This is a genomic window from Rheinheimera sediminis (assembly GCF_004005375.1).
Lineage (GTDB): Bacteria > Pseudomonadota > Gammaproteobacteria > Enterobacterales > Alteromonadaceae > Pararheinheimera.
In genome coordinates this window covers 57,672-230,596 of record NZ_RZUF01000003.1, presented here as the reverse complement: position 1 = coordinate 230,596, position 172,925 = coordinate 57,672, and the positions used below count along the sequence as shown (strand labels likewise).

The 172,925-nt window shown below is 46.4% G+C and carries 162 protein-coding genes and 2 riboswitches (1 of these 164 only partly in view); of the genes, 65 read left to right on the top strand and 97 right to left on the bottom strand.

The features are described from left to right. Positions 1–559: 559 nt before the first annotated feature. From EMM73_RS03230 to EMM73_RS03220, 3 genes are all read right to left on the bottom strand, one after another. The gene (locus EMM73_RS03230) at positions 560–3,262 is read right to left on the bottom strand and encodes a TonB-dependent receptor (RefSeq protein WP_127685011.1); all 2,703 of its coding nucleotides are present in this window, start codon (positions 3,260–3,262) and stop codon (positions 560–562) included. A 316-nt stretch (positions 3,263–3,578) separates the two neighbouring features. After that, positions 3,579–4,934, bottom strand: coding sequence for a hypothetical protein (locus EMM73_RS03225; protein ID WP_127685010.1), 1,356 nt, complete (start codon positions 4,932–4,934; stop codon positions 3,579–3,581). Between the two features lie 361 nt (positions 4,935–5,295). Continuing rightward, positions 5,296–5,766 (bottom strand): FKBP-type peptidyl-prolyl cis-trans isomerase, encoded by a 471-nt coding sequence (locus EMM73_RS03220; RefSeq protein WP_127685009.1) that lies wholly within the window; start codon positions 5,764–5,766, stop codon positions 5,296–5,298. A 355-nt stretch (positions 5,767–6,121) separates the two neighbouring features. Here EMM73_RS03220 and EMM73_RS03215 point away from each other — a divergent pair. Together EMM73_RS03215 and EMM73_RS03210 are read left to right on the top strand one after the other, a co-directional pair. Continuing rightward, positions 6,122–7,272 (top strand): IS3 family transposase gene (locus tag EMM73_RS03215; RefSeq protein WP_127685008.1). Its coding sequence is split into 2 segments (ribosomal slippage): positions 6,122–6,377 and positions 6,377–7,272, totalling 1,152 coding nucleotides; the frame shifts between segments, so codons are not numbered across the junction. Between the two features lie 160 nt (positions 7,273–7,432). After that, positions 7,433–7,705, top strand: coding sequence for a DUF3297 family protein (locus EMM73_RS03210; protein WP_008899910.1), 273 nt, complete (start codon positions 7,433–7,435; stop codon positions 7,703–7,705). A gap of 95 nt (positions 7,706–7,800) precedes the next feature. On the opposite strand, the gene EMM73_RS03205 is transcribed toward EMM73_RS03210, so the two are convergent. The 10 genes from EMM73_RS03205 to EMM73_RS03160 form a co-directional block, all read right to left on the bottom strand. Further along, on the bottom strand, positions 7,801–9,090 hold the full coding sequence (locus tag EMM73_RS03205; RefSeq protein ID WP_127685007.1) for a type II toxin-antitoxin system HipA family toxin: 1,290 nt from the start codon (positions 9,088–9,090) through the stop codon (positions 7,801–7,803). Beyond that, positions 9,080–9,370 (bottom strand): helix-turn-helix domain-containing protein, encoded by a 291-nt coding sequence (locus tag EMM73_RS03200; RefSeq protein ID WP_008899912.1) that lies wholly within the window; start codon positions 9,368–9,370, stop codon positions 9,080–9,082. The genes EMM73_RS03205 and EMM73_RS03200 overlap by 11 nt, the downstream gene beginning before the upstream one ends. A 103-nt stretch (positions 9,371–9,473) precedes the next feature. Next, complete coding sequence (locus EMM73_RS03195; protein WP_261373312.1) at positions 9,474–12,485, bottom strand: TonB-dependent receptor; 3,012 nt, start codon at positions 12,483–12,485, stop codon at positions 9,474–9,476. A 14-nt stretch (positions 12,486–12,499) separates the two neighbouring features. Continuing rightward, positions 12,500–13,495 (bottom strand): FecR family protein, encoded by a 996-nt coding sequence (locus EMM73_RS03190; protein ID WP_127685006.1) that lies wholly within the window; start codon positions 13,493–13,495, stop codon positions 12,500–12,502. Between the two features lie 36 nt (positions 13,496–13,531). Beyond that, on the bottom strand, positions 13,532–14,023 hold the full coding sequence (locus tag EMM73_RS03185) for an RNA polymerase sigma factor (protein WP_127685005.1): 492 nt from the start codon (positions 14,021–14,023) through the stop codon (positions 13,532–13,534). A gap of 151 nt (positions 14,024–14,174) precedes the next feature. Then, positions 14,175–14,813: an NAD(P)H-dependent oxidoreductase gene (locus tag EMM73_RS03180; protein WP_127685004.1), complete on the bottom strand. Its 639-nt coding sequence runs from the start codon at positions 14,811–14,813 to the stop codon at positions 14,175–14,177. Between the two features lie 203 nt (positions 14,814–15,016). After that, positions 15,017–16,228 (bottom strand): M56 family metallopeptidase, encoded by a 1,212-nt coding sequence (locus EMM73_RS03175; RefSeq protein WP_127685003.1) that lies wholly within the window; start codon positions 16,226–16,228, stop codon positions 15,017–15,019. After that, positions 16,221–16,601, bottom strand: coding sequence for a BlaI/MecI/CopY family transcriptional regulator (locus tag EMM73_RS03170; RefSeq protein ID WP_008899917.1), 381 nt, complete (start codon positions 16,599–16,601; stop codon positions 16,221–16,223). The genes EMM73_RS03175 and EMM73_RS03170 overlap by 8 nt, the downstream gene beginning before the upstream one ends. A 353-nt stretch (positions 16,602–16,954) precedes the next feature. Next, on the bottom strand, positions 16,955–18,409 hold the full coding sequence (locus EMM73_RS03165) for a tetratricopeptide repeat-containing sulfotransferase family protein (protein ID WP_127685002.1): 1,455 nt from the start codon (positions 18,407–18,409) through the stop codon (positions 16,955–16,957). Positions 18,410–18,488: 79 nt separating this feature from the next. Next, positions 18,489–21,482, bottom strand: coding sequence for a TonB-dependent receptor (locus tag EMM73_RS03160; protein ID WP_127685001.1), 2,994 nt, complete (start codon positions 21,480–21,482; stop codon positions 18,489–18,491). Between the two features lie 221 nt (positions 21,483–21,703). Here EMM73_RS03160 and EMM73_RS03155 point away from each other — a divergent pair, with 221 nt between their 5' ends. Then, a complete protein-coding gene (locus EMM73_RS03155) occupies positions 21,704–23,737 on the top strand; it encodes a S9 family peptidase (RefSeq protein WP_127685000.1) in 2,034 nt (677 codons plus the stop codon). Further along, positions 23,734–24,861: a cell division protein ZapE gene (gene zapE, locus EMM73_RS03150; protein ID WP_127684999.1), complete on the top strand. Its 1,128-nt coding sequence runs from the start codon at positions 23,734–23,736 to the stop codon at positions 24,859–24,861. The genes EMM73_RS03155 and zapE (EMM73_RS03150) overlap by 4 nt, the downstream gene beginning before the upstream one ends. A 16-nt stretch (positions 24,862–24,877) precedes the next feature. Here zapE (EMM73_RS03150) and EMM73_RS03145 read toward each other — a convergent pair whose 3' ends face one another. Together EMM73_RS03145 and EMM73_RS03140 are read right to left on the bottom strand one after the other, a co-directional pair. Further along, positions 24,878–26,014, bottom strand: a complete 1,137-nt coding sequence (locus tag EMM73_RS03145) for a DUF1624 domain-containing protein (RefSeq protein ID WP_127684998.1) — start codon at positions 26,012–26,014, stop codon at positions 24,878–24,880. A 129-nt stretch (positions 26,015–26,143) separates the two neighbouring features. Continuing rightward, positions 26,144–28,210, bottom strand: coding sequence for a TonB-dependent siderophore receptor (locus EMM73_RS03140; protein WP_261373311.1), 2,067 nt, complete (start codon positions 28,208–28,210; stop codon positions 26,144–26,146). Between the two features lie 232 nt (positions 28,211–28,442). On the opposite strand from EMM73_RS03140, the gene EMM73_RS03135 reads away from it, so the two are divergent. Further along, positions 28,443–29,183, top strand: coding sequence for a DedA family protein (locus tag EMM73_RS03135; protein WP_127684996.1), 741 nt, complete (start codon positions 28,443–28,445; stop codon positions 29,181–29,183). Between the two features lie 57 nt (positions 29,184–29,240). On the opposite strand, the gene EMM73_RS03130 is transcribed toward EMM73_RS03135, so the two are convergent. Beyond that, entirely contained in the window at positions 29,241–29,828 is a 588-nt protein-coding gene (locus EMM73_RS03130) for a GNAT family N-acetyltransferase (RefSeq protein ID WP_127684995.1), read from the bottom strand. A 36-nt stretch (positions 29,829–29,864) separates the two neighbouring features. Next, positions 29,865–30,770 (bottom strand): LysR family transcriptional regulator, encoded by a 906-nt coding sequence (locus EMM73_RS03125; protein WP_261373309.1) that lies wholly within the window; start codon positions 30,768–30,770, stop codon positions 29,865–29,867. 96 nt (positions 30,771–30,866) lie between these two features. Here EMM73_RS03125 and EMM73_RS03120 point away from each other — a divergent pair, with 96 nt between their 5' ends. After that, positions 30,867–31,874, top strand: a complete 1,008-nt coding sequence (locus EMM73_RS03120; protein ID WP_127684993.1) for a zinc-binding alcohol dehydrogenase family protein — start codon at positions 30,867–30,869, stop codon at positions 31,872–31,874. A 16-nt stretch (positions 31,875–31,890) separates the two neighbouring features. Here EMM73_RS03120 and EMM73_RS03115 read toward each other — a convergent pair whose 3' ends face one another. Beyond that, positions 31,891–32,316: a methylglyoxal synthase gene (locus tag EMM73_RS03115; protein ID WP_127684992.1), complete on the bottom strand. Its 426-nt coding sequence runs from the start codon at positions 32,314–32,316 to the stop codon at positions 31,891–31,893. Positions 32,317–32,587: 271 nt separating this feature from the next. Further along, a complete protein-coding gene (gene ilvC, locus EMM73_RS03110) occupies positions 32,588–34,063 on the bottom strand; it encodes a ketol-acid reductoisomerase (RefSeq protein ID WP_127684991.1) in 1,476 nt (491 codons plus the stop codon). 170 nt (positions 34,064–34,233) lie between these two features. Here ilvC and ilvY point away from each other — a divergent pair, with 170 nt between their 5' ends. Then, positions 34,234–35,118: an HTH-type transcriptional activator IlvY gene (gene ilvY / locus EMM73_RS03105; RefSeq protein WP_127684990.1), complete on the top strand. Its 885-nt coding sequence runs from the start codon at positions 34,234–34,236 to the stop codon at positions 35,116–35,118. Positions 35,119–35,161: 43 nt separating this feature from the next. Here ilvY and EMM73_RS03100 read toward each other — a convergent pair whose 3' ends face one another. The 8 genes from EMM73_RS03100 to zapE (EMM73_RS03065) form a co-directional block, all read right to left on the bottom strand. After that, positions 35,162–35,617 (bottom strand): ClpXP protease specificity-enhancing factor, encoded by a 456-nt coding sequence (locus EMM73_RS03100; protein WP_222422584.1) that lies wholly within the window; start codon positions 35,615–35,617, stop codon positions 35,162–35,164. Further along, the gene (gene sspA, locus EMM73_RS03095; protein WP_127684988.1) at positions 35,617–36,255 is read right to left on the bottom strand and encodes a stringent starvation protein SspA; all 639 of its coding nucleotides are present in this window, start codon (positions 36,253–36,255) and stop codon (positions 35,617–35,619) included. The genes EMM73_RS03100 and sspA overlap by 1 nt, the downstream gene beginning before the upstream one ends. Before the next feature lie 70 nt (positions 36,256–36,325). Continuing rightward, on the bottom strand, positions 36,326–37,063 hold the full coding sequence (locus EMM73_RS03090; protein ID WP_127684987.1) for a cytochrome c1: 738 nt from the start codon (positions 37,061–37,063) through the stop codon (positions 36,326–36,328). Next, a complete protein-coding gene (locus EMM73_RS03085; RefSeq protein WP_127684986.1) occupies positions 37,063–38,337 on the bottom strand; it encodes a cytochrome b in 1,275 nt (424 codons plus the stop codon). Before EMM73_RS03085 ends, EMM73_RS03090 begins: the two co-directional genes overlap by 1 nt. Continuing rightward, complete coding sequence (gene petA, locus EMM73_RS03080) at positions 38,337–38,927, bottom strand: ubiquinol-cytochrome c reductase iron-sulfur subunit (RefSeq protein WP_127684985.1); 591 nt, start codon at positions 38,925–38,927, stop codon at positions 38,337–38,339. The genes EMM73_RS03085 and petA overlap by 1 nt, the downstream gene beginning before the upstream one ends. A 497-nt stretch (positions 38,928–39,424) precedes the next feature. Further along, a complete protein-coding gene (gene rpsI / locus EMM73_RS03075; RefSeq protein ID WP_008899943.1) occupies positions 39,425–39,817 on the bottom strand; it encodes a 30S ribosomal protein S9 in 393 nt (130 codons plus the stop codon). Positions 39,818–39,829: 12 nt separating this feature from the next. Further along, positions 39,830–40,258 (bottom strand): 50S ribosomal protein L13, encoded by a 429-nt coding sequence (rplM, locus tag EMM73_RS03070; protein ID WP_008899944.1) that lies wholly within the window; start codon positions 40,256–40,258, stop codon positions 39,830–39,832. A gap of 176 nt (positions 40,259–40,434) precedes the next feature. Beyond that, on the bottom strand, positions 40,435–41,529 hold the full coding sequence (gene zapE, locus EMM73_RS03065; RefSeq protein WP_222422583.1) for a cell division protein ZapE: 1,095 nt from the start codon (positions 41,527–41,529) through the stop codon (positions 40,435–40,437). A gap of 124 nt (positions 41,530–41,653) precedes the next feature. On the opposite strand from zapE (EMM73_RS03065), the gene EMM73_RS03060 reads away from it, so the two are divergent. The 3 genes from EMM73_RS03060 to EMM73_RS03050 all read left to right on the top strand — a co-directional run bounded on the left by EMM73_RS03060 (position 41,654) and on the right by EMM73_RS03050 (position 44,715). Next, positions 41,654–42,106, top strand: a complete 453-nt coding sequence (locus EMM73_RS03060) for a Z-ring associated ZapG family protein (RefSeq protein ID WP_127684984.1) — start codon at positions 41,654–41,656, stop codon at positions 42,104–42,106. Between the two features lie 76 nt (positions 42,107–42,182). Then, positions 42,183–43,544, top strand: a complete 1,362-nt coding sequence (locus tag EMM73_RS03055; RefSeq protein WP_127684983.1) for a Do family serine endopeptidase — start codon at positions 42,183–42,185, stop codon at positions 43,542–43,544. 148 nt (positions 43,545–43,692) lie between these two features. After that, a complete protein-coding gene (locus tag EMM73_RS03050) occupies positions 43,693–44,715 on the top strand; it encodes a trypsin-like peptidase domain-containing protein (protein ID WP_222422582.1) in 1,023 nt (340 codons plus the stop codon). Between the two features lie 67 nt (positions 44,716–44,782). On the opposite strand, the gene murA is transcribed toward EMM73_RS03050, so the two are convergent. The 7 genes from murA to EMM73_RS03015 are packed head-to-tail and all read right to left on the bottom strand — an operon-like array spanning position 44,783 to position 49,333. Next, entirely contained in the window at positions 44,783–46,045 is a 1,263-nt protein-coding gene (murA, locus tag EMM73_RS03045) for a UDP-N-acetylglucosamine 1-carboxyvinyltransferase (protein WP_127684981.1), read from the bottom strand. A gap of 9 nt (positions 46,046–46,054) precedes the next feature. Then, on the bottom strand, positions 46,055–46,312 hold the full coding sequence (locus EMM73_RS03040; RefSeq protein WP_127684980.1) for a BolA family protein: 258 nt from the start codon (positions 46,310–46,312) through the stop codon (positions 46,055–46,057). Then, on the bottom strand, positions 46,302–46,613 hold the full coding sequence (locus tag EMM73_RS03035) for an STAS domain-containing protein (protein ID WP_127684979.1): 312 nt from the start codon (positions 46,611–46,613) through the stop codon (positions 46,302–46,304). The genes EMM73_RS03040 and EMM73_RS03035 overlap by 11 nt, the downstream gene beginning before the upstream one ends. Next, complete coding sequence (locus tag EMM73_RS03030) at positions 46,600–47,265, bottom strand: MlaC/ttg2D family ABC transporter substrate-binding protein (protein ID WP_127684978.1); 666 nt, start codon at positions 47,263–47,265, stop codon at positions 46,600–46,602. Before EMM73_RS03030 ends, EMM73_RS03035 begins: the two co-directional genes overlap by 14 nt. Positions 47,266–47,267: 2 nt before the next feature. Then, entirely contained in the window at positions 47,268–47,735 is a 468-nt protein-coding gene (gene mlaD, locus EMM73_RS03025) for an outer membrane lipid asymmetry maintenance protein MlaD (RefSeq protein ID WP_127684977.1), read from the bottom strand. A gap of 3 nt (positions 47,736–47,738) precedes the next feature. Then, positions 47,739–48,521, bottom strand: a complete 783-nt coding sequence (gene mlaE, locus EMM73_RS03020; RefSeq protein ID WP_127684976.1) for a lipid asymmetry maintenance ABC transporter permease subunit MlaE — start codon at positions 48,519–48,521, stop codon at positions 47,739–47,741. Further along, the gene (locus EMM73_RS03015) at positions 48,518–49,333 is read right to left on the bottom strand and encodes an ATP-binding cassette domain-containing protein (protein ID WP_127684975.1); all 816 of its coding nucleotides are present in this window, start codon (positions 49,331–49,333) and stop codon (positions 48,518–48,520) included. The genes mlaE and EMM73_RS03015 overlap by 4 nt, the downstream gene beginning before the upstream one ends. A 332-nt stretch (positions 49,334–49,665) precedes the next feature. Between EMM73_RS03015 and EMM73_RS03010 the strand changes: the two genes are divergently transcribed. From EMM73_RS03010 to EMM73_RS02965, 10 genes are read left to right on the top strand one after another with little or no spacing between them, the layout of a single operon-like run. Further along, positions 49,666–50,634 (top strand): KpsF/GutQ family sugar-phosphate isomerase, encoded by a 969-nt coding sequence (locus EMM73_RS03010; RefSeq protein WP_127684974.1) that lies wholly within the window; start codon positions 49,666–49,668, stop codon positions 50,632–50,634. Further along, positions 50,634–51,191, top strand: coding sequence for a 3-deoxy-manno-octulosonate-8-phosphatase KdsC (gene kdsC, locus EMM73_RS03005; protein WP_127684973.1), 558 nt, complete (start codon positions 50,634–50,636; stop codon positions 51,189–51,191). Before EMM73_RS03010 ends, kdsC begins: the two co-directional genes overlap by 1 nt. Further along, positions 51,188–51,742, top strand: coding sequence for an LPS export ABC transporter periplasmic protein LptC (lptC, locus tag EMM73_RS03000; protein ID WP_127684972.1), 555 nt, complete (start codon positions 51,188–51,190; stop codon positions 51,740–51,742). The genes kdsC and lptC overlap by 4 nt, the downstream gene beginning before the upstream one ends. Further along, entirely contained in the window at positions 51,732–52,226 is a 495-nt protein-coding gene (gene lptA / locus EMM73_RS02995) for a lipopolysaccharide transport periplasmic protein LptA (protein WP_127684971.1), read from the top strand. The genes lptC and lptA overlap by 11 nt, the downstream gene beginning before the upstream one ends. Continuing rightward, positions 52,226–52,948, top strand: a complete 723-nt coding sequence (lptB, locus tag EMM73_RS02990; RefSeq protein WP_127684970.1) for an LPS export ABC transporter ATP-binding protein — start codon at positions 52,226–52,228, stop codon at positions 52,946–52,948. The genes lptA and lptB overlap by 1 nt, the downstream gene beginning before the upstream one ends. A gap of 47 nt (positions 52,949–52,995) precedes the next feature. After that, the gene (locus tag EMM73_RS02985) at positions 52,996–54,489 is read left to right on the top strand and encodes an RNA polymerase factor sigma-54 (protein WP_127684969.1); all 1,494 of its coding nucleotides are present in this window, start codon (positions 52,996–52,998) and stop codon (positions 54,487–54,489) included. Positions 54,490–54,514: 25 nt separating this feature from the next. Beyond that, positions 54,515–54,802, top strand: coding sequence for a ribosome hibernation promoting factor (hpf, locus tag EMM73_RS02980; RefSeq protein WP_127684968.1), 288 nt, complete (start codon positions 54,515–54,517; stop codon positions 54,800–54,802). A 10-nt stretch (positions 54,803–54,812) separates the two neighbouring features. Then, positions 54,813–55,283, top strand: coding sequence for a PTS IIA-like nitrogen regulatory protein PtsN (ptsN, locus tag EMM73_RS02975; RefSeq protein ID WP_127684967.1), 471 nt, complete (start codon positions 54,813–54,815; stop codon positions 55,281–55,283). Further along, positions 55,280–56,137, top strand: a complete 858-nt coding sequence (gene rapZ / locus EMM73_RS02970; protein WP_127684966.1) for an RNase adapter RapZ — start codon at positions 55,280–55,282, stop codon at positions 56,135–56,137. Before ptsN ends, rapZ begins: the two co-directional genes overlap by 4 nt. A 41-nt stretch (positions 56,138–56,178) precedes the next feature. After that, positions 56,179–56,457: an HPr family phosphocarrier protein gene (locus tag EMM73_RS02965; protein ID WP_127684965.1), complete on the top strand. Its 279-nt coding sequence runs from the start codon at positions 56,179–56,181 to the stop codon at positions 56,455–56,457. A 19-nt stretch (positions 56,458–56,476) separates the two neighbouring features. On the opposite strand, the gene EMM73_RS02960 is transcribed toward EMM73_RS02965, so the two are convergent. The 7 genes from EMM73_RS02960 to nhaB all read right to left on the bottom strand — a co-directional run bounded on the left by EMM73_RS02960 (position 56,477) and on the right by nhaB (position 64,088). Continuing rightward, positions 56,477–56,809 carry a Na+/H+ antiporter subunit G gene (locus EMM73_RS02960; RefSeq protein WP_127684964.1) on the bottom strand — a complete coding sequence of 111 codons (333 nt, stop codon included), beginning with the start codon at positions 56,807–56,809 and terminating at the stop codon, positions 56,477–56,479. Between the two features lie 24 nt (positions 56,810–56,833). After that, positions 56,834–57,103, bottom strand: coding sequence for a K+/H+ antiporter subunit F (locus tag EMM73_RS02955; RefSeq protein WP_127684963.1), 270 nt, complete (start codon positions 57,101–57,103; stop codon positions 56,834–56,836). Next, a complete protein-coding gene (locus EMM73_RS02950; protein ID WP_127684962.1) occupies positions 57,103–57,612 on the bottom strand; it encodes a Na+/H+ antiporter subunit E in 510 nt (169 codons plus the stop codon). Before EMM73_RS02950 ends, EMM73_RS02955 begins: the two co-directional genes overlap by 1 nt. Continuing rightward, the gene (locus tag EMM73_RS02945) at positions 57,612–59,102 is read right to left on the bottom strand and encodes a monovalent cation/H+ antiporter subunit D (protein WP_127684961.1); all 1,491 of its coding nucleotides are present in this window, start codon (positions 59,100–59,102) and stop codon (positions 57,612–57,614) included. The genes EMM73_RS02950 and EMM73_RS02945 overlap by 1 nt, the downstream gene beginning before the upstream one ends. Further along, the gene (locus tag EMM73_RS02940) at positions 59,099–59,455 is read right to left on the bottom strand and encodes a Na+/H+ antiporter subunit C (protein ID WP_127684960.1); all 357 of its coding nucleotides are present in this window, start codon (positions 59,453–59,455) and stop codon (positions 59,099–59,101) included. The genes EMM73_RS02945 and EMM73_RS02940 overlap by 4 nt, the downstream gene beginning before the upstream one ends. Beyond that, positions 59,455–62,253, bottom strand: coding sequence for a monovalent cation/H+ antiporter subunit A (locus tag EMM73_RS02935; protein WP_222422581.1), 2,799 nt, complete (start codon positions 62,251–62,253; stop codon positions 59,455–59,457). Before EMM73_RS02935 ends, EMM73_RS02940 begins: the two co-directional genes overlap by 1 nt. Positions 62,254–62,504: 251 nt before the next feature. Beyond that, complete coding sequence (nhaB, locus tag EMM73_RS02930; RefSeq protein ID WP_222422580.1) at positions 62,505–64,088, bottom strand: sodium/proton antiporter NhaB; 1,584 nt, start codon at positions 64,086–64,088, stop codon at positions 62,505–62,507. Between the two features lie 409 nt (positions 64,089–64,497). On the opposite strand from nhaB, the gene EMM73_RS02925 reads away from it, so the two are divergent. After that, a complete protein-coding gene (locus EMM73_RS02925; protein ID WP_127684959.1) occupies positions 64,498–64,680 on the top strand; it encodes a helix-turn-helix domain-containing protein in 183 nt (60 codons plus the stop codon). Here the strand turns inward: EMM73_RS02925 and EMM73_RS02920 are convergent. The 5 genes from EMM73_RS02920 to mgtE all read right to left on the bottom strand — a co-directional run bounded on the left by EMM73_RS02920 (position 64,666) and on the right by mgtE (position 70,077). After that, a complete protein-coding gene (locus EMM73_RS02920) occupies positions 64,666–65,577 on the bottom strand; it encodes a phosphotransferase (RefSeq protein ID WP_127684958.1) in 912 nt (303 codons plus the stop codon). The genes EMM73_RS02925 and EMM73_RS02920 overlap by 15 nt on opposite strands. Continuing rightward, entirely contained in the window at positions 65,532–66,158 is a 627-nt protein-coding gene (pnuC, locus tag EMM73_RS02915) for a nicotinamide riboside transporter PnuC (RefSeq protein WP_127684957.1), read from the bottom strand. Before pnuC ends, EMM73_RS02920 begins: the two co-directional genes overlap by 46 nt. Next, positions 66,152–66,403 (bottom strand): YkoF family thiamine/hydroxymethylpyrimidine-binding protein, encoded by a 252-nt coding sequence (locus EMM73_RS02910; RefSeq protein ID WP_127684956.1) that lies wholly within the window; start codon positions 66,401–66,403, stop codon positions 66,152–66,154. Before EMM73_RS02910 ends, pnuC begins: the two co-directional genes overlap by 7 nt. A gap of 10 nt (positions 66,404–66,413) precedes the next feature. Continuing rightward, on the bottom strand, positions 66,414–68,513 hold the full coding sequence (locus EMM73_RS02905) for a TonB-dependent receptor (protein WP_127684955.1): 2,100 nt from the start codon (positions 68,511–68,513) through the stop codon (positions 66,414–66,416). Between the two features lie 43 nt (positions 68,514–68,556). Then, positions 68,557–68,656, bottom strand: a riboswitch (TPP riboswitch). Positions 68,657–68,727: 71 nt separating this feature from the next. Beyond that, entirely contained in the window at positions 68,728–70,077 is a 1,350-nt protein-coding gene (gene mgtE / locus EMM73_RS02900) for a magnesium transporter (protein ID WP_127684954.1), read from the bottom strand. A gap of 283 nt (positions 70,078–70,360) precedes the next feature. Here mgtE and EMM73_RS02895 point away from each other — a divergent pair, with 283 nt between their 5' ends. The 4 genes from EMM73_RS02895 (at position 70,361) to EMM73_RS02880 (ending at position 74,186) form a co-directional block, all read left to right on the top strand. Continuing rightward, complete coding sequence (locus tag EMM73_RS02895; protein ID WP_127684953.1) at positions 70,361–71,176, top strand: DUF432 domain-containing protein; 816 nt, start codon at positions 70,361–70,363, stop codon at positions 71,174–71,176. Continuing rightward, the gene (locus tag EMM73_RS02890) at positions 71,173–72,009 is read left to right on the top strand and encodes a mechanosensitive ion channel family protein (protein ID WP_127684952.1); all 837 of its coding nucleotides are present in this window, start codon (positions 71,173–71,175) and stop codon (positions 72,007–72,009) included. The genes EMM73_RS02895 and EMM73_RS02890 overlap by 4 nt, the downstream gene beginning before the upstream one ends. Before the next feature lie 86 nt (positions 72,010–72,095). Then, complete coding sequence (locus tag EMM73_RS02885; RefSeq protein ID WP_127684951.1) at positions 72,096–72,413, top strand: hypothetical protein; 318 nt, start codon at positions 72,096–72,098, stop codon at positions 72,411–72,413. 213 nt (positions 72,414–72,626) lie between these two features. Then, complete coding sequence (locus EMM73_RS02880) at positions 72,627–74,186, top strand: BamA/TamA family outer membrane protein (RefSeq protein WP_186435103.1); 1,560 nt, start codon at positions 72,627–72,629, stop codon at positions 74,184–74,186. A 41-nt stretch (positions 74,187–74,227) separates the two neighbouring features. Here the strand turns inward: EMM73_RS02880 and mutM are convergent, their stop codons facing one another. From mutM to radC, 5 genes are all read right to left on the bottom strand, one after another. Then, positions 74,228–75,043 (bottom strand): bifunctional DNA-formamidopyrimidine glycosylase/DNA-(apurinic or apyrimidinic site) lyase, encoded by an 816-nt coding sequence (gene mutM / locus EMM73_RS02875; protein WP_127684949.1) that lies wholly within the window; start codon positions 75,041–75,043, stop codon positions 74,228–74,230. 7 nt (positions 75,044–75,050) lie between these two features. Further along, a complete protein-coding gene (locus EMM73_RS02870) occupies positions 75,051–75,521 on the bottom strand; it encodes a hypothetical protein (RefSeq protein WP_127684948.1) in 471 nt (156 codons plus the stop codon). Positions 75,522–75,685: 164 nt separating this feature from the next. Further along, the gene (gene rpmG / locus EMM73_RS02865; RefSeq protein WP_008219722.1) at positions 75,686–75,841 is read right to left on the bottom strand and encodes a 50S ribosomal protein L33; all 156 of its coding nucleotides are present in this window, start codon (positions 75,839–75,841) and stop codon (positions 75,686–75,688) included. A gap of 11 nt (positions 75,842–75,852) precedes the next feature. Next, positions 75,853–76,089 (bottom strand): 50S ribosomal protein L28, encoded by a 237-nt coding sequence (rpmB, locus tag EMM73_RS02860; RefSeq protein WP_008899984.1) that lies wholly within the window; start codon positions 76,087–76,089, stop codon positions 75,853–75,855. Positions 76,090–76,255: 166 nt separating this feature from the next. Continuing rightward, positions 76,256–76,930, bottom strand: coding sequence for a RadC family protein (gene radC, locus EMM73_RS02855; RefSeq protein WP_127684947.1), 675 nt, complete (start codon positions 76,928–76,930; stop codon positions 76,256–76,258). An 83-nt stretch (positions 76,931–77,013) separates the two neighbouring features. On the opposite strand from radC, the gene coaBC reads away from it, so the two are divergent. The 3 genes from coaBC to slmA are packed head-to-tail and all read left to right on the top strand — an operon-like array spanning position 77,014 to position 79,284. After that, positions 77,014–78,237, top strand: coding sequence for a bifunctional phosphopantothenoylcysteine decarboxylase/phosphopantothenate--cysteine ligase CoaBC (gene coaBC, locus EMM73_RS02850; RefSeq protein WP_127684946.1), 1,224 nt, complete (start codon positions 77,014–77,016; stop codon positions 78,235–78,237). Further along, positions 78,221–78,679, top strand: coding sequence for a dUTP diphosphatase (gene dut, locus EMM73_RS02845; RefSeq protein ID WP_127684945.1), 459 nt, complete (start codon positions 78,221–78,223; stop codon positions 78,677–78,679). Before coaBC ends, dut begins: the two co-directional genes overlap by 17 nt. Before the next feature lie 11 nt (positions 78,680–78,690). Continuing rightward, on the top strand, positions 78,691–79,284 hold the full coding sequence (gene slmA, locus EMM73_RS02840; RefSeq protein ID WP_127684944.1) for a nucleoid occlusion factor SlmA: 594 nt from the start codon (positions 78,691–78,693) through the stop codon (positions 79,282–79,284). A gap of 72 nt (positions 79,285–79,356) precedes the next feature. On the opposite strand, the gene EMM73_RS02835 is transcribed toward slmA, so the two are convergent. From EMM73_RS02835 to rph, 3 genes are all read right to left on the bottom strand, one after another. Continuing rightward, positions 79,357–79,728 (bottom strand): diacylglycerol kinase, encoded by a 372-nt coding sequence (locus tag EMM73_RS02835; protein WP_127684943.1) that lies wholly within the window; start codon positions 79,726–79,728, stop codon positions 79,357–79,359. A gap of 156 nt (positions 79,729–79,884) precedes the next feature. Continuing rightward, positions 79,885–80,529: an orotate phosphoribosyltransferase gene (gene pyrE / locus EMM73_RS02830; protein WP_127684942.1), complete on the bottom strand. Its 645-nt coding sequence runs from the start codon at positions 80,527–80,529 to the stop codon at positions 79,885–79,887. Positions 80,530–80,562: 33 nt separating this feature from the next. Next, positions 80,563–81,276 (bottom strand): ribonuclease PH, encoded by a 714-nt coding sequence (gene rph, locus EMM73_RS02825; protein WP_127019779.1) that lies wholly within the window; start codon positions 81,274–81,276, stop codon positions 80,563–80,565. 197 nt (positions 81,277–81,473) lie between these two features. On the opposite strand from rph, the gene EMM73_RS02820 reads away from it, so the two are divergent. After that, positions 81,474–82,334 carry a YicC/YloC family endoribonuclease gene (locus tag EMM73_RS02820; RefSeq protein WP_127684941.1) on the top strand — a complete coding sequence of 287 codons (861 nt, stop codon included), beginning with the start codon at positions 81,474–81,476 and terminating at the stop codon, positions 82,332–82,334. A gap of 330 nt (positions 82,335–82,664) precedes the next feature. Here the strand turns inward: EMM73_RS02820 and EMM73_RS19970 are convergent, their stop codons facing one another. From EMM73_RS19970 to EMM73_RS02765, 11 genes are all read right to left on the bottom strand, one after another. Beyond that, positions 82,665–82,826: a hypothetical protein gene (locus tag EMM73_RS19970; RefSeq protein ID WP_186435102.1), complete on the bottom strand. Its 162-nt coding sequence runs from the start codon at positions 82,824–82,826 to the stop codon at positions 82,665–82,667. Positions 82,827–82,874: 48 nt separating this feature from the next. Further along, positions 82,875–83,540: a nucleotidyl transferase AbiEii/AbiGii toxin family protein gene (locus tag EMM73_RS02815; protein ID WP_127684940.1), complete on the bottom strand. Its 666-nt coding sequence runs from the start codon at positions 83,538–83,540 to the stop codon at positions 82,875–82,877. Beyond that, positions 83,537–83,953 (bottom strand): conjugal transfer protein, encoded by a 417-nt coding sequence (locus tag EMM73_RS02810; protein ID WP_127684939.1) that lies wholly within the window; start codon positions 83,951–83,953, stop codon positions 83,537–83,539. Before EMM73_RS02810 ends, EMM73_RS02815 begins: the two co-directional genes overlap by 4 nt. A 711-nt stretch (positions 83,954–84,664) precedes the next feature. After that, positions 84,665–85,621, bottom strand: a complete 957-nt coding sequence (locus EMM73_RS02800; protein WP_127684938.1) for a tetratricopeptide repeat protein — start codon at positions 85,619–85,621, stop codon at positions 84,665–84,667. Positions 85,622–85,949: 328 nt separating this feature from the next. Next, positions 85,950–86,948 (bottom strand): YecA family protein, encoded by a 999-nt coding sequence (locus tag EMM73_RS02795; RefSeq protein ID WP_127684937.1) that lies wholly within the window; start codon positions 86,946–86,948, stop codon positions 85,950–85,952. A 70-nt stretch (positions 86,949–87,018) separates the two neighbouring features. Then, positions 87,019–88,269, bottom strand: a complete 1,251-nt coding sequence (locus tag EMM73_RS02790; RefSeq protein ID WP_127684936.1) for a type II toxin-antitoxin system HipA family toxin — start codon at positions 88,267–88,269, stop codon at positions 87,019–87,021. Further along, on the bottom strand, positions 88,266–88,571 hold the full coding sequence (locus EMM73_RS02785; protein WP_186435101.1) for a transcriptional regulator: 306 nt from the start codon (positions 88,569–88,571) through the stop codon (positions 88,266–88,268). Before EMM73_RS02785 ends, EMM73_RS02790 begins: the two co-directional genes overlap by 4 nt. A 230-nt stretch (positions 88,572–88,801) precedes the next feature. Next, the gene (locus EMM73_RS02780; protein ID WP_127684934.1) at positions 88,802–89,794 is read right to left on the bottom strand and encodes a Gfo/Idh/MocA family protein; all 993 of its coding nucleotides are present in this window, start codon (positions 89,792–89,794) and stop codon (positions 88,802–88,804) included. Beyond that, entirely contained in the window at positions 89,791–92,187 is a 2,397-nt protein-coding gene (locus EMM73_RS02775) for a GH36-type glycosyl hydrolase domain-containing protein (protein WP_127684933.1), read from the bottom strand. The genes EMM73_RS02780 and EMM73_RS02775 overlap by 4 nt, the downstream gene beginning before the upstream one ends. Before the next feature lie 2 nt (positions 92,188–92,189). Next, positions 92,190–93,587: an MFS transporter gene (locus tag EMM73_RS02770; RefSeq protein WP_127684932.1), complete on the bottom strand. Its 1,398-nt coding sequence runs from the start codon at positions 93,585–93,587 to the stop codon at positions 92,190–92,192. Positions 93,588–93,673: 86 nt separating this feature from the next. Next, complete coding sequence (locus tag EMM73_RS02765) at positions 93,674–94,258, bottom strand: gluconokinase (RefSeq protein WP_127684931.1); 585 nt, start codon at positions 94,256–94,258, stop codon at positions 93,674–93,676. 124 nt (positions 94,259–94,382) lie between these two features. Between EMM73_RS02765 and gntR the strand changes: the two genes are divergently transcribed. Beyond that, positions 94,383–95,384: an HTH-type transcriptional regulator GntR gene (gene gntR, locus EMM73_RS02760; protein WP_127684930.1), complete on the top strand. Its 1,002-nt coding sequence runs from the start codon at positions 94,383–94,385 to the stop codon at positions 95,382–95,384. A 119-nt stretch (positions 95,385–95,503) separates the two neighbouring features. Here the strand turns inward: gntR and EMM73_RS02755 are convergent, their stop codons facing one another. Beyond that, entirely contained in the window at positions 95,504–98,557 is a 3,054-nt protein-coding gene (locus EMM73_RS02755; protein WP_127684929.1) for a multidrug efflux RND transporter permease subunit, read from the bottom strand. Between the two features lie 2 nt (positions 98,558–98,559). Then, positions 98,560–99,669, bottom strand: coding sequence for an efflux RND transporter periplasmic adaptor subunit (locus EMM73_RS02750; protein ID WP_222422579.1), 1,110 nt, complete (start codon positions 99,667–99,669; stop codon positions 98,560–98,562). Between the two features lie 281 nt (positions 99,670–99,950). Between EMM73_RS02750 and EMM73_RS02745 the strand changes: the two genes are divergently transcribed. Both EMM73_RS02745 and EMM73_RS02740 read left to right on the top strand, forming a co-directional pair. Beyond that, on the top strand, positions 99,951–100,448 hold the full coding sequence (locus EMM73_RS02745) for a hypothetical protein (protein ID WP_127684928.1): 498 nt from the start codon (positions 99,951–99,953) through the stop codon (positions 100,446–100,448). Between the two features lie 36 nt (positions 100,449–100,484). After that, positions 100,485–100,964, top strand: coding sequence for a PaaI family thioesterase (locus EMM73_RS02740; RefSeq protein WP_127684927.1), 480 nt, complete (start codon positions 100,485–100,487; stop codon positions 100,962–100,964). 84 nt (positions 100,965–101,048) lie between these two features. On the opposite strand, the gene EMM73_RS02735 is transcribed toward EMM73_RS02740, so the two are convergent. Next, positions 101,049–102,062, bottom strand: coding sequence for an aldo/keto reductase (locus EMM73_RS02735; RefSeq protein ID WP_127684926.1), 1,014 nt, complete (start codon positions 102,060–102,062; stop codon positions 101,049–101,051). Between the two features lie 193 nt (positions 102,063–102,255). Here EMM73_RS02735 and gmk point away from each other — a divergent pair, with 193 nt between their 5' ends. From gmk to EMM73_RS02700, 7 genes are all read left to right on the top strand, one after another. Beyond that, on the top strand, positions 102,256–102,888 hold the full coding sequence (gmk, locus tag EMM73_RS02730) for a guanylate kinase (protein WP_127684925.1): 633 nt from the start codon (positions 102,256–102,258) through the stop codon (positions 102,886–102,888). A gap of 48 nt (positions 102,889–102,936) precedes the next feature. Beyond that, positions 102,937–103,212: a DNA-directed RNA polymerase subunit omega gene (rpoZ, locus tag EMM73_RS02725; RefSeq protein WP_127684924.1), complete on the top strand. Its 276-nt coding sequence runs from the start codon at positions 102,937–102,939 to the stop codon at positions 103,210–103,212. Between the two features lie 108 nt (positions 103,213–103,320). Continuing rightward, a complete protein-coding gene (spoT, locus tag EMM73_RS02720; protein WP_127684923.1) occupies positions 103,321–105,444 on the top strand; it encodes a bifunctional GTP diphosphokinase/guanosine-3',5'-bis pyrophosphate 3'-pyrophosphohydrolase in 2,124 nt (707 codons plus the stop codon). 5 nt (positions 105,445–105,449) lie between these two features. After that, entirely contained in the window at positions 105,450–105,842 is a 393-nt protein-coding gene (locus EMM73_RS02715) for a RidA family protein (RefSeq protein ID WP_127684922.1), read from the top strand. A gap of 39 nt (positions 105,843–105,881) precedes the next feature. Then, on the top strand, positions 105,882–106,679 hold the full coding sequence (locus EMM73_RS02710; protein WP_127684921.1) for a substrate-binding periplasmic protein: 798 nt from the start codon (positions 105,882–105,884) through the stop codon (positions 106,677–106,679). Between the two features lie 111 nt (positions 106,680–106,790). Continuing rightward, entirely contained in the window at positions 106,791–108,965 is a 2,175-nt protein-coding gene (gene recG / locus EMM73_RS02705; protein ID WP_409994297.1) for an ATP-dependent DNA helicase RecG, read from the top strand. 40 nt (positions 108,966–109,005) lie between these two features. Continuing rightward, entirely contained in the window at positions 109,006–109,419 is a 414-nt protein-coding gene (locus EMM73_RS02700) for a VOC family protein (protein ID WP_127684919.1), read from the top strand. Here EMM73_RS02700 and rarD read toward each other — a convergent pair. The 3 genes from rarD to EMM73_RS02685 all read right to left on the bottom strand — a co-directional run bounded on the left by rarD (position 109,404) and on the right by EMM73_RS02685 (position 113,389). After that, positions 109,404–110,312: an EamA family transporter RarD gene (gene rarD / locus EMM73_RS02695; RefSeq protein WP_127684918.1), complete on the bottom strand. Its 909-nt coding sequence runs from the start codon at positions 110,310–110,312 to the stop codon at positions 109,404–109,406. The two genes, EMM73_RS02700 and rarD, sit on opposite strands and share 16 nt — an antisense overlap. Positions 110,313–110,600: 288 nt before the next feature. Further along, the gene (locus EMM73_RS02690) at positions 110,601–112,274 is read right to left on the bottom strand and encodes a methyl-accepting chemotaxis protein (protein WP_127684917.1); all 1,674 of its coding nucleotides are present in this window, start codon (positions 112,272–112,274) and stop codon (positions 110,601–110,603) included. Between the two features lie 626 nt (positions 112,275–112,900). Next, the gene (locus EMM73_RS02685) at positions 112,901–113,389 is read right to left on the bottom strand and encodes a thioesterase family protein (protein ID WP_315851033.1); all 489 of its coding nucleotides are present in this window, start codon (positions 113,387–113,389) and stop codon (positions 112,901–112,903) included. A 93-nt stretch (positions 113,390–113,482) separates the two neighbouring features. Between EMM73_RS02685 and recQ the strand changes: the two genes are divergently transcribed. Both recQ and EMM73_RS02675 read left to right on the top strand, forming a co-directional pair. Continuing rightward, the gene (gene recQ, locus EMM73_RS02680; RefSeq protein ID WP_127684916.1) at positions 113,483–115,282 is read left to right on the top strand and encodes a DNA helicase RecQ; all 1,800 of its coding nucleotides are present in this window, start codon (positions 113,483–113,485) and stop codon (positions 115,280–115,282) included. Between the two features lie 88 nt (positions 115,283–115,370). Beyond that, positions 115,371–115,628 carry a hypothetical protein gene (locus tag EMM73_RS02675; protein ID WP_127684915.1) on the top strand — a complete coding sequence of 86 codons (258 nt, stop codon included), beginning with the start codon at positions 115,371–115,373 and terminating at the stop codon, positions 115,626–115,628. Positions 115,629–115,679: 51 nt separating this feature from the next. Here the strand turns inward: EMM73_RS02675 and EMM73_RS02670 are convergent, their stop codons facing one another. Continuing rightward, positions 115,680–115,934, bottom strand: a complete 255-nt coding sequence (locus EMM73_RS02670; protein ID WP_261373308.1) for a c-type cytochrome — start codon at positions 115,932–115,934, stop codon at positions 115,680–115,682. Positions 115,935–116,176: 242 nt separating this feature from the next. On the opposite strand from EMM73_RS02670, the gene EMM73_RS02665 reads away from it, so the two are divergent. From EMM73_RS02665 to EMM73_RS02650, 4 genes are all read left to right on the top strand, one after another. Next, positions 116,177–117,625: a protein adenylyltransferase SelO gene (locus EMM73_RS02665; protein WP_127684913.1), complete on the top strand. Its 1,449-nt coding sequence runs from the start codon at positions 116,177–116,179 to the stop codon at positions 117,623–117,625. A gap of 10 nt (positions 117,626–117,635) precedes the next feature. Then, entirely contained in the window at positions 117,636–117,947 is a 312-nt protein-coding gene (locus tag EMM73_RS02660; RefSeq protein WP_127684912.1) for a hypothetical protein, read from the top strand. Continuing rightward, positions 117,944–120,826, top strand: coding sequence for an EAL domain-containing protein (locus EMM73_RS02655; protein ID WP_127684911.1), 2,883 nt, complete (start codon positions 117,944–117,946; stop codon positions 120,824–120,826). Before EMM73_RS02660 ends, EMM73_RS02655 begins: the two co-directional genes overlap by 4 nt. A gap of 127 nt (positions 120,827–120,953) precedes the next feature. Next, positions 120,954–121,541 carry a YkgJ family cysteine cluster protein gene (locus EMM73_RS02650; RefSeq protein WP_127684910.1) on the top strand — a complete coding sequence of 196 codons (588 nt, stop codon included), beginning with the start codon at positions 120,954–120,956 and terminating at the stop codon, positions 121,539–121,541. Here the strand turns inward: EMM73_RS02650 and EMM73_RS02645 are convergent, their stop codons facing one another. Genes EMM73_RS02645 through EMM73_RS02635 form a run of 3 tightly spaced genes read right to left on the bottom strand, consistent with a single transcriptional unit; the run spans position 121,542 to position 125,256 of the window. Next, a complete protein-coding gene (locus tag EMM73_RS02645; RefSeq protein ID WP_127684909.1) occupies positions 121,542–121,931 on the bottom strand; it encodes a hypothetical protein in 390 nt (129 codons plus the stop codon). A gap of 45 nt (positions 121,932–121,976) precedes the next feature. Beyond that, positions 121,977–123,380, bottom strand: a complete 1,404-nt coding sequence (locus EMM73_RS02640) for a sigma-54-dependent transcriptional regulator (RefSeq protein ID WP_127684908.1) — start codon at positions 123,378–123,380, stop codon at positions 121,977–121,979. Next, on the bottom strand, positions 123,373–125,256 hold the full coding sequence (locus tag EMM73_RS02635; RefSeq protein ID WP_261373307.1) for a sensor histidine kinase: 1,884 nt from the start codon (positions 125,254–125,256) through the stop codon (positions 123,373–123,375). The genes EMM73_RS02640 and EMM73_RS02635 overlap by 8 nt, the downstream gene beginning before the upstream one ends. A 303-nt stretch (positions 125,257–125,559) precedes the next feature. Between EMM73_RS02635 and EMM73_RS02630 the strand changes: the two genes are divergently transcribed. From EMM73_RS02630 to EMM73_RS02610, 5 genes are all read left to right on the top strand, one after another. Further along, entirely contained in the window at positions 125,560–126,999 is a 1,440-nt protein-coding gene (locus EMM73_RS02630) for a cytochrome ubiquinol oxidase subunit I (RefSeq protein ID WP_127684907.1), read from the top strand. Further along, positions 126,999–128,042 (top strand): cytochrome d ubiquinol oxidase subunit II, encoded by a 1,044-nt coding sequence (cydB, locus tag EMM73_RS02625; RefSeq protein WP_186435100.1) that lies wholly within the window; start codon positions 126,999–127,001, stop codon positions 128,040–128,042. Before EMM73_RS02630 ends, cydB begins: the two co-directional genes overlap by 1 nt. Before the next feature lie 303 nt (positions 128,043–128,345). Continuing rightward, positions 128,346–128,663 carry a hypothetical protein gene (locus EMM73_RS02620; RefSeq protein ID WP_127684906.1) on the top strand — a complete coding sequence of 106 codons (318 nt, stop codon included), beginning with the start codon at positions 128,346–128,348 and terminating at the stop codon, positions 128,661–128,663. Positions 128,664–128,773: 110 nt separating this feature from the next. Continuing rightward, a complete protein-coding gene (locus EMM73_RS02615; RefSeq protein WP_127684905.1) occupies positions 128,774–129,334 on the top strand; it encodes a CBS domain-containing protein in 561 nt (186 codons plus the stop codon). A 349-nt stretch (positions 129,335–129,683) separates the two neighbouring features. Then, positions 129,684–129,956 (top strand): hypothetical protein, encoded by a 273-nt coding sequence (locus tag EMM73_RS02610; RefSeq protein ID WP_127684904.1) that lies wholly within the window; start codon positions 129,684–129,686, stop codon positions 129,954–129,956. Positions 129,957–130,004: 48 nt separating this feature from the next. Here EMM73_RS02610 and EMM73_RS02605 read toward each other — a convergent pair whose 3' ends face one another. The 3 genes from EMM73_RS02605 to EMM73_RS02595 form a co-directional block, all read right to left on the bottom strand. Next, entirely contained in the window at positions 130,005–130,862 is an 858-nt protein-coding gene (locus EMM73_RS02605; protein WP_127684903.1) for an SMP-30/gluconolactonase/LRE family protein, read from the bottom strand. Positions 130,863–130,882: 20 nt separating this feature from the next. Then, positions 130,883–132,394, bottom strand: coding sequence for an FAD-binding oxidoreductase (locus EMM73_RS02600; RefSeq protein WP_186435099.1), 1,512 nt, complete (start codon positions 132,392–132,394; stop codon positions 130,883–130,885). A 127-nt stretch (positions 132,395–132,521) separates the two neighbouring features. Next, on the bottom strand, positions 132,522–134,570 hold the full coding sequence (locus EMM73_RS02595; RefSeq protein ID WP_127684901.1) for a TonB-dependent copper receptor: 2,049 nt from the start codon (positions 134,568–134,570) through the stop codon (positions 132,522–132,524). Positions 134,571–134,800: 230 nt separating this feature from the next. Between EMM73_RS02595 and EMM73_RS02590 the strand changes: the two genes are divergently transcribed. The 8 genes from EMM73_RS02590 to EMM73_RS02555 all read left to right on the top strand — a co-directional run bounded on the left by EMM73_RS02590 (position 134,801) and on the right by EMM73_RS02555 (position 142,558). Further along, a complete protein-coding gene (locus tag EMM73_RS02590; RefSeq protein ID WP_127684900.1) occupies positions 134,801–135,076 on the top strand; it encodes a helix-turn-helix domain-containing protein in 276 nt (91 codons plus the stop codon). Between the two features lie 316 nt (positions 135,077–135,392). Beyond that, a riboswitch (TPP riboswitch) is annotated at positions 135,393–135,508 on the top strand. A gap of 115 nt (positions 135,509–135,623) precedes the next feature. Continuing rightward, positions 135,624–137,582, top strand: a complete 1,959-nt coding sequence (gene thiC / locus EMM73_RS02585; RefSeq protein ID WP_127684899.1) for a phosphomethylpyrimidine synthase ThiC — start codon at positions 135,624–135,626, stop codon at positions 137,580–137,582. Next, a complete protein-coding gene (locus tag EMM73_RS02580) occupies positions 137,579–138,661 on the top strand; it encodes an FAD-dependent oxidoreductase (protein WP_127684898.1) in 1,083 nt (360 codons plus the stop codon). Before thiC ends, EMM73_RS02580 begins: the two co-directional genes overlap by 4 nt. Beyond that, positions 138,654–138,866 carry a sulfur carrier protein ThiS gene (gene thiS / locus EMM73_RS02575; RefSeq protein ID WP_127684897.1) on the top strand — a complete coding sequence of 71 codons (213 nt, stop codon included), beginning with the start codon at positions 138,654–138,656 and terminating at the stop codon, positions 138,864–138,866. Before EMM73_RS02580 ends, thiS begins: the two co-directional genes overlap by 8 nt. A gap of 2 nt (positions 138,867–138,868) precedes the next feature. Continuing rightward, entirely contained in the window at positions 138,869–139,663 is a 795-nt protein-coding gene (locus EMM73_RS02570; RefSeq protein WP_127684896.1) for a thiazole synthase, read from the top strand. Next, on the top strand, positions 139,660–141,219 hold the full coding sequence (gene thiE, locus EMM73_RS02565; protein ID WP_127684895.1) for a thiamine phosphate synthase: 1,560 nt from the start codon (positions 139,660–139,662) through the stop codon (positions 141,217–141,219). Before EMM73_RS02570 ends, thiE begins: the two co-directional genes overlap by 4 nt. Continuing rightward, positions 141,204–141,986, top strand: a complete 783-nt coding sequence (locus EMM73_RS02560) for a HesA/MoeB/ThiF family protein (RefSeq protein WP_127684894.1) — start codon at positions 141,204–141,206, stop codon at positions 141,984–141,986. The genes thiE and EMM73_RS02560 overlap by 16 nt, the downstream gene beginning before the upstream one ends. A gap of 26 nt (positions 141,987–142,012) precedes the next feature. Further along, a complete protein-coding gene (locus EMM73_RS02555; protein ID WP_127684893.1) occupies positions 142,013–142,558 on the top strand; it encodes a hypothetical protein in 546 nt (181 codons plus the stop codon). Between the two features lie 19 nt (positions 142,559–142,577). On the opposite strand, the gene EMM73_RS02550 is transcribed toward EMM73_RS02555, so the two are convergent. From EMM73_RS02550 to EMM73_RS02535, 4 genes are all read right to left on the bottom strand, one after another. Further along, positions 142,578–143,324 carry an SDR family oxidoreductase gene (locus tag EMM73_RS02550; protein WP_127684892.1) on the bottom strand — a complete coding sequence of 249 codons (747 nt, stop codon included), beginning with the start codon at positions 143,322–143,324 and terminating at the stop codon, positions 142,578–142,580. After that, a complete protein-coding gene (locus EMM73_RS02545) occupies positions 143,321–144,865 on the bottom strand; it encodes a methyl-accepting chemotaxis protein (protein ID WP_127684891.1) in 1,545 nt (514 codons plus the stop codon). The genes EMM73_RS02550 and EMM73_RS02545 overlap by 4 nt, the downstream gene beginning before the upstream one ends. Positions 144,866–145,417: 552 nt before the next feature. Then, a complete protein-coding gene (locus tag EMM73_RS02540; protein ID WP_127684890.1) occupies positions 145,418–146,467 on the bottom strand; it encodes a hypothetical protein in 1,050 nt (349 codons plus the stop codon). After that, on the bottom strand, positions 146,467–147,522 hold the full coding sequence (locus tag EMM73_RS02535; RefSeq protein WP_127684889.1) for a hypothetical protein: 1,056 nt from the start codon (positions 147,520–147,522) through the stop codon (positions 146,467–146,469). The genes EMM73_RS02540 and EMM73_RS02535 overlap by 1 nt, the downstream gene beginning before the upstream one ends. Before the next feature lie 467 nt (positions 147,523–147,989). Between EMM73_RS02535 and EMM73_RS02530 the strand changes: the two genes are divergently transcribed. After that, positions 147,990–149,933, top strand: a complete 1,944-nt coding sequence (locus EMM73_RS02530; protein ID WP_222422578.1) for a putative bifunctional diguanylate cyclase/phosphodiesterase — start codon at positions 147,990–147,992, stop codon at positions 149,931–149,933. Here the strand turns inward: EMM73_RS02530 and EMM73_RS02525 are convergent. The 3 genes from EMM73_RS02525 to EMM73_RS02515 form a co-directional block, all read right to left on the bottom strand. Continuing rightward, positions 149,899–151,092: a serine hydrolase domain-containing protein gene (locus tag EMM73_RS02525; protein ID WP_127684888.1), complete on the bottom strand. Its 1,194-nt coding sequence runs from the start codon at positions 151,090–151,092 to the stop codon at positions 149,899–149,901. The two genes, EMM73_RS02530 and EMM73_RS02525, sit on opposite strands and share 35 nt — an antisense overlap. A 101-nt stretch (positions 151,093–151,193) precedes the next feature. Next, positions 151,194–154,400 (bottom strand): DEAD/DEAH box helicase, encoded by a 3,207-nt coding sequence (locus EMM73_RS02520; protein WP_127684887.1) that lies wholly within the window; start codon positions 154,398–154,400, stop codon positions 151,194–151,196. Positions 154,401–154,481: 81 nt separating this feature from the next. Further along, entirely contained in the window at positions 154,482–154,799 is a 318-nt protein-coding gene (locus tag EMM73_RS02515) for a hypothetical protein (protein ID WP_127684886.1), read from the bottom strand. Positions 154,800–155,074: 275 nt separating this feature from the next. On the opposite strand from EMM73_RS02515, the gene EMM73_RS02510 reads away from it, so the two are divergent. The 3 genes from EMM73_RS02510 to EMM73_RS02500 all read left to right on the top strand — a co-directional run bounded on the left by EMM73_RS02510 (position 155,075) and on the right by EMM73_RS02500 (position 158,649). Continuing rightward, positions 155,075–155,422 carry a hypothetical protein gene (locus EMM73_RS02510; protein WP_127684885.1) on the top strand — a complete coding sequence of 116 codons (348 nt, stop codon included), beginning with the start codon at positions 155,075–155,077 and terminating at the stop codon, positions 155,420–155,422. A gap of 173 nt (positions 155,423–155,595) precedes the next feature. Continuing rightward, positions 155,596–157,329 (top strand): GGDEF domain-containing protein, encoded by a 1,734-nt coding sequence (locus tag EMM73_RS02505; RefSeq protein ID WP_127684884.1) that lies wholly within the window; start codon positions 155,596–155,598, stop codon positions 157,327–157,329. Positions 157,330–157,629: 300 nt separating this feature from the next. Then, positions 157,630–158,649 (top strand): Fic family protein, encoded by a 1,020-nt coding sequence (locus tag EMM73_RS02500; RefSeq protein WP_127684883.1) that lies wholly within the window; start codon positions 157,630–157,632, stop codon positions 158,647–158,649. 18 nt (positions 158,650–158,667) lie between these two features. Here the strand turns inward: EMM73_RS02500 and EMM73_RS02495 are convergent, their stop codons facing one another. After that, the gene (locus EMM73_RS02495) at positions 158,668–159,123 is read right to left on the bottom strand and encodes a cupin domain-containing protein (RefSeq protein ID WP_127684882.1); all 456 of its coding nucleotides are present in this window, start codon (positions 159,121–159,123) and stop codon (positions 158,668–158,670) included. 293 nt (positions 159,124–159,416) lie between these two features. On the opposite strand from EMM73_RS02495, the gene EMM73_RS02490 reads away from it, so the two are divergent. From EMM73_RS02490 to EMM73_RS02480, 3 genes are all read left to right on the top strand, one after another. Further along, on the top strand, positions 159,417–161,039 hold the full coding sequence (locus EMM73_RS02490; protein ID WP_127684881.1) for a carboxylesterase/lipase family protein: 1,623 nt from the start codon (positions 159,417–159,419) through the stop codon (positions 161,037–161,039). A 450-nt stretch (positions 161,040–161,489) separates the two neighbouring features. Then, positions 161,490–163,013, top strand: a complete 1,524-nt coding sequence (locus EMM73_RS02485) for a tyrosinase family protein (RefSeq protein ID WP_127684880.1) — start codon at positions 161,490–161,492, stop codon at positions 163,011–163,013. Positions 163,014–163,527: 514 nt separating this feature from the next. Then, positions 163,528–164,310, top strand: a complete 783-nt coding sequence (locus EMM73_RS02480) for a copper chaperone (RefSeq protein ID WP_186435098.1) — start codon at positions 163,528–163,530, stop codon at positions 164,308–164,310. Positions 164,311–164,561: 251 nt separating this feature from the next. Here the strand turns inward: EMM73_RS02480 and EMM73_RS02475 are convergent, their stop codons facing one another. From EMM73_RS02475 to waaA, 11 genes are all read right to left on the bottom strand, one after another. After that, entirely contained in the window at positions 164,562–165,038 is a 477-nt protein-coding gene (locus EMM73_RS02475; RefSeq protein WP_127684878.1) for an ASCH domain-containing protein, read from the bottom strand. A 154-nt stretch (positions 165,039–165,192) separates the two neighbouring features. Next, positions 165,193–165,612 (bottom strand): hypothetical protein, encoded by a 420-nt coding sequence (locus EMM73_RS02470; protein WP_127684877.1) that lies wholly within the window; start codon positions 165,610–165,612, stop codon positions 165,193–165,195. A 96-nt stretch (positions 165,613–165,708) separates the two neighbouring features. Further along, positions 165,709–166,074 (bottom strand): hypothetical protein, encoded by a 366-nt coding sequence (locus EMM73_RS02465; protein ID WP_127684876.1) that lies wholly within the window; start codon positions 166,072–166,074, stop codon positions 165,709–165,711. A 265-nt stretch (positions 166,075–166,339) separates the two neighbouring features. Continuing rightward, positions 166,340–168,079: a gamma-glutamyltransferase gene (gene ggt, locus EMM73_RS02460; protein ID WP_127684875.1), complete on the bottom strand. Its 1,740-nt coding sequence runs from the start codon at positions 168,077–168,079 to the stop codon at positions 166,340–166,342. 161 nt (positions 168,080–168,240) lie between these two features. Beyond that, positions 168,241–168,486 (bottom strand): hypothetical protein, encoded by a 246-nt coding sequence (locus tag EMM73_RS02455; RefSeq protein ID WP_127684874.1) that lies wholly within the window; start codon positions 168,484–168,486, stop codon positions 168,241–168,243. Between the two features lie 104 nt (positions 168,487–168,590). Continuing rightward, a complete protein-coding gene (locus EMM73_RS02450; protein WP_127684873.1) occupies positions 168,591–169,070 on the bottom strand; it encodes a DUF4304 domain-containing protein in 480 nt (159 codons plus the stop codon). Positions 169,071–169,235: 165 nt separating this feature from the next. Next, positions 169,236–169,991, bottom strand: coding sequence for a hypothetical protein (locus EMM73_RS02445; protein ID WP_127684872.1), 756 nt, complete (start codon positions 169,989–169,991; stop codon positions 169,236–169,238). Positions 169,992–170,573: 582 nt separating this feature from the next. Next, positions 170,574–170,675, bottom strand: coding sequence for a nucleotidyltransferase domain-containing protein (locus tag EMM73_RS20280; protein ID WP_409994296.1), 102 nt, complete (start codon positions 170,673–170,675; stop codon positions 170,574–170,576). Between the two features lie 103 nt (positions 170,676–170,778). Beyond that, positions 170,779–171,111, bottom strand: coding sequence for an HI0074 family nucleotidyltransferase substrate-binding subunit (locus EMM73_RS02440; RefSeq protein WP_127684871.1), 333 nt, complete (start codon positions 171,109–171,111; stop codon positions 170,779–170,781). A 57-nt stretch (positions 171,112–171,168) separates the two neighbouring features. Next, a complete protein-coding gene (locus EMM73_RS02435; protein WP_127684870.1) occupies positions 171,169–172,350 on the bottom strand; it encodes a BaiN/RdsA family NAD(P)/FAD-dependent oxidoreductase in 1,182 nt (393 codons plus the stop codon). Further along, positions 172,350–172,925, bottom strand: partial view of a lipid IV(A) 3-deoxy-D-manno-octulosonic acid transferase gene (gene waaA, locus EMM73_RS02430; protein ID WP_409994295.1) — the final stretch only. It continues 1,482 nt past the right edge of the window; 576 of the gene's 2,058 nt are visible here — the last part of the coding sequence; the start codon falls outside the window, past its right edge; it ends in the stop codon at positions 172,350–172,352. The genes EMM73_RS02435 and waaA overlap by 1 nt, the downstream gene beginning before the upstream one ends.

The following is a 172,925-nucleotide window of genomic DNA, read 5'->3' as shown; positions in this document are numbered from 1 at the left end:
GTACATGGTGATCGCCGGCCAGCCAGCTTTTACTTTGTTCTGGCTGTTGTACTGTTTGCACTTGCTGGCAGGATGCGACCAGCACAATCGCAATACCAGCTAAGCCCAACTGCTTTTTATTCTTTACCAAAGTTTTCACTCACTACACCTTACCGCTGAGAAATCAGATTAAAGCAAAACCCTGACTCAACAAAGTCAGGGCTTTTTTCGTTCTACACACCTGAAACTATCAGGAGAAACGTAGGGGCAGGGCGTGCCCTGCCCGTGTCGAATTCGCACTGAAGCTGCCGTCAACAAAGCTGCAGCTTCAAGTACGAGGCGTCAGCCAAAGTAATTGATGTTGCAGCGAGAGCGCGCGGTCAACAAAGCTGCAGCTTCAAGTACGAGGTGTCAGCCAAAGTAATTGATGTTGCAGCGAGGCGACAAGTGCTNTCAGCCAAAGTAATTGATGTTGCAGCGAGGCGACAAGTGCTTGAGACCCCAGGAGCATAGTTCACCTATGTGACTGGGGCGAGAGCGCGCGGTCAACAAAGCTGCAGCTTCAAGTACGAGGCGTCAGTTAGAACTGTACTGTCACCCCTGCCATATAAGTACGACCACTGAAGGTGGTGTTATAAGCTCTGTCACTGGAATCACTATACAACTCATCACGCACATTGGTCAGGTTAATGGCTTCCAGGTTCAGTTTTACGCTGTCACTCAAGCGGTAAAATGCAGAGAAATCGACGTTGGTGGTGGCATGGTAACCACGTTCGTCATCGTCAATAGAACCACTTTCCACACCTGTGATGTAATCGCTGCGATAGGCAGCAGCCACACGGGCTCCCCACTGCTCAGCTTCGTAATAGAGCGTGAAGTTATAGCTCTGTTTGGATAAACCAGGAAAGGCTTTGATTTGGTCTTCACCTGAGTTTTGAACGTTACGATACAAGGTATTACCATCTGCCCAAGTGTAGTTGGCAATCACACCTAAGTTATTAAAAGGCGCGGGCAGGAAATCCAAGTCCCGTTGCATCGCAAGTTCAAAACCTTTGATGGTGGACGAATCTGAGTTTTGTGGTGACGACACAATAAAAATGTCATCCACTGTTTTACCTACAGGTAACAACTGTGCCGGTAGCCCAAGCTCGCTGTATACGATTTGCTGAGTTTCAGTGACGATAAAGTTGTCGATATCTTTATAAAATAATGCAGCTGACAGCAAACCTACATCTTCAAAATACCATTCCAGCGCCGTATCCAGGTTGTCTGATTCAAAAGGTTGCAAATGAGGGTTACCCACAGAAATCCGGCCTATATCATTTGCGCCCAAAGAGGTTTGGCTAACATTAGCCGAAAACGCCATAGCGCCTAAGGAAGGACGAGTCATGTTTTTGCTGTAACCAGAACGCCAAATCACATCTTCGACAAACTCATAAGCAATATTCAGGCTTGGCAAATAATCGGAATAATCACGTACCATTTCTGTTGGAATACCTTTCGACAAACCTTTTGAGCTCAGCTCTGTGGTGAAGTAACGCACACCTATATTGGCTCGCAGCGGCATACCTGCCACATCATATTCGGTATCGTATAACAGATAAGCGGCCTGAGTTTCTTCAGCTAAATCGTAAGCCGAGCTCTCTACTGTGTAGGCGTCAGTTAAGGTAAAATCGCTCAGACCATAAAACGCTTGCAAGGTCGCCATATTGCCTTCCAGCCAAGGTTTGTCAGGGTGACCATTAAACAGTTGCACCTGCTCTGCGGTCAGCGTGTTTACGCCCTGATTTTGTGGTGTAGCTTTATTGGTTGGGAAATCCTTTGCGACTCGCTCAAAACCAGAGTTCGTGAATTTTTTATAGTTGATACCAAATTTCAGGCTGGAGCTGTCGGTTAAACCATAGTCAAAATCCAGTTTGGCATTATCAAAATCTGAATAGATAAAGTTCGACTGGAAGTACAAATCTTTGACTGTGTAGCCACTGAGGCCAGCCACATCAAAACTGGGTGAATAGCTATGACCGTAGAAGGGATCCTGAGTGAAGTCAGTAATAATATTTACTTTTTTCTTGGCTTCAATATTCAGTTTATTGACACGAGGCTGCTCGTAATCAGAAGAACTGTGCCCCAGCATAAAGCTCATTGATAAGTCGTCGGTCAAAGTCCAGTCTGCGGTCAAGCTCGCTTGATTTAATACAGACTCGTTGCGATCCTGACGGTTTTCATTGCGCCAGGTTGCATTTTTATAATCGGCATACATCACTTCTTTGTCGCCGTTGTTGTCACGCCAAACCAGGCTATTGACCGTTGAGTTATCTTTCACCGCCATATGATGCTCAGACAACTGGTTCTCCAGTTTACCGTGCATTAAATCCAGCACCAGACTGAACTCCTGACTAGGTTTGTACTGCAAAGCTGCAGTGATACCTAAACGGTTTTGATCATTTTCCCAAACCGAATAACGATGGCCACGAGGAAACCATAATTCCCCAGAATCCAGTTCAGCTTGTAAGGCGGTGTTTGTTGCATCCGCTGCTTTTTTGCCACCTTCACGGCGCCAGCGTGTGGTATTAGTGCCGTATTCGTTAGTGGCTCTGTCGCTATACGCCACAGACACCAGGGCACCAAAATTCGACCAGGTATTAGACAATAAAGCGGCGATACGAGGGTCTGTGCTATCGGTATTGCTGTTGGTACCAAGCTGAGCAGAAACAGCTGCCTGAGCGCCGTCATAATCAAAAGGTTTGGCGGTACGTAAATTGACAGTGCCTGCTATGCCACCTTCTTCCTGATCAGCAGAAAAAGATTTTTTTACATCAATCTGGTTAAACAGCTCAGAGGCAAAAATATTAAAGTCAAAAGCCCGGGTACGGGAGACTGCGCCACGCGCATCCATGGGCGAAGACGAAGTACCTAAAGCTTCCATGCCGTTTACCTGAACACGGGTAAAATCAGGGCCTAAACCACGTAAAGAAATCTGCCTGCCTTCTCCACCTTCACGGGTAATAGTGACACCAGGCACACGCTGTAATGAATCGGCCAGGTTCAGATCAGGGAAGTCCGCAATATCTTCAGCCACAATCGAATCCTGAGCGATCATAGCTTCACGCTTCAGATCTTTAGCTTTGATAATAGAGCTGCGAAAACCTTTGACTTCAATTACTTCTGTTTCTGATGTTTTAGCTTCTGTAGCAGATTGAGCCAAGACCACAGAGCTGTAAAAAGCCGGAAGTGCAGCCAGCACGGCCAAAGCCAGATGACTCTTGCGAAGATTCGTCTTCATAATTAATCCATTTTTCCTGGTTAGTTAAGCTGATTAAGTAAATCTGCCAGGCGCAAATGCGCAGCAGTCCCCCTAAAGAGCAACGACCAGTGATTTATGGACAAAGAATTTTATGAAGGTTTTTTTACAGTGGGTGGGGATAACCTCACCGGCGTTATGGCTTATCTATTAAACGCCTTCGGTCAACATCAATCTTAAATACGGAATATAACCTTTAGAGCACTTCCAAGACTCACTGTATCTCCCTGTTTAGTTTAAAACCAAGCCTTACGGCAACATGTGATTTCTAAAACCATAATTAGTGTGAATAGCTTTATCAAAATGGAAATGGGTCTTCGTCTTCTTCTGGATCGTCAAATGCAATATATTTATCCTCAATTAATTTATCTTTAAGTGAGTTATACGAAAATCCCTTAGATGTCATTTTATTCCAAAAATCAATCCAAAGTTTTTTATGATTAAGGGGTGCTGATTTTGTCTCTGTATAAATATCAGAAAAAATCACACCGATACCACCAGCATTTAGAATTTGATTTATACCGTATGAGCCTGTGTTTTCTAAAGCACCGGAAAATACACGTAGCAGATCATTGTCATTAAATTGGCTGCAAATTGGCAGTAACAATTTGTTGGCCCTAAATTCAGCTGAATCAAAGCTTAAAGCCTCTGAGAAAATATCTATCGATTTATCCTTTAAGAAACTACAAGGGTATGCTGCGATAATTTTAGCTTGTTCAACGTTATCTAAAAGATCCATCTTATCTAACACATAAGCTCTAATTCCCACATTAACTTCAGCGAGCCTAGTGACTTGAAATTTAGACATTTCATCTAGATCCATTGACTTAATTAGTCCCTCAATTCGAACTCTCTCTGCGTGCTCAACTTTAGACCAAAGCTCTTTCCGTAGTCGAAGAAAAGGGAAAACTCTCTTCAATCTATGGTCTGTCGCCTCAGCCAGCATTCCACTTAACTTCGTAGAGACAACATCCTCATATACCTGTGGATACAGCCTATAAATTGCATTTAAAGATGCGGATAGTCGATTCAATAAGCTAGCTTGCAACCCTGTCTCGTCACGGAATACTCTTTTAAGAATAATAATAGCTAAATTACTTACTCCACTACCTTTCACTCTGCCTAAATTATTCTCCGAGGATAGGAGTGTAAAAGCTTTCTCTTCATCTTCTGGAAAGGATGGCTCATTTATTAATTCATACAGCCTTTGAACAATAACCTTACCTTTGACTGGAGGATGAATTAACAAGTAATTTCCAGCTTGAACAATATAAGCAAGTGCTAGTTCTGCAAGGGGCGTAAACTGACTTCCATCATCCGAGAATGTTGGATGAGCGCATATATTTCGATCGTCCTTCAATCTATCTAAATGTAATTTTTCTATAGTTGAAATAAGTTGAAGCTGATCGCAAGCGATGTTTAATATATCTCTCTCAAAAGCCAACATAGCCTTCGGATCATCAGGTTTAATACTATCAAGCTGCTTTTCAAGCTGTTTTGCTGCGGGATCGTCACTTAAACTGAGTTCTTTTATTTTTTCAATTATATCAACGCACACTGCAATCCAAGTAGTGATCAGTGATGCCCTGTATGCACCAGTTCGATAAGCAGCAATGGATTCATTTATATAGTTTTTTGCATGAATATTACGCACCTTTTGGAGCAACTCATCTAGATTAGTTAGATGTAATTTCAGAAATTTTCTCCTTATAAACAATTAAGGCTTAAATACTTCACGTCATTTCAATATACAACAGGAGACTTCGTATCTCCTCGCTCGTTTCATTTTATGAAGCTACCTATTTACGTTTCTAAAATCAATGCAACACTGACAATAAATCTGCAGTTAGAAACTGCAGCAGATTGAGAGTAAACCTTACTTTTACCACAGACCTGGTGATTTAATTCCAGCGAAATTCAAGATAGAACAACGCAAAAAAGAAAATTTCTCACAGTTATTCCACAATCAATAAAACTCAAATATCAGGACAATTCGAAAATTCTGTCCCACATTTTTACTGGATCTCAAACAATTCCACATCAAAAATCAGTACAGAACCTGGAGGAATTTTGCCAGCGCTGCGGTTGCCGTAACCCAAGCCTGATGGGATAAAAAAGCGGAATTTATCGCCCACTTTCATCAGTTGCAAACCTTCGGTCCAGCCTGGAATAACGCGGTTGAGTGGGAAAGAGATGGTTTCGTCACGCTCAACTGAAGAATCGAACACTGTGCCATCGGTGAGTGTGCCATGGTAATGCACCCGCACTGTGCTGCTGGCGGTTGGGTGGGTTTCGCCATTGCCACCTTGTAAAACCTCATATTGCAAGCCTGAAGCTGTGGTTTTTACGCCCTCTTTTTTTGAGTTTTCAGCTAAAAATGCACTGCCTTTTTCATGGTTCAGCAGAGCGGCTTTTTTAGAACTGGCGCTGTTGTAGAAGTAATAAGCGACACAAGCGAGAACTAAAACAATTAAAGCAATTTTCATGGTGAGTCCGGTTAATTAAGCTAGGTAACAGCCATCTTATTGTTAATGTTGGTTTTGGTCAAAGATGAGGTGAAGTTTGGTTGTTGATTGTTGATTGCGGGTTGAGGGTTGCGGGTTGCGGGTTGAGGGTTGTTGCACTGCCGCTTCGCGTCGAGTGCAACCTACTGCGCGTCGAGTGCAATCTACACCGCGTCGAGTGCAATCTACACCGCGTCGAGTGCAACCTACAGCCCGGCAAGAGCAATCTACACCGCGTCGAGTGCGACCTACAGTGCGGCGAGTGCAATCTGTAGTGGTCTAATAAAACCGGACACCAAGTTAGGTGGTAAAATCAAACCATCGAACGAGGTGAATAATGACAACAGATCGTCGGAGTTTTACTCCAGAATTTAAACGTGATGCAGCCAAACTGGTTGTTGAGCAAGGATACACCATTGGCGAGGCTTGCAAAGCCATGGGTGTTGGCGAAACGGCCATGCGTCGTTGGGTTGAGCAGCTAAAGTCTGAACATCAGGGAATCACTCCCAGCTCCAAAGCGTTAACGGCAGAGCAACAGCGAATTCAAGAGCTGGAAAAACGCATCAAACGCCTTGAATTAGAGAAAGAAATTCTAAAAAAGGCTACAGCTCTCTTGATGTCGGACGAATTCAAAAACATGCGCTGACAGGCCAATTAAGTGAGCAGTACCCAACCGAACTGGTCTGTGCGTTATTTGATGTTCCAAGGTCGACTTTTTACGACCGGCGTTCAAAGCCTGTCGATGAAGAACAGCAGGCACTAAGCCAGCGTATTGTGAGTATCTTTAAAGAAAGCCGTGGCTCCGCAGGAAGCCGGACTATTGTGAGTATTCTGCATGCTGAGGATACAACAGTAAGCCGGTTTAAAGTGATGCGGTTAATGGAAGACGCGGGCCTGCAAAGTAAGCAGCCTGGCTCGCATTCTTACAAAGTGGCGACGGTTGAACGGGTTGATATTCCAAATACTCTGGCGCGTAATTTTAAACCTGAACGGCCTAATCAGGTGTGGACCGGTGATATCACGTATATCTGGGCTGGCCGCTGGGTTTATCTGGCGGTTGTCCTCGATTTGTATAAACGACGAGTCGTGGGTTATGCCATGTCAGACAAAGCTGATGCGGCATTGACAATTGCGGCACTGTCCATGGCTTGGCAACAGCGTGGGAAGCCAAAAGACCTGATGTTCCATTCTGACCAGGGCTGCCAATATACAGCGCTCTCGTTCAGACAAACACTGTGGCGCTATCAGATACAGCAAAGTATGAGTCGTCGCGGTAACTGCTGGGACAATGCACCCACTGAACGTTTGTTCCGTAGTTTAAAAACGGAATGGGTACCAAAAACTGGATATGAAAATCTGGCAGAGGCTAAATCGGATATTAGCCGTTACTTACTCGGGTATTACAATCACAGGCGGCCACACAGCTTTAATGCTGGATTACCGCCAGTGATAGCAGAACAACCTAAGTTAGTGTCCGGAAATACTTGACCACTACAATCTACAATATCTCGATAGAAACCGATCTTGCGGCAAAAGTCTTATTTTTCCTTGTTTCTTTTTGTTTTTCTTTGTTTCTGGCCGCCGCTCTTGAGCCCACTGCTGGCTTTGCCTACAATGGCGCACGTTTTATTTACCATAGGCCAGAGCCATGACAGACACGACCACTCAAGATACAGCAGCACGCCCGGATTTACCGGATCGCCTTTGCACCAACCCGCGCAGCCCACATTATGTAGCGGCAATTTTTGAACACGACGTGGGTATTCGTTTGAACGGCAAACAGCGTTTTGATGTGGAAGAATATTGCATCAGCGAAGGTTGGGTGAAAGTGGCAGCAGCCAAAGCACTGGACCGTCGTGGCCAGCCGTTACTGATGACTTTAAAAGGTAAAGTAGAAGCTTTTTATACCGAGCCTGCTTAAAACCGCAGTTTTGTTGACTTTATAGCTCGCTCAGACTTTCGTCTGGACGCGAGACGGGCAGGGGCAAGCCCTGCCCCTACAAGCCCTGCAGTGATTTAACCAAGAATACCAGCCAGATGCTGGCGCGAACTGTTTATCTGTGTTGCTATTAAAGCAGTGGTCTGAGGTTTAATCGCTAATTCATTGGCCACCTGATTAAAACCTGAGACCAGATCCATCAGTTCCCTGATTAGTTGTTCTGCAACTGACCAACGCGCGAAGCCTGCTGCTTCAGCCAGTTTTTGCAGGGCTTTGAGGGGTGGTTGCTTGCCGAAACCACAAAAAGAAGTGGCATGCTCACCAAAAGGATTTGGACTAAAAGTGACATCATAAAAGGGTGCTGGTTGCCATTCCCCGCTGTCTTTTTGCATAAAGGCCCAGTTTTTACTGTGATCATCCTGATTGCAGAGCAGTAAGTTAAACATAGCTCTTTTAAATTGCAGTTGGCCTGCGGCAGGCGATTTACATAAAATACGGCTCGCTTTAATCAGGTCTTCGTAATCTAAACTTGGTACCCGAAAATCAGCATCCAGCAGACCACAGGCACTATGCAGATGACGCCTCCCGCTGCTTCCATCCGGGTTATTGATGTAATCAAAACGCTTCAATGCAAGCCATTTAGTCGCACCCGACCCTTTAGGCGCATTTAATAACTTCCACTCTGGGGGCATTAACCCTGCCCGCTCTGCCAGGGTTAAATAAGCGGCTTCGCATAAGCCCTCTTCATGGCCCAAGGCTAAATTGGCAGAGGTAAATTTGACTAACCATGCATCATCATTGGCTATAGGTATGGTCCGGCATACTCTGTAGTTGTCGCCCTGGAAATAAAGTTGTGCTTTGGGTCTTGCACCACCGGCACTGCCTGCAGCAATTAACGCGCTTAATACGTCTTCGGTTTGCCCATCAAAAATCGCCTGAGCATTCAGCCCCAAGCTGTCGAGACTAATGTCTGCCGCTGATTCTTCCATATACTCAGAACTAGGGCTGAAGGATAAAGCGCCAAGAGCGGAATCACCGACAAAGGCCAACCTGTCCATGGCAGTGATAGTTGCCGGTAAGATGCCGTGACGACGAAAAACACGATCCTGCAGTAACAATCCCCAGCCATCAGGCAAGGCATCGGCAAATACTCCATGTAAGCCGCCATGTGGCGTTTTTGGCGCTTGTTGCACTGCAGAATTAAAGTGGATGACAAAAGGCGACAAGTTTTCAAACTGGCTCAGATAATCCTGATCATACTGAAAAAACACGCCGTGGCGGTTTTGAGCAAGCACACCAACCGACACTTTTTGGCCTGACTCCAGCGTACGGGATACATTCAGTTTTTGCACGGGTTTAACGGCCATCTCGCAATACCTCCTCAATAGATAACGGAGCTGTAAGGCTTTGGGCTTGTTGTTGGGTTAGTCCATAAAGGCGCTTTAAGTCATCCAGTGTTTGCCAGAGCAGAAGCAACTGGCGAAATGAAATTTGCCCTGTCAGCTCAAATTTTTTGATGGTGGCAGCAGGCACAGTACTGCGCTCTGCCAAATCCAGCCGGGAGAGTTTGGCTTGTTGCCTTAGTTTGCGCAAATGTTCAGAAAAAGCCTTTTGCACATCATTTTCAGCAAGCAACAGATACTTCATGGCAACCTCGCAATGGACACTATAATATCCATTGTAGTTCAATTAGTAACTTTATGGACATAATAATATCCATTGAATAGGAAACAGCAGGCCCCACTGGAGCTCAAAACTCAGCCGTAACTCCAAGCATATAGGTGCGGCCGCTGTAGGTGCTGTTGTAGGCTCTGTTGCTGGAGTCGCTGTATAACTCGTCACGAACATTGGTCAGGTTGATGGCTTCGAGGTTCAGTTTGATATGGTGGTTTAGCCGGTAATAGGCTGAAAAATCGAGGTGGGTGGTGGCGTGATAACCACGTTCGTCATCGTCAATCGAGCCACTTTCCACTCCTGTGATGTACTTGTCCCTGTAGGCTGTCGCTATACGGGCTCCCCATCCTTGGGTTTCGTAATACAACGTCAGGTTATAGCTTTGTTTCGACAGGCCGGGAAAAGCTTTGCGCTGATCCTCACCTGAGTTCTCTACGTTTGGATATAAAGTTGTGCCATCAGCCCAGGTGTAGTTGGCTATCACACCCAAATGATCAAAAGGTGCCGGCAGAAAATCCAGATCACGTTGCAGCGCCAGCTCAAAACCCCGGATACTGGACGAGTCGGAGTTTTGCGGCGAGGATACATTAAAGATATCGTTGACCGTTTTTCCTGCAGGTAGTAAAGAGGCTGGTAGCCCAAGTTCGCTATATAACCTTTGTCGGGTTTTAGTCACAATAAAGTGATCAATGTTTTTGTAAAATACCGCTACAGATGCCAAACCAGCTTGTTCAAAATACCACTCCAGCGCCATATCGAAGTTGTCGGATCCATAGGGTTGCAGCTCTGGGTTGCCTGTTGAAATTTGACCTATATCCTTTTCGCCGAGCGAGGTTTGGCTGACATTGACTGAAAACGCCATAGCGCTTAGCGCCGGGCGAGTCATATTTTTACTCAGTCCTGTGCGCCAAATCAGATCCTCAGCGAACTCATAGGTTATATCCAGGCTGGGTAAATAACCTGAATACCGCCGCTTAATGCCAGTGGGCTGCATTTCAGCGGCCCCCTGTGAGCTCATTTGAGTATCAAAAAAACGCAAGCCAAGGCTGGAGCGTAAAGGCAAACCTGCCAGTTGAGAGTCGCTGTGGTACAGCAGGTAAACTGCGTTGGTTTGTTCTTTTAAATCATACACTGAGCTGTTGATGGTATCAGTCTCTGTTAACGCAAAATCGTGCAGGCCATAAAAGCTCTGCACTGCTGTTACATCACCTTGTAGCCAGCTTTGCTCCGGATGACCACTATAAAGCTGCACCTGCTCCGGAAGAAGACTGAGTATGCCCTGATTCGCTGGTGTACTGCTGTTCAACGGAAAGCCTGTGGCTCTTTGTTCAAAACCTGAGTTACCGAACTGTTTATGATGCAGGCCAAATTGCAGTATTTTGTTGTTACTTAAGTGGTAATTAAAATTCAGCTTGGCATTGTCGAAACTGGAATAGATAAAGTTCGACTGATAAAACAGATCCCTCACTTTGTAGCCTTCAATCGCCGTTACGTCAAAATCCGGCGAATAACTACGGCCATAAAAAGCGTCCTGGGTGAAGTCGGTGATGATGTTTGCTTTATGTTTTGCTTCTATATTAAGCTTCAAAAGGCGGGGTTGACGGTAGTCGGACGAACTATGCCCCAACATAGCTTTGATGCTCAGATCGGCAGTTGCAGCCCAGTCTGCGGCTACACTGATTTGGTCAAACACCGATTCGTTATAATCCTCACGGTTTTCATTTCGCCAACTGGCATTTTGGTAACTGGCATAAACAACCTCTTTGTCTCCTGTCGCACTTTCACGCCAGATCAGAGAGTTCACCAGGTTATTATCTTTCACCGCCATATGATGTTCGGACAACTGGTTTTTCAGAGTGCCGTGCATCCAATCCAGCACCAGACTGAACTCCTGATTGGGTTTGTATTGCAAAGCGCCTGTGATCCCTAAGCGGTTTTGCTCATTTTCCCAGACCGAAAAACGCTGGCCACGTGGAAACCACAACTCGCCTGAATCCAGTAAGTTTTGTAGCTCAGCAGCGCTGCTGTCTGTCGCTTGTTTACCACTTTCGCGCCGCCAACGCGTGGTGTTACTGCCATATTCATTGGTGGATCGAATGCTGTGCGTGACAGAAACCAAAGCGCCAATATCGGACCAGAGATGCGAGAACAAAGCAGAAAAACGAGGATCTGTACTTCGAGTGTTGCTATTGCTGCCCAACTGAGCGGAAATGCTGGTTTTTGCGCCGTCATAATCAAAAGGCTTAGCGGTACGCAAATCAACAGTACCCGCTATCCCCCCCTCTTCCTGATCGGCAGCAAAGGATTTTTTTACATCAATTTGGTTAAACAGCTCAGAGGCAAAAATATTAAAGTCAAAAGCCCGGGTTCTGGACACTGCTCCACGCGCATCCATAGGTGAAGAGGACGTGCCTAAAGCTTCCATACCATTCACTTGTACCAGGGTGAAATCAGCACCCAACCCCCGCAAGGAAATTTGCCGGCCTTCGCCCCACTCTCTGTTGATGGTAATACCTGGGATCCGCAGTAATGAATTAGCTAAGTTCAGGGCGGGAAAGTGGGTAATATCTTCAGCCACCAGAGAATCCTGCCGAACCATGGCTTGGCGCTTTAAAGTGTTAGCCGAGGGTAACAGCGTTGTAGCAAGCTCCTGTTGTTGCCTTATTGAGCTGGAGCGCACCGCTATCACTTCTAAAGGTGTTGCAGGGGCCTGGGTTGTAGTGACAGTAATTGGCGCTATTGCTTCGGGCTTCACTGCCACAGCTTTGGTTTTAATCAGCCAGCCTTTAGCGCGGGGCATGGCTTCTAAAGGGTGCTGCGCTAACAGCTGATTTAATAGCTCTGTGGCTGAAAACTCACCCACCACAGCAGGAGCGACCAGCCCTTCAAGCAAAGCCGGGTCGTACAATAACGGCTGATTCACAGTGCGGGCAAATTGCAGCAAAGCAGTGGATAAAGGTTGGGCAGGCAGATTGTAGAACTGTTGCGGCTCAGGCTTCTGCTGTGTTGCAGCAGCCCATGCCATAGGACTTTGGCAACAGCACAACAGCAAGAAAAACATCAGACAGAGTTCAGGTCGGAACCACACAACCCGCCCCATTCTTACTGAAGTAGAGAGGGCGTTCGGCTGAGCCGGATGCCACTGCTGTTTTGTTCTAGCTTTAAACCATAAGCTTCGCTCAATGCCTGCAGAGTTTGTTGGGTATTGGCCAGTTCAAAACGGCCTGCTACCCGTAAATCTGCGACCTCAGCACTGGCGCTGACAGGCACCAAAGCGGAACGATTTAGCCGGTGCAGCAAATAGGCCAAGGTTTCGTTTTCAATTTCAATCCAGCCAGAACGCCAGTCGACTAACTGCTGCAAATCCACTTTTTGCACCGCTGATAATTGATGCTGCTGAATACGAATTCGCTCGCCACTTTTTAGCAGCACACTTGGACCTGCCGCAGTAGCTTGCACCTGCACAGCACCTTCGTACACTGTGATATCAATCAGATCCGGGTCTCGGTCAATATTAAATTCGGTGCCTACAGCCACCACGCTGGCTTGATCCAGCCGTACTTCAAAAGGCCGTTGTTTATCTTTGGCCACAGCAAAATAAGCTGCGCCCTGGCCTTGCAGCACCTGGCGTTTATCTGGGGTAAAAAATACCGTCAGCTGACTATCTGGCGCTACATCCACCACTGAACCATCATCCAGAGCTTGTTGCATGCTATCGGCCTGAGCTGTTTTTAACTCGTAAGGGGCGGCGGGTGCAAAGAAGTGGCTATTGCCAAAGTAGAACAGCATCAGCAGCACTGAACTGAACGCCATAGCAACAGCTGTCATCCGTAATTTTGGCCATTGAGGCAAAACGCGTTTTAATGGCGAAGGCTGATAGGCCGCCAGAGCTTTGGTTAAAGCCGGGTCCTGCCAGGTTTGAACCATAGACTGCAGCAGCACAGGATGTCTGGCATCTGCCTCCAGCCAATTACTGAACCGCCTTTTGCTCAGGCTGTCCAGCTCACCACTGGCGAGTTTTTCCACCCAACTGGCGGCTTGCAGATACAAGTCCTGCTCTGCCTGTTCTTTTGCATTCAACTTTTCTTGTTCACTCAAAATAGGACTCACAAAACCTGGTTTATAAAGCAGTATTTATAAAAGATTGCGCTGATCGATCAGACGCTGAATATCTGCCAGCGCCCTGCTGACATGCTTAGATACTGCATCCTCACTGATCTGTAGTAAAGCGGCAATATTGCTGCGGCTTTTACCTTCCATCCGGTACAGCACAAAGACTTGCCGCCTTAAGGAGGGCATAGCGGCCAAAGCCTGACTAAATAGATCCACAGTTTGCTGCATGCTGGCCAGTTCTTCCGGATTGGCACTTTGGCATACCACTTCATCTGGCTCTTCTGCTGCAGCTGGTTTTAATCGCATCAGCATATGACGGGCTACAGTAAAAGCATAAGCCAGAGGATTCAGTATAGGCCGTTGTTTTGCCTGCTCCAGCACACGGGCAATAGACTCCTGAAAAATATCGGCGGCGTCTGCACTACTGGCATTACGCTCCAGATAACGTGCCAGAGGCGCAGCATTTTTCAGCGCCTGATGCACATCCTGCTCCGGCTTTTCAACTATAGACATAAAGCCCCCACCTTTTCACTAAGCGGCAAACCATAACTGATGGATATGACAGAACGTTGACATGAAGGTCAGAGAGGCAAAACAAACAACAGGATTTCAGGAGTAAAAACAGAGAAGGCCACCCAAGGCCTTCTCTAACTTTTCCAAAGCATTAATTAATTTCAGTGACAAACTGCTCGCGGCTACGACGGACTTTTTTCAAATCCACCAGCCAGTCGCCTTCATCGGCGCGGTAGCCTAAAGGCAATAACAACACAGAACGTAAGCCTTTTTCTTTTAAGCCAAGGATTTCATCCACTTTCACCGGGTCAAAACCTTCCATAGGCGTGCTGTCTACTTTCAGTTCGGCAGCAGCAATTAAAGCTGAACCTAAACCAATGTACGCCTGACGGGCCGCATGCTGATAGTTGGTTTCAGCGTCACGCTGCGGGTAAGTACTGAGCAGCATAGCGCGGTAATTTTCCCAGCCTTCGTTTTTAAAACCACGAATTTCGTTGGTTAAATCAAACATCTGATTAATGCGCTCAGCTGTGTAATTGTCCCATGCCGCAAACACCAGTAAATGTGAGCTGTCGGTGATTTGGCCCTGATTCCAGGCATGAGGCCTAATTTGTTCACGCACCGCTTTATTGGTGATCACCAGTACTTCATAAGGCTGTAAACCACTGGAGGTAGCGCTTAAGCGGATAGCTTCCAGAATAAAGTCGATTTTATCCTGTGAAACAACCTGGCTGGGATCGAATTTTTTAGTGGCATAACGCCACTCTAGTTTGCTAATTAAATCAGACATCTGGTAATTCCTTAGTAACGAAGAGGAAACTAATCGGAACGCAATTATACGCTTGTATTTTTGTTTTGTTAGTTGATATAGATCTGACTTATCGCATTTTAGATGGATCAGCTTGTGCTTATTCAAGTCACTCTTCGGCTCTCAATCCAAATGGCAAAAGAGCCAGTGGCCCCTTTGCGATTTAGACTAAAACTGCAGCTTCATTAGTGTTTTGCTGTAGGTATCACGCCCACTCTTTCCACGTTGGCATCGAGTAAGTCCATAGCAAACTCCAGCCTCACCAACATATCTTTATGCTCCTGGCCTGTGGCTGCATACTGCCATTGTTCCAAAGCTGTGATACTGACTTTGTCAAAGGTCGCTTCAGGTACTGAACTTACAATACGCACGTTGCTGACTTTACCTTCTGCTGACACATCAAACTTAGCATCCACATAACCTTCAATTTTTTGTTCGGCGGCCTGAATTGGATACTTAGGCTCAACCCGCATGACAGGAGCTGGTTCGCCCTTAGCATTTGTAACACCAGCTGCCTGCGCAGGTTGTTGCAACCAAAGGCCCGCCACTAAAACGGCTGCTACCGCTGCTATCAGCGTATTTTTGCTAAAACCCTGCTGACTTTGTAATTGCTGTAAACGTTGTTTCATCTGTTTCATATCTCCGTAGTGAGTAATAAGCCCTTGCCAGCTGACTGGCGTTGGCTCTGAGTTGCTTAGTAAAGCTTTACCATAAGCAATTTTGTCGGCTTTGGATGCATTAGCTAACACCAGCGCATCACAAGCTAATTCCTGATCCTGACGGTAGGCGCGGTAGGCCAACCAGCACAAAGGGTTAAACCAGAACAACATCAACAAAGTCAGTGCCAGCAGATTGCAAAACAAATCACCACGACGCCAGTGTGTGAGTTCATGCTGAATAATCAGTTGCTGTTGAGTGGGCGAAAAACGCTGGAAAAAGTCGGTTGGTAACAGAATTTCGGCTTTAAACAGCCCGCTGATGTAAGGTCCCTGCGCTTTGTGACTTAACAAACACGGCAAATCGGACACCAGCGCTGCCGAATCGAGATCAACAGATTTGGCGGCGGCTTTTTCTTTATGAAGCTGCAATTGGCTACGCAGCATTAGTGCGGCAAACAGCAAAACACCAGAGAGCCACAACCACAGCAATAAAAAACTGCGACTGAACTGCTGTTCTGCCTGCTGTAAACCCACCTGATACACCTGCATAACTGTCGAAGTGGAGTTACTGCTTAACTGCAACGGCAGCACAAAACACAGCAGCAATAAAGGCACCAGACTCCACAAGGCGTATGAGGTGAGCGCACCAAGCCGCGTTAATAAATAAGGTCGAAGCACCAGCAATGTCAGTAGCATCAACGCAAGCGGTAACAGTAATTCCAGCAGCAGACTAATCATTTTTATTCTCCTGCTCCCAGCGGGCAATCAACTGTTTCAGCTCAGCTATATCTTGCTCTGCCAGTTTGTCATGTTGCGCAAAACCTGCGACCAAAGGCGCAATACGGCCTGAAAAAACCCGCTGAATAAAGCTCTGGCTTTCTTTTAACTGATAATCGCTTTGTTGCAATACAGGGCTGTATAAATAGGCCCTGCCGTCTTTTTCAAAAGACACAGCTCCTTTAGTCACCAAACGGTTCAGTAGTGTTTTAACGGTTTTTTCATGCCACTGACTGGCGTCAGCCAAAGCTTCCACCACCTGATTGGCTGTCGCAGGCGATTGCTGCCACAACACTTTGAGCACTTCAAGCTCAGCCTGACTGATATCTTTCATTGCAGATTGCCCATCGATTACAAACGTAATACATAAACTATTACACCTGTAATAGTTTATGGCAAGTACTAAATTAAAATAATCTGTGGCAAGTTAAAAAGTGTCAGGCTTAGCTGTAACTTGAGCAGTGAAAACAAAGAAGCCGCAGCCTGACTTTTTACCAGAAGTTAAAAACCTGATGTCAGCTGCAAGCTGACATAGCGCCACGAAAACGGAGCTACTGCAAAGGGTTTTACAGCAACATCAGGCTTGATAAATGCAGGTTCACAGCCTTGCTATGGTACTTATGGGCGCTCAGGCCCAAGCATTCCAAGGCTAATCAACCTGAGAGCTTACGGCAGCAACGCAAAAAATTAGTCTTCGAATCTAGCCTTCCAACTTTGGATAAACTCAGGATAGCGTTCAGCAACATCAAAGTTTCGCTGAAATAAAGGCTGGTGCACTTGCCCTAAACTCGAGGTAAGAACAGGCGCTTTACTCTGGTAAAACTGCAACATCGCGGGCTCGTATTGCAAGTTGAGATGCTGACAAATCAGTTGCAACTGTGGTTCGGGATTGCGGACTAATTCTGCGTATTCCACTTGTAAAATTTTCTCTGGATGCAACCTCTTCCAGTGAGCTATTAAGGCCCGTTCATTCAACATGTAGTCGGCTATGCTTTCGGGCGACCAACTCCAGTCAGCCTGATTACGAAAATTAGTTTTAAAACAAGACCAGGCTATGTCTTCATCATTTCTATGGACAAACACAGCTTTGGCTGCAGGAAAAATCTGTGCCCAGATACCAAAATATTGCGTCAGGTTGAGGGCCTTATCGACGATACGGTTTCGCCCCGGGATGCGCTGACGCGAAACCCGCTGATAAACAGCAGCGATGTGCTCTGTGCCTGCCTGAGGGTCCCCATGCTGACGAATAAAGTCTGGGAACTTACTCAGTTGCTCGCGCTTTAAATGCATACAGGCGATAGCCATGGCGTTCAACTCAGCTACGCCATCAACCTGACTGTTGCAACTCAGCATCTGCCCCAATAATGTGGTGCCGCTTCGTGGCAGGCCCAAAATTGCAATAGGTGAAAAACCCGCTGCATTATTTTTCGGTAATTTGTTTTGTACTTCCGCAGAATATTGCTGGATCAGATTCTGCGTAAATGCCTTATGTTCAGCTGGATTGTAGCGACTTAAAGGGGCAATCTGTTCAGCGCCTTTTTGATAACTTTGCCATGCAAGCTCCCATTGCCCACAGTCGTCATAAGCTTTCGCCATAGTGAAATGCAAGTGTCGACTATCCTCCCCCTTTGCAATCGCATGCTGCTGATACAGGTGCCGTAGTTGCTCAAACAAAGTAGGATTTTTCGAAAAATCAACCAGACTGGCTAAGGTGAACCAGGTAATACCTAAATGTGGGCTGAGACTTAATGCTTTTCCTAAATCCTGTTTTGCTTCAAGCAACAACCCCAATTGAGCTTTGACAGTGCCAAGCAAATGATAAATGGCAGGGTAAGGTAGCTTTTTGTCGGCCTGAGGTTGAACTAATGCAAGCGCTTTTTCAAATTGTCCTGCTTCAGCATATAAACCAGCACATTGGATCAGCTGATTTAAGTCCATCTCTTTACGTTTTCTGAACAACTTCAAGGCCTCTAAAGATGCCTGGATTTCACCAATACTCAGAGCTGTTGCGGCGACCAGTAACCAGTCTTGCTCTTTGGTTGCACCTGATTCAATCAAATGAGCTAGCACAGCTTCCGCTTCAGTGCGGTGTCCGGCTTTGATAGCGTTCATCACATCTTGTAGCTGGTAATCTTTAGTCAAGGGTTTTACTTCCAAAAAAAAAGCCGGAGCGGGTTGGCTCCGGCTTACATCTTTACCACAAGTTCATCAGCTTCGCTGATTAGAACTTAATTTCTGCACTCAAACGAACATAACGAGGCGTTTGGAACGAGGTTGGTAAGCCATATAATGCGCTTGCCGTACCTAAATAGCCGCCATAAGTTGGGCTATCTTCATCCAAATCGTCTTCTAAGTAAATTTCGTTAATTTCATTCACCTGAGTTGCTTTCAGGTTATTAAACAGGTTGAACACGTCAGCACGGAAAATAACGTCAGTACCGTTAAAGTCCATAGCGTAAGTTGCTGTCAGATCCAAATTCCAGGTGCTTGGCGTGCGGCCTTCTGAACCACGTGATACTAACTGGCCATCTTTAACAAAAGACTCTGCTTCGTATAAAGTGGCGAAAGCATCAGTAGGGTGGAAACCAAATGAGTTACGCGGACGACCTGACTCCCAACGGAAGTTTGCACCTATGTTGAAATCTTCAGTCAGCGCATAAGAGGCCTGTACTTTCACCATATGACGACGATCGTTTGGCAGATTACCGCTGGCACCATCAACCAGACCTGGTTGGTCGAAGTTGGTGGTTAAACCCGCGTCATCCTGGTCGTTATCAGAGCGGACGAAACCTTCACTGTTACCCCAGCTATGAGCCCAGGTATAAGTTGCGTCTAACATCCAGACTTGGTCAAAAGCCCGGCTGATGTTGAAGTCTATTGCGGCAGTTTTACGTGTAGCCTCTGGATAACCCAGTAAATTACCTGGGATAGTGTATTGCTGAAACGGTAAATCACCGTCATCACCATCCGGATCTGTGGTGATGGTTACATCTTGACCTGGATTGGTCAATACGTAGTAATGGAAACCAGAACACAGAGTACAGCTTGAACCAAATTCCTGTTCTACATACTTATTAAAGCCATAATCTATAGCAACGTCTTCCAGCGAACTTTTCAGATCGCGGTAACTACCTTTCACGCCAAAAGACCAGCTGTCATCCAACATAGTTTCAAAGCCCAGGATAAACTCATCCTGATACATTGGATCTATATCAGCGTTGACCGTCTCGCCAGTGCCTTTTAATTGACCGTTTGAATAAGTGGTTCTGCTAATAGGGTTTGCTAAATCAACAACAGGCGAGAAATCATCATTCACACCTAACAGGTTATAGGTTGTTAAAGTGTATAACTCATCACCAGCTAAACGGATATTGGTATTAGTAGCTACGGGCAGGAAATAACGACCATAGTTAGCAAATACTTTCGATTCGCCATCACCTTTCAGGTCATAAGCTAAACCTAGGCGAGGTGCCCATTGGTCCTGAATATCAACAAATTTTTCACCAGCTTTGTTGTAGTTTTCAAAACCTTCGTTCCGTAAGCCGATACGAGCAGTCAGTTGGTCTGTAACACTCCAGGTATCCTGAATATAATAAGCATTGGATTTGGTTTCGAATGAACCTGCATTGCGATAAGTATTAAAACGCACTCGGGCACACTGTGCATTTTTCAGATCACGTTGAGCAATAGCTTCACGGTTTGCACAAGCTATATATTGGTAAAGTGAACCACTACCTACACGGTACGTGTCTTCTTCAGCTGTCAGATTTTCGTAGTCAATACCAAAACGTAAAGTATGATCTTCATGCACAAACCAGTCTACGTCAAAACGATAAGCTTTACGCTCGTCGTTCATTTCGGAGTCTGTGGCTAAACCATATTGAGTTAACTGAATACCTGACGTTAAGTCAGTTGCACCCACTACAGAATCACCAGCGTTGACGTCACTGTATGTGGCCTTGTTCACACCGTATAAAGCACTAATGGTTAATTCGTCTGATAGAATACCAGTGTACTGGGCGGCGTAAGATCTGCCACCTTCCTTCTGAATGTAGTCACCAAACAAATCACCACGTTGGTCAGTACCAAAGTTATAAGCATACTTGCTAACATTCAGGTCGTTGGAGTTGTCCCAGCCTGTAAATTCCAGAATATGGTTCTGAGTAATATACCAGTCAATTTTACCGGCATACAAAGTATCACCAACGTCGCGGTCATAGGTCAGAGTGGCTGTAGAGAGGTCGCTTACACGATCTTTATAGTTCACTAAACCAAAAAAGAACAACTTATCTTCGATCAGAGCGCCACTTGCCCATAAGTTGTAGTTGTTTTCACCCACTTTGTTTCTGCTATTAGTTTCATAAAATGGTGTACCATTCTCAGCAATAGCTGCAGCATCGGTCAAAATAACATCAGGGCTACTTGCGCGCAGCGAGGAAGGTTCGAAATAAGCGCTGGCGCCACCTTTGAATTCATTGGAACCTGACTTAGTACGAGCATTGATCACACCACCGGTGGAGCGGCCGAATTCTGCTGAATAACCACCAGTTTTGACTTCAAAACTTTCGTACATCTCAAATGGCAATTCAGAACCACCCAGACCATTACGGAAGTTAGTCACGTTTAAACCGTTTACGTAGTAAGCATTTTCACCGACAGATGCGCCACCAAAAGAAGCATGGTTACCAAAGTCAGAATCACCTTTAGTAGTGCCAGGAGCTAATAATGCAACAGAAGCAAGGTCACGAGGCACAGGAATACGGCTTAAAAACTCGGTGTTCACTACAATTTCAGCTTCTGAGGATAAAGTATCAATAGTAGCAATGCTCGAACCACGTACTTGGATCGATTCGATATTACCTTCAGGTGGCATCACCAGATTCATGTTGGTATTACCACCAACACGCACATTGACTTTTTCTTCCGCTAATACACCAAAACCATTTTTTGTCGCTTTGAGTGAATAGGCGCCTGGTGGTAACAGCGGGAAACGGTAGCTACCGTTGCCGCTTGAGGACACTGTACGTGTTAAACCTGTTTCTAAGTTTACTATGGTAATTTCAACATCGCTGACGACCTGACCATTTTGATCTTGAGCCTGACCGACCAGAGTTCCGCGAGAAGCATCCTGCGCCATGGCAGGAGTGATAGAACCTAAAGAAGCAGCTACAGCCAAAGCTGTAATAGTTCTGCTAAAAACATTGTTATTTTTCATTTATGTTCACCTGGATTAATTATTATCATGTGTGAAGTCTTTTTCACACTAAAGTTGTTTTAACATCAGAAACATCCTGTTACAAGGCTATTTTTTCTTATGGGATACAAATTTTGAACCTTTTTAAAAAGTTGAAAATGAGAGATAAGCCCAAAACTCAGACTTTATAAGCCCTGGCTTTAACGTTATGCTGTTTACCCCAACCGAAAAGCTTATTAAAGATGAAAAAAATTCCACTGTTATTCACCGCATTTTTTCTTCTGCCCTTTCAAACCTTGTCGTTGGAACCTCTGACAGCCAAGCATTTATGGCAAGTTGAAAGGCCAGGAGCTTTAACTTTATCCCCCAATGGTCAGCAACTGGCACTGACTGTCACCCGTTATGACTTAACGACAGATAAAGGCGATGCCGATACTCATATTCTGGATCTTCGTACCCAGCAACTGACCGCCTTAACCCAACATCCGGATTCGGACAGTGCGCCAGCCTGGAGCCCGGACGGTCGTCAACTGGTGTTTTTATCCAAACGCGGCAATGAACATAATCAGCTGTTTTTATTGCCTTTAACTGGCGGGGAAGCCAAAGCCTTAACTAAATTACCTGTCGCAGTTCAGCAGCCACAATGGTTTCCTGATGGCCAGCGTATTTTGTTTCTGGCCAGTGTGCCTAAAGGCTTTAATGGCGATTTTGTTGCTTTAGCCGAACAACTGAAACAACGAAAAGACAATAAAGTGACAGCAAAAGTGACGGAAAACAGAGTCTACCGGCACTGGGATCGCTGGTTAACCGACGACAGTTATCCGCATTTATTTAGTATCAATATTCACACAGGTGAAATTGCCGATTTAACCCCAGGCTGGGATCGCTGGTTTAGCTTAAATGGCGACGCAGAGTTTGATATTTCGATGGATGGTCGTCAGATTGCCGTCAGCGCTGTTACCAGTGCGCCGCCTTTTGATCAGATTAATCACGATATTTTAATTGTGAAAACCGACGGCTCAGGTGAGTTTGTTAATATCACAGCAGATAACCCTGCCAGTGATAACAACCCTAAATTCAGCCCGGACGGTAAAAGTCTGGTGTATGGCGCCCAGCGCAGTACCTTTTTTACCGCAGATAATAACCAGCTGATCCGTTTTGATTTTAAACCGGGGCAAAAAACCAATTTAACCAAAGACTGGGATATTTCAGCGGATGATTGGGAATTTGGTCCAAACGGCACTTTGTATTTCCGCGCTGCGGACAAAGCAAAGTCTGCACTGTACAGCATGCCGCTGGCTGGTGGTCAGGTGCAACAACTGTTGCGTCAGGCCGATATCAGCCAGCTGCAAGTGGGTCAACAGCAGCAACTGTACATGGTGCAACACAGCATGAACCAGATGCCGGAAGTCTATAGTCTGGACAATAAAGGCCGCACTTTAAAACAGCTCAGCCGGTTAAATCAGGAACTGCAGCAAAGCATCCATTGGGGTAAAACCGAAGATATCAGTTTTGCCGGAGCCGATGGCAAAATGGTGCAGGCCTACATTACTTATCCGCCTAACTTTGATGCCAGTAAAAAATGGCCTTTGCTGAATGTATTACATGGTGGCCCACACAGTTACTCAGGAGACAGCTTCAGTTACCGCTGGAACTCTCAGGTATTTGCTGCCGCTGGCTATGTGGTGATCCAACCGAACTTCCACGGTTCTACCAGCTTTGGTCAGGCTTTTGCGGAGTCTATTCATGGCGAACACCCGCTTAAACCTTTTATGGACAGTGAAGCCGCTGTGGATTATATGCTTTCGCGTGGTTTTATCGACGCGACTCGTTTAGCTGCAGCAGGCGGCAGCTATGGTGGTTATCTGGTGAGCTGGATTGCAGGTCATACCGACAGGTACAAAGCGCTGATTAACCATGCCGGTGTGTATAACTTGATGGGCCAGTTTGCTTCAGATGGTACCTCACACCGGGTGCATGCTTATGGCGGCGCGCCCTGGAGTGGACTGGACACTATGCTGCAGTGGAGCCCGGCCATGTTTGCCGATAAGTTTGTCACCCCTATGCTTATTATGCATGGTGAGCAGGATTATCGAGTGCCAGTGACTCAGGGGCTGGAGATTTATGGCGTCTATAAAGGCAAAGGTTTAGATGCGCGTTTGGTGTATTTCCCCAATGAAAACCACTGGATTTTAAAACCCAATAACTCCATTTTCTGGTTTAACGAATTCACCAGTTGGTTAAAACGTTATGTACCGGCTGGACCTACAGATTGAGTTCTGACTCTTTAACCTCGCTTTATCAGCAAAAGGTCCAGCAGGGCCTGTTGTTATATGACGAGCCTCAATATCAGGCGATAGTGGCGTTGCAGCAAATTGCAGATCAATTGGTTTGTGGCATGCCAACTTTGGGCTTGTATCTGTATGGCCCCGTAGGTCGTGGCAAAACTATGCTGATGGATTTGTTTTACCAGCAGTTGGCTGTGGATGGCAAAATCAGACTGCATTTTCATCATTTTATGGCGCGGGTGCACCAGGAACTCAAGCTGCATCAGGGCGAAGCCGATCCTTTATTGCAAATCGCCAGAGACTGGGCGCAACAATACAAAGTGCTGTGTTTTGACGAGTTCTTTGTCAACGACATAGGCGACGCTATGTTACTGGGCACCTTATGGCGTTACTTGTTTCAAAGCGGAGTAGTGCTGGTCACCACCTCCAATGCAGCACCGGAAGAGCTGTATAAAAACGGCCTGCAACGTCAGCGTTTTTTGCCCACTATTGATTTACTGCGCCAGCATTGCAAGGTTGTAACGCTGGATAACGGCATAGATTACCGCCGCTTAAAGCAAAGCCCGATGCGGTATTACCAGCAAGCTGGTACTGCAGCAGAGCTAAAACAGCAGGCGCAGCAACTCTTTGGTGAAGTGCAGCCTCTGCCCCACTTTGAACTCTTAGGGCGAAGTTTTCCGGCCTTATGGAGTAACGAACAGATCATCGGCTTTGATTTTATGGCGCTCTGCTCCGGACCACGCAGTCAGCTGGATTATATGCAGCTGGCAAGCCGTTACCAAGCCATAGCAGTGTTTGATGTACCGCAATTCAGCGCTGTGTCGGACACTGCTAATTTGCATGGTGTGGAAGACAGCTATCAGCGTGAGCATCAGGATATTTATATTAGTAAGCTAGACAACGAAGCCCGGCGTTTTATTGCCTTGGTGGATGAATGTTATGACAGAGGCTGCTTGTTACTGCTGACCTCAGCTGTGGCTATTTCAGACTTGTATCAGGCGAAACAGCTGGAGTTTGCTTTTGCCCGTTGTGAGTCACGTTTATATGAAATGCAACAGTGGCAAGCTGCTGCGGCTGGCCAAGGCCAAACCACAGCAGCTGCTTTATCCTGAGTTACAACTAACTTCTCTATAAATAACGAATCCAGGCCTGTTGGCTGCGTTTTTTATACAAAGAGAACTGCTTAGTTGGGTAATACAAAGCTGCAGCTAACAGCACAGTGGTCAGCCAGATCCAGCCCATATGCTCCATGCCAAACCTGTCTCCCTGATTCGCGCCAAACAGCGTTAATAAACCCCAGTGCAGCGCCAGCAATACATACAAATGCAGTATGTAGAAAAACATAGGAGCAGAACCAAAGTTCACCAGTACTTGGCTCCACTTACCTTGTTGTTTTTCCAGAGCAAAGAGCAATAAAAACATCAGCCCTAAAGTCACCAGCAAAAAATTTAACGAAGGTGGATACTTGGTCAGATTTAATAGTGACATCAGGCTGGTGATAAAGTCTGGATACAACTGCCAATCCAGGGGTTCACCATAGATGTTAAAACCGCGCAGCAGCACGAACAGCACTAAACAGCTGGCTCCTATCTGCAACAATAAAGTGCCGCGACGTTCTGCAGACAGAGTTTTACTGTATAAAGGCCCCGTCAGATACCCCAGAACAATCACGCCTATCCAGGGTAATACCGGATAACTGGCCCTAATTTTAATAGCGCCTTCGCTCACCAGATAATTGCGGTCGTGCAAAATGGTCCAGAGTGTATAACCCCATTCATCCGGCTGGAAATTGATAGGCGTCAGCAGGTTGTGCCCAAAGACTATGGCAAAACCCAGCACAGCCAACACAGCTTTTGGCCACTGATTCACCAGCGCCAGCACCACCATACTCACGCCAATGGCCCAAATCACCTGCAACCAAATGGTGTCATAGTTTCCCATCCAGGCAAGGGGCAACACTATCCATTCCAATGCTATCAGGAACAGCCCCCTTTTTAGCAAAAAGCTACGCGGGGAACGCGCTGGGCCATTAGCCGGATTGGCATACAACCAAGCCGATAAACCAGTTAAAAACACAAATACCGGCGCACATAAATGCGCAGCAAAACGGCTGAAAAACAGGCCTACAGACGTAATATCAAGATCCATAGGATCCGACACCTGCAGGTGATAAAAAAACCGCTCCCGCACATGGTCCAGCAACATAATCAACATCACCAGACCACGCATCATATCGATGCTGTCGATGCGACTGCGGATAATCATTTCCCAACCCCTAAGTAATTGACGTTGTGGCGAGGCGACAAGAGTGTGAGCCCCCAGGAGCATAGAAGTCCTATGTGACTGGGGCGAGAGCTCGCGGTCAACGAAGCTACGGCCTCAAGTACGACGGGGTTAGAATGCATAGGTCAGACTCACTTTGTACGAACGAGGCTCGCCTGGCACAGTCCACAGCGCCGAATAGGAGTTATGGATGTAGAATTTATCAAACAGGTTATCGACATTCAGCTGGGCTTTCCAGTTCTGATCCAGATCAGCAGCCCATGACAGGCCAAATAGAGTATGAGACGGCAGCATGTAACTACTGTCGACTGAATCACCTAATCGTTTCGCCACATGATTGACCCGCAAGCCCAAGCGGCTTTCAATAGACCCCAAAGCCAGAACCTGAGTCAGCATCAGGCTGGCATTGTGTTTAGGAATATTCACCAAACGGCTGCCAGCTGGCACATTGACCGCCCAGTCGATGTTAATCATATCGGTCGCAGTTTGGGTATCCAAAAAGGCATAAGACAATTGAGCCGAAAGTTGTTCTGTCAACTGACCTTGTAAGTCCAGTTCAATACCACGACTGGTCGCTTCACCTAAGGTGGCAGCAAAACCTACATTGACTGGATCTGACGTCAGAATATTAGATTTTTTCGCATCAAAGAAAGCGAGCGTGCCTGTGATACCGGCTGCGACAAATTTGCTACCAATTTCATAGGAATCACTTAACTCTGGCTCAAAAGGGTTACCTGCGTAATCAGTACCGCTTAATGGCAGGAAGCCTTCAGAGTAGCTACTGTAAAAACTCAACTGCGGGTTTACTTCATAGACCAAACCAATGCGGGGGCTTAGCTGTGTGCCTTTTTTATCAGACCGGGTGGCTTTTAGCAGCTCCTGAATATCTTGCTGATAGCTATCAAAACGCAATCCCACTAAGACCTTCCAGTTTTGCGTCAGATCCATTTGATCCTGCAGATAGATACCCCAGGCTTGTTGCGACTCCTGATTCTCATACAAAGGCGCCGGAGCAGTCGCAGTGCCACCGTAAACAGGGTTAAAGATATCTAAAGAGTAGGTGCCTTTTGGACCACGAAAACGTGACAATAAGGTATATAAATCATAGTCGTAGCCGTCTGCGCCCATCAGCAGGTGATGCACAATACCAGCAGTATTCAGATGGCCACTCAGCTCAAACCGTACTGATGTATCTTCAGACTGATAATCACGGTAACGGCGCTGCCGGGTTAGGGTTTTACCATCATCAAACAAGGACTGACGAGCTGCAGCTAACTCAGCATCCGAAGAAAAACCGTTCAGTGACGAGTCGCGATAGCCTAAACCTGCTAAAAATGACCAGTCGTCGCTCAGGCTGGTTTCATAAGATAACTGATGACCAACGGCCTCAATTTCAGTAGGGCCATCGCCTGGCTCACCTAAATAACGTGAACGTGGCACTGTATGAAAATCGCCGTTTAATACCACTATACCGCGGTCAAATAACTGCTCTTGCTTCTGGTATTCAAACTCGTACAACAAGGCAGATTTATCATCCAGATCAATACGTACAGAAGGCGTAAATACCTGCTTTTCGCTGCTGACATGATCACGGAAACTACCGTAGTCCTGCACTGCGCCATTGATGCGGACAGCCACATTGTCACTAACGCCATTAGTGTAATCAGCTTCTACTCTATGCTGATCAAAACGCCCTGTAGAGAGTTGCAGATAGCCTTCTTGCTCTTTCTGTGGTTTACGGGTCACCACATTGATAGTACCACCGGGTTCTGAGCGACCATAAAGCGCTGAACCTGGCCCTTTTAAAATTTCCACATATTCCACATTGGATAAGTCGCGATGACCACTAAAACCGCGACCGCCGTTAAAACCATTAATTAAATAACCAGAGGGCATATTTTCATTGCCAGGAAAACCACGCAGCGAAAAACTATCCCACAAGCCACCGCCGTTATTCTGCCGGGAAATGCTGGCTGAAAAATCCAAAGCATCCTGAAAACGAGTTAATGCATTACCTTGAAACAGGCTCTTGTCGATCACTGTAATGGACTGAGGTAAAGACTGAGCCGGAATATCACCACGATAGGCCTGCCGATACAGCACTTCGATACGTTCGATATCTTCCGCCTTTTCTGCCATAGCAACAGGGGCCCAGGCAATAAACCCAAGGGATAACATAAGAAAACAAGGTTTGAAATTTGGCGTTGGCATGATGTTTTGGGTCCAGTAACAACAAAGATGTGGGCTGAATCGATAAAGAAAACGCTGAAATGATACAATATAACATCTCTATTCACCAACATATTTATCTGATCTCTTTGTGGTTCTGGCGGCAAAGTTGCTTGAATATGACCACCTCAGCCCTGATACTAATTGAACAAAGGCTTTTCTCAATCCATGTGAGTAACAGATGGAACAATGGTTACAGCAGCTGCTGACTGACTATCAGGCTTATGCCCTGCTGATTTTATTTTTGCTGACTTTTGCCGAATCTGTGGCGGTATTAGGTTTGCTGGTACCAGGTACAGCCTTGATGTTTAGCTTTGGTGTATTGATTGGTGCTGAACAAATGGATTTTTGGACTGCCTGCCTGACTGCAACAGTGGCGGGGTTAGTTGGGGATTCATTGTCTTATCTGGCTGGACGTAAGTTCAGACCTCAATTAGAAAGCTGGAACTGGTTATCCCGTCAGCAAAAAGAGCTGAATAAAATCAGCGGCGCTTTAGAAAATAATGTCTGGCTGGCAATAGTGGCAGGGCGTTTTATTGGTCCGAGCCGGCCTTTATTACCTTTGTTAGCCGGTATGTTGCAGTTACCGCCATCACGTTACTTTCCGGCAGCAACCCTGGCTTGTTTGTTGTGGCCTGTGGCTTATTTCCTGCCAGGTATTCTGGCTGGTGTCGCCTGGCAACTCAAAGGCACCAACCTGACTTTGTTTTACACTTTGCTGGCAGGCTCAGTACTATTGGCCGTATTAAGCAGCTACTTGCTGAAAAAATACTTGCAGCACAAAGTGCAAGACAAACCTAAACACCACTGGTTTTGGGGTTCTTTAGTTAGTATCTTCCTGACGGCATTTTTGTGTTTTGAATTAAGCCAGCACCCGGCTACGCCTTTGTATTTAAAAGAGTTATCTGGATTGATGTTCTAATTCTATGTTGCATGATGCAATGCCACTTCGTGGCGATTGCATCCTACATTTGACGCCTTAGTCACGGCCTAATTTGGCCAATAAATGCAGTCTGACCGTCGGCCATTCTGCCGCTATGATGGAATAGACCACAGTGTCACGTACTGAGCCATCTTTTAAAATCATATGCTGGCGCAAGATACCGTCCATTTTGGCACCTAAACGCTCTATGGCTTTGCGTGAGGTGTGATTAAAAAAGTGGGTGCGAAACTCTGCGGCTATAGCCTGATGCTTTTCAAATAAATTACTTAATAACAAAAACTTGGCTTCAGTATTTATGGCTGTGCGTCTGACAGATTCTGCATACCAGGTGTAACCAATTAAAGCCCTTCTGCTCTTTGCATCTACCATATAATAACGACTGGTACCAACTATCTGGCCTGTGGCTTTGCAACGCACTACATAAGGTGAATCCCCTATCACTTTGCTGTCTAAAGCCTCTTGCACATAAGCTGGCATCTCTTCCACTGTCGGCACCATGGCATACCAGAGCTTCCAGCTTTCACCATCAGCAACAGCTTGCTGCAAATCTGCTATATGCGCCAGCGCCATAGGTTCCAACCGGACAAATTCGCCTTCTAAAACCTCATTGTTTAACCACGTCATCTGTGCTCATCCTTTATTGTTGAAGCTTGCCACTCTCTACTCATGCCAATGCTGCCGCAGCTTTTGCAGCAAAAACTCTGATAAAGCTTTTAGCACAGGAGAGGAAGACAGACGCTGCACAGCCAGCAAGTACAAAGGCGCTTGTTCAGTTTGATAGTCAGGTAACAACTTCACCAAAGCACCAGAGCGTAAGTCGGATAGAATATCTAAACGGGACTTATAGGCAATACCTAAACCAGCCACAGCCCAACGCCGCACCACGTCACCGTCGTCTGCCACTAAAGCACCACGCACCTGAACCTGCTGCAATTGCCCGTCAAGCCAGAACTGCCATTTGCTATGCACTGCCTCACCCAATACCAGCTGTAACACCTGATACGAGCTAATGTCTTGTGGTCGCTCTGGAGCGCCACAACGGCGGATATAATCAGGGGAAGCGCAAAGCACCCTATGATTATCCGGCACTAAAGGCATAGCTATCAGCTGCGAGTCTTTAGGCTCACCATAACGTAGAGCCAAATCCACAGGCTGACGACCTAAATCAGCCAGCCTGTCACTGACACGGATTTTCAGCTGCAGTTTAGCATGTTGTTGCTGAAATTCCGCCAGCCACAGCACCAGGTTGTTACGACCAAAATCCGAGGGTACAGACAATGTCAGCTCACCGGATAACTGTTCTTTACCTAGTTGCAATAACTGCTGACCTTGCCCCAATAGCTGGATCGCCTGACGCGCATAATCCAGGTAGGCCATACCTGCTGTGGTTAATCTCAAACTGCGGGTAGAACGCAAAAGCAGTTGAGTATTCAACTGCTGCTCCAACCGTTTTAACGCCACACTGGCTAGCGCAGGCGAAAGGTCCAGCTCACGTGCAGCTGCGGAAATAGAGCCTAAATCAGCTGTTAATACAAAAAGCTGTAAATCATCGGTTCTAAGCATCATTATCAAGTTATTTTTGAAACTGAATCCAAATCTAGCATATTTTTCTAAATAGTCAGCGCCTTTACACTAGCTCTATTAATCCAATGGAGTATCCAGATGAAAGCCATAGTGTATAGCCAGAATTTACCAGCTACAGATCCGCAATCTTTGTACGACGCAGAGTTACCTACCCCAACACCAGGCGAACATGATCTGCTGGTTGCGGTAAAAGCAGTTTCTGTGAATCCGGTCGATACCAAAATCCGCCGTAACGCCGACACCCAAGGCCAGCAAAGAGTGTTAGGCTGGGACGCTGCCGGTGTCGTGGTAGCAGTGGGCAGTGCAGTGACTAACTTTAAAGCAGGTGATGAAGTTTGGTACGCAGGTGCTATTGATAAACCTGGTTCAAACAGCGAGTTTCAGTTGGTGGACCAGCGTATTGTCAGCTTTAAGCCAAAAAGCTTAAGTTTTACCGAAGCCGCAGCTCTGCCGTTAACAGCTATCACAGCATGGGAGCTGTTATTTGACCGGTTTGAACTGAATGAACATAACACTAAAGGCAAATCTCTGCTAGTGATTGGCGCTGCCGGCGGCGTAGGCTCAGTGCTGTTGCAACTGGCACGGCAAAAAACTCAGTTAAAGGTGATTGGTACGGCATCACGATCAGAGACTAGTGAATGGGTAAAGACCTTAGGTGCAGATTTAGTATTGGATCATAAAAAACCTATGGCAGCACAATTGAATGCACTTGGTCAGCCGGAAGTCGATTATGTGATCAGCCTTACCCACACTGCACAGCACTTTAATGACATACTAGAACTGATCAAACCTCAGGGCAAACTGGCACTGATTGATGATCCAGAGCCAATTGATGTAAGACCAATGAAACGCAAAAGTTTGTCGCTGCACTGGGAGCTAATGTTTACCCGATCTTTGTATCAAACCGAAGATATGATTGCTCAGCAGCAGCTATTACAACAGGTTGCGGATATGGTCGATGCTGGCTTGTTAAAAACCACCCTGAACTCAGACTTTGGCAAAATTAACGCTGAAAATCTGCGTAAGGCCCATCAGATGCTGGAAAGCCAACAAACTATTGGCAAACTGGTACTGACAGGCTTTTAACTTAACGGTGAAAGACTCAGCGCAATCTGTTGTTGTGGGCGGAAAAGTCCGGCACAGTGCGCTGATAGTCTTGCCCTACTAATTTTGATGTAACAATGAAATCCGCTGTGGCTTTATTACAGGCCACAGGGATATTCCAGACCACAGCTAAACGGATCAGCGCCTTTACATCAGGATCATGAGGCTGAGACGACAGCGGATCCCAAAAAAACACCAGCCAGTCAATTTTCTGTTCGGCAATTAAAGCACCAATTTGCTGGTCGCCACCCAAAGGACCGCTGGCCAGACATAAAACCTCTTTGTTTAATGCCTCATTCAGTAAACGGCCCGTAGTACCTGTCGCTATCAGTTCTTTATCCTGGAAAAATTCTGAGTGTTCTTTAACCCAGGCCAGTAATTCAGCCTTTTTCCCATCATGTGCTACTAAAGCTATAGATTTCATTGTTGTCCCCCTTAAGATTGCTGCCAGCATACACCGGGTTTTGCATAGCGTTCAGCACACTTTACCAAAGTAATTACTGTTGCAGTCAACAACGCTGCGGCTGCAAGTACGAAGGTCAAAAAATTGCAGGAGCAATTTTTAACATCGGAGCAAAGCGACGATGGCCCGACAGGGTGAGCGCCATGGATGGCTGCGAATAAAAAAAAGCCCGGCAAAAAGCCGGGCAAACAACCAAGGTCCACGTAAAAACTCGGTACTTGGGATTAATCTATCAACCGACGATTTTTTTCATCGCGGTCATATAGCCCCTTAACTTTTTGCCAACCAGCTCTACAGGGTGCTGGCGTATTGCTTCGTTCACAGCAATCAGGCGAATGTTGTCGACACCATTGGCAGCAGAGCTTAAGCCCTTACCCACATACTCGGTGCTCAGCGTGTTGACGAAATCACGTAACAGCGGCACTGCAGCGTTACTGAACAGATAGTTACCATATTCAGCGGTGTCAGAAATCACCACGTTCATTTCATACAAACGTTTACGCGCTATGGTATTGGCGATCAAAGGCGTTTCATGCAGTGACTCGTAGTACGCTGATTCTTCAACAATACCTGCAGCAACCATGGTTTCAAATGCCAGCTCAACTCCAGCTTTCACCATAGCGACAAACAAAATGCCGCGGTCGAAGTAATCCTGTTCTGGAATTTGCTCGCTGGAAACAGGTGCGTTTTCAAAACCAGATTGACGAGTCTCTTCGCGCCAACCGAACAGCTGCTTATCATCATTGGCCCAGTCGGCCATCATAGTGCGGGAGAATTCACCGCTGATGATATCGTCCATATGTTTTTCAAACAGCGGACGTAAAGTTACTTTTAATTCTTCAGCTAAATCATAAGCTTTGATTTTCGCCGGGTTCGACAAACGGTCCATCATATGAGTGATGCCACCGTGCTTTAAAGCTTCAGTCACAGTTTCCCAGCCAAACTGGATTAACTTAGCGGCGTAACCAGGTTCGACACCTTCAGCCACTAACTTGTCATACGCCAGAATAGAGCCGGTTTGTAACATGCCACATAAAATGGTCTGTTCACCCATTAAATCGGACTTCACTTCAGCGACGAAAGACGACTCTAAGACACCGGCACGATCACCACCAGTTGCAGAAGCATAAGCCTTGGCAATTTCTAAACCCAAACCTTTAGGGTCGTTTTCAGGATGCACTGCAATCAGCGTTGGTACACCAAAGCCACGTTTGTATTCTTCACGTACTTCAGTACCTGGGCATTTAGGCGCCACCATCACTACAGTGATGTCTTTACGAATTTGTGTACCTTCTTCAACAATGTTGAAACCGTGCGAATAAGCTAAAGTTGCACCTTGTTTCATCAATGGCATCACAGCTTTTACAACAGAGGTATGCTGTTTATCCGGCGTCAGGTTTAATACTAAATCTGCGGTTGGGATTAACTCTTCGTAAGTACCCACTTTAAAACCATTGTCAGAAGCGTTTTGGAACGACTTACGTTTGGCGGCAATAGCTTCAGCACGCAAGGCATAAGAAATATCGATGCCTGAGTCGCGCATATTCAGGCCTTGGTTTAAGCCCTGAGCACCGCAACCTACAATCACCACTTTCCAGCCTTTTAATAAATCAGAGCCTTTAGCAAACTCTTCTTTGGCCATAAAACGGCATTTACCTAACTGTTTTAACTGCTGACGCAAATTTAATGTATTGAAGTAGTTACTCATAACAAATCCCAACGAATTCTTTAGCTGGCTAACTATGGGCTCAGCGTAACAGGGCAGAGAAGTCATGCACTGTTTTGATGCCTTTGAGAATAAAACAGTGCAATGATTGCGTGAAGTGATATATTCACAATATAGTATTTCACTTTATGCAACACAGGATTTATACCTAAGTGGATATTCGCAACGCTCAGCTTTTCTTGCATCTGGCCAGCAGCCTGAACTTCGCCCGTACCAGCGAACAAATGTATGTCAGCCCCTCTACCCTAAGCCGTGTGATCCAACGTATGGAAGAAGAGTTAAACGTCGAGTTGTTTCAGCGGGATAATAGGTCAGTGCGGCTAACCTTAGCGGGCCAGAAAGTACAGGCTTTTGTGAAGAGTTATTTAGAACAATGGCATCAACTACAAATTGATCTGAGCGAGACCAGTGCGTCATTAAGTGGTGAAATCCGGCTGTTTTGCACTGTCACAGCAAGCTTTAGTCACCTTCCGGCTATATTGGATAAATTCCGCTTGGTGTGCCCTTTGGCTGAAATAAAGCTGATTACCGGAGACGCGTCAGCTGCATTGGAGAAAGTAAAACAAGATGAAGCCGACATAGCGCTCGCTGTGTATCCAGAGCATTTCCCGCTGAACATGGCGTTTCGCAGCATAGCCAAGGTACCGCTGCAGCTGATAGCACCAGTGATCCCCTGTAAAACCAACGATCTACTCAATCAAAGCCCTATTCCTTGGGACTCAGTACCTTTTATTTTGCCTGAGCATGGTCCGGTCAGAAGTCGTTTTGAGCTATGGCGCAAAGCCCGTATTGCGGAGCCCAAGGTCGTAGCTAAAGTAGAGGGTCATGAAGCTATGGTCAGTATGGTGGCTTTAGGCACGGGAGTGGCGTTGGTGCCTGCTATAGTAGCCCAGCAAAGCCCTGCCAGAGACAGAGTCAGATATTTAACTCAAGGCGATGAATTTGCGCCTTTTGATTTAGGTTTGTGTACTTTGTCAAAGCGACTGCATGAGCCGTTATTAAGAGCATTCTGGCAGGTTGCATCCGAGCTGATCTAGCTCAGATGCTATGAAGATTTAATGAAATGAGCACACTGTCAGCTTATTTCACGATACGCAGATGAGAGACTTTTTTGCCTTGGTTGGGATCAGTAGGCTCATCATCAGGCGGCGTTTGAGCGTCGCTTTCCATCTCTTCGCTACCTGAGATAGCGTCCAAATGATGAAAATCATCATCGCCATCTTCTTCTGCGTCAAACATAGTGCCTGCACCATTTTCGCGGGCATAAATAGCCAGCACAGCTTTGATAGGCACAGTCAGCGCAAAAGGTTTACCACCAAAACGGGCGTTAAAGGTAATCACATCATTACCCATTAACATATTGCCTACTGCTGACGGCAGAATATTCAGCACAATCTGGCCGTTCTGAATATGTTGAGTTGGTACTTTACAGCCTTGAATAGCAGCATTTACCACCAGATAAGGGGTCAAATTGTTATCCACTATCCATTCGTAAAAAGCCCGGATTAAATAAGGCTTATTCGGGGTCATCTCCATCAGTAACCGTGCCCCCGACGAATTTCACGTTCGGCTTCAGTTAACGATTGCTGAAAGCCATCGCGTTCAAAAATACGGGTCATATAAGTTTGTAATAACTTGCTGCCGGCTCCAGTCAGTTCAATATCGAGCATTGGCAAACGCCAGAGTAAAGCCGCCAGATAACAATCAATCAGGCTATATTCTTCACTCATAAAATAAGGATGCTCTTGGAATAAAGGCGCCATGGCCAGCAAACCTTCGCGTAAATCACGACGTGCAATAGCTGCATCTGGGGCATTTTTCAGAATTTTGTCTGCTAAGCCATACCAGTCTTTTTCAATGCGATGCATCATTAAACGTGCATTAGCACGTGCTACAGGATAAACAGGCATCAATGGTGGGTGCGGGAAACGCTCGTCCAGGTATTCGTTAATAATATCGGCTTTAAATAAAGCTAAATCTCTGTCCATCAAAGTAGGCAAAGAACCATAAGGATTAACCTCGTAGACATCTTCAGGCAGACTATCTGTACTCACCTGCATAATATCGACTGTGACGCCTTTCTCCGCCAGTACCATTCTGACCTGATGACAGTACATGTCATTGGCTGTTGAAAACAAGGTCATCACAGCACGTCTGTTGGCAGAAATCGCCATAGGATCCTCCGGTTATAAGCAAAAATACAAAGGGGCCTCTCGGCCCCTTAAAAGGCTAACATCTGTGTCCTTAGTGGACATCTCTCCAGTACTCTTTCTTCAGCAGGAAAGCGAAGATAAAGAAGATACCTAAGAAAATCAGAACTTTAACACCTAAGCTACGAGATTCCAGTTTGGAAGGCTCACCGACGTATTCCAGATAGTTCACCAAATCAGCCACTGTACTGTCGTATTCTTCAGTGCTTAACTCACCTGAACCATCAGTTTTAATACCTACATTCACTTCTGTTGGCACACCATCGACCAGACGTGTTTCAGTAGCTTTGTAAGGAATGCCCTGTAGCTCCTGTAACACATGTGGCATACCTACCATTGGGAACACTTCGTTGTTCACGCCAAATGGACGGCTTGGATCCACGTAGAATGAACGCATATAAGTGTACAACCAGTCTGGCCCACGAACTCGAGCCACGTTGCTTAAATCTGGTGGGGCAGCACCAAACCAGTTTGCCAGATCCGCTTTAGGAGCGGCGTTTTTAATATGGTCACCCACTTTATTGGCCGTGAAACCTAAGGTCTCCATACCAATATCGTCAGGAATACCTAAATCACGGAAGGTACGTGAATAACGCTGGTATTCCATCTGGTGACAGCCCAGACAATAGTTCTGGAATATACGGGCACCACGTTGCAGCGATTCCTTGTCCGTGAGATCAATAGGTGCTTTGTCCAGAGGTACTGTTGAACCTGCGGCTATAGCAGCGCTGGATACTACCAGCGCCAATACAGTAAATAACGTTTTAATCATTAGGATAACCTCACTGGCAACGGCTTGGTTTTCTCATTTTTGCTGTAAAACCATAACAGGCCAAAGTAAGCAAAATAAGTGAAAGAGAAAATCTGCGCTAACAAGGTATAAAACGGCGTCGCTGGTAATACACCTAGCACACCTAAGGCGACAAAGCTGATGCAGAAATTAACCAGGTTCGCTTTGTGCAAAGTGCTGCGGTAACGGACAGAGCGCACAGGGCAACGATCCAACCAAGGCAACAAGGCCAGGAACAGAATAGCCAGGAACATAAAGATCGCACCAAACAGCTGATCAGGCACAGCACGTAAAATGGCGTAGAAAGGAGTGAAATACCAAACTGGCGCTATATGGTCAGGCGTTTTCATTGGGTTTGCAGGTTCAAAGTTTGGCGGCTCTAAGAAGTAACCACCACCTTCAGGTGCAAAGAAAATTACAAAACAGAAAATAAACAAGAAACCCACAACACCCACAATGTCTTTCACTGTGTAGTAAGGGTGGAAGGGAATAGCATCAACGATAATCTTCTTACCACCTTTGGTGAAATACTGATGGAAAGTAAACTTGTCAGAGACGTTGTTTTCAATTTTTTCGCCGTTGTTTTCACGTTTTACATCAATACCGTCCGGGTTATTTGACCCCACTTCATGTAAAGCAATGATGTGCAGGAATACCAGAACCACTAATACCAGTGGTAAAGCAATAACGTGTAAAGCAAAGAAACGGTTTAAGGTTGCGCCAGAAATGACGTAGTCACCACGGATCCACAGCGTTAAATCATCACCAATCACCGGAATAACACCGAAGATAGAGATAATAACCTGAGCACCCCAGAACGACATCTGACCCCATGGTAATAAGTAACCCATGAAAGCTTCAGCCATTAAGACTAAGAAAATCAGCATACCGAAGATCCACAGCAATTCCCGTGGTTTCTGGTAAGAGCCATACATCATGCCACGAAGCATGTGCAGGTAAACCACAACAAAAAAAGCAGATGCCCCGGTAGAGTGCATATAACGCAATAACCAGCCGTACTCAACATCACGCATGATGTATTCAACAGAAGCGAATGCACCTTCAGCACTTGGCACGAAGTTCATCGTTAACCAGATACCGGTGAGGATTTGGTTCACCAGTACTAACATGGCTAAAGAGCCAAAAAAGTACCAGAAGTTAAAGTTTTTCGGTGCCGGGTACTGCATCACGTGGAGATTCATTTTCTCCATAAATGGCATGCGGTACTCAATCCAGCTCATAAAGTTTTTAAACATTAAGCTGTCCCCTCATCTTCACCTATTAAAATGGTGGTGTCATCGACAAACATATAAGGCGGAATCATCAAGTTCTTAGGTGCCGGGACGCCAGAGAATACCCGTCCTGCCATATCATAAGTTGAACCGTGACATGGGCAGAAGAAACCAGAAGGCATGCCTTCAACCTGAGCTTCAAAATCTTTCATAATATAGGTTGGAGAACAACCAAGGTGCGTACAGATCCCCACAGCTACAAAAATTTCTGGCTTTTTTGAACGGTGAGTATTTTTTGCGTAATCAGGCTGTTGCGGGTCTTCAGACGCTGGATCACGAAGTTTATCATCGAAATTAGTTAAGGTTTCCAACATAGCTGGAGTCCGTTTAACGATCCATACTGGCTTGCCACGCCACTCAACCCGAATTAACTGCCCGTCTTCGAGTTTGCTAATGTCGGCGGTGACTGCAGCACCAGCTTGTTTAGCTTTTTCACTCGGATTCCAGGAAGCAATAAAGGGAACAGCAGCTCCAATCGCACCAACCCCACCAACTACAGAAGTTGCTATGGTCAGAAAGCGACGGCGACCATGATCTACAGGCGCATTGCTCATCCACTCATCTCCACGTTAAACGCTTAAATACTGATATTTTAAGCGGCTGAATTACAGCGATTATTATAAGTTGAAAAATACGGCGGATCATAATGAAAAGCCCTGCTTTACACAAGGATTTAGCCGAATTCTCTTTGTGATGACACTAGTTTTTCGACGAAGTACCGAACCAGAATAGTCAGTAAAACTTTGCATCACCATGTTTTAACCCGAAAAAGGCATTTCTGATATGAGCTAGCGCAAGTGTCATGACATAACATTAAAAGAAATGTTGCCTGAAGAAGGCCTGCTCGCTCAAGCTCACCGCTCGTTATGGTGAGTGTATACGTTACAAGTAACAAAAGTGGCGACTAATAAAGACATTTAAATAGTAAAACATAAAAAGAGAACGGCAACAGAGCTGAACAAGACTGCAACCTTCTTTAGAGATAAAATTCTACTGAATTATTAAATAAAAAACCCGGTACAAGACCGGGTTTTTTGCAACAAAAAACGAATTAACGTTTTGAGTACTGTGGACGCTTACGAGCTTTATGCAGACCCACTTTCTTACGTTCAACTTTACGGGCGTCACGAGTGACGAAACCAGCTTTACGTAATGCAGGGCGCAGAGACTCGTCGAACTCCATCAGAGCGCGGGTGATACCGTGGCGGATTGCGCCAGCCTGACCAGAAATACCGCCACCTTTAACAGTGACGTATAAGTCAAACTTGCCTACCATTTCCACTAACTCTAATGGTTGCATAACAACCATACGAGCAGTTTCACGACCGAAGTATTCAGTGATAGAGCGTTGGTTGATAACGATGTTACCTGAACCTGCTTTGATGAATACACGAGCTGTAGAGGTCTTACGACGACCAGTACCGTAATATTGATTAGTTGCCATGTTCTGCTCCGATTAGATATCTAAAACTTGCGGTTGCTGAGCAGCATGTTGATGCTCGGCGCCTGCATATACTTTTAACTTACGGAACATAGCGCGGCCCAGAGGACCTTTAGGCAACATACCTTTCACGGCTGCTTCCAATACCATCTCCGGCTTCTTCACAAGCAGTTTTTCAAAGTTAATTTCTTTGATACCACCTGGAAAACCACTGTGAGAGTAGTACATTTTGTTTTTTGCTTTGTTACCAGTGACAGTCACTTTATCAGCATTTACAACGATGATGTAATCACCGGTATCAACGTGTGGAGTGAACTCTGGTTTGTGCTTTCCGCGTAAACGAAGAGCGATCTCAGTTGCGATACGACCAAGTGTCTTACCTGTTGCATCAACAACGAACCAGTCACGTTGAACGCTTTCTGGCTTAGCAGTAAAAGTTTTCATCTAAAAACTACCCAAAAAAAATAACACTGTTACACCTAACACAATCTTCATTGTGTCGCTTATCGCACCCCTTCGAGTACATAAACTGCCAGGCTACGGCAGTTTCAGGCTGTAACGTGGGCCGGGCGCGGATTATATAGTAACCAATGATAAAAAACAGCCATTTACAGAAAAAATTACGGTAAATGTTGTCTCGCCAGATAATCCTCTGACTGCATTTCCTGCAAACGACTTAAACAGCGCTTAAATTCAAAGGATAAAATGCCCTCTGTATAGAGCTGTTCCATCGGCACTGCAGCAGAAATAATCAGTTTGACGTGGCGTTCATAGAACTCATCGACCAGCGCAATAAAACGTCTGGCGACATCGTCACGGGTTTGCCCCATCTGGGTCACATTGGACAGTAAGACTGTGTGATAACACTTACTCAGTTCCATATAGTCATATTGACTGCGGGCTGTCTCGCACAGCTCCGGAAAATCAAACCAGATAATACCGTCGGCTTCTTTGCGGCTGGTTAAAGTACGGCCTGCGATTTCAATTTTGGCGTCGCTCTGTCGAGGTTCAACCGACAAAGCTAGAAAATACTCTGCCAAATTACTGTCAGCTTTGGTATCAAGCGGCGAATGATAGATTTCAGCCTGAGTTAAAGTGCGCAGCCGGTAGTCAATACCACTATCGACGTTGACAGTTTCAGTATGTTGTTTAATCAGCGCTATCGCAGGTAAAAATCGAGCTCTTTGCAGACCGTTTTTGTACAGACCATCTGGCTCTATATTGGACGTGGCAACCAGCGTGATACCGCGGGCAAACAGCTCCTGCATCAGGGTGCCTAAAATCATCGCGTCCGTAATATCTGAGACAAAAAATTCATCAAAACACAAAATATCAGTTTCAGCTTTAAAACGATCGGCCACTATTTTCAATGGATCAGACACACCAGGCAGAGATTTTAACTCCTGATGTACTTTGTGCATAAAGCGGTGAAAGTGAATCCGAAGTTTACGGTTAGTCGGCAGGCATTCGTAAAAGGTATCGACCAGATAAGTTTTACCCCGGCCTACGCCGCCCCAGAAATAGAGACCTTTCAGTGGCTTTATTTCTGCTTTTTTGCCTAACAATTTATCGAGAAAACCTTGTTTTACCGGTTCGTCCTGCACAAATTGCTGATACAGACGTTCCAGATGCTGCACTGCATTTTGCTGGGCCGCATCAAACAGAAAATCTTCGCGCTGGAGGTCTTGTTGATATTTTTGCAGTGGTGTAATCATGCCAGATATTGAAAAATAACCCAGTGAACCCTAAATAATGGTCGTAATAGTAACATGCCTTACCACTCTGGATAAGAAGATAGGTTAAACTATTGTTGAACTAACTAATTTTTCAGGAGTTGTTATGACTGTTACTTTTGCCTTGGCCTGGTTAGTAGCTGGCTTAGTGGTTGGCATAGTGGCAACCCGCTTGTACTGTTTGCGTCAATTTAATCAAAGCAAACTTCAGGTGGAGCTAAACGAAACCAAACAACAGCTGCAGCAATATCGTAGCGATGTTACAGAGCACGTAGAGACCACTCATCAACTGATGAGTCAGCTTCACGAGAACTACGAAAAAATTGCCCGCCATATGGCTCAGACCAAGATGCAGTTGATCGAAAGACCAACTTTTGACAACCGTAGCGAACTGAATTATTTCTCAGCGGATACTACGGCACAAATACGCCAGTCGATCCATAAACTGGATGAGCGTCGTAAAGTGAAGGATGAACCATCCTATCAGCCATTGGATTATTCCAATACCGCCAGTGGCTTAATGAAAAATAAAACTGAACGAAACTCATCAGACAACTGAACTTTTCGACTGGTAAAGCATTCTTAGTGGCGTCATCTGTACAGTGGCGTTGTACGTATAAAGGAGCATTACCTATATGAAGTCGCAGTTATCTTTAGTTACTGTCAGTATTTTAGCCGCTTTTCTGCTGGCGCAACCCGTGCCAGCTCATGCCAAGCTGCCGTTTTTTGGTGCTGGCGATCAGGAAATGCCAAGCCTGGCTCCCATGTTGGAGAATGTCACTCCAGCTGTAGTGAATATCTCTGTTGCCGGCAGCCGAGAAGTTCGTCAACGTTTACCTGGTGGACTGGAACAATTTTTGGGCCGCCGGGGCGAGTTACGTCAAGAACAACCCTTCCGAGGTTTAGGCTCAGGTGTCATCATTGACGCGAAAAAAGGCTATGTGGTAACCAACCATCACGTGATCAATGAAGCCTCCGATATTCAAGTGACCTTAAAAGATGGTCGTAGCTATAAAGCGAAAAAAATTGGCGAAGATCCAGAAAGCGACATAGCGTTGCTACAAATTGAAGCTGAAGATCTAACCCAGGTTGAACTGGCAGATTCAGATATTTTAAGAGTAGGTGATTTTACTGTAGCCATAGGCAACCCCTTTGGCTTAGGTCAAACCGTCACTTCAGGTATTGTCAGTGCTTTAGGCCGCGGTGGTTTAGGTATTGAGGGTTATGAAGATTTTATTCAAACCGATGCAGCCATCAATAGCGGCAACTCAGGCGGCGCTTTAGTCAACCTTAAAGGCCAGTTGATAGGGATCAATACAGCGATCATTGGGCCTAATGGCGGCAATATAGGTATAGGCTTTGCTATTCCTGCCAATATGATGAAAAACCTGGTAGCGCAGTTTATTGAATATGGCGAAGTGCGTCGTGGGGCCTTAGGTGTACGTGGCGGTGATTTAAACGCTGAAATAGCTAAAGCCATGAACACTAAAACCAGCAAAGGTGGTTGGGTACAAGAAGTGATTCCAGGCTCAGCAGCCGATAAAGCTGGCCTGAAAAGCGGTGATATTATTACCCATCTGAATGGTAAAAAGATCGAGTCTTTCACTGAAGTTCGCGCCAAAATTGCAACTCTGGGTGTAGGCAAAGAAATAGCTTTAGGTATTTTGCGGGATGATAAAGCGCTTACAGTGAAAGTGACGCTGGAAGCCGCAGAAGCAGCCACAGCTGAAGCGAAAGTGCTACATCCGATGCTTGAAGGTGCCAGTTTAACTGATGGTAAAACACCGGACGGTGAAAATGGCATAGTCGTGGATGAAGTGACCGCCCGTTCTCCGGCAGCTGCTTTAGGCCTGGAAAAAGGTGATGTCATTATTGGTGTCAGCCGCAGCAGAGTAAATAACACCAGAGAACTACGTGAACAGTTAGGTAAAAGTACCGGCATTATTGCACTGCAAGTACAACGTGGTAATCGTATTCTTTATGTATTAATACGTTAAATTTTTGCAGTAGCAAGCCTTCGGCTTGCTACTGCATCTTCGGATTTAGTGTTATGCTTGCAAAATCTTTTTTGTTTCGTAACGTCACCCTGTGCCCAAACTTCTGATTAGTCTCTTAAAAAGCATTGCTTACGGCCTTGCACTCGCTATGCTGTGGTTGGTTTTTTTCGATCAGAACCAAGGATTAAACCTTAATTTCTGGCAGAAAAAAGAAGCTCTGCCTGCACCCGTGTCTTATTCCAGAGCTGTGCGAGCCGCAGCCCCAGCTGTTGTAAATGTTTATACAAAAAGTACAACTCAGGACCCTCGCTCTTACCAAAGCAGAACTATAGAACGCCAGGAATTAGGTTCTGGTGTCATTATGAATGCTCAGGGTTATGTGCTGACCAATTACCATGTGGTCTACGGAGCGGACCAGATTTCGGTAGCTTTGCAAGATGGTCGGGTTTTTGATGCCATTTTAATTGGCCAGGATCAATTAACTGACTTAGCTGTATTATATGTTGAAGCCGACAATCTTCCTGTAATCCCGCAAGATGATAACTTAGAGCCTCAGGTTGGCGATGTGGTGTTGGCTATAGGTAACCCATTTAACCTGGGGCAAGCTATTACTCAGGGTGTGATCAGCGCAACAGGGCGTGGTGGTTTGAGTCCAGCAAACGGCTATGCCGACTTTATGCAAATGGACGCAGCTATTAATGCAGGCAATTCAGGCGGGGCTTTAATTAACAGTAACGGCGTATTAGTGGGTATCAATACAGCCGCCTTTCAGCGCCAACGGAATCAGGACATCCAGGGGATATTTTTTGCGGTACCCTATCACTTAGCCAGTAATGTATTGCAGAAACTAATCCAACACGGTCGTGTGATTAGAGGATATCTAGGCGTTAGTGGCGATCCTGTAGTCAATCCTTCCGGAGATCCGATGATCTCCACTGCTCAAACTTTATTTGGTGTCAAAATCAGCGCCATAGAACCCTTAAGCCCTGCCGCTATAGCTGGTTTAGAAATTGGCGATATATTACAGAAAATTAATGGTGTTACCTTAACCAGCGTGCATCATGCGCTGGATTTGATTGCGGAAACACAACCAGATACCACCCTAATTGTGTCGATTGAACGGAATGGCAAGGCGTTGACTGTGCCGGTGGTAATCAGGGAACTAAACTAAGGCAGTTCCAGCAAACTGAAATAAAAAGCCAGTGACTAAGCACTGGCTTTTTATTTAAAGCGACCGATCAGGCAGGAGCATTGATCCTCTGGATATTGGCACCTAAACCTTTTAGCTTATGCTCTATTTGTTCGTAACCCCGGTCTATATGGTAGATACGATCGACCACTGTCTCCCCTTCAGCCACTAAGCCTGCAATGACTAAACTGGCAGAAGCTCTCAGGTCAGTTGCCATCACTTGAGCACCTGTCAGCTTGTCGCTGTGCTTAATCAGTGCTGTGTTGCCTTCCAGCTGGATATCAGCTCCCATGCGTTGCAACTCTGGTATATGCATAAAGCGATTTTCAAAAATCGTTTCTGTCACCATACCCACGCCCTCTGCAACCACATTCAACACAGTAAACTGCGCTTGCATATCAGTAGGAAAACCAGGGTGAGGCACAGTTTTAACGTTAACAGATTTTAGTGCCCGCCCAGTCATATTCAGACGGATCCAATCTGATCCCGTTGTTACTTCAGCCCCAGCTTCACGCAATTTCTCAAGCACCACTTCCAGCTCAGCAGGAGAAGCTTTTAAACAGGTCACGTCCCCACCTGTAACAGCAGCAGCCACTAAAAAAGTACCGGTTTCAATGCGATCTGGTAACACTGTATGGCAAGCGCCATGCAGCGTCTCTTTACCCGTAATGCGAATAGTATCAGTACCTGCGCCTTGAATATCAGCCCCCATAGCAATAAGGTAACGGGCTAAATCCACCACTTCAGGCTCACGAGCAGCATTTTCAATAATGGTTAAACCATCAGCAAGCACAGCAGCCATCATCAGATTCTCAGTGCCAGTGACACTGACCATATCCATAAAAATATGTGCACCGTGCAAGCGGCTTGCTTTGGCTTTAATATAACCCGCCTCTACAGTGATTTCAGCGCCCATTTTGCGTAAACCGTCGATGTGCAAATTCACTGGACGAGCACCTATAGCGCAGCCGCCTGGTAACGATACTTCAGCATGGCCAAAACGGGCTAACAAAGGCCCTAAAGCTAAAATAGAAGCACGCATGGTTTTCACCAGCTCGTACGGCGCCATCTGACTGTGGATAGCTGTAGCATCCACTGTCACCTGATGGCCATCACGGCTGACTTCAGCACCAAAAATACGCAACAATTTAAAGGTGGTATCAATGTCTTTTAAAACCGGAACATTGCTCAGCACCGAGGGCTGTTCAGCCAGAATAGTGGCGAATAAAATAGGGAGTGCGGCGTTTTTAGCGCCGGAAATAACAACGTCACCTTTTAAGGTGGCGCCGCCTGAAACCAGAAATTGTTGCATCTTTAACTACTATACAGGTGGGTTAAGTAATTTTTCACGACGCCATTGAGTCGGCGTGAAGGTTTTTATCGAAACGGCGTGAATACTACCATCAGCAATAGCTGCCATCAAAGGGGCATAGATCATTTGTTGCTGTTTCACCCGGCTAATGCCCTCGAAGCAGTCTCCAACGGCAGTCACCGCATAATGACTGCCTTCAGCTTTTACATAAACTTCAGCGAGTTTCAATTCTTCAGTTAACAGCTGTTCAATTTCATTACACTGCATCGCCTTTATCCTCTTCTACCAGTGGCAACAAAGCCAAAACATCAGACAACCTGGCCAGAGAAATTAATTGCTCTGGTACATGATACATTTGGATAGCTAAACCAAGCTTTTTAGCCTGTGCGATCTGATGGAGTAACCATGCAAGACCTGCAGTATCCACCAGAGCCAACTGGCTGAAATCAAAGACCACAGTGCCTTTTAAGTTTTTTAATAACTTAAAGGGCCACTGTGTAGGCACAGTATCCCGGTCTAACGCGCCGGAAAATAACAGTGTCTGTTGTTGTTGACTAATTTTTAGCATTATTACCCTGCATAGGCGCTGTAATAGGAGCCTTTGACTTCTCCACTAACAATGAGGTGACACTGGCTAATCCTTGTTGGCGGATCAGATTGCCAAGCTCTGCTCTTTTACTGTCTAACAAAGAGATACCTTCAGCCACCATATCAAAGACCTGCCAGTTTTCAGAGTCTTTAGCACGGCGTAGTTTGAACTCGATATTGATATCTGGTTTACCAGGGTCAATCACCCGAGTTTTAATAGTAATAATGTTTTGGCTACCCACAGCACGGGCAGGTTCAAAAATCACTTTCTGATTTTTATACTGAGTTAATGCCCCAGCATAGGTTGCTACCATATAATCTTTAAAAGCCACTACAAAAGCGTCACGATCTTCTTCTTTTGTTTGTTTAATGTAGTTACCAATCACTCGGAAAGCGGCATAACGACTGTCAATATAAGGGACCAATTCCTCGTTCACTATAACCCGCAAATGCTCGAGATTCTTTTCGATCACAGGTTGATCATTGGCAATACGACGAAACGTCTGATCGGCCACAGCTTCAATCATTTTGTAAGGATCGTTGTAAGTTTTAACTTCAGCAGCGCACACCTGAGCAGCGAATCCAAAAGAGAGCAGAGTTATAGCTGCAATTTTTAAAAACAAATTTTTCATGCTTAGTTACTTCCTCTGTTAAACAAGAACTGGCCTATTAACTCTTCCAGCACAATAGCCGACTTAGTGTCTTCTACATAATCACCACTTTTCAAAATAGAGACAGTTTCATCAACAAAACCAGGCTGTAATCCGAGATACTGCTCCCCCAACAAACCTGAGGTCAAAATAGCCACAGAACTGGTTTCTGGAAAATTGTTGTATTGACTATCAATTTCCATCGCCACTACAGGAGAATACTCTTCAGTGTCCAGATTAATGGAGCGTACACGGCCAACTACAACCCCACCCACTTTAATAGGCGAACGCACTTTTAAGCCGCCAATGTTTTCAAACTTGGCATACAACATATAAGTTTCGCCAGATCCCGCCATACCGCTGTTCGCCACTTTCAGGGATAACAACATAAAAGCTGCTATAGCCAGCGCAACAAATAGACCTACCAACACTTCGATTTTGCGAGATGTCATTTTTTATCCACCAAACATTACTGCTGTTAATATAAAGTCAAAACCTAAGACCGCCAGAGAAGATGTCACCACAGTTTGTGTGGTGGCCTGGCTAATGCCTTCAGAGGTCGGCACCGCATCAAAGCCTTTATGTAAGGCTATCCAGGTCACAATCAAAGCAAACACAGCACTTTTAATCACGCCGTTCATAATATCCTGCTGGAAATCAACGTTGGCTTGCATGGCAGACCAATAACCGCCGCCATCTACCCCTAACCAGTCCACACCCACCAGATGACCACCTAAAATGCCTACGGCAGTAAATATCATCGCAAGCAGTGGCATGCTAATCACGCCAGCCCAAAAACGCGGCGCGATAATACGGCGCAGCGGATCCACAGCCATCATTTCCATACCTGACAACTGCTCAGTCGCTTTCATCAAACCAATTTCAGCTGTTAAAGCGCTACCAGCCCGGCCGGCAAATAACAAAGCTGTCACTACAGGACCCAATTCTCGCAACAGACTTAAAGCTACTAGCGGGCCTAACATTTGTTCAGCGCCAAATTTCGATAGCACTGTGTAACCCTGCAATGCCAGCACCATGCCGATAAACAAACCTGACACCAGAATGATCAACAAAGACAACACACCAACCACATACAACTGCTTCAACAATAAAGGGAAGCTTTTACGTGGTGTTGGCCAGGCGACTAAAGCACCAAACAACATAATAGTTGCCCGGCCCATGCCTTGAATTTTAGCAATACTCTTTTGTCCGAGTTGCTGTAACTTATCCACTATCACTTGGCTAACTCCATTAATTCAGCACTATAACTGGCTGCTTTAAAGTGGAAAGGCACAGGGCCATCAGACTCTCCCTGTAAAAACTGCTGTACCAGAGCGGAAGGATGAGCTCTCAGCTCTTCCGGCGTGCCATGCCCTATGACTTTTTGTTCAGCGACCACATAGACATAATCAGCAATACTCATGACTTCATTCACGTCATGCGATACAACTACAGAAGTGAGACCCAGCGCATTGTTCAAAGAACGGATCAGACGTACTATCACCCCCATAGAAATAGGATCCTGCCCCGCAAAAGGCTCATCGTACATAATAAGCTGAGGGTCCAGCGCTATAGCACGAGCTAATGCAGCACGACGAGCCATACCGCCAGAGAGTTCGGCTGGCATTAAATCACGGGCACCACGCAAGCCTACAGCCTCTAATTTCATCAGTACCATCAGGCGAATTATTTCTTCAGGCAAGCGTGTGTGCTCACGAATTGGGAAGGCGACATTGTCGTAAACCGACATATCGCTGAACATGGCGCCGCTTTGAAACAGCATGCTCATTTTTTGCCTGGCTTTATACAAATCTTTGCGGTTCAACTGAGGTATATCCTGGCCGTTGATCAGAATTTTTCCTTGCTCTGGCTTTAACTGACCACCAATCAAACGTAAAAGTGTAGTTTTACCAATACCGCTCGGGCCCATAATGGCCGTCACTTTTCCACGCTGAAACTGCATGCTCATGTCATCATAGATCACACGGTCACCACGTTTAAACGTCAGGTGCTGAATGTCTACCAGAATATCTGACACGTTGATCCTCATTTAAAAACAATAACGCTTATCGCTCAGATGAAAGGCGCGCAATATACCTAGGCACAGTAGCGACTTCAAGCCAAACGGAATAGTAAAAGCCGCCCATTGTATAGGTTTTTCACAACGACAACCTTATAAAAAATAGTAACAACTGATTGCAAAAACAGAATAATTACTTTGTTTTACTTATTCTTTTGCATTTAATCCTAATAAACACGAAAATATCCGTTTCTATATGGCCGCAAAGTGTGCCGCGCTGAAAATGAATCGCAGCTTAATGCTTGAGCTATCTCTATGATCATTCGAAAAAACAAGCAACGACTAATTGATGGGGATTTTGCATGACTCTGGACTTTCGCCCTCAGGCCCTGCAGGTATTAAAGATTGAAGCAGCGGCTGTTACCCAACTCGCTCTTTACATAGACGAAAGTTTTAATATGGCTTGCCAAATGATGTACGACTGCAAAGGGCGGGTGATAGTAGTTGGTATGGGCAAATCAGGCCATATCGCCAATAAAATTGCGGCTACCCTGGCTTCAACAGGCACCCCTGCTTTTTTCGTTCATCCGGCTGAAGCCAGTCACGGCGATCTGGGCATGATTACGACTGACGATGTAGTGCTCACGATTTCTAACTCGGGTGAAACTGCTGAAGTACTGACTATAGTGCCAGTACTGAAACGTCGCGGTATTAGAATGGTCGCAATGACAGGTAGACCAGACTCTACTTTAGCAACCTTATCTGATGTTCACCTCTGTGTCCGGGTTGAACAGGAGGCTTGTCCCTTAGGCCTGGCACCAACAGCCAGTACCACTGCGACCTTGGCGATGGGTGATGCAATAGCCGTGGCGCTTTTAGATGTGCGTGGATTTTCTGCGGATGATTTTGCGTTGTCCCATCCGGGTGGCAGTCTGGGTCGGCGTTTGTTACTGCGTTTAGAAGATGTAATGCATTTTGGTGATGCCTTGCCTGTTGTGCATCAGCAAGTCAGTCTGAAAGAAGCTTTATTGGAAATATCCCGCAAAGGTTTAGGCATGACTTCTGTGGTGGATGATTCAGGCAAACTCGTAGGATTATTTACCGATGGCGATTTACGTCGGGTCCTTGATCAGCAGGTCGACTTACACACAGCCAGTATAGCCACTCTGATGACCAAAAACTGTGTTACAGCCAAACCTGCTATGCTGGCAGCAGAAGCTCTTCAAATTATGGAGCAACGCAAAATTAATGGTCTTATTGTGGTAAACGAGCAAAAAGAACCTGTAGGTGCATTGAATATGCATGACTTGTTAAAAGCAGGAGTGATCTGATGTCCAGTTTATTTACCCAGATGTATCAGGTGGTAAGCCCAGAGATAGAACACAAAGCCAGACAGATCAAATTAGTGATTTGTGATGTAGATGGTGTCTTTTCTGATGGCCGAATTTATATGGGTAATCAGGGCGAGGAGTTAAAAGCCTTTCACACCCGTGATGGTTACGGCATTAAAGCCTTACGTCATGCAGGTATAGAAGTTGCGGTCATTACCGGCCGCGATTCTGTGATAGTACAACAGCGTATGACCTCACTCACGGTGCAATATATTTACCAGGGTCAGGAAAATAAACTGGCGGCTTTCGCTGAACTCCAACAAAATCTCAAACTCGAAGCCTCAGAAATTGCCTTCATTGGCGATGATTTGGCAGACTGGGCTGTGATGCAATATTGTGGTTTAAGTGTTACGGTGCAGGACGCTCATCCTTATCTGTGTTTGCATGCTGATTACCGTTGTACTTTACCTGGTGGCTTTGGAGCAGTGCGTGAACTTTGTGATTTGCTACTGATCAGTCAGGGCAAATTTGCTGAATTCTCAGGAAGTAGTACATGATCCGTCAGTTTTTTTGGTTAATTCTTGTTGTGGCCGCTGCAGCTGGTTTTTACAGCTGGCAATTACTTGAGCAAGACAACAAGACTGCACCAGAGACTCAGGATAATCAGCCTGACTATGTGGCTGTGAACCTGACCCGCATGATTTACGATGAACAAGGCCATCTATCGGATCTGATCCGTGCGCAACGTATGGAACACTTCGAACGTTTTGGCTTTTTACAATTTGATTTCCCTATCTACACCATTTATCAGCAGAAAGTGCCATTATGGCAAGTGACAAGCGAACAGGCTGTGCTTTATCCTGATGATAAACTCATTCTTGAACACAGAGTGGAGTTGCGTAACATGTCGCCAGATCCACTGTTCACACGAATAGAAACTAACGCGGTTGAGCTTGTGTTCAACACAAATACCCTGCAGTCAAATGAGCAGGTACGGATTTTCGGGCTGGGTTTTCAAATCACAGGTAAAGGCATGCTGGCCGATTTGGACGAACAGAATATTGAGTTGAAACAGCATACAAAAACGGTTTATTACAATGAAAAGTAACATTATTTTACTCAGCCTTTGTCTCGCATTCAGTGGCTTTTGCTTGGCGGGCCCTGACGATTTTAAAAAAGAAATTCAGGTAGGCTCAGATCGCCAGTTTGGTTCTATTAAAGACAAAGTCATGACCTTTGTTGACAACGTCAAGGTACAACAGGGTAGCCTGCTGATTGAAGCGGATAAACTTGAAGTGCTAGCTACTGCGGGTAAAGGCAAGGAAGTATTTATTGCCTCGGGTAAACCTGCTAGTTATTCCCAAATGCTGGATGGCGAAAAACCTATAAAAGCCAAAGCCAATGAAATTCGTTATGACGTCGCCGAAGGTACGCTGGTGCTGACAGGCAATGCGGAACTAAGCCAGAATGGTAGTATGGTGCAAGGCGCTATCATTAAATACAATTTGGAAAAACAGGAACTGGAAGCTGAATCTGACGGTAAAAAGACCGAAAGAGTTACCACAGTGTTCAGCCCTGAGGGAAAAGAATAATGAAGTTAATCGCGTCCCATCTGGCTAAAAGTTACAAAGGCCGTCAGGTGGTCAAAGACGTCAGTCTGGAAGTAAATGCGGGACAAATTGTTGGATTGCTTGGCCCAAATGGGGCTGGAAAAACTACCACCTTTTATATGATCGTTGGTTTGGTTCCCTCAGACAAAGGCCGAATTACACTGGACGATAACGAGATCACTTTTGATCCTATCCATGCCCGGGCACGAGCTGGTATTGGTTATTTGCCACAGGAAAGCTCAATTTTTAGAAAATTGACCGTCTACGATAACCTGCTGGCGATTCTGCAACACAGAAAAGATTTAACCGAAGATCAGCGCGAAGAAAAAGCCGATGCCTTACTGGACGAATTTCACATAGGCCATATCCGTAACAGCCTTGGTATGAGTTTATCCGGTGGTGAACGCCGCAGGGTGGAAATAGCGCGGGCACTGGCTGCCGATCCGGCATTTATCCTGTTGGATGAACCTTTTGCTGGTGTTGATCCTATTTCAGTGTTAGATATTAAAAAAATTATTCAGCATCTGTGCCAACGAGGCATAGGCGTGCTTATCACCGACCACAATGTGCGCGAAACGCTTGATGTCTGTGAAATTGCCTATATTGTAAGTCATGGAGAACTGATTGCTGCAGGTACACCGGCTGAGGTTTTAGCAAACCAGCAAGTTCGGGATGTCTATCTGGGCGAGCAATTCAGGTTATAGTTTAAAACAAGATCCGAATAGGGTTGTTTGGAGAAAATAAGAAGTACATGAAACCGTCTCTGCAACTTCGTCTTGGTCAGCAGCTCACAATGACTCCTCAATTGCAGCAAGCGATTAAATTGCTGCAATTGTCTACTATTGAACTGCAACAGGAAATTCAGGAAGCTCTGGATGCTAATCCATTGCTGGAAGCTGAAGATGACTATGCAGCTTTTCAGGAACCCTCTTCTAAAGATCTAAATCATGGTGCTGAATTTGACTCAGCCGACTACGACAGCACTCATGATGAGCACTACGAGCCCGAAGTAAAGGACAGCAGCGAAGCGATGTCCGAACAAAATATCAAAGAAGATTTACCGCTGGACAGCCACTGGGATGATCTAGTCAGTGCAGCCCCTGTCTCAGGAGCTAATAACTACAACGGTGATGAAGATACGGTATTTCAGGGTGAAACCAGCGAAACACTGCAGGACTACTTACGCTGGCAAATGCAGCTCACTCCTTTTTCTGATACAGACCGCACTATTGCTGAAATAATTATTGAAGCCATAGACGAAAACGGTTTACTTACCATAGACACAGAAGAAATTCTCGAATCATTGGGCCTGCCTGATGTGGAAGCCGACGAAGTTGAAGCTGTGATCAAACGTATCCAGCTATTCGACCCTGTTGGTGTTGGAGCCCGTACCATTCAGGAATGTTTATTGGTACAACTTCGCCAATTTGATCCTCAAACACCTTATCTTTCAGAAACACGTCACATTATCAAAGAATATACTGATTTTTTAGCGAATAGAGATTTCCGTTCTTTGATGCGTGTGACTAAACTCAAAGAAGACGATTTAAAAGAAGTGATGCGTCTGATCCATAGTTTGAACCCAAGACCTGGCGCAGATGTGATTCGACAAGAACAGTCGTATGTGATCCCTGATGTATCGGTAGCGAAAATTAAAGGACGCTGGATGGTCGAGTTAAATCCTGATGCAATGCCAAAGATCAGAATTAACGAGCAATATGCCGCCATGTCGCGCAGTGCACGTAACGCTTCAGACGGTCAGTTTATCCGCTCCCACTTACAGGAAGCCAAGTGGTTTTTGAAAAGTCTGGAGAGCCGTAACGAAACTTTACTCAAGGTCGCCAACTGCATAGTGCAGCAACAACAAGCATTCTTTGAGCACGGCGAAGAAGCCATGAAACCCATGGTATTAAACGATGTTGCTGAAATGGTGGGAATGCATGAGTCCACCATTTCACGAGTGACTACACAAAAATATATGCACACTCCCAGAGGAATATTTGAACTTAAGTTCTTTTTCTCCAGTCATGTAAGTACTGAGAGCGGTGGTGAATGTTCATCCACCGCTATCCGCGCCTTTATTAAAAAATTGGTGGCGGCGGAAAGTCCTGCTAAACCTTTGAGTGATAGCAGGATGGCAGAAATACTGTCAGAACAAGGGATCAATGTCGCACGGCGAACTATTGCCAAGTATCGTGAAGCCTTGTTTATTCCGCCGTCTAATCAGCGCAAGAGCTTGCTTTAACAGCTCTATAAAGAAGGAAGAGTCTATGCAAATCAACTTAACTGGTCGTCATGTAGAAATCACTGAAGCACTGAGAGCGTACGTCGATAGCAAATTTTCCAAACTTGAACGCCATTTTGATCATATTAATAATGTACATGTAGTGCTGAACGTGGAAAAATTAAAACAGATTGCAGAGGCTAAGATACACCTCAGTGGAGGTGAAGTATTTGCTGTATCGGAAGACGAAAATATGTATGCTGCGATAGACCAGCTGATTGATAAACTGGATCGCCAAGTTATTAAACATAAAGAGAAGATTTCTCGCCATTGATTCTGAAACTATGAACCTGAGCTCAATGTTATCGGAGGACTGCACCAAGAGTGCGGTCCTTTTTAATAGTAAAAAACGCATACTCGAATACATTGCTGAACTAGCACATCAGCGTTTACCGGACATTGCTGAGTACAGCATACTCGAAGCTCTGATGAGCCGTGAAAAGCTTGGTTCAACAGGTATTGGCGGTGGTATTGCTATTCCACATGGCAAATTAAAAAATGTCACAGCACCTATGCTGGTGTTTGTTGTCAGCAAAGATCCAATACAGTTTGATGCCATTGATAATCAGGCTGTGGACATTTTTTGCGCCATCCTGATCCCAGAAAATCAATGTCAGACCCACTTGTCTACCTTGTCAGGTATAGCCAGGATGCTAAGCCAGAAAGACTTCACCAAAAAAATCCGTCACAGTGCAAATAGCCATGATTTGTATCAGTTATTGATGAAAGGATCTGAACAGGTGATCACAAAATGAAGTTATTGGTCGTTAGCGGTCGATCGGGGTCGGGCAAATCAGTTGCCCTACGAGTGATGGAAGACCTTGGTTATTATTGTGTTGATAATATACCCGTTAATTTGTTGCCTACTTTAGCGAACGCTGTCATGGAGCAGTATGAAAGAGTGGCAGTCAGTATAGATGTTCGCAACCTCCCCCAAGACCCTGAAGAACTGACTGACATATTGTCTTACCTGCCACACAAAGTTGACCTGACCATTCTTTACCTTGACGCCGACCATACCAGCTTGATTAAACGCTTCAGTGAAACACGACGCTTACATCCGCTGTCGCACCAGGCTATGTCATTGGATGAAGCCATACAACGCGAACAGCAGCTGCTGGACCCAATCTCCAGTCGTGCAGATTTATACCTGGATACCACAGAGCTCAATGTACATCAGCTGGCAGAACAGCTTAGAGAACGAATCCTCGGGCAAAAAACCGGACGACTGGTGATTCTTTTTGAATCTTTTGGTTTTAAATATGGTATTCCCAAAGACGCAGACTACGTATTTGACGCCCGCTTTTTGCCCAACCCACATTGGGAGCCGGAACTAAAAATACTTACAGGGCTGGATAAGCCAGTACAAAACTACCTGTCATCTCAAGCTGTTGTCGCTCAGTATATCTGGCAGATAAATCAGTTTATCGGTACATGGTTACCGCATTTAGAACGCAATAACCGTAGTTATCTCACTATAGCTATAGGCTGTACAGGCGGTCAGCACCGTTCCGTATATATCGCTGAATCTTTAGCACAAAGCTACCGTTTACAGCGAGAGGATGTGCAAATTCGTCACCGTGAATTAGTGAGGCATCATGGTAGATAAAAATACAAATCTATCGCGACAAACTGCTGAGGTGTATAGCTATGACAGATAAACTCCGGCAAACAGTCACCATAGTAAATCAACTTGGCTTACACGCCAGAGCTGCTACTAAGCTGGTGCAATTGTGTCGTCAGTTTGATGCCAAAATAGAGCTGCATCAGGAAGGACAAATTGCAGATGCCAGCAGCGTGCTTGCTCTGCTGATGTTGGCGAGTAGCAAAGGGAAAACTCTGGAAGTCTGTACTGGGGGTCCAGAGGCTCAGGCTGCATTAGCAGCTGTAGTGGGATTAATCGAAAACGGCTTCGACGAAGAACACTAACAGCAGATCAAAACTCAGTCTACAGATCTGCGTTTTGTTTTCCTGAAGTGTGCTCAGCAGTTTTCAGCTTTAAATGCAACGCCGCTTTGACCAGCATATGAGCGGTAATAGGTGCAGTGATAAAAAGAAAGAGCGCAATAAGCAGTTGCTGTAAGCTCAGCTCCTCTTTGATAAAATTAAAATAAACCATTGAGGCAATCACAATAGCACCTAAGCCCAATGTTGTAGCTTTGGTTGGGCCATGCAGACGAGTATAAAAATCAGGCAGTTTCACCAAGGCTACTGAGCCCAATAAGACAAATAACGACCCTGCCACCACTAATACAGCAACCAGCCATTCAAGCCAACTCATATCGAACTCCTTAGTATCTGCGCTTTACTCAATAATATCGCCACGCAGTAAAAACTTACACACAGCGACTGTACTGACAAAACCCAACATTGCTATCAGCAAAGCCACTTCAAAATTCAGGCTGATCCCCAGATAAATACCATAAAGCAACAATAAAGCTATGCTATTTATGTACATAGTATCCAGTGCCAATAAACGGTCAATTACGGAAGGGCCTCGAATTGCCGCGTAAAAATTTAATAACAAAGCCAGCCCAACTACACAAAAACAGCCTTGCAGTATCAGTTCAAGCATCAAAATATCTCCTTGAGTGGAGCTTCATAGCGCTGTTTCACCTGCCGGATTAACTCAGCTTCGTCGGCTAAGTCCAACACATGCACAAGTAAAAAGCGTTGCTCATCCTTACTCGCATTCAAAGGTAACACCTCGGCGCTCACAGTACCCGGCGTTAGTGACACAGTACTGGCCAAAATAGTAATGGATAAATTATCAGTTAAATCTAAAGGAACTTTGATAAAAGCAGGACGCAGCCTTTTATTTGGTCCTAACACCAGCTTCACCACCTGCAAATTCGCGACAACAATATCCCACAGGACCATTAAGCCATAACGTATTGCTGCCGTTGGGTTTTTCATACCAGGCTGGACCAAACGGAACTTGTAAATAAGCTGAGGAATTAACCATGCCAACACCAAACCAAAAAACAAATGGAAAAACTCAACGCTATTGTTCAGTAAGATCCAAACCAGAAATAAAAACAAGCTGCGGACAGGAGTTGGCCACCATTTCTTTATAGATGTCATCAGAAGGCTCCCGGACTAAGATTAGCTATAGTCTGCAATTGTGTTGCCGCTGCCTGACACCACTCAGTTAAAGGTCCGGCAAACAGACTTAACAAGGGGCTGGCTAGCACCAACAAGACTAAAGCTGTGCTACGGCGCCCACCAGCCCTCCGGGCTTCAGCATCGGAGCTTGAGACTTGCCAAAACAAAATACTGCCAGCTCTGCTTAACGCAATCAGCAACATCAAGCTGCTACCCAATAACGCGGACCAATACCACAACATAGCTGAGCCTTCTGACACGGCCTGCAGTAGTAACAACTTGCCAATAAAACCAGAAAAGGGTGGCATTCCTACTATGCTCAGTGCCGTTACAATAAAAGCTGAACCAAGCAAGACTGGCTGCGCGACTTTCCGTCCATTCACTAAACGGTCACCCGCTTTACCACGCTGGTTTGCAATAAGGTCTGCCAGTAAAAATAATGCAGCCGTAGCTAAGGTTGAATGTACAAGATAATACAATAGCGCTTGGACTGACTCCGGGGTACCCAAAGACAAAATAGCAACTAAAGATCCAACAGATACAATCACCAGATAGCTGGCCATTTTGCGTAAGTCTTCACTGGCTAAAACGCCTAGCACTCCCATCAGAATAGTCAAAAGCCCAGTCCACCACAAAACAGGGAACACCCAATCTGCGACAAACCCCGCATCCTGCAACACCATGGCAAACACACGAAGCAAACTGTAGATACCTACTTTGGTCATAATAGCAAACAAAGCAGCCACAGCAGGAGTGACCGAAGAGTAGGCACTGCCTAACCAGAAATGCAGCGGCATCACTGCGGCTTTCAAACCGAAGACTACTAGTAACAAGGCTACAGCGCCTTGCAATAGTTGTAATTGAGTCTCAGATAAGGATGCTACTTTGGTCCCTAAATCCAACATATTTAAAGTGCCTGAAGCACCATAAATCAACGCCAGTGCAAACAGGAATAAGGCAGATCCCACCAGATTCAAAATAACATAATGCACAGCAGCCCTGGTTTTTGCTTTGCCACCGCCATGGATCAATAAAGAATAGGAAGCGATCAATAGCACTTCAAAAAATACAAAGAGGTTAAATAAATCTGCAGTTAAAAAGGCACCATTAATACCCATCAGCTGAAAATGCAGCAAGGAGTGGAAAAAAAAGCCTCCTTCATCTTCCCCGCTGCTGGCATACAAACTCGAAGCAACGGCCAACACCGAGGTCAAACACAACATTAAACTGCTGACTTGATCTAATAACAAACTAATACCAAAAGGTGCAGCCCAGTTACCAAGCTGATACAGCTGTGCCGGACTGCCTGTGCTTTGTATCACCAGCAGCACGCTGATAAGTAACAACACCACTGAGCCGCCAACACTTAAATAGCGACGTAACAACAGGCTACGATCAAAGGGTGGCAGCAAGGTGAGCAAAGCGACCAACAAAGGCCAAACTATGGGCAAAATAATCAAATGGTTCATGACGATGCTCCCTGCCGGGTGTTTTTCGCCACTGGTAATTTTCCATCCACATGATCATTACCTAAATCAGCACGGGCGCGGATAGATAACACCACCAGGAAAGCTGTCATCGCAAAACCAATCACTATTGCAGTGAGCACCAGCGCTTGCGGCAAAGGATCTGCGTATTCTTCCGTAGCATGCAGCACAGCTCCTGCGCCTATTTTTAATCCACCGCTGGCGAAAATAAATAAATTCACTGCATAAGATAACATGGTCAAACCCAACATCACTGCAAAGGTTCTCGCTCGCAGGATCAGAAACACTGCGCAGCAGGTCATAACCCCAATTATAATAGCGACCAATAACTCCATTAGCTTTGCTCCCTATTCACAGGTCTGTGTTCAGTAGTCATTTTGCCTAAGTTGGCTAAAATCATCAGTGTTGCACCCACTACAGTCAAATAGACTCCTAAATCAAAAGCGATAGCGCTGGCTAATTCAATTTCACCAAACAACGGTAGATGGAAATAATCAAACCAGGACGTCAAGAAAGGTCGGTCAAAAGCCCAACTGGCAGCACCTGTTGTGGTTGAAATAAGGACACCAGCAGCGATCAAACGATGATAGTCCATAGTTAAACGCTCGCGGACCCAGTCCACACCTTGTGCCACGTACTGCAAAATAATGGCAATGGCTGTAATTAGACCCGCCACAAAGCCTCCACCTGGCAAGTTGTGGCCCCTAAAAAAGATATACACAGACACGAGCAAGGCCAGAGGTAGCAAAGCCTGAGATACCACAGCCAGCAACATTGGGTGTTTGTCCAGAGCCCATTGCCGTCCTTGCGCGTCTGAACTGGATCTAAACAGAGGTAATCGGGTCAGCAGTTTAAAAATACCCAATGCAGCTATGCCCAAGACTGTGATTTCACCCAAGGTATCAAAGCCACGGAAATCGACTAGTATCACGTTCACCACGTTGTAACCACCGCCGCCCGTTTTGGAGTTGGCAAGGAAAAACTCAGAAATGCGTTGTTGTGGTTCCAGCATCAACGCATAACTTAAGCTACCTATCACTACGCCACAGATTGAGGCTATAGCTCCGTCCCGGATCAACCTGCCAGCATTGGAAGCCCTGCTGATTTTGTGAGGTAAAAAGAACAGGGCTAACATCAACAACACAATAGTCACCACTTCAACCGATAACTGGGTCAAAGCCAGATCCGGCGCTGAAAACCGCACAAAAATCAGCGTGACCACTAAACCTACAATAGAAATCATCACTAAAGAAAGCAGGCGCTGACGCTGACATAACACAGTAGCTATAGCCGCTATAGTAGCGACGAAAGTAGCAGCAAACATTAAGGTATCAGGCTGCTGCATAACCTTGTGCTGAGAGAATTGCCCCATTTGCTGCAGTGGCCAAATCAGTAACACAGCCACTATCACAAACATCCATACCAAGTAACGCTGCAACGCAACGGACTCAATACTATGGTGCCATTTTTTTGAAAAACCCAGTAAAGCATTGATTTTTAAATCAAAAAACTGCAAGGGGTTCAGCTCTGGTAATTCAGCCTGAAAACGGAATAAGTGTTTGCGGTTGAAGTACAACACTATGCCCAGAGTCAGAGCCAATACACTCATCATCAAAGGCAAATTGACACCATGCCAGATCGATAAGCTATACACAGGCAAAGGACCGGCTAACACAGCTGAAGAGGCCACGGCTAGCAAATCTCCAACTATATAAGCGGGAGCCAGACCAACCAGAATACAAAGTGCCACCAACACCTCGACAGGCACCCGCATGTAACGAGGTGGTTCATGAGGAGTCCGAGGTAACCCCTTGGGTTGACCATTAAAAAATACGTCGTGAATAAAGCGGGCTGAATAAGCAACAGACAAAGTTGCAGCCACGGTAGCCAGCACAGGGATTAGCCAGGACAAAGCCCCTAACACTTCCTGATGCAATGTTTCGGCAAAAAACATTTCTTTGGATAAAAAGCCATTCAGTAAAGGCACCCCTGCCATAGAGGCAGAAGCGACCATGGCTAAGGTCGCGGTCACAGGCATAAATTGCCAGAGCCCATTGAGTTTGCGCATATCTCGCGAGCCGGATTCGTGATCAATGATACCTGCAGCCATAAACAGCGAGGCTTTAAAAATAGCGTGATTCATAATGTGGAAAATAGCTGCAACCGCAGCCAAATCAGTACCTAAGCCAAACAACAAGGTAATCAAACCTAAGTGACTGATGGTGGAATACGCCAGCAAGCCTTTTAAATCATGCTGAAATAAAGCCAGGTAAGCACCAACCAGTAGGGTTGTCATACCGGTGATAGTAACCATCAAAAACCATAAATCACTACCTGCCAACAGTGGATACATTCTTGCCAACAAAAATATGCCCGCTTTCACCATAGTCGCCGAGTGCAAATAAGCGCTGACTGGAGTGGGAGCTGACATCGCATTTGGCAGCCAAAAATGAAATGGGAATTGCGCAGACTTGGTAAAAGCGCCGAGTAATACCAAAATTAATATCACCGGATACAAACTATGTTGTTGCAATACAGCAGCCTGAGATAACACCTCGTCTAACTCAAAACTACCCAGTACTTTACCTATCAGTAAAATACCGGCAAGCAAGGCCAAACCGCCAAAGCCAGTGATCATCAATGCCATACGGGCGCCCAGGCGTGCGTCCGCTCTGTGCCACCAGAAACTGATTAACAAGAAGGAACTGATACTGGTCAGCTCCCAGAAAACCCATAACTGCAGTAGATTATTCGACAGTACTATGCCGAGCATAGCCGTCATAAACAACATCAAAAAACCATAAAAACGCGCCATAGAGTCTTTTTCAGACAGGTAATATCTGGCATACAAGATGATCAGTAGGCCTATGCCAAGAATTAAAAATACAAACAACAGAGACAAGCCATCAAGCCGAAAGCTCAGCGACAATCCTAAAGCTTCAACCCAAGGCAGCTTGTAAAACAGAGTTTCACCGGAAAACACAGCTGGTGCCAGCTGTAACACCAGGGCCAAAGCAGCAAAAGGCAATAAGGCGGTAGCGAGCGCACTGTAACTTCGTGACCATCCTGCTGTTATTACTGGCACCAAAGAGCCAATCAAAGGAAATAAGACTATCAACAGAAGCTCAATCATGTACTTACATCCTCTTTACGGGCTGAACGGGCTGAGTTGTGCTCACTTGGAGTAGCAAAGAAAACACCCTAAGCAATTTGGCAAGCAACAAAGTCTAAGTGCCGCCTGACAGAGGGTAAAATGCCCTGAAAATTTCACATGCCGTACTTTATACCTGTCCGCATACACGCTGTCCAGACGTTCTGGTCAATCACAAGCTGAAGTAGGTGAAATCAAAGTTCAGAGGCATTATATCTCTGATCCATAACAACTTAATGTTCTGTTATAACTGCTGCGGCTGCAGCATCATAAGGCTGGATCCAACCAGCAGCGTAAAGCCAATGAATAACCTCTGGTAATAGAAAAGTAACACTTAACAGGCCTACAACGGCTAGCACTATAGTATAAGGCACGGCCATCCAAACCATCTTCATGTAAGACAACCGAATCAAGGGCGCTAAGGCACTGGTTAGCAGGAATAAAAAGGCGGCCTGACCATTAGGAGTCGCCACACTGGGAAGGTTGGTTCCTGCATTGATAGCTATAGCAAGCATTTCAAACTGCTCACGGTTGATGTTACCCGCTTGCCAAGCTGCTTTGACTTCGTTGATATAAACTGTACCTACAAAAACATTATCGCTGACCATAGATAACAAACCGTTGGCAAGAAACAACACTGAGGTCTGTTGTTGGCCGTCAAAAGTCAGAACAAAATCGATCACAGGTTTAAATAAGTGCTGATCAATAATGACAGCAACTACAGCAAAAAATACCACCAACAGAGAAGTAAATGGCAAAGCTTCCTGAAATGCTTTCCCTATAGCATGTTCATCTGTCACGCCACAAAAGGCAGTGGCAAGAATAATCACCATTAAACCTATTAAGCCTACAGAAGCTAAATGCAAACTCAGGCAAAGGATAAGTAGTACAGAAATGATACTTTGCACCCACAGTTTGCTAACATCTGAGGCTGACATACGTTCTGTCTGGTAGTTATCATAAGCAATCAAAACATCTTGTACCGCCTCGGGTAAACGCACACCAAAATCAAACCAACGGCATCTCTCAAGCACTACAGTAGTGATCAAACCCGCAATTAGCACAGGCACACTGACAGCAGCCATCCGCAATGCAAACTCACCAAAGCCCCAACCAACAGCTTCGGCAATAATCAGATTTTGTGGCTCGCCCACCATGGTAGCGACACCACCCAAAGCAGTGCCGACCCCAGCATGCATCAACAAATTACGCAGAAAACCTCGAAAAGCATCTAAATCAGCCCGAGACAACTCTGCCACTTCATGATCTTCATTGTGGTTGTGTGGATCAGGGAATTTTTTTCCAGAAGATATTTTGTGATAAATCGCATAAAAACCTATACCCACAGCAATGATAACAGCAACAACAGTCAACGCATCTAAAAACGCCGATAGGAAGGCCGCCATGCCGACAAAAGCCAGCGAAAGTAAGGTTTTAGAGCGCACCCGGATCAATAACTTAGTGAAAACAAATAACAGTAAGTCTTTAACAAAGTGAATACCGGCGACCATGAACACTAACAATAATATCACTTCGATATTAAGCTCAATTTCATGCATCACCTTAGTGGTACTCGTCATACCTATAGCTATAGCCTGTAAAACCAGCAAACCACCTGGCTGCAGTGGATAACACTTCAATGCCATGGCCAGAGTAAAAATGAACTCCACCACCAAAACCCAGCCTGCCAGATAGGGGTTTTGTAAAAACAGCAAAGGATTAATGAATAGGAAAGCGATAATAGACAATTTGTACCAATTGGGAGCTTGACCAAGAAAATTATTGTACAAGGCTAAAGCCATGCCTGATGCTTTCATAATGAGTACTCAGATGTGAATTGTTTCGGATGTAAGCTGGGTTTTATAATTACCATAGTCCAAATCTGTGTAAAGGCGATGACAAGTACACAAAAATAATCAGATAGTTCAATTTGTTATACCTATTACCTAAGTTTTTGTCTAGCTGCACATTTGGAACAATCAGTATCCAAGCATCAAAATAAGGGCTGGATTGAACACGAAATTTGGCCTGCAACACTCTTAGGCAGATCGATCTGAGTTAAATGCTCAGAAATCAGCAAAAATTCGAAAAAAACGCAAGATTCACTGTGGCTTCTGTTGTCTTGCTGATAAAAAATAAGTAAAACATCATGGCTTGTGAAACTTTTTTCACTAAATTAAAAATATCAGCTTAAATTAAATCAAATAATTACCGCAGGAATTCATTATGGCATTACTCAACGTTGCAGAAGTCGCCGCCTTTTTAGGTATTCAGGAAATCCGTGTTGAACGTCTGGCGCGTGAAAATTTGCTGGTTGCTAACGGCAAGGATGACGAAGGCAAACCGCTATTTGATGAAGAAGATGTCAAACGCTACAAAATCCTCGCCGAGCGCTTAGGTGGCATTTAACCTCTCATTTTGAATAAGCCGCAGTAAAAGCTGATAACAGTCTGCTGCGGCTTGTTTGTATCTGGGATCCTGATTGTCCAGTTCTTCCTGCCAATACCACAACCAGCAAAAGCCTGAATACACTATTTTCGCCAGCGCCACTTTTTCCAGTAACTGCACGCTGCAAGCCGAACCTCTGGCTGATCTGTAACTATCCAGCAACTGCTGTTGTTCAGTCTCTGACAAATTAAACTGCACTATGATTGCCACTAAATCAAAGACCACATCAGCCAACTGGCAGTATTCAAAATCAATCAGCCACAATTTCTGTTGCCAAAGCAACAAATTTTGCGGATGCAAATCCATATGACACAAGCCAATGTCTGCCTGAAAATACTGTAAGTCACGGGCTGCTGTGATTAAAGGCAACCAGATGTTTTGCGCCTGCGCAGTCCACTGCGGTTCCAACTGAGTTTTTAATTGTTGCAAATATAACCAAGGGTCCAATACGGCAGTTTGCACTGGTAACTGATGTAAAGTGGCCAGCTTTTGGGCTAAAGCCGGAATACTCTGTCGGATGTATGCCACGGAAGGACTTTGAGCTTCTGGCAAAAATTCAGTGATCAACATACGTTGATGGTTGTTCAGGCACAAAGGTGCAGGCGCTAAACCAGCAGCAGCGGCCGCGTGCTGACACCTTAGTTCCTGCTGCCGACAAACCCCCAGCACCGAAGGGCCATAGTGACGCAACACATAATGGCCTCTGTTGGTTTGCACCTGATAAGAGCTGGTTCTTTTACCTTGCGTCAGTTGCGTTAACAACAATGGCTGGTGATCAGCAAAAAACTCCAGCTGCTGGCATAAATGCCAGATCAGGCGGGGTTGATCTGCTGTTGTTGCTGATAACTGCTGCGCCATACAAAAAATCCGATCAATGCAATAATGGTATAGAGTACAAAAAGTGCGGTCGTAAAATACAGATGTTTTTGTATATACACATAAATACAGATAGCATCGATCACCACCCAATACAACCAGTTGGACACCACTTTACGCGCCACCAGATAGGTTGTCATCACACTAAAAGCTGTAGTTTGCGCATCTATGTAAGCGAAATCAGCATGAGTGTATTGGTCCATCAGATAACCCAACAGTAATCCACAGAGCGCTGTACCGCCAATTAAATTCAGATGGGTGCCAGCTGACCATTCGGTCATCCCCGATTGTCCGGCGGGTAGCTGTAGCTGTTGTTGCCGCCAGCTGTACCAGCCGTACAGCGCCATACCCGCATAATACAGCTGCAGTAAGGCATCAGATAGCAAAGCCGAATGCCACATAATATGGGTGTACAACAAAGTGCTGAGTAAAGCGGCTGGCCAACACCATAAGCTTTGTTTCATTGCCAGCAACACATAAGCCAGCGCCAGCAAGGTAGCGGCTAACTCAAGCTGAGTCAGCGTTTGCCAGCCGCTAAAAACCTGCAGCCATGCGTCTAACATGGCCGCAAATCACCATGTAAAAATTTCACCACAAAGACTACTTTGCCATAACGTTCAAAGGACCAGCGAATGCCCTGTTGTAACAATGCCATCACTTCGTCGTAATCACCAAACACCTGGGTGCTTAATGTATTGGTGATCACCAGTACGTTTGGATTGCTGTTTAGTAATTCGATAAAACCTTTTATAGGCTCTATATAATCACTGGTTAATGGGTACTTACTGATTTCTATAGATAATTTCATCATTCACCCTTTAAAACTGGTAACTGGCGGTGAAACCTATACGACGTGGTTCACCCAATTGTTCGTAGGTATGAGGCTCGTAGCCATCTCGTGGGTCATTGCCAAAATAAAAGCCGCGCACTCCGTATTCTTCATCCAATGCATTACGGCTCCATAAAGCCAGCTGAATTTGATCCCACTGGTACTGCAAACGCAAATTCACTAAGTGCATTTGCTCTGAACGCGAGTCGTGACTGTCGGAATAATAAAAAGCGGCTTTGCTTTGCACACCCAAATTAAAACTCAGATCAGTCGTCAGTAACCACTCACTGTTGACACTGTATTGGTAGTGCGGAGCATGGGCCTGATCACGACCGGTTTTATCAACCCCATCTTCAGTGATAAAACCACGGATTTCACTTTCAAGCCAGGCGGCATTGGCGAATAAAGTCCAGCTGTCAGTCAGTTGCACACGGCTTTCCAGCTCCAATCCATGATTGCGGCCTGAAGCGGCATTATCAATAAAACCGACAAAAGACTGATCTCGCGTGACCCAACTGTTCACCTGCATATCATCACGCCACATGGCGAATAGCGCCACTCGACTGACAATAGTCTGATCGGCAGAGCTACCTTTCACACCGAATTCAGCATTCCATAAGGTTTCAGGCGAAAAATTAGCTTTGCTGTTTAAGTACTCAGAAAGCTCATCCACACCACTGCCCAAAGCCTTGCCTAATGCTTCACCATTCACACCACCAGCTTTGTAACCCCGCGAACCCAACAGATACAAACTGGTTGAATCCGTCAGAGCTAAGCTTAAACTCAGTTTCCCCCCCCACATTAGCTCGTCGTTTTGCTGAGCAATCCCGTTGCTATCATTGTATTCGTCATCATAGCGCTCAGCCCTGGCGCCCGAAGTTAAACTCCAGCCATCGCCTAAATCTGTGGACCACTGGCCAAATACCGCCATATTCTGGCGTTTAAAATCACTGAAAAACTGCGCGGCCTGCCATAAATCCCAGTTCCAGAATTGACGTTCTAAATCAGTTTGCTGACCACTGGCATACCAGCCGAGCACCCAATCTCTTTGAGCTTTGCCTAAAAAGCGTTGCTCCAGACTCCACTGATCACGCAGCCGTAAATAACGGTCTTCAGTGGCATAGCCATCAGGATGAATGCCCTCAAAGCTCCAGTCTTCATCAAAACCATAGTCAGTGTCCGCTGTCAGGCCGCTGAATTGGGTATAGACATTAGCCCAACTTAAGCCCTGATAATCAGCTTTTACTGCTAAAGCACGGCTTTGTTGTAAATCCTGACCAGGCTTATCCGATAAAGTGGTGCGGTTACGATCCAATGAAAACGCATCGTAGCCGTTGTGGATATCGCGGTAGTGAGCAATAAAATCCAGCGTCAGATCGTTGGTGGCCAGATAACGCAGCGCAGCACGGGCTGAGGTTTCGTCAATATGGTTGGTATCGTCACGGTTTAAAAAGCTATTGTCGATAAAACCATCTGAACTTTGATGATCGACTGCCAGCCGATAAGCCCACTGCTGGTTGATCGCATTGCTGTAGGCGCCAGCTAGTTGATAACTATCGTAATTTGCCAGGGTGCTACTGAACTGACCTTCGCCGTCAAAGCTGGGGGCATTGGACGTTAAATTCAGCATACCGGCCATCGCATTGGCACCAAAACGAGTTGCTTCCGGGCCACGAAAAATTTCAACTTGCTGCACATCAGCTAAAGAGCTGACACCTAAAGCTGAATAATCAATGCCGTCAATCAGCACGCCCACCGAAGGATTGATACTGTCGACAAATTCACTGCGCTCGCCTATGCCACGAATTTGTAAAAAACGGCCACGGGACGCACCAGCTGAAAAGTTAACGTTGGCGGCTTGTTGCAATACATCATCTAAATGCTGGGCATTCTGACGGCTGATATCCTGCTGACTCAATACCAGAATACTACCGGGTAGCTTTTGTAACTGCTCTTGACGGAAATCGCCCTGAACCAAAATACGCTCTACAGCCTGCTCGGACGCCTGGTTTTCTTCAGCACTGTTCGCAATAGCAGTTGTGGATAAGGCGGCCAGAATGGCCAGGGATAAATAAGAAACTCGAGACATATGATTCTACTCCATATCGAAAAGTAGGATCACCAAAGCAAAAGGAATACAGAAGTACCATCCCTCCGCCGGTATGATCCGGATCAGGTTCGAAGGGTTCGCGTTTGACGGCGTCTCAGCTAAAAGCACCCCTTGGTTCGCGGCGCAGTGTATCGGCTTTTTTTCAGACAGGCAATTGCCAGATCTGTAACTTTATACAGATCTGGCTTATGAATTAAACCAAAGCAGGTAAATACCAGCTGGCAATAGAGAAATAAATTACGACACCAGCTACATCGGCGATGGACGTAATAAGAGGTCCGCTGGCGGTTGCAGGGTCCATACCAAAACGGCTGAGTAAAAAGGGTAAAGACAAGCCAACTAAACTGCCCACCAGCACCACAATCAGCATGGTGGCAGCCACCACCAGCGCTATGTCCAGCCCGCCACGCCAGTAGCCCAACGCGTAGACAGCAATAGCCATGGTCATACCTAATAAACCAGCCACCAGCACTTCTTTGCCCAGCATCTTGCCCCAGTGCCTTAATTTAATATCCCCTGTGGCCAAAGCCCGCACCATCAGAGTACCGGCCTGAGCTCCGGCGTTACCGCTACTGGCAATCAATAATGGCAGGAAAAACAACAGGGCTATATGTTCAGAAATAATCTGCTCAAAGGCGGCTAAACCTGCACCTGAGAAGATATTGCCAAACACCAGCACCACTAGCCAGACTACACGTTTACGGTATAACAAACTGATTTTGGCATCTTTGACGCTACCTTCCAGCTTGCCTATAGTGGCAGTTTTGTGAAAGTCTTCAGTGGCTTCGGCAGCCGCTACGTCCATTGCGTCATCGTGGGTGACAATACCCACTAACTGACCTTGCGCATTGACCACCGGAATAGCTATTAAGTCATATTTAGCCACAAGCGTGGCCACTTCTTCCTGCGCCGTATCGACTTTGACATGAATAGGATCATGTTTCATCACATCATCAACCAGCGCATAAGTAGGTGCCAGAATTAATTCACGTAACGACAAAGCGCCTATTAAAGTGCGGTCCTGATCCACCACGTACGACAAGTAAATGGTTTCTTTATCCGGCGCTTCGTTACGAAGCACTTCAATGGCTTGAGCAGCAGTTAGGTCTGGCGACAACATGGCGTAATCTGAGCTCATAATGGCACCTGCTGTGCCTTCAGAATAGGCCGATAAACTTAGTACATCATCGCGCTCGGCCTGAGCCAAGGCGGGTAACAAAGCTTGTTTTTGTGCATCAGACAACTGGTTAAATAAGTCGGCGCGTTCATCCGACGACATCTGCCGGATCACGAGCATAAAATCCTGCCGGCTGACATTATGGGCCAGCTCTACCTGCTGCTCTTCAGGTAAATAACTGAATACGTCCGCTTGGGTGCTTAACGGAAAACAGCTTAACAGCTGCCACAAATGCTCTATGGAAAACTCCGCCAGAGCACCGGCTAAATCAGCGGCATGAGTATCAGCCAAACGCACAGACAACACAGATAAATCGTCGCTCTCAAGAGCAGCACGTAATGTATGGATTAAAGCTAAAGATTCCATGTGTTCACCTCGAACTACAGGCCGTAGTCGCAAGGTCAGGACATACCAGCGGTCTACAGCAAAACTAAAGGACTACGTTCAATGTCAGGCCAGGCCTGTGACTGGGAAGGTCCATAAAAACGGCACTCTCCTTTACAAATGGGTAGGAATATCAGACGTACTCATTGCTGATACGGTAAAAAACAAGCATTATTTTACTCCTGTACCCCCTTAACCTCAACTTAATAGCTGTCATCTGTACGCGATTAATTCTGCGTAAAGTTGTTTATCCAAAGGACTATGCATGTTTGCTGAAAATCAGGCGCTCTGGTGGCAACCCCAGACGCTGCTGAATGAACAAAGCTGTAAAATATTGCTTGGGCCCTTACATATAGTTTTGCAACGCAAAACAGGTGAATGGTGGCTTGCAACAGAGCGAGTACCTCAAAGTGAACATCAGCATGTTGAATTACAACAGCTCAGCCAGTGGCCACAGGATCATCAACCCAGCCGTTTTGTATTTCAACATGAGCCCCTGCAGTTTTGCCTCAGACCTCTGCTGGCTGACCGGCCTGTGGTAGTGAAAACTCACCAGCCTGTGTATGTACCACCCGGTGAGCAGGTTACTTTTTATATCAGCAGCCCAGTCAGTATTCGTATTGAGTTGCAACAACCCAATCTGCTGCTGCAAGAGATCCAAACACAACGCTTATCCGATACTTGGTTTGGCCCAAACACACAAACAGGTGAGCTTTGTTATGCTGATAAAACTCAGGCAAGGCATAGCAAGGAAGAACTGCCAAAACGAGTGCATAAAGCAGTGACTCCTGTCATGGTCAAGAACAACTCCAGCCAGATGATGAGTATTGAAAAACTTAGTTTACCTGTGCCTTATTTATCTTTATATGGACTTGCCGATGGCAGCTTGTGGACAGATCAGGTGATTTTGGATCATCAGGATGAAGCTGAACTGAGTGAATTGCATATCAGTAAACAAATGCCTGCGGGTTCAGATGGCGCTGAACGCTTGGCCAAACCCCGTTTATACATGGAAAAACATGGCCTGTTCAGAGCTTTTAGTGATTTGTTTGCTCATGCAGCAAGCAGAGGGTCTTTATGATTGATTTAGTGTTGAACTACTTAGATTCCGACAAGTTTTTCTCTTTGCTCCAGGCTGCCTTGCTATTTACAGTTGGTTTTTTAGCAGCAAGTTTGATGGCACGCGCCACTTATAAAATTTGTTTAAAAAGGTTTAGTCCGCATCACGCTAGTTTAAGCCGCCGTCTGGTGTACTGGCTGGTATTAGCCTTGTTTATTGCCAGCGGTTTAAAACAGCTTGGTTTTAATTTAGGTGTACTCTTGGGTGCTGCCGGTGTTTTATCCGTCGCTATAGGTTTTGCTTCTCAAACTTCGGTATCGAACCTGATCAGTGGTTTGTTTCTAATTGGTGAGCGGCCTTTTCAGATTGGCGACACCATTCAGGTAGGTAACACTACAGGCGAAATATTGTCGATAGACCTGCTATCCATTAAATTGCGTACCTTCGATAACCTTTTTGTACGGATCCCAAATGAGAGTCTGATAAAAACGGAAGTCACTAACCTGACCCGGTTTCCTATCCGTCGGTTAGATATAAAAATTGGCGTAGGCTACAAAGAAAACGTCCATCAAGTCCGGCAGGTGCTCATGCAGGTTGCAGAACAAAACCCACTGAGTCTGGATGAGCCCAACCCGCTTTTTCAGTTTTTAAGTTTCGCTGATTCTTCACTCGATTTGCAGTTTTCAGTCTGGACCAGAATGGAAAATTATCGTGAGCTACGCACATCGTTGCTAGAAGAAATCAAAATAGCTTTTGAGCAAAAAGGCATAGAAATCCCCTTCCCACAACGTGATATCAAATTGAGCAGAGAATCGGCGGCGCTCTTGAAAGGATTAAAAAATGACGAAAGCTAAGGATGAATTGGCAAAGCGCTGAAACTATCCTAGAGTTAAATTGGCTTAGCCACTATTTGGTAAGTGTAGTTAAATCAAGGACTCATATGAAAACTATAAATAAAATTTGTGTTGTATTGTTTTGCTTGGGAACCGCCTCTGCTTCAGTAGCTGAAGAAGAGGTCCTGTATTCAACAGAAGGCTATTGTGTACTGGCTAATGAAGGGGTCGACAGCAGAATGTTAACTGCTTATGCTAAAAAGCTTGGCAACACTCCGTCTAAAAAAGTCTGCAATGCCTTCAAAGAAGTGGTTGCTGAAACCCGTCCCAAAGCATGGGATTATCCTATGGGAAGACCTTACCCAGGCAGTGCCATTCGTTTGTCTGAAAGTCAGATAGAAGCCATCAAAGCGGCGTCACACTGAGTTTATTCTCGATAGTTAGACTGGGAACACTATAAGTTCTCAGTCTTTTCTCCTTCCTCTTGCGAAAAATTGTGTCATGATGAAACTCAATCAACAGAAATGGATGTTGTAGTGTTGTCGATGCTGAAGATGTACAGCCATATTTTTTTATCCCCACAAACAGTAGCTTTCGTGCTTTTTTTGTTGTTAAGCAATACTGCCCAAGCGTCTGATATGTGCAAAGCTGTGACTCAGACGACAGATTTTCACACCTACCAAGGTAAAACCATAGTCCGAATAGACTTTGTCCGTAACGACGTCTTTGATTTAGAGCAACCTAACACCTACTGGTTTCATCGCTTCGCCAACCGCTCCCACATAATCACAACCGAAGCGACGCTGCAGGAAGATATCTTATTTAAAATTGGTGAACCACTAGATGCCGAAAGTTTGGCAGAAACTGAACGTTTACTCAGAACCAGGCGCTATTTACGCAAAGTAGAAGTGAGAGTGACTCACCAGTGTCCGGACCAACAAGTGATAGTTACAGTAAGCACCTGGGATAATTGGTCGCTTTTACCAAAGGTGTCCTTAAGCCGTGAAGGTGGAGAAAGTCGTTCTACTTTTGGCTTGGCTGAAGATAACCTGTTTGGTACTGGTAATCAGGTGAATCTGGATTATGAACACGACAGTGAACGCACCAGTTACCTGCTCAACTTCCGTTCGCCGAATATGTTTGGCAGTCACTGGGGTTTAAATACACGCTATGCCGACAAGTCAGATGGTGAATCTTATCTCATCGCAATAGAAAAGCCGTTTTATCGTCTGCACGCGCCCTGGTCTTTTGCCTTAACTTTGGATCATGACAGCCAGAACATTAACGAATACCTGTTAGGTGACGAAGTTAATGAATTTCAAAAACAACAGAATTACTTTGAAATCCAGGCTGGTTTAAAACTGCAGTCTGAAAAAGACTGGGTGCAACGGGTCTTTATGGGTGCAACCCACAATGCAGTCCAGTTCAAACAGACACCCGATACCTTCTTTGGCACACCACTAAAACGCGACTTATCACAACTTTGGCTGGCGTGGCAGTATCTGCAGGCCAACTATCGCCAGATGTTTAACATATACCAGTTTAACAGAGTTGAAGATATTAACCTGGGTTGGCAGGCTGATGTGAAACTCGCCTATCTGACGCCAGTGTTGGGCGCAGACGAGCACGGCTGGCAGGTAAAAACATCCGCCTATAAAGCGACAGAGCTGACCACAGATGATTACTTACTGACTTCTGCGTCGGTCAGTCAGCTGGAACAGGCAGACCTAAGCCAAACATTGCTGAAAAGTCATTTAATGTGGGTCCATAAATTGGATCCACAGCATAGTCTGGTAGGTCAGTTAACCTACCAATACGGCAATGACTTATTCCGCGATGAGCGTCTCAGTTTAGGTGGCGATACCGGCTTACGAGCTTTTCCATTGTATTACCAAACTGGTGAGCGTCTGGCTCTGGCGACTATGGAATACCGTTACTACAGCAGTTTATCCATAGCGCAAATTTTTGACGTAGGTTACGCCACCTTTGCCGATGTTGGCCGCACCTGGGGTGATAACCCCGATTTACCGGGCAGTTCAGGCGATCAGACGTTATATGGCATAGGCGCAGGTATACGACTACTGTCCAGTCACAGCAGTCGTGGCACCATGATCCATATCGATCTCACCAAAGCCTATGGTGGCGACGATGATTTATCAGGCGTCGAATGGCGCATATTGGCCAAACAGAGTTTTTAGCGCCTGTTGCTGCAAAAATAACCCTTAAACGTCAACACGCTCTAGTGTTCGCCCTGACATTGTGGGCAATACACTGTGCTGCGCTGACCTAAACGTATTTCTTTTAATTCAGTCTGACAGCTGAAACACTCTTCACCACCCCGGCCATAAACCAGCAATTGCTGAGCAAAATAGCCCGGTTTACCATCGGTTTGGCTAAAGTCTTTTAAGGTAGTGCCACCTTGAGTAATAGCCTTGGCCAAAATTTGTTTCACCACCTGCACCAGCAATTCAGCTTTTTCTGCGGTCAATTGATTAGCAGGCATTTTTGGATAGATACCCGCCTGAAACAAAGCTTCATTGGCATAGATGTTCCCTACCCCCACCACCACATGATTGTCCATCAGCACCAGTTTGATCGCACTGCTGCGTTTTTGACAAGCCGCCAGCAACATAGCCCCGTGGAAATCCCCCAGCAAAGGCTCAGGGCCTAAGTTCGTCATCAGTGTATGCACGCTGTCCTTTGTTTGCCACAGCACGGCACCAAAACGCCGGGTGTCGTTTAACCGCAGCATCAGGCCATTACTTAAATAAATATCGACATGGTCATGTTTGCCAGCAGCTGTACTTTGGGGCACAACTTTCAAATGACCTGACATGCCCAAGTGGATAATTAGCTCGCCTTCTGGTAAATGAATTAACAGGTATTTAGCCCTTCTTGTCACATCAAGCACTGGCTGCTGGTTAATCTGCAGTACTTCATCAGGTATTAGCCAACGCAACTGACGTTGCCGTACTACGACTTTTTCGATACGTTGTTGCTGTAAATGCGGGCTGATACCTAAACGGGAGACTTCTACTTCTGGTAATTCTGGCATAGCACCCTCAACGTAAAACGGCTGGAAACAACAAATCGGCCTGGCCTTGTGGCAAGCGGTACCACAAATCAGCATCTACAGCTTTTAGCCAATCATACTCACCGGCCTGATACAACTGCCATTGCTGCTGAGCGGGTTTACCCGTCAGCCAGACAAACACTTCGGTCACAAGCACTGGATTAATTGGATTCAATGGAGATTGTTCTGGCAAAGTCGTTTGTTGCCAATGCTGCAGTAACATAGTTAATTGCTCTTCTGTCAGTACAGCAGGCTGTGAACGCCAATTAGGCCCTGCCCGCTCAATCTGATGCTGCGGAAAATGCAGAGCCAGTAGTGTCTGGTTTACAGAAATCAGTTGAGGCTGAGGTTCATTCCGCCCTTGTTTTAAGTATTCAGGTAAACCAATAAACAGGGCGACTAAAATCACCACTGTATAAATCATGACGTTATTCCAGCCTTTTTGACTTAAACGGATCATAAAGATAAAAACCGGGATAGAAGAAAAACAGCAGTGTAAACCAGAGACAGGCGGAACAACCAGAAGAAAGCGAAGAAGATATAGATAGGCAAAGTTATGACGCGGATATGCAGTACTTTATAGCTTATAAAAAACCCGACTTGCGTCGGGTTTTTTAAGTTCAATTACTTGATTTTCGCTTCTTTGAAAATCACGTGCTTACGCACTTTAGGATCGAACTTTTTGATTTCCATTTTTTCTGGCATGGTGCGTTTGTTCTTCGTAGTTGTATAGAAGAAGCCAGTACCAGCAGAAGAAACTAAACGAATTTTATCGCGCATAATTTAATTCCTTAAACCTTCTGACCTTTAGCACGCAGATCGGCTAAAACAGTATCGATGCCATTTTTGTCGATAATACGCATACCACGAGTGGAGATACGTAAAGTCACAAAACGGTTTTCGCTTTCAACCCAGAAACGGTGAGTTTGCAGGTTAGGCAGGAAACGGCGCTTAGTTGCGTTGTTGGCGTGTGAACGACGGTTACCTACCATCGGACCCTTACCAGTGATTTGGCACACTCTAGACATGTCAATGTTTCTCCAAAATTACTTCAGCTCGAGCTTCGTTCATCCTTCTGGCCAAGAAGAATGCCCCGGATTTCTGAAAGGGCGCAATTTATACACGAAAGCCTGATCAAATTCAAGCAAATCTGTACGGTTCAGGCGATCGTTTGCACATCCAAACTTCAGACCTTTATAGCCAGCCGCGTTCGGCAAAGGAAATAACCTCTGCATCACCTACCACAAAATGATCCAGCAACTTAATGTCAACCAGAGACATGGCTTGAGTCAGGCGTTCCGTTATAACCCGATCGGCACGGCTCGGCTCTGCAACTCCGGATGGATGATTGTGAGCCAAAATAACGGCGGCGGCATTATGCGCTAAAGCACTCTGAACTACAATACGCGGATACACAGGACTGGCATCAATAGTGCCGAAAAATAACGGTTCGGCGCAAATGAGCCGGTGTTGGCTGTCTAAATACAACAACATAAAAACTTCACGTTTTTGCGATGCTAAACTTTGCTGTAAATAGCGCTTCACCAAAGCGGGCTCAGTGAACACAGTATCACGCTGCATGCTTTGCACCAGGTAGCGCTTACTTAACTCCATAACCGCTTGTAATTGCACATATTTTGCTTGCCCTAAACCATGACCTTTGCAAAAATCAGCCTGACTGGCTGCTAACAAAGGTCGAAGCCCACCAAACTGATGCAACAAAGTACGGGACAATTCCACCGCATCCATACCAGCCACACCAGTGCGTAAAAAAATAGCCAACAATTCGCCGTCTGATAAATGCTCTGCGCCATGCGCCAGCAGTTTTTCTCTTGGCCTTTCACCCTCAGGCCAGCTTTTGATACTCATCTTCGCCTCCTTGAGTTTTTGTTTTCCTTTATCTTTCCGTGTTATCTTAACGCCAACTTAACTACTTTTTTGCTGCGACAGACATGGCACTATTACTGGCAGGAAAACGCATTTTATTAGGCATTAGCGGCGGTATTGCCGCTTACAAAAGTGCCGACTTAATTCGCCGTCTGAAAGAACGTGGCGCTGAAGTACGGGTGATTCAAACCGACGCAGCGCGCGAATTTATTACGCCTTTAACTTTGCAGGCCTTATCCGGTCATCCGGTGGCCAACAGCTTGCTCGACCCTGCTGCCGAAGCCGCTATGGGTCATATTGAGCTGGCAAAATGGGCCGATTTATTACTGATAGCCCCTGCTTCGGCTGATTTAATTGCCCGCTTAGCTCATGGCCTCGCTAACGATTTGTTAAGCACTTGTGTGCTGGCCACAGATGCACCTGTAGCAGTGGCTCCTGCAATGAATCAGCAGATGTATAAAAATATAGCCACAAAACACAACATAGATACATTAAATACACGTAATTTTTACATATGGGGCCCAGCAGCAGGCGAACAAGCCTGTGGTGATGTCGGCATGGGCCGGATGTTAGAACCTTTGCAGCTGGTGGATTTAGTACTGGAGCATTTTGCGCCGCGAGTTCAGCCTTTAACTGGCGTGTCACTGGTGATTACCGCTGGCCCTACCCGTGAACCGATCGATCCTGTGCGTTATATCTCCAATCACAGTTCGGGCAAGATGGGTTTCGCTTTGGCTGATGCCGCTGCGCGCTTAGGTGCGGACGTGACTTTAATTGCAGGCCCAGTGCAGCTTAAGACTCCTGACCAGGTAAAACGTATTGATGTAGTCACGGCAGATCAGATGTATCAGGTCGCATTAGAGCAGGCGACCAGCGCAAGCATCTTTATTGGCTGCGCCGCTGTAGCAGATTATAAAGTAGCGCAGGTAGCGGCTCAGAAGCTGAAAAAGACCAGCGACGACAGCACCAGCCTGACTCTAGTGAAAAACCGCGACATTATTGCCGCTGTAGCCGCATTAACGTCACAACGTCCTTTTACCGTAGGTTTTGCCGCTGAAACTCAGGATGTCGCCAATTATGCCCGGCAGAAACTGGCGAAGAAAAAACTGGATCTGATTTGCGCCAATGACGTATCTGTAACTGGCCAAGGCTTTAATAGCGAACATAATGCCCTCAGCGTGTTTTGGGCAGACGGCGAACAGCAGTTTGGCTTACAAGCCAAAACAGAGCTGGCGCAGCAACTTCTTTTATTGATTAACGAGCGTTATCTGCATGAAAAAAGCCATTGATTTAAAAATTCTCGACCCACGTATCGGCACTGAATTCCCATTACCGGCTTATGCCACACCGGGCAGCGCTGGTTTAGATTTACGGGCTTGTCTGGATGCAGAAGTACAACTGGCTCCGGGCCAAACCACGCTGATTCCAACAGGTTTGGCTATTCACATTGGTGATGCTAATTTATGCGCCACTATACTGCCGCGCTCTGGTTTAGGTCATAAACACGGCATAGTGCTGGGTAATTTAGTGGGTTTAATCGACTCGGATTATCAGGGCCAGTTAATGGTATCTATGTGGAACCGTTCTCAGGAACATTTCACTATCCAGCCGGGCGATCGTATTGCGCAACTAGTGTTTATGCCTGTGGTACAGGCAGAATTTACTATTGTTTCAGATTTTGACGCTTCAGACCGAGGCGAAGGTGGATTTGGCCATTCGGGTAGGCAGTGACAAGGATTTCCATGGCAACGACAAAACGTCCCAACCGCAAAGAAGATATTTTGCAGGCTCTGGCCGCAATGCTGCAAAGCCATGCGGGTCAGCGTATCACCACGGCTGCTTTGGCGGCTCAGGTGGGTGTATCCGAAGCAGCTTTGTACCGGCATTTCCCTAGCAAGGCCCGGATGTTTGAAGGTTTAATCGACTTTATTGAAGACACCTTGTTGTCGCGCATTAATGCGATAGTGCAGGAGCACAAACAAACCGAGCAGCGCATAGAACTCATTATGCAGCTGTTACTGATCTTCGCCGAACGTAACCCCGGCATCTGCCGCATTCTGACTGGTGATGCCTTACAGGGCGAACAGGAACGTTTGCAGGAACGCATCAGCGCCTTGTATGAAAAGCTGGAGACTCAGTTAAAACAATGTTTACGCGAACGTAAGTTACGTGAAGGCAAAAGTTTTAGCGTGGATGAAGGTGATTTAGCCAACCTGTTGCTAGGGATTTGTGAAGGCAAAATGCAGCAGTTTGTCCGTTCAGGTTTTGCCCGTTTGCCAACAGCTCAATGGCCTAACCAATGGGCTTTACTGCAGAAAACCTTGTTTGCGGTTTAAAACTACGGGTCAACGGGGTCAGGCCTTGAATGTTGAATTTGATTCAACATTCAAGGCCTGACCCCGGCACATTTAGCCAAACTTTTGCCAGATAGCTGCTGCCCATACGAGCGCAACAAAGACTAAAGCCGAAGTCACAGCAGCTGAGCCCATATCTTTAGCCCGGCCTGATAATTCGTGCCGTTCTAAACTAACCCGGTCGGTTAAGGCTTCAATGGCCGAGTTTAATAACTCAACAATAATCACCAGTAACCACACGCCCATCAAAATAGCAAAGTGACCAAAATCAGCAGCTAAATACCAAGCAAAAGGAATAGCAGCTAAAGTAAGCCCGGCTTCCTGACGAAAGGCGGCTTCGTTCACCCAAGCTGCAGTAAAACCTTTACGGCTACAATCTGCAGCTTTAATAATACGCCCAAAACCTGTGCCGTTTGGCTTGCTCATTCCTTGTCCTTATTATACCCGTCGTACTTGAAGCTGCAGCTTTGTTGACTACGCCCTCTCGCCCCAGTCACATAGGTTGACTATGCTCCTGGGGTCTCGCTGACTTGTCGCCTCCCTGCAACTCCAATTACTTGGGTCTAAAACATGGTTAAAACCCTAACTCACACCATACTGGGCACGATACGCAGACACAGCGTCTAAATACTGCGCCAGCTCAGGTTTGCCTTGCAGGTAGTTAATCAAGTCGTTTAAACAAATGATAGAAACCACTTGAGTACTAAAGTCGCGTTCGACTTCCTGAATAGCTGAAAGTTCGCCCTGGCCTTTTTCCTGACGATCAAGCGCAATCAGCACACCACTTAAGCTGGCACCCTGCGCCTGAATCAACTGCATCGATTCACGAATCGCAGTACCGGCTGTGATCACATCATCCACCAGCATCACTTTACCCTGTAAAGGCGAACCTACTAAGTTGCCGCCCTCACCATGGGTTTTCGCTTCTTTGCGGTTAAAGCAATAAGGCACGTCTTTACCGTACTGATCAAACAAAGCCACAGCTGTAGTAGTAGCTATAGGAATACCTTTGTAGGCAGGGCCAAACAGCAGGTCAAACTCAACGCCAGCATCTTCTAAAGCGGCGGCATAAAACCGGCCTAAACGGGCTAAATCACCGCCTGTATTAAATAAACCTGCGTTAAAAAAGTACGGGCTGGTACGGCCGGATTTCAGCGTAAAACTGCCAAACTTCAGGACCTGACGCGACAAGGCAAATTCAATAAAGTCTTTTTGAAACTGTTTCATAACTTAGTGTGACCTCAAAACTTTAAGCAAAACTTAAGCTAAAACGCGTTTTTGTTCGTCGATAATTTCGCGGATGGCGTGTTTGCCTAATTCCATCATCTGCTGCATTTCTTCAAAGCTAAATGGCGCTTCTTCAGCCGTGCCCTGAATTTCGATGATTTTGCCGGTTTCAGTCATAACGATATTCATATCGGTTTCAGCGTTTGAATCTTCGGCGTAGTCTAAATCGGCAACTGCTGTGCCTTTATAAACACCCACAGAAACTGCAGCGACCATAAAATTCAAAGGGTTGGTTTTGATCATGCCTTTAGCGCGCATAAAATTCAGCGCATCCACTAAAGCCACACAAGCACCGGTAATAGAGGCAGTGCGGGTGCCACCATCGGCCTGGATCACATCACAGTCGATAGTAATAGTGTTTTCACCCAACAGCTTTAAATCCACAGCAGTACGCAAAGCGCGGCCAATCAGGCGCTGAATTTCCATAGTACGGCCACCCTGCTTACCACGAGCCGCTTCACGGTCGTTACGGGTATGAGTTGCACGTGGCAACATGCCATATTCAGCTGTGATCCAGCCTTTGCCCTGGCCTTTCATAAAACGTGGCACACCTTCAATCACGCTGGCAGTACAAATAACTTTGGTGTTACCAAACTCAACCAATACTGAACCTTCAGCATGAGCCGTAAATTGACGGGTGAAAGTAATAGGACGAATTTGACTCGCTGTTCTGCCGCTAGGACGCATGGTGAAGCCTCAACCTGATATTAAAAGTGCTTCATTATAGGGATTTCACCCTTGCTGTGCCATCTATACGCTAAGTAAATGCGGCAAGGCGTTTGAACTCTGGCTAACGGCCATTCTATAACCAGTTTCAGTCAACAAAGTTGCAGCTTCAATTAAGACGGGTATACTCGGTTTTATTTTGTTTTCAGGACCCACTTATGATCCACAGTATGACCGCTTATGCCCGCCACGAAATTCGTGCCAGCTGGGGCAATGCCGTTTGGGAAATCCGCTCCGTTAACCAACGTTATCTGGAAAGCTATTTCCGCCTGCCAGAACAGTTTCGTTGCTTAGAAGGTTTATTACGCGACAAACTGCGGCAGAAACTGCACCGCGGCAAACTGGAAATCAACCTGAAATACAGCGCATCAAACACTGCTGGTGAGTTAAAAATTAACGAAGCTTTGGCCAAACAACTGATGCAAAGCGCAAGCGTATTAGCCGAGCAAAGCGGCAAAGCCCAGCTTAACGTGGTTGATATTTTGCGCTGGCCTGGCGTGATGGAAACTCAGGAAGAAGACATCGACAGCTTACAAGCCGAACTGATGGCCGCTTTTGACGCCGCCTTAGTCGACTTCGTTGCAGGCCGTGGCCGTGAAGGCGTCGCCATAGAGCAAATGATCCGCGACCGTCTGGATCAAATCTCCATTCATGTCAGCACCTTACGCACCCATTTACCGCAAGCCCTGCAATGGCAACGCGACAAAATGTTGAATCGTCTGCAGGAAGTAAAAGCCGAACTGGACCAAAACCGCCTCGAGCAGGAAATGGCCTTTTTAGCCCAGAAATCTGACGTGGCAGAAGAGCTAGACCGTTTAGACGCTCATATCAAAGAAACCCGCCACAGCCTAAAACAAGGCGGAGCCATAGGCCGCCGCCTCGATTTTATGATGCAGGAATTCAACCGCGAAGCGAACACCTTGTCCTCTAAAGCCATCTCAACCGAGATCACCAATACAGCGGTGGAGCTGAAGGTTTTAATCGAACAGATGCGGGAACAAATACAGAATATTGAATAAAATCAATCAATTACACAAAGCCTACTCATAAAACTGATTAAAGTCTTTGCTTGTTCTTAGCTCAAGCAAAGACCCTTTCTGCCAGTCCATCGCAAAATGTTTTACTTCATCTCCAGCACCTTGGCTCAAGTGTCCTTATCCAAAAGGACATAGAGACAAACCACTAAGAAATGTCCTTATTAGCTAAATTTATGTCCTTATGTCGATTAAATTTAGAGGCAATGATTCTATTTTTGTCCTTATCCACATGAGTAAAGACAACTTAATACAGCAATCAGCCAAGATGCTGCTTTGTTAGCAGTTGCACTGTTTTAAGCGCTTCGCTCCAGGCTACAGGCTGTGGGTGACCAGAGGCCCAATAAATCGTTTATAACGTTCAGCGTATTTGGATTCTTCTAACTGCGCCAGGCCAAAGAGCAATTCACTGCCAGGATCTGCTCTGAACTCAGGGTGTTGTTCGCCAAACTGAGCAACATCAGTCGCTATCACCACGTCAATTAACTGCTTAAATTCTGCTTTGCCTACAAGCTCGGCTTGGATCTAATAAAGATCGTAAGCATGGCGGATTAACTGATCATCATCTTGGCGCTCTGCATAACGGGTAGTTAATGCCGTTCTGCGTAGTAGCGAAATCAGTTTTTCAGCAGCGGTGGATTCAAGAGAGACACAAGCAAACTTTTCAACCTCTGGTGCCAGCTTTTTCACATCAGCATAAAGCGAACTAACAGAGTGGTAAGCGGCAGGCTGTAATAGCTCAGACTCTGTCAGTTCTAATTGAATATGCGTCCGTAGTGCGTCGCTGGAAGGGAATGCATTCGGGTAATTGAGCAGCAACTGCAAAAAACGACGTTCATTTCGGACAACAGCATCCTTGCTCTGAGTAAAAAGCCCACTGCCCAGTAATTGATTCGTAATATTAAGGTGGATGCGTTTTCTAAGTGTTCTTTGCGCAGAATTACTTAATTGCTTTGTGGCATCGTCAGGCACTAATTTTAAATCTATGTCTTCAGACATTCGGTGTGTGTGTTTATACACCTTAGCCAAACAGGTACCACCAGCAAATACTAGCTGATATCCCTCGGTGTCTGTGGTACTGAGCAGGCGTAGAAGTTGTATAAGGAAGTAATCTTTTTCGACAATAGCAGGGTTTGTGATATTGAGAAAATCTGCGACTTCAGCAAAAAGTTCGGGGGCGGGCAGCGTCATGAACGCTGCTCGACCTGAAGCTGCATATTCCGAAGAGAAATTTTGCGGTTAAAACGTTTTTTAACGATAACCTTAGCATTCACAGGAACCTGAGTAGTCTCACCTTTGTTGTAGCGCACCAGTTCATCTGATGGTTGCCAGGCTACCCCTAATCGCTCCAGGGCTTGTTCAGATACCATCTTAAAACCACCAACAGATGCCAGCATAGGTTTACCCGTGATGCTACTGATCCGGGCTTTGGCATATAAGCCGTAACCAATTTTTAGTAGCTTACCGTCAGCAACTAACTCCCGAAGTGCTCGCCCTACCTGATCATAGCCACCCAATTGGTCAAAATCAGCGCGCAAAAAGACATCCTGCTTAGCGCTATTAATTAGTTGCTCAACCTGTTGCTTTAACCTTAACTTTGGCACAAGGCACCTCCAAAATACGTTGCATCCAGCTTAGCAAAAATACGACAAACTCCCAAGCAAAAATACGACACTTTGCTCAGCACTCTGTAAACGATGCCCCTTGCACATAGTCGGCACCGCAATTTATAGGATAAAATCAAGCGCCTAAGCAGCAAAAGCATCAAGTTGGTAGCTTCAGATATTGTACTAAGTGAAACCTTTTCTGTTGAAACGGCGGCTGTTGCGTTAGATGAATATAACTAACTTAGCTTTGACAGCTTCCAGATGGAAATCTCGGCATTGATACGTTAGAATCCAGCTTGAGTCAGGGAATCTATGTCAAAAACAGTGACCAAAACTACCGATGAACGCAAGTCTAAATTTTCCCCTAATTTGGAAAATTATAAGGTTAGCCTGAGTTACGAAGGACTGTCTTTGAAAAAAAGCAGCGAACATAAATCTATCGCAGACCTAAAACGTCAGTATGCGCGATAAGTATGGCGTAGAACGTGATAGCTATTGCTACTCAGGTTCAGATGTCTTAATTAACCTGTTGAATATTAAAAATCTGGTTTGGTCTTTTAGAGCGATAAAACCAACAGCAGATACCCCCAAAATCTCATTTAAAAAATTAACCACTGGTTTTGATGAGTGGTTAACTCCATACAAGTAGTTCTGATCTATGAGTTAGCTTCTAAGTCTGATTTCAGAGAGCTAAACAACCAACTGTGGCTAAATCCCAGCTGGTTTTTTCTTGTGGTACTGCGCCAATTGCTGCTGCAGCTGCTGGTAAACAACCAGATGTGTTTGCCCCAAGAGTCCGCTATCAATTTGCTGCATATATTGGCTGGAGAGTCTTTGATCACTCAGCTGTATGGCAATCTCTGCCAGCCGGACATGATAAATGCTCCAGTTGTGCGGGTCCGTATTTTTGGACATATAAGCCAGTGACTGCTGGTAATGTTCTAAAGCGGCTTGATAGCGCCCTAACAATTGCTCGGTACGGGCCAGATTGCCAAGAGCTACCACTATTTTTAGATTGTGAGCCGTAGGCAAAATAGCTGTTACTGCGCGCTGCCGATACAGCAAAGATTCTTCAAAAGATTCAGCACTGTCCGAGATCAAAGCCTTATTGCTATTCAACTCGAACCAGAATATCGGATCCTGGCTATTGCCAGCCCTGTGTTCGGCTTCAGACAAGGTTTGAACTGCAAGTTCATTTTGCCCCAGCGCTTTTTGTAAATTAGCAAGTTCCACCAACCTCAGTGGATTGCCAAAAGATTTGTACAATTCAGTGACCAGATGTGCAGCTTTTAGACCATAGGCTTCAGCCTGACCCGGTTGGTTAAAATGCATCATGGTTTTGGCATAGTAGAAATACACTTGCGCCAGCACGACAGAGGGCACATCCTGACGTTGCAACAGCATCTCAGCCTGTAGCTTTAAGCTGGTGAAGTCGATTTTGTCGTAGTAATAATCCAGCAGGTAAGACTCAAGCTTGTACCAGCTTTTGCTGCCAGTTGGCTGCTGCTGCAATTGGCGCTGTAACTCAAGTAAACAGTCGGTGTTTTTCGGCAGGCTAAAACAGAATAACTCATGATCGCTGTAATGTTCCGAAGCCTCTAGCGGCCAAGTACACAGCAATACACTACTTAAAATAACAACACGACTAAGATAGTTCCGCAACACTTCATAACTCGCTAGCCGCAGCGCCTTATCCGGCAGGCTCTACGGCTTTATCATGGTTGTGCCCGCCTAATAATGCCATGGCGGGCCAGAGATCTGAAGTATCAGATTTTTTGCAAACGCAATCAACTCTTGTTTAACAGCCAGGCTAACTATACCCGTCGTACTTGAAGCTGCAGCTTTGTTGCCTGCGCCATTTCGCCCCAGTCACATAGGTTTACTATGCTCCTAGGGCCTCACTGGCTTGTCGCCTCGCTGCAACTCCAATTACTTTGGGTATATAACTCCCCATCAGCGACACAGTGCCTCGGCAATAAGGCTGCACTATAAGTTAAATAGAAAAGCTGAAACTCTGCCTCAACAGCGGCTCTATGCTCGCTTTCCTTTGCACTTTCACCCCATTCACATACAGCCTTGGGTCTAATGTGACAAAGCCCCAGAATTGTAAAAAGCGCACTACAAAACGCGATTCGATCATTTTTCCGAGCTGCTCTTCTGGTGAGAAATACTGCTCATCTGGCAGTTGCTGAAGCAGAGCTGGAAATGCGACACACACTTCCTCAATCAGCTTTTCGAGCGATGCATGGCTTTGTAAACGCCATAACATAAAAAGCCAGAAGGGTTGCAGATTAACCTGCTCACTCCAACCATCCAGATAAGCCCAGTTGTAGTGCTTCACAGCGGCTTCCAGCAAGGGTAGGAAAAAAGCCCGGATGCCCTGTTGCTGATACTGTTTTATCGCTGCTTTTTTCACATAAAAACTGCCCGTTTTTTTATAAAGAATACCGGCAAGTTCAGCCAGTAATCGGCTGTAATGCAGCGCATTAAATTTATCTTCATTGCTGCCAGAAAACTCACTGATACTGGGGTCTGTTTCAAACCGGGCTACCGCAAATTCTGGCAACAGCTCACTGGCTTGCTTTACTAATTTGGCAGGAAGATTGCCTTTGGTAGTCGCCTTAAAAGATCCGCCTTGTTCTATGGCTTCATCCAGCATCAAAGCCAAATAACGCATCACAGGGCTGGCGGATAAATCAGCTGGAGTGGTGATTTTGACTAGGGCTAATTCGCTTAAAGGCGCATACAACCAGTTTTCCATCTGCGTGGGTGACAGGCCACAAAAATCAGCATCAGGCTTGCTGTTACGCTCCGCCATTTTGTGCTGAGCCACCAGATTCAATTCATCCAAACTCAGGTTTGGATTCATCGCCACAACTTGCGCTATCTCGTCAAACACTTCTGCATGTTGCTTTGATACAGCATTGATGCAGCAGTGTTTGTATTTCTTACCACTGCCGCAAGGGCAAGGATCGTTACGGCCTGTTTTCATCCTGATACGCTCGGTACTATTTCTCAGTTAACTACAAAAGCAAAACAACACTGCCCTGAATAATCCGGTGCTAAAGATTAAAAGCCCCTTGCTTAGTGATTTGCTCACTACGGCTGATCCCCAGTTTGGTTGCCACAGCTTGCCAATGCTTCACCTTGCTGAGTACTTCGTCATAAATAGCGGTAGCTTCAGCCTCCGTTAAACGGAAGAAATCTTTCACTTCAAAAGCCAGCTGGTAATCAAGGGCGTTGGAGTTGTCGGTAATGTTCAGATGCAAACCTTGTTTGTTATGGTTTGGGTTTAAATCGTAAGCCGGAGAAAGTTTCCAGCCTTTTTCTGTCAGTAAAAAACCGTGGTTTCGTAAGTGATCGTCGGTATTCGACACTGCAATATTAAAGACTATTCGCCGCCACAACTGAGCAAGGTCTGCTTTAGTCTGTGCGCCGTTGTTACTCAGGAACTCTGCAATTTCCAGATAGCTTGCTCCTGCTGAATGTTCACCATCATAGTATTGCAGCTGCGTCATGGCCGAGGAAAAGTGAATTCGTTGGGCACCCACCCGATCAAAACGTTTGGTCAGAAAGGTATGATGGGTGGAGGAAAAGCGCTGTACGCTGCAAGGAAACATTTCAATGCCAGAGGCTAGCGCAAGTTCATGGCACAACATTTCCCAAGCCCCAACGTCGAAGTTATCGTTTTGATTAGGAAATTTAGCTATCCAAAGGTTGTTATCCGCATCAGTCACACAAGCTTTGGGTCTGGCTCCGCCCAATGATGAACCTGGAGAAATTAACATCTTTAACCAGCGGTAGTATTCGTCACTGTCGATGTTGTCATCCTGCTCAATTTTCATCGCAGCATATTCAAGCTCTCTGAGTGATGTAATAGGTGGCGCAGCACACTCGGCGTTATTGTCCAGAAAGTCTGGCGATCCGGCAGTTTTAAAGCGGATCCCACCCATTCGATAGGAATCATGCACACCTAACAGGTAATCCAGCTCTGTTAATCTGGCCGAAGCTCGAATGCCCTTACGATGTTCAATCGCAGCACGTCGTTGCATTAACAAACGCCCCCAACGGTCTGGCGATGAGTCTAAAAAGGCACGAAAGTTTTGATCGGGCGAGTCGTTATAAAGCTCACCGCTATGCAGCGCTAACAGTGGGTCGATTTGCAGACGATATTTAGAACTAAGAAAACTTTTGTCGTAAGTAAAACTAAAAATGCCGCCTCTGGTTGTCTCCGCAAAGGTCAGTTGCCCTATCTGTAAAGGCTCTGCTATAGGCATCCATGCTGCATAAACCTCTACCAGAGTTCGGTTCATCGTGCGCGCTCCAACAGCTGGATGTTTTGCAGTTTGGTACCAACTTCATCATGTGCCGCTACTTCAGCAAAATTATCTTCCATACCCAGCACTGCCATAACCTTCAGATAGGCCCCTATGGATACACCTGGATCACCGGCAAATACTTTACTGACAGTCTTGTTATCAAAGCCTGTTCTGTCACAGATGGTTTGTTTATTAAAACCACGACGTCTGGTCGCTAACAGCAAGTCTTCACCAAAAGTAGCGAGGATTTTCTGCTGCTTAGGAAATAACACTCTGTGCATATCGCGCTTTGACATAAAAACCATCCAAAATGGGACTATATTCTCTTTATTTGAGCTATAGATGGAATATAGTCCTGTTTATGGTTTATTTCAATCTAAGCTAGCACCTGATTCGGAAAGTGAAAATGGGACTATATTCCCATAAAAGCATAGCTTAGTATGAATATAGTCCCATTCAGGTAAATAGAGCCGATTGAATAAGCACCATCGATGGCGGCTCCCAAATTCAGCAGTAAAACCCAAAACTACTTACAAAGCCCCCTCGGCAACAACCCCGCAGCTTTATACGCATCATCAATCAGTTGCATCTGATCAATAGCATCCTTGCCACCTGTCAGCGGCTTGGTTTCGCCTTTGATACAGGCGACTACATGCGCTAATTGGTGGTCGTAAGTGGTATCGCCGTTAATTTGATACTCTCGGGCCTCGCCGTCTTTGGTGAGGCGTAATTTGTGACCCTGATGCGGTGCGACCAGGTTCAGCACTTCCAGTTGAGCTTTGTCACCTTCAAGATACAAAGAAGCATCGTGGTGGCGGCTTAAATGTTCGCTCATAGCGCAGCCGACATAACAAAGCGGGCCGTTTGGAAACTGCAGGCGAAGCTCGAAGCTGCTGTCGAGTTGAGCTTTAGGGCAAATGGCGTCGGCCCATAAAATCTCTGGTGTGCTGGCAAATAAAGTGCGTAACCAGTGCAAAGGGTAACAACCTAAATCCATTAGAGCGCCACCGCCTAAAGGCACGTTGTGGCGCAACGAGCCTGTAGTTTCGGCGATACGCACTGAAAAATTGCTGCGCACTCTGTGAATGGTGCCAAGCTCGCCACTCTTTACTAACCGCTCTACTTCAGCAAAGACCGGATGAAAGCGGTAATGGTAGCCTTCAATCAGCAAACGATGACTGATCTTCGCAGTAGCCACCATATCTTTGGCTTCAGCGACGTCCATCGCAAAAGGCTTCTCACACAATACGTGTTTACCATGCAATACAGCTCTGATTGACCACTTTGCATGCAAAGATGGAGGTAAAGCGTTGTAAATTAAATCGATATCATCGCGGGTAATGAGCTCGTCATAACTGCCAAATGCCTGCTCTATACCAAACTGCTGCGCAAAAGTCTGAGCTTTTTCAAGATTCGATGCCGCCACTGCAGCTATTACTACATCAGAACGCTTTGCGGCGGGCTGAATAATAGCCTGGTCGGCAATTCGGGCTGCGCCTAATAAACCTATACGGATCATGCTGCTTCCTCTGAGGTTGTAACCGGTAATTGCACCAGTAACTGATAACTTTGGCCTAGCGTGATAGTACGCACCACTAACTCGTCCTGCTGCACAGCATCCAACCAGAGTATTGGCGCTTTGACATCAGCAACTCGTTCAAAACGGATATGAAAGTCTGCGCCACGGAAACGACGTAACACCGAAGCTTTATTCCAACTGGCTGGCAGTTGCGGCGCTATGGTTAAACCTTGTTGGTTGCCCTTCACACCAAACAAACCTTCGACCAGGCAGCGGTACACCCAGTGCACAGTGCCTGTATTAAATAACTGGCTGGAGCGACCTGCAGTGCGTGGTAAGGTCTGGTAAGCGCCACGGTAATAATTTGGAATAAATACCGGCAGCTGACCCCGTTGTAACTGATCCTGTGGGTCGTCCGATGGCAGCATTTGTTTTAATACCTGATAGGCTTTGTCGGCTTGATTCACCTGATACAAAGCAAACAGATAAAAAGCCGCAGCGTGGTTATACACAGAGCCATTTTCTGCTGAACCTGGGTATTTCTGGGTAACACGGCCCACGTCTTCACGCATGGAGGTATAAGCAGGCGCCAGCATTTGTGGGCCATAAGGCGTATACAATTGCTGCTCTACCGCTTTTAACAATTGCTGCTGTTGTTCGCTGTCGGCGGCACCACTTAATAAAGCCCAGCTTTGTGGGTTCAAATAAATACGGCCTTCGGTGTCTTTGCTGATACCAAACACCAGGTTCTCGTCTGTGATACCACGGCCATACCAGTTGCCATCCCATAAATACTGATTTACTGCGGCGTTAAATTCACTGGCCTGTTGCTGATACAAAGCGGCTTGTTCGTCAAAATTTAAATCACGACAAATTTGCGCCCACACCTTCAGCGCATAAGCTGCAGCTAAGCTGAGCCAACCCGACACCCCTTTGCCTTTGTAACCCACCATATTCATGGGGTCACACCAATCGCCCTGCTCTATATAACTTAAGCAGCGCTGGTCTTTTTTCAGCCATAACCAAGCCATAGCGCGGTGGATATGTTCAGCCACAGTGTGCTGCTCGGCAGAGTCTTTATAGGCCACTTTTTCGCTTAACAGCGCATAGTCATTGGTTTCAGCCAGATAAGCACTGATGCAGACAGGTAACCAAACACATTGATCGGTATGAGGCACCTGATTGATGTATTTGAGTTCGGCATCTTTGTGCAACAAGATACCGTCCGGCATTTCACCCGACAGATGCTGCTGCGATAAAGCCGTTAAAAAGGCCTGACGTGCCACAGCAGGAGCCAGATAGCTCATGCCCATATTATCCTGCAGATAATTACGGCTTTGTGGATCTGTGGTTAAGCGGTTCACATCGCCGTGGTAATACACCTGACGCGCCAGCCAGTGGTTCACATAGTTATTCAGCTCTTGATCCGGCGTGTCGATTTCTAAGCAAGGCACAGCCTGAGCTACATAAGCGGCATACGCCTGCTGAATCTGGCCGAAGCTCTCTGGCGTGCCAAACACCTGCTGACGAATTTGCGCTACTTCTGCTTTGTCATAAGCAGGACCAAATACAAAACGGTATTGCTCTGTTTGGCCTGTGGCTAAAGATACTCTGTATTGCATCACACAAGCTGGCGTTTCGTAATCTGAATCACCACAAGCTAAAAACGGCTGTTGCACTGCAGAAGGCGCATGTAAACCGCCCTGCCCTTCGAAATGCTGCTGATTCACTTCCCAGAAATCCGGTGTGCGTTCAGCCAATAAGAAGGTTTTGTCTTTTAACAACTTGTTTTTAAAGTAATCCGGGTACTTTTGATAAGGCGTGACTGATGAGCAGATAATAGCTTTTAAATCCGCATCATAACGGCCAGATTGGTTCATCCAGGACATATAACCGACCGGGAAATACGGATATAAACTTAAGCTTCGGCTTTGCGCTGAATCATTGCGCACCGTCAGTTGCCATAACTCCAGCGGTTGATCCGGCGTTAAGGTTAATAACCATTCCACCGTTAAACCAGAGTCCAGCGTGAGCTGCCAGCGGATATCCGACTGGCCTGCTGAAAACACAAAGTTTTGTGCTTCTTTGCGCACCGGCTCGTACGGCACAGACCAGATTTCACCACTGTTTTCATCTTTGATATACACAAAACGGCCCGGATGATGAGCATAATAGGGCTGCTCAGGCTGCATAAACGTCTTAGCTTCTAAGTTCGGCGCATGGGCATATTTGGCTGGTTCTGGTTGCATAAACTGCGCTGTGGCATAACCACGGCAGTTTTGCTGGATCATCATCACCTTGTTCCATAAAAAAGCTGCAGCCTGTGGCATCGCAGTGGCGCTGTACAATTCATAACGCTGGCCGTTTTCTGTGGCTTGCATCAACTTCTTCATAGTTACTCCGACACTCCGACTACTGCAGTTTGGTTAAAGGGTGCAGCTTTGCGCTGATCCAGTTCCTGTTGAATGGTCAGCAATTGTTTTTCATCTAAATGGTAAAAGCGCATGACAAAGGCAGCGAGTAAAGCCACTAAGCCAGGGATCACCGACACCATCAGCAAAATGCCCATTTGTGAGCCTGCACTTTGTTCGGCATTAGCTACATAACCTATCAGCGCCAATAACCAGCCGATCACAGCTGAGGCAATAGCACCGCCGAGTTTTTGTGAGAAGGTAGCGGCTGAAAAGGTCATGGCTGTAGCACGTCGGCCAGTGCGCCATTCGTTGTAATCTGCAGTGTCGGCATACATAGAAAAAGCCAGTGGCGATTTAGGCCCTAACACAAAACCTATCGCCAGATTGATAGCAAAAATTAAACCCACCTGATCGGCAGGCACAAAAAACAGGCTGATAGAAAAAAGTCCGGCCAGACTCATCAGCAACATCATCAGCGGCTTTTTATCCATAAACTTAGTCATTAAAGGCGTAGAGGCGGCACCTAAAGCCAAAGCAAACATGTAAGAGGATAAAAACTCGCCGACCAGCTCTGGCCGCATTACATAGTATTTAAAGTAGTAAGTACCGCTGCTGGCGCGCATGGTAATAGTGATCATAATGATCAGCGCCAGGCTAAACAGCACCAGCCAGGGTTTGTTGTTTTTTAAATCCAGCAAATCCTGCATCACAGCGCTGTTGTTTTCGCTGACCGGCTGAATACGTTCTTTGGTGCTGGCAAAAGTGAATAAAAACAATAAAGCCGCAGCTATACCAAAGACGCCCATGGTTAGCTGCCAGCCTAAGATTTCATCACCCTGCCCCAATATAACTACCAGCTTAGGGGTTAAATAAGTCACCAAAATACCGCCGGTAAAACCACCAATAAAACGGAAGCTAACTAAAGTAGTGCGCTCCTGGCTGTTTCGCGTCATCACACCTGACAAGGCGGAATAAGGAATATTGATAGCTGTGTAAGTCAGCATCAGCAGACTGTACGTACAATAAGCCCATACCAGTTTACCGCCGGGGCCTAAGTCTGGCGTGCTGTAGGTTAGAACTCCAGCACCAGCTAGAGGTAAAGCTAACCACAATAAATAAGGCCGGAACTTACCAAAACGGCTTTTGGTTCTGTCTGCTATAGCGCCCATCATAGGGTCGGTAAAAGCATCAATGATTTTAGTGATCAGCATCATGGTGCCGGCGGCAGCCGCTGAAATACCAAACACATCGGTGTAGAAAATTAATAAAAAGGCAGAGATATTGGCCCAATAGAAGTTAAAACCCATATCGCCCAGGCCATAACCGACTTTTTCGCGCAGCTTTAGCCTGTCTTGAGGTACCGCAGTTTCTGTTGTCACTTTGTCACCCTGTCGTTGTTCTGTTGTTTTGATTCGCAGATTTATTGATCATGCGCCAGCCACTAATGGCTAGTCGTGACCGCTTGTTATAATCGTTGTTCTGTTTTTACTAGCACTTGTTGCATCAGTTCGTTGACGCTATGGCTGATATCCAGGCACAGCACATCAGGCTCTTGTTCTACCGATTCCATAGTCGCCAGCTGACTTTGCAGCATAGACACCGGCATAAAATGATTTTGTCGTTGTGCCAGCCGCTCAGCCAGTAATTCAGCACTGCCTTGTAAATAGATAAACTGTGGCCGTAGCGCAGCCTGACGAATACGCTCACGATGCTTGCGGACTAAACCTGAATAACTTAATACCACGGGGAGTTGTTTGGCTGAGCACTCTTGTAAGGCGGCACATAAACGGCCAACCCACTGATCACGCATTTCACTGGTAATAGGCCTGCCTGATGCCATCATTTGCTTGGCCTCAAGGCTATGAAAATCATCCCCTTCGAGATAGTGCCAACCCAGTTGCTCTGCAAGGCGCAAAGCCAGCGTAGATTTGCCGCTACCGGCCACGCCCATAATGATCAGACTTTGGCAGCTTTTTAAATGAGGAGCATGGCTAACCTTCTCTTCATTGCCTGAATTGCTTGCCTGCTGCCCTGTTGGATCCTGTTGCATCAGATACGATCACACCTTCCATAAAATGTGGCCTCAGCTTAATTCAGATAAAATGATAGCGCAACCATTTTGACTCAAACTGAGCTTTCAGTTATTGTTTTTTAAAAATAATGAGAATGGCGCGATGAATAAAAAACCTAACCTGAAAGATGTAGCAAAAGTAGCAGGTGTCAGTGCTATCACTGTGTCGCGCGTGCTTAGCAATCCTGATAAAGTCTCAGAAAAACTACGGACAAAAGTTGAACAGGCTGTGCATGAAATTGGTTATATTCGTAACCATGCCGCCAGTGCTTTGGCTTCCCGGCGTTCAGGTGTGATTGCGGTTATCATTCCATCATTGTCTAACATAGTTTTTAATGATGTGTTGCAGGGCATATACAGCGCTGTGAAACAACATCATCTGCAGGTGGTTTTGGGGGATTGCCATTATTCACCACTGGAAGAAGAAAAATTGATCGCCACGCTACTCAGTCAGTCGCCTGAAGGCTTTATCTTAACTGGCACAGATCAAACCGATTATGCCCGCAAATTGCTGCAGCAATCCGGTATTCCGATAGTGCAGCTGATGGAACTTAGTGACTGCCCCATTGATATGAATATCGGCTTTTCGCACTTTAATGCAGGGGTGGATATCACAAACCATTTGCTGCAAAAAGGCTATCGTAAACTGGGCTTTTTGGGCGCCCGTATGGATACCCGTACTCAGCAGCGTTTAGCGGGTTTTAAAAAGGCGATAGCGGACTTTAAACAACCTTGTCAGAGTTATGTCGTTACTACCACTCAGTCTTCCTCTATCCGTTTAGGCGGTCAATTGTTGCAGGCCGTAATGGCAGAATCTCAGGGCCAGTGCGATGCGGTGTTCTGCTGTAACGACGATTTAGCCTTGGGTGCTTTGTTTGAAACCAAACGGATGAACCTGAAAGTGCCGGCAGATATTGCCATTTGTGGTTTTAACGATTTAGAAGCTTCAGCTTTGGTCGAACCCGCCATTACCAGCGTCGCCTCACCTCGTTATGAGATGGGCCAGCAAGCGGTTGAATTACTGATGACGGCATCGGGCAAGGACAAAACCCATAAGCCACCTATAGATGTGGGTTATCGGATAGTGGAACGAGCTTCAACTTAATCCAGGGGTCAGGCCTTGAGCATAATCCAGCAACTTAATCCAGGGGTCAGGCCTTGAATGTTGAATTAAAATTCAACATTCAAGGCCTGACCCCATAGTTACAAGGCCTGACCCCATAGTTATTTTTTCTGTAAAAAGGCTTTATCCAAGGCGAGGAAAACCACTGGTGTGGTTAATAAAGTCAGTACCTGGCTAAAAGCTAAACCACCCACTACAGCTACACCTAAAGGCACACGCAGTTCTGCGCCAGTACCAAAACCCATCATTAAAGGCACGGCGCCTAAAATAGCGGCCAAGGTGGTCATCATGATAGGCCGGAATCTCACTAAACAGGCCTGATGAATCGCCTCTTTTGCCGACAAACCTTGCTCACGCTGAGCTTGCAACGCAAAGTCGACCATCAGAATGCCGTTTTTCTTCACTATACCTATCAACAAGATAATGCCGATCAGCGCCATGATGGAGAAATCCAGCTGCCAGAACCAGAGCAACAAAATGGCTCCTATAGCAGCAGATGGCAGAGTGGACAAAATGGTCAGAGGGTGAACAAAACTCTCATACAACACGCCCAAAATGATATACACAGCTAACAAAGCCGTGAAAATCAGCAGAGGTTGAGTAGCCAAAGAATCCTGAAAAGCCTGAGCTGCGCCCTGGAAAGAACCAGACACCGAGGCTGGCATTTGCAATTCGACACGGGCTTGTTCAAGGACATTCACTGCATCACCTAAAGCCACACCAGCAGCCAGGTTAAATGACAAGTTCGCAGCAGGTTGCATACCATTGTGTGCAATTACCACAGGACCACTGGTAGCTGGCAATACTTTGGCAAAAGCCAATAAGGGCACCATCTCACCGGTAGTGGGAGAACGTAAGTGGAAATAATTAAGGCTTTCTGCTGTACCACGCTGCGCCGGGTCAAGTTCCAGTATCACATTATATTGGTTGGTTTCGGTTTGATATTCGTTGATTTGACGCTGACCAAAGGCATCGTACAAGGCCTGATCCAAATCAGCAGCGGCAAAACCTAAACGCGCTGCTTCCTGTCGGTCTAGCTCCAGCTTGATAATATTGGCATCCCATTGTAAATCGTTGGATAAATCGGTAAAGATCGGGTTTTGTCTTAGCTTTGCCGTTAGCGCCTGAGTCCAGGTAGCTAATTCGTTACTGCTGATAGCTTTGAGTACATAACTATACTGAGCGCGGCCACCGCCCGCTCCCAGATTGATGTCCTGGGCTGCTCGCAAAAACACTTGAAACCCAGGGATTTGCGCAAACTGAGGTCGTAAGCGGTCTATGATCTGGCTGGCACTGGCGTCACGATCGTCCGGGTCGCTCAATACGACCCAAACCCGCCCTGAACCTGTTGAGCTATTGCCGCCCACTGCATGGTTAAAGCCTGTTATATCTGGATCTTTTTTCAGGATAGCTTCCATTTGTTTGTGTTTGGCTACCATATCTTCATAGGAAATATCAGAAGCGGCCTGAGTGATGCCTATCACAAAACCCGTATCCTGTAATGGAAAAAAACCTTTAGGTATCGCCATAAAACTGGCGACACTGCCAGCCACTGTCAGGAAAAACACCCCAAGCATAATGCGCTGATGATCCAGAGCCCAGGTCAGAACTTTGTCGTAACGTTTCACTAAAAGGTCAAAAAAACCTGGATTGTCCGGATCATGTGCTGGAGCTTTGTCCATAAAAATAGAAGCTAAGGTTGGAGCTAAGGTTAAACACACCACCACTGAAATCAGAATCGCCGCCGCTGCTGTTAACGAAAACTCCAGAAACAACTTACCGATAATGCCGCCCATAAAGAGCAGTGGGATAAAAGCTGCCACCAAAGACACGCTGATCGAGACCACGGTAAAACCGATTTCTTCTGCGCCTTTGAGCGCCGCTACTCTTTTGCTGTCACCCGCCTCTAGGTGCCGGTGAATGTTTTCAATCACTACTATAGCGTCGTCAACAATAAAACCTACTGCGATCACAATAGCGACCAGCGTCAGGTTATTCAGACTAAAGCCAACCAGATACATAAAAGCACAGGTCCCGATCAACGACACCCCAAGTACAGCGGACACAATCAAAGTTGCGGACCATTGACGTAAAAACGCTGCCATCACTGCAATGACCAGTACCACAGCTATAGCCAGGGTCAGCTCCACTTCATGCAAAGAAGAACGGATAGTACGGGTTCTGTCGTTAAAGACTTCAACTTTCACGTCTGCAGGTAAAGCACTGGTCAGTTGAGGTAAAGCAGCTCGGATGCGGTCCGCTGTTGCGACAATGTTAGCACCAGGCTGGCGGCGGATGATTAAGGCCACACCGGACTCACCATTAGGCCAAATCTGCACAAAATCATTTTCAGCACCTAGTTGTACCGAGGCTACATCACGCAAATAGACAGGGGCGCCATTGTTGTATTTGATTATAAGGTCTGCGTATTCCTGAGCCGTAAATATCTGATCGTTGACCGCCAAAGTGGAAACTCTGTTATCACCAAACAAAGCACCTTTGGGCAAATTGACACTGGCGCGTTGCACCGCGGCGCGAATCTCAGCCAGTGTAATACCTGTAGCAGCCAGCACCTCAGGTTTGGCCTGGATACGAATCGCAGGTTTTTGTTGTCCGCCGATAAAAACCTCGCCCACGCCATTAATCTGACTCATTTGACGGGCCAATACAGTTTCGGCCAAATCACTGATTTCAGTGCGGGACAAAGTTTCAGAGGTGACACCAATAATTAAAATAGGACTATCGGCCGGATTAACCTTACGCCAAGTGGGTAAGTTAGGCATATCTGGCAAACGCCCAGCAGCCTGATTCAGCGCGGCCTGAACCTCCTGCGCTGCAGTATCGATGTTTTTTTCCAAAACAAACTGCAAGGTAATATTCACCGAGCCTAATGCACTACTGGATGTCATTTCAGTAATACCCGGCACAGAGCTCAATGCGACTTCCAATGGTGTAGCAACAGAAGAAGCCATAGTTTCAGCACTAGCACCTGGCAAACGGGCGTCCACCTGAATAGTAGGAAAATCAGCTTCAGGTAAAGGCGCTATAGATAACCGTGGAAAGGCCAATATACCTAATAACACTAAAGCGAATGTTAGTAACACTGTGCCTATAGGGTGATCCATGCACCAGGCATAAATGCTGCGGCTTCTCATCTTTATTGCTCCACAGCAGCAATTGGGGCTGTCTCTTGCAGTATTTTTAAATCAGCACCTTTACGTAACCGGCTTTGCCCATCGACCACCACCTGCTGACCTGCACTGACTCCAGTCACCACAACTTGGTTGTTGTCCTGCAGTATCACCTCAACCGCTGTGACGGCGGCTTTGCCTTGCTCGTCAAGCCAGACAAAGGAGCCTTGTGGTCCTTGCTGTAAGGCTTTAGCCGGGATAGTTATAGCATTCTCCAATACCTTACTTTGCAAAGCTATCACCACAGACTGGCTGGGCCATAAGGCCGAATCCGGATTAGCAAAATCAGCTTTTACTCTGATAGTACCACTGGCAGAAGCTACCCTGTTGTCCACTACTGTTAATTGGCCCTGAGCTAAGGGATCCGCCCCTTCTTTTAAATAAGCCAGCACTGGCACAGTTTGCTTTTGTCTTATTTGTTGCATCAACATCTGTAACTCGGGCAAACGCGACTGCGGCAACGCAATTTCAATACTGATAGGGTCAAGCTGCACCACAGAAAACAAACTGGTTGCATCACTGGTTCGCACATAGTTACCGGCATCCACATTACGAATACCAACCTGACCTGCAATAGGCGACACTATTTGAGTAAAAGACAACTCCACTTGCTGGGCATTAATAGTAGCTTGCACACTACGCAGTTCAGCTTCTAACTGCTGGACTGTAGCTTGTTGCTGATCGGCCATTTGTGCCGATACCGCCTGATCCTTGCGTAAATTTTGATAACGTTTTAAATCCAGTCTGGCGACATCCAGCTGCGCCTGAACCACAGAAAGCTGAGCTCGGGCTTGTTCAAGCGCTGCTTTAATGCTGCGATCATCTATCACAGCCAGCAGATCCCCTGCTTTGACTAACTGGCCTTCCTCCACCAGAATGCGCTGCAATATGCCATCGACCTGGGGGCGAATTTCGACACTTTGCTGGGCTTTCACCTGACCTATAGCTCGGATCCAGACCGGCACAGCTTGCTGTTGCACCACAGCTATTTTGACAGGTACAGCTGGGCTTTGTTGCGCCACAGCAGTACAGCTCAGCCATAGGCCGGAAAGCATCACTAGCTTTACCAATTTCATACAAAAACTCCATTTGATTCAGTGACAGTAAACAGCCTGTGCAGCCCACTTAGCATAGCCAGTGCTATTCAGAAGTAGCAGGCTATTTCTTTAATTTATTCAGTATTTTGCACTATTATTACAAGCTAAACGATTTAGGTTCTGCAAAGGATCAGAGAATGCGTTCAGCGGCAAAAAAAAACAGACCAGAGGAAATAACTAAACCTGCAGAATTCATTCAGCTCAATGCCTAGAAAACAAACTATAGTTATTTAACCATTTATTTACAGGCGGAGTTTAGGATGAAGCCGCTATTGTGTACGTTATTTTTCTGCTGTTCTACACTTCTGGCTCAACCTCAATGGCCGCAAGCTGATTGCGTAAAAGCAGCAAAAAAACTGCAGCAGTTGGAACAAAAAATTAGCTCAGGGTACAGCCTCAAAGAAGCAGAGCAACTAAATCTGGATCAACGCCTGCTGGAAAAACAGCTGGATCAGCGCTGCCAAAGACCAGTAATACCACAGAGTAAACCAAAGAAAACCATCAATGGACCAGCAACAACAGCTGCACTGGATGCTCTGGCCAAAGGCCCACAGCTTTATGTCAGCTCATTCTCCGTAAAGGCACCTTATCAGGGCAAAAAACAACAAGCCTGGCTGGAGTATTATTCTGAACCTGAACAATGTTTTGGCGCTCGGGACAGCAGACAAATAGTATGGTGTGTCGAGCAACGCCAGCAAGCTAAAGCAAATTTTGAGCGACAATGGCAGCAAAAATTCGCACAATCACCACCAGAATGATAAGCTCCGACCAGTTGAATTCTGGAGCATCCTTTTATGAACGCTTTAACTAAAGCCAACTTACAACTTTGGTGGTTTGGGTTTCGTTTTATTCCGTTGATAGGCTTTTGTAAGCCAAAAATTTTGGAATTAAGCGACGAGCGCACTGTGATCCGCATGCCGCATCATCGCCATACTAAAAACCATCTGGGCAGTATTTACTTTGGAGCGCTAGCCATAGGTGCCGATTTAGCCGGTGCTTTTTTAGTTTTTTACAAAGCGCGGCAGAAAAAGCTGAATATCCATTTTGCTTTTAAAGACGTGCAGGGTGAGTTTTTAAAACGCCCTGAAGCTGCAGTGCATTTCATCAGCAACGACGGCGCTTTAATAGACCAGATGATCCAACAATCATTGGACACAGGAGAGCGGATTAATCAGTCAGTGACCATTGATGTCACCTGCCCTTCGTTGCATGGCGAGGAGCTGATGGCCAAATTTACTTTGACTTTATCGGTGAAAGCCAAAAGCAAGTTATAGCATAGTGCTCCAGCGCATAAAGTAAAAATCCACAGTTGCTCTGTGGATTTTTAGCTTTAAAGAACAACTTTTGCCGGCCCCGAATTAGTCTTTGATCGGTAGTGGCGCATCTGGATGCACCAGGCCCGCTCGACGCAACTCACGCCAGAAGTCAGCAGGTACCAGCTCTTTTAAAGCGGAGCTGTCTTCAATAATACGATCAGGTTTACTTGCTCCTGGGATCACGGCTGCAACAGCTGGGTTGGCCAAAGCAAACTGTAAACCTGCAGCTTTCATACTAATGCCGTACTGGTCAGCCAGAACTTTAATCTTTGCCACTTTAGCTAAAATAGCGGCAGAGGCCGGTGCGTATTCAAAGTGAGGACCGCCGACTAAAGCGCCTGAGCTGTAAGGCCCACCGACCACTATACCCAACCCCAGTTCTATGACTTTTGGCATCACCCGCTGCAAAGCCTTTTCATGATCCAGCAGGGTGTAACGTCCAGCCAGTAAAAAACCATCTGGACGAGGTTCTGCCAAATCCAACAGCAATTCGATAGGCTCCACTTTATTCACGCCTAAACCCCAAGCTTTAATCACCCCTTCATCGCGCAATTTGTCCAGCACTTTGAAGGCACCTTTGCGTGCACTTTCAAACATACCGAGCCACTCATCGCCAAAAAAATCCTGTGCTACATCATGCACCCAGACCATATCTATATGGTCGGTTTTCAGTCGTTTCAGACTATCTTCAATAGAGCGTAAGGTAGCGTCTGCTGAATAATCATTGATGATTTTATTGGGGCGGCCGTATTTAAAGACGTCACCTTTTTCACCTAAATCACGGGCACTGATATCTTCAACTTCATCCAGCACCAGCCGACCCACTTTAGTGCTAATGACATAATCCTGCCGCGGCTTGTCTGCCAGTGCATCGCCCATCCGGATTTCAGCCAGACCTGCGCCATAAAAAGGCGCGTTATCAAAATAACGGATGCCGTTACTCCAAGCCGCATCTACAGTAGCCCGCGCTTCCTGTTCGGGAATGTCACGGAACATGTTGCCCAGTGGCGCAGTACCAAAACCAAGGGGGCCGGGAAGAATATCTTTTAGTGCCATTTTTTGCTCCTTCATCTCCAAACAGATGTCATCTCTTTGAATCATTAAAATTCAAGCCTGTTACCATAGCAGCACAACTAGGACGTATTTACGATACTCTCTGAGACAGATCACTGCGAAAAAACCTATCAGCTGTTGGCAGCACAGTGGCGATACGGCTAAAATCGCCTTTTGATTGCAGAAGGTGGCAGGCATGCAAGATTTATTAGGTAACTTATTTATTATTTCAGCACCAAGCGGGGCAGGAAAATCCACGCTGATCAATGCGCTGTTAAAGCAACATGCCGATATGCAACTGAGTGTGTCTCATACCACCCGCTCACCACGCCCGGGCGAGACCAATGGCGTGCAATACCATTTCACTGATGTTCCAGCCTTTAAGCAGCTGATTGAACAAGACCAGTTTATTGAATGGGCAGAAGTGTTTGGCAATTATTACGGCACATCCAAGGCCGCTCTGGCCGATAAGCTGGCGCAGGGTATTGATGTGTTTTTAGATATAGACTGGCAAGGCGCCCGTCAAATCAAACAACAGCTGCCTTTTGTCACCAGTATTTTTATTCTGCCGCCCAGTGTGGACGCTTTAGAGCAACGGCTGAATCAACGAGGTCAGGATAGTGCAGAAGTTATTGCCGGCCGCATGGCGAAAGCCCGAGATGAAATCAGCCATGCCGATGAATACGACTTTTGGGTGGTGAATGATGATCTGGAACTGGCACTACAACAGTTTTCCGGCATTATCCAGACTCAGCGCTTAAAACAGCAGAAGCAGGCGATACGGCAACGGAAGTTAATTTCTAGCCTGTTGGCGAACGAAACGAAATAGAGTAGACTATGCGGTCTTTATTCAGACCCAGATTAACCGGAGTGGCAGATGGCTCGCGTAACAGTTGAAGATGCAGTAAATAAAATTGGTAACCGCTTTGATTTAATTCTGGTGGCCTCACGTCGTGCCCGTCAGTTAGCTGTTGAAGGCAAAGAGCCAATGGTTGATCCAGAAAACGATAAGCCTACTGTGGTTGCCTTACGTGAAATCGAAAAAGGCTTTATTACTAACGGTATCCTGGATCAACAAGAACGTCGTGAACAGTTACAGCAAGAAGCGTCCGAAATGGCTGCAGTAGCAGCAATCATCGGTTCCGACGAATAATCTGAACTTCTACCCTCTGCCAACGGTATCCGGCCGTTGGCAATAGTTTGAAATCCAAGTATATTCAAAGGAACACGCCAAAGCGTTGTGCGTATTGGGGAGTTTCGGATGTATCTGTTTGAAGGCCTGAAAAATCAAATCAGTGCTTACCTGCCAGCTGAGCAGGTCGTTCTGGTGCAACAGGCTTATGTTGTTGCCCGCGACGCGCACGCGCCACAAATTCGCTCCAGCGGCGAACCTTATATTACTCATCCTGTAGCCGTCACCAGTATCCTCGCCGAAATGCGGATGGATTATGAAACCTTAATGGCTGCGTTACTGCACGATGTCATTGAAGACACGCCGGTCAGCAAAGAAGACCTCACCCGAATGTTTGGCGACACTGTGGCTGAACTGGTGCAGGGCGTAAGTAAACTCGACAAAGTTAAATTTAAAGATATCAAAGAGTTCGAAGTTACTAACCTGCAAAAAATGTTTATGGCGATGACGCAGGATATCCGCGTGATCTTAATTAAACTGGCCGACCGCACTCATAATATGCGTACCATAGGTGCCCTCAAACCAGAAAAGCGCCGTCGTATTGCCCGTGAAACTTTGGAACTCTATGCCCCTATCGCCAACCGTTTAGGTATTCATAATATTAAAAACGAACTGGAAAACTGGGGCTTTCGCGCTTTGTATCCAATGCGCTATCGCGCTCTGGAATCTGCAGTAAAGCAAGCCCGTGGCAATCGCAAAGAAATTATTGAAAAAATTCAGTCGGAAATTGAGCAGCGTATTAAAGCCGCTGGTATTGAAGCGGAAGTCGCAGGCCGTGAAAAACATCTGTATAGCATCTATCGCAAGATGAAAAGCAAAGAGCTGATGTTTAACGATGTGATGGATATTTACGGTTTCCGGGTGCTGATTAACAGCATAGACAACTGTTACCGCGTCTTGGGTGTAGTGCATAACCTGTTTAAGCCTATTGAAAGCCGCTTTAAAGACTATATTGCCATTCCAAAACAAAACGGTTACCAGTCTTTGCATACGTCCCTGATTGGTCCACACGGTATTCCGGTGGAAATTCAGATGCGTACCCGTGAAATGGATGAAATGGCCGACAAGGGAATAGCAGCCCACTGGTCGTACAAAGGTGCGGGCGAAAACAAAAATACCACAGCGCAAATTCGTGCTCAGCGCTGGATGCAAAGTTTACTTGAGCTGCAACAAAGCTCGGGCAATACCTACGAATTTGTTGAAAACGTAAAATCTGAGCTCTACCCGGATGAGCTGTATGTATTCAGCCCTAAAGGCCAGATTGTTGAATTACCTATTGGTGCCAATGCGGTCGATTTTGCCTATACAGTGCATACCGACATAGGCAATAAGTGTGTCGGTGCCCGGGTTGATCGTAAACCTTACCCACTGAATAAACCTTTAGAAACTGGCCAGACGGTAGAAATTATTACCAGCCCTGGTGGTAAACCTAATGCCAACTGGCTGAACCATGTAGTCACCAGCCGTGCAATCTTAGGTATTCGTAACTACCTGAAAAAGCAGCAACTGAGCGAAGCTGTAGGTTTGGGCCGTCGTCTGCTGACCTCTGCTTTGGGTGACGTTAAACTGGAAAATATTCCATCAGAACGTATTGAGCAGGTACTGCAAAGCACTACGCAAAAATCGCTGGATGAATTGCTGGTTGAAATTGGTTTAGGTAATCAGCTACCTATAGCTGTAGCGCGGCGTTTAATGGGTGGTTTTGATTCAGGCGAAGAAGCTTTGCCTGCAGAAAATCCGGCCAACCAAAAAACCAAAGCTTTTATTATTGGCTCTGAGGGGATGTTACTGACCTTCGCCAAATGTTGCCGCCCTATTCCGGGTGACGAAATTGCCGCCAACGCAACGCCAGGCAAAGGCCTGAACGTGCACCGAGTGGAATGCCGTAATATTCGAGGCTGGGAGAAAGAGCCGGGTAAATACTTCCCAGTGAAATGGGATAAAACCGGCGATAAACAGTTTTTATGCGATATCAGGGTCTTTATTGTCAACCAACCTGGCGTATTGGCCAAACTGACGACAGTGATAGCGTCACAGGATTCGAACATTCAGGACTTGTCGACCGACGACAGAGATACAGGTGAATACGTGATTAAAATCACCTTGTCGGTGCGTGACCGGATTAATTTAGCCAACGTCATGCGCAAAATTCGCGTTGTACCTGAAGTACTTAAAGTTTACAGAAGGAAATAGTTGTTATGTCAAAAGTGATCATCAGTACAGATAAAGCCCCTGCCGCTATTGGTACTTACAGTCAGGCCGTTAAAATTGGCACTACTGTGTATTTATCTGGTCAGATCCCTTTAGTTCCGGCCACTATGCAGATGGTGTCAGAAAACTTCGCTGAACAAACCCAGCAGGTGTTTGAGAACCTGGCTGCAGTGTGCCAAGCCGCGGGCGGTAGCTTAAACGATATGGTCAAAGTGAATATATTTCTGACTGATCTGTCTAATTTCGCGACCGTTAATGAAATTATGAGTCGACATTTCAGCGCGCCATACCCAGCCCGCGCCGCAGTGCAGGTCAGCGCTTTACCCCGTGGCGCTCAGGTTGAAATTGATGGTGTCATGGAAGTGCCCTCAACAAATTAGCCGGTATTTTTCTTGCTCCCACCAGAGAAGGCAAACTGAGTGACTAAAATCCTGTGTTGTATTTTACTGCTGATACTTCCTCGTATTGCAGTTGCAACTGATACACCAGTTCTGATCTGGTGTTTGGATCACTTTGCCCCCTCTCATAGCTATGAACCAGGCAAAAAACCTTATGGTCCGTCAGTAGACTTAATGCAGGAGCTGGCAAAACGCGCAGCCTTCCAGTTGCAGTTCAGTCCAAAAACACCATCAGCCCGCTGCTTTCGTCAAATGCAAACAGGTGAAGCCGACTTAATGAGTAACCTGAACGCGACCAAAGAAAGGGCTGAATTTATGTATTTGATGCCCTATTACGAGAGAGTTCCTGAGTCTCTGTATCTTCAGGCTAAAGATCCACGGCAAATCCGCAGTTTTAACCAGCTTGCCTCTTTGAGTTTAGCCACCGTAAGGGACTATACCTACCACCCTAGTCTGATGTCTTTGATTAAAAGCTCCAAACGTCATATTGAAATTAGCAGCATAGAAACAGGTTTTGAAATGTTGCTGCGTGGTCGTATCGATGGATTAATAGTACCGACTCAAAGCTCCTTAGAAGTCATAGCCGATGATCAGGAGCTGCATTACCAGTTTAAAAGAGCTCAAGTTGATTTCTCAGTGGTAGAAAAACGGTTTATTCATATAGGTTTATCTAAAAAGAGCAAACATCTGGCACTCAAAAGCCGGATTGAACAAGCTATAGAATCTATGGTTCAGGATGGCACTGTAAAAAGACTCTACACCTTAGAAGCTGTGCACCAAGGCCCTATTTATCTGGCGGAGCCACAACCTCAACAATAGCCCTAAGGCAAAGCGGCAAAAGCAGATTGGCTATGCCTGACGGCCACGAAAGGTTAAACTGCTTTGTATCAACTCCTTGGCTTTTCAAAACTGCTCTTAGTTTAAGCGACAATTCAGCAGCAAAAAGCGCAGCCCCCTCTGTCTTCAGCACTTACAGAGGAGTGGGAAAAGCAAAGGCAGCTTCACCTACGAAGGGATCACATTTTGACAGTTACAGCACTGGATAGCCTATCCGTCAGCCAGCTGAAAGGCGTTGGCGCCAAAGTCAGTGAATTGCTGCACAAGCTAGGGATTCAGAGTGTGCAGGATTTGCTGTTCCACTTGCCTCTGCGTTACGAAGACCGCACCCGCCTTTACCCCATAGCAGACTTATGGCCACAACAAACAGCCACAGTGCAGGGTGAAGTGATCAGTAGTGAAATTACCTTTGGTAAAAGACGCAGCTGGCTGGTGTCCATCCGCGATGGCTCAGGTCATTTAACCTTACGTTTTTTCCACTTTAATGCAGCCCAAAAAAATGCCGTTACACCAGGCGTTACCTTAAGAGTCTTTGGCGAAGTAAAAAGGGGGATGCGTGGCTTTGAAATGATGCATCCGGAATACAAGGTGTTAAAAGAGGGGTTGGAGCAAGAGGTGGCTGAAACTCTGACTCCTGTCTACCCTAGTACAGAAGGTTTAAAACAAAACAGCTGGCGCAATTTGACAGATGCCGCTTTGCAAGTGCTGCAGCGTAGCAGCCCGACTGAATATTTAGCACCTGTCTTGGGTCAGAACAGCTGGTCCTTGTCTGATGCGTTATTTTATCTGCACAGACCACCGCCAGATGCCTCGTTACAACTACTTGAACTCGGTCAACATCCGGCGCAGCAGCGGCTGATTTTTGAAGAATTAGTAGCGCAGCAATTGTCTATGCTGCAATTACGCCAGCAATGCAGAGTGCAGCAAAGCCGTAGTTTTGTGGTGGACGAAACTCAAAACCAAGAGTTTTTAGCAGCTTTGCCTTTTGCGCCAACTGGCGCCCAGCAGAGGGTGATTAGCGAAATCCGCCATGATTTAGCCCAAAGCGAGCCTATGTTACGTTTAGTACAAGGCGACGTGGGTTCGGGTAAAACACTAGTCGCGGCTTTGTCTGCTTTAACTGTGTTGAGCCGTGGTGCTCAGGTGGCACTGATGGCGCCAACTGAGCTGTTAGCCGAGCAGCATGCCAACACCTTTAGGGCATGGCTGGAACCTCTGGGCTACCAGATAGCCTGGTTGGCGGGTAAAGCCTCAGTCAAACAAAAACAGCAACAACTGGCTGCTATTCAAAGTGGCGAAGCCAAAATGGTGATAGGCACTCATGCCTTGTTCCAGCAACAAGTACAGTTTCAGCAACTGGCCCTGGTCATTATCGATGAGCAGCACAGATTTGGTGTGCATCAACGTTTAGAACTGCGTGAAAAAGGCGCAGACACAGGCTTTTATCCACATCAACTGGTGATGACAGCCACTCCCATCCCCCGAACCTTAGCCATGACAGCTTATGCGGATCTGGATACCTCGATAATCGACGAGCTGCCACCAGGCCGCACTCCTGTCACTACAGTGGTGTTGCCAGACAGCAGAAGAGCTGAAGTGACAGAACGAGTGCGTCAGGTAGTGCAACAACAAGGCCGACAAGCCTATTGGGTTTGTACCCTGATAGAAGAGTCAGAGCAGCTGCAATGTCAGGCGGCAGAAATAACTGCGGTCGAACTCACTGCCGCCTTACCAGATTTACGTATAGGCCTGGTGCATGGCCGTTTAAAAGCGGCTGAAAAACAACAGGTGATGGCCGCTTTTAAAGCAGGTGAGCTGGATTTGTTGGTGGCGACTACTGTGATTGAAGTGGGCGTTGATGTACCCAACGCCAGCTTAATGATTATTGAAAATCCAGAACGTTTAGGTTTAGCCCAGTTGCACCAGCTCAGAGGCCGGGTCGGTCGTGGCAGTGCAGTATCCCATTGTGTTCTGCTTTATCATGCACCTTTATCGCCAACAGCTCAGGCGCGTTTGGCTGTGCTTAGAGAGAGCAATGATGGTTTCGTTATAGCACAACGTGATTTGGAAATTCGTGGCCCAGGCGAACTACTGGGCACCAAACAAACGGGCCAGGTCAGTTACCGTATTGCAGATTTAAGCCGGGACGCTCAGTTAATCCCGGCAGCTCAGCAAGCCGCGGCTTTGCTCTGGCAGCAGTATCACCCCAACTGCGCCCCTCTGATCCGTCGCTGGTTGGGCGTGCGGGAGATCTACGCTCAAGCCTGATGGCGTGCAGACAGAGAGCGACTCAACAAAGGAGCGGTTTATGTTCCACATTTTACAGCTGGACCATGTCGTATTAAGGGTCAACAACCTGCAGCTGATGCTGGATTTTTATCAGCAGGTATTAGGCTGCAGTTTAGAGCGGCAGGAAACTGACTTAGGTTTATATCAATTAAGAGCAGGTCAAAGCCTGATTGACTTAGTGCCCGTCGAACAGCCACTTGGACAACTAGGTGGCAAAGCACCAGGCGCAGAGGGCCATAATATGGACCATTTATGCTTACGTATTGAGCCCTTTGACCCACAAGCTTTGCAGCTGTATTTTCAACACAAAGGCGTAACAGCAGGGCCAGTTGAATCTCGTTATGGTGCCGAAGGTAAGGGTCCTTCGATTTATATTCAGGACCCCGAAGGCAACACCATCGAAATTAAAGGTCCGCCCTATTCAATAACCTGAACCATTGGTTTTTTCCGTAATGCCAGATAAGCGTCTAGCGAGTAGACGATCAGCGCCAGCCAGATAAAACCAAAGGTGACCAGCTTAGCGCTGGTTAGAGTTTCGTTGTATAACCAGACACCAAACACAAACATAAAACTTGGGCCTATGTACTGGAAAAAGCCCATAGTCGACAGTTGCAGCCGTTTAGCAGCCGCTATAAACAACAATAAAGGCACAGTAGTGACAAAACCTGCAGCCATCAGCCATAAGTTCAAACTCCAGCTGTTTTGACTCAAATCAGCAGCGCTGCTGTCGGCAAACTGCCACCAGTAGTACAAGGCCAAAGGCAATAACAACAAGGATTCAATAAAAAGTCCGGTAATGGCATCTATCGCCAGCTTTTTACGGAATAAACCGTAAAGCGCAAAAGTACTTGCCAGTGTTAAAGCTATCCAGGGCACTGAACCAAAAGTCACCAGCTGGATCACTACACCTGTGGCGGCTAACGACAAAGCAAGCCATTGGAATTTACGCAAACGCTCACCGAGGAAAAACATGCCAAGTAATACGTTTAATAAGGGGTTGATGTAATAGCCCAAGCTGGCATCCAGCATATGATGGTTATTTACAGCCCAGATAAACAAGCCCCAGTTACCGCCTAAAATCAGCGAAGTCCCCAACAGAGCCAACACCAATTTCGGCTGAGCTAAAATCTGCTGTACTTTACCCCATTGCTGCATCGCAAACATAATCAGCATCAGCAATACAAAAGACCAGACGACTCTGTGGATCAGAATTTCCTGAGCTGGCACAAAATCAATGTGTTTAAAATAAAGCGGAGCTATACCCCACAAGGTATAAGCGCCAGCGGCAAAAGCGCCACCGAGTTTTTGTGCCGGACTTAATGTCATGAGTACCACCTTGTTCCGCAGCAAACTCTGCGTTATGAGGCGCGCATTGTACTGGATGAAGGCGGATTAAGTAACCTGAACTCGGGATAAGTAATGACATCTGGCGCAGGAATAAAAAATCTCGCCTTATTCGAATTAATTTGGCCGCAGTAAGCCTCAGCCAGTCAGCTTAGCAGCGAGTTTTCTGTCTTAGCCGAGCCAAATGCAGAGCACTGGCGGCAGATACACTAAAAAATCTGTGCATATGACTGCCACTACAGCCGTTTTTAGCAGTAGCTACTGAAGGCTTCAAACCACCTCTGGTAGCTGAAACCTTTTTACCGCACCCTCCAGGGTTTCAGCCATAGCAGTCAGTTGCTGGCTGGCGGCGGCGACCTGAGCGACCAAACCGGTATTGTGTTCTGCGGCCTGATGCACTGCGCCGACGCTGACATTAATCTCTTCAATAGCGCTACTTTGCTGTTCTGCCGCGCTGGCAATTTGCATGCTCATACCATGAACTTTATCAATAGAACTATTGACCTTTTGCATCAGCGAACTGGACTGCTCAGTCAAGGCAATAGCTTTGCCACCCAACTCACTACTCTGTTGCATTTTTAGCACAGCCTGATTTGCACTATGCCGGAAAGTACTAATCATATTCTCGATTTCAGTGGTTGAGGTTTGAGTACGCTGCGCCAGATGCCGGACTTCATCAGCCACCACGGAAAAACCCCGGCCCTGTTCGCCTGCTCTTGCAGCCTCAATGGCAGCGTTTAACGCCAGTAAGTTGGTTTGCTCTGCTATAGATTTGATCACCACTAACACAGCACCTATGCTTTCACTGTGTTTTTCTAACTCAGATAAAGATGCAGTACTCTCTGTCAGACTTTGCACTAACAACTCTGTACTCTGAGCTGCTTGAGTATTGATGCTCTGACTGGAGCTAGAATTTTTTGCAGCTTCTTCGCTGGCAGAATGAGTGGTAGCTACACTGTGCGCCACCTCGTGAGCTGTGGCTGACATCTCGTGCATAGCGGTGGCAATTTGTTCCATCTGCAAACTTTGCTGCTGTACGTTGTCTTGCACACCCTGGCTGCTTTCAGCCAAAACTCCGGCTGCACCAGTAACCTCAACAGTAGAACTTTGTACTAACCAGAGCAATTGCGCCAGATCTCTTCTGGTCTGCTCCATCAGTCTTAGCATGTCACCAATTTCGGCCGCCTCGTCCACAGCCACAGCGGTGCTAAGATTACCGCGTTGCAACTCTCTGAGTGCTCCCATAGCTTTATTCAAACCTCGTTGAATGGTTTTCCGGGTAGCTCGGCTTACCAGCACAGATATCAGTAACACCAAGACTGCAGCCACCACCACCTGTAACTCTAAGGAGCGGGTTTGCTGATCAATACTCTGGATCTCCGCTGACGTAAAGTTTTCGACATTATGCAGTAGCCTTTTGACGTCCTGTATCAGTTGTTGATCAATGGCGGCCAACCTGGTTTCCAACTCAACAGCCTCTTGCCCGGCACCGGTTTGCTGTATCAGTTGCTCTGCAACCAAAGTCCATTCGGAAGACATGACTTCAATGGCCCGCAACAATTGAATGTTGTTCTGTACCTGGAGTAGTTGTTGCTCTGTCATACTGGCTGAGGGTTTCAACAGAGACTGGGCTGCTTTTATAGCGTTGTTCAGTTGCTGATGATGCTGCTGAAACTCGGCTTTAACTTGCTGAAACTCATCCGCAGTCTGAGGCTGCTGCTTCGGCACGTAACGCAACTCCTTATGCAGTAGTAACTCCTGCTCATACTGCTGCTCCAACACCTGAGTCAGTTGTTCAATGGCAGGATTATCTCTATTCACCACCTCACTCAGATGTGTCTCAATCTTAGCCAGTTGTATAAAAACAAAAACCGTCATCGCTACCAGGCCTACACAAATAACGCTGACAGACAACATCAATCTTTGTTTTATCGACAATTGCATTGTGCTCCCCTTCTTCACAGAAATCTCTTTGGATAAAACGGCACACTTTGAGTGTGGGCCCGACTTCGAAAGTGGTGGTAAAAATACCAGCTTTTTATTTTGGCCAGACAAAACTCCACTTGAGCGCCCAGCTTGATTTTAGCGCCAACACCAAAAGGTTTCATTATTATCAATTTGTCTTATCTGTCAAGCCTGAACTGTTATCCTTATAATCAGTGCAGGTTACTTAAAAACACAAATCACAGCTGATCAGTTATAGCTGAAAGAGGAATAAAAGAAGGGAAATAATTTAACCAGAGCTCAGCTAATAAACCTGAGTTGGGGATAAGCGGTACCACTGAAGGCTTAATCTACTGATATGAATTCTTTTATCTATATGATTTATTCAGTTAAAGGCAGTCTGTTCGACACTCATTACCCTGAGCTCAGGTTAATAAATATCGACTGCAGCCAATTTAGCGAGCCAGATAAACCAAGTAAGTTCATTATTCCAAACAAGCTAAGCTTTAGCTGACTCAGTACACATATTTTATGGACCTTAAGGCGCCAAAAGCTATTCATTCAGGGACACAGTGTCTCCTACCCAGAGGTGCATTTAGCAATGCCTGCTCAGAACTTAGAGAGCTTCAACCCACCAGATAAGTACCAGTCCCCAAAGCTATATGAATACCCTGCTCGTTGTGCAACTCCATCCGGCAAACACACACCTTATTCCCAGTACGGATCACTTGTGCTGTGGCTATAAATTGCTGACCACGACCAGGACGTAAATAGTCAGTGCGAATATCTATGGTGCTCATTTTGCCGAGTTTTTCCGAAAGTTCAGCGTCAGCTATATCACCGAAACGGCTTAGGGCACTGGAGACGGCCATCAAGCCCCCTACTACATCCAACACTGAGGCAATGACACCGCCATGTAAAATCTGCTGCACCGGATTGCCGACCAATTGGCCTGCCCAGTCAAAACGCACTTCAGCTTGTTGTTCGTCAAAACGGGTGACTTTTAAGCCCAATAACCTGTTAAAAGGCATCTGATCAAAAGTATCGGCAATAAAAGGTAATAACTGATCGGCGTGCATGGCGTCCTCAACTTCACTGGTAAGAGCAGTATGCAATCTACTCCAGCAGAACCAATGACACAATGCCCAAGACAGCCTCTTCAGATTTGATTACAATGCGCCAGATTTTTCATAACGCAGCCTTGTCCCTTGCCACAACTATTGTTCGACACCTTAAAACAAGCTTTTGGTTACAGCCAGTTCCGTCATGGACAACTGGAGGTGATCCAGGCTTGCCTGAGCGGTCAGGACACTTTTGTCCTGATGCCTACCGGTGGCGGCAAATCGCTGTGTTATCAGTTACCTGCTTTGTTACTGCCTTATGTCACTGTGGTGGTCTCGCCTTTAATGTCGCTGATGAAAGATCAGGTCGACGCATTACAGGCCAACGGCATAGCGGCTGAATTTATTAACAGCAGCCAAAGCAGAGAAGAAATTCAGGATGTGATCAGGCGTTTACGAAATCAGCAGTTAAAGCTGTTGTATCTGGCACCCGAGCGTTTGTTGCAGCCAGACTTTATGTCGCGCCTTGCCGAAGTAGGTGTCAGTTTATTCGCTATAGACGAAGCACATTGTATTTCGCAGTGGGGCCACGACTTCAGGCCACATTACACTGAACTGGCGCAGTTAAAACAGTATTTTGCGCATGTGCCCATGATGGCCCTTACAGCTACGGCAGACCCTGCGACGCAAAAAGACATCAGCCGTCAGTTGAATTTACAACAGCCTTATGTCTCTATTGGTAGCTTCGACAGGCCCAATATCCGCTACACAGTACAGGAAAAATTCCGCCCGCTTGAGCAGGTGGTGAATTACCTGAAACAACAGGAGCAGCAAAGCGGCATCATTTACTGTGCTTCACGTCGTAAAGTCGACGAGTTGACCGAGCAATTAGCCAGCAAAGGCTTTCAAGTGGCGGCATACCATGCAGGTTTAACCAATGAGCAGCGCAACTCGGTGCAGGAAGCCTTTAAAAAAGATCAAATCCAGCTGATTATCGCCACAGTAGCTTTTGGTATGGGCGTTAATAAATCCAATATACGTTTTGTTATTCACTTTGAACTGCCACGTACCATCGAAGCTTATTATCAGGAAACTGGCCGTGCAGGCCGTGATGGTGTGCCCGCTGAAGCTTTGATGCTGGTGGACCCTGCAGATATAGCACGGATGCGCAGTTGGATCGAAAAAGATGAGAACAACAGCAGAACCGAAGTGGCGTTGCAGCGTTTTAACCAGATGGCGGCTTTTGCTCAGGCTCAAACCTGTCGACGTTTAGTGCTGCTGAACTATTTTGGTGAATCCAGCCAGAAGCCCTGCGGCAATTGCGATATTTGCGTAGATCCACCTAAACAATTTGATGCCACTGAGCTGGCACGAAAAGCCTTGTCTTGTGTCTACAGAGTGAATCAAAGTTTCGGTATGAATCATGTCATAGACGTATTGCGTGGCAGCCAAACCAGCCGCATTCACGAATTGGGTCACGATAAACTATCCACCTTTGCCATAGGCAAAGATCAGTCACACGACTACTGGCTGAGTATTTTGCGCCAATTGGTGCATTGTGGTTTATTACAGCAGGACATCAGCCAGCACTCGGTATTAAAACTACAGGAAGCTGCACGGGCTGTATTAAGAGCAGAGCAAAAGCTGCAACTGGCAGTACCACGTCTGGTGCAAACCAAGGCCAGCAGTAGCAGTAAAACTGCAGCACCACAAAACTATGACCGCAAATTGTTTGCCCGCTTAAAAGTGTTACGTAAATCCATTGCAGAGCGCGACGATGTGCCACCTTTTGTGGTGTTCTCAGACGCTACACTGATAGAAATGGCGCAAGCCTGCCCCACCAATAGCCTGGAGTTCTTAGCTATCAGCGGCGTAGGCCAGACGAAATTAGGCCGGTATGGCGCAGATTTTCTTGATTTAATCAGCGATTATTTAGCGGGTGATTAACGCTACATTGACACAAAAAACCATTCAGATTAACCTGCCGCCTCAACTACAACTTTAGACCCACCGCCACGCAGTAAAGGAAAAGCTTATGCAAAAACATGGATTTAGTTTTATTGCCATTCTGGCCAGCACAGTATTAATGACGGGTTGCAGTAGCTACGATAAACATCAGGCCGCCCAGGCTTTTCTGGAAGGCGCGACCAATAGCGCTGATGAAAGAGAAAAACAAGCAGAACAACTACACCAAAAGCCAGGTTCGTCTGTGCTTCCAGATGTGATAAACGGCTTTTTAAATGTGGGTTTGCAGTGGCTGGTTTCCTCAGAAGAGCCCGCAGATAAAAATTGATGCTTTAGATAGGCCGGCCACTTCCAGCGGCCGCCCAGCTGCACACAATGACTATTTCTTTGCAGGCAAATCAGCAAAATAGGCGGCTAAATCCAGAATATCCGCATCAGACAAACCTGCTGCCATAGGTGACATCACCGCATGTTTACGCTGACCATCACGGTAGGCTTTGATCGAGCTTTCCAGATACTTCACTTTTTGCCCTGCTAAGTTCGGGTAATCCGGAATCACAGACACCCCTTCGGCACCATGACAAGCAGCACAAACCGCAGCTTTGGTTTTACCCGCGACAAGATCTTGTGCCATAGCTGGTACAGAGAACCCGACTAAAACTAATATTATCAACGGCATAAATCGCATTATTGTGATTCTCCCTCATTATGGACTTTGGGTTTATTTTTTGTATCTTTGGTCCATTAAAGACCTAAGCTGTTGTTTATACAAGTCAGAGCGCAAAATACATCCAAAGTACGGCCTCAACAGCAGAAAGCGCTTGAGCTAAGCAGACACAGCAACCACAATAGGCCATCGCAGTTTTGGGATTGGTTATGTCACTTATTTTAAGTTCCACTTACGCCACACATTTACCTGACTTAGTCAGCGCTGTTGCTGTGACACCATTTGCAGAGCCCAAACTTCTGGCGTATAGCGCTGACACTGCAGCCTTGTTGCAGCTCCCCGCCGCGTTTTTTAGCCAAACAGATGCCGCTGACTATTTAAGTGGTAAAAAGCTGTTTGCCGGCAGCAGCCCTGTGGCACAAAAGTATGCAGGTCATCAGTTTGGTCACTACAATCCGGAATTAGGCGATGGCCGGGGTTTACTGCTAGGTGATGTAAAAGGAACTGATGGTACAAATTACGATCTGCATTTAAAAGGCGCAGGACGCACGCCTTATTCACGTTTTGGTGATGGCCGCGCTGTATTACGCTCCAGTATTCGTGAATTTTTAGCCTCCGAAGCTATGCATCATTTAGGTATTCCGACCAGCAGAGCTTTGAGTCTGGTCGGCAGCACCGAGCCTGTACAACGTGAAACAATAGAACAAGGCGCTATGGTGATACGGCTTTGCCCAAGCCATATCCGTTTTGGTCACTTTGAGCACTGTTTTTACACTGGTGATAAAAACCAGTTACAGCGGCTGATCGACTTTACAGTGCAGCAGCATTTCCCCGACTGCCTGAATGCCGCAAACCCCGCTTTGGCTATGTTGCAACAAGTGGTAGTGCGCACAGCAGAGCTGATTAGCCAGTGGCAAGCCGTGGGTTTTAATCATGGTGTAATGAATACAGATAATATGTCGATTTTAGGTCTGAGTTTTGATTATGGCCCCTATGCTTTTCTAGATGATTATCAGCCGGGTTATATCTGCAATCATTCAGACCATGGTGGTCGATACGCCTTTGATGAGCAGCCAGGTATAGGTTTGTGGAACCTCAACGCGCTGGCTCATGCCTTATCCCCTTTGATTGAAGTCGAAGACTTACGCTCGGCACTTGGTTTGTATGAGCCGACTCTGGTTAACCATTACATGACGCTGATGGGCAAAAAGCTGGGGCTGAGTACACAACAAGCCGCAGACCGTGCCTTAATAGGACAGTGGCTGGCACTATTGCAGCAACAGCAGCAGGACTACAGTTTAAGTTTCCGCCGTCTGGCTGATTTTAGCAATGATGCAACAGGGTCTTCTGTACGGGATCATATGCTGGATGTCGCAGCCTTTGATCAATGGGCAGAATTGTACCGCGCTCGTCTGTCATTGGAATCTGTTTCAAATGGTGAACGCAAAAGCCAAATGAATAGCGTCAACCCCTTGTATATATTAAGAAACTATTTAGCTCAACAAGCCATTGAAGCTGCAGAACAAGGGGATACTGGCCCCTTGTATGAACTTATGCAGGTATTGCAGAATCCCTATCAGCTACAAGCAGGTAAAGACGCTTTTGCCGCCCCGCCACCAGATTGGGGCAAAGGTATGGATATTTCCTGCAGCAGTTAATGGAAGTGCTATGAATCACAATGTCATCAACGGTTTTATAGTACAAATCGAGCCAAAACAGCTGCTGCTGACCCCTTTATGGCCTATGCGATTTGAACAAGTGCAGCAGTGCAAGCTTTGGTTTGTACAAAGCGCAATCCGAACCGGTACTTTGTCTTACGGCGCGGACAGGGTCGAATTAGGGTTGATTTTCGTTAATGAAACTTTTACATTTTGTTACGAAGACTACAGCGAAAGTTATTGGGTGACAGCTGACAGTGCAGGTAGCGCTATGTTACTGTCAGGTTTAGCTAAAGAATTCAGTAATTTGAGAATTGAATGAAGGAAAAACTGCAGCATGTATTAAAGCTCTGGTGGCTAATGCTGCTGATGTTTTGCGGCAACGTTTTTGCTTTTCACGCTCAGCTAAATCAATTTGATAAACAACTTAGCCGCCAAGAGTTAGGCCCTGCCCTATATTTTCAACAAAGCCACAAGGCTTTACCGCTGGAGGAACTGATTTTTGACCCAGAGCGGCACCATGCCTTTCGTCTGGTGAAGGAATATAAAAAATCTCTGCAAAGCGCCGATCAGGCATTATGGTTGTTTACCCGTTTAAACTACAAAGGTCAAACCCCTATTCAGACTGTGCTGCATTATGATTTTCCGCTGGCCGATCTGGTGCAAGTGTACAGCTACAATAGAGAAAAAAATGATCTGCAGCTATTAAGCAGCACAGGCGCTTCGGTGCCTTTTTATCAGCGCGCTCTGGCCTATCGCAGTTTTGCCTTTCCAATTAACTTTACACCTGGCCAGGAACTTGATCTCTTTATCAAAGTTCAGGATGCAGCCATAGCGCCTGTGCAGCTGACTTTATGGCAACACAACAACTTTGTGTTAGACCAGCTGTATAAGAATATTCTGGATGGACTGCTTTGTGGCGTTTTATTATTGATGGCGCTGTATAACCTGTTTTTATTTTTCTCTGCACAGCAACGGCTCTATTTGTATTATTCAGGTTTTTTCATTAATTGCGCTTTGGTTTTAGCCATTCTGAATGGCCTGGCCTTTGCGATGCTTTGGCCCAACTATCCAGAAATTAATCAGGCGATTTTATATGTAGCGGCCGGTGCAACTTACACCTGCCTGACACTGTTTATCTGGCATGTACGGCATCAGCAAGGCGGCATATTAGGGCGTTTCGGCTTTTATGTCTGTTTAGTCAGTGGCTTGTTATTGCTGTTCAGCCCTCTCTACGCCAGTAATCAACTGCGTTTTTGGGGTTTATTGGTGGTGACTGCATTGTGTTTAGGTATCAACAGCCTTTTCGCACTGGTGCATGCGATTAAAGGCGACCGTACCGCCAAAACCTTTGCTCTGGGCTGGGCATTTTTCTTCGGTTGTATCGTTGTATTGGCTCTGTCGCAAATAGGCTATTTACCCACAGGTCAGGCCTGGCAATACCTGTTGTTGATGGCCGTCATGGGCAGTATGGCACTGATGAGTTTCAGCTTGGTACAAAATATCAGGAGCGCCCAACAACAAAGCATAGATCATCAACGGCTGGCACATGCCCACTTGCAGCAGTATTACGACATTTATCACAACGCTGTGGAAGGCATGTTTACCAGTACCCTGCAGGGGCAATTGATCACGGCCAATCAGGCATTGCTGACGATGCTGGGCTATCAAAATTTACAGCAAATGCAACTGGACGTGTCCAAATCCGGTATGGCGCGTTTTTACGCCAACCCGCAAGACAGGGAACAGATGCTGAAACAGCTGCAACTAGGCGACAATAAAAATTTTGAAATCAGGGGGCTGCGCGCTGATGGTTCAGCATTTTGGGCTTTAATGTCTGCCAGGCTGGCACAAGGAGACAAAGCCCAAACTGCTTACGTGCATGGCTCTATAGTCGATATCACAGCCCACAAACAAAATACTGAACAGCTGGCTTATCTGGCCACTCACGACCCGCTCACCTCTTTGTACAACAGGCACTATTTTATTGGGCAGTTGGATTTGACGCTAGGCAGCGAACACAAAGCAACGCTGCTGTATCTGGATATTGATCAGTTTAAGCTGATCAATACCACTTGCGATCACAGAGCAGGTGATGCCTTGTTGTGCCAGCTCGGCAATCAAATGCAAAGAGTACTGGATAACAGAGGTATTTTAGCCCGGCTGGAAAGTGACGAATTTGTGGTGCTGCTGCCGCACGTACAGGGTAATGAAGCTTTTGCTATTGCCCGTCAATTGCTGGACACAGTGAAAGAATTTCGTTTTATCTGGCAGGACAGCGTGTTTAACATCAGTGTTAGTATTGGTCTGGCAGAAAACTCGGACGGCAATAGAAATTCTGAACATTGGTTAAAACAAGCAGACTCTGCCTGTTTTGTTGCCAAAGAAAAAGGCCGTAACCGTATTCATATGTTTAATGCCGATGATGAAGAGCTACAAAGGCATCAGTCTGAAATTCAGTGGTTAAAAACCTTACGTCAGGCGCTGGAACAAGATAACTTTGTGCTTTTTATACAGCCTATAGCTGCAATACAGCAGGCTCAACAGGGTTTGCATTACGAGCTGTTATTGCGTTTATCTTTGCCGGATCAGGGACTGATAGCACCGGGAAATTTCTTAAGTTCAGCCGAACGTTATGGTCTGATGCCGCAAATAGACCGCTGGGTGATCCGCAATTACTTCCGCTGGTTGGCACAGCAACCCGAGCATCTGGCAGAACTGAATTTAGCCAATATCAATTTATCCGGCGCTTCGTTAACAGATCCTCTGTTTAAAGCTTATGTCGCCTCCTTGTTCCGTGAATACCGCATTCCTTTTGCCAAGGTCTGTTTTGAAATCACAGAAAGTATGGCAATTTTAAATGTGCATCAGACACTGGATTTTATTTCTCACTTCCGCACTTTAGGCTGTAAGTTTGCTTTGGATGACTTTGGTAGTGGTTTTTCTTCTTATGGGTATCTGAAAAACTTCCCGATCGACTTTGTTAAAATTGACGGCAGTTTTGTCCGTGACTTGCTCATCGACCCATTTGATTGCGCCATAGTGCAGTCTATTCACGATATAGCCAGAGCTATGAAAATTCAAACCGTAGCCGAATACGTTGAAAACATGGAGATTTGTCACAAGCTGACAGAAATGGGAATAGACTTCGCTCAAGGCTACGGCATCGCCAAACCCCGCCCTCTTTATCAACAGGAATAAAACCAGCAACTACCCCCATTTTCAGCAGCAAAAGTATATTTTTTGCGCCCTATTGCTGAGTCTGATTCGCTGTCATTACAATAGCGCCCCGCCCCAGATGGGGTCTTGCTGTTTGTTCGGAGAACCTATGCAGCAGCTGCGCGAGACAGCCTCGACGTTAATGATCCTCAACGACGAAATTGCTCAGACTTACAGTAGTTACCAGAATGATCGCAAACTGTTTTGCCGCAGTGGTTGTGGTGAATGTTGTCTGCATCCTGGTATTGAAGCCTCAGTACTTGAAATGTTGCCTTTGGCACTTTATTTGTACGAACAAGGCACAGCTGAAAGCACACTCGAAGCCCTGCAACACCATGAGCTGGATGGCTGTTATTTTTATCAGGCCTCTTCAGAAGATCGTAAAAGTGGCCAGTGTGGTGTTTACCCCTACCGCCCTGCCGTTTGCCGTATGTTTGGTGCAGCAGGTTACCGTGGCCGCGAGGGCGAAGTCTTACTGTCAATATGCAAAGTGATACGTACAGATGAACCTGCTGCAGTGATTGCAGCAGAACAAAGCCTGACCAGTGTGATGCCGCCAATGATGATGAATCATAAAGCTCAAATTGCTCAGTTGGATTACGAACTCAGTAAGCAAAATATGCCTATCAAAGAAGCTACAGCTGCGGCTCTGGAAAAAGTACTCACCAAAGCCTGGTATGCCGACATGGCAGGCTGATTAAAGCCGCTGCAAAAATTGTTTGGCGTAACTCAGCGCTGTATCTGTGTGGCTAAAATGTTGGGGTTTATGTGAGTGCTGGTATTTCATTTCCAACAACTGTTGCTGAACTGTATTTAAACCGACAAAACAGCGCAGCACACAGCCATGTTGATCTTCCCAGGCACTAAAGGCTGTCATCATACTGAGCGCATCAGGTGTCGCCAGCTCCCAACCTTGCATATCCATAACCCTGGCCCACTTTTTTCCGGAAAATTCTTGTACCTGGGCTTTTAGATCCTCAATAAGTTGCTCTGAAGCCTCCTTGTTCCAGGCGCCCTGAATTTCACACAATAAAACTTCGCCTTGAGGTGTGACGCTGAACTTACCATGGGCAATAAAATCGGTCATAGCTGGTAACTCCTATTGGCTCTTTGTGTCTGAGTATAGGTTGGATTACTCATCACCCAAATCTGTCAGGCCGTAACGCTCAATTTTTTTCAGTAAGCCCTGACGGGAAATACCCAAAATACGCGAGGCTTGACTCTTATTACCTCTATGTTGGGCCATGGCCTGTTGAATTAAACGGATCTCCAATGCTTTGACCTGTTCATCCAGACTACTTAAATCCGATCCTGGCAAGAGTTCGCTGTCTGTCGGAGTGCTTTGATGCTCCAGATGCAGCAGTTGAATATCTGCAACCCGGATCACCCCTTGTTGGGCTATAGCAGCGACACTTTCCAGTGTATTCTTTAATTCGCGCACATTCCCTGGCCAGTGTTTTTGCAAGAACCAGCTGATAGCCGCCGACTCCAATTGTAGTTTCAGGCCATACTGCTGGCTTAGTTGTTCCAGAAAAAACTGGATCAGCAAAGGAATATCTTCCCGCCGCTCATCCAAAGCCACTGTTTCTATGGTGACCCCTTTGATACGGTAATACAGATCTTCGCGAAACTTACCTTGTTTCACTAAGTCAGGCAGATTGGCATTGGTGGCCGACACTAAGCGGATATCAATTTTTTGCTGCTCACGCCCGCCAACAGGATAAAAAGTGCCCTCTTGCAGCACCCGCAGTAATTTCACCTGCATCGCCAGCGGCATTTCGCCAATTTCATCCAGAAACAAAGTACCGCCATCCGCCAGTTTTAATAAACCCTGCCGGTCTTTATCTGCACCGGTAAAAGCTCCTTTGACATAACCAAACAGCTCACTTTCCAACAGTTCAGCCGGAATAGCACCACAATGAACTGAGACAAAAGCTTTGCCCGATCGTGGGCTTAGTTCATGCAAAGCTCGCGAAATCACTTCTTTACCTGTACCGGATGGCCCTGTCACCAGCACCCGCACTTCTGTAGGTGCTATACGTTGCACTAAGGTACGAACTGTTTCCATATGCCGCGAATGACCAGCCAACTTCGGCAAAAAACTATGCTGCTGCAAACCTTGTTTTAACTGACTCAGCTCTTTTTCCAGCTGATGTTTAGTGATAGCCCGTTTTACCACTACAGCCAATAATTCTGGATCTATGGGTTTGGCAATAAAGTCCCACGCGCCCTGAGCTATAGCCTGCAATGCCAGCTCCCGTTCGGCATGTCCGGTTAAAATAATCACAGGCCTGCTGGAGAATTCAGGCACAGCAGCCAGCGTATGGGCGGGGTCAAACGCAGGTGGTAACGCCAAGTCCAATAAAATTAAGTCGGCATCAAACTGCTGCAATTTACTGCGGGTTTCTTCCAGATTAGCAGCTGCTGCCACCTGATAACCTTGTTGCTGTAAAAAACGTTCGGCTAATAAACGAAAGGCCGGTTCGTCATCCACTATTAAAATGCGCGCCTGTGCAGGCGTGATAGCGCTAAACATAAGGAGTATCCTTCGGAAACTTTGGAAACAAAAGTTCAAAACTGACAGGCCAGCCCAAATCAGTACGGAAACTGATCTGGCCCTGATGGGCATCCATAATACGTTTCACTATGGCCAAACCTAAACCACTGCCACCGCTACGTTTGCTGATAAAGGGCCGGAATAATTGTTGTGTGGTTAAACTGGCATCCAAAGCCGGACCATTGTTATGCACCCTAAACCGGATTTGATGCTGTAGATCAGTCACTTCAATCAGCAAAGATGCGTTGGCCAGGTTACGTAAGAACGCATTGGCGTTATCAAATAAGTTTAAGAATACCTGCTGCACTCTGTGCTGATCGGCCTGCAGCATCAAACCAGTTGGTACCTTCAGCTCAAGCTTTACCTGCTGCCAATCGAATTGTTGTAACAAGCTTTGCAACAGAGGTTCAAGTTCCATCTGACTATATTGCAGCTGCAACCGACCTGAGTAGACCAACATATCGGAAATCAGCCGGTCGGCCCTTTTCAGTTGCTGCTGAATATGACCACGCAACTCGGCATCGACACCAGCGGATGCCATCGAAATAATATTCAGCGGGTTACGCAATTCATGCGCCATAGAAGCGGCTAAAGCGCCCATTTCAACCAGATGTTGTTGCGACAACTGCTGTTTTTCAGCTTCAGCCAGCTGCAAAGATTGCGCCAGTAACTCGCAGCTGCTGCCAAGCAAAGAGCCAAAGACTTCGGCCATTAAACGCAGACCAGGTGTTAGATCATCCCAGCCCACCAACTGCACTTGCCATTGGTTTTGTTGTCTGTCGCACCGCAGTTTTAGCTGACTTTGCTCACCGGCTATAGCACCTGGTAGTTCCACCTGCACCTTCTGTGTCAAAGTAGTCGACAATAACTCAGCTGCGGTTTGACTTAGTTGAAGCCAGTTCTGACACTGACCCAATTGCTGCCGCCAGACGTTGATCAACGCCGGATCCAAAGTGGCACCAGGGTAAATCAAGCGTTCAGCCAATTTAGCCACAGGCCGGTAACAGGCGGCTGTTAACAACAACACCAGACTGGAATACAACCACAATTGCCAGCCAGGTACATTCGCCAGAGCCTGCATGCCCAACTGACCAAAAATCGAGCTGACCAGTGCCATCAACAACAGCAATAACAAGGACATCACCAGCCAGAGTAAGGCTCTGTTGGCCAGTGCATTCACCGCCAGCATCTGGTAACGCACTACGCCATAGACCAGCAACACCGGATAGCTCGGCAGCAACAACATAGGATAAGGAAACCAGTCCAGCCCAAAGGAAGGAAATACGACCGGAGTCGCCAGCAATAAACCCCAGCCACCCGCTAAAAACATCGCCACTATTGAGCGCTTTTTATTGCCCTGATGATAACGCCAGCCGTACCACAATACGGCATGAGCCAATACACCCAGAACCACTGTGTAGAGCAGATTTAAAAAACCATAAGAGTGAAAAACAAAAACCTGGCCCAAAGCAACACTTTGCAGTACATCAGCGGCATCAAGGCTCCAGCTCAGCAACACCACTAACGAAGTCAGAAAATACAACCAGCCAATATGGCGACGAGCCCAACCCAACCAAGGCGCTCTTACCTGATCCTGCTCGACAAAACGCAACGCAAAATGCAGAAAAAAGGTTGGCATGAAAGGATTAGCCAACAATAAATAGCGGCCAAGCTGCGGCTCATTGTGTAATACGAAAATATGACCCAGACACCAGAGCGCCATCATGGCACCAAAGCCAGCCAGACCTGCCAGCCTGCGCTGATAACGCGAATGCCACCATAACCAACCCGACATCAAGGCAGCACAAGCACTGGTGACTAACATCATCAGCTCAAAAGCTAAAATTAAATCCACAGCTCACCGTTAACTTAGTTGTCACCACTTTGGCTTTGAAGCGTAAACCAAGTTAACAATACCTGCAAACACTAAATTTTATTCATTTAAAATCATCACGTTATAAATACATGAAATTATGGCCTGATTCTGGCACTACAAAGCTAAGCAGCCTGAATGCTGTATAACTTGTCAACAAAGAGAACACTATGCCTGACCTGTCGATTTTTGCAGCCGAACTGCTGACCATGTTGCTGTTGTTATCCGTGGCCATAGCGCCTGCTGCGCTTAGCCGGATCAAAACGTCTAAAAACTGAGGTAGTTATGGAACTTGATGTCAGTATCCTATCCAGGATCCAGTTTGCTTTTACGGTAAGCTTCCATATTATTTTTCCTTCTATCACCATAGGTTTAGCCACGCTGATTGCGATCTGGGAAGGCTTATGGCTGAAAACCGGTAATCCGCAGTATCTGCAACTGGCTAAGTTTTGGATCAAACCTTTTGCCATTACCTTTGGTATGGGAGTGGTGTCGGGCATTGTCTTGTCTTATGAGTTTGGTACTAATTTCTCCAAATTCTCAGAAATGGCAGGTGCAGTGATTGGGCCTTTAATGGCTTATGAAGTACTGACTGCCTTTTTCCTTGAAGCTGGCTTTTTAGGGGTAATGTTATTTGGCTGGCAGCGTGTCAGCGCCAAAATGCATTTTTTCGCCACTGTCACAGTTGCAGTGGGCACCTGGATCTCTGCGTTCTGGATTATTGCGGCCAATTCATGGATGCAAACCCCACAAGGGCATCAGTTTGTTGATGGTAAATTTGAAGTCGTCAGCTGGATAGAAGTAATTTTTAACCCCTCTATGCCCTACCGCTTTTTCCATATGTTATTAGCCGCTTTTATCACAGCCACTTTTGTGGTGATGGCTACTCATGCCTGGTATTTACGCAAAGGCCAACATATAGATTTTGGCCGCAAGGGGTTGTCTATGACCTTATGGATAGCTTTGGTGTTGACCCCGCTGCAAGCCTGGGTGGGTGACTTACATGGCTTAAACGTGAAGGAACACCAACCAGTGAAACTGGCGGCCATGGAAGGGATCTGGGCAGAAAAAGAAGCCAATGTTCCGCTGTTATTATTTGCTTTACCTGATATGAAAGCTGAAAAAAATCACTATGAAGTGGCAGTGCCAGGATTGGCAAGCTTAATACTGACGCACAGCTGGGATGGTGAGTTGCAAGGCCTAAAGTCAGTGCCCGCAGCCGACAGACCTAATGTGCCTATGGTGTTTTTCAGCTTCCGCATCATGGTGGGTATTGGCCTGCTGATGATAGGCGTTGCGCTGCTGGGCGCTTACCTGCGCTGGCGTGGCACCTTGTATCAAAGCAACTGGTTCCTCTGGCCTGTCAGCTTGATGGCTCCTACAGGAATTATCGCGGTGTTAGCAGGCTGGTATGTGGTTGAGATTGGTCGTCAGCCCTGGATTATTTATGGTTTGGTGCGCACCAGTGAAGTGGTCAGCCCTTTACCTGCAGAACGGGTATTATTTTCGCTGACCTTGTTTGTGCTGACCTACAGCCTGCTGTTTGCTGTGTATCTGTACTTTATGCGTAAGCTAATCAAAAAAGGCCCGGCACCTATCGATCACCTGCAACAACAACGTATAGGCGTAAAAGCTTCGGGTTATGCGCTGTCTTTTACCAAAACCTTAGCCACTGATGCTGAAACATCAAATTCCCCTGCCACTGAAACAAAAGGAGCCTACTAATGGAGCTGGAACTGGGTTTAGGCCTGTTTTATCTATTACTGCTTGGTTTTGCCATTCTGATGTATGTGCTACTGGATGGTTTTGACTTAGGCATGGGCATTTTATACCCCTGGTTTAACAGCGATGCCGAACACGATCATTTGATGCGGTCTGTCGCTCACGTCTGGGATGGTAACGAAACCTGGCTAGTGTTTGGCGGCGTCATATTATTTGGAGCCTTCCCTGCCGCTTATGCCGCTATTGCCTCGACTTTTTATCTACCGATAATACTGATGCTGATAGGCTTAATTTTCCGTGGTGTAGCTTTTGAATACCGATTTAAATCAGACACTTCAAAGAAATATTGGAACTCAGCTTTTGCCATTGGATCCAGCCTTGCTGCGTTCTGTCAGGGCCTGATGCTGGGCACTTTAGTACAAGGTGTACCAACAGATTTTATTGACCAGTCCAGTTTTAGCTGGCTCAGCCCTTTCAGCTTATTTTGTGGTTTAGCCGTAATGGCGGGTTATGCCCTGCTGGCCTGCTGCTATCTGGTGATGAAAAGCCGTGGCGAGCTGCAACACAAAGCAGCCCGTTATGGTCAGCGTTTAGTATTGATTGTGATGTTATCCATGCTGCTGGTCAGCCTCTGGACTGTCTGGATTGAGCCGGAAATTCGGGCTCGCTGGTTTGGCGGCTGGCATGCGTTATGGTTAATCCCACTGCCTCTGTTGTCGATGCTTGCCGCCCGTTTATTATTCCGCGACTTAGGCCGGGTAAACCGCAGCCATAAAGCTGAAACCGCAGTGCAGCAACGTCATGAAGAAAGGCCGTTCTGGCTGGCTTCTGGCTTGTTTTTGCTGGCTTTTGTCGGTTTACTGGTCAGTGTGTTTCCTTACTTGCTGCCACGCCAACTGACCTACCTGGAAGCCGCAGCGCCTGACAGCAGTCTGATGTTTATGCTGCCAGGCATCTTTATCTTTCTACCTCTTATTTGTGCTTACACTTTATGGGGCTATAAGATTTTTGCTGGAAAAATTGAAGATTATCAGGAGGGCTACTGATGAAATGGTTCAATAAACTTTCCCAGGGCCAGTGGTTTGTGTTGTTGTATCTGACAGGTTTTTTAACTTTGCTGCTGGTCGCCTGGCTGTTAAAACAGGGCATGAAGTTTTTATGAAGCACTAAAAAAATCAACAACTTTCATCTATTAAACAGCAGACTTTTATTGATCTGACACAAGGAAAGTGTCGATCTTTAAAATAACCCTTATCACTTTTTTCATTTCTTTTATTTGCATTTTAAAAAACAACGCTGCTATAGTCAGGAGAAGGCCAAGCTGTATTGGTTTATTCCGGGCGCGAAAAATGAAGTATTTAAGTTTTATCGCAGTGTTGTTTTACCTGAGTTTGCTGTTTCCTTCAGCAGGCCATTCTGCATCCAGCAGTTGGGTAGATTTACAGCAGGCGAATAAAAACTTCACCGTTGCTCTGGTGGCCTCTGCCACTCATTCCACTGTCGACTTAACAGAAACTTCAACTGATGACGATAAAGGTGCCGCCTGCTGGAATAGCTTTGAATTTCCCGCAGCACAAAATCGTTTTTATCAGCAACCAGATACAAACTTCAATAAAGCGCAGCAAAGCTGTTATGCAGCGCGTGCGCCACCAGTACACCTCTCTTAATTCATTGAAATAGTCAGAGTTTCAGGCTTCATCGCCATAGATCTGACGACATCCATTGATTGTATTGATATTCGGTTCGCTGCCTCTGAGCGGACTGACGAGAGGTTTCTATGAAAAAGTTAAATTTATTCAACGTTGACGTGATAGATCATTTAGTTCAGCCCGCTGAATTTGCCGAAGCAACGTTAAATTCAGCGGCGCTGGATTTCCTGTCTGATTTTAAAACCAACAGCCCTATGATGATTGATTCTGGCACCTGTGCAGTCGAAGCAGAGGATATGATGAATCACGAGCATAGCAAGCTAAAACTGGTAATAGACGCCAATCAGGAACTGATTGGTTTAATCAGCTACGAACAGTTGTCTATCCAGAATGTACTGCAACGCTTAGGCAAAGGGGTCAATCGTACTGACCTGACAGTAGCTGATTTAATGCGTCCACGCGATAAAATCAAAGCCTTGGCCTATCAGCAAATCAAACACTGCTCTATCGGCGATGTGCTGAGCACTCTGCAACACAATGGCGAGCAGTATTGTTTAGTAATAGATACCGAATCTCACCATATTCGGGGCGTCATATCCGCCAGCGATATCGCCAGCCGTCTGCATATTCCGGTTCATATTGAAAAAGTGCCGACTTTTTTGAATATTTTTGACCATGTGTATGCCTGATTGCTCTTTGCCGAGCTGCTAACCCGGCCCGGCAACAATGTTTTCTCCTAGTTTTCCCTGTTTCGTCCTCATTCCCACGAAACAGGGTTTTGAAAGCCGCCACAGAGTACAGGTACCTCCAAAGACCTCCCTCTGTCAGATGTTCTGGTTTATGGCGGCATTTTCCTTTTCAGCGGACGCAAGTCGCTCTACTTGCTGATTTTCTCACCCTTGTAACGGCTGAGTTTATGCCAGCATTTTCCTTACCCGACGGCCATAGCAAATTCAGTAGCAAGGATTTCACTAAAGCTTTCCCGATCACGGCAGATATAGAAACATCAGGTTTTACTGCTGTTGAAAGGAGACATACATGAACGAAGCCAACCGCTTACAACGCATGCGTGAACTTGGAGTAAGGCTGCAGGAACTGCGTTTACTGCCTTCGCACTCGGTGAACTCTTATGCTGGAGCTGCGCTGAATTTTCTGTTTCAGCATCATCAAATTAAAAAGCCTGCAGGTGCACCTCTAGATGACAGTTTAAGAGCTCTCGCAGTAGGTTTAGCGCTGAAACATAAAATGCTGACCAGGCCTGATCCGGACAAAGTGATCGACTTTTTTTGCCGCCACTATCAGGTGCATTAACCACACAAGCCAATTTCGATGAAAGCTGCAAAAAAGCAGCTTTTTGCGTCAGAGCTTTATCAGCTCAACAGCGCCACGTTTTTGCATAGTGACATATAACAAGCCTGGGTCTTTTTGCGAAAAAGTGACATTGGTCGGAAACTCACCTTTTAACTTGTATTCTTTCAGCAAAGTGCCGTCCGGGCTCACTTTAGCAACCACACCTTTACCATAACGCGCTATATAAAGATTGCCTGCAGCATCACAGCGCATGCCGTCTAAGCCAAAATCAGGGAACTGGATCAACAGTCTTTTATTGCTGGCGTTAAATTTGTCATCCAAATCATAAACCCAGACTCTGCGCTGCGCGCTTTCATTGACATACAACCTGGTCTGGTCTGGGCTGATTTCCACTCCGTTGGTGGTACCCATTTCTGTTTCGACCAGACTGGATCTGCCATCTGTTTCAATACGCCACAACTGGCCTCTGCGGTTTTTCCAGTCCGGGTCGCTGGCGAAAATCACGCCGTTAGTGGCTATGGTTAAATCGTTTGGCTGAAACATCAAAGGCTGATGAGCATGCAGCTGCAACTGTTTTCCGTCGTAACGCCAAATATTATGGCCTGTGTAATCTGCTATATACATCAGACCTTTTTGGTCAAAACGTATACCGTTGCCAATGCTGCCTTTAGGTAAAGTCAAAGCTAAGCTCACCTCACCTTCTGGACTGACTTTGCCTATAGTGCCTTCAACGCCATAATTCACTGCATACAGATAGCCGTTTTGATCTGTAGCCGGGCCTTCAATAGCGGCATGAAAAACCCCATCAGCCACAAAATCTGTGCTGTGGATTTTCTGTTCAGCCACAAGGCTGAAAGCTGGCAGGGTTAGTGATAAAAATAATAAATTCAATAGCTTAAACTTCATCCTCTGATATCCCTCTTAGGTCAGGCTGGTGTGATGCCTTGTGCAAATCGTAGTAACCACTGTGGATCGTAACGGCCTTTCAGTTGCTGTAGTTTGCTGTAATGACCCGCATAATAAGCATCAGGCCAGTTTTTAAGTAAAGCGTCTGTGTAGTTTAAATAAGCCCCACCTGTACTGTAAGGCCGCATAACAGTACGCATCTGATTGACCCAAAGCGCAGCATTCTTTAATGAAGTCTCATCAGTACCCACAGGGTAACTCACCATATATTGAGCACAAAATACCGCATCCCTGTGTACAAAAGCGGTCTGATCTATGGCAACTGAACCAATAGCACCGCCCATCAAGGTGAATAAAATACCGCCTGAAAACCCCTGCCGATGTCGCTTAAGCACCTGTTCCAGCAAAGCTGTTAAACCAGCCTGATTAATAGGCTGATTAAAAAAATCCGAACTTCCGGTCATTGCAGTGCGGTTCAGTTTGGCCTGCTCCGACTGATGTGACAGTTTGCATTCAGACATCTCCAACCCATCACAATCACTGAGCATAAAATCCCGATAGGAATGCAAAGCCACTTCCTGGGTCAGCGGCTCTACTTTCAAAAGCTGCAACCAGTTTTGCCATAATTGCTTGGCCTGTTCAGTCAACCCCAGGCTGGTGAGACGTATTTGTACCACCAGTTCACGTTTTGTATCGCCGCTCCACCATAAAGCCACTTGCGACCATAACTGTTCTGGTAACTGCTGACTCCAGTCTTGCCAGGCACTCAGCACAGCTAAAGCGTCTTTCAACGCAAAAGAAGCCCTGCAACTTAAGATATCGCTAGTGGCAAAAGTTTGAAATTTAAAGCGGGTGACTATGCCAAACTGACCACCGCCACCGCCCTGTAAACCCCAGAATAAATTTGCATTGTGCTGCTCACTGCAACGCAGCACTTCGCCATCCACTGTCACCAGTTCAGCCTCGAGCACTGCATCACAGGTTAAACCGTATAATCGGTCTGCAATACCAAAACCGCCGCCTTGAGTTAAACCTGCAATACCCACACCTACGCAACTGCCTGCCGGAATGGAGCGGCCTTTTTTACTCAGTTGGTCGTATACATCGCCTAATTTAGCGCCAGCGCCAATCCAGGCTGTGTTGTCTTCTGGCTGCAACTGAATATCGGCCATCAAAGCTAAGTCCAGCAAAATACCCTGAGTACTGGAGTAACCCGCATAATTATGCCCGCCACTGCGGCCTGTAATAGGCAATTGATAACGACGGGCAAAAGCTAAAACCAGCTGTATATCGGCCTTAGTGGCACAACGCGCTATCACAGCTGGAATAATTGAGTCGTAACGGGAATTGGCCGCTTTATAAAAACGACTAAAACCGTTCTCTGATGGAAATAGCAACTGGCCGGAAAAACTGGCCTTGAGCAGCTGCCAGTCTGTAGCTTCTGGCAAAGCAGTAACAGGGCTGAACTGGCAACCGGATAACGTAGCTACAGCAGCGGCACTGCTTAAAGTTAAAAAATGGCGTCTGTCCACAGGCAAGTCTTTTCAAAATGGCAACCGCAAGCAAATTAGCATAAATTGGCTGAATCTTCTTGCGGCTAAGTTAAACAACCTGAGTTCGCGATAAGCCGTGCCACTGAATAAACTTATCAGTGGTGCTTTAAAAATCACCCTGCCAGTTCCACTGTAATTTCAGCCAGGCCGTGCGACCTGGCTCATTCACTCTTCCTGTTTGCACGTAACCCGGTATAGCGCCGCCCATACCATTGCCGGAAGCACAGCTGACAAACTCAGCATAAGTGCGATCAAACAGGTTATCCACACCAGCGGTGAATAACAAACTAGCCATTGGACGCCAACTGGCATTCAGTGAATACACAGCAAAACCCGGTGTTGCCCCTAAGTCTTTGCCCACTATATTGCCTTTATTCAGATCAAAGCGGTTTTGTGCATCCACCACCCGGACCAGCGAGCCAACAGACCAGTTATCCTGGGCATAACTTAAACCCAGTTTCAGTTCTAGTGGTGATAACTGGGCTAATGCTGTGCCATCCGTGTCATTTTCACCACGCACATAAGCCAGAGTAGCTTCAGTTTGCCAATGCGCTGTCAGCTTGTGCTGTATGCCCAACTCAGCACCATAGCTGCTGGCATCTATGTTGCGAACGAAACCGTTACTTTTCATCCTTGAGCTGTAATCAACCAGAATAAAATCGTCAATTTGATTGTAAAAGGCTGAAACCGACCATTGGGTTTTGTCATTTTTAAACAGGTAACCTGTATCCAGTTGAGTAGTGATTTCGCTTTGTAAGCTATCAAAAGCACTGATACTGCCGGCCGCTTCTTTGGCGATTAGCTCCCAGTAATCAGGAAATCTGGACGTTGTGCCAAGCCCCAGGTACCAACTAGCAGGCTGCTCTGCAAGCTTATGCTCAAAACGGGCAAAGCCACTGTGCAAGTCGTTAGTTCTGCGATCTAAAGCTGTTGGATTAGGTACTGAGCTCATCATGCCTTTAATCACCAGACGCTGATCTTCAGCTTTCCAATGATCCCATCTGTAGCCCGCCACCAGGGTGTTTTGTAGCGAAGCAGCGTAACGCCACTCAGTAAAAACACCAAACTGTGACACTTCGGCATCATCCAGCCAGTTGGTGTAAATGGCTGAAACTGGCGCAGAACGTGAGCTGTGTGCACTTTCTTGGTGATCAACTCCCAAGGTCAGCTTGTGAGCGCTTGCAGGCACTAACACTGCAGAAAAACGGCCACCTTTGGTTTCACGCAATGGGTTGGCGTAACCCATCATGCCGGGCTTACGCAATTGCTGATCATCCATCAGATGATCAACTTCATTATCAAAAGCGTGGAATTTGATTTGTTCCAACCAGGGTTTAATGGCATTTTTCTCGACCCTGAAGTTCAGGCTATCGCGTAAAAAACGGCTGCCATCCATACCACGATCGGCATAAGCAGCTTCACCGTCACTGCGTGACGCAGACAGTTCGACTTTGGTATCGCTGTCCGGTGTCCAGCCCAATGCAATATTGCCACTGTAGCGCTGATAACGCGAATGCACTTCAGTGCCATCGCCATCTTTGTAGTTGTCCGACTGAGAGTTGCTGCCACTTAACAGCAAATAGCCCTTTTCTTGCCCCAATTGCAGATCGGCAAGCTCATCATGACGGCCGAAACTGGCACCTGTAGCACTCAGATGTGCGCGGTAACCCGGTTGCTCAAAAGCTTCGGTAGTGCGCTCAAATAAAATCACAGCAGCGGAATGACCAGCGCCATGAATCACAGATTGTGGCCCCTTAATCACTGTCATCGAGTCATGCAATTCAGGATAAATATAAGCAGTTGGTGCATCCATTCTGGAGTTACAGCCTCCCAATATATTTTCACCATCGACCAAAATGCCTAAACGCGAACCTGCCATACCACGGAATAAAGCATCGCCATCAGCGCCACCTTTGCGGGTCACAGAAAAACCCGGAATGGTTTTTAAATAATCAGCACCATCGTGGGCAGGCAAAGGCTGACGCGCAGCTTTAGGGTCCATGATCAACTGACCAGGGCTATTCAATACCTGGCCTGTGACCGAGACCCGCTCTATCTCCTCATCGTCTTTATTTGCCGGGTCAGCGGCAAGCACAGTGACAGGAAAACAAACTAAACTTAAAGCAAGAGTCAGGCGGGATAGCGGAAAATTCATAAAAACCTTCAGGAAATAGCTAGTTGCATGTCCCTGATTTTACTAAAAAGTTCCGTTGCTACCCATGTGACATATTGTCGCAGGGTTGGGGTATCAAGAATTACGCCTCACCACTGAAGCTAAACGAATAGACAACAACGTTGCCGAAAGTTATCTTATAAGATAACTAAGCTGGTCGCGTAAATAGCGTTAACGCCTGCTCGCGAACGACAAAAAGAGGTTCAACATTTATGAGTCTGCAAATACTAAAACAACGTGCTTTAGATAATCCTGAAGTAAAAGCTGAATACGAGCAGTTGGAGGCTGAATTTAACTTTATTGATCAACTGCTCTCCATGCGCACTAAAGCCGGGCTCACGCAAGAACAGGTTGCACAAAGGATGCAGACACAAAAGAGCAATATCAGCCGCTTAGAAAAAGGTAACTCCAACCCCAGCTGGTCTACGCTGGTGAAATATGCCCATGCCTGTGGTTTTGAGCTTTCGATTAAGTCGCACAAGATCTAAGTTTTTCCCAGAATATTTTACATTGCCCTGCACAATCAGCATCAGATTGCCATGCATCATCCTTCTGAGGCTAAGTCATTGATAGGTAATACTAAGTAACGAAACCCTCTCACCATAAAATAAAGTGTGAAACACGGCTTAAGACTTGACGTTGAGTGGGTCGGGATAAACCCGACCCCTACATTTTTTATCCACTTTTAGGAAAACTTTACGCCGATGACCGCCACCAATTAGCTCACAGAAACCGCAAGTCCAAAACAACGACCCCACCAATTTCCCCTTGCCGCCTGAAAAAAAGCTGTTTATGCTGGCTGCACTTAGCTTGTCGGAGTGCTGCACAAACCTTGTTTGTCAGCTGAGACCGCCCTTGGGCGGAATCCGTGGAACCTGAACAGGATAATACCTGCGGAGGGAAACAAGAGCGCTAATAGCGGCGGTGATCCGTCTGCCTGTTGGCGCACTCATTCGGCTCATCTGTTGATGGCTGTCCACGCTTTTCCCAAGCTCTGTTGAAAATTAACTATTTAATTATTTCATCGGAGTTTATATGTCAGAAAATCAAAACCGTCGTGCCACCCGCGCCGCTGCCGAACAATTTATTCAGCAGTTTCAGGGCCAGCCTTATCCCGCCAGCCGCAAGGTCTATATCGAAGGTGACTTGCCCGGCGTGAAAGTCGGTATGCGTGAAATTGAACTACAGCCCAGTTTAATTGGCGGAACCAAAGACAATCCATTATTTGCACCCAATGCACCGGTTCGTGTGTACGACACCTCAGGTCCCTATTCCTGCCCAGATGCCAAAATAGATATCCGTAAAGGTTTGCCAGCCCTTCGTACCAACTGGATCAAAGAGCGTGGCGATACGGAGCTGGTCACCGATTTTGGTTCTGTCTACAGCAAAGAGCAGTGGCTGGATGAAAGCCTGCAAAGCTTAAGATTTGAGGCTTTAACAGAAAGACGCAAAGCCAAAGCTGGTGTGGCTGTGACTCAACTGGCGTATGCCCGTCGTGGCATTATCACCCCTGAAATGGAATACGTGGCTATTCGGGAAAACTTAAGCCGCGCTAATCAGGCAGCAGCCACTGAAGCCCGAACTCAGCATAGAACCCAGCATCCGGGCCAGAGTTTTGGCGCTAACTTACCCACACAAATTACCGCTGAATTTGTCCGGCAGGAAATAGCAGCAGGCCGTGCTATTTTGCCTGCCAATATCAATCACCCTGAAATTGAACCTATGATTATTGGCCGTAACTTTCTGGTGAAGGTGAACGCTAATATCGGCAATTCAGCGGTCAGCTCGTCTATTGAAGAAGAAGTGGAAAAGCTGCTATGGGCCACCCGTTGGGGCGCTGATACTGTGATGGATTTATCCACTGGCCGTTATATTCATCAAACCCGCGAATGGATTATCCGCAACAGTCCTGTGCCTATTGGTACTGTGCCTTTGTATCAGGCGCTGGAAAAAGTGGGTGGCATAGCCGAAGACTTAAGCTGGGAATTATTCCGCGACACCTTAATTGAGCAAGCCGAACAAGGGGTGGATTATTTTACTATTCACGCCGGAGTGCGCTTAGCTTATGTGCCTATGACGGCCAAGCGCCTGACCGGCATAGTCTCGCGCGGCGGTTCTATTATGGCGAAATGGTGTCTGGCGCATCATCAGGAAAACTTTTTATATCAACACTTTGACGATATCTGCGACATTATGCGTGCTTACGATATCAGCTTTAGTTTGGGTGATGGCCTGCGCCCTGGTTCTATAGCCGATGCCAATGACGAAGCACAATTTGCCGAGCTGAAAACCTTAGGCGAACTAACACACCGCGCCTGGGCTAAAGATGTGCAAGTTATGGTGGAAGGCCCGGGCCATGTGCCTATGCAGCTGATTCGTGAAAATATGCAGTTACAGCTGGACTACTGCGCCGAAGCGCCTTTTTATACCTTAGGCCCACTCACCACAGATATAGCACCGGGTTACGATCATCTGACATCAGCTATTGGCGCTGCTCAGATTGGCTGGTATGGCTGCGCTATGCTTTGTTATGTCACGCCCAAAGAGCATTTGGGTTTACCTGATAAAAACGATGTTAAAGAAGGTTTGATTGCCTACAAAATTGCCGCTCACGCCGCCGATTTAGCCAAAGGCCATCCCGGTGCACAAATCAGGGATGATGCCTTATCCAAAGCCCGCTTTGAGTTCCGCTGGCAAGATCAGTTTAATTTAAGTTTAGACCCGGAACGCGCCCGCTCTTATCACGATCAAACGCTGCCACAGGAATCCGGCAAAGTGGCGCACTTTTGTTCTATGTGTGGCCCTAAGTTTTGCTCGATGAAAATCAGCCAGGATGTGCGCGACTATGCGGCCAGTATTGAAGTGAAACAGCTGGATACAGAGCAGCAACAAGCAGAGATGCAGAAAAAAGCGCAGCAATTCCGAGAGTCCGGTGCAGAACTGTACCACGGCTCAGATAAAACACTGTCAGCGCTGGAGGAGTCACAGCTATGAGCCCGACGCTGCTTATTCTGGGCGGCGGTTTAATGGGGCAATTATGCGCTTTGGCTTTGTCCGAACCCGGACTTTGGCCAAAGCCAGCCCGTATTCGCCTGCTGGAAAAGGCGAGTTTTACCCCTACCCAAGAGCTATATCAACCCAAAGCTGCTGTTGCTGCTGCCGCTATGCTGTCGCCTTTGGCGGAATCTGTGCTTTTAGAGCAGGATTTAGTGGAGATGGGTTATCGTAGCATGCAGTTGTGGCACCAGTTGCAACAGCAACTGCCGGATTTTGGCCTGCAGCAGCAAGGGGCTTTGCTGCTGGCACACCCACAGCAACAGCACCTGTTATTGCATTTGGTCAGTCAAATTAAAGCTCAGCCAGGCTATCAGCCCAAATGGCTGACTAAAACTGCACTGGCAGAACTTGAGCCCTCGTTAGCCAAGCGTTTTCAACATAGTTGTTATTTGCCGGGCGAAGGCCAGCTGGATAATCAGGCTTTTTTAACGCATTCCCTGCAACTATTGCAACAAAGAGGTGTATCGCTGGAAGCTCAGTCTGCTGTTGAGTGTAAAGGCGATCAAATCTGGTGTAATGGTGAGTTACAGCACGCTGATTTGGTGATTGATTGCCGTGGTTTAGGTGCATCTACTGAATTACCACTATTGCGGCCAGTACGGGGCGAAGTGCTCAGAGTGAAAGCACCAGCAGTGAAACTAAGCCGCCCTGTGCGGTTATTCCATCCCCGTTATGCACTTTATATAGCCCCCAAGGGCGAGGGTATTTTTGTGGTGGGCGCTACAGAGTTGGAATCATCCGATCAATCTGGCCCTTCAGTGCGTTCGACACTGGAACTGCTCTCGGCTTTGTATTCAGTAGACCCTGCTTTTGCAGAGGCAGAGATTCTAAGCATACAGGCTTCGGCCCGCCCTGCTTTACCGGATAACAGGCCTGAAATACAGCAAAAACCAGGCCTTATTCGGGTCAATGGTTTATATCGCCATGGTTATTTATTGGGCCCGGCTTTGGCTGAACAAGTGGCTCAACTGGCTTTACTGCAGTTCAGCGAAACTAAGGAGCTGTGTTATGGCTGAGCATCTAAACACAGAGCTAAGCATTTGGCTGAATGGTAAAACCGAAATCTTAAACTCCAGTCAATTAAACGAGCTATTGCCGCGTTTTAAAGCCCCTTTTGCTGTGGCCTTAAATGGCTGTTTTATTGCTGCAAGCCAGTATTCAGACACAGTGCTTCAAGCCGGTGATCAGCTGGATATTGTTAGCCCTATAGCAGGAGGTTAAATATGAACTCAGGCTTCAACATATATGGCCAAACCCTGAACAGCAGGCTGATTTTAGGTAGCGCCTTGTATCCAAACCCGGCGCTGATGCAACAAGCCTTGCAGCAAAGCGGCTGCGAAGCCGTGACTTTAAGCTTGCGTCGGCAAGCGCCTGAACAACAAGGTGGCGAGCAGTTCTGGCAGCTGATCCGCGATTTAAAACTCAGGCTGCTACCCAATACCGCAGGTTGCCATTCAATACAACAAGCTGTGACCTTAGCGCAGATGTCGCGGGAAATTTTCCAGACCAATTGGATAAAACTGGAGCTGATAGGCGATGACTACAACCTGCAGCCCGACCCGATTTTATTACTACAAGCAGCCGAACAACTGCTGGCGGATGGCTTTGACGTATTGCCTTATTGCACCGACGATTTGGTACTTTGCAAAAGGCTGTACGAACTCGGCTGCAAAGTGCTGATGCCCTGGGCGGCACCTATAGGTTCAGGTTTAGGTGTGTTAAACCCTTATGCGCTGCGGACTTTACGGGAACGTTTACCAGACGCCACTTTAATAGTAGATGCAGGTTTAGGTTTGCCCAGTCACGCTTGTCAGGTGATGGAAATGGGATTTGATGGTGTATTACTGAATTCTGCCGTGGCTTTAGCCAAAGATCCTGTAGTGATGGCTTTGGCTTTTTCGCAGGCAGTACAAGCTGGCCGCTCGGCATTTTTAGCGGGCGCTATGCCAAAACAGGACTTTGCCAGCCCTTCGACACCAGTGCTTGGCATGCCGTTTTGGTTACAGGAGGCGCCATGATTCAAACAACTCATGCAGCAAATCAAGCAACAATCCTCTGGAGCATCGCAGGTTCAGACAATAGCGCAGGCGCTGGTATTCAGGCCGACTTAAAAGTCATTCAGAGTTTTTCTGCCCCAGAACAGCCTCTGCACTTATGTACTTTAGTGACAGCTATTACAGCCCAGCATAGTTCTGGGGTCGATGCCTGCATGGCGGTCTCTGTCGATCTGCTGCAACAACAAGCTATAGCTTTACTCAAAGATGCGCAGCCTGCTGTGATAAAAATTGGGTTACTGGTGAACAAAGCTCAGGTGCTTTGGCTGACTGATTTTTTACAACAGCTCAGACAAAGCCTGCCTGACTTATTGGTGATTTATGACCCTGTAGCTATCAGCAGTTCAGGCTCAACTATGGCTGAACCCGAATTATATCAGACGGTTATCCAGTATTTATTGCCACAACTTGATCTGCTTACACCTAACCTGCCAGAGCTTCAAGCTTTAACCCACAGCTCAGACCCTGAGCAGGCGGTACAACGGCTATTCACTACTGGCGTCAGAGCTGTACTGGTGAAAGGCGGCCATGCAGATACCAGTGCTTGCACAGACCAGCTTTTTATCAGCGCTAAGTTTCGCTACCGCGGTTATCCGGCTTATACCCATCAAGTCAGCCTTCGCAGCCCACGCCAACAGCATAGTTTTAACCACGGCACAGGCTGTAGTTTCAGTAGTGCTTTGGCGGCAACTTTGGCGTTAGGTTATGCGCTGGAAGATGCCTTTGTAGTGGCAAAAACTTATATCAATCAAGGGTTAAGTCTACCAGTTGCGGTCAACCCTTGGTCAGGCACTGTCGGACACTGCGGCTTTCCCACTGATCCGCAGTATTTACCAGAGCTGCTAACGGATGATCTGCAGCCGCCAGACCAGGCCTTTGCGCCACTGAAAGCGCCTTTAGGTTTATATGTGATAGTGCCTTCGGTCACAGAGTTAAAAAGAGCTTTAGACGCCGGAGTAAAAACCCTGCAACTACGGATTAAAAACATAGAACAGGCGCTGTTGAGGCAACAAATCCGGCAGGCAGTCCAGCTTTGTCAGCACCCTGATATTCAGCTTTTTATTAACGATCATTGGCAATTGGCGTTGGAGCTTGGCGCTTATGGTGTGCATTTAGGCCAGGAAGACATTGATCAAGCAGACTTAGCGGCTTTGCGACAAGCCGGAATTCGGTTGGGTGTATCCAATCATGGTTTTTATAAACTGTTAAGAGCACAGCAACTCCAGCCCAGTTATCTGGCGATAGGTGCAGTTTTTACCACTCAAACCAAAGAGATGGGCGGCAAGTTACAGGGGCTGCAGAAGCTTTATCGCTATCCGGCCTTATTCCCAAAGCTCCCGTTGGTGGCTATTGGTGGCATTAATGCAACCAATGCCAAAGCTGTGTTGGCAAGTGGTATCAAGCACTTAGCCGTGGTGCAAGGCTTTGCTCAAGCGTCAGATCCAAAACTTTGGGTGCAACAAATGCAGCAGCTGATCGCCGAGGCCCAACTGGAGCAAAAGCCATGCTCAGTGATTTAGAATTTATCCGTTATAGCCGCCAGTTGATGTTACCCGGCTTTGGCGAAGCCGCTCAGCTAAAACTAAAACAAACGAAGGTGTTGCTGATAGGTTGTGGCGGTTTAGGCAATGCTGCCAGTCAGTATCTGGTGTCATCAGGTTTAGGCCAGTTGACGTTGGTTGATGGCGATAAAGTGGAGTTATCTAACCTGCAACGGCAGATATTATTTCGTGACAGCGACAAAGGCCTTAACAAAGCCAAAGTAGCAGCGCGCCAGCTTAAACAGCTCAACCCGCATGTGCAAATTACAGCAGTCGACCAGCATTTTAGCACCGACAATGCCGACGCCTTGCTGGCAAAGGCGGACTGGGTACTGGATTGCACTGATAATTTCCACAGCCGTAAACTGATTAATCGGCTTTGCCAGCAACAGAAAATCAGCCTGATCAGTGCAGCGGCCATAGCCCAACAAGGCCAGTTGATGCTTTGGCCTTTTGCGCATAACCAAAGCCCCTGCTACAGCTGTTTATTCCCTGAACTCACAGACCAATCCGGTAACTGCAGTAGCTTAGGTGTAATAGCCCCTTTACTTGGAATTATCGGCGCTATGCAAGCTATGTTGCTGATCCAGCAAATTATTCAGCCAGACATTCAGGCAAAATTTTGGCAGTTTGAAGGTAAAGAATTCCGATGGATAGGTTACAACCTGCCTGCTCAGATTTGTTGTTGTCCAGTTGAGAATACAGCGAGAAATATAGATATTGGTCAGGTTATAGTGACAATATAAAGTGATATTTTCCAAGGATGGTTATTATGCGTTTTGTTGTAATTTTATCTGCGTTGCTGGCGTTATCAGGCTGTGCCTCAATCCCTTTTAGCACTATGGCTACAGTCAGCCAGTTTGATGAAAACACCCTGACCACACTGGACCCAAATCAGATGCTGGTAAAAGTCAGTGTGGGTGATGATTTTAGTCTGGAGCCGGATTCAACTAAACTGCAGTTGACTGTTCAATTAGACAAGGTCAACAAAAGTACTGAAGCTGTTTTTGGTTTAGTACAACTGAGTAAAGTCTCACAGAAACGCGCCACAGGTCTGTTTAGTGCGGATATGGAGGTCACAACTTATCAATTTAAACTCGACCAGGCCGGAGTGAACACCTTAAAACAACTGCAAACTCAGATTAAAACTGCTGGCAATAAAGGCAGCATAAGTTTTAGTGTGGAAACAAACTTCGATGTGAAAGATGCTACACAGATCAAAGATGAAGTGCTGCTTTGGATTGATATCCGGTTATCTGAACAGCAAGGTTATATTCCGTTGTTCGATGCAGCGAAATTGGAAGTAAAAAAGGTTTAAGCAGCTGCAGCCTATCCATTTACCGCCCACCCGCTAAATCGATAAAAGTACCGGTAGCATAAGAAGCCTGCTCGGATAATAGCCATAAAATGGCCTGAGCAACTTCTTCCGGCTGACCACCTCGTTTCATTGGAATGGCATCTTTAATGCGGTCAACGCGACCAGGCTCACCGCCGCTGGCGTGAATATCCGTATAGATAAAACCCGGCCGTACGGCATTGACACGGATACCCTGCTCAGCCACTTCTTTGGATAAACCAATAGTGAAGCTATCCAATGCACCTTTTGACGCGGCGTAATCAATATATTCACCCGCCGAACCTAAACGGGATGCTACAGAAGAGACATTAACAATGACCCCACCTTTGCCACCTAGTTTTGTCGACATACGCTTCACAGCTTCACGCGCGCATAACATAGGGCCAACAACATTAGTTACAAAAACCCGCTGCAAACGGGCTTGATCCATCTGAAGCAGGCTACTTTGTTTCTCCAAAATGCCTGCATTATTCACCAGCGCAGTTAAGGGCCCTAATTCCTGATCAACACGCTGAAACAACGCCACTATTTCTGCTTCAACAGCAAGGTCGGCCTGCATAGCCACAGCATAGCCGCCTGCAGAGCGAATAGCAGCAACTACTGCATCTGCGGCCTGTTGATTGGTTAGATAGTTAACGCAGACTTGATAACCCTGAGCTGCAGCCAGTGTTGCAGTAGCAGCACCTATGCCACGGCTGCCTCCGGTAATAATCAGAACCTTATTCAAACCCGCTTAAAGCCTATTCTAAAGCCACCCCAATGTCGGCCTTTCACCATAATAGGCACCGACAAATCATGCAGAATTTCGCCTGTATCACGTTTATAAGTTTGCAGCAGCATAGGCTGGGTATTACTGCCACAGCGGCTGCCGGTGCGGTCGCCGAAGACGCGTTTAGTGCGGTTTTGTAGTAAATCTTTCTCGTAGTTCCCCGTTAAGGCCTGGCTGTATTTTTTATTATGAGTTGGGAAATAACCTTTACGATCCACGCCACCCGCGTACAACACATTGCTATGCCGCTCTAAAATAGGCTCCTGGATCATCGGGAAAAACTGGTCGGTAAAACTGTCGTAAGCAGTATGGAATTTTTGTGGATTGGTATTGGCTATAGGCTGATACTGCTCGGCAAACAACTGTTGTTCGGTTAGTTTACCGTCACTCAACGCTTTTTCAAATAAAGCGCTTATAGCTGCAGCAGCTTGCTGCGCTTCTTTTAACACTGGGTTAAAGAAACTCTGGTTGGTGACAGCACTAAGTTCACGGTAAATACTTTCAGTTTCTACTGACAACTCTATGGCCTGTTCAGCTACTGAGCTCCCTTTGTATTCTATCGCTGACAAGGCTTTGTTAATACTCTGAATAGACTGCCCCACTTGCTGACTGGTATTCTCCAGCCCAGTGCTGGCCTGCTCTATTTGCTCCAGCGCCGCAGATACCTGCCCAACTTCTGTGTTAATACCATTAAAGCCAGAAGCTACAGATTGCAATTCCTGCTGCACCTCAGCACTAAGTTGCACCAGTTGCGTCATCACGTCAGCGGTTTGCTCACTTTGGCTGCGAATATCAGCCAGCATTTTAGCAATATCTTTGGTGGCTTCTGAGGTTTTCCCCGCCAAGGCCCGCACTTCATCAGCCACTACCGCAAAACCACGACCTTGTTCACCTGCCCGTGCTGCTTCAATAGCAGCATTCAGTGCCAGTAAGTTGGTTTGATTGGCGACACTGGTGATCACCTCGGTAATACGCTGAATATCGTCTGCGCTGCCTTTGAGTTGCTCCAGTTGAGTGGCCGCAGCACTTACGGCATTTGCCAGCTGGTTGATATTACCTACACTTTTTTGCAGACGTTGATCGGCCGTACTACAAGCATTCGCGGTCTGGGTAATACTTTGACTGATTTGCTGCAAATTGTCGGTCAACTGACCACTGGTATCGGCCAGGCCTGCAGCTGCACTACCTATCTGACCACAGTCGTCACCGCTGTGTTTGATATCTTTAATTAAACCATCGATATAAAAGGAAACTTCGGCAGCACCTATCGCCATTTTAGAGGTCGCTTCGGTAATAGAGTGAGCGCTTTGCGCCAGCGCATTGGGCTGATGTTGCTGCTGCACTTCTGGTTGTTTCCGGCCAGCCCACAACAGAAAACCTGCGACAACAAACAAATTTACTGCTACTAACAGCCAGGTATTGAAGCCAAGCCACAGATACACTACTTGTGATAGTAACCACAACACCAGAAAAACCACTACAACACGAACATTTTCCATAACGACTTCCCATCAATAGAGGCCAGAAGACAACATGGCAAAAGAAAACTACAACAGAGTCTAGATACTCTGAAATACTAAGTTCACGGCAGTGTTTCTGTTCTGTAAGCAACTGTCAAACCATCCACAGAGGTTTGCGACTAAAGTCTAAGTCACCGGATACAAAGCCTCAGATCTCAGTGCTGTATCGGGAAACCGCTGTCACTCCAAGCCTGCACACCACCCTAGTGAGTATAGGTGATGAAATCCGGTGCGCAGCAGTGATTCTGCAACCAGTGTAGACCAGGCAGCGGAGCAACAAAATAGAGACAAAGGCTGGTTCGGCAATAGGGTAAAAGCTGGGACGGCATCCTTGCGCTGCAGCAACAGCAGCCCCAGCAGGAGCTAACTTTAGTTTTAACTACGGCAGCCAGAGCCTTTACCACTAAATATATGGAAAAATAGTAAAACAGCAATTCACCTGCAGACTATGCTTTTTCAGGCGAGAGTTTTGTTGTATCTGCGCAGCTTCGAATTTTCCCCGGCTTTTGACCACAACACGAAATCAGAAGCTCAGCCTCCATCCGCTAACCGCTGCAAAAACAGCAGTCTTTGCTTTTCTTCGTCACTTAACACAAAAGGCTCGTCACTGAGTTGGCCAAAGTTAATGGCGTCCACCATAAAACCAGGTTCTTTGCTATCGCCGTAGCGGCTGACTTCTCCTGGCCTGGCGGAACGTAATTCCAGCACAAAAGTGCCGAGCCAATAAGGCCCACCTTGTTGCTGTAATACTTGTTTAAATGCTTTTAAATCCAAAGTGGCAGCACCTTCGGTCAGTTTCCCCTCTGCCGTCAGCACAGCCAAAGGCTGTTTGCTTTCGGTAAATAAATTGGCTCTTAAGCGATACATACCGGTTTTTTTTACATCCAGCTGCACGGGTATTACTAAATCAGCACCACGGGTACTGCTGCTGCCAATACCCGTGATAGTTGCGACTGGATAGCTGTAATCCAGCCCTGTTTGCAATTGTTGGGTTTTACCTTCAGCTTCAAACAGCACCACCAACTCCATAGCTCCATCCCAGTTTTCACTGGCATCAAACTGATGCGGCCATTCAGTGGAGTCCGGTGTGGCAGTTAAGTCAGCTTGCGCCAACACTTTGCCGCTTTGTTGTTCACGTAATTCAGCTCTGGCATATTGTGGTGATACCCCTTCCATTACCAGAGTAAAAACCACAGTTTCAGGGTAGCTAAAGCGGTACTTGGGCAACACCAGACTGGCGCTGGCGCCACCTTCCAGCGGCAAAGCCACAGTGTCAAAATGATTGGGGTTGAGTAGCTGATAATCGGCAGCCGACAAAGGCCTGGAGTAAGGCGGATAACTAAGTTCAGCCGCATATACCTGCGACAATAGACTAAAACTTTGCTGCAACTCTTCCTGTTGATACTGATCCATCTGCACTGGCTCAGTTACTTCAGCCAAGCTGTCTTTTTGGGGATCAGCAACAACTGGCGCTTGTGCTTTACCAGCCGAAACAACAGCAGTTTCAGTTTTGGGCCACAACCAAAAAACTGCCAGTGTTATCAGCACCAGCAGCAGACTTAACAAAACTTTCTTCTGCATTAATCAGCAGCCTGACTGACTAAAGACGACATACTGTGACGATCCGAACCTGTCACTAACAAATAGTTAGTAGCAAACACCCACCAGCCGCGTTTTTGCTGATAGGTCTGGAACTGCAAAGCTTCGGCGTTCAGGTAATTAGCTCTGGCATTGGCAGCTGTTACTTCGCCATCGCGGCTATTTTCAATCAAACCGCTGTGGCTGTAGTCATTGCCCATCAGCATGGGGTAGTGGTAGGGCATAAAGCCTTTCACACCGCGGCTTTGGCTGGCTAGTTTGCCATCAAAAGCCACATTGGCACTACAGCTATCAAAAGAGCCAACAACAGAAGCACCACAACTGGAATGACTGGCAACCACGCCATCATCAGTGCCAGGTAAAAATGGCCCTGTGGCATTTAGAAAATCAGAACCTGCGCCAGCAAAACGTAAACGTGGTACACGACTGGTTGGGAAGCTGGCAAGTTGCCGCGCCGTATTTACCCGCAGATCGTTCAGCACACCGATATTGGAAGGCGACGGCATCTGGCCTAACCATAAAGATAAAGCAGCCCGCAAAGCTGCGTCTGTCCAGCTGCTGCCTCCGGCCACATTCACCGCTAAATCTGCCAGCTCAACACCACCACCGGCGCCGGCAAAGTCAAAACTGGCGATAATGCTCAAAGGTTGTAAGCCAGCGTTTTGTAGCCATAAGGCCTGATTGTCGATGATATAACGGGTGACTAAATCTCCTGTGGAGTGGCTGACAAAAATACAGCCGTTAGCGCAGGTGCCGGCACGGGATAACTGCTGTAGTTTTGGCCAGATATAGTCTGTGGCAATTTTTCCGGTAATACGTTCTTGTGATGGCCAATCGATGCGAGCATCAGCACGACTTAACCAAAAGCCAGCCCAGTAATCAGCGCCATTGCTGGTAACATCGCTAGCTGTTGGCCTGTCGGCTAAATTAGCAGGTTGAAAACCATGCACCAAGACGACAGGATGACCATTTAACGCTGCAGAGAGAGGTAAGCTCAGCAGTGCCAATGTGGCTGCCGCTATTTTTAGTAGTTTCATTCGTTTGTCCTTGCCTGTAAATTTATTGTTTTATTTGCATCATTTCCGTGATACCAAGTTACAAATCCCAGTACAAGATAGAACAGCCAAATAACAATGCAATGGCACTTTATAGCGAAAATAAGCCCTGCTACACTGCAATAATGCTTTTTTGTTTGAATCAGCTGTAACACTTTAGTTAACAATTCAGCAAAGCTATACCCTGTAATTCCGATAGCGGTAGCCACTAAAAGCAGTCATCACTCTAAGTGTTTAAAGTGATTACTCAAATTATTTTTTAGCAGAGCCAGAAAATAGTCTTTGGACAGCAAAACTTATCACTTTTGCCACCTTGACCTGAAAAATTACTGCCATACTGAATATAACTTCCAACTCAGTATCTTGATGCGAGAAGTCTCTTAACCGCCTGTTAGCCGTCCGTCGGATAGCTGATACTCAAACACCCAATGAAGAAAACAGGATGCTTTATGGGGAATGAAGATGAACTGCAAAAACTGCATCAACACGATAAAATAAATTTATTATATTCAAATAGTTATGCTGGAGTTTTCATTTCAATACTCGCCTCTGGTACTTTGGCTTTTGGTTTTTTACAACCAAACAATAGCGAAGAAAAAATACAGTGGTGGCTAGTGATGAACCTGCTTCTCCTGTTCAGGCTGGCAGACTCTATAATCTGGGCGCGCAAAGTCCGGCAGGGATACCAAGGCCAGCGCAAAGATTTACGCAGATTCTCAGCGGGCGCTCTCACTACAGCTTTGCTTTGGTGTTTCTATTGCCTGTATTTTTATCGCTATTTTGAACAAAGTGAACTGACCACCAGCATCATCATTGTTTCAGCTATGGCAGGAGGCGCTGTAAATATTTTATCGGGTGACAAATTTACCTCTGTCATTTACTCCATGCTCTTACTCCTCCCCTTTTCTATCTTGCTGTTGTTATCGCCTGAGTACTTTCAGACCTTATTGGGTGGACTGGGATTATTTTTTTCAATGGTGATGATAGTGTCTGCGATCAAATCGGCAGACTTCACCCTTAAATCTATTGAGCTACGCCATCAAAACAAGCTATTGCTGGAGAATATGGAAGATCAGGTCATAGCCAGAACCAAACAAATCTATGATTTATCCAATTTGGATGTGTTAACCCGATTATTTAACAGAACAGCTTTTTTGTCTCATGTGCGGGAAATAAAACAAAATTCTATTAAATTAAACAAAGGCTTATCTATTTTGTTTGTAGATTTGGACGGTTTTAAAAGAGTCAATGACAGTATAGGCCATAGTGTCGGCGATGAGGTATTGCTGCTGACAGCGCAACGAATTAAAGCCTGCTGTACTGAAGCGATGATTTTATGCCGCTGGGGCGGCGACGAATTTCTGATCTGTGTTCCAAGCAATGATACTGAGCTGTTAGTGCTGTTATCAGGGCAGTTGGTGGAAGGCATTTCCAACACTATGGATATACGGGGGCACAGGATCCGTATCAGCGCGACCATAGGCATAGCACTTTTCCCTGACCACAGTAGGGATGAACAAGAGTTAATTCAGTTAGCCGATATGGCTATGTACAACCAGAAATCCAGTATCAGCCAACGTTGGGCCTTTTTTGATGATCATCTGGCCAGCAGAATGAAAAGGGAAATCTTCCTGCGCAACAGGTTAGATACCGCCATAGAGAATGCCGAGTTCCGCCTGGTATTTCACCCTATAGTGCGTGCATCTGATACTGCCGTTGTCGCTTTTGAAGCCTTACTACGCTGGCAGCTGGATGGCGAAAACATAGCACCAGACGAGTTTATCTGCCTGGCAGAGCAAACAGGGAAAATACGACAAATTGGCTATTGGGTTTTGCACAATGCCTGTATGGAAATCAAAACCTTAACTGAACTTTATGGCGAGATCTCTGTGTGCGTTAATGTATCAGTAGTGCAATTTCAAGATCTGAGTTTTGCCGTGACTGTCGAAGATATGATCCAGCATTACGGTATTGAGGCTCGTTTTCTGCACATCGAAATCACTGAATCTGTGTTTTCTGGTGACAAAGACAATCTGTTCTTTATCATCAAACACCTGCAAAGCCTTGGTATTAAGGTATCTATTGATGACTTCGGTACAGGTTATTCATCCTTGTCAGCCATGCAGGATTTAAATGTCAATATTGTAAAAATAGATAAGTCTTTTATCGACAAGCTCGACCTGAACGGCATGTCGATCGTATCAGCTGTGATGAGTATTTCCGCCAACATGGGTTATAAGGTGGTAGCTGAAGGGGTTGAGACTGCTGAACAGGCTGAAAAACTGACAAAAGCAGGGGTACACTTTTTACAGGGCTATTTGTACGAGCGACCACTGGAACTGCATCAAGTGAACAGCTTTATCCAGAAAAACCGCGAGCAATTGGTACATTAATAGCAGCAGCCACTATATTGGCCAATCTGGCACGAAGCTCTGTGATAGAGCTGTTTCGATTGGGATGAACTCTGTTCGATAGCAGAATGATATAAGTGCGGCTGGCTGGGTCTATCCAGATACTGGTGCCGGTAAAGCCTGTATGACCGAAAGAGCCTGGCGGCATTAAATCCCCTTTAGGCGCCGAATAAGGCGTATCCATGTCCCAACCCAAAGCCCGGCTTTGGCGACCAATAACAAAGGGAGTCAACAATCTCTGTATTGCCAGAGGAGATAATACTCTTTGGCCTTTTAACTCTCCTCCGTTCAGCAACATTTGGACAAATAAGGCCAAATCCTCTGCTGTACCAAAAATACCGGCATGCCCTGCTACTCCACCTAAACGCTGAGCTGTTGGGTCATGTACTACCGCATGTAAATAAGGCTGAGCGTAATTCGGCAATAGTTTTTGATAATCCGCATCCCCTTTCAGGTTTTCAGTGGGGGCTATACGTTGCAGATAAGCAGTATTCTGCAGCGCAGTACCCAAAGGCAAATAGCGACTGTCTTTCATCTGCAAGGGCTGAAAAATGCGCTGCTCGGCTACTAAATCCAAAGGCTGTTTTGTGATTCGCTCCACCACCAAACCCAATAAAATAAAGCCTATATCCGAATAGACAAACTCTTGATCGGGTTGGGTTTTTAACTTCAACTTTGCCAGCGCAGCATCTAAGCCTGCTTTACCCTGCCAGAATTCACGCCGATCGAAACCATCGGCTAAACCTGAACTATGGGTCAGTAATTGCAACATAGTGACTTTCTTCACTTCAGCATCGGTCAGCTGCGGTAGGTACTTACCGATAGGGTCTGTTAAACGTAACTCGCCCCGTTCCACCAACTGCATAATTAAAGTTGCTGTGACTACAGGCTTAGTTAAGGAGGCTAAATCAAACACAGTATCTGTTGCGATCACAGGCGCTGCAGGCGAATAAGTTTTGAAACCAAAAGCCTTGCGGTATAACATCTGATCGCCACGCCCTACTAACACCACAGCACCGGGGAATTGCTTATCAGCGATCGCCTTTTCGATTAAAGGCGCTATAGGGTCATAAGGTTCAGCAGCCAGCACAACTGAACTGACAGAACACAGCAGGGAAAATACTATACATTTGATTTTCATAATTTTTTTCACGTTATGTTTAGCCCAAATGTAGGGGCGGGGGCTTGTCCCCGCCCGACCAGAAGCCGGGTCGGTGTCGAACGGGATTGCCCCTGTGGAGTTCAATCCTCGCTAAACAGCGCCAACAGATCCTGTGCCTCCCCCTGCCAAATATGGCTTTGACCCAAACTGAAAATCTGGTCAGCCAAACCTTGTTTAAACTGCTGTAACTGCTGCACTTTCTCTTCCACAGTTTTACTGATAATCAACTTATACACAAATACCTGCTTGTCCTGACCTATACGATAAGCCCTGTCTGTCGCCTGATTTTCCGCGGCCGGATTCCACCAGGGGTCGTAGTGAATCACAGTATCAGCTGCTGTCAGGTTTAAGCCTGTGCCGCCAGCTTTTAAGCTGATTAGAAATACCGAATTATCACCCTGCTGGAATTCGTCTATTTGTTCCTGGCGTTTTTTGGTCTGGCCTGTCAGCTTACTGTAGCTGATATCCATATACTGCAGTTCCTGCTCTATCAGGCTTAGCATGCTGGAGAACTGACTGAAAATCAGCACCTTACGGCCTTCCTCTATCATGTCAGGCAAGGTATCGCGCAGCCACTGCAACTTGGCATTGTTCTGTACCAACTGTGCTTGTTCTATCGGCAATAACCTCGCATCACAACAGGCCTGACGCAGTTTTAACAACGCGTCCAGATACTCCATCTGACTGGCGGCTACGCCTTTGCGCAAAAATAGTTCCCGCACTTTGGTTTCCATAATTAAACGGATGCTTTCATACAAGTTGCGCTGATCAGATTCCATCTCCAGCAGCTGCAGAATTTCGGTTTTATCAGGTAACTCTGTCGCGACCTGCTTTTTGGTACGGCGTAACATAAAAGGTGCAATACGCTGGCGCAGCGCGTGCGCCCGCTCAGCATCGGCTGACTTTTCGATCGGCTTGCGAAATACCTGCTGGAAACGAGCTTCAGTGCCTAATAAACCCGGCAGGACAAAATCAAATAAGGCTTTAAGTTCACCCAAATGGTTTTCCAGCGGTGTGCCTGTGAGCGCCAGTTTAAAGTCAGCTTTGACCAGCCTGGCGCTTTGCGCAGATTGTGAACCGGCATTTTTAATATGCTGAGCTTCGTCCAGCGCCATCAGGCTAAAGTGATGTGTCTGATAATAGGCAAGATCCCGCACCAACAGCGGATAGCTGGTGACTATCAAATCGTAGTTTTCCAGCTGATCAAACAGCGCCTGACGTTTAGGGCCATATAAAGTCAGTACTTTCAGTGAAGGGGCAAAACGTGCTGCTTCCTGTGCCCAGTTACCCAATAAACTGGTAGGACAGACGATTAAAGCCGGGTGCTTCAGCAAACCCAATTCTTGCTGATGCAACAAAAACGCCAGGGTTTGTACTGTTTTACCCAGGCCCATATCGTCGGCCAGAATACCGCCTAAACCGAAACGGCGCAGGAAACACAGCCAGCTTAAGCCCTGCTGCTGATAAGGCCGCAATTGAGCTTTTAAACTGACAGGAGCTGCAATATCTTCAATGCCGTCAAAATGATGCAATTGAGTGACTAACTGCTGCAACCGACCAGCATTTAAATAACGGATTTCTTCAGCACCAGGGCCTGGTAACAAGGCGGCTTTGTAGTCTGGCAGCTCTATTTCGCTCGGTGCTTTTTTCAGGTTTAACAGTTCAACTATGGTGTCGATCAAAGGCTGAATAAGACTGACAGGCAAAGGTAATTTGCCTTGCGGTAAACTGAGCCATAAAGTTTCATCGGCTGCGGGCAAACCATAACTGCGCAACCACTGCGTGATTAAAGGCAACAACGGAATGTGTTGGCCATCAATTTCCACCTGAATAGCTAAACCAAAACCACCGGTGTTTTTGTCTGTCACTTCCAAATAAGCTTTGGCGTGGATCACCGCCTGATTAAAGGCTTTGTCCTGCTCAATACGCCAGCCTTGTTGTTTTAACTCTGGAATAGCCTGCAATAAAGGCTGCCATAACAGCGGGTTTTCCGGCCCTTCACCGCAATCAAAATAGGCCCCACTCGTAGCAAGACTCGACTGCTCAACCGGAACAGAACGCAAGCCATACTGGGATAGAGTTTCCAAGGCCTTGATTTCGCTATCGCGGTCGCGGCGGATAAAAACCGTCTGGTTATCCAGTTGCAACTGAGTTTGGGATTGCTGCAAATCCAACGGCAGTAAATGTGGGCCATAAGCCATCTGCAGCAAGGCCACAGCTTTGCTGACTTTGTTTTTTTGCGTCAGTAACTTCAGCTGCAACACAGGCAGGGGTTTACTTTCAATTTTCTGCACAGCGCTGTCGTCCGGTACAGGCAAATTCAGTGTGGGGAAAATTTGCTGCAGCCGTTTCATGCTGTCCTGCAAAACTGCAGCCGGCACAGGGGGCATCCGCATTAAAAGTTTTAACTCGCGGCCACTGATGTCACTTTCGAGTAAACCCAGCTGATTATTGACCAGGTCGAGATAACAAGGCGGATCTGTGTAGACCAGTTCCAGTTCCCGCTCTTTAGGCATCAGTTGCAATAACTGCCAGCCCGCTTTGCTTTTCAGCCAGCGTAACTGCAGTGGCAGTGTCTCGCTCCAGCTTAATTCACGGCGTTCTTCGTCCAGCACACAACGGCCAGTTTCCAGCATTTTTAACAGCAGCTGATAACCCCACTGATCCTCCAGCAAGGCTTGACGGCGTAAGTCAAAAGCAAAAAACTGCTGCAATAATCTGTAGTCATCTTCGGCCAGCCATAAAGGCCGGATTTGGCCGGCAAGCTCACTTTGAGCAATGATTTTTCCTTTGCTGAAGCTGCCATTTTTGGCTTGTTTCACCCTTTTCGGCAGAAGCTGTAAACCTAAGCTACTAGGTCGTAGTTCATACAACACAGTATCTTCAGTCTTTGTTGTACTTGCAGGAGGATTGTAGTGCTCGGCTTCACTAAACCATTGATTCAGCTGTCGCACCGGCTGCTGCACAGCTTTTTGCTGCAACTGATCCAACTGATGTTTCAATTTCAGTAAAGCGGCCAGCACATGTTTGCATCTGTTGCCTTCAGAGCAGGTGCAGGAATCGGTCATTTGCACCTGGCCATCACGCTCAGAAATAGAAATCAGCTGTTTAAAAGGACTAAAACCATCACCCCAGACCTGACTGCGGATTTGCGAAAAGTCAGGCTCATAATCCAGTTGCACTACTTTTCCAGCCAAAAAATAGGCCCGCGCCTTATGAAAGGTGGCAGGGTGAAACCAGAGTTGTAACTGCTCTGCAGAGACAGGAAAAACAAAATCAGCCGTCATACGCCAAATTTTTTAAAACCAAATGGCGTTTATGCTACCTCAATTTGCGGAGTAGCCAAAGCAGGCATTTTCACAAGCTGGTTAATCTTCAGCAGATAAGGTGGTTAACACCACATGCTTTTTGATGTCTTTGATTAAAATGCCACATTTAAACAACTGCTTATGAATTTGTTTTTGAAAATACAGATCCAGCTTTTGCTCCAGCGCAGCAGCGAGAGCTGCTTCGGAGTTAAACTGACAGCGCACCAGCAAAGAGCCAGGAAAGTTTTCAAACTCCATACTGAACCAGCAACCAACAAAATCCGCATAAAGTGGCGCAGCGGCCTGTTCAACTACTTCGAGTGACTTCAGCACATTGGCTTGTTGTTTTAGTTGCACCACACTTAGTTTTTTCGCCATGCTTTACTCACACTTCTGGATTTCAGGGGCAGGATTATGCCATGAATTCAGCAGGCACAGCAGCAGTCTTTCGGTGTTGCTGCTATTGGATATGTCTGTTTTTTCTGCCTTGTTTTGCTTACCCATCCTCACGTAAACAGCATGAACAGCGGCTTGGGTCAGTAAAAAAACCAAGACAGCCTGGGTTCATAAAACAGCGGTAAGATAGTTCATAACAGTCACCTGTACTGTGATTTAAAGATTTACTATGCCGGAAACGGCTAATGGAGATAGCGATGAAAACTTACACCTCAGTGTCAGCACTATTGTTCACAGCCCTGCTGACAACCACTATGGCCGCCTGCAGTCAACAGGACACTGAAAAAGCCGAAGATAAAATTCAACAGCTGAAAGTTCAGGTTGAGGAAAAAGCTCAACAGGCCGGTGAGAAACTGACAAAGGCTGCAGAAGAAACTGCCGACAAAGCAGCGCAAGTGACTGAACAAGGTGCTGAGCAACTGGGTGAAGCCTTGGATCAAGGCGCTGAAAAATTGCAAGATGCAGCAGATAAAACAGCAGAAAAGCTGAAAGAGCTTTGTGAAGATGCGAAACAAAAAGCAGATACAGAGGATAAAAACTGCTAATTATCCTGTACAGTCTAGTTGATAGCAGAGCCAACCTTAGGCTTGGCTCTGAAGCATTCAGCATTGAGATAAACAGAAAAAACGCTGTAAATTCATAGCGTATTGGCTTTTTTTGTCTACAATGCATTGTTACAGACTTTGCCAAGCCATCCCTGCGCTCAGGACAGACCTTTATGAAGTTCCGCACTCAGTTCAACCTGCTTGTATTTATTGCGTCTCTCGCAACCATGACGGTAGCAGGACTGTCAGTGCATAACGAATGGCAAATGTATCAGCAAAGTGTCACGGCTGTAAAAGCGCTGCAGAACGTTTCTGTTGCACTGATTGCTGCAGAGATGGCCTCGAAAGAGCGAGGCCCGACCAATGCGCTGATCAGTCAGGCCAGTGAAACCGATGTTGCTATCCGGACAAAAGTTACAGAAGCGCGAATTCAAACAGATGCCATGCTGGCAGCGCTAAGCACTTTGTCCGATGCATTACCTCTGAGTGCGGACCATAACAACTTCAGTTGCTTGGCTACCAGTCATACACAGCTGATGCATGCCAGGCTTGCCGCCGACACAATGGCTGGCACAGCGCCATCCCAGAGAAGCAAAGCCCAAATACAGCAGATCATCGCAGAAATGGCCGCGACAGTAGCTTGCGCCCAACATATTGCCTTGCTCGAAGCCAAAAAAGCACACACAGCGCTGCCTGAGTTGACACACAGAGTGCAAGGCGCACTCTTTGTTTTTGAACTTCGAGAAAAAGCGGGCTTGTTAGGTTCTCTACTCACTCCGGCTTTTGCCTCAGGCCGGCCTATGTCTGAGCAGGATTTAACAGATATTCAGATGATGCTGGGGCGTGTTACACAGATGCAGGACCTGCTGAAAGCCCGGTTAAGTTCATGGCAAGAGCCCGATTCTGACGATGCCTTAACGCTATGGGCCCAGGTGGAGTCGACCTATTTCCTGCAGGCGTTGGCCATAGTGCAGCAAGTAATTACCGCAAGCACCAACTCAAGCCCTTATCCAATGAATGCCAGCGAATTCGCCAGCCGCTACGTGCCTAAAATGCAATCAATGTTAAAGCTGCGCGATGTGCTGCTGCAAAATTCGCAGCGCGCCGCTCAACAGCGTTTGGCGCAGGCTCGATGGGATTTTATGCTTCACGTCGTTTTTGTCATACTGCTGCTGACGACTTTATCTGCGGTAGTGTTTTTATTGCACTACAGATTGCTCAGCCCTTTGCAAAGCTCGGTTAAAGCCCTGCAGGGTGTAGCTGAAGGCAAACTGGATTTGCCCTTACCCCAAGTACACAAAGACGACGAGATGGCCGCAGTTGTGGAGGCCGTGGAGCTGATCAAACAGCATGAGCAAGAGCGCAGCCGGTTGGAAGCTGAACGTGAAGCCCTAATCGAACAACTACAGAACTTATCCAACACAGACTTTCTGACCGGGCTCTTCAACCGTAGAGCATTTTTAAACACCGCAGTGCCAGTACTAAGCCGATCGGCCCGCTATAAAGCACCATTTTCGCTGATAGCGCTGGATATCGACCATTTTAAAACTATTAACGATACCTATGGTCACGACAGCGGCGATCGGGCTTTGATAGCAGTCGCCGCAATTCTGCGTAAAGCAGTACGTGCTCACGACCTGGTCGCCAGAGTTGGTGGCGAAGAGTTTGTGATCTTGCTCGAATCGTGCAACAAACAACATGCGCTGGATTTTGCAGAACGCTTGCGCCAGGAAGTGAAAAAGACCGGGATCGAGCTGTTAGATGGCCAAACTCTGTATCTGACCGCCAGTTTTGGCGTAGCTGAAAGTCAGGACGAACAGGCTGAGCTGAATGATTTACTGCGTCGGGCCGACAGCGCCATGTACAAAGCGAAACAGGCTGGACGAGACAGAGTAGCGGCAGATTAACCATTCCCCTTCTGTCGCTTGTATTGATACAGCACATCTCAATCCCTGACCATTTCCCGTTTTCAGTGATTAAGCACCGCACTAATGGCGCTTATGCTATAGCAACGAAAGCGAAAGTAGCAGAACGGCAACAAGCCTTTCAGAATTCAGCAGCTTCAAGTTACTTAAGTACAAATTACACACTAGTCTCTGCTGTTTGGTCACATCAAGCATTGAGATAACAATAATCAGGACTGTTTTAGATTCAGCCATAATGGGATAAGCTGCCCGGAAGTAACACTCAAGCGATCCCAGTATTTTATGGCCAAAGCCTATACGCCGCCTTTTAGCATTACCCCCGGAATCATTCGGCTGATTGCAGAGATCAATCAGCACTTGGGGCGCTTGTCAATGCAGGACGAAAAGCGCCAGTTAAAGCTACGTCGTATTAATCGCATCCGCACTATTCAGGGTTCACTGGCCATTGAAGGCAATACCCTGAGTGAAGCACAAATTACCGCCATTCTTGAAGGCAAAAGAGTGATAGCTCCCCCCAGGGAAATCTTGGAAGCCCGTAATGCTCTGATGGCTTATGAGCAATTTGAGCGCTGGCAACCAGACAGCGAAAAGCATTTGCTCTGTGCTCATCAGCTATTGATGACAGGCTTGGTGGACGATGCAGGTTTGTATCGGCAAGGCAATGAGGGGGTGATGAATGGCTCACAGGTCGTTCATATGGCGCCACCTGCGAGCAAAGTACCACAGCTGATGGCTGATTTATTGGGCTGGCTCAAGACAACTGAACAACATCCGCTGATTGCAAGTTGTGTATTTCATTACGAATTTGAGTTTATTCATCCATTCAGTGATGGCAATGGCCGTGTGGGACGTTTGTGGCAAACATTAATTCTCAGCCGCTGGTTCCCATTGTTAGCGCAACTGCCAGTGGAAAGTATGATTCATGCCAGTCAAAGCCAGTATTATCAGGCGATCAATCAAAGCACTAAACAAAGCGATTGTGCCGCTTTTATCGAGTTTATGCTGACAGTAATCAATAACACTCTGCAGGAAAACGACAAATATCTGCATCAGGACAATGCACTTTATCAGATCAGTCCCCAAGTCAACCCGCAAGTCAGCCCCCAAGTCGGGCAGTTGTTAGCTCTGCTCGCTCAAGGCCCATTAGGCCGTGATCAACTGCAGCAGTTGTTACAACTTAAAGATCGGAAGTCTTTTAGCGCCCGCTATTTAAAGCCAGCGCTGCAAGCCGGATTGATAGAAATGACCTTAGCGGATAAACCCAATAGCAGATTACAACAGTACAGGCTAAAGCAACTTTAGCCTGCTCACATTACAGCTTTAAGGTTTGGCCTTTACCGCAGGATCAACAGGAACTGGCAGACCTTTGCTATGCCATTTCATCACAACAAACTTCAACGGCTTTTTGCCTGTATTGCGGATACCATGCGAATCCCATGGCGCTGCATATAAAATATCACCGGCTTTCGCAGCAATATCTTTGTCTTTCAGCGACCAGACGCCCTCGCCTTCAATCACCATCAGATACTCTTCTTCAGCATGAATATGAGGCGGATGAATTTCATTACCTGGCTCAATCACAGCCACACCTGTCAGTGCATCCTGGGTACCAAAAGTAGGCTTGGTAAAGTAGCTGTAAAACACATAACCATCGCCTTTTTCGGCTTTGGCTTCGGCCTGTGTCATAATTTGTGATGGCTGCACTGGCTCTGCCGCTGCCGTGCTCAGGCAAGTCAAAGCCAAACCCGCAGCTAACCCTAACTTTAATTTAAACATCCTTACTTCCTGCTGCTGAATTAACTTGCCTTTACACTGCCCTGAAAAGCAAAGCAGGTCAAACAGCTATTGGTCTGATCTGTAGGCTGTAGCCCTGTAGAACCGGCCCTGAATAGCCTGTACTGGACTGATAAAAATAGCCTTTGCTATTTATCCTTGTTAAGTTACCCATTCAAACTACAAAAGTTGGTAACAAGCCCTACAGCCACTGACAACGCAACAGAACTACAAAGAGCTAAAAAATGGCCGAAGCTGTGCGTTTGTTTTGACCTTCAATTGACAAGGGGAAACTAATGATTGTTTTAACACCAAAAAGCTTACTGCTGGTGGCTCTGAGCGCAGCTTTACTGCTCAGTGGCTGTAGCGATAACACAACGGCTAAACCTAGCGACAATTCACCAGCAACAAAGCAGCCGCTTGTCACTATCGAAAGCGGCCAATTACAAGGCGTGACAGCGCAGAATATTGAGATTTATAAAGGCATTCCTTATGCAGCAGCACCTGTTGGGGCAAACCGCTGGCGTGAGCCGCAAGCTGTAGCGGCCTGGTCTGGTGTGCGAGAGGCCACTAGCTTTGGTCACGACTGTATGCAAAAACCCTTTGCCAGTGATGCAGCGCCATTAGGAGAAACTCCGGCTGAAGACTGCCTTTACCTGAACGTCTGGACTCCGGCTGAACAAGCCAAACCAGCCCCAGTCTTGATCTGGATCCATGGTGGTGGTTACGTCAATGGCGGCGCTTCGCCTGCCGTATACGACGGTGCTGAATTTGCCAAAGCTGGGGTAGTGTTTGTTAGTTTTAACTACCGCTTAGGACGGTTTGGATTTTTTGCCCACCCAGCCTTAACTGCGGCCAAAGAAGGGCAACTGGGTAATTACGCCTTTATGGATCAGATAGCTGCGGTGAAATGGGTGAAAGACAACATTGCAGCTTTTCATGGAGATCCAGAGCAGATCACTATTATGGGCGAATCTGCTGGCGGTGGCTCAGTCCATACTCTGATGCAAGCTCCGGCCAGTAAAGCGTTGTTTCAACGCGCCATTATTATGTCAGGCGGCGGCCGCTCATTAATGGGAGAGCGCAGTTTAACTGAAGGCACAGAGCAGAATCCTTCAGCAGAACAAATAGGCCTGAACTTCGCTGAAAAACACGGTATAGCTAAAGACGACCCTGAGGCTATCGCCAAAATGCGCGCCTTATCGGCTGAAGCGGTTTTAGACGGGCTAAGCCTGATGGATTTCTTTCAGCCTGCAGAAGGCAAACCCACTTATGTTGGAGGTCCGCTGGCGGATGGCCATACAGTTTTAGGCAGCACACAGCAGATGTTAGAAACAGCCCAGGTTGCCAAAATCCCAGTGATGGTAGGAACCACCAGTCAGGATATAGGTTTTACTATGTCGCCTGATAAAGACAGCCTGTTTGCATCTTTTGGCCCCCATGCTGAGGAAGCGCGCCAGGCTTATGATGCAAAAGCCGAGTTGCCGCTGCAGTTGCTGAACTTTATGGTAGGTCAGGACAGGGGCATGCAGGAACCTGCCCGCTATGTTGCGAAGAAAATGACAGCTCTGGGTCAAGCGGCTTACCTCTATCGTTTTAGTTATGTGGCAGAAGCCATTCGTGACGGTCAAGGCGCTCAACACGCTGCCGAAATTCCATTTTTCTTTAAAACCATAGATAAAAAATACGAGGCTCTGACAGAGCAAGACAAAAAAGCCTCTGCCCTGCCTTTTAGTTATGTAGTCAACTTCGCCAAAACCGGCAATCCGAATGGCGATGGCTTAACAACCTGGCAGGCTTTTGACCCTGAACAGGGCAATATCATGGATTTCACTATGCAAGCCGAGGCAGTGCATGGCGTAGACCCATGGAAAGCTCGTTTGGATCTGGTTGAAAAAGCGACAGACCTTAAAAAATAGCTCCCGCTGAGTTTGATATCTCCAGGCCTGATACTGTGCTGTCAGGCCTGATTTGTTTTACTCAGTACATGCTGGTTTTAGGTTGGGTTTTAAAACTGCTTGATACTGCCCCCTCCTCCACAGCAGAACTTGAGACACCTCACAAAAAATTCACTAATTTACCTAAATACCATCTACACTTTAGTACCATATTGGGACCAAACAAAATAACTCAGATGGATTTTTGCCATCCTCACTATCAAGCGACCAATAGACTGTACCTATAAATTCATTAAACACTGGATTTCGGGACTGCATTGTGTCGCCAATACCCAATAGGTAGCAATGCAGTTAGATAAACCGATGTCAATTTTAACAAGCTGGTAATCATTCACGTTTTACAGGATCCCGTGGCTTATCCCTAAAAGCGCAAGATTGCCAAAGTATCCACAAACAACAAGGAATACAGTGATGTTTTTACGTCAAAGCGTGTGGGCAAATGGCGGTGACTTTAACGACCCGTTGCTATTCTGGTATGCCAAAGGCGTGGCCGAGTTGATGACAAGACCGTTAAGCGACAAAACCAGCTGGCGTTTTTTAGCCGCTATACATGGTGAAGATTTTAGCAATAACACCGCGACCTCCTTCTGGCAGCAATACCTTTATTACAGCCCCGGCGAGCCATTACCCAGCAAGGCTGAGCAAAATGCGTTTTGGAATCAATGTCAGCATCAATCCTGGTATTTTTTACCTTGGCATCGAGGCTATTTGATCTCGCTAGAATCCATTGTACGCGACGCTATAGTCAAACTCGGGGGGCCATCTGATTGGGCGCTTCCCTACTGGGACTACTCTAACCCAAACCCAACTTCGCGCGATTTACCGCCAGCTTTTATCGTCACTACATTACCAGATGGTAGCCCTAACCCTTTGTTTATTAAACAACGCTATGGCTCGTCAGTTAACCCTCCCACCTTACCTTTACCGGTACAGGATGTGTCACTTAAAAATCTTAACATCATACCTTACGTTGGCACTGGCGGTGGCAGTCCGGGTTTTGGCGGGCCTAAAACAGCCTTTCATCACGGTGGCGGTTATTCTGGCGGATTAGAATCTCTGCCTCATAACATTGTGCATGTCGATGTAGGTCAGGAAAATTCAGGTGGCCCTGGCCTTATGGCCGACCCGGATCTGGCCGGATTAGATCCTATTTTTTATTTGCACCATGCCAATATTGACAGGCTCTGGGCATTTTGGCTCAGTCTGGGTGAAGGCCGAGCTAACCCTAGTGACCAGAGCTGGTTGCAAGGCCCAATCAGCCGCCGCTTTATAATGCCAATGCCGAATGGGCAAGACTGGGTATATGCGCCCAAGGATGTTCTGGCCACGGAGCAGCTTGGTTACCGTTATGATCCTTTAGACAATGGAGATATAGTACCGCCCAGCAGCAAAAATACTCGACTTGAGCAATTTGGTTTAAAGGCCTTAGTAGCGCCAACTATACTGTCTGCAGAGACTCCTTCACAGACAGAACTGTTAGGGGCCAACGAAGCAGCCATTAGCCTGAACAGTGCTCAACATAGCTTGGTTAAGCTTGATAAGCGCATGATGCAACGCAGTGCTCGCGGTTTTAAAACCACTCTGTTGGCAGAGTCTGGCAGTCGGGAGCCCGATCGTTTCTTCCTTAATCTGGAGTCTATTCGCGCCAACCGTGAAGGCTTAAGTGTGGATGTGCATTTGTTAGTCGATGGTCAAGAGGTAAAGCTGGCACCACTGGGTTTGTTTGGAATTAAAAATGCCTCACGCCAGGATTTAGCCCATGGCGGCGCTGGTTTAACCATTGTGTTGGATGTTACAGACGAGCTGGATAGGCTGCAGTTAAATCAGGGTATTGAAAACCTGAGTGAGATTGAGGTGAAACTCACCCCACGCAACACCAATACCGCAGGAGCTGATTTAAGCATTGAGCGCATAAGTCTCTATCGCCAACAATAAGCCCCATAGCAGCGGTTGACCAGACCTCAACCGCTGCGATACTCATCAATTGGCCTACAGAGATCTTGACCCATGACCACAGCAGATAACCAAGGCGATCGTTTGAGCCTCATTCATACCAAGCTGCAGTTGGCACAACCTTTGGTGTTGCCTTTGGGAAACTGTAGCGATTTGAGCCAATGGACTAAGAGTCAACACTCAACATACCTGCATATAGCTGGGATCAGTGGCACAAGCGAGGGTATTACGCTGGAAGTTTATCTGTGCGCAGAAAACCACTCCGTATTGCTCAGCACTGAGGGGCTGTACGGGCTAAGAAATGCTGGCAAGTCCTCTGATGGGCTATCAATTTGCACTGAAATATCGGCTGGTTTAGTTCAGTTTTGTCAGCAGTGTTTTAGTGCTGACAGCACCTGCTCTTTACTGCTACAGCCACGCCATAAGTTGCAAGAAAAAGGGGCACTACAAATCAAGCAACTGTCACTCAGCGCGAGCGGCTGCACAAGGTAAGATGATGAAAATTAGAAGTTATATTTGGTTTTTATCCCAGCCCCCACTGCCGATATTACTACTGTTCTCAAGCATTGCCTGGCTATTATTGTACTTTGGTGGTCACGATCACAGCGCCCACTCACTCTCAGCCACTCTGCAAGATATACCAATGGCAGACCAACATCATCACATGCACAACCACTCCCCAGCCCCAACTCAAAATCCATTTTACTCTGCTTTTATTCAGCTCTCCGGCTGGCTGACTATGATCGTGGCCATGATGTTCCCACTGCTACACAATGCTATTCGGCATATTTGGCTGCGCAGTTTACCAAGATTACGGCTTGTCGGAAGCGTACTTTTTTGTTTGGGTTATCTGTCGTTATGGCTTGGAGTGGGCTTAGTGTGCAACCTGATGCTGATGGCACTTAAAAATACAGCTCCGTTACAGATAGCTCTTGTAGCCAGTGCAATTGTGCTGTTATGGCAAGCCTCACCAATGAAACAGTGGGGATTAAATTACTGCCACTATACCCAAAGGCTTGCGCTCTCTGGCTGGCAGTATGCTTATGACTGCTTAAGCTTCGGTGTTAAAAAAAGCTGTTGGTGCATAGTGTCTTGCTGGCACCTCATGGTGTTTCCAATGCTGTTTGATTCGTTTTTACTGCTGTATATATCAATGCTGATAGTCTGCATGTGGATGTTCGTAGAGCAACATCTCTCCCCAAGGCCCGCAAACTGGTATCTTCCATTCCGCCTGGAGTCTTTACGTAGCACAGCACTATATAAGCAAGTGAGAGCTTAGTCTCATGGCGCTGTAGTAAGCCTGATGGTCAAGACCGCAGCTACATTGAGTATCAACAGTAAAATGCCAAAATCGTCCATCGGTGCCAAAGGCATGACTCAGCATGTAATGCAGCAAAACCAGAGCGGGAGCAAATGATGATGGATGCCGCTCAAAGATGCCGTAGACAAGGCCAGCTTTCAGTCATAAAAGAGTCTGGTTCACACTAATTTTCCCGTTTCAGGATGACTCCATATTGCCTAATGCCTGAATTAAACCGCACCTGCCGGGAATATGCACTCAAACTCTTGAAAGACAACGGGCATGTCAGCCCTGGGCTCATAGCCAGTGCCTTGGAGCTCGTGATGGTAATAGTCCCAATGAGCCTTGTGCCACCAATCAAGTGAGCCGTCGCCCTCACCTTCAATTCTTGCATGTGCCTCAGTGACCTCGTTGAGCGGGAAGATCTGTACATTGGTTGTGCGAATAATACATACGGCCTTGCCATTCCAGTCCGTCACTATGTTCAAATCGCCTATACGCGGCAAAGCCTCACCGCTGGCTTCAAAAGACCATAGTGATGGTGATGTTGCGCGCTTTGTACCGCTCACGACTAGCTGAGCACACTCATTAGCATCCGTCTCGTTGTCGCAGAAATACCAGGCTGGCGGTGCATCTGTGGGGAACTGTGATAGCTGAGACTGATGCGCAAGGTAGTCATCCCACATCAGCTGTACTGATCGGTGCATAAAAATGTCCTAAATATTTAACCTGAACTCGGGATAATTTCAGGTTATTTAGCGCGCAAACGCCAGTGAGAGTTGCTGCGGGCGCAGACCGCAAAGTGCCCCGCCTTGTAACACACTACACCCAAAAGCATTGCAACCAAGAGCACGACTGTCATTACTTTTCAGCACTTAACTTGCCTAAATTCGCCTGAATAATTGCCAAGCCATGAATATGTTTAAGTTTTATTTTGGCTACAGACATGGCAATAAAAAAGGCTACTGGTGCCAGTAAATAAATTAGCGGGTTAAATTGAAGTAATAAGCAACCAGCCACATGAACCAGCGCGCCAACGATACCTACTGAAATTCTATGTTTTGCCTTGTAAGTACGGCCAACAAATCGAGCAAACAAACCTACAAACGCAGGCGGCAGAGCAAGCATAAGGTATAAAACTCCCCCCATCTGCGCAAAAAAGAAATACATTCCCATAGCTGGAACTGCACCAATGAGAGAAGCAATAAATGCCAAGACAGGTTTTTGATTACGATTAATCTCGGCCAAAGCATTTTCCATTTCTTCATTTGAATATCTCAAAAGTTACTCCTTTTATGATTCAAGCTAACGCCCGCATGTGCGGCTGGTTTGGAGCGCAGCCGAACACCAGTCCGACCATGTGCGGGCGTTCGCCATTCACACTGATAATACTCCGCACCACATAACAGTGTTACAAACAACCATTTGGTTAATAAAGAAACCGGCTAGAACCCCTAGCAACCCCATTGTAAAACCAACCAAAACGCCTTCGATGCTTCTCATCTTTACTATATATGCACTAAGAACCAGCCCAATTGCAGCACCAGGCAATGAAAATAAATGGCCTAGCCCAAGCAGCCCCTCTGGACGTTCTGCGCTCCAGTTGAGGCTAAGATAAATTAAAAATGTAACCGACAGTCCAAGTACCGCTCCGGTTTGAAATAATGGTGGTGACTTGAAGCCCCATGCAATCAATAACGCAGCTATTGGTATAGCTAAATAATACCAAATACCAATATACATCGCGTCGCCTAGGACCAGTACAAGTACCATTACAACGCTGAGCAATGAGATTGAGAAATATGTGTCATGTATACGGGATATATTCATAATGATGGCTAACTACCCAATTTAGCGCGGAAAAACGCGCAAGCGTTTTGCCGTCGCAGCCCATGTGCAGCATAGGCGAATAAGATTTGCTTGTTAGCCATATCAACCAACTTCCAGCTTTTGTAGATAGCACTACCAACTGATCGGTTGAAGGGCGGACAAACACCAGGGATGATTGCTAATGTGCCGCTGCCACCCCATCGCGACGAGAATCAGAACCTGCGACATATCCGTTGGCAGTTTTCATAACACCTTGTCCGCCACCAAATACCAGTCCTGGGTTATTGCCGTGAAAAAAGCCCTGCACGGTAGCCATCACTGGGTTTTGCGGCGCATGTCCGAGCGAATAAAGCTCGTCCACTGTACTCTGTGGGATCCCTTGTTCAAAGCTCACTCTATTCCCTTCCCAATGGCGAAACCTTGGCGCGTCAATAGCTTCTTGTACATCCATTCCAAACACCACCATATTCAACAGCATTTGCACATGTGCTTGAGGCTGCTGAGGTCCACCGACAATGCCAAAGCTCAACCAAGGTTGTTGCTTACCCTGAGCATCGGCTTTAGTGACAAAACCAGGAATAATGGTATGAAATGGCTTTCTACCGGGGGCAACTGTGTTGGCGCGCTCTGGTTGCAGCGACAAACCCACACCGCGATTTTGTAAAGCAAAACCGGTGCCTGGGACAACAACGCCTGAGCCAAAAGGCCCGGCAATGCTGTTAATAAAAGACACCATATTGCCGTCTTTGTCAGCCACGCTCAAATAGGTCGTGTCGCTGGTATTTAACGACTTTTCTGGATCAACTTGCTCCATGGCTTGATCCTGTTTGATCAAGGCGCGCCGCTTAGCGATAACAGAATCATCTAACAACTGTTCCGCTTTTATCTGCATAAACTGGGGGTCACCTACAAAATATTCGAGGTCGGCATAAGCCAACTTTTTGGCTTCAATAAGATGGTGTAAATAAGTGGTAGAATTATGCTGCATTGCCTTTAAATCATAGGGTTCGAGGATTTTCAGCATTTCAAGCGCAGCAATGCCCTGTCCATTCGGCGGTAACTCCCATAAACGATATTCTTTATAGGACACTGACATCGGCTCCACCCACTCAGCCTGATAATTGGCGAAGTCGCTTTGGGTTAAAAAGCCACCTAACTCTTGTACTCTTGCAGCAATTTTCTCACCCAGTTCACCACCATACAGTACCTGCGGACCTTGTGCTGCGATCAGTTTCAGAGTGTTAGCATAGTCTGGATTCAAAAACCTATCACCGGCAACAGGTGTCCGGCCGCCTTCAATTAAAAAGGTGCTTCTTGCCCCTTGGTCATAATTGATTTTACTTTCAAAAAGGCCCCATTCTTCTGCTGTTGTTTTAGAGATTGGGAAGCCTTTTTCGGCCAATTCAATAGCTGGTGCCAGCGCTTGTGCCAGACTGATTGTGCCATGGGCTTCCAACAACATTGCCCAGCCACTTAACGCTCCAGGCAAGGTAATAGATTGAGCGCCCTCGTCTGGTACACGATTGCGGCTCGCTAATTTGTCGAGCGTCATCAACGTGCCGGCATGGCCACTGCCATTGATACCGATCAGGCGCTGCTCAGGCTCCAACCAAACCATAGCAAACATATCGCCGCCAATACCGGTCATATAAGGTTCCACTACACTCAACACGGCCGCCGCGGTCACTGCTGCATCTACGGCATTACCACCATTTTGCAGCACGACCAAACCAGCCTGACTGGCTAAAGGTTGGCTGGTCGCCACTACGCCATGCGGTGCATACACTGCTTTTTCTTTGAATTCAGTGGTTGGAGTGCCTAACCCCGAGCGAAACGACAAACCCGCCACAAGCGATGCAATGCCAATCACTGCAATGACGGCGAATGCCCATTTCAAAAACCGAATGATTCCCTTCATAGATGTCTGCTCCTGCAGTGTGATTGTTGCCAGTACTATAATTTAATAGTTTAAGTACTCTAATGAGATAAAAGCCCGCTAACGTTTAATAGAACTGGAAAATGCGAGCGCTTTACAGCGAGTGGTTTTCCAGTTGATGTTTTTGTTATAGGGCTGTTGCATCAAATGGTAAACAGAACTTGCTCTGACGGCACAAATAGAGAAACGGCGACTCCAACAAGTACAATAAAAACACCAACTAATTTTGCAGAGTTGCCAACTAGTTTGCTCGTTTTTGATTTAATGAACTTAGTTCTCTTCGCTCCATTTGTTATGCCATATTCAAAATTCACATCTCCCTTGAGTACTAATGATGCACCAATATACATAAAAACTATTCCTACCAAATGAGATGCTGTTACTTCCATGATTTTGCCCTATAACACCCCACTTAGGGGCTAAAATGCGAGCGAAGCGAGACAGCCCATGTGTTTTTGTCCTAGCGAACGCAGTGAGCGACTACAGTGGTTTGTTATACCTTTTCCAAGTGTATGCAAGCTACACCAGCTTTAATTGATTTTTGCATACTTTCAAAAGTTAAATCAGCCTGAGAAATATAGACTTTCAAAAGTTCCGAGACGGCTCGTCTATAGGCAGGAACGTAAATTAGTACACCCAACATGAAGTTAAACCAATGATCCATGTTTTTCCGTTTAACAATTCTTTTATTGAGCGAGCCAAGTCTTTGGCTGCGAATAAACTTCAAATTTTCAGAGTTAGAACCGTAAAAATTTTCTACTGGCTCCACAACTCCCAAATTTACAGCAAAACTTCCGCCATATTTATTAAATTGAAAATCTAATGTTTGATACTGGCCATTCGCGATACGTTTAAATTTGGAGCCCTTTCCATGCCAACCGTGCTCTTTTAAAAAAGGTTCAACATGAGCCTTTAATAGCTGCCTCATTTTGTCATTTGTTTCTTTAATTTTCAGATTAAAAAATGTATGCATAAGTTTGACTGGTATAACTATCGCCTAGACGGCGAGCAACTTGTTGCGAGTCCAGCGGCCGCAGGCCGCATTGTTTAAGGCGCTTGTTATGAGTTGTTTTGCAGCAAGATTGTTTCACTGAAATCACTCTTGAATGCATACTATTCTTAAGGCTTGCCTGCTTTATCAAGGTGCAACGAAAATAGCACTGGCTTTCTGCTTTGACTTGTTATGAGAAATAATCTTTTTTTCGAAGCCATGAACCGGATGGCCTTTCCATGATTGATGCAGTAAAGGATTTTGCAGTAACGCTACAACACTGTGAACTACATCTCTAGCTAGGACAAACTGCCTGTGTGATTTAAACTCCTCTGTCGTGTGGAGAGATGAATCTGAGTCCTTACACTGCCTGTATAACTTATCGACAAGGATACAAGTTTCATCATCGAAGACATCTTCCGAGTTCCTAAAGTCTTTGGATATTTCAGTAATAGCCTGAATTTCGCACCTAATTTTCGTCGCCTCAATTGGCTTTGACCATTGATTACTATTAAGCTCAAGCGCAGTTTTTGAGCGCGGAGGGCCAAAAATAGTAATTTCGTCGTAATCCTTACCCAAGCAAAACTCCATAAGGCGGTAATGTATACACCTAGCACTTTCGTAAAGACTTGAAGCCCATTGCTGAATATGAACCTTCCTTCTTCTTAACTTAATCGCCTTTTGAATATAGATATCAACAAACCAAACAAGGAAAGCAACAAACAAACCAGATGAGACTGCAAAAGAAATTTCAGAAAATCTGCTTTTGACGAATAGAGTTTCTACAACTGAACCTATTAGAATCGGGAGCATTGAAGCTGTAGATTCTTTAAATATCAAATACAAAGAAATAAAACCAACGAGAAACATCATTTTATTCTGAAATCTAGCAAGATATTTCAAGTTCAACTCCTTCTGTAACATGGCGCGAAAGACTCATAACAATCCGTTTTCAAAGGCCGCCTGCCCGCAAGTCGAACATTTTTTCTGCCTTCTTTCCTGAATTTTACTCATACCAAACTAACTCTGATGTACCTCTATTTCAATAAATTTTTCTGAAATCAGTAAATGTGCATCCGACAAAATGTATACAGCCAGTACGCTAGTTGTTCTTCAATTTACTCAAGGGCAAAATCTGGCAATTTAACCAGTGGTTGTAGTTCAAAAAAGAAGCAACTAACGCAAGTGTGTCACTATGACGAATCTCAGGTTTTGGCAGATAGTGCCAACACAAAAGATCTAAGAAAACTACCGGACAACAGCGTTACACTTGCCTCAACCCTATGCCAAGCCCACTGGAAGTTCTGGCGGCCTAACCAACCTTTAATCTCTGCGAATTAACCAACAAAGTAGAAGCATCGGGTTCAGGTTTCTTGGCCTGTTCTATTAACAAAAGAGCGGAGAGTTTAACTGGAAGCGGGATAAAAATTTACACCAACCCTACTAATATGCTCAATCAAAGCTGTATCGGCAGTAGAGTCTGTTTTAAAAGGTCAGATCAATATCAGAACCTTCCCTGAAATTTCCTTTAGCGCGAGAGCTATATAAAACAGCAGATCGCACTTGTGGATACTGCGACAGTACCAGTTGAATAGCCTGAACAACCTGTGCGGGTAGACCGTCGCTTAGAACCTTATTTATAAGGGGCTGCTTTATCTGCCAATTGCTGCTTTAAAGCCATCAGTGCCGGCTAATATCGCTGGATCACCTCTAGTGTAATTTCATCGGCGGTATTCTTATTGTAAGAGTGCACTGTATGCTGGCGGCTTTTCATCATATCCATCCAAAGCTGGACATCATCGATCAAACCATATTTGAAAACGTAGCGGAAAGCATCGCGCCTACCTTGGATGGATACCTGCGGTTCTTGGTGGTGGCAATAGTGTTCAATAAATTTGCAAGCCAAATCAAAACATAACTCAAATCTATGGATAAAGCCCGACTGTTCAAGCTCCGTAAAAGCTCGCTGTTCAGATAAAGCAATAGCTTCAGCTAAAGGCTCTTCTGAACGCTTAAAACGCACAAGCTGTTACTGACAATCCATAGGTTGTTTCATCATGCATTGAGGCAAAATTTCAAACTAACAGTACTGCCCTGCCACCCAACCGGATGCCCAGGCCCATTGAAAATTATAGCCTCCTAACCAACCAGTAACGTCTACCACTTCGCCGACAAAATACAGGCCTGGTTGTTTTTTTGCTTCCATGGTTTTGGACGAGAGTTCGTTGGTGTCGACCCCGCCTAAAGTCACTTCGGCGGTGCGGTAGCCTTCGGTGCCGTTGGGTTTAAACACATAATGAGTCAGGCTGTCGGCTAAACGCTGGATGGATTTAGCGTGCAGCGCCTTAATAGGCTGATTTTGAAATACATTCAGCTCCAGCAGTTTTTCGACTAAACGCTTTGGCAGCAAACGCGACAGTATAGTTTTAAGTTCCTGCTCTGGGTGTTTTTGCTGTTGCTCCAGCAGGAATTCGTTTAAATCCTGCTGCGGCGATAAGTTAATAATCAGCTCGTCGCCCGGTTGCCAGAAGCTGGAGATTTGCAAAATAGCAGGGCCACTTAAGCCCCTGTGGGTAAACAGCATATCTTCCGGAAACACCACATCGTTAGCTTCAGCCGTAACAGGTAAAGACACACCGCTGATTTCTTCAAATACCGCTTTATCAGCCGGTTGCCAGGTTAAAGGCACTAAAGCAGCGCGCACCGGCAATACATTTAAACCAAACTGTTCGGCCAGCTGAAAGCCATAAGCTGTAGCACCTAGATTCGGCAAACTTAAACCACCACTGGCCACCACTAAACTCTGACAGCTGCGGCTAAGCTGAGGTGTAGTGACTGTATAGACTCCATCAGCAAAACTAACGTTTTGAATATCTTGTTGCAGCGCAATAGAAACGCCAGCCTTGTCGCATTCTTGTTGCAGCATATCCACTATGTCTTTGGCGCTGTCGTCACAAAACAGCTGGCCCAAAGTTTTTTCGTGATAGGCAATGCCGTATTGCTGCACCAAAGCAATAAAATCCCATTGGGTATAACGGATTAACGCCGATTTACAAAAATGCGGGTTTTGCGATAAAAAATTAGCCGGGCTGGCGTAGATATTGGTGAAGTTACAGCGGCCGCCACCCGACATCAGAATTTTGCGGCCTATACGTTTGCCGTTATCCAGCACCAGGGTTTTACGGCCTCTTTTGGCAGCTTCAATAGCGCTGAATAAACCAGCTGCGCCTGCACCTATAACTATTACGTCCCACTGCTGCATTAATTTGTACTCTGTATGATTTGGTTTGTCTGGTTCAGGCCCGCTTGCTGATAACCCAGCTCAAGCGCAGCGAATTGGTCGCTCTGCCAATGGAAGACTGGCAACTGCTGTTTTTCTTTATTTAAAGAGCGCAAAAGACGCTGCAGATTCTGTGCTTTCCAGCTTTGATCAGGATAGTCTGCTACGTGGCGAATAGCGCATTTATCAAAGTCGATCAGCCAAAACTGGCCCTGACTATCCAGCAAAATATTGTGGCAATTTAAATCAGAGTGATACACCTGATGCTGATGGAAGCGGGCTATTAAAGCACCCAGCTCTGTCCATTCTAAGTTGGTTAAAGCGCGTTGTTGCAGCAGGTGCGCCAAGTCTATGGTGCCTGGGATCCGTTCAATCAAAATATCAGCGCTATAGCTGAAGCCGTGCTTTTGATACAAAGCAGCGCAAGGCCGCGGCACAGGCAAACCCCATAAGCGCATTTGCCAGAGTAAACTAAATTCCGCCATAGCACGGCTTTGTGCTGCAGGCTCTGGCCAGAATTTATCTTTATTCAGTTTGCCAACCAAACCGCCTCGGTA

Coding starts and splice junctions, on each gene's coding strand:
- EMM73_RS03230 (WP_127685011.1), bottom strand. CDS start 3,262: ATGAAGACGAATCTTCGCAAGAGTCATCTGGCTTTGGCCGTGCTGGCT.
- EMM73_RS03220 (WP_127685009.1), bottom strand. CDS start 5,766: ATGAAAATTGCTTTAATTGTTTTAGTTCTCGCTTGTGTCGCTTATTAC.
- EMM73_RS03210 (WP_008899910.1), top strand. CDS start 7,433: ATGACAGACACGACCACTCAAGATACAGCAGCACGCCCGGATTTACCG.
- EMM73_RS03205 (WP_127685007.1), bottom strand. CDS start 9,090: ATGGCCGTTAAACCCGTGCAAAAACTGAATGTATCCCGTACGCTGGAG.
- EMM73_RS03200 (WP_008899912.1), bottom strand. CDS start 9,370: ATGAAGTATCTGTTGCTTGCTGAAAATGATGTGCAAAAGGCTTTTTCT.
- EMM73_RS03185 (WP_127685005.1), bottom strand. CDS start 14,023: ATGTCTATAGTTGAAAAGCCGGAGCAGGATGTGCATCAGGCGCTGAAA.
- EMM73_RS03180 (WP_127685004.1), bottom strand. CDS start 14,813: ATGTCTGATTTAATTAGCAAACTAGAGTGGCGTTATGCCACTAAAAAA.
- EMM73_RS03175 (WP_127685003.1), bottom strand. CDS start 16,228: ATGATTAGTCTGCTGCTGGAATTACTGTTACCGCTTGCGTTGATGCTA.
- EMM73_RS03170 (WP_008899917.1), bottom strand. CDS start 16,601: ATGAAAGATATCAGTCAGGCTGAGCTTGAAGTGCTCAAAGTGTTGTGG.
- EMM73_RS03160 (WP_127685001.1), bottom strand. CDS start 21,482: ATGAAAAATAACAATGTTTTTAGCAGAACTATTACAGCTTTGGCTGTA.
- EMM73_RS03155 (WP_127685000.1), top strand. CDS start 21,704: ATGAAAAAAATTCCACTGTTATTCACCGCATTTTTTCTTCTGCCCTTT.
- EMM73_RS03145 (WP_127684998.1), bottom strand. CDS start 26,014: ATGATTATCCGCAGTCGCATCGACAGCATCGATATGATGCGTGGTCTG.
- EMM73_RS03140 (WP_261373311.1), bottom strand. CDS start 28,210: ATGTTATCCCTTGGGTTTATTGCCTGGGCCCCTGTTGCTATGGCAGAA.
- EMM73_RS03135 (WP_127684996.1), top strand. CDS start 28,443: ATGGAACAATGGTTACAGCAGCTGCTGACTGACTATCAGGCTTATGCC.
- EMM73_RS03130 (WP_127684995.1), bottom strand. CDS start 29,828: ATGACGTGGTTAAACAATGAGGTTTTAGAAGGCGAATTTGTCCGGTTG.
- EMM73_RS03125 (WP_261373309.1), bottom strand. CDS start 30,770: ATGATGCTTAGAACCGATGATTTACAGCTTTTTGTATTAACAGCTGAT.
- EMM73_RS03120 (WP_127684993.1), top strand. CDS start 30,867: ATGAAAGCCATAGTGTATAGCCAGAATTTACCAGCTACAGATCCGCAA.
- EMM73_RS03115 (WP_127684992.1), bottom strand. CDS start 32,316: ATGAAATCTATAGCTTTAGTAGCACATGATGGGAAAAAGGCTGAATTA.
- ilvC (WP_127684991.1), bottom strand. CDS start 34,063: ATGAGTAACTACTTCAATACATTAAATTTGCGTCAGCAGTTAAAACAG.
- EMM73_RS03100 (WP_222422584.1), bottom strand. CDS start 35,617: ATGGAGATGACCCCGAATAAGCCTTATTTAATCCGGGCTTTTTACGAA.
- sspA (WP_127684988.1), bottom strand. CDS start 36,255: ATGGCGATTTCTGCCAACAGACGTGCTGTGATGACCTTGTTTTCAACA.
- EMM73_RS03090 (WP_127684987.1), bottom strand. CDS start 37,063: ATGATTAAAACGTTATTTACTGTATTGGCGCTGGTAGTATCCAGCGCT.
- EMM73_RS03085 (WP_127684986.1), bottom strand. CDS start 38,337: ATGTTTAAAAACTTTATGAGCTGGATTGAGTACCGCATGCCATTTATG.
- petA (WP_127684985.1), bottom strand. CDS start 38,927: ATGAGCAATGCGCCTGTAGATCATGGTCGCCGTCGCTTTCTGACCATA.
- rpsI (WP_008899943.1), bottom strand. CDS start 39,817: ATGGCAACTAATCAATATTACGGTACTGGTCGTCGTAAGACCTCTACA.
- rplM (WP_008899944.1), bottom strand. CDS start 40,258: ATGAAAACTTTTACTGCTAAGCCAGAAAGCGTTCAACGTGACTGGTTC.
- zapE (WP_222422583.1), bottom strand. CDS start 41,529: ATGATTACACCACTGCAAAAATATCAACAAGACCTCCAGCGCGAAGAT.
- EMM73_RS03060 (WP_127684984.1), top strand. CDS start 41,654: ATGACTGTTACTTTTGCCTTGGCCTGGTTAGTAGCTGGCTTAGTGGTT.
- EMM73_RS03055 (WP_127684983.1), top strand. CDS start 42,183: ATGAAGTCGCAGTTATCTTTAGTTACTGTCAGTATTTTAGCCGCTTTT.
- EMM73_RS03050 (WP_222422582.1), top strand. CDS start 43,693: ATGCTGTGGTTGGTTTTTTTCGATCAGAACCAAGGATTAAACCTTAAT.
- murA (WP_127684981.1), bottom strand. CDS start 46,045: ATGCAACAATTTCTGGTTTCAGGCGGCGCCACCTTAAAAGGTGACGTT.
- EMM73_RS03040 (WP_127684980.1), bottom strand. CDS start 46,312: ATGCAGTGTAATGAAATTGAACAGCTGTTAACTGAAGAATTGAAACTC.
- EMM73_RS03035 (WP_127684979.1), bottom strand. CDS start 46,613: ATGCTAAAAATTAGTCAACAACAACAGACACTGTTATTTTCCGGCGCG.
- EMM73_RS03030 (WP_127684978.1), bottom strand. CDS start 47,265: ATGAAAAATTTGTTTTTAAAAATTGCAGCTATAACTCTGCTCTCTTTT.
- mlaD (WP_127684977.1), bottom strand. CDS start 47,735: ATGACATCTCGCAAAATCGAAGTGTTGGTAGGTCTATTTGTTGCGCTG.
- EMM73_RS03015 (WP_127684975.1), bottom strand. CDS start 49,333: ATGAGGATCAACGTGTCAGATATTCTGGTAGACATTCAGCACCTGACG.
- EMM73_RS03010 (WP_127684974.1), top strand. CDS start 49,666: ATGACTCTGGACTTTCGCCCTCAGGCCCTGCAGGTATTAAAGATTGAA.
- kdsC (WP_127684973.1), top strand. CDS start 50,634: ATGTCCAGTTTATTTACCCAGATGTATCAGGTGGTAAGCCCAGAGATA.
- lptC (WP_127684972.1), top strand. CDS start 51,188: ATGATCCGTCAGTTTTTTTGGTTAATTCTTGTTGTGGCCGCTGCAGCT.
- lptA (WP_127684971.1), top strand. CDS start 51,732: ATGAAAAGTAACATTATTTTACTCAGCCTTTGTCTCGCATTCAGTGGC.
- lptB (WP_127684970.1), top strand. CDS start 52,226: ATGAAGTTAATCGCGTCCCATCTGGCTAAAAGTTACAAAGGCCGTCAG.
- EMM73_RS02985 (WP_127684969.1), top strand. CDS start 52,996: ATGAAACCGTCTCTGCAACTTCGTCTTGGTCAGCAGCTCACAATGACT.
- hpf (WP_127684968.1), top strand. CDS start 54,515: ATGCAAATCAACTTAACTGGTCGTCATGTAGAAATCACTGAAGCACTG.
- ptsN (WP_127684967.1), top strand. CDS start 54,813: ATGAACCTGAGCTCAATGTTATCGGAGGACTGCACCAAGAGTGCGGTC.
- rapZ (WP_127684966.1), top strand. CDS start 55,280: ATGAAGTTATTGGTCGTTAGCGGTCGATCGGGGTCGGGCAAATCAGTT.
- EMM73_RS02965 (WP_127684965.1), top strand. CDS start 56,179: ATGACAGATAAACTCCGGCAAACAGTCACCATAGTAAATCAACTTGGC.
- EMM73_RS02960 (WP_127684964.1), bottom strand. CDS start 56,809: ATGAGTTGGCTTGAATGGCTGGTTGCTGTATTAGTGGTGGCAGGGTCG.
- EMM73_RS02955 (WP_127684963.1), bottom strand. CDS start 57,103: ATGCTTGAACTGATACTGCAAGGCTGTTTTTGTGTAGTTGGGCTGGCT.
- EMM73_RS02950 (WP_127684962.1), bottom strand. CDS start 57,612: ATGACATCTATAAAGAAATGGTGGCCAACTCCTGTCCGCAGCTTGTTT.
- EMM73_RS02945 (WP_127684961.1), bottom strand. CDS start 59,102: ATGAACCATTTGATTATTTTGCCCATAGTTTGGCCTTTGTTGGTCGCT.
- EMM73_RS02940 (WP_127684960.1), bottom strand. CDS start 59,455: ATGGAGTTATTGGTCGCTATTATAATTGGGGTTATGACCTGCTGCGCA.
- EMM73_RS02935 (WP_222422581.1), bottom strand. CDS start 62,253: ATGATTGAGCTTCTGTTGATAGTCTTATTTCCTTTGATTGGCTCTTTG.
- nhaB (WP_222422580.1), bottom strand. CDS start 64,088: ATGAAAGCATCAGGCATGGCTTTAGCCTTGTACAATAATTTTCTTGGT.
- EMM73_RS02925 (WP_127684959.1), top strand. CDS start 64,498: ATGGCATTACTCAACGTTGCAGAAGTCGCCGCCTTTTTAGGTATTCAG.
- EMM73_RS02920 (WP_127684958.1), bottom strand. CDS start 65,577: ATGGCGCAGCAGTTATCAGCAACAACAGCAGATCAACCCCGCCTGATC.
- pnuC (WP_127684957.1), bottom strand. CDS start 66,158: ATGTTAGACGCATGGCTGCAGGTTTTTAGCGGCTGGCAAACGCTGACT.
- EMM73_RS02910 (WP_127684956.1), bottom strand. CDS start 66,403: ATGAAATTATCTATAGAAATCAGTAAGTACCCATTAACCAGTGATTAT.
- EMM73_RS02905 (WP_127684955.1), bottom strand. CDS start 68,513: ATGTCTCGAGTTTCTTATTTATCCCTGGCCATTCTGGCCGCCTTATCC.
- mgtE (WP_127684954.1), bottom strand. CDS start 70,077: ATGGAATCTTTAGCTTTAATCCATACATTACGTGCTGCTCTTGAGAGC.
- EMM73_RS02895 (WP_127684953.1), top strand. CDS start 70,361: ATGTTTGCTGAAAATCAGGCGCTCTGGTGGCAACCCCAGACGCTGCTG.
- EMM73_RS02890 (WP_127684952.1), top strand. CDS start 71,173: ATGATTGATTTAGTGTTGAACTACTTAGATTCCGACAAGTTTTTCTCT.
- EMM73_RS02885 (WP_127684951.1), top strand. CDS start 72,096: ATGAAAACTATAAATAAAATTTGTGTTGTATTGTTTTGCTTGGGAACC.
- EMM73_RS02880 (WP_186435103.1), top strand. CDS start 72,627: ATGTGCAAAGCTGTGACTCAGACGACAGATTTTCACACCTACCAAGGT.
- mutM (WP_127684949.1), bottom strand. CDS start 75,043: ATGCCAGAATTACCAGAAGTAGAAGTCTCCCGTTTAGGTATCAGCCCG.
- EMM73_RS02870 (WP_127684948.1), bottom strand. CDS start 75,521: ATGATCCGTTTAAGTCAAAAAGGCTGGAATAACGTCATGATTTATACA.
- rpmG (WP_008219722.1), bottom strand. CDS start 75,841: ATGCGCGATAAAATTCGTTTAGTTTCTTCTGCTGGTACTGGCTTCTTC.
- rpmB (WP_008899984.1), bottom strand. CDS start 76,089: ATGTCTAGAGTGTGCCAAATCACTGGTAAGGGTCCGATGGTAGGTAAC.
- radC (WP_127684947.1), bottom strand. CDS start 76,930: ATGAGTATCAAAAGCTGGCCTGAGGGTGAAAGGCCAAGAGAAAAACTG.
- coaBC (WP_127684946.1), top strand. CDS start 77,014: ATGGCACTATTACTGGCAGGAAAACGCATTTTATTAGGCATTAGCGGC.
- dut (WP_127684945.1), top strand. CDS start 78,221: ATGAAAAAAGCCATTGATTTAAAAATTCTCGACCCACGTATCGGCACT.
- slmA (WP_127684944.1), top strand. CDS start 78,691: ATGGCAACGACAAAACGTCCCAACCGCAAAGAAGATATTTTGCAGGCT.
- EMM73_RS02835 (WP_127684943.1), bottom strand. CDS start 79,728: ATGAGCAAGCCAAACGGCACAGGTTTTGGGCGTATTATTAAAGCTGCA.
- pyrE (WP_127684942.1), bottom strand. CDS start 80,529: ATGAAACAGTTTCAAAAAGACTTTATTGAATTTGCCTTGTCGCGTCAG.
- rph (WP_127019779.1), bottom strand. CDS start 81,276: ATGCGTCCTAGCGGCAGAACAGCGAGTCAAATTCGTCCTATTACTTTC.
- EMM73_RS02820 (WP_127684941.1), top strand. CDS start 81,474: ATGATCCACAGTATGACCGCTTATGCCCGCCACGAAATTCGTGCCAGC.
- EMM73_RS02815 (WP_127684940.1), bottom strand. CDS start 83,540: ATGACGCTGCCCGCCCCCGAACTTTTTGCTGAAGTCGCAGATTTTCTC.
- EMM73_RS02795 (WP_127684937.1), bottom strand. CDS start 86,948: ATGAAAACAGGCCGTAACGATCCTTGCCCTTGCGGCAGTGGTAAGAAA.
- EMM73_RS02790 (WP_127684936.1), bottom strand. CDS start 88,269: ATGAACCGAACTCTGGTAGAGGTTTATGCAGCATGGATGCCTATAGCA.
- EMM73_RS02785 (WP_186435101.1), bottom strand. CDS start 88,571: ATGTCAAAGCGCGATATGCACAGAGTGTTATTTCCTAAGCAGCAGAAA.
- EMM73_RS02780 (WP_127684934.1), bottom strand. CDS start 89,794: ATGATCCGTATAGGTTTATTAGGCGCAGCCCGAATTGCCGACCAGGCT.
- EMM73_RS02775 (WP_127684933.1), bottom strand. CDS start 92,187: ATGAAGAAGTTGATGCAAGCCACAGAAAACGGCCAGCGTTATGAATTG.
- EMM73_RS02765 (WP_127684931.1), bottom strand. CDS start 94,258: ATGCAACAGGATCCAACAGGGCAGCAGGCAAGCAATTCAGGCAATGAA.
- gntR (WP_127684930.1), top strand. CDS start 94,383: ATGAATAAAAAACCTAACCTGAAAGATGTAGCAAAAGTAGCAGGTGTC.
- EMM73_RS02755 (WP_127684929.1), bottom strand. CDS start 98,557: ATGAGAAGCCGCAGCATTTATGCCTGGTGCATGGATCACCCTATAGGC.
- EMM73_RS02750 (WP_222422579.1), bottom strand. CDS start 99,669: ATGAAATTGGTAAAGCTAGTGATGCTTTCCGGCCTATGGCTGAGCTGT.
- EMM73_RS02745 (WP_127684928.1), top strand. CDS start 99,951: ATGAAGCCGCTATTGTGTACGTTATTTTTCTGCTGTTCTACACTTCTG.
- EMM73_RS02740 (WP_127684927.1), top strand. CDS start 100,485: ATGAACGCTTTAACTAAAGCCAACTTACAACTTTGGTGGTTTGGGTTT.
- EMM73_RS02735 (WP_127684926.1), bottom strand. CDS start 102,062: ATGGCACTAAAAGATATTCTTCCCGGCCCCCTTGGTTTTGGTACTGCG.
- gmk (WP_127684925.1), top strand. CDS start 102,256: ATGCAAGATTTATTAGGTAACTTATTTATTATTTCAGCACCAAGCGGG.
- rpoZ (WP_127684924.1), top strand. CDS start 102,937: ATGGCTCGCGTAACAGTTGAAGATGCAGTAAATAAAATTGGTAACCGC.
- spoT (WP_127684923.1), top strand. CDS start 103,321: ATGTATCTGTTTGAAGGCCTGAAAAATCAAATCAGTGCTTACCTGCCA.
- EMM73_RS02715 (WP_127684922.1), top strand. CDS start 105,450: ATGTCAAAAGTGATCATCAGTACAGATAAAGCCCCTGCCGCTATTGGT.
- EMM73_RS02700 (WP_127684919.1), top strand. CDS start 109,006: ATGTTCCACATTTTACAGCTGGACCATGTCGTATTAAGGGTCAACAAC.
- rarD (WP_127684918.1), bottom strand. CDS start 110,312: ATGACATTAAGTCCGGCACAAAAACTCGGTGGCGCTTTTGCCGCTGGC.
- EMM73_RS02690 (WP_127684917.1), bottom strand. CDS start 112,274: ATGCAATTGTCGATAAAACAAAGATTGATGTTGTCTGTCAGCGTTATT.
- EMM73_RS02675 (WP_127684915.1), top strand. CDS start 115,371: ATGCAAAAACATGGATTTAGTTTTATTGCCATTCTGGCCAGCACAGTA.
- EMM73_RS02670 (WP_261373308.1), bottom strand. CDS start 115,934: ATGGCACAAGATCTTGTCGCGGGTAAAACCAAAGCTGCGGTTTGTGCT.
- EMM73_RS02665 (WP_127684913.1), top strand. CDS start 116,177: ATGTCACTTATTTTAAGTTCCACTTACGCCACACATTTACCTGACTTA.
- EMM73_RS02660 (WP_127684912.1), top strand. CDS start 117,636: ATGAATCACAATGTCATCAACGGTTTTATAGTACAAATCGAGCCAAAA.
- EMM73_RS02655 (WP_127684911.1), top strand. CDS start 117,944: ATGAAGGAAAAACTGCAGCATGTATTAAAGCTCTGGTGGCTAATGCTG.
- EMM73_RS02650 (WP_127684910.1), top strand. CDS start 120,954: ATGCAGCAGCTGCGCGAGACAGCCTCGACGTTAATGATCCTCAACGAC.
- EMM73_RS02645 (WP_127684909.1), bottom strand. CDS start 121,931: ATGACCGATTTTATTGCCCATGGTAAGTTCAGCGTCACACCTCAAGGC.
- EMM73_RS02640 (WP_127684908.1), bottom strand. CDS start 123,380: ATGTTTAGCGCTATCACGCCTGCACAGGCGCGCATTTTAATAGTGGAT.
- EMM73_RS02630 (WP_127684907.1), top strand. CDS start 125,560: ATGGAACTTGATGTCAGTATCCTATCCAGGATCCAGTTTGCTTTTACG.
- cydB (WP_186435100.1), top strand. CDS start 126,999: ATGGAGCTGGAACTGGGTTTAGGCCTGTTTTATCTATTACTGCTTGGT.
- EMM73_RS02620 (WP_127684906.1), top strand. CDS start 128,346: ATGAAGTATTTAAGTTTTATCGCAGTGTTGTTTTACCTGAGTTTGCTG.
- EMM73_RS02615 (WP_127684905.1), top strand. CDS start 128,774: ATGAAAAAGTTAAATTTATTCAACGTTGACGTGATAGATCATTTAGTT.
- EMM73_RS02610 (WP_127684904.1), top strand. CDS start 129,684: ATGAACGAAGCCAACCGCTTACAACGCATGCGTGAACTTGGAGTAAGG.
- EMM73_RS02605 (WP_127684903.1), bottom strand. CDS start 130,862: ATGAAGTTTAAGCTATTGAATTTATTATTTTTATCACTAACCCTGCCA.
- EMM73_RS02595 (WP_127684901.1), bottom strand. CDS start 134,570: ATGAATTTTCCGCTATCCCGCCTGACTCTTGCTTTAAGTTTAGTTTGT.
- EMM73_RS02590 (WP_127684900.1), top strand. CDS start 134,801: ATGAGTCTGCAAATACTAAAACAACGTGCTTTAGATAATCCTGAAGTA.
- thiC (WP_127684899.1), top strand. CDS start 135,624: ATGTCAGAAAATCAAAACCGTCGTGCCACCCGCGCCGCTGCCGAACAA.
- EMM73_RS02580 (WP_127684898.1), top strand. CDS start 137,579: ATGAGCCCGACGCTGCTTATTCTGGGCGGCGGTTTAATGGGGCAATTA.
- thiS (WP_127684897.1), top strand. CDS start 138,654: ATGGCTGAGCATCTAAACACAGAGCTAAGCATTTGGCTGAATGGTAAA.
- EMM73_RS02570 (WP_127684896.1), top strand. CDS start 138,869: ATGAACTCAGGCTTCAACATATATGGCCAAACCCTGAACAGCAGGCTG.
- thiE (WP_127684895.1), top strand. CDS start 139,660: ATGATTCAAACAACTCATGCAGCAAATCAAGCAACAATCCTCTGGAGC.
- EMM73_RS02560 (WP_127684894.1), top strand. CDS start 141,204: ATGCTCAGTGATTTAGAATTTATCCGTTATAGCCGCCAGTTGATGTTA.
- EMM73_RS02555 (WP_127684893.1), top strand. CDS start 142,013: ATGCGTTTTGTTGTAATTTTATCTGCGTTGCTGGCGTTATCAGGCTGT.
- EMM73_RS02545 (WP_127684891.1), bottom strand. CDS start 144,865: ATGGAAAATGTTCGTGTTGTAGTGGTTTTTCTGGTGTTGTGGTTACTA.
- EMM73_RS02540 (WP_127684890.1), bottom strand. CDS start 146,467: ATGCAGAAGAAAGTTTTGTTAAGTCTGCTGCTGGTGCTGATAACACTG.
- EMM73_RS02535 (WP_127684889.1), bottom strand. CDS start 147,522: ATGAAACTACTAAAAATAGCGGCAGCCACATTGGCACTGCTGAGCTTA.
- EMM73_RS02530 (WP_222422578.1), top strand. CDS start 147,990: ATGGGGAATGAAGATGAACTGCAAAAACTGCATCAACACGATAAAATA.
- EMM73_RS02525 (WP_127684888.1), bottom strand. CDS start 151,092: ATGAAAATCAAATGTATAGTATTTTCCCTGCTGTGTTCTGTCAGTTCA.
- EMM73_RS02520 (WP_127684887.1), bottom strand. CDS start 154,400: ATGACGGCTGATTTTGTTTTTCCTGTCTCTGCAGAGCAGTTACAACTC.
- EMM73_RS02515 (WP_127684886.1), bottom strand. CDS start 154,799: ATGGCGAAAAAACTAAGTGTGGTGCAACTAAAACAACAAGCCAATGTG.
- EMM73_RS02510 (WP_127684885.1), top strand. CDS start 155,075: ATGAAAACTTACACCTCAGTGTCAGCACTATTGTTCACAGCCCTGCTG.
- EMM73_RS02505 (WP_127684884.1), top strand. CDS start 155,596: ATGAAGTTCCGCACTCAGTTCAACCTGCTTGTATTTATTGCGTCTCTC.
- EMM73_RS02500 (WP_127684883.1), top strand. CDS start 157,630: ATGGCCAAAGCCTATACGCCGCCTTTTAGCATTACCCCCGGAATCATT.
- EMM73_RS02495 (WP_127684882.1), bottom strand. CDS start 159,123: ATGTTTAAATTAAAGTTAGGGTTAGCTGCGGGTTTGGCTTTGACTTGC.
- EMM73_RS02490 (WP_127684881.1), top strand. CDS start 159,417: ATGATTGTTTTAACACCAAAAAGCTTACTGCTGGTGGCTCTGAGCGCA.
- EMM73_RS02485 (WP_127684880.1), top strand. CDS start 161,490: ATGTTTTTACGTCAAAGCGTGTGGGCAAATGGCGGTGACTTTAACGAC.
- EMM73_RS02480 (WP_186435098.1), top strand. CDS start 163,528: ATGAAAATTAGAAGTTATATTTGGTTTTTATCCCAGCCCCCACTGCCG.
- EMM73_RS02475 (WP_127684878.1), bottom strand. CDS start 165,038: ATGCACCGATCAGTACAGCTGATGTGGGATGACTACCTTGCGCATCAG.
- EMM73_RS02465 (WP_127684876.1), bottom strand. CDS start 166,074: ATGTATATTGGTATTTGGTATTATTTAGCTATACCAATAGCTGCGTTA.
- ggt (WP_127684875.1), bottom strand. CDS start 168,079: ATGAAGGGAATCATTCGGTTTTTGAAATGGGCATTCGCCGTCATTGCA.
- EMM73_RS02455 (WP_127684874.1), bottom strand. CDS start 168,486: ATGGAAGTAACAGCATCTCATTTGGTAGGAATAGTTTTTATGTATATT.
- EMM73_RS02450 (WP_127684873.1), bottom strand. CDS start 169,070: ATGCATACATTTTTTAATCTGAAAATTAAAGAAACAAATGACAAAATG.
- EMM73_RS02435 (WP_127684870.1), bottom strand. CDS start 172,350: ATGCAGCAGTGGGACGTAATAGTTATAGGTGCAGGCGCAGCTGGTTTA.